The sequence below is a fragment of the Streptomyces sp. NBC_00158 genome (assembly GCF_045160885.1).
In the GTDB taxonomy this organism is placed as follows: Bacteria; Actinomycetota; Actinomycetes; order Streptomycetales; family Streptomycetaceae; genus Streptomyces.
Map to the genome: position 1 here is coordinate 2,926,275 of NZ_CP108161.1, position 222,913 is coordinate 3,149,187.

Genomic DNA, 222,913 nt, shown 5'->3' on the forward strand with positions numbered 1-222,913 from the left:
CGGGTCTTGCGGAAACCGCGCTCGGTCTTCTCAGTCACGTTGTTCTCGCTCATCAGGCGTTCTCCACCGTCTCGATACCGAGCTCACGCTCGTGCATCAGGGTGTAGATGCGAGCGATGTCCTTACGGACGGACTTGAGCCGGCCGTTGTTCTCCAGCTGGCCGGTGGCCGCCTGGAAACGGAGCTTGAACAGCTCCTCCTTGGCCTCGCGCAGCTTGGCAACGAGCTCCTCGTTGCCGAGCTCGCGGAGCTCGGACGCCTTGGTTCCCGTCGCCATCACGACTCACCTGCCTCGCGCTTGACGATGCGGCACTTCATCGGCAGCTTGTGGGCCGCACGAGTGAGAGCCTCACGCGCAATCTTTTCGTTCGGGTAGGACAGCTCGAACATGACCCGACCCGGGTGCACGTTCGCGATCCACCACTCGGGGGAACCCTTACCGGAACCCATGCGGGTCTCGGCAGGCTTCTTCGTCAGCGGACGGTCCGGGTAGATGTTGATCCAGACCTTGCCGCCACGCTTGATGTGGCGGGTCATCGCGATACGAGCCGCCTCGATCTGGCGGTTCGTCACGTAGGCGGGGGTGAGCGCCTGGATGCCGTACTCGCCGAACGAGACCTCAGTACCGCCCTTGGCCATACCGCTGCGCTTCGGGTGGTGCTGCTTGCGGTGCTTGACCCTACGAGGGATCAGCATGTCGGTCAGGCCTCCGTTCCGGTGCTCTCAGCCGGAGCGGCGGCGGGGGCGTCGGCCTTGGGGGCCTCGGCACCAGCAGCCTGCTGCGGCTTGCGGCCACCACGGCCGCCGCGCTCGCCACCACGGCCACCACGGCCGGCGGGACGGTCGCCAGCGCCGGCACCACGGGCCGGGCGGTTACCCGCACGGGCCGCAGCGTTCTCGGCGCGAACCTCGGCGATGTTCTTGACGTCGCCCTTGTAGATCCAGACCTTCACGCCGATACGGCCGAAGGTGGTCTTGGCCTCGAAGAAGCCGTAGTCCACGTTCGCGCGCAGCGTGTGCAGCGGCACACGACCCTCGCGGTAGAACTCGGAGCGGGACATCTCGGCGCCGCCGAGACGGCCGCCGCACTGGATCTTGATGCCCTTGGCGCCGGCCTTCATGGTGCCCTGCATGCTCTTGCGCATGGCACGACGGAAGGAGACGCGGGAGGAGAGCTGCTCGGCAACGGCCTGGGCAACGAGCTGAGCGTCGAGCTCGGGGTTCTTGACCTCGAGGATGTTCAGCTGGACCTGCTTGCCCGTGAGCTTCTCGAGGTCACCGCGGATGCGGTCGGCCTCGGCGCCACGGCGGCCGATGACGATGCCGGGACGGGCGGTGTGGATGTCCACACGCACGCGGTCACGGGTGCGCTCGATCTCAACCTTCGAGATGCCGGCGCGCTCCATGCCGGACGTCATCATCCGACGGATGGCGACGTCTTCCTTGACGTAGTCCTTGTACAGCTTGTCGGCGTACCAACGCGACTTGAAGTCGGTGGTGATGCCGAGTCGGAACCCGTGCGGGTTTACCTTCTGGCCCATTACCGGGAACCTTCCTTGCTGCTGACGACCACGGTGATGTGGCTGGTCCGCTTGCGGATCCGGTAGGCACGGCCCTGGGCACGCGGACGGAACCGCTTCAGGGTCGGGCCCTCGTCCACGTACGCCTCGCTGATGACCAGCGTGGAGGCGTCCGGGTGGTTGTAGTTGTGCGCGGCGTTGGCAATGGCGCTGTCCAGCACCTTGCCGACCGGCACGCTCGCGGCCTGCGGGGCGAAACGCAGGACCGCCTGAGCCTCCGTGGCATCCATGCCACGGATGAGGTCCACCACTCGGCGGGCCTTCATGGGCGTGACGCGGATGTACCGCGCCTGGGCCCTGGCTTCCATGGTTGTCCCTTCGGTGTTAGTCATAGTCGTAACCACCCCGCGATTAGCGGCGCTTCGACTTCCGGTCGTCCTTGACGTGGCCGCGGAAGGTGCGAGTCGGCGAGAACTCGCCGAGCTTGTGGCCGACCATCGACTCGGTGACGAACACCGGGACGTGGGTCTTGCCGTTGTGCACCGCGATGGTGTGACCCAGCATGCTGGGGATGATCATCGAGCGACGGGACCAGGTCTTGATGACGTTCTTGGTGCCGGCTTCGTTCTGGACGTCCACCTTCTTTACGAGGTGGTCGTCGACGAAGGGCCCCTTCTTGAGACTGCGCGGCATCTAAACCCGCTCCTAGCGCTTCTTGTTCGTCTTGCGGCGGCGGACGATGTACTTGCTCGAAGCCTTCTTCGGCGAGCGAGTACGACCCTCCTTCTGACCCCACGGGGAGACCGGGTGGCGGCCACCACTGGTCTTGCCCTCACCACCACCGTGCGGGTGGTCAACCGGGTTCATCGCGACACCGCGGACGGTCGGGCGGACGCCCTTCCAGCGCATGCGGCCGGCCTTGCCCCAGTTGATGTTCGACTGCTCGGCGTTGCCGACCTCGCCGACGGTGGCGCGGCAGCGCGCGTCGACGAGACGGATCTCACCGGACGGCATGCGGAGGTGGGCCATCACGCCCTCCTTCGCGAGCAGCTGCACGGAGGCACCGGCGGAGCGGGCGAACTTCGCGCCGCCACCGGGACGGAGCTCGATCGCGTGGATCGTGGTACCGACCGGGATGTTGCGGAGCGCGAGGTTGTTGCCCGGCTTGATGTCGGCCGTCGGGCCGTTCTCGATCCGGTCACCCTGCTGCAGACCGCGCGGCGCGATGATGTAGCGCTTCTCGCCGTCGGCGTAGTGCAGCAGCGCGATGCGCGCGGTGCGGTTGGGGTCGTACTCGATGTGCGCGACCTTGGCCGGCACGCCGTCCTTGTCGTGACGACGGAAGTCGATCACTCGGTAGGCGCGCTTGTGTCCGCCACCCTGGTGGCGAACGGTGATCCGGCCGGTGTTGTTACGGCCGCCCTTGCTGTGCAGAGGGCGAACCAGCGACTTCTCCGGCGTGGACCGCGTGATCTCGACAAAGTCGGCGACGCTGGAGCCACGACGGCCCGGGGTCGTCGGCTTGTACTTGCGGATACCCATTTCTCAGTCCTCGTCCGATTCCGGACGACTAGACCTCCGTTAGGAGGCCTGGCCGCCGAAGATGTCGATACGGTTGCCCTCGGCAAGGGTCACGATGGCGCGCTTGGTGTTGGCGCGCTTGCCGAAACCGGTCTTGGTGCGCTTGCGCTTACCCTGACGGTTGATCGTGTTGACCCCGGTGACCTTGACCGAGAAGACCGCCTCGACGGCCTGCTTGATCTGGGTCTTGTTGGCGCCGGGCGCGACGATGAACGTGTACTTGTTCTCGTCCAGCAGCGCGTAGCTCTTCTCCGAGACGACCGGCTTGATCAGCAGGTCGCGCGGGTCGGTGAAGGTCTTGCTGGTAACGGTCGCCTCAGACATCAGGCCTCGTTCCCTTCGGTCTCATCGGCCTTGGGGCCAGACACGAAGGACTCGAGCGCGGCCTGGGTGAAGACCACGTCGTCAGAGACGATCACGTCGTACGTGTTCAGCTGGCCCGGCTCCAGGATGTGAACCTGGGGCAGGTTGCGGGCGGACAGCCACGCCAGCTCGTCAGAGCGCTCGGCGACCAGGAGCAGGTTCTTGCGCTCCGAGATCTTGCCGAACAGCGTCTTGGCGGCCTTCGTGGAGGCGGCACCCTCGACCACGCCGGTGACGACGTGGATGCGGGAGTGACGCGCACGGTCCGAGAGGGCACCGCGGAGGGCGGCGGCCTTCATCTTCTTGGGGGTCCGCTGCGAGTAGTCACGCGGCTGCGGGCCGTGGACGACGCCACCGCCGGCGAACTGCGGAGCGCGGGTCGAACCCTGACGGGCGCGGCCGGTGCCCTTCTGGCGGTAAGGCTTCTTGCCACCACCACGGACTTCGCCACGGGTCTTGGTCTTGTGCGTGCCCTGACGGGCAGCAGCCAGCTGCGCGACGACGACCTGGTGGATCAGCGGAACGCTGGTCTTCGCGTCGAAGATCTCCGCGGGGAGCTCGACGGTACCGGCCTTGTCGCCTGCCGGCGAAAGGATGTCAATGGTGCTCATTACCTCAAGCCCCCTTGGCCGCGGTACGGACCAGGACGAGGCCGCCGTTCGGACCGGGGACCGCACCCTTGATCAGGAGCAGACCCTTCTCCGCGTCAACCGCGTGGATGGTCAGGTTCTGGGTGGTGACGCGCTCGTTACCCATGCGACCGGCCATGCGCATGCCCTTGAAGACACGCCCAGGGGTGGCGCAGCCACCGATCGAACCGGGGGAGCGGTGCTTGCGCTGCACACCGTGACCGGCGCCGAGGCCCCGGAAGTTGTGCCGCTTCATGACACCGGCGAAGCCCTTGCCCTTGCTGTTGCCCGTGACGTCAACCTTGACGCCGGACTCGAACACCTCAGCAGTGATCTCCTGGCCGAGCGTGTACTCGCTGGCGTCGGAGGTGCGGAGCTCCACCAGGTGGCGGCGGGGGGTCACGTCGGCCTTGGCGAAGTGGCCCTTGAGGGGCTTGTTCACCTTGCGCGGGTCGATCTCGCCGAAGGCGATCTGGACCGACTCGTAGCCGTCGATGTCGTTCGTACGGACCTGGGTCACGACGCAGGGTCCGGCCTTGACGACGGTCACCGGGACGACACGGTTGTTCTCGTCCCAGACCTGGGTCATGCCGAGCTTCTCGCCCAGGACGCCCTTGATCTGCTTTGCCATCTTCTCGACGCCTCTCAGAGCTTGATCTCGATGTCAACGCCGGCCGGAAGGTCCAGGCGCATCAGCGAGTCAACGGTCTTGGGCGTCGGGTCGAGGATGTCGATCAGGCGCTTGTGCGTGCGCATCTCGAAGTGCTCGCGCGAGTCCTTGTACTTGTGCGGCGACTTGATGACGCAGTACACGTTCTTCTCAGTGGGCAGCGGCACCGGGCCCGCGACCGACGCACCAGTGCGCGTCACCGTCTCGACGATCTTCTTCGCCGAGGAGTCGATGACCTCGTGGTCGTAGGCCTTGAGCCGGATGCGGATCTTCTGTCCCGCCATGGCTACTCCGTAGTCCTGTCTGTGTGTGGAAACGCTCTGGCCCCCGGGAGGCTGCGGAACGGGGTTCCGCGGCTTCTCTCCGACCCACGCGGTCGGGCGTGTCGCACACCCTCTACAGAAAATTCCCATACGGAAATTCCCTCGTCCAAGGGGATGCGGTCCTGACCGCGCTTCGGGGGAGAAACACCCACCGAGTGCCTGGTGGGCACCGTGCTGACACTTCCCAGAAGATTCCCGTACGTCCGTCCTCATTGCTGCCCCGAAAGGCAGATTAAGGACGACGAGTACTGTGGGACTCGCTTCCGGTCCTCCCGGCGGGAGGCGCACAGCATCGGCACTCAACCGAGCAACTTGAGTAGTCTGCCATACGAGACACGTACCTGGCCAATCGGGCCGAAGAGAATACCCCGCCGCGCGGACACGTCAAACCGCGCCACGCGACGGGGATCCCAGGTCAGGACCGGGTCACGGTCCCGCAGCCGTCGCCCTGAATGTCCCCGCTGCGGTCGTACGGGTCCCTCGGTGTCCCGGAGGGACGGGTTCCTCCCGAAGTGTCCTTCGGGAAGTCCGGGTGCAGGAAGCCCCGGGTCGCCTCGCACTGCACGTTCGACCACTCCGACTTGTACGTGTGCAGCTGCAGCCGGCCCTGGGTGGCCTGCCAGCGCGACGGGTCGAGCACCGAGAAGGTGATCTGCCGGCGCACGATGGTCCGCTGCACGCTCCGGTCCGCCCTCGTCATGGGGTGCACGAAGGTGTAGTCGGTCACCAGCAGCACCTCCCCCGGCTCCCCCGCCGCCACGCGCATGCTCCCGCGCACCTTCACCACGTCGCCGACGGGCTGGGCCTCCGCGGGGTCGAAGCGGGTGAACAGCAGCACCGGACTGTCCGCGCCGTCCGGCTGCGCCAGGCTGCGCTCCACGCGCTCCGGCACTTCCGGCTGCCGGGGGTCCAGCAGGGCCAGGGCCCCCTCGGGGCGCCCGCCCTTCAGGTTGGCCGGGTCCAGGTCGGCCGCTACCAGGAACCGCTTGGCCTTCGACAGCGCGTCCGCGACCTGCTCCTTCGACATCCAGCCGACCGCGGCGGCCTCCGGCACCTCGATCCCGGCGGCGCCATCGGCCCACTGTGCGGCCGGCGAGCCCCGGAACGGCTCCTTCAGGGTCGGGGAGTCCGGGTACGCGGCCTCCGGGGCCGCGGTCGGGCGTACCGACTCGGCGGGCAGCGGCGGGGCCCCCGCGGCCGCCTCACGGGCTTCGGTCTTCCCCGTCAGCCGGTCGATGAGCAGCTCCGGCCGTACGACGATCAGCGCCAGGGCCGCGATGCCCACGATCGCGGCGGTGGCCTTGATGCCCCGCCGACGGCGGCCCCGGCCCTCCATCTCCTGCCAGGCCGGGCCCGTCCGCCAGCCCGGGGGCTCGCTCGGCACGGTCCGCCGGCGGCCGGAGGGGCCGTCCCGGCCGGCCGCCCGGGAGCGTTCCTCCTCCTCGCGCCGCAGCCGCTCGGTGACCATCCGCGCCCGCGCCGAGGGCTCCTTCGGCGCGTCGGCGGCGGCCTCCCGGCCCTCCCGGCCCTCCCGCGCGATCTGCTCGCCGAAGCGCTCCCACTCCTCGTCGGAGATACCCGACCCGCCGGCGTCCTGCCGCCCCATGCTTCCCCACCCCGAACATCCGTACGTCGATCCGAGCCGGAGCCTCTCACGGCCCCGCTCCCATCATTACCGGGGGGTACGACAAGGGCCCCTCCCCCACCGCCGGAGCGGTGGGAAAGGGGCCCTCGCCTCAAACATGGTGCCCGCTGCTGCGAGCTACCAGGTCAGAACACGAATTACTTCGTGATCTTGGTGACCTGGCCGGCGCCGACGGTGCGACCACCCTCACGGATGGCGAACTTCAGGCCCTCCTCCATGGCGACCGGCTGGATCAGCGCGACCGTCATGTCGGTGTTGTCGCCCGGCATGACCATCTCGGTGCCCTCGGGGAGGGTCACGACGCCGGTCACGTCCGTGGTACGGAAGTAGAACTGCGGGCGGTAGTTGTTGAAGAACGGGGTGTGACGGCCACCCTCGTCCTTCGACAGGATGTACGCGGCGGCCTCGAACTCGGTGTGCGGCGTGACCGAACCGGGCTTGATGATGACCTGGCCGCGCTCGACGTCCTCGCGCTTGATGCCACGGAGGAGCAGACCGACGTTCTCGCCGGCCTGGCCCTCGTCGAGCAGCTTGCGGAACATCTCGATGCCGGTGACCGTGGTGGTGGTCTTCTCGGTCTTGATGCCGATGATGTCGACGGTCTCGTTGACCTTGAGGACACCACGCTCGATACGACCGGTGACGACGGTGCCACGACCGGTGATCGTGAAGACGTCCTCGACGGGCATGAGGAACGGCTTCTCGGTGTCACGCGGCGGGGTCGGGATCGACTCGTCGACGGCCTTCATGAGGCCGAGGAGCTTCTCGCCCCACTCCTTGTCGCCCTCGAGCGCCTTGAGCGCGGAGACCTGGACGACCGGCAGGTCGTCGCCCGGGAAGTCGTACTCGGAGAGCAGCTCACGGACCTCGAGCTCGACGAGCTCCAGGATCTCCTCGTCGTCCACCATGTCGGCCTTGTTCAGGGCGACGACGATGTACGGAACGCCGACCTGGCGGGCCAGGAGCACGTGCTCCTTGGTCTGCGGCATCGGGCCGTCGGTGGCGGCGACCACGAGGATGGCGCCGTCCATCTGCGCGGCACCGGTGATCATGTTCTTGATGTAGTCCGCGTGACCCGGGCAGTCGACGTGGGCGTAGTGACGCGCCTCGGTCTGGTACTCGACGTGCGCGATGGAGATGGTGATACCGCGCTGGCGCTCCTCAGGAGCCTTGTCGATCTGGTCGAAGGCCGAGGCCTCGTTCAGGTCCGGGTACGCGTCGTGCAGCACCTTGGTAATGGCGGCCGTGAGGGTCGTCTTACCGTGGTCAATGTGACCGATGGTGCCGATGTTGACGTGCGGCTTAGTCCGCTCGAACTTCGCCTTCGCCACGGGGGTCCTCCTGGAGAGTGGTTCTGTACGCCTTACAGATCGGCGCCAGGTGATCTTTGCTGGATAGCCGGGTTCCCCGGGGCAACGGGAGTGGTTGCTCCTGTTGCCCCAGAGGCTCCGGTGACAAGCCTAAAGCGTGTACTCGGAAGAGTTACTCGCCCTTGGCCTTCGCGATGATCTCCTCGGCGACGTTCCGGGGAACCTCGGCGTAGGAGTCGAACTGCATCGAGTAGCTGGCGCGACCCGAGGTCTTGCTGCGGAGGTCTCCGACGTAGCCGAACATCTCCGAAAGCGGCACGAGGCCCTTCACGACGCGAGCGCCGTGACGCTCCTCCATGGCCTGGATCTGGCCACGGCGGGAGTTGATGTCACCGATGACGTCACCCATGGACTCCTCGGGCGTGGTGACCTCAACGGCCATCATCGGCTCGAGCAGAACGGGCGAAGCCTTGCGCGCGGCCTCCTTGAAGGCCTGCGAACCGGCGATCTTGAAGGCGAGCTCGGAGGAGTCGACCTCGTGGTAGCCACCGTCGAGAAGCGTGACGCGGACGCCAGTCATCTCGTAGCCGGCCAGGATGCCGAACTGCATGGCTTCCTGCGCACCGGCGTCGACCGAAGGGATGTACTCCTTCGGCACGCGGCCACCGGTGACCTTGTTGACGAACTCGTACGCCGGACCATCGGCGTCCGTGATCGGCTCGATCGCGATCTGCACCTTGGCGAACTGACCGGTACCACCGGTCTGCTTCTTGTGGGTGTAGTCGTGACGCTCGACGGCCTTGCGGATCGTCTCGCGGTACGCGACCTGCGGCTTGCCGACGTTGGCGACGACCTTGAACTCGCGCTTCATACGGTCGACCAGCACCTCGAGGTGCAGCTCGCCCATACCGCCGAGGATGGTCTGGCCGGTCTCCTCGTCCGAGTGGACGTGGAACGACGGGTCCTCTTCCGCGAGACGCTGGATGGCGACACCCAGCTTCTCCTGGTCGCCCTTGGAGGCGGGCTCGATGGCGACCTGGATGACCGGAGCCGGGAAGTCCATGGACTCCAGGATCACGGGCGCCTTGTCGTCACACAGCGTCTCACCGGTGGTGGTCTGCTTCAGGCCCATGACGGCGACGATGTCGCCGGCGCCCACCGCGTCGATCTCCTCACGCTTGTTCGCGTGCATGCGGTAGATCTTGCCGATGCGCTCCTTCTTGCCCTTGACGGAGTTCAGCACCGCGGTGCCGGCCTCCAGGCGGCCCGAGTAAACCCGGACGAAGGTGAGCTTACCGAGGTGCGGGTCGCTCATGATCTTGAACGCGAGCGCGGCGAGGGGCTCCTCGTCCGACGGCTTGCGCTTGACGACGACCTCGGCGTCCTTGACGTCGTGGCCCTCGATGGCCTCGATGTCGAGCGGCGACGGGAGGTAGCGCACGACGGCGTCGAGCAGGGGCTGGACGCCCTTGTTCTTGAACGCCGTACCGCAGAAGACCGCGGTGATCGTGGGCTCGCCCTTGCCCTTGCCGGAGCCGAGGATGATGCGGCGCACGGCCGCGTGCAGCTGCTCCTCGGTGGGCTCGACGCCCTCGAGGAAGAGCTCCATCATCTCTTCGTCGTTCTCGGCGACCTTCTCGACGAGGGTGGCGCGCCACTCCTCAGCGAGCTCGGTGTGCGAGGCCGGGATGTCGACGACGTCGTACATCTCGCCCTTGGTGGCCTCGGCGGACCACACGAGGGCCTTCATGCGGACGAGGTCGACGACACCCTGGAAGTCGGCCTCGGCACCGATCGGGAGCTGCATGACGATCGGAACCGCGCCGAGGCGGCTCTCGATCATGTCGACGCAGCGCATGAACTCGGCGCCGGTGCGGTCGAGCTTGTTGACGAAGCAGATGCGCGGAACGCCGTAGCGGTCGGCCTGACGCCAAACGGTCTCGGACTGCGGCTCTACGCCGGCGACGCCGTCGAACACGGTGACGGCGCCGTCGAGGACGCGGAGCGAACGCTCCACCTCGACGGTGAAGTCGACGTGACCCGGGGTGTCGATGATGTTGATGGTGTGGTCAACATCTTCGAGCGGCCAGTGGCAGGTGGTAGCGGCAGACGTGATGGTGATACCACGCTCCTGCTCCTGCTCCATCCAGTCCATCGTGGCAGCGCCGTCGTGGACCTCACCGATCTTGTACGACACACCGGTGTAGAACAGGATGCGCTCGGTGGTGGTCGTCTTGCCCGCGTCGATGTGGGCCATGATGCCGATGTTGCGCACCTTGGCCAGGTCAAGCGAAGTGGTAGCCATATCGGCTCAGTCTTCTCTCGGTCTCGATGTGGGTTGGGACTACCAGCGGTAGTGCGCGAAGGCCTTGTTGGACTCGGCCATCTTGTGCGTGTCCTCACGCTTCTTGACGGCAGCGCCAAGACCGTTCGAGGCGTCGAGCAGCTCGTTCATCAGGCGCTCGGTCATGGTCTTCTCGCGGCGGGCGCGGGAGTAACCCACGAGCCAGCGGAGGGCCAGGGTCGACTGGCGACCCGGCTTGACCTCGACGGGGACCTGGTAGGTCGCGCCACCGACACGGCGGGACTTGACCTCGAGGGACGGCTTGACGTTCTCCAGCGCGCGCTTCAGCGTGATGACCGGGTCGTTGCCGGTCTTCTCGCGGAGGCCTTCCATGGCGCCGTAGACGATGCGCTCGGCGGTGGAGCGCTTGCCGTTCAGCAGGATCTTGTTGATGAGCGAGGTCACCAGAGGAGATGCGTAGACCGGGTCGATGATGACCGGGCGCTTCGGGGCGGGGCCCTTACGAGGCATTCTTACTTCTCCTTCTTGGCGCCGTAGCGGCTGCGGGCCTGCTTGCGGTTCTTGACAGCCTGGGTGTCAAGCGCACCGCGGATGATCTTGTAACGAACACCCGGCAGGTCCTTCACACGGCCACCACGCACGAGCACGATCGAGTGCTCCTGCAGGTTGTGTCCCTCACCCGGAATGTAAGCGGTGACCTCGATGCCGGAGGTCAGACGCACACGCGCGACCTTACGGAGCGCCGAGTTCGGCTTCTTCGGGGTGGTCGTGAACACACGCGTGCAGACGCCACGACGCTGGGGCGAAGCCTCGAGCGCGGGGGTCTTTGTCTTCTCGACCTTGTCCTGCCGGCCCTTACGGACCAGCTGCTGGATCGTAGGCACTACTTCTCCGGTTTCTGTGTGCCGTGTAGTGAAGCTAACCTGGAACTTTGCCGACCCACGCGGTCGGGTGTGTCGGATCCGGCGAACCTCTCCGCAAGCGCGGAAAGACGCGTGGATCGCAGTGGCCGTTGACTCTCGCGTGCGGTTGATGGACACGCACGGGAGCCCAGGCACACCCCAGGCACAAGGTCTGAGCGTACCCACCGCATCCACTCCGGTCAAAACATGAGCCGCAGCGCCACCGCCGCGACGACCGCACAGCTCAGGCGCCGCACGGGCGGAACGGCCCGGGACGGGGTGGCCGCGCGGACCGCTCACCGGCGTGGTAGGGAGGGCGAACTACACTGCCCAGCGAATCCCAGCGAGACAGCCCAAAACGTACGAGCGCCAGGAGCAGGACATTGGGGACGGTCACACCGGAGCCGACGACGGCGGAGAACCCGCCCCCCGACGGCGGCCGAACCCCCTCGTCACCGCGGCGCGCCGCCCTCTCCCGGCTGTACGGCCCGCTGCTGGCCTTCCTCGTCACCTCGGGCGCCTTCTGCGCGGCCTGGGTGGCGCGGGGCACCTTCCCCTTCGGGGACAGGGGCCGGGCCATCAACGACCAGGCCAACCAGTACGTGCCCTTCCACCGCGCCCTGTGGGACCTGGTCCACGGCCAGGCCGCCGGCGACGTGCTGTTCACCTGGCGGGGAGGCTTCGGACAGCAGTTCCTGTCCGACTACTACACCTACCTGGGCAACCCCTTCTCCTGGCTGGCCGTCCTCGTCCCCCGCGAACACGTCGACCTCGCCGTCTTCGTGATCACCCCGGTGACCATGGGCACCGCGGCCGCCGTGATGGCGGTCTACCTCGGCAAGCTGCACCCCGGCCCGTGGTGGCAGCGCGGGGTGCTCGGCTCCTGCTACGGCCTGTGCGGCTGGGCGCTCAGTGACGCCTCGTACATCCCGATGTGGCTGTGGGGCCTGGTCGCGCTCCCCCTCCTCGGCATCGCCGTCGAGTGGTGCCTGGAGGGGCGCCGCTGGCCCGGGGTGGCGCTGCTGGTCGCCCTCGCCTGGTTCGGGAACTTCTACACCGCCATGATGGCCACGATGGCCGCCTGCCTGCTCCTGGCCATCCGCCTGATCACCCTGGACCTGACGGGCGCGCAGCGCCTGCGCGCCCTCTGGCGCGCGGCGACCGCGGCCGCGGCCGGCATCCTCCTCACGCTCCCCCTCCTCCTGCCGTCGTTCCTGTCCAGCGGGGCGGCGCAGCCCACCAAGGCCGGCGCCTTCGACCCGGTCCGGATCGAGATCTTCCTCGCGGGCATGCTCCCGGCCACCCACCTGTGGGGCGGCCGCCCGCGCCTGTACGTGGCCTCGCTCGGCCTGATCCTGGCGGGCAGCTTCCTCCTGAACACCCGCATCGCGGCCCGTACCCGCCTGACGTGGGCGGCGGCCACCCTCGTCGTCCTCGTCTCCTTCCAGTTCCCGCCGACGCAGTACGTGTGGCACGGCCTGGCGGTGCCGAACGGCAACCCGTACCGCGAGGCGTTCGTGTTCAGCGGGATGGTCGTGGTCCTGGCCTGGCTCGCCCTGGCCAACCGCCCCCGCCCCCTGCACCTGGCCCTGTCGGCGGCCCTGCTGGTGCTCGCCACCTTCGTGCTCCGCCACACGAACGACTTCGGCGGCTGGACCTGGCCGGCCGTCCTGGCGGGCGGCGCGGCCTCCCTGCTCGCCCTGCTCCTCCTCACGAGGGCGGACGAGCACCGGGCCCTCCTCCCCCTGGCTGCCCTCCTCATGACCGGCGTCGTCTTCGCCGAGTCGACGGCCGCGGCGGCCAACGCGGACGCCCGCCGCTCCCGCGAGCGCTGGGCGGCACCCGTCCCGACCTCGAACCGCTCGATCACGAACCACTTCGAAGCGGTCCGGAACGTGGACGGCTGGCCCGCCTACCGGACGGACTCGGGCGCGCCGCAGACCTCGTACAACGACGCGCTCGCCCTGCGGGCGGAGGGCCCGCAGTACTACAGCAGCTACCTCCCGGAAGCCACCTACAAGGCCCTGGAACCCCTCGGCTACGGCTTCAAGAACGACGGCCGGACCTTCTTCGGCGCCGACAACCCGGTGCTCGACGCGATCTTCTCGATCGGCGCCCGCGTCCGCCCGGGCACGGAGCCGAACACGTGGACGGCGACGAAGCGGCCCGCCCCTCCCCTGGTCACCCTCCGCACCGCTCCCTACACCTCCCCCAACCCCGCCGACTCGGTCTACGCCCACCAGGAGAACGTCCTGGGCGCCACGGTCTACGAGGTCCCCGGCACCACCCGTACGGGCACCCCCACCACCCAGACGTACGCCGCCCGCTGCACCCCGGGCTCCGAGGCCTACTGGTACTCCCCCTCCCTGTACGGCACCCTCCGCACCCCGGCCTCCGAGCTCCCCCTGACGGACCGCATGACGGGCGTCGTCCCCCTGGGCCCGGTCCCCGCCTCGGGCGAGGTCACGGCGACGGTGGAGACCCGCACGGAGAACGCCACGGCCGGCCCGAACCCCATCGGCTGCCTGAACCGCACCGCCCTGGACACCCGGGTCCGGGACCTCACCACCACGGGCGCCGCGTCCGTCCGCATCGGCGGCCACACCCTGGAAGCCACCCTCCCCCCGAACACCACCGGCACCGCGGTCCTCGCGGTCACCAACATCCCCGGCTGGCAGTGCTCGGCCCCGATCCGCGACTTCCACGGCCTCCTCTCCCTCCCGGTCACCCCGACCACGCGCACCCTCTCCTGCACCTTCACCCCGAAGGGCCTCACCCCGGGCCTCGCAGCAGCCGCCCTGTCCCTCCTCACCCTGGCGTCGGTCACAACGTCGGGCTACCTCAGGCGCCGCCGCGAAATCCGCTGATCCAGCGCCGCGCCTCCCCGGTGGCCAGTACATTGACCGCCCGCGATTGATCGGGGGCCCAATGGATCCGGCATACCTCCCGGGCGACGGTGGACTGGACGACCGCGTCCCGTTCCTGGCCCGTCTGGAGAACGAGGACAGTACGGCGTTACGCGAGCTGGGGCGCGAGCTGCACTTCGAGCCGCGCACTCCGCTGATCCAGCAGCACGAGCCCTCGACGCACGTGCTCCTCATCCTCACCGGCTGGACCAAGGTCACCGCCTCGGCGGCCACGGGCTACCAAGCCCTGCTGGCGCTGCGCGGCCCGGGGGACATCGTCGGTGAATCGGCCGCCGTCACCGGCCGCCCGCGGTCGGCGACCGTCACGGCGCTGGAGCGGGTCCGGGCGCTGGCCATCGACCACCGTGCGTTCCGCGAGTTCCTGGTCCGCTGCCCCTCCGTCGCCTTCACCCTGATCGGGCTCACCGCCGACCGCACCCGCGCGGCGGACCAGCGCCAGCTGGCGCACGCCTCGATGAGCGTGCGTGAACGTCTGGCGACCCTGCTGCTCGATCTCGCCCGCACGCATGGCCGACCCACGGCCGGCGGGGTCGAGATCACCGTGCCGCTGACCAAGCAGGAGCTGGCCGGAGCCGTCGGAGCCTCTCGCGAGATGGTCCAGCGGCAGCTCAAGGACTTCCGCGACCGGGGAGTCGTCTCCACCGGACGCCGCACCGTGGTGATCGTCCGACCAGCGGTCCTGCAACGGATCAGCCGACTCGACTCCTGAGCGGAGCCGCGGCACCGATCTCGCGGCCGTCGGACGCCTCACCCTCCAGGTACCGGGCGCCCTGTTCAGCCTGCTGCTCATCGGCTTGCCGGCACGCGGGCTCCAGTCCGCCACCGGTATCCCGTACGGGATACCCGTCGCCCTGTGGCTGGCGGCCGGAGCCCTCGCCTTCCACCCGCCCGCCGAGGCCCTGCTCGCCCGGTACCTGCTGCGCCTCGGACGGCCCTTGCCGCACGAGCTCGCCGTGCTGGTCCCCGTATGGCGCGAGATCACGGCCCGCGCCGGGGTGGACGGCAGCCGCTACCAGCTGTGGATCGAGGAGAGCGAGGAGCTGACGGCTTCGGGCGCCGGAGGACACCTCGTCATCGTCACCAGGCATGCGCTGGAGACGCTGCCGAGCTCCCAGCTGGCGGCGGTCCTGGCCCATGAGCTCGGGCACCACACGGCGGGGCACTCCTGGGCCCAGCTGCTGGGCTGGTGGTACGCGCTGCCCGGCAGGCTCGCCGCCCGGGCACTGGCCTCGGTCGCCCGTTCGTGCCGGCTCGCGATCAAGGCCGTGCCCCCGTACGCCGTCGTGGCGTCGGCCGTGCTCCTCGCGCTGGCCGGCTACCGGGTCCTGGCCCTCACCTTCGGCCTCCCGCTGCTCCTGACCGCCCTGCCCTTCCTGATCGCCGCCGTCGGCCGCCGCACCGAACTGCGGGCGGACCGGTACGCCGCCGCCCTGGGCTTCGGACCCCAGCTCGCCCGGGTCCTGGCGACGGAGCCCGCGGAGGACGGGTCCGGTCTCCTGCGGCTCCTGCTGTCCCCGCACCCCCATCCCCGCACCCGCCTCCACCACCTCCAGCGCCACCTGGAGCTCCGGGGCTAGGAACGCCGCAGGGCGGCCACCCTCTCGGGTGACCGCCCTGCGGTTACTGCTCTTGTCCGACTCAGCCGTTGTACGGGCCGTAGTCGTAGTCCTCCAGCGGGACAGCCTGGCCGGAGCCGGTGCCGAAGGGCGAGTAGTCGATGTCGTCGTAGCCGACGGCCGAGTACATCGCGGCCTTGGCCTCCTCGGTCGGCTCGACCCGGATGTTGCGGTAGCGGGACAGACCCGTACCGGCCGGGATGAGCTTACCGATGATGACGTTCTCCTTGAGGCCGATGAGGCTGTCGGACTTGGCGTTGATCGCCGCGTCCGTCAGGACTCGGGTCGTCTCCTGGAAGGAGGCGGCCGACAGCCAGGATTCCGTCGCCAGCGAGGCCTTGGTGATACCCATCAGCTGCGGACGGCCGGAGGCGGGGTGACCGCCCTCGGTGACCACGCGACGGTTCTCGGTCTCGAACTTCGAGCGCTCGACGAGCTCGCCCGGCAGGAGCTCCGCGTCGCCGGACTCGATGATCGTCACGCGGCGCAGCATCTGCCGGATGATGATCTCGATGTGCTTGTCGTGGATCGACACGCCCTGCGAGTTGTAGACCTTCTGGACTTCGCCGACCAGGTGGACCTGGACGGCACGCTGGCCGAGGATGCGCAGCACGTCGTGCGGGTTGGTGGCACCCATGGTGAGCTTCTGGCCCACCTCGACGTGGTCGCCCTCGTGCACGATGACCTTGGCGCGCTTGGAGATCGGGAAGGCCGTCTCCTCGCTGCCGTCGTCGGGCGTGATGACGATCTTCTTCGTCTTCTCGGTCTCCTCGATCCGCACGCGGCCGGCGGCCTCGGAGATCGGGGCGACACCCTTCGGGGTACGGGCCTCGAAGAGCTCGACGACACGCGGCAGACCCTGCGTGATGTCGTCACCGGCCACACCACCGGTGTGGAAGGTACGCATCGTCAGCTGGGTACCGGGCTCACCGATGGACTGGGCGGCGATGATGCCGACCGCCTCGCCGATGTCGACGAGCTTGCCGGTGGCCAGCGAGCGGCCGTAGCAGAAGGCACAGGTGCCGACCGCGGACTCGCAGGTCAGGACCGAGCGGGTCTTGACCTCCTCGACGCCGTTCGCGATGAGGGCGTCGATGAGCACGTCGCCGAGGTCCACGTTCGCCGGCGCGATGACCTTGCCGTCGATGACGACGTCCTCGGCCAGCATGCGGGCGTACACGGAGGTCTCGACGTCGTCCGCCTTGCGGAGGACACCCGCCTCGTCCTTGACACCGATCTTGAGCTTGAGGCCGCGCTCGGTGCCGCAGTCCTCCTCGCGGATGATGACGTCCTGCGAGACGTCCACCAGACGACGGGTGAGGTAACCCGAGTCGGCGGTACGCAGGGCGGTGTCCGCCAGACCCTTACGGGCACCGTGCGTGGAGATGAAGTACTCCAGAACGGTGAGGCCCTCACGGAAGGACGCCTTGATCGGACGCGGGATGGTCTCGTTCTTCGCGTTCGACACCAGACCACGCATACCGGCGATCTGTCGCATCTGCATCATGTTTCCTCGGGCACCCGAGTCAACCATCATGAAGATGGGGTTCGTCTTGGGGAAGTTCGCGTTCATCGCCTCGGCAACCTCGTTGGTCGCCTTGGTCCAGATCGCGATGAGCTCCTGCGTGCGCTCGTCCTTGGTGATCAGACCGCGCTCGTACTGCTTCTGGACCTTCTCGTCCTGAGCCTCGTAGCCCGCGACGATGGCCTTCTTGGCCTCGGGCACGACGACGTCGGAGATGGCCACGGTGACGCCCGAACGGGTCGCCCAGTGGAAGCCGGCCGCCTTCAGGTTGTCGAGCGTCGCCGCCACGATGACCTTGGGGTAGCGCTCCGCCAGGTCGTTGACGATCTCGGAGAGCTGCTTCTTGCCCACCGAGTAGTCGACGAACGGGTAGTCCTCGGGCAGCAGCTCGTTGAAGAGCGCGCGACCCAGGGTCGTCTTCAGACGGAAGCTGTCGCCCGGCTGGAACTCCTGCTCGCCCTCTTCGGCGACCGGCGCGACCCAGCCGCGCGGCGGGATGGTGCCCACCGGGAAGCGGATGTCGACGGACGACTGCAGCGCGAGCTCGCCGGCGTCGAACGCCATGATCGCCTCGGCGGTCGAGCCGAACGCGCGGCCCTCGCCCTTGACGTCACGGAGCTCACCGTCGGTGGTCAGGAAGAACAGACCCAGGACCATGTCCTGCGTCGGCATCGTGACCGGACGGCCGTCGGCCGGCTTGAGGATGTTGTTCGAGGACAGCATCAGGATGCGGGCCTCGGCCTGCGCCTCCGCGGAGAGCGGCAGGTGGACGGCCATCTGGTCACCGTCGAAGTCCGCGTTGAACGCGGTGCAGACGAGCGGGTGGATCTGGATGGCCTTGCCTTCGACCAGCTGGGGCTCGAAGGCCTGGATGCCGAGGCGGTGCAGCGTGGGCGCACGGTTCAGGAGAACCGGGTGCTCGGCGATGACCTCTTCGAGCACGTCGTACACGACCGTGCGGCCGCGCTCGACCATGCGCTTCGCGCTCTTGATGTTCTGCGCGTGGTTCAGGTCGACCAGGCGCTTCATCACGAACGGCTTGAAGAGCTCCAGCGCCATGGCCTTGGGCAGACCACACTGGTGCAGCTTCAGCTGCGGACCGACGACGATCACGGAACGCGCGGAGTAGTCCACGCGCTTGCCGAGAAGGTTCTGACGGAATCGACCCTGCTTGCCCTTCAGCATGTCGCTGAGGGACTTCAGCGGACGGTTGCCGGGGCCCGTCACCGGGCGACCACGACGGCCGTTGTCGAAGAGGGCGTCGACCGCCTCCTGGAGCATGCGCTTCTCGTTGTTCACGATGATCTCGGGGGCACCGAGGTCGAGAAGGCGCTTCAGGCGGTTGTTGCGGTTGATCACGCGGCGGTACAGGTCGTTCAGGTCGGAGGTCGCGAAGCGGCCACCGTCCAGCTGCACCATCGGACGCAGGTCCGGCGGGATGACCGGGACGCAGTCCAGGACCATGCCCTTGGGGCTGTTGCTGGTCTGCAGGAACGCGGAGACGACCTTGAGGCGCTTGAGCGCACGGGTCTTCTTCTGGCCCTTGCCGGTACGGATGATCTCGCGGAGGCGCTCGGCCTCCTCCTCGAGGTCGAAGGACTCCAGGCGCTTCTGCAGGGCAGCCGCACCCATGGAACCGTCGAAGTACGTGCCGAAGCGGTCACGCAGCTCACGGTAGAGGAGCTCGTCGCCCTCCAGGTCCTGGACCTTGAGGTTCTTGAAGCGGTTCCACACCTCGTCGAGGCGGTCGATCTCGCGCTGGGCGCGGTCGCGGAGCTGCTTCATCTCGCGCTCGGCGCCTTCGCGCACCTTGCGGCGCACGTCGGCCTTGGCGCCCTCGGCCTCGAGCTCGCCCAGGTCGCTCTCGAGCTTCTTGGCGCGGCCTTCGAGGTCCGCGTCACGGCGGTTCTCGATCTGCTGGCGCTCCACGGAGACGTGGGCCTCCAGCGACGGCAGGTCGCGCTGACGGCGCTCGTCGTCGACGAACGTGATCATGTACGCGGCGAAGTAGATGACCTTCTCGAGGTCCTTCGGCGCGAGGTCCAGCAGGTAGCCCAGTCGCGACGGGACGCCCTTGAAGTACCAGATGTGGGTGACGGGAGCGGCGAGCTCGATGTGGCCCATGCGCTCACGACGCACCTTGGCGCGCGTGACCTCGACGCCACAGCGCTCACAGATGATGCCCTTGAAGCGGACACGCTTGTACTTGCCGCAGTAGCACTCCCAGTCCCGGGTAGGACCGAAGATCTTCTCGCAGAAGAGTCCGTCCTTCTCGGGCTTGAGGGTGCGGTAGTTGATGGTCTCCGGCTTCTTGACCTCGCCGTGCGACCAGGTTCGGATGTCGTCCGCGGTGGCAAGGCCGATCCGCAGCTCGTCGAAGAAGTTGACGTCGAGCACTGTGCGTCAATCCCTCTTTCGGGGTCGAGTCTCAATCATGGTCTGAACGGTCCCGGGGGCGACGGGGGCTCCGTGAGGAGCCCCCGTCAGGCCCGTCAGACCTCTTCGACGCTGCTCGGCTCGCGCCGGGACAGGTCGATACCGAGCTCCTCCGCCGCGCGGAAGACGTCCTCGTCGGTGTCGCGCATCTCGATGGACATGCCGTCCGAGGACAGCACCTCCACGTTGAGGCAGAGCGACTGCATTTCCTTGATGAGCACCTTGAAGGACTCGGGAATGCCCGGCTCGGGGATGTTCTCGCCCTTGACGATGGCCTCGTAGACCTTCACGCGGCCGGTCACGTCGTCGGACTTGATCGTCAGGAGTTCCTGGAGCGCGTAGGCGGCGCCGTAAGCCTCAAGCGCCCACACCTCCATCTCACCGAAGCGCTGACCACCGAACTGCGCCTTACCACCCAGCGGCTGCTGCGTGATCATCGAGTACGGACCGGTCGAACGGGCGTGCAGCTTGTCGTCGACCAGGTGGTGCAGCTTGAGGATGTACATGTACCCGACCGAGATCGGGTCCGGGAACGGCTCGCCGGAGCGGCCGTCGAACAGGCGCGCCTTACCGGTCGGGAGCACCATGCGCTCGCCGTCGCGGTTCGGGATCGTGTGCTGGAGCAGGCCGGCCAGCTCGTCCTCACGCGCACCGTCGAAGACGGGGGTGGCGACGTTGGTGCCGGGGGCGACCTGGTCGGCGCCGATCGCCTGGAGGCGCTGCGCCCACTCGTCCGCGAGGCCGGAGACGTCCCAGCCGCGGCTGGCGAGCCAGCCGAGGTGGATCTCCAGGACCTGTCCCGGGTTCATTCGGGACGGGACACCCAGCGGGTTCAGGATGATGTCGACCGGAGTTCCGTCCTCGAGGAACGGCATGTCCTCGATCGGAAGGATCTTCGAGATAACACCCTTGTTGCCGTGACGGCCGGCGAGCTTGTCACCGTCGGTGATCTTGCGCTTCTGGGCGACGTAGACGCGGACCAGCTGGTTCACGCCCGGGGGAAGCTCGTCGCCCTCCTCGCGGTCGAAGACGCGGACGCCGATGACCTTGCCGATCTCACCGTGGGGGACCTTGAGCGAGGTGTCACGCACCTCGCGGGCCTTCTCACCGAAGATCGCGCGGAGCAGGCGCTCCTCGGGGGTCAGCTCGGTCTCGCCCTTGGGCGTGACCTTGCCGACGAGGATGTCGCCGGCGACGACGTCCGCACCGATGCGGATGATGCCGCGCTCGTCGAGGTCGGCGAGGACCTCCTCGGAGACGTTCGGGATGTCCCGGGTGATCTCCTCGGGGCCCAGCTTGGTGTCACGGGCGTCGACCTCGTGCTCCTCGATGTGGATCGAGGAGAGGACGTCGTCCTGCACGAGGCGCTGCGACAGGATGATCGCGTCCTCGTAGTTGTGGCCTTCCCACGGCATGAACGCCACGAGCAGGTTCTTGCCGAGGGCCATCTCGCCCTCTTCGGTCGCCGGGCCGTCGGCGAGGACCTGGGCCGCGATGATGCGGTCGCCCTCGTTGACGATGACCTTCTGGTTGACCGAGGTGCCCTGGTTCGAGCGGGAGAACTTGGCGACGCGGTACGTGGTGTACGTGCCGTCGTCGTTGGCGACGGTGACGTAGTCGGCCGAGACCTCCTGGACGACACCGTCCTTCTCCGCGCGGATCGAGTCGCCGGCGTCGACCGCACAGCGGTACTCCATGCCGGTGCCGACGAGCGGGGCCTCCGCCTTGATGAGCGGAACGGCCTGGCGCATCATGTTCGCGCCCATGAGGGCACGGTTGGCGTCGTCGTGCTCGAGGAAGGGGATCATCGCGGTCGCGACGGACACCATCTGGCGCGGCGAGACGTCCATGTAGTCCACGTCGGACGGCTCGACGTAGTCGACCTCGCCGCCACGCTTGCGGACCAGGACGCGGTTCTCGGTGAAGCGCAGCTCGTCGTCGAGCTTGGCGTTGGCCTGCGCGATGACGAAGCGGTCTTCCTCGTCGGCGGTGACGTAGTCGACCTCGTCGGTGACCTGGCCGTCGACGACCTTGCGGTACGGGGTCTCGATGAAACCGAACGCGTTGACGCGGCCGTAGGACGCGAGCGAGCCGATCAGACCGATGTTCGGGCCTTCGGGGGTCTCGATCGGACACATGCGGCCGTAGTGCGACGGGTGCACGTCACGGACCTCGAAGCCGGCCCGCTCACGGGAGAGACCGCCGGGACCCAGTGCCGAGAGACGACGCTTGTGCGTCAGACCCGACAGCGGGTTGTTCTGGTCCATGAACTGCGACAGCTGGCTGGTGCCGAAGAACTCCTTGATGGAGGCGACGACAGGCCGGATGTTGATCAGGGTCTGGGGCGTGATCGCCTCGACGTCCTGGGTGGTCATGCGCTCGCGCACGACGCGCTCCATACGAGCCAGACCCGTGCGGACCTGGTTCTGGATGAGCTCGCCGACGTTGCGCAGACGACGGTTGCCGAAGTGGTCGATGTCGTCGGTCTCGACGACGATCGAACGGCCCGACTCACCGATGGTCTCGGTCTCGCCCGCGTGGAGCTTGACGAGGTACTTGATCGTCGCGATCACGTCGTCGGTGGTGAGCACACCGGCGTCGAGCGGCTCGTCGGCGCCGAGCTTCTTGTTCACCTTGTAGCGGCCGACCTTCGCGAGGTCGTAGCGCTTCGGGTTGAAGTAGAGGTTCTCGAGCAGCGTCTGAGCGGCCTCGCGGGTCGGCGGCTCGCCCGGGCGCAGCTTGCGGTAGATGTCGAGCAGCGCGTCGTCCTGGCCCTGGGTGTGGTCCTTCTCCAGGGTGGCGCGCATGGACTCGTACTCGCCGAACTCCTCGAGGATCTGCTCGGTGGTCCAGCCGAGAGCCTTCAGGAGGACGGTGACGGACTGCTTGCGCTTGCGGTCGATGCGGACGCCGACCATGTCGCGCTTGTCGACCTCCATCTCCAGCCAGGCACCCCGGGACGGGATGATCTTGGCGGAGAAGATGTCCTTGTCGGACGTCTTGTCGATGGAGGAGTCGAAGTAGACACCCGGGGAACGGACGAGCTGCGACACGACGACGCGCTCGGTGCCGTTGATGACGAAGGTGCCCTTGTTGGTCATGAGCGGGAAGTCGCCCATGAAGACCGTCTGAGACTTGATCTCACCGGTCTCGTTGTTCGTGAACTCGGCCGTGACGAAGAGCGGCGCCGCGTACGTGAAGTCGCGCTCCTTGCACTCGTCGACGGAGTTCTTCGCCGGCTCGAACCGGTGGTCGCGGAACGTCAGCGACATCGACCCGGAGAAGTCCTCGATCGGCGAGATCTCCTCGAAGATCTCTTCCAGACCGGACTTGGTGGGGACGTCCTGTCCACTCTCAAGCGCCGACTCGACGCGGGACTTCCAGGCGGCGTTGCCGAGCAGCCAGTCAAAGCTCTCGGTCTGCAGCGCCAGGAGGTTCGGAACCTCGAGGGGCTCCTTGATCTTTGCAAAGGAGATGCGCAGCGGGGCGGTGCTGGCACCGTTGTTCGTATTGGTCGAGGCGTTGCGCGAGGCGGCCAAGAGGGGGTCCTTCCGAGGGCTCGGACTCACTACGCGCGTACCGGTCCCAGCCGACACAGAAGACAAGGTGCTCCCGATCTGGCCAAAAGGCCAGGTCAGAGGCGGTCAGTCAGATGTGCTCTAGCGTGGGCATGCCCCTGGCGACGGGCAGGGGACAGCTAACAGGCAGCGCAAAGGGTCAGTGTAGCCACTCGGCTCACTGATGTCCAGACCAGGTTTCCGGAAACCGGCAACAGGCCCTTCCCTACCGTTGTTCAACCAACACGCTGCGGCTCTCGTACACAGAGCGCGTATCAGTACTGCCCTCTTCGTAGTCGATCCATGCCTCGATCCGTGCCTCGGATCTCGGATCGAACCGGCCGACCTCACGACGGGACTGAGAATTGCGCGCCGCTGGCCGTTCGTCAAGGCCCCGTGCTCCGAGCGGATCATCTCCGGACCCTGCTTCGGGACAACGAAGATCACCCTACTCCCCAACGAGAGGAGGGCAAGTCAGGCACTGCGGATACGCCAAAGGGCGACCACCCTTACGGGTGATCGCCCTTCGCAGAGGCCGTCAGACGGCCTCAGGGGTGTTACTTGACCTCGACGCCCGCACCGGCGGCCTTGAGGGCCTCGGCGGCCTTGTCAGCGGCCTCCTTGTTGACCTTCTCGAGGACCGGCTTCGGGGTGCCGTCGACGAGGTCCTTGGCCTCCTTCAGACCCAGGGAGGTCAGCTCGCGCACGACCTTGATGACCTGGATCTTCTTGTCGCCGGCACCGGTGAGGATGACGTCGAACTCGTCCTTCTCCTCCTCGGCCTCGGCGACGGCGCCCGGGGCACCCGGGGCGGCAACGGCGACGGCCGCGGCGGCGGTGACGTCGAACTTCTCCTCGAAGGCCTTCACGAACTCGGAGAGCTCGATGAGGGTCATCTCCTCGAACTGGGCGAGGAGGTCGTCCTGAGAGAGCTTCGCCATGATGGGCGATCCTTCCACTAATTCGGCAGGTGCCGATGTGTCTATAGAGGCGGGCGTAACGGCCCGCTACGACCCACGCACTAGGCGGCGTGGATCAATGCGCGAGCCGAATTACTCGGCACCGCCCTGCTCGGCGAGCTTGACGCGAAGCGCTTCCGCGGTGCGGACGAACTTCGACGGCAGCGCCTGGAAGAGCGAGGCAGCCTGGGACTGCTTGCCCTTGAACGCGCCGGCCAGCTTGCTGAGCAGAACCTCGCGGGACTCGAGGTCCGCAAGCTTCTTGATGTCATCGGCGGAGAGCGCCTTACCATCAAGGACACCCGCCTTGATGATCAGGTTGGGGTTGTCCTTGGCGAAGTCACGCAGGCTCTTCGCCGACTCCACCGGGTCACCGGTGATGAAGGCGACCGCGGTCGGACCAGCGAAGTGCTCGTCCAGCGCGGTGATCCCGGCCTGGTTGGCCGCAATCTTGGTCAGCGTGTTCTTCACCACGGCGTACTGGGCGTTCTCACCAAGGGAGCGACGCAGCGTCTTGAGCTGCGCGACGGTGAGACCCCGGTACTCGGTCAGCACGGCGGCGTTCGAGCTCTGGAACGCGTCCTTGAGCTCGGCTACCGATGCAGCCTTGTTGGGCGTCGGCATGGTGCGTTCGCCTCCTTCCGGGTGATGAGGACCGCTCAGAAGGGGCTGAAAAACGAAACGCCCCGGCGCAGGCGCCAGGGCACGGCTCAACCGGAGCGAAATCCGGGAACCTTCCACAGTCACCTACGCGGGTCGTCCGCACTCAGCGGATCCTTCGGCCACCGCACCCTTCCAGGCACGGCAACGACCAGCGGTCTTTGGCTTCTCGGGAAGCGTACGCGAACCATCCGTTGCAGAGCAAATCCGCCCGTACGGCGGACCCGCTCCACGCGTCGTGCCTGGTCAGCCCTGCTGGCTGCCTGCGCCCTTCATCATCTCGGCGAGGTCCACGACCTGGTCGGCCGGCGGGGCGACGATGTCGACCGGCTTGTTGAAGTCCAGGAACTTGATCGTCGTGTCCAGCGGGCCGCTGTTGCCCTCGCCGCGGGTGCGGACCTGCTTGGTGTGACCGGACTCGTCGATCCACATGTCGACGTTGAGGCTCTTGATGCCCTCGTCCTCCAGCTGCTTGACGCTCTTCTCCCGGCGCTCCTTGGCCCCGGGGGCGGAGTTCGTGCCGATGCCGGCGCGCATCTGCTCCGTGGTGACGGTCCCGGAGACGTGCGTGGTCTTCACGCCGTCGACGGTCTCCTCGCCGACCGTCTTGAGGTCCTTCGCCCCCATCAGCTGGTCGGCCCGGTCGCCCGGGTTCTCGCCGGAGGTGTTCGCGGCGCCCTGCGCCTTGCCCATCTTCTTCGCCGTCGCCTCGTCGAGGGCCTTCGTGTCGAACTTCAGGAACTTGCCCTCGGAGCCCATGTACACGGCCCCGTCGATCATGCGGATCTCCCCGGTGCCGCCCTCGGGGCCCTGTGCGGTCGCCTTCATCGACATCGCCGGGGTCGGCTTGAAGCGCATGGACACCTCCGCGGAGACCTTCTGGCCCCCGGTGGTGCCGGACATCGTGTAGCGGGCGGAGGTGATCTCCTCCGACGTCTTCTTGGTCTTCTGCAGGAACGCGGCCGGCGCCGCGTCGGCGGCTCCCCCGGCCGCCTTGGAGGCGGACGGAGAGGCCGGCGCGGACGGCGCCGGCGCCGCCTTGCCGCCCTCGGCCTTCTTCCCGTCCTCGCACGCCGTCGTGGCCCCGCCCACGAGCAGTACGGCGGCCAGAGCGGCGCCTGCGGTCTTCTTGCGGTACGTGAGCATGGAGTCCCCACCCCTGGTGTGATCGTGTAACCGTCAGACCATATGGCAGATACACCGAAAAGTCGCCCGGGTTATCGGCCGGAGGGCGGAAACGGAAACGGGCCCCCCGCTCCCGAGGGAGCGAGGGGCCCGTTCAGCCACTCAGGCGAGCCGTGAGGCTCAGACAGCAGCCGGGTCTTCCTCGACGAGGAGGTTCCGGGTGCGGTTGGAGTCCAGCTGGATGCCGGGGCCCATCGTGGTGCTGAGGGCGGCCTTCTTGATGTAGCGGCCCTTGGCGGCGGACGGCTTCAGACGGATGATCTCGTCCAGAGCGGCCGCGTAGTTCTCGACCAGCTGCTCGTCGGTGAAGGAGACCTTGCCGACGATGAAGTGCAGGTTCGAGTGCTTGTCGACGCGGAACTCGATCTTGCCACCCTTGATTTCGGTGACAGCCTTGGCGACGTCCATGGTGACGGTGCCGGTCTTCGGGTTCGGCATGAGACCACGCGGACCGAGCACGCGGCCGAGGCGGCCGACCTTGCCCATGAGGTCCGGGGTCGCCACGACGGCGTCGAACTCGTTGAGGCGGTTGCCCTTGGCGATCTCGTTGATCAGCTCGTCGTCGCCGACGATGTCGGCGCCGGCGGCTTCCGCGGCCGCAGCACGGTCACCGGTCGCGAAGACCAGGACCCGGGCGGTCTTGCCGGTGCCGTGCGGGAGGTTCACGGTGCCGCGGACCATCTGGTCGGCCTTGCGCGGGTCGACACCCAGGCGGAAGGCAACCTCGACGGTGGCGTCGAACTTGGTGGTGGAGGTCTCCTTGGCGAGACGGACGGCCTCGAGCGGGGCGTACAGCTTCTCCCGGTCGATCTTGGCGTCCGCAGCGCGGAGAGTCTTGCTGCGCTTCACTTCTGCTCCTGTGTAAGTGCTTCAGGCATGGAGTCGTGGTACGGACCAGCGCTTGGCCCTACCACTGGGGAACTGCGAGGGGCTGGATCAGCCCTCGACCGTGATACCCATCGAACGGGCGGTGCCGGCGATGATCTTCTCGGCGGCGTCGATGTCGTTCGCGTTGAGGTCGGGCATCTTGATCGTGGCGATCTCGCGGACCTGGTCACGCGTGAGCTTCGCGACCTTGGTCTTGTGCGGCTCGCCGGAGCCCTTCTCGATGCCCGCGCTCTTCAGGATGAGGCGCGCGGCCGGCGGGGTCTTGGTGATGAAGGTGAAGGAACGGTCCTCGTAGACCGTGATCTCCACCGGCACGACCATGCCACGCTGCGACTCGGTCGCGGCGTTGTAGGCCTTGCAGAACTCCATGATGTTGACGCCGTGCTGACCGAGCGCGGGGCCGACCGGCGGAGCCGGGTTGGCCGCACCGGCCTTGATCTGGAGCTTGATAAGCCCCGTGACCTTCTTCTTCTTGGGAGGCATTGCTCTCTCCGGGTCCTAGTGAGAGTTTTCAGCCGTCCTTCCGGTCATCCGGATGGAGGCATACCGCACCACGATAACGGGTATGGGCGCGGGGCTAAAAACCGAGCAGGTCAGACCGCCCTTTACGGGCTGGTCTGACCTGGTTCGGAAGCTTTGAATCCGGAAGATCAGTTCTTCTGGATCTGGTCGAAGCTCAGCTCGACCGGGGTCTCGCGGCCGAAGATCTCGACGAGGCCCTTGACCTTCTTCGAGTCCGGGTTGATCTCGTTGATCGTCGCCTGGAGCGTGGCGAACGGGCCGTCCGTGACGGTGACCGAGTCGCCGACCTCGAAGTCCAGGACCTCGATGGTGCGCTTGACGGCGGGCGCGGGCAGACCGGCCTCTTCCGCAGCCTGCTTGGCGGCCTTCTCCTGCGCCTCGGGGGCGAGCATCTTGACGATCTCGTCGAGGGTCAGCGGGTACGGGTCGTACGCGTTGCCGACGAAGCCGGTGACGCCCGGCGTGTTGCGGACGACGCCCCAGGACTCGTTCGTCAGATCCATGCGGACGAGAACGTAACCGGGCAGCTTGTTCTGCCGGACGTTCTTGCGCTCGCCGTTCTTGATCTGGACGATCTCTTCCTCGGGCACCTCGGCCTGGTAGATGAACTCCTCGACGTTCAGCGAGACGGCGCGCTGCTCCAGGTTGGCCTTCACGCGCTTCTCGTAGCCCGCGTAGGTGTGGATCACGTACCACTCGCCGGGCAGCAGGCGCAGCTCGTCGCGCAGGGCCTGGATGGGGTCGACGGGCTCGGCGGGCTCGGCCGGGGCGGCCTCCTCGACGGCCTCGATCTCGACGTCGGCCTCGTCCTCGATGTCGCCCTCGTCCTCGGCGTCCTCGTCGGCGTCCTCGTCAGCCTCGGCGTCGACCTCGTCCTCGACGTGGAGCGCGGCTTCCTCGGCGGCGATGCCGGCCTCGGCGTCGGCGAGCTCGACCTCGTCGGGGTCCACAGCGTCCGCCGCCTCGACGATGTCGAGCTGGTCCTCGACGGACTCGACGGAGTCGTGGCTCGCGTTCAGGTTCGGGTCAGACACGGTGGCTGCTTCTTCCTGGATACAAAAGGTGGTGGAACATGCGAAAAAAGGCGGCACCCATCAAGGCGCCGCCCTCCGCGGGGATCAGCCGAAGACGAACTTGATGGCTTCCTGGAACCCATAGTCAATCACGGTCACCAGACCGATCATGATGACGACGAAGACAATCACCACGGTGGTGTACGTCGTGAGCTGGTTGCGGGTGGGCCATACGACCTTGCGGAGCTCCGCGACGATCTGGCGGTAGAACAGCGCGAGACGCCCGAAGGGGCCCTTCTTTCCGCGCTTGCCGCCCTTGCGGGCCTTCTTCTCGCGAGTGTCGCTGTCGGCGTCAGGCATGTCGATGGAGCCCAGGGCGTCCGTCACGTCTCTCACCTGAATCCGGGTCGTGGCCGTAGCCGCGCCCGGTTGCGCCGCACGGCGTTGCATCGAAGTACGTACCTGCGCACACATCCGAGAAGGAGTGTGAAGCAGGGCCGGAGGGACTCGAACCCCCAACCGCTGGTTTTGGAGACCAGTGCTCTACCAATTGAGCTACGACCCTTTGTTGCGTTCCCCAACCTACCGCATCCGGGCGAGTGCACGGAGTGCTCACGCTCTGGGGCGGCTGTTGAGGACCAACGACAGGTGAGTGTACGTGGTCCGGGCCGTGACGTCGAACAGAAGACATCCGGATCTGCTCCGTCCGGTGATTGAAACGGTGTGCGGGCCTTCTCGGCCGTCTGGGACGATTGGCCCCATGACCTCTGCAACGCCTTCCTCCGAGCGCCGGGTGTCTGCCCGCATCGGCGCCATTTCCGAGTCCGCCACCCTCGCCGTCGACGCCAAGGCCAAGGCCCTCAAGGCCGCCGGGCGCCCGGTGATCGGCTTCGGCGCGGGCGAGCCCGACTTCCCGACGCCGGACTACATCGTCGAGGCGGCGGTCGAGGCCTGCCGCGACCCCAGGTTCCACCGCTACACGCCGGCCGGCGGCCTTCCCGAGCTCAAGAAGGCCATCGCCGCCAAGACGCTGCGCGACTCCGGCTACGAGGTCGACGCCTCCCAGGTCCTGGTGACCAACGGCGGCAAGCAGGCCATCTACGAGGCCTTCGCCGCGATCCTCGACCCGGGTGACGAGGTCATCGTCCCCGCCCCGTACTGGACCACCTACCCGGAGTCGATCCGCCTCGCCGGCGGCGTCCCGGTCGAGGTCGTCGCCGACGAGACCACCGGCTACCGCGTCTCCGTCGAGCAGCTGGAAGCCGCGCGCACCGAGCGCACCAAGGTCGTCCTGTTCGTCTCCCCCTCCAACCCGACCGGCGCGGTCTACAGCGAGGAAGACGCGAAGGCGATCGGCGAGTGGGCCGCCGAGCACGGCCTGTGGGTCCTCACGGACGAGATCTACGAGCACCTCGTCTACGGCGACGCGAAGTTCACCTCGCTGCCCGTGCTGGTCCCGGCCCTGCGCGACAAGTGCATCATCGTCAACGGCGTCGCCAAGACGTACGCCATGACCGGCTGGCGCGTGGGCTGGGTCATCGCCCCGCAGGACGTCATCAAGGCCGCGACCAACCTCCAGTCGCACGCCACCTCCAACGTCTCCAACGTGGCCCAGGTCGCCGCGCTGGCCGCCGTCTCGGGCGACCTGGACGCCGTCGCCGAGATGCGCAAGGCCTTCGACCGCCGCCGCCAGACGATGGTGAAGATGCTCAACGAGATCGACGGAGTCTTCTGCCCGACCCCGGAGGGCGCGTTCTACGCGTACCCGTCGGTCAAGGAGCTGCTCGGCAAGGAGATCCGCGGCAAGCGCCCGCAGTCCTCCGTCGAGCTGGCCGCGCTGATCCTGGACGAGGTCGAGGTCGCGGTCGTCCCGGGCGAGGCCTTCGGCACCCCGGGCTACCTGCGCCTGTCCTACGCCCTGGGCGACGAGGACCTGGTCGAGGGCGTGTCCCGGATCCAGAAGCTCCTGGCGGAGGCCAAGGCCTAGGCCTCCGGCGGTTCCGCTGCGGTACCCGGAGCGGCGTCACCCCCACGGGGGCGGCGCCGCTCCGGCGCGTCCCGGCCCCGCCGGACCGCGGCCCCGCCTGCCCGGGCGTCAGATTCATGTTCGGGCAACGTCCCGTTCAGGTAATCCGCTGCCAATCGGGTGACCGATGCGGCAGGATCACCAGATGGAGCACGTACGCGATCTCACGCTTCTGCCGAAGGCCCACCTCCACCTGCACTTCACGGGCTCGATGCGCCCGTCGACCCTGCTGGAGCTCGCCGACAAGTACGGCGTCCGCCTCCCCGACGCCCTGACCGCCGGGGAGCCGCCCAAGCTGCGGGCCACCGACGAACGCGGCTGGTTCCGCTTCCAGCGGCTGTACGACGCCGCCCGCAACTGCCTGCGCGAGCCCGAGGACATCCAGCGGCTGGTCCGCGAGGCGGCCGAGGAGGACGTCCGGGACGGCAGCGGCTGGCTGGAGATCCAGGTCGACCCGACCTCCTACGCGCCCCTCCTGGGCGGGATGATCCCGGCCGTCGAGGTCATCCTCGACGCCGTCGACAGCGCCTCCCGGGAGACCGGCCTCGGCATGCGGGTCCTGATCGCCGCGAACCGCATGAAGCACCCCCTCGACGCCCGCACCCTGGCCCGCCTGGCCGTCCGCTACGCCGACCGCGGCATCGTCGGCTTCGGCCTCTCCAACGACGAGCGCCGCGGCATGGCCCGCGACTTCGACCGCGCCTTCGCCATCGCCCGCGACGGCGGCCTGCTCGCGGCCCCGCACGGCGGCGAGCTGACCGGCCCCTCCTCCGTCCGCGACTGCCTGGACGACCTGCAGGCCTCCCGCATCGGGCACGGCGTACGCGCGGCCGAGGACCCCCGGCTGCTCCAGCGGCTCGCGGACCGGCAGATCACCTGCGAGGTCTGCCCGGCCTCCAACGTCGCCCTCGGCGTCTACGAGCGGCCCGAGGACGTGCCGCTGCGCACCCTCTTCGAGGCCGGGGTGCCGATGGCGCTGGGCGCGGACGACCCGCTGCTCTTCGGGTCCCGGCTGGCGGCCCAGTACGAGATCGCGCGCCGCCACCACGCCTTCACGGACGCGGAGCTGGCCGAGCTGGCCCGTCAGTCGGTGCGGGGTTCTGCCGCGCCGGAGGAGGTCAAGGCGAAGCTGCTGGACGGGGTCGATCACTGGCTGGCCGGGTGAGCCGCAGGTCGCCCTCGTGGCAGTCGGCCCGTACCCGGTGACCGTCGGGGAAACCGATCTCCAGGTGGGTGCGCCCCTGCTCGGGCAGCGCGAACTCGGCGACCGATTCGACGGTCTGGCCGAGGTGGCGCAGGAAGGGGTGCTCGCCGAGGTCCTCGCCGACCTCGATCCGGCCCCATTCCCCCAGGTCGTACGGCTCGTGCGGCTCGGCGCACTCGACGATGAGGCACTGGTCGGACCCGGTGGTGATGCGCGTGCACTCGCCGACGCTGTCGATCAGCCAGACGTCGAGGGGCGCCTCGGAGCGCTCGCCTTCGCAGATGTGCCAGGACGCGACGACCCGGCGGATCTCGCGCCCCACCAGCCGTGTGGGGTCCGTACCGGCCCCGTGCAGGGGGCAGTGCATGTCAGAGGTCGACGCCCACCGTCACCGGCTCGTTGACGAGGGTGACGCCGAAGGCCGCGTGGACGCCCGCGACGACCTCCCGGGCGAGGGTCAGCAGGTCCTCGGTGGTGGCCTCGCCCCGGTTGGTGAGGGCGAGGGTGTGCTTGGTGGAGATGCGGGCCCGGCCCGTGCCGTAGCCCTTGGTGAAGCCGGCCTTGTCGATCAGCCAGGCCGCGCTGGTCTTCGTACGGCCCTCGCCGGCCGGGTAGGCGGGCGGGGCGGTTTCGGCGCCGAGGCGGTCCTGGACGCGGGCCAGGAAGGCCGCGTACGCCTCGTCGGTCAGGATCGGGTTGTGGAAGAAGGAGCCGGCCGACCATGTGTCGTGGTCGGCGGGGTCCAGGACCATGCCCTTGCCGGCGCGCAGGCGCAGCACGGTCTCGCGGGCCAGGGCGGCCGGTACGCGGTCGCCGGCCTCGACGCCGAGGGCGCGGGCCGTCTCGGGGTACTTGATCGGGGCGGAGAGGCCGCCCGCGTCCTCCAGCGCGAAGCGCACGCGCAGGACGACGTAGCGGTCGGGCTGGTCCTTGAAGGTGCTGTTGCGGTACCGGAAGGCGCACTCGGCGGCGGTCAGGGTGACCGTCTCGCCGGTGGTGCGGTCGTAGGCGACGACCTCGGTGATCGTGTCGCAGACCTCCTGGCCGTACGCGCCCACGTTCTGGATCGGGGTGGCGCCGGCCGAGCCGGGGATCCCGGCGAGGCACTCGACGCCGGCGAGCCCGGCCTCGACGGTGCGGGCGACGGCGTCGGACCAGTTCTCCCCGGCGGCGAGCTCCAGGGTGGTGCCGTCGAGGGTGAACCCGGTCGTGGCGATGCGCAGGGCGGTTCCGGCGAAGCCCTGGTCTCCGATGACCAGGTTGCTGCCGCCGCCGATGACCAGGAGCGGCGTACCGCTCTCGTCCGCGGCGCGCACGGTTTCGACCACTTCGGCGTCGGTGGTCGCGGTGACCAGCCGGGCCGCGGGGCCGCCGAGGCGGAAGGTGGTCAGCGGGGCGAGGGGGGCGTCGTGGAGTTCCTGCACGTGGACAAGAGTACGGTCCGTCCCCCTCGCATCCCGGCGGGGCACTCAGTAGCCCTGCTTCTGCTCCGCCAGCCGGCGCTCGGCCTCGTCCCAGGTGATGGGGAGCGCGGAGGCCGGGACGGTCCAGAAGGTGAAGGCGGATTCCTTCATGTACGCGCTGGCGGCGCGGGAGCTGGAGCGGTGCGGCTCGCTGCGGGCGAAGCGGTAGAGGGCGTCCCGGTCCTCCCAGGCGGAGAGGGTGAGGAAGGTCCGGCCGAGGACGCGGGCCCGGAGGGCGGCTCCGTGGGCGCCGGGGGCCTTGCGGATCTGGCCGATGATGCCGGGTGCCTTGAGGAAGAACCTGACGGCGCCGAGGAGGGTGGAGGTCTCGAAGCGGGAGGCCATGACGTAGACCTCGGCCCCGGGGGCGGCCTGGGTGGGCGTGAGCCAGGGGATGTCGGGCATGAGGGTGTCTCCGTTCTCTTCTCGGGTCAGGCGACGGGGGTGGTGGCGGGGGCGGCCGCGGTGACCGGCTCCGGCGCGGCGGTGACGGTGACCGCCTTCGCCCGGCGCGGGAGCAGCAGGGCCAGGGCGGCCGCCAGGGCCACCGCGGCGGCGCCGATCCACAGGGCGGGGACGGTGCCGTCGGTGAAGGTCTGCGGGGTGTCGTAGCCGCCCCGGGCGGAGAAGACGGAGGCCAGGACGGCGACCCCGAGGGCGCCGCCGACCTCGCGGAGGGCGCTGTTGACCCCGGAGGCCCGGCCCTGGTCGGCGGGGGTCACCGTGGACATGAGCACGTGATTGGCCGGGGCGAAGTAGAGGGACATCCCGATCCCGCTGAGGACGAGCGCCGGGAGCTGCGCGGCGTACGAGACGTCGGTGTCGAGGACCGTCGCGAACCAGCCGAGACCGAGCGCCTGGAGCGCCAGCCCGGCGACGACGACCGGGCGGCCGCCGATCCGGTCGGACAGGATCCCCGCGAGCGGGGCCACGACGATCCCCATGCCGGTCCACGGGAGCATGCGCAGCCCGGCCTCGGTGGGCGAGTATCCGGCGACGCCCTGGAGGAACTGGCTGAGCAGGAAGATCGACCCGAACATGCCGAGGTACATCAGCAGGCTGGCGAAGTTGATCCCGAAGAAGCCGCGGCTGCGGAAGAGCCGCATGGGGAGCATGGGGTTCGCGTTGTGGAATCCGTGGTGGACGAAGCCGCCGACGAGGGCGGAGCCGGCGATCAGGCCGGTCAGGACGGGGGCGCTGGTCCAGCCTTCGGCGTTGGCGTTGACCAGGCCGTAGACGATGCCGAAGAGGCCGCCGCTGATGAGGAGGGTGCCGGGGAGGTCGAGACGGGAGTCCGGAGCCTTGGACTCGGCCAGCCGCAGCCGGGCGAGGGGGATCACGGCGAGGCCGATGGGGACGTTGAGCCAGAAGATCCACTGCCAGGAGATGTGCTCGGTGAGGCTGCCCCCGATGAGGGGGCCACTGGCGACGGCCAGCCCGCTCACGGCCCCGTAGATCCCCAGGGCCATACCCCGCCGGGCGGCGGGGACGGCGGCGGTGAGCAGGGTGAGGCTGAGCGGCATCATGACCGCCGCGCCCACGCCCTGTACGGCGCGGGCGGCGATGAGCTGGTCGATCCCGGACGCGAGGGCGGCCGCCGCGGAGGCCCCGGTGAAGACGGCGAGACCGGCGATGAACAGCCGGCGGCGGCCGAAGCGGTCGCCGAGGGCGGAGCCGAACATCAGCAGGACGGCGAAGGTGAGCGTGTAGGCGTTCACCGTCCACTCCAGGTCCTCCAGCCCACCGCCGAGGTCTGCGCGGATGGCGGGGAGGGCGGTGGTGACGACGAGGTTGTCGAGGGCGGCCATGAAGCTGGCGGCCCCGGTGAGCACGAGCGCCCAGACGGCGGGCCGGTCGAGCTTCGCTCCTGCTTGCTGGGTCACTGGTTCCCCCTGAGGTTTGTTAGTTATCAGTTACTAACTTTCGCGGGCCAGCAAAGACGGCGGAGCCGTCAGTGGTGGCGCTACGCCCTGGGCGGGGTCTCGGACGGGGTCTCGGGCTGGGTCTCGGACCGGCCCGGCGTGTGGAACCCCTCCCAGATGCGGTGACCGGCCGGGAAGCCCATCGCCGTGAGGGTGTTGATGAGCATGCCGTAGGCCATGAAGGTGGTCGTCTCGCCGACGTCCCCGCCGAGCGGAACCCGCACGGTGTCCCAGAGCTCCAGCCAGCCCGCCCGTACGAGCTCGCCGAACTCCCGGTCGCCGGCCGCCTCGGCGGCGGCGACGGTGACGTACATCTGCAGCTGCATCAGCACGACCTGCGGGTCCTCGGTGATGTGCCGGTGGTACGCCGCGGCCATCGCCTTCCCCGCCTCTTCCCCCACGAGCCCGTCCGCGGCCCGGGCGAACACCTCTCGCGTCCGCTCGATGCACCGCGCGGCGGCGGCGAGGAAGATCGCCTGCTTGCCGGGGAACAGCCGGAAGAGATACGGCTGCGAAACCCCGACCCGCTTGGCGATCGCCTCGGTCGAAGTCCCGTAGTACCCACCGCGCGCGAACTCATGGATCGCCGCGCGAACGACGCTCTCGCGCCGCTCGTCCGCACTCATCCTTGCCATGCTTGGAAGTTAGTACTCAGTCACTAACTTGGCAAGGGGTGGGGTGGGGTTTCGGCGGGGCTGAGCGGGGTGGGGGTGGGGGTGGGGGTGGGACGCCGGGCGGGGTACCGGGGGGCGGTAGCCCCTGGAACGGCCTCTGAGCGGCCTTGGGAGTACCGCTCCCCCACCCCACCGCCCCGCGTCCTGATCCCGGCCCCGGACCCGTACCCAAAGAGGCGGGTGGGCAGCCGCCGACCCGCCCCCACCCCCTCGCGGGGGTGATAGCGCGCCCGCACCATTCCCCCCGCCCCGCGCCGCCCCCGCCGCACGGGCCGCAGCCCCCGCCCAGCCGGGCCTCGTACCACTGAGACCCCGGCCCCGAGGGGGCCGCTGGTCAGGCCAGCTTCACCACTGCGCGGGACATGCCGAGGACCTTCTGGCCGGCGCTCATGGCCGTCAGGTCGACCCGTACGCGGTTGTCGTCCAGCTTGGCGGCGACCTTCGCGGTGACCTCGATCAGCGCGCCCTGGTCGTCGTTCGCGACGACGACCGGCTTGGTGAAGCGGACGCCGTACTCGACGACCGCGCCCGGGTCGCCCACCCAGTCGGTGACCACGCGGATCGCCTCGGCCATGGTGAACATGCCGTGCGCGATCACGTCCGGCAGTCCGACCTCCTTGGCGAACTTCTCGTTCCAGTGGATCGGGTTGAAGTCACCCGAGGCGCCGGCGTAGCGGACGAGCGTGGCGCGGGTCACGGGGAAGGACGCCGCGGGGAGCTCGGTGCCGACCTCGACGTCGGCGTAGTGGATCTGCGCGGTCATCTCAGGCCTCCTCGGGGGCGCGGGACACGAGCTTGGTCCACGCGGTCACCACGTGCTCGCCGGACTCGTCGTGGACTTCGCCGCGGATGTCGATGATGTCGTTGCCGGCGAGGGACTTCACGGCCTCGATGGTGGAGGTCACGGTGAGCCGGTCGCCCGCGCGCACGGGGCGGACGTACGCGAACTTCTGGTCGCCGTGCACGACGCGGCTGTAGTCCAGGCCCAGCTGCGGGTCCTCGATGACCTGGCCCGCCGCGGCGAAGGTGATGGCGAACACGAAAGTCGGCGGGGCGATCACGTCCTGGTGACCGAACGCCTTGGCGGCTTCGGGATCGGTGTAGACGGGATTCGCGTCACCCACCGCGACGGCGAATTCGCGGATCTTCTCCCGGCCGACCTCGTACGGCTCGGTGGGCGGGTAGGTCCGCCCCACGAAGGTCTGATCGAGGGCCATGACTCACTGCCTCCTGTTGCAGGGACACGTTGAAGGGCCGGATCAAGATCCGGTGCGGAAACGACACAAGGCCGCCCCCATTGAAGGGGACGACCTCATGACGGTGCCTATATTCGAGACTTCGCCAGTGACTAGCGGGTCTCGCGGTGCGCGGTGTGCGAGTTGCAGCGCGGGCAGTGCTTCTTCATCTCCATGCGGTCCGGGTTGTTACGCCGGTTCTTCTTGGTGATGTAGTTCCGCTCCTTGCACTCCACGCAGGCCAGCGTGATCTTCGGGCGGACGTCGGTGGCAGCCACGTGAGTGCTCCTTGACGGATTGGGACGGATGAACGCATAAAAGAGTAGCCGATCGGGAGACCGACCCCGCAATCGGCTACTGGGTGTAGCGGCGACCGGACTTGAACCGGTGACACAGCGATTATGAGCCGCTTGCTCTACCGACTGAGCTACGCCGCTTTGATGAGATCCTCCCCCCACCCGAGGGTGGGGGGACTCTCTCACCAGAGCCCCAATGCGGAATCGAACCGCAGACCTTCTCCTTACCATGGAGACGCTCTACCGACTGAGCTATTGGGGCGAGCGAGGAAGACATTACACGGTTGCCAGCCGATCGCCCAAATCCTTTGGGGGGACTGGGCTCCGAAGCCGCGCCCCCGCCTTTCCACGGGACTCCCGCGCCCCTCCCGGCCCGGAAACGGCCCGTTTGTGCCCGGGGTCACACTCCCGCCGCGCTCCTGCCGCACCCCCGCCGCGCTCCCGCCCCCGCCGGGACCACACCGGTACGACTATTGCGCTCCTCCGCGAACCCGGGACCCCCGCGCCCTAGGCTCGGGGCACGCTGCGTGATCTTGGGCCGCCGGCTGCGGCCACGGCACAGGAACCGCCCGAGCCACCGCAGGAGCGCGATGTCCGACAGCCAGCCGCAGCAGCCCTCCCCCTCCCCTTCCCCGCGCAATCCCGCCGGCGGGCCCGCCCCCGAGGCCGCGGGGCTGCTGCTCACCGGAGCCCGGCTCACGGACGGCCGTACCGTCGACGTCCGGCTCAGCGGCGGCCGCATCCAGGCCGTGGGCACCGCGGGCAGCCTGCCCGCCCCCGCCCTGTCCCGGGTCGACCTGCGGGGGTACCTGCTCCTGCCCGCCCCCGCGGAGCCGCACGCGCACGGGGACACCGCGCTGACCGCCGACGGCGAGGGGCCGGTCTCGTACGCGCCCGACGAGGTGCAGCGCCGCGCCACCGAGGCGGCCCTGCTCCAGCTCGGCCACGGGGCCACCGCCGTGCGCTCCCACGTCCGGATCGGCGACGTGCACGGGCTGGGGCCCCTGGAGGCCGTCCTGCAGGCCCGCCGCTCCCTGCGCGGGCTCGCGGACCTGACCGCGGTGGCCGTCCCCCGGCTGCTGACGGGCGTGGCGGGCGCGGACGGGCTCGCCATGCTGCGGGACGCGGTCAAGATGGGCGCCTCGGTGATCGGCGGCTGTCCCGACCTCGACCCCGACCCGACGGGCTTCCTGGAGGCGGTCCTGGAGCTGGCCGCGGAGCACGGCTGCCCGGTGGACCTGCACACCGACGGTGACGACCCGGGCCGGCTGGCCCGGCTGGCGGCCATGGCCGGGGGGCTGCGGCCCGGGGTGAGCATCGGCCCGTGCGGGGGCCTGTCCCGGCTCCCGCTGGACTCGGCCACCCGCGCGGCCGACCGGCTCGCGGCCGCCGGAGTACGCGTGACCTGTCTGCCCCAGGGCGACTGCGCGGCCCTGGAGCGCCGCGGGCTGCGCACCGCCCCCGTCCGGCTGCTGCGCTCGGCCGGGGTCCTCGTCGCGGCCGGGAGCGGGGCGCTGCGGGACGCGGGGAACCCGGTCGGCCGGGGCGACCCGCTCGAAGCCGCGTACCTGCTGGCCTCCCAGGGGGGTCTGCGCGCGGGCGAGGCGTACGAGACGGTGAGCGCCGCCGCGCGGGAGGCGATGGGGCTGCCGGAGGTGCGGGTGGAGGCCGGGTTCCCGGCGGAGCTGCTCGCGGTGCGCGGGGAGCGGATCTCCGGGGTGCTGTCGCTGGCGTACAGCCGGATCGTGATCCACCGGGGGCGGGTGGTAGCCCGTACGAGTGCCGTGCGGGAGTACTGCGACTCGGCGGTCGCGGTGGCCCTGGACCTGCCCCGGCAGGGCCGTACGGAGCCGGGGCCGTAGCGGTTCGCGGGGTGTTCGCGGGCGTGAGCGGGCGGGTCGTCGTACGGTCGGGACATGCGCATCGTCATCGCGGGTGGACACGGTCGGATCGCGCTGCGGCTGGAGCGCCTGCTCGCCGCGCGCGGGTACGAGGTCGCGGGGATCATCCGTGATCCGGAGCAGGGCGGCGACCTGCGGGAGGCCGGTGCCGAACCGGTGCTGTGCGACCTGGAGTCGGCTTCGGTCGAGCACGTCGCGGGGATCCTGCAGGGTGCGGACGTGGCGGTGTTCGCCGCGGGTGCCGGTCCCGGCAGCGGTGCGGCGCGCAAGGACACCGTGGACCGGGCTGCGGCGGTGCTGTTCGCCGACGCCGCCGAACGGGCGCGCGTGCGGCGCTTCCTGATGGTCTCCACGATGGGCGCCGACCCGCGGCACGAGGGGGAGGAGGTCTTCGACGTGTACCTGCGGGCGAAGGGTGACGCCGACGCGCACCTGCGGACCCGGCTGGGGCTGGAGTGGACGGTGCTGCGTCCGGGGCAGCTGACGGATGCGGCCGGTACGGGTCTGGTCCGGCTGGAGGCGGACACGGGCCGGGGGCTCGTGCCGCGCGACGACGTGGCGGCGGTGCTGGCGGAGCTGGTCGAGACTCCGGCGACGGCGGGGCTGACGCTGGAGCTCGTCACGGGATCGGCTCCGGTCCCGGTGGCCGTGAAGGACGTGGCGGGCAACTGACGCGGGGTCCCCGCCGGCCTGCCCGTACGCCGCTGCTCGTAGGCCGCGGCCCGTACGCCACCGCCCGTACGCCGATGCCTGCCGACCGGGTGTCAGAAACCGGCCTGTACCTCGCCGTCGGTGCGCCGGACGGCGTGCTGCCGGAACTGCTTCTCGTACTGTCGGCGGATCCGCTCGACGTGGGTGCCGCGCTCGTCGGCCTCCTTTCGGGGGTAGAGCAGTACGACCTCGTAGCCGGGCTCGCGGACGATGGCGCCGTCGTCTCCGCGCCATTGTCCGTACGCGTCCCGGAAGGTGAGCCCGTCGGGGAAGGCGGGGGTGACCTCGTGGTCCAGGAACCGGGTGAACTCCCCCTTGGTGACGGGCTCCCGGCCGTCGGGGCGCTGCGCGGCGAAGTGCAGCCGGGTCTCCCGGTAGGGCTCCCCCGTGTGGCCGTGCAGGGCGGCTCCGACCAGGGCCGGGATGCCGGCGCCGAGCAGGGCGAGGAGTACGCCGCCTCCGGCTTTGCCGCGTTTGTCCGAAGTCCATGTCATGCCCCGTGAAACGACCGGCCGACCGCTTCGGTGCGTGGCGGGGGGCCGATAGGGTCACCCGGAAATCGGGCGCAGGGGGCGGCCGTACGGGGTTCCGGGGTGGGGCATGGGCGACGGCGAGTGGCGCGTCAGCGCGGCGGAGGGCGGCCGGCTCGCGGCCCGGTGGTGGCGGTGGGCCCTGTCCGCGCCGGACGAGGAGAGCCCGGTGGGGGACACGACGGGCGCGTACGCGGGGTGGCGTCAGCCGCGGGACGTGTGGTTCCTGGCGGGGACCTACGGCGGCCGGGTGGTGCGCCGGTGCAGCATCCCGTCGGGCCGGCCGCTGTTCTTCCCGGTGCTGAACACCAAGCGGGCGGCGGTGCCGTTCCTGACGAAGCCGTGGCGGCTGGAGGTGGCCCGGGCTTCGGCGGCCCTGAACAGTTCGCCGCTGGAGTTGCGCGAGTTCTCCTCGAAGCCCTTCCCGCTGCGGGCGATACCGCAGGTGGCCTGGGGGTTGTGGTGCGCCCTGGAGCCCCTGCCGCCGGGGCAGTTCGTCCTGGAGGTGGAGGCGGCGGCGGCGAACGGCTTCTGGATCGACACGACCTACCACCTGACGGTCACCCCGCCGGGGGCCTGAGCGGGGAATGCGAAGAAACCCCCGCCCACTGCGTTTCCGCAGATGAACGGGGGTTCCACTCGCGTGGCGGCGCCAGGATTCGAACCTGGGTAGGCTAAGCCGACGGATTTACAGTCCGCTCCCATTGGCCACTCGGGCACACCGCCATGGGACGTCGCTTCGGTTCCTCCGCCTTTCGGCGTTGTTCCCTGGCAACGACGTAAACGATACCCGATGCTCGGGGGTGGTTCGCCACCGGATTGATCAGCGCCCCACGTGGGCGTGGTGGCTAGGCTTTGCGGAGCGGTCCGGGGATGTCCGGCCGCGGCCCTCCGGGGCCCATCACAGCCGACTTCAAGGAGCCACAGCACATGGCCGACTCCAGTTTCGACATCGTCTCGAAGGTCGAGCGGCAGGAGGTCGACAACGCCCTCAACCAGACCGCCAAGGAACTCTCGCAGCGCTTCGACTTCAAGGGCACCAACGCGACCATCGCCTGGTCCGGCGACAAGATCCTCATGGAGGCGGTCTCCGAGGAGCGCGTCAAGGCCGTCCTCGACGTGTTCGAGACCAAGCTGGTCAAGCGCGGGATCTCGCTGAAGGCGCTGGACGCCGGCGAGCCGCAGCTGTCCGGCAAGGAGTACAAGATCTTCGCGTCGATCGAGGAGGGCATCTCCCAGGAGAACGCCAAGAAGGTCGCGAAGATCATCCGTGACGAGGGCCCCAAGGGTGTCAAGGCCCAGGTCCAGGGTGACGAGCTGCGCGTCAGCTCCAAGAGCCGTGACGACCTCCAGGCCGTCCAGGCCCTCCTCAAGGGCAAGGACCTGGACTTCGCGATCCAGTTCGTGAACTACCGCTGAACCACCGCTGAGGCGCGCGAGCGTCACTGAGCGGACCCGTGGGGCACAACGGGGGCGGATCGCCGGGCGCACCGGCGGCCGCCCGCGTTGTGCCCTTCGTCATTCGCCGCGGGCGCCCGGCGGGGAGCGCAAGGTGTGTGCGGGGCGTGAGCGGCGCGTGCTCCTGCCCGGCCTCCCGGTGGTGACTGGGCGGGGGCGGATGCGCCCACCACGCTGGGTGACATCCATCACCGCGTGACGAGGGGGTTCCCGCATGCCCGGGGCCGGCAATTTCCGAGCGGACTTCGGCGCGTCCGTCGTCGTCGCGCTGGTCGCGCTTCCGCTCTGTGTGGGGGTGGCCGTCGCCTCGGGCGTACCGGCCGAGCTGGGGATCGTCACCGGGATCGTCGGGGGGCTGGTCACCGGCTGGTTCCGGGGCAGCGCCCTCCAGGTCAGCGGTCCGGCGGCCGGGCTGACCGTGCTGGTCTACGAGGCCGTGCAGGGCTACGGCCCGGCCGCGCTCGGGGTGCTGGTGCTGGCCGCCGGGGTGCTCCAGCTGGGCATGGGGGTGCTGCGGCTCGGGCGGTGGTTCCGGGCGATCTCGGTGGCCGTGGTGCACGGGATGCTGGCCGGGATCGGGCTCGTGCTGATCGCCGGGCAGCTCTACGCGGTCGGCGGGGTGGAGGCTCCCGGCCGGACCCTCGCCAAGATGGCCGCGGTGCACGAGCTGGGGGCGGAGGCCGACTGGGCGGCCGTGGCGCTGGGCGCGGGGACCATCGCCGTGCTGGTGCTGTGGCGCCGGGTGCCGGCCCGGGCGCGGCTGGTGCCGGGCGCGCTGGTCGGGGTGGCGGCGGCCACCGCCGTGGCCGCGGTGCTGCGGCTGCCCGTGGAGAAGGTCCGGGTGACGGGGGTGCTGGACGCGGTGGCGCCGCCGGGTTGGTCCGGCTTCGGGGTGCTGGCGTCGGTCGGAGCCGTCGGGACCGTGGTCGCGCTCGCGCTGATCGCCTCCGCCGAGACCCTTTTCAGTGCGGCGGCCGTCGACCGGATGCACGACGGGCCGCGCACCGACTACGACCGGGAACTGGTGGCGCAGGGCGTCGGGAACACGGTGTGCGGGCTGCTCGGAGCGCTGCCGATGACCGCCGTGATCGTGCGCAGTTCGGCGAACGTGGAGGCGGGGGCCCGTACCCGGGCGGCCCGGATCATGCACGGCGGCTGGCTGCTGCTGTTCGCGGTGGCCTTTCCGCAGGTGCTGGAGGTGGTTCCGCTGGCGGCGCTCGCCGGGGTGCTGCTGCACGCGGGCTGGAAGCTGTTGCCGGCCCGGGCGGTGGCGGCCTTGTGGCGGACGCACCGGGGCGAGGCGGTGGTCCTGGTGGTGACCGCCGTGTCGATCGTGGCCACCAGCCTCTTCGAGGGGGTGTTGATCGGGCTGGGCCTGGCGGTGGCCAAGGCTGCCTGGGAGACCTCGCACGTGCACATCGAGGAGGTCTGGGAGGGCGACGAGCTGTGCGTCCGGGTCGTGGGGAACGCAAGTTTCCTGCGGCTGCCGAAGCTGCTGGACGCCTTGGAGGCGTTGCCGCACGGGCCGTCGGTGCGGCTGGACCTCAGCGGGCTGCGGCACCTGGACCACGCCTGCCTGACCGCTTTGGAGGGGTGGGAGCGCGGGCGCGTGCGGCTCCCGGGCCGGGAGGGCGTCAGCTAGGCGGAGCCTCCCCCCAGCCGGCCCGTAACCCGGCGCGGCTACCCTCCGCCCGTGGAGAACGAGCTGAAGCGCACTCTGGGGGTCTGCGACGCCGTCGTGGTCGGACTCGGCGCCATGGTCGGTGCGGGGATCTTCGCCGCTCTCGCCCCGGCGGCGGGTGCGGCGGGCGGCGGGCTTCTAGCCGCCCTCGCGGTGGCGGCCCTGGTGGCGTACTGCAACGCCTGGTCCTCGGCCCGGCTGGCCGCCCGGTACCCGGCCTCCGGCGGGACCTACGTCTACGGCCGCGAGCGGCTGGGCCCGTTCTGGGGGTACCTGGCCGGCTGGGGCTTCGTGGTCGGCAAGACGGCTTCCTGTGCGGCGATGGCGCTGACCGTCGGGGCGTACGTGTGGCCGGGACGGCAGCACGCGGTGGCCGTCGCGGCGGTGGTGGCGCTGACCGCCGCGGGTTACGGCGGGGTGCAGAAGTCGGCCCGGATCGCCCGGCTGATCGTGGCGGCCGTACTGGCGGTGCTGGCCGGGGTCGTCGTGGTGTGCCTGAGCTCCGGTGCGGCGGATCCGGGTGCCCTGGCCGGCGGCGGGTGGGGGGCGGCCGGGCTGTTGCAGGGGGCGGGGCTGCTGTTCTTCGCCTTCGCGGGCTATGCCCGGATCGCCACCTTGGGCGAGGAGGTGCGTGATCCGGCGCGCACGATCCCGCGCGCGGTGCCGCTCGCGCTGGGGATCGCGCTGCTGGTGTACGCCGCCGTGGCGGTGGCGGTCCTGTCGGTGCTCGGCACTGACGGCCTGGCGGCGTCGGCCGCGCCGCTGGCCGATGCGGTGCGTGCGGCCGGTTGGCCCGGACTGGCCCCCGTCGTCCGGGCGGGCGCGGCGCTGGCCGCGCTGGGCTCTCTGCTGGCCCTCGTGCTCGGGGTGTCGCGGACGGCCCTGGCGATGGCCCGGGACGGCCATCTGCCGCGCGCGCTGGCGGCCGTGCATCCGCGGCATCAGGTGCCGCACCACGCGGAGCTCGCGGTGGGTGCGGTGGTGGCGGTGCTCGCGGCCACCGCCGATCTGCGGGGCGCGATCGGCTTCTCCTCTTTCGGAGTGCTGGTCTACTACGCGATCGCGAACGCTTCCGCGTGGACTCTCGGTTCAGCTGTCAAGGACCGGGCCGTGGCAGCGGTGGGGCTGTCCGGCTGTGTGGTGCTGGCGTGTGCGCTGCCCCTCGCGTCGGCGGTGTCGGGGGCTGCGGTACTGGCGGTGGGCGCGCTGGTCTACGCGGTGCGGCGGGGTGGGCTCAGGCCGCGCACCGGGAGCTGAACTCCGCCCAGGGGGTCACCTCCATCCCGTCCTCGTCCCATTCCTCGCGGAACCAGCCCGTGCCGTCGAGCCAGTCGCGCAGCCAGCCGGCCAGGCTCGGGGACTTGAGGTACCAGGCGAGGTCGCGCTCCCCGGGGTTGGGCTCGAAGAGCAGTATCCGCGCGGTGTCGGAGCGGCAGTCCACGCAGGCGGACATGCCGCAGCCCAGGTCGGCTATCGGCAGGACGCCCTCGGGCCAGCCCCAGTCGGACGCGCGACCCGCCTCGTACTCCGCTATGGCCTGACGCAGCGGCAGCAGGCCGTACTCGGGGCCGAATCCGCCGTCGCCGATGCGCGTGTAGAGCGCGGTGAGGAGGGGCGGGAGGGCGAAGCCCAGGGCCTGCGCGGCACGTTCGGCCTCGCCGTCCGCCAGGGGTTCGGGAAGGGCCTCGCCGTCCTCGCGCACGGCAGCTCGTACTCGGTCGGCGACTTGCTCCAGCAACTGCTCGGTTTCGTTCATGTGTTCATGGTGACGCACCCCACTGACAGCCGCCGGGGCCTGTGGACAACTCAGGCGAGGACGACCTCGACGCCCTCTCCTGCCAGGAATGCGAGGAGTTCGTCGAAGGTGGCGGGGCGGCCGACCAGCGGCTGGAGGCCGAGGCTGCGGCGGGCCACCTCGTGGTCGTGCCAGACCAGGGTGAAGGGGAGCTTGGCTCCGAAGCCTCCGCACAGGGCGTCCGCGACACCGTTCATACAGCGTCCGAAGTAGCCGCCCGGGCCGTTGACCGCCTCGCCGAGGGCGCAGAAGAAGCCCTCGGCATCGGTGACGTGTCTCCCGTCGAGGTGGTAGGTGCCTCCCGCGGGCCGGTCGGGGCCCTCTCTGTGTGCCAGGGCGGGGTCCAGCCAGAGCTCACGGCCGGTGCTGTCGAAGGGCGCCCACAGGTTGGGGACGGCCGGACGGCCCTCGCGCCACAGCGACCAGATGCCGGCGACGACGGGCGGCTGGGGGTCCATGCGGACGGTCAGGTCGTACAGGCCCGGCCCGCGTGCCGAGGGCTGCCGGTCGACGACGTGCGGGTGGCCCGCCCGTGAGAGGAGCCCGCCCGACGCGTCCAGGGCGTCCAGGTACCGGTACCCGAGCGGCCGGTCCTCCCTGCCCTCCAGCACGTCCAGCAGTGGTCCGCGCACCTCGCAGCCGAGGAGGCGCACCATGTGCGGCGGAGGCTCTTCGGCGTGCGGCACCTCGGCGAGGTCCTGGAAGTGGCCCAGGAGCCGGTCCTGGCGGTCCGACAGGCTGAAGCCCACGGCTGCGGCGGAGCCCGCCGGGTGGGGCGGCTGGTGATCGGAGCGGACGGCCTCGACGGTGACGTCCTGCCGCGACGCGCCGCGGGCGCGGGTGGTGAGGACCCGGGCGTGCTCCAGGTACCACTCCCGCGTGGGTGCGCCGTCCTCGTGGAGCGGTTGCACCACGAGGAATCCGAGCGCGGCCGGGATCTCGCCCTCCGCGGTAAAGCCGCGCAGCTCGTACCGTCGCCGCACCGGTTCCGGCGGGTCGGCGAACAGGTTCTCCGCGTCCTCGCACAGCGCCCAGAGCTGCTCGTCCTCGTGGTCCTCGTCCTCGCCCCACAGGGCGAAGCGGATGCCGGCCGTCACCGGGAGGCGAAGGGGGCGTCCGTGGGGACGATCTCGCGGCCCAGGGGGAGGAGGGAGAGGGGGACCATCTTGAAGTTGGCGATGCCGAAGGGGATGCCGATGATCGTGACGCAGAGCGCGATGCCGGTGACGATGTGACCGAGGGCCAGCCACCAGCCGGCCAGGACCAGCCACAGGACGTTGCCGACGCAGGACGGCGCGCCCGCGTCGTGGCGTTCGACGGTGGTGTAGCCGAAGGGCCAGAGGGCGTAGAGGGCGATGCGGAAGGCGGCTATCCCGAAGGGGATGCCGATGATGGTGACGCAGAGGATGAGGCCCGCGACGCAGTAGCCGAGGAACAGCCATATGCCGCTGAGCACGAGCCAAATGATGTTGAGGATGGTTTTCACCGGCTGTGTCCTGCCATCTGTTCGAGCCGGGCGATGCGCTCGGCCATCGGCGGGTGGGTCGAGAACATCCTGGAGAGCCCCTGGCCGGGCCGGAAGGGGTTGGCGATCATCATGTGGCTCGCGGTCTCCAGTCGGGGCTCGGGGGGCAGCGGGAGCTGCTTGGTGCCGGCGTCGAGCTTGCGCAGGGCGCTGGCCAGGGCGAGCGGGTCGCCGGTGAGCTGGGCGCCGGAGGCGTCGGCCTCGTATTCGCGCGAGCGGCTGATGGCGAGCTGGATCACGGAGGCGGCCAGGGGGCCGAGGATCATGATCAGCAGCATGCCGAAGATGCCGGGGCCCTCGTCGTCGTTGGAGCGGCCGATCGGGATCAGCCAGGCGAAGTTCACCAGGAACATGATCACGGAGGCGAGTGCTCCGGCGACGGACGAGATGAGGATGTCGCGGTTGTAGACGTGGCTCAGCTCGTGCCCGATGACCCCGCGCAGCTCGCGCTCGTCGAGGATGCGCAGGATGCCCTCGGTGCAGCAGACGGCGGCGTTGCGCGGGTTGCGGCCGGTCGCGAAGGCGTTGGGGGCTTCGGTCGGGGAGATGTAGAGCCGGGGCATGGGCTGGCGCGCGGAGGTGGAGAGCTCGCGGACCATGCGGTAGAGCTCGGGGGCCTCGAACTCGCTGACGGGACGGGCGCGCATCGCGCGTAGAGCCAGCTTGTCGCTGTTCCAGTACGCGTAGGCGTTCGTCCCCAGGGCGACGAGGACGGCGACTATCAGGCCGCCCCGTCCGAAGAAGCTTCCGATGAGGATGATGAGTGCGGACAGCCCGCCGAGGAGTACGGCGGTCTTCAGCCCGTTGTGCCGGCGGTGCACGGTACGCCCTCCAAGTGGTGCGGCAGGGGAGCCCCGTCGTGGATCTGAGGGACTTCGGTCCAGTGGACCCTCCCTTCCTGGTCAACGCGAGGTGGCGGCGTCTGGTTCCCAGGGCAGGGCGGGGCCACCGCCCCCGTGGCACGGGCCGGGGGACGGCGGCGGGCGTTGCTCCGTACGGGTGAGCCCGGCCGGGGGGCGCGGCCGCGGGCGCGGCCGGACGGGCTACAGCGGGAAGAGGCTGCCGGAGGCGAAGCGCAGGACGAGCTGCGGGGCGCCCGAGAGGACCAGGGCGACGACGGCGGTGAGGGCGATCGCGGCCGCGACGGGCCAGGGCGCCTTCGTACGGGCGAACGTGTCCCCGGCGCCCTGCGGCTCCGTCCCCGGCTCCGGGGTGCGGAACAGGAGCGCGGTCCAGCGCAGGTAGTAGTACAGGGCGACGACGACGTTGACGGCCATGAGCACGGCCAGCCAGCCGAGGCCGGCGTCGACGGCCGACCGGAAGACGGCGACCTTGGCGAACAGGCCGATGATGCCCGGCGGCAGTCCGGCCAGGCAGAGCAGGAAGAAGGCCATCGCGAGGGCGGCGGCGGGCCGCTGCGCGTACAGGCCTCGGTAGTCGCTGATCCGGTTCAGCGGCTTCGTACGGGCCACCAGTGCGGCCACGGCGAAGGCGCCGAGGTTCACGGCCGCGTACATGAGCGCGTAGGCGACGGTGGAGCCGATCTGGTCGCGGTCGGTGTACGCGGCCGCGGCGATCGGGACCAGGAGGTAGCCGGCCTGGCCGACGGAGGACCAGGCGAGGAGGCGTACGGCGCTGTGGGCGCGGTCGGCGGACTGGCGCAGGGCGGCGGCGTTGCCGAGGGTCATGGTGAGCGCGGCGAGCACGGCCAGGGCCGGACCCCAGATGTCGGAGTACGCGGGGAAGGCGATCACCGTGACGAGGATGAGGCCGGTGAAGCCGACGGCCTTGCCGATCACCGAGAGGTAGCCGGCGACGGGCAGGGGGGCGCCGACGTAGGTGTCGGGGACCCAGAAGTGGAAGGGGACGGCCGCGGTCTTGAAGGCGAAGCCGACGAGGGTGAGCGCGACACCCGCCATGGCGAGGGTGTCGAGCTGCCCGGGTACCTCTTCGAGCCGTCCCGCGACCTGCGAGAGGTGCAGGGAGCCGGTGGCGGCGTAGACGAAGCTGACGCCCATCAGGGAGACGGCGGTGGCGGTGACCGAGGACAGGAAGAACTTGAGGGCGGCCTCGGAGGAGAGCCGGTCCCCGCGCCGCATGCCGACGAGGGCGAACGCGGGCAGCGAGGCCACTTCGAGGGCGACGATCAGGGTGGCGAGGTCGCGGGAGGCGGGCAGCAGCGCGGCGCCGGCGGCGGAGGAGAGCAGCAGGAACCAGTACTCGCCGGCCGGGGTGCGCGCGTCGCGGACGGCGGTGACCGACAGCAGTGCGGTGACCAGGGCTCCGGCCAGGACCAGGAACTGCACGACGAGCGCGAAGTGGTCCGCGGTGTAGCTGCAGGCGGCCGGGTCGCCGGTGAGGCAGAAGGTGGAGCGGTCGCCGGCGCGCAGCGGGAGCAGGGAGGCGGTCGCGGCGGCCAGGCCGACCACGGAGATCCAGCCGAGGACCGGCTTGCGGGCCTCGGACATGAACAGGTCGGCGACGAGGGCGAACACGGCGACGGCGGCGGTGATGACCACGGGCGCGATCGCGAGCCAGTCGACGGACTGGACGAGGCTGGGGGTGGCGGCGGCGAGGACCGTCGTGGCCGTCATGCGTTGCCTCCTGCGAGGAGCTTCTGTACGGCCGGGTCGGTGAGGCCGAGGAGGACCGCCGGCCACAGGCCGGCGAGGACGGTGAGGGCGACGAGCGGGGTCCAGGCGGCGAACTCGTAGCGCTGGACGTCGGCGACGGTGATCTCGGGTCCGGCCTTCGGGTCGCCCATGCAGACGCGCCGTACGACGATCAGCAGGTAGGCGGCGGTGAGCAGGGTGCCGAACGCGCCGACGGCCATGTAGGTGAGGAAGGCCGGGCGGGAGAGCCCCTCGGCGGGGTCGAAGGCTCCGAAGAGGGCGAGCATCTCGCCCCAGAAGCCGGCCAGGCCGGGCAGGCCGAGGGAGGCGACGGCGGCGAAGGCGAGGAGCGCGCCGAGGCGGGGGGCGCGGCCGTAGAGGGCCGCGCCGGTGGCTCCGGCGAGGGTGTCGAGGTCGCTGCTGCCGTAGCGGTCCTTGAGGGCGCCGACGACGAAGAAGAGGAGGCCGGTGATCAGGCCGTGGGCGATGTTGGCGAAGAGGGCGCCGTTGACCCCGGTGGGGGTCATGGAGGCGATGCCGAGGAGGACGAAGCCCATGTGGCCGACGGAGGAGTACGCGATGAGGCGCTTGAGGTCGCCCTTGCCGTTCTTGCGGGTCAGCGCGAGGCAGGCGAGGGATCCGTAGACGATGCCGACGGCGGCGAAGGCGCCGAGGTAGGGGGCGAAGGTGTGCATGCCGTCGGGGGTGACGGGCAGCAGGATGCGGACGAAGCCGTAGGTGCCCATCTTCAGCATGACGCCGGCGAGGAGTACGGAGCCGACGGTGGGGGCGGCGGTGTGGGCGTCGGGCAGCCAGGTGTGCAGCGGCCACATCGGGGTCTTCACGGCGAGGCCGATGCCGATGGCGAGGACGGCCAGGAGCTGGGTGGTGTGGCTCAGTCCGCGGCCGTTGTCAGAGGCGAGTGCCACCATGTCGAAAGTGCCGCTGTTCAGGCCGATGAGCAGCAGCCCGAGCAGCATGACCACGGAGCCGAGCAGCGTGTAGAGGATGAACTTCCAGGCGGCGGCCTGCCGCTGGGCACCGCCCCAGCGGGCGATGAGGAAGTACATCGGGATGAGGACCATCTCGAAGGCGAGGAAGAAGAGCATCAGGTCGAGGACGGCGAAGGTCGCGAGGGTGCCGGACTCGAGTACGAGGAGCAGTGCGACGAAGGCCTTCGCGGAGGGGCCTTCGGGGAGCTTGAAGTAGCTGTACACCGCGCAGAGGAAGAACAGCAGCGCGGTCATCAGGAGGAGGGGGAGCGAGATGCCGTCGATGCCGAGGTGGATCCGGATGTTCAGCGCCTGGATCCAGCTGATGTCCGTCGTCGCCTGGAAGCGGGACGGGGCGTCGTGGTCGAAGCCCAGGGTGAGGGCGACGGCCGCGGCGAGGACGACCGCGGTGACGGTGACGCCGTGGCGGAGCACGGCCTGTTCGGGGCTCTTGCCCTTCAGTCCGGGCGGGGCCGGCAGGAGGGCCGCGACGGCGCCGAGGAGCGGTGCGGCCACGGTGAACGCCAGGAGGAACTGCATCACGGACGGGCTGATATCGATCACGGCTGACTCTCGGCTCACGATCCGGCGTTGACGTTGGCGAGGACGGCGGTGGCGATGGCCAGGACCACGGCGCCGGCGAGCAGGGCGCTCAGGTAGCTCTGCACGTTGCCGGTCTGGGCCCGGCGTACGAGGCTGCCGAGCAGCCGGGGGCCGGTGCCCGCGCCGCGGACGTACGTGTCGACGACCTCGCGGTCGAGGAAGCGGACGAGGCCCGCGGCCGCCCGGGTGGGGCGGACGAAGAGCCGGTCGTAGACGGCGTCGAGGTGGAAGCCGTCGGCGGCGTGGCGGTGCAGCGGGCCGAGGAGTGCCCGGCCGGGGTCGGCCGCGGGGGTGGCCGGGACGGCGGGGTGGTCGTGGGTCACCTCGGCCACCTCGGGGGTCTCGGCTGCGGATTCGGCGGCGGCGACGGAGGCGGGCACGGCGGCTCCGCCCGGGATGCCGGCGGCGGCGCGGGCGGTGGCCCGCTGCCAGAGGCCGTAGGTGAGCACGATGCCGATGAGCGCGGCGCCGGTGCCGAGGACCGAGGTGGTCACGGACGGGGTGAGTTCCTCGCCGTCGAACCAGTCGGCGAGGGGGCCGGCGGCGAGGCCGAAGGCGGTCGAGGGGACCGCCAGCAGCCACAGCACGCCGGTCATGGCGACGGGTTCCCTGCCGTGGTCGGGGGCGGCGGCGCCGCGGCCCCGGAAGGCCATGAGCCACAGGCGGGTGGCGTAGGCGGCGGTGAGCAGGGCGGTGAGCACTCCGGCGGTGAGGACGATCCAGCCGGCCGCGCCGGGCGCGAGGTCGGAGTGTCCGCCGGCGGCGTGCTCGGCGGCGACGAGGACGGCTTCCTTGGAGAAGAAACCGGCGAAGGGCGGGATGGCGGCGAGCGCGAGCAGCGCGACCGTCATCGTCCAGAAGGCGTCGGGGATGCGCTTGGCCAGGCCGTCCATCCGGGACATGGCGGCCAGGGAGTTCGTTCCGGCGGCGTGGATGATGACGCCCGCGCCGAGGAAGAGGAGCGCCTTGAAGGCGCCGTGGGACAGGAGGTGGAAGACGGCGGCGCCGCGGTCGCCGACGGCGAGGGCGCCGGTCATGTAGCCGAGCTGGCCGACCGTGGAGTAGGCGAGGACGCGCTTGATGTCGTCCTGGGCCAGGGCCGCGAGGCCGGAGCCGACCATCGTGACGGCGGCCATGACGGCCATGACCACGAGGGCGGCCCGGGAGGCCGTGAAGACCGGCAGCAGGCGGGCGATGAAGTACACGCCGGCGGCGACCATCGTCGCGGCGTGGATCAGCGCGGAGACCGGGGTGGGGCCGGCCATGGCGTCGGGGAGCCAGGTGTGCAGCGGGAACTGCGCGGACTTGCCTGCGACGCCGGCGAGCAGGAGCAGTGCGATGAGCGTCGGGTGGTCGAGTCCGCCGGCAGCGACCGTGCCGAGGATCTTGGTGATCCGGAAGGAGCCGGCGTCGGCGGCGAGCGCGAACAGTCCGATGAGGAAGGGGACGTCGCCGAGCTTGGTGACCAGGAAGGCCTTGAGGGAGGCGGAGCGGGCTGCTTCGGTCTCCCAGTAGTGGCCGACGAGGAAGTACGAGCAGATGCCCATGATCTCCCAGCCGACCAGCAGCACCATCAGGTCGCCGGAGTAGACGACGAGCAGCATGGCGGAGGTGAACAGGGAGACGAGGGCGGCGTAGGACGGGTAGCGCGGGTCCTCGCGCAGGTAGGCCGTCGAGTAGAGCTGGACGCAGGTGGCGACGACCCCGACGAGGGCGGCGACCAGTACGGCGAAGCCGTCCAGGTGGAGCGACAGCTCGATCGGCACCGAGCCGGTCGGGGTGAGCTCGGTCGCGGTGTCGATGGCCGGGCCGCCTCCGTGGCGGACGGCGACGAGCACGGCGAGGACGGCGGCGGCCAGCGTCGGCAGGACGGCGAGCGGCCTGACGAAGCCGGGGGCGGTGCGGCCCAGGAGCAGGCCGGCGAGGGCGCCGAGGAAGGGGAGGACGGGGACGAGGACCGCGAGGGTCGTGGTGCTCACGCGGCGACCTCCGGCCGGGCAGTGACGGCAGTGGTGTCATCGGGCCGGCCGGGCTCGTGGCCCTCGGCGGTGTCGCGCAGCTTGTCGACGTCCGAGGTGCCGCGGTTGCGGTACACCATCAGCACGATGGCGAGGCCGATGCCGATCTCGGCGGCGGCGATGGCGATGGTGAAGAGGGTGAGGGCCTGGCCGGCGTGCAGGGTGTCGCGCAGCCAGACGTCGAAGGCCACCAGGTTGAGGTTGACGGCGTTGAGCATCAGCTCGACGGACATCAGGACCAGGATGGCGTTGCGGCGGGCGAGCACTCCGTAGAGGCCGGTGGCGAAGAGGAGGGCGGCGAGGACCGCGGGGTAGGCGAGGTGCATCAGCTCTGTCCCTCCTGGCCGGCCGCGCGGGCGGCGGCGTCGGCCGCGTCGGCGGCGTCCTCGGCGGGGGTGTTGCGGCGGGAGAGCACGATGGCGCCGATCAGGGCGGCGAGGAGGAGCACGGAGAGCGCCTCGAAGGGCAGCACCCAGTGCTGGAAGAGGATCTCTCCGGAGACCTTGGTGGAGCCCCGGGCGGGTCCGTCGAGGTCGATCCAGGTGGTGCGGAAGGCGTCGGCGACGACCCAGACGAGCGCGGCCCCGGCGGCGCCGGCGACGCCGAGGGCGACCCAGCGGTTGCCGGAGTCGGCGTCCGGGGAGCGGCCGATGGGGGCCTTGGTGAGCATCAGCCCGAAGAGGAGGAGGACGACCACGGAGCCGAGGTAGATCAGGACCTGGACCCAGGCGATGAACTCGGCGGTCAGCAGCAGGTACTCGACGGCGATCCCGCCGAGTGCGACGACCAGCCAGAGGGCGGCGTGCACGAGCTGCTTGGTGGTGACCGTGATGACGGCCGCGCCGAGGGTGGCGATGCCGACGAGGAGGAAGGCGATCTCCACACCGGTCGGCGAGAGGAAGCCGGGGCCGGGCGCGGGGGCGCCGGCGGCCACGGCGGCTGCGAGGTGGGCGGGGTGGGCGGGGTACATCAGGCGGTGCCTCCCGCCGGGGTGTCGGGGGTGCCGTCGGCGGGCGGGGCCGCTTCGGCCTGGGCCGCGGCGGCCGCCGCGGCGGCGGCAGCGGCGGTGGCTTCGGCCTTCTCCACGGCCTTGCGGGCGGCGGCGATCTCCTTGGGCTCCTCCGCCGCGGGGTCGAGGGCGGGCGGGGCCGGCACGGTCCACATCCACTCGCGCAGCTTGTCGCGCTCGTGGGTGAGCTCGTGGATGTCGGTCTCCGCGTACTCGAACTCCGGCGACCAGAAGAGGGCGTCGAAGGGACACACCTCGATGCAGATGCCGCAGTACATGCAGAGGGAGAAGTCGATGGCGAAGCGGTCGAGGACGTTGCGGCTGCGCTCGCGGCCGCCGGGGGTGGCGGCGGGCACCGTCTCCTTGTGGGAGTCGATGTAGATGCACCAGTCGGGGCACTCGCGGGCGCACAGCATGCAGACCGTGCAGTTCTCCTCGAACAGGCCGATGACCCCGCGGCTGCGGGGCGGGAGCTCGGGCTGCACCTCGGGGTACTGGGCGGTGTGCGCGCGCTTGGTCATCGTGCGCAGGGTGACGGCCAGGCCCTTGGCGAGGCCGGATCCGGGAATCGGGGGCATTACTGGATCGCCACCTTCACGATGCCGGTGAGCGCGATCTGGGCGAGCGCGAGCGGGATGAGTACGGTCCAGGCGAGCTTCTGGAGCTGGTCCTCGCGCAGGCGCGGGTAGCTCACCCGGAGCCAGATGACGACGAAGGCGAGGACGGCGGTCTTGAGGAGGGTCCAGAACCAGCCGAGGCCGTCACCGCCGAAGGGGCCGTGCCAGCCGCCGAGGAAGAGGACGGTGGTGAGGGCGCACAGGACGACGATGCCTGCGTACTCGGCGAGCAGGAACAGCGCGAAGCGCAGGCCGGTGTACTCGGTGTACGCACCGAAGATGATCTCTGAGTCGGCGACGGGCATGTCGAACGGGGGCCGCTGGAGTTCGGCGAGGCCGGCGGTGAAGAAGACGACCGCGCCGATGATCTGCCAGGGCAGCCACCACCACTCGAAGGCGCCGACGATGCCGGGCAGGGACACGGTCCCGGCGGCCATCGCGACGGACGCGGCGGCGAGCAGCATGGGGAGCTCGTACGCGAGCAGCTGGGCCGCGGTGCGCAGGCCGCCGAGCAGGGAGAACTTGTTCGCGGAGGCCCAGCCGCCCATGAGGCTGCCGAGCACGCCGACGCCCATGACGGCGAGTGCGTAGAAGAGGCCGGCGTCGATGACCTGGCCGATCCAGCTGTCGCCCGGGCCGATGGGGATGGCGATGAGGACGAGGAGGTACGGCAGCAGCGCGACGGCGGGGGCGAGCTGGAAGATCCGCCGGTCGGCGTTGGCCGGGACGATGTCCTCCTTCTGCGCGAACTTCACGCCGTCGGCGACGAGCTGGGCCCAGCCGTGGAAGCCGCCGGCGTACATGGGGCCGAGGCGGCCCTGCATGTGCGCCATCACCTTGTGCTCGGTCTGCCCGATGACGAGCGGGAGCACGAGGAAGACGGCGAAGACGACGATCAGTCGCAGGGCGACGTCGAGGACGTCGTTCACGCGTCGCCTCCGGTGGTGTCGGTTTCGGGTTCGGCCTCGGGCCTGGGCCTGGGCTTGGGTTCGGCCTCGGGGGCCGGGGGCTCCTCGAAGGCGGGCTTCGGGTTGTGCCAGGGCGCGTCGGCGCTCCGCGGTGCCGGGCGCCTGGGAGCCTCCGGCTCCGGCGCCGTTGCCGTTGCCGTTGCCGTTGCCGTTGCCTCCGGCGGGGTGTCCGGGGCCGGGGGCGTCTGGCTCGCCGAGCCGTCGGAGGCGGAGCGGGTGCGCCGGGCGGGGCGCGGGGTCTCGGGGGCCTCAGCCGGGGAGTCGGGGGTGCCCGGCTCCGGCGGGGCCGCCTGGCTGGCCGAGCCGTCGGAGGCCGAGCGGGTGCGGCGGGGCGGGCGGGCGGGGCCGGGGGCGGCAGCCGGGGGCACCGGCGCGCCGGTCTCCGGGGTGCCGGGCTCGTCGGCCGTCTCCGGGGCGTCCGCGGCCGGGGTCGCCTGGCTGGCCGAGCCGTCCGTCACCGAGCGGGTGCGGCGCGGTGGGCGCGGGGTCTCCGGTGCGTCCGCCGGGGTCGTCTGGCTCGCCGAGCCGTCCGTCACCGAGCGGGTGCGACGGGGCGGGCGCGGGGCGTCCGGGGTGTCGTCGGGCGTGGTCTGGGTGGCCGAGCCCTCCGCCACCGAGCGCGTGCGGCGCACCGGGGCGCCCTCGCGCGGGGCGCGGGCCGGGCCGGCGCCGGCGGCGCGGGGGGCGCGGGCCGGGCGGCTGGGGGCCGGGGGCAGCTGGCCCTTGAGCGGGCCCCAGTCGTTCGGGTCCGGCACGCCGGGCGGGAGCATCTGGCGGCGCTTCGGCGCGTCCGGGTCGTGCGCCTCGCCCGGCTCCTTGGCCCCGGGCCACGCCTTGGCGACGCGCGCCGCCAGGACGAAGTCCTTGCGCAGCGGGTGTCCCTCGAAGTTCTCGGGGAGGAGCAGGTGGACGAGGTTCGGGTGGTCCGTGAAGGTGACCCCGAACATCTCGAAGGTCTCCCGCTCGTGCCATTCCGCGCCCGCGTACACGGCGACGGCCGACGGCAGCGAGGGCGCCGAGTGCGGGACGGTCGTGCGCAGCAGCAGCCGGCGTACGCGGTGGTTCTCCAGGGAGACGACGTGCGCGCAGACGCGGAAGCCCGTACCGGGCTCGTCGACGGCGCTCAGCCAGTCGAAGTAGGTGCAGCCCAGCTTGTCGCGGGCGATCTCCAGCGCGGAGATCCAGGAGCCGACGGGGACGTCGACGGTGAGGAGCTCGTACGCGGACGAGGCCACGGCCTCGGCGCCGAAGACCGTGCCGGCCGCTTCGGGGAGGGAGTCGTAGAGGTTCACGCGCCGGCCCCCGGTGCGGGCGGCGCCGCGACGAGGCCGCTGGTGAGCTGGGCGACGGAGGGCGATGCCGCGTAGCGGTCCGCGAGGGACTCCCGGGCGATCTTCTCCTGGAGCTTGAGGATGCCCTGGAGGAGGGCCTCCGGGCGGGGCGGGCAGCCCGGCACGTAGACGTCGACCGGAATGATCTGGTCCACGCCCTTGGTGACGGAGTACGAGTCCCAGTACGGGCCGCCGCAGTTGGAGCAGGCGCCGAAGGAGATGACGTACTTCGGCTCGGGCATCTGCTCGTACAGGCGCCGGACGGCCGGGGCCATCTTGTCCGTCACCGTGCCCGAGACGATCATCAGGTCGGCCTGGCGCGGGCCCGGCGCGAACGGAATGACACCCAGGCGGATGAAGTCGTGTCGGGCCATCGACGCCGCGATGAACTCGATAGCGCAGCAGGCGAGGCCGAAGTTGAAGACCCACAGGCTGTAGCGGCGGCCCCAGTTCAGGACCACCTTCATGGGTTCGGGGGCGAGGCGGGAGAGCACGCCCAGCCTCTTCGGCTCCGGCAGCAGCTGGGGCTCCGGGGTGACGGCCGGTGTCACGTCCATTCGAGGACGCCCTTCTTGTACGCGTAGAGCAGGCCGACGGCCAGGAACCCCAGGAAGATGAACATCTCGACCAGGGTCGTGGCGCCGTAACCGGCGGCGGCGAACACCGTCGCCCACGGGAAGAGGAAGATCGAGTCGACGGCGAAGATGACGTACAGGAACGCGTAGACGTAGTAGCGGACCTGGGTGTGCGCCCAGCCCTCGCCCACGGGGTCCACGCCGCACTCGTACGTCAGCAGCTTCTCGGGGGTCGGGACCACGGGCCGCAGCAGGCGGCCGGCGCCGAAGGCCACGGCGACGAAGAGCACGCCGAGGACCGCGAGCAGGCCGACGACCGAATAGCTCCGGAAGTAGTCCGCTGCGATCACGGTTGCTGTCGATACCGTTGGGTCGGGCACGTCCGTTCCTCGCTCCTCGGCCACTGTCGACGATCAGGTTGATCTGGTACGGCAGGGAGTCTAGGGCCTGGGCTGTGCAGGGTGGGGTTACCCCCCGTTCACTGGCGCCTGGCTGCCCCATGGCGTCGGCGGGGCGGAATTGGCAGGCTGAGCCGCATGACCGCGAACGATCAAGCTTCGGCTCCCCCTCCCGTACGCCCCGCTTTCGACGCGGCCACGTGGAAGGAGCTCGCCTACCTCCTGAGCAACCTGCCGGTGGCGTTGATCGGATTTGTTTACACGGTTTTCATGATTGCGACGGCGGGCGGCCTGTCCGTGACCGCGATCGGACTTCCGCTGCTCGCGTGCGGTCTCCTCGGCTCGCGGCAGCTCGGAAAGCTCGAACGCGCGCGGGCGCGGGCCCTGCTCGGCGTACGGGTGGACGAGCCGACCCCGCTGCCCCCGCCGTACCGGGCCGGTGGGTTCTTCCCCTGGCTGTGGGCCGGGATCAAGGACCCGGTGGGCTGGCGGACCGTCCTGTACGAACTGGTCCGGCTGCCGTGGGGGGTGCTGACCTTCAGTATCGCGCTGCCCGGCCTGATCGTGCTGTGGCCGGTGCTGCCGTACCTGGCGCGCGCCCTCGCGAACGTGGACCGCGCGATGGTACGGGGCCTGCTGTCGCCCTCCGACGAGCTGGAGCGGCGCATCGCGGAGCTGGAGTCGGGGCGCGGGGTGGTCGTGGACACGGCGGCCGCCGACCTGCGGCGGATCGAGCGCGACCTGCACGACGGGGCGCAGGCCCGGCTGGTGGCGCTGGCCATGGGGCTGGGGCTGGCGAAGGAGAAGCTGCTGGAGGACCCGGAGGGCGCGGCGGCGATGGTCGACGAAGCGCACGGCGAGGTGAAGCTGGCCCTCCAGGAGCTGCGGGACCTCGCGCGGGGCATCCACCCGGCGGTGCTGACCGACCGGGGGCTCGACGCGGCGCTGTCGTCGGTGGCCTCGCGGTGCCTGGTGCCGGTGAAGGTGCACGTGGAGCTGGCGGAGCGGCCGGCCGAGGCGATCGAGGGGATCGCGTACTTCGTGGTGTCGGAGCTGCTGCAGAACGTCAGCAAGCACGCGGGGGCGACGGCCCGCGGTGCGAGCGTCGAGGTGTGGCGGGAGGGGGCGCGGCTGCTGCTGCGGGTCGCGGACGACGGGCGCGGCGGAGCGGACGTCTCCGGCGGGAGCGGGCTGGCGGGGCTCGCGGAGCGGCTGCGGGCGGTGGACGGGGTGTTCGTGGTGGATTCCCCCGAGGGGGAGGGGACCGTGGTCACCGCCGAGCTTCCTTGGCGCGGGCGGGGTTAGCGGCGGGGGTGGGGTTAACCCCAGGGGGGAGACGCCGACCTGCCGCATGGTTCGGGCAGAGGGGTGGGCGGCAGGGTTGAGGGGTCAAGGGACGAGCTGAAGGGCGGGGCGGGATCATGGGCAACGGCAAGTGCATCGGCCGGGCGGTGCTGCGGGCGCCGGTGGCGGCGCAGACCTGGCGCGAGTTCGCGTACCTCCTGGTGGGCCTGCCGCTGAGCACCCTGTACTTCTCGCTCGCCGTCACCGGCGTGTCCATCGGGGCCGGGCTGCTCGTGACGTTCGTCGGGGTGCCGGTACTGGCCGGGGTGCTGGCCATGTGCCGGGGCTTCGGGCGGGTGGAGCGGGCCCGGGTGCGCGGGATGCTGCGCGTGCCGGTCGCCGATCCGGCGCCGGTCCGGGCGGCGAAGGACGGGGCGGTGGCCCGGGTCGGGGCGCTGCTCAAGAGCGGCAGCGCCTGGCGCCACGTGCTGTACTCCGTGGTCCACCTGCCCTGGGCGGTGTTCACCTTCTCGACGGCGCTCACGCTGTGGACCGCCGGCTGGAGCATGCTGCTGTACCCGCTGTGGTTCTGGGTCTTCCCGGCCTTCACCGACCTGCCGGGGCTGCCGGTCCTCCAGAACGACGACTACGCCTTCTACCTGGACTCCCCCGTCACGGTGATCGGCTCCTCCGTCATCGGGCTGGGCCTGACGCTGGCCACCCCGTGGGTGCTGCGGGCGCTGACCACCGCCGACCGGGTGCTGGTCAGCGGGCTGCTCGGCCGGTCCCGCCTGGACGACCGGGTCATGGAGCTGGAGTCCGACCGCGGGGCGGTCGTGGACACCGCGGCGGCCGACCTGCGGCGGATCGAGCGCGACCTGCACGACGGGGCGCAGGCCCGGCTGGTGGCGCTGGCCATGGACCTGGGCCTGGCGAAGGAGAAGCTGGCCGAGGATCCGCGGGCCGCGGCCCGGATGGTGGACGAGGCGCACGGCGAGGTGAAGATCGCCCTCCAGGAGCTGCGGGACCTCGCGCGGGGCATCCACCCGGCGGTGCTGACCGACCGGGGGCTCGACGCGGCGCTGTCGTCGGTGGCCTCGCGGTGCCGGGTTCCGGTGCGGGTGGAGGTGGACCTCCCGGCCCGGCCGGCGGCGGCGATCGAGGGCATCGCGTACTTCACGGTCTCCGAGCTGCTGCAGAACGTCAGCAAGCACGCGGGGGCGACGGCGCGGGGCGCGAGCGTCGAGGTGTGGAAGTCGGGGAACCGGCTGCTGATCCGCGTCGCGGACGACGGGCGGGGCGGAGCGGATGCCTCCGGCGGGAGCGGGCTGGCGGGGCTCGCGGAGCGGCTGGACGCGGTGGACGGGGTGTTCGTGGTCGATTCCCCCGAGGGGGAGGGGACGGTGGTCACGGCGGAGCTGCCGTGGCGGGCCTGACGCTTCCCTGGCCGGGCCGGTTGGGTGGGGTGCGGGTGGGCGGAGGTGGGGCGGTCCGGGTGCGGGTGGGTGGGTGGGGTGCCGCTGCGCGGGCCGGTCCCCTACCCGCCCTTCCTCCGTTCCCCGGGCTCCGCCCCGGACCCCGCGCCTCAAGCGCCGGCGGGGCTGGAGGGTGCCGGTCAGGGCTGGAGGGCCCGGCTTGATTTGGCCATGTCTGCTCGCCTTGGCCGGGATCCGCCCCCGGGGGCTCGTCCGGCTGGGATGCTTGGCCCTGCCAAGTGGTCGACGAGTGGACGCGGGAGCTGCGGGAACGTGGAAGACAGGGTGCGGGTCGTCATCGCCGAGGATTCAGTGCTGCTCCGTGAGGGCCTGACCCGGCTGCTGACCGACCGGGGGCATGACGTCGTGGCCGGCGTCGGGGACGCGGAAGCCCTGATCAAGACGGTGGCGGACCTGGCGGCCGAGGGGGCGCTGCCCGACGTGGTGGTGGCGGACGTGCGGATGCCGCCGACGCACACCGACGAGGGCGTACGGGCGGCCGTGCGGCTGCGCCGGGACTACCCCGGCATCGGCGTGCTCGTGCTGTCGCAGTACGTGGAGGAGCAGTACGCCACCGAACTGCTGGCCGGTTCCAGTACCGGCGTGGGGTACCTGCTGAAGGACCGCGTGGCCGAGGTGCGGGAGTTCCTCGACGCCGTCGTCCGCGTCGCGCGGGGCGGGACGGCCCTGGACCCCGAGGTCGTGGCACAGCTGCTCGGCCGGAGCCGGAAGCAGGACGTCCTCGCCGGTCTGACCCCGCGCGAGCGCGAGGTACTGGGCCTGATGGCTGAAGGACGCACGAATTCCGCTGTAGCCAAGCAGCTCGTGGTGAGCGATGGGGCCGTGGAGAAGCACGTCAGCAATATCTTCATGAAGCTGGGTTTGTCCCCGAGTGACGGGGATCACCGGCGTGTACTGGCGGTCCTCACCTATCTGAGGTCTTGATTAACTGACAATCTGTCAGGTAAGGCGCGCCGTTCCGGGGCGTCACGGCGACCGCCGGGTGATTTGGAATATTTCGAGTTGTGCACGACGTCTGTCGGACAGACTGCCCCGCGAGGGGCGGTCCAGAATGCGGGCGACCCAGGGCCGGACGACCTCACGGACGTAGGGTTGGTTCTGGGAACGAGCGCCCCCGCCTCGAAGGAGGTCCAGTTCAGTGACCAGCCAGGTCAGTAGCCCGGCCGAGCAGGCCGACGGGGCCGGCGGGTCCATCGGGGAGCAGCGCAGCGCGACTGCGCCCCATGGAGCCGGCAAGGAGATCCGCCGTGTCGACCGGGTGATCATCCGTTTCGCGGGTGACTCGGGTGACGGTATGCAGCTGACGGGTGACCGTTTCACCTCGGAGACGGCGTCCTTCGGCAACGACCTCTCGACGCTGCCGAACTTCCCCGCCGAGATCCGGGCCCCCGCCGGGACCCTGCCGGGCGTGTCCTCGTTCCAGCTGCACTTCGCGGACCACGACATCCTCACGCCCGGTGACGCGCCGAACGTGCTGGTCGCGATGAACCCGGCGGCGCTGAAGGCGAACATCGCGGACGTGCCGCGCGGCGCGGAGATCATCGTCAACACGGACGAGTTCACCAAGCGCCCCATGGCCAAGGTCGGCTACGAGACCTCCCCCCTGGAGGACGGCTCCCTCTCCGCGTACAACATCCACCCGGTGCCGCTGACCACCCTGACGGTGGAGGCCCTGAAGGACTTCGGGCTCTCCCGCAAGGAGGCCGAGCGCAGCAAGAACATGTTCGCGCTGGGCCTGCTGAGCTGGATGTACCACCGGCCCACGGAGGGCACCGAGAACTTCCTGCGGCAGAAGTTCGCGAAGAAGCCCGACATCGCCGAGGCGAACATCGTCGCCTTCCGCGCGGGCTGGAACTTCGGCGAGACGACCGAGGACTTCGCCGTCTCCTACGAGGTGGCCCCGGCCACCAAGGCCTTCCCCACGGGCACCTACCGCAACATCTCGGGGAACCTGGCCCTCTCCTACGGCCTGATCGCGGCGGCCCAGCAGGCCGACCTGCCCCTCTACCTGGGCTCGTACCCGATCACCCCGGCCTCCGACATCCTGCACGAGCTGAGCAAGCACAAGAACTTCGGCGTGCGGACCTTCCAGGCCGAGGACGAGATCGCCGGCATCGGCGCCGCCCTCGGCGCGGCCTTCGGCGGCGCGCTCGGCGTGACGACGACCTCCGGGCCCGGCGTGGCGCTGAAGTCCGAGACCATCGGGCTGGCGGTGTCCCTGGAGCTGCCGCTGCTGATCGTGGACATCCAGCGCGGCGGGCCCTCCACCGGGCTGCCGACCAAGACCGAGCAGGCGGACCTCCTCCAGGCCATGTACGGCCGCAACGGCGAGGCCCCCGTCCCGGTCGTCGCCCCGCGCACCCCGGCGGACTGCTTCGACGCCGCGCTCGACGCGGCGCGGATCGCCCTCACCTACCGGACCCCGGTCTTCCTGCTCTCCGACGGCTACCTCGCCAACGGCTCCGAGCCGTGGCGGATCCCCGACGTGGCGGACCTGCCCGACCTGAAGGTCCAGTTCGCGACCGGGGCCAACCACACCCTGGCGGACGGGACCGAGGTGTTCTGGCCGTACAAGCGGGACCCGGAGACCCTGGCCCGTCCGTGGGCGGTGCCGGGCACGCCGGGCCTGGAGCACCGGATCGGCGGCATCGAGAAGCAGGACGGCACGGGCAACATCAGCTACGACCCGGCCAACCACGACTTCATGGTCCGCACCCGGCAGGCCAAGATCGACGGCATCCGGGTCCCCGACCTGGAGGTCGACGACCCGGACGGCGCCCGCACCCTCGTCCTGGGCTGGGGCTCCACCTACGGCCCCGTCACCGCCGCCGTCCGCCGGCTGCGCCAGGACGGAGGGGCGATCGCACAGGCCCACCTGCGCCACCTCAACCCCTTCCCGAGGAATCTCGGAGAGGTCCTGAAGCGTTACGACAAGGTAGTGGTGCCGGAGATGAACCTCGGGCAGCTGGCCACCCTGATCCGGGCGAAGTACTTGGTCGACGCCCAGTCGTACAACCAGGTCAACGGAATGCCCTTCAAGGCGGAACAGCTCGCGAAGGTTCTCGAGGAGGCCATCAATGACTGAGGTGACCGACGCCCCCACCGACTCCCCCATCGATGTCCCCACCCTGCTCTCCCTGGTCCCCAAGGCCGAGGCGAAGCAGTCGATGAAGGACTTCAAGTCGGACCAGGAGGTCCGCTGGTGTCCGGGCTGCGGGGACTACGCGGTCCTGGCCGCCGTCCAGGGCTTCATGCCCGAGCTCGGCCTCGCCAAGGAGAACATCGTCTTCGTCTCCGGCATCGGCTGCTCCTCCCGCTTCCCGTACTACATGAACACCTACGGGATGCACTCCATCCACGGCCGCGCCCCCGCCATCGCCACCGGCCTCGCCACCTCCCGCCGCGACCTCTCCGTCTGGGTCGTCACCGGCGACGGCGACGCCCTCTCCATCGGCGGCAACCACCTCATCCACGCCCTCCGCCGCAACGTCAACCTCAAGATCCTCCTCTTCAACAACCGCATCTACGGCCTCACCAAAGGCCAGTACTCCCCCACCTCAGAACTCGGCAAAATCACCAAATCCACCCCCATGGGCTCCCTCGACGCCCCCTTCAACCCCGTCTCCCTCGCCCTCGGAGCCGAAGCCTCCTTCGTCGCCCGCACCGTCGACTCCGACCGCAAACACCTCACCGAGGTCCTGCGCCAGGCAGCCGACCACCCCGGCACCGCCCTCGTCGAGATCTACCAGAACTGCAACATCTTCAACGACGGCGCCTTCGACACCCTCAAAGACCAGGAACAGGCCAAAGAAGCCGTCATCCGCCTCGAACACGGACAGCCCATCCGCTTCGGCACCGACGGCAACAAGGGCGTCATCCGCAACGAACGCACCGGCGACCTCGAAGTCGTCGAGGTCACGCCCGCCAACGAAACACGGATCCTCGTCCACGACGCCCACGCCCCGTCCCCCACCAACGCGTTCGCCCTCTCCCGCCTCGCCGACCCCGACACCCTCCACCGCACACCCATCGGCGTCTTCCGCAGCATCGAACGGCCCGTCTACGACACCCTCATGGCCGACCAGCTCGAAACCGCCGTCGACCAGCGCGGAAAGGGCGACCTGGCGACCCTGCTGGCCGGCTCCGACACCTGGACCGTGATCGGCTGAACAGGTCGGCGGACGACCGCCGAGCCCGAGCCCGGACCCCGCTACGGGGTCCGGGCTTCGTCGTACGCCGCCCGGGCCCGCTGCACCTCGCCGGTGCGGCGTTCCGTCCAGCGGGCCAGGGCCCACACCTGTTCGGCGGCCTCCCGGCCCAGGTCGGTGAGGGTGTAGTCCACGTGCGGCGGGATCACCGGGTGCGCGTGGCGGTGCACGAAGCCGTCGCGCTCCAGTGTCTGGAGGGTCTGGGCGAGCATCTTCTCGCTGACCCCGCCCACCTCCCGGCGCAGCTCGCTGAACCGGTACGAGCGCTCCACCAGGGCGGCGAGGACCAGTACGCCCCAGCGGCTGGTGACGTGCTCCAGGATCCCGCGCGAGGGGCACGTCGGGGCCTTCACGTTGGCGGGCTTCACGTCCGGGGGCGACTGCACACTTACGTCCATACCAGTACCTTACTTTGAAGTGGGTACTTACGAATAGTTAGCGCTCTCCATACGCTGGTGTCATCACCCCGCAGGATCCCGCAGGACCCCGCGAACCCCACGCACCAGGAGCGCATCATGAGCATCGTCGTCACCGGAGCCACCGGATCCCTCGGCCGTCTCGTCGTCGAGGAGCTGCTGGCCCGGGTCCCCGCCACCGAGCTGGCCGTGGTCGTCCGCAGCGCGGAGAAGGCCGCCGACCTGGCCGCGCGCGGCATCGACGTACGCGTCGCCGACTACGGCGACCCGGCCGCCCTGGCCGGCGCCTTCCGGGCCGGCGACCGGGTCCTGCTGATCTCCGGCAGCGAGGTCGGGCGGCGGATCCCGCAGCACACGGCCGTGATCGAGGCCGCGGCGGCGGCCGGGGTCGCCCAGCTGGCGTACACCGGCATCCTCGGCGGGCCAGAGGCGGACTTCGAGCTGGCCGCCGAGCACAAGGCGACCGAGCGGGCGATCCTCGACTCCGGGCTCCCGCACACCTTCCTGCGCAACGGCTGGTACCACGAGAACTACACCGCCCAGCTCCCCGTGGTCCTGGAGCACGGCGCGGTCGTCGGCAGCGCGGGCGAGGGCCGGATCGCCTCGGCGGCGCGGGCCGACTACGCGGCGGCCGCCGCCGCGGTGCTGACCGGCGAGGGCCACCTGGGCAAGGTCTACGAGCTGTCCGGGGACACCGCCTGGAGCCTGGCCGAGTACGCCGACGAGGTGGCGCGGCAGTCCGGCCGCGAGGTCTCGTACGCCGCCGTCGGGGCCGACGCGCACCTGACGGTGCTGACCGGCGCCGGGGTGCCCGAGCCCTTCGCGGCGATCCTCGTCGACGTGGACGCGGCGATCTCGCGCGGCCGGCTGGCGGGGACCAGCGGCGACCTGTCGCGCCTGATCGGGCGCCCGACGACTCCGGTGTCGGCGGCCATCGCCACCGCCCTGGCCTGATTCCGACCCTCCGGCCCCCGCGGTGTCATGAGTATCTCTCCAGAACGGGCATGACAGGACCGCCGTCCGGCGATACCGTCGTGAGGTTGTGAGATTGGCCGGAAGTCGCACTGGAGGGCCCGTGAAGGCGGAGAACGAACAGCGCACGGGTTTGCTCTACGGATTCGGCGCGTACGGAATGTGGGGGCTCGTCCCCCTGTTCTGGCCACTGCTCAAGCCCTCCGGGGCGATCGAGATACTCGCCCACCGCATGGTCTGGTCGCTGGCCGTGGTCGGCGTCGCGCTGCTCGCGCTGCGCCGCTGGGGCTGGATCGCCGAGATCGCCCGGCAGCCGCGCAAGCTCGGGCTGACGGCCCTGGCCGCGGCCGTGATCAGCGTGAACTGGGGCCTCTACATCTGGGCGGTCAACAACGGCCAGGTCGTCGAGGCCAGCCTCGGGTACTTCATCAACCCGCTGGTCACCATCGCCATCGGCGTCCTGGTCCTGGGCGAGCGGCTGCGCCGGTCGCAATGGGCGGCGGTGGGGATCGGCTTCGCCGCCGTGGTGGTGCTGTCCGTCGGTTACGGGCGGCTGCCGTGGATCTCGCTCACGCTGGCCTTCTCCTTCGCGACCTACGGGCTGATCAAGAAGAAGCTCGGCATGGGCGGCCTGGAGTCGCTGGCCGCCGAGACGGCCCTGCAGTTCCTGCCCGCCCTGGGCTACCTGGTGTGGCTGGGGGTCCAGGGGCGGTCCACCTTCGCCACAGAGGGGCTCGGACACTCGGCGCTGCTGGCCGCGACCGGGCTGGTCACCGCGCTCCCGCTGATCTGCTTCGGGGCGGCCGCGATCCGGGTGCCGCTGTCCACGCTGGGCCTGCTCCAGTACCTGGCGCCGGTGTTCCAGTTCGCGCTCGGGGTCGTCTACTTCCACGAGGCGATGCCGCCCGAGCGGTGGGCCGGCTTCTCGCTGGTCTGGGCCGCGCTGCTGCTGCTGACCTGGGACGCGCTGCGGACCGCCCGGCGCTCGCGGGCTCTGCTGGCCAAGGCGTCCGCCACGGCGGCGGCCGAGCCGGTGCCCGGCGGCGATCCGGCGCCGAGCCGCGAGCCCGCGTAACCGCGCACCGATACACCACACGATCCCCGGTACGGAACATCCGTACCGGGGATCGTCCGTTTTCCGAACTACCCTGACCGGATTGTGGTCTTGACGGATAGTCATACTCTCGCTGAACATCAGGCTCGCACTGACGCACCAACGCTCACCTGCACGATTCCCGCACGTTCCGTCTCATCCCCAACGGATCATCCCAACGGAATCCCGGAGCCCCCACATGAGCCTGTCCGTCTCCCGGCGTCTTGCCGCCGCGACCGCGATCGCGGTCGCGGGGCTGCTGGCCGCCACCTCTCCCGCCGCGCTCGCGGCCCCCACGGCCGTCACCGCGGCGCCGACGCCGCCGGACATCCCGCTGGCCAACGTCAAGGCGCACCTGACGCAGCTCCAGACCATCGCCACCACCAACGGCGGCAACCGCGCCCACGGCCGGGCCGGCTACAAGGCCTCGATCGACTACGTGAAGGCCAAGCTGGACGCGGCCGGCTTCACGACCAGCCTGCAGACCTTCACCTCCAGCGGTGCGACGGGCTACAACCTGATCGCCGACTGGCCGGGCGGCGACCCGAACTCGGTCCTGATGTCCGGCTCCCACCTGGACTCGGTGACCTCGGGCCCCGGCATCAACGACAACGGCTCCGGCTCGGCGGCCGTCCTGGAGGCCGCACTCGCGGTGTCCCGCGCGAACCTCCAGCCGACGAAGCACCTGCGCTTCGGCTGGTGGGGTGCGGAGGAGCTGGGCCTGGTCGGCTCGAAGTACTACGTGAACAGCCTGCCGGCGGCGGAGAAGGCGAAGATCTCCGGCTACCTGAACTTCGACATGATCGGCTCGCCGAACCCGGGCTACTTCGTCTACGACGACGACCCGACGATCGAGCAGACCTTCAAGAACTACTACGCGGGCCTCGGCATCCCCACCGAGATCGAGACCGAGGGCGACGGGCGCTCCGACCACGCGCCGTTCAAGAACGCCGGGATCCCGGTCGGCGGCCTGTTCTCCGGCGCCGACTACACCAAGACGGCGGCCCAGGCCCAGAAGTGGGGCGGCACCTCCGGCCAGGCCTTCGACCGCTGCTACCACTCCTCCTGCGACACCACGGCGAACATCAACGACACCGCCCTGGACCGCAACGCCGACGCCATCGCCTACGCGATCTGGAACCTCGGGGCGGCCACCCCGGTCCCGCCGGGCCCGTCCTTCGAGAACACGGCGGACGTGAACATCCCGGACTCCCCCGCCGCCGCGGTGACCTCGCCGATCACGGTCTCGGGCGTCGCGGGCAACGCGCCGGCCACCACCAAGGTCGACGTGAACATCGTCCACACCTACCGCGGTGACCTGGTCATCGACCTGATCGCCCCGGACGGCACGGCGTACCGGCTGAAGAACTCCAGCTCGGACTCGGCCGACAACCTGGTCACCAGCTACACGGTGAACGCCTCCAGCGAAGTCGCCAACGGCGTCTGGAAGCTCCAGGTCAAGGACGTGGCCGCGCAGGACGTCGGCTACATCAACAGCTGGAAGATCACTTTCTGACCGCGAACCGGCGGATCCGACCAGAATGGTCTAGACCTCTAGGGCTCCGGCGTGATCTGATCGGATCATGCCGGAGCTGATCGCCGCCCTGTTCACCCTGCTCGCGCAGGCCGCCGCCGCCGTCAACCCCGCACTCCTGGTGCGCAGACGGCGGCGGCTGCGGCGTCTCGCGGACCACGCCCGGGGCCTCGCCGTACGCGTCCCCTGCGACCTGTGCGACCGCGGACTCACCGCCGGCCGGTGGTGCGAGGGGCACCTGGAGCTGCCGCCGGGCGGCGCGGGCGGCCCCGTCCGCTGGTACGCCGAGGGCGCCCCGGCCGCCCTTCCGGCCGGCTTCCCGCCCCTGGAGCCGGTCTCCGCCGACGAGCTCAGCGTCGCGTTCCGCTCCGAGGACGGCGCCACCGAGCTGCGGCTGCACCCCGACGAGGCCCCGATGGTGCTACGCGTCCTCCGCGCCGGGCCGTAGCGAGGCGGGCAGGGGCTCCTGGATGCGGACGCGCAGCTGCTGGGCGACCTCGGAGACGTCGGCGCGGCCCAGCTTCGCGGCCTCCACGAGGTCGCCGAGCTCCTCGGGCGAGGGCAGCCGCTTCGCACCGGCCACCCGCAGGTAGGAGCGGGTCGCGGCGGCGGCGTAGAACTCGTTCATCGGGGATTCCAGCGCGGGGCAGACGGCGAGCGTGTGCAGGAAGGCCGCGGCCCGCCAGGCGGTGTCGGGGGCGGGCTGCTCGGGGACCATGACCAGGTCGTTCTGGTGCCGGGCGACGGCGGCGGCCACCCCGGAGGGGTCCCACACGGCGGGGTCCGACGGCAGATGGTGGGCCAGCGCGGTCCAGGCCCACTCCATTGTGATCTTCAATTGCCGAACCGCTCCTGGAAGTAGCCCCAGTGGTCGGCGAACTCCTCGATGCCGGTGAGGAACGTCTTGCGGTCCTCGTCGAGTTCGCGTTCGGTGACCTCGGTGATGAGCGCGGTGACCGTCGTGCCCAATGCCGCCGCGCGCGCCTTGAGGCGTTCGTGGAACTCTTCGTCCAGGCGGATGGTGACGTGTCTCGACATGTCCATCACCGTACAGCGGGACCGCTGTACGCAGGAGGGGAACGGCAGAAGGGTGGTCCGGGACACAGGTCCCGGGCCACCCCCCGTGCCGCGGCCGCTACTTGGCGGAGTCGGCCGTCTTCACCAGCTGGTCCTTGGTGACCGCGCCGACGTAGACCTTGCCGTCGTCGGTGATCAGGGCGTTGACCAGGCGGGTGGAGAAGACCCGGCCCTCGCCGAACTTCCCGGTGACCTTGTCGCCGAGGGAGTCCAGGAACTGCTTGGCCTCCTTGGGCGCGTTCTTGTCGTTCTCCAGGTCCTTGAGGGACTTGCCGGCCTGGCCGGCGCCGCTGTCGATGCGCGCGACCGTGGACCAGCCCTCGCCGAGGACCTTCACGTCGCCCTTGCCGTTCGCCCCGCCGGCCAGGTCGCCGAGGCCGGGGAAGGACTCCAGCGCCTTGAGCGGCTTGTCGTCCTTGCCGCCCTTGCCGTGCTCGGTGCCCTCGGTCACCTTGGCGCCCTTCGGCGGGGTGAAGGCGAAGGCGTCGGCGGCGGGCTTGGCGAAGGTCACCTGGGTGAAGCCGGCGTCGACGATCGGCTTGCCGCCCTGGCTGGACAGCAGCTGGACGCGGAGCGGCACGCCGTTCTTGGCGTCGACCGCGATCTGCACGGAGCCGACGGTGGAGCCGCTCTGCTTGGGCTTGAGGACCAGCTGGTAGGCGTCGCGGCCGGCGACCTGCGCGGTGTCGCCCACGCTGATGTCGGTGGTGGTGCCGGCGGCCTTGAGGACCTCCTGGGCCATCTCCTGCGGGGAGGCCGCGAGGCGCTCGGCGGTCTTCTTGTGGTCCTGGCCGGCGTTGCCGGCGTCCTTCTCGTGGAAGACCTCGTTGGACTTGGAGTCGTAGCCCCAGACGTCCTGGCCGTTGTGGACGAGGGTGTACTCGTCCTTGCCGTCGAGGAAGGTCAGCTTCTGGCGGTCGGGGCCGTCGGCCGCGACGCGGAAGGTGTGCGTCCCGTTCGCCAGCTGCGCGATCTTGTCCTGCGGGTCGGCCGAGCCTCCCGCGACCCCGCCGCCGCCCAGCAGGCCGGAGGCGATCTTCGGCAGGCCGAGGTCGGTGGTGATCTTGGCGGTGCCGGAGAGCTGCTCCACGTCGGAGGCCGCGACCTTCTCGATCAGCTGCTGCGCCGTCACCTTGGGCAGGTCCGGGCCTCCGGCGTTGGCGAAGGCCGGGACCATCGCGACGGTTGCCGCCGCGACACCCGCCACGGCTACCGGTACGGCGTACCGGGCGGCCTTGCGCGAGGTCTTCGTGTTCGCTGCCATCTGAATGCCCTGCCCTCTGTGTCTTCGGCGGCGGCCCCCGTGGCGCCGCGCTCACCCGATCCGGTGGGGTTCGATGACTCCATCTGACCAAATCGGGGGGTCCGGGGCGTCAGTCCCCGGAATCAACTCCGCGTACGACCGTGGGATGACACGGGAAGGGCCCCTCCACCCCGACCCGTAGGGGTCGCGGAAGCGGAGGGGCCCATTCCTCAGGTGCCCGTTTCACGGGTGCCCGTACCGGAAGCGGTGCCGCGGCGGTCAGCCCGCGCGGTGGACCACCGCGTCGCACAGCTCTTCCAGCGCCGACTTCGCGAAGCACTCCGGCAGCGGGGCGAGCGTGGCGCGCGCGTCCTCCGCGTACTGGACGGTGTCGCGGCGGGCCTGCTCCAGCGCGGGGTGCACCCGCAGCCGGGCGAGGACCTCGGCGTGCCGGGCGTCGTCGGTGAGGTCGCCGTCCAGCAGGGCGACGAGCTCCAGGTCCTCGGGGCGCCGGTCCCGCTCGGCCATCTCGCGCAGCCGCAGCACGGGCAGGGTCGGGATGCCCTCGCGCAGGTCGGTGCCCGGGGTCTTGCCGGACTCGTGCGAGTCGGAGGCGATGTCGAGGACGTCGTCCGCGAGCTGGAAGGCGGTGCCGAGGCGCTCGCCGTACTGGGTCAGGATGTCGACGACGGACTCGTCGGCGCCGGACATCAGCGCGCCGAAGCGGCCGGAGACGGCGATCAGCGAGCCGGTCTTGCCGGCGATGACGTCCAGGTAGTGGGCGACCGGGTCGCGGCCGTCGCGCGGACCGGCCGTCTCCAGGATCTGGCCCGTCACGAGCCGCTCGAAGGCCTCGGCCTGGATGCGCACGGCCTCCGGCCCGAGGTCCGCGAGGATGTGCGACGCACGGGCGAACAGGAAGTCACCCGTCAGGACCGCCACGGAGTTGCCCCAGCGGGCGTTCGCGCTCTCCACCCCGCGGCGCACGTCCGCCTCGTCCATGACGTCGTCGTGGTACAGCGTCGCCAGGTGCGTGAGCTCCACGACCACCGCGGACGGCACGATGCCGGGCGCGTAGGGGTCGCCGAAGCGGGAGGCCAGCATCACCAGCAGCGGCCGGAACCGCTTGCCTCCGGCGCGCACCAGATGCTGCGCGGCCTCGGTGATGAAGGGGACTTCGCTCTTGGTGGCCTCCAGCAGACCCGCCTCGACGGCGGCCAGTCCGGCCTGGACATCGGTCTCAAGAGCCTGGTCCCGCACGCTCAGTCCGAACGGCCCGACGACGGTCACGAGGGGTACTCCTGTCTGCTGACGATCACGCTGACGATCACCTGGATTGTCGATGTGTCGCTGCCATCACTCAAGCCAGCGTATCCGGTCTGTTTTCGATCACCGAGAGCGGCTGTCCGGTTGCCGCGCACGCATAGTCCGATCCACCCCGGTATGTTCGGTGAGAGCCGAAACAACCGGAGAATGCGTTTTGTCCAGAACTGCCACCGATATAGACGAGCCCGCGGAGCCCGGGGCGGACCGGCCGCCGTCCTCCGACGACCACTCCTTCCTCGGGCACCCCAGGGGCCTGGCCACGCTCTCCGGGCTGGAGGTCTGGGAGCGGTTCTCCTTCCTGGGCATGCAGGCCATCCTCGTCCTCTACTTCGCGGACACCGTCGCGCACGGCGGCCTCGGCATGGACCCGGCCACCGCCGCGTCCGTCTCCGCGGCCTACGGGACCATGGTCTACCTCGTCTCCGTGGCCGGCGGCTGGCTCGCCGACCGGATCCTCGGCTCCTACCGCGCCGTCCTGGCCGGCGGCATCCTGATCGCCTGCGGCCACTACGCCATGGCCGTGCCCACCGCCGCCATGACCTGGACCGGCCTCGGCCTGATCAGCGCCGGCACCGGCCTGCTCAAGCCCAACGTGGCCAGCATGGTCGGCAAGCTGTACCGCACCGACGACGAACGGCGCGACGCCGGATTCGCCCTCTACTACACGGGCATCAACATCGGCGCCTTCGCCGGACCGCTGGTCACCGGCTGGCTCGGCGAACACCAGGGCTGGCACTGGGGCTTCTCCGCCGCCGCCGTCGGCATGACCGCGGGCCTGGTCCAGTACGTCCTCGGCCGCCGCCACCTCGCCGGACGCAGGCACTCCGCCGAGTACGCGCTGGCCCCCGACGCGATGCGCGCCGCCGTCCGGCGGATCGTCACCGGATGCCTCGCCCTCGCCGCACTCGCCACCCTCCTGGCGGGTACCGGCTGGTTGACGATGGGCCGTTTCGTCGACCTGCTGACCCTCGTCTCGGTGATCGCCCCCGTCGTCTACTTCGCGCTCATGTTCCGCAGCCCACGGGTGACGCCCGAGGAGCGCGGACGCCTGCGCCCGTACGCGGTGCTCTTCCTCGCCTCCGTCGCCTTCAACTTCGTCCTCTTCCAGGCCTACTCCACGATGATGCTGCTGGCCTCGACGAACGCCCGGACCGAGATCCTCGGATTCCACTTCCCCGCCGGCTGGTACGCCTCGGCGCTCGGCGCCTTCGAGGTCGCGCTCGCCCCCGTGGTGGCGGCCCTGTGGGTGCGGATGGGCCGCCGCCAGCCGCACGCCTCCAACAAGATCGCCATCGGCGTCGTCCTCGGCGGACTCTCCTTCCTCCTGATGGTCTGGCCCACCTCCGGCCACGACGGCGACACCTACCGGATGGCCGCCTGGTGGATCGTCGGCTCCTACCTGCTCCTCGGGCTCGGGGACGTCCTCCTGGAGACCTCCGGGATGTCCGCCACCACCAAGCTCGCCCCCAGCGCGTACGCCAGCCAGACGATGGCCCTGTGGTTCCTGTCCCTGGCCCTCGCCAACGGCATCCAGGCCCAGGTGGTCAAGGCGTACGGCCACGTCTCCAACCCCGTGTACTTCGGCGTCAACGGCGCCGTCGCGGTCGCCGCCGGCCTGGCCGTGATCGCCGCCGCGCCCTGGCTGCGCCGCACGATGCATCCCGTCCACTGAGGGGCCGGTGAAGGAACCCGATGATCATCCGTACCGACTTCCCGTACGCCACCACCCACGAGGATGTCCGGATCCCGATGCCGGACGGCGTCGAGCTGTACGCCCGGATCTGGCGCCCGGTGACGGACGGGCCCGTGCCCGCCCTGCTGGAGTACCTCCCCTACCGGCTCACCGACTGGACCGCGCCCCGCGACCGCCAGCGCCACCCCTGGTACGCCGGACACGGCTACGCCTCCGTACGCGTGGACGTACGCGGCCACGGGTGCAGCGGGGGCCGGCCCGGCGACGAGTACGACGCACGGGAACTGGCCGACGGGGTCGCGGTGGTGGAATGGCTGGCGGCCCAGCCCTGGTGCACGGGGGCGGTGGGCATGTTCGGGATCTCCTGGGGCGGCTTCAACAGCCTCCAGATCGCCGCCCTGGCGCCCGAGGCGCTGAAGGCCGTCGTCACCGTCTGCTCCACGGACGACCGCTACGACAACGACGTCCACTACATGGGCGGATCGGTACTGGCCGTGGACATGCACGCCTGGGCCGCCACCATGCTGGCCTTCGCCTCCCGCCCCCCGGACCCGCGCTACGCGGGCGACGGCTGGCGCCAGATGTGGCTGGACCGGCTGGAGGGCGTGGAGCCGCTGATCCACACCTGGCTCTCGCACCAGACCCGCGACGCCTACTGGCGGCACGGCAGCGTCTGCGAGGACTACGCGGCCATCGGCGCGGCCGTCCTCGCCGTCGGCGGCTGGCACGACCCCTACCGGGACACGGTGCTGCGGCTGGTCTCCCGCCTGCCCGCCTCCCGGGTACGCGGCCTGATCGGCCCCTGGTCGCACCAGTACCCCGACCGGGGGCTGCCGCCGGGACCGGCGATCGGCTTCCTCCAGGAAACCCTGCGCTGGTGGGACCACTGGCTCAAGGGCGCCGACAACGGGGTGATGGACGAACCCCTGCTGCGCGCCTGGATCAGCGGCTCGCACCCGCCCGCGACCACGTACGAGCGGCTCCCGGGGCGCTGGGCCGGCGAGAAGGCCTGGCCCTCCCCCTCCGTCGTCCCCGTCTCGTACGGGCTCCAGGGCGCGCCCGTGAGCGTCGCCTCGCCGCAGCACACCGGGCTGGACGCCGGGCGCTTCTTCCCCTTCGGCAACGACGCCGACCTGCCGCCGGACCAGCGGGAGGAGGACGCGAAGTCGGCCTGCTTCGAGTTCCCGGTGCCCGACGGCGAGCCCGTGGAGATCCTCGGCCGGCCCTCGGTCACCCTGCGGCTGCGGATGGACGTCCCGTACGGGCAGGTCGTGGCCCGGCTCTGCGACGTCGCCCCCGAAGGGGCGTCCACGCTGGTCACCCGGGGCGCGCTGAACCTGTCGGCGCGGCAGGGGCGGGACCGGGCGGTGCCGTGGCGGGCGGGCGCGTACGAGGACGTCACCTTCGAGCTGAACGGCATCGGCCACGCCTTCCCGCCGGGGCACCGGATCCGGCTCGCGGTGTCCTCCGCGTACTGGCCGTGGATCTGGCCCCGGGCCGGCTCGGAGGCCGGCTGGACCCTCGACCCCGCGGACAGCACCCTGGAGCTCCCCGTCCGCGGCGCGGACTCCCCCCTCGACGCGGGGATCGCCTTCGAACCGCCGGAGCAGGCCGAGCCGCTGGGGGTGGTGCACCCGGAGACGCTGGACGCGCCGCGTCCGGAGCGGGTGGTCGTACGGGACGTCGCGCGCGGGCTGTGGCGGCTGGAGGTGGACCCCCGGTACGGGGGGACGCGGGTGTACCCGGACGGGCTGGAGTACGAGGAGGACGCGGCGGAGGTCTACGAGATCCAGCAGTCGGACCCCCTCTCCGCCCGCACCCTCTCCGAATGGCGGATCCGGCTGCACCGGCCGGAGGACGGCTGGGACGCGCGGGTGGAGACCCGGTCGGAGATCTCGTGCGACGAGGGCGGCTTCCTCACGTCGAACGAGGTCGTCTGCCGCGAGGGCGAAGAGATCGTCTTCCACCGCACCTGGCAGCGCCGCCTGCCCCGCGCGGCGGGCTGAGCCCTTCTTGACGCGGTCCGGGTTCCGTGGCCTGTGCCGGGTGCGGGCCGCGTGCCGGGTGCGGGCCGCGTGCCGGGTGCGGGCCGCGTGCCGGGTGCGGGCCGCGTGCCGGGTGCGGGCCGCGTGCCGCTGCGCGGGCTGCACCCCGCCCCGCCCTTCGCCCGTTCCCCGGGCTGCGCCCGGACCCCTTGCGGGGGCTCCGCCCCCGCACCCCCGCGCCTCAAACGCCGGCGGGGCTACTTATAGCCCCGTCGGCGTTTGAGGCGACGGGGTCAGGGGCGGAGCCCCTGGGAACGGCGGAAGGGCGGGTAGGGGACCCCGCCCGGGGCCCGGCGGCCGGAGGCCGTCGCAGCGGCGCGAAGCCCGGGAGGCCCCCCAGGGGCCGAGCCGCGCGGGCGGCGCGTTCAAAAGGCGAACAGCCGCTCCAGGACCACCGCGATGCCGTCCGCCTCGTTCGAGAGGGTGACCTCGTCCGCGACGGCGACCAGCTCGCGGTGGGCGTCGGCCATGGCCACTCCGTGGGCGGCCCACTCGAACATCGGGATGTCGTTCGGCATGTCGCCGAAGGCGATCGTCGACTCCGCCGCCAGCTCCAGGACCGACGCCGCCCGCGCGAGCCCCGTCGCCTTGTCGACGCCCGGCGGCTGGAGTTCCACCGTGTGCTCCCCCGCCATCGTGACGTTCACCAGGTCCCCGACCACCGACCGCGCCACCCGCGTCAGTTCGTCGTCGTCCAGCCGCGGGTGCTGGAGCAGCACCTTGTTGATCGGCGACGACCACAGCTCGCCGCGCCCCCGGACCCGGACCATCGGCAGGTGCGGGTGCGGCATCCGGTAGCCCGGACCCACCAGCATCTCCGCGTCCAGCCCCTCCTGGTTCACGGCCACGTACACCTCGCCGATCTCCGCCTCGATCTTCCCGAGCGCCACCTCGGCCAGGCCCCGGTCCATCGCGACGGAGTGCAGCAGGATCCCGCGCGCCGCGTCGTACACCTGCGCGCCCTGCCCGCACACCGCGAGCCCCGAGTAACCAAGGTCGTCCAGGACGTGGCGGATCTGTGGGACGGGGCGCCCGGTGACGACGATGTGCCGGGCGCCGGCCGCGTGCGCCGTCGCGAGCGCCGCGCACGAGCGGGCGGAGACGGTGTCACCGGCGCGCAGCAGAGTCCCGTCCAGGTCGGTGGCGATCAAGGCATAGGGGAGGGCGGAAGTCACGGCGCCAAGGATACGGACCCCCTCGGACAAGTCCTATGAATATGGCCCTAATCCGGCCTCCCACAGACCCCACCAGCCACGTAACGTGTCAGCCAGCCCCCGGGACACCCCCGGACCCCCTCGAAAGCGAGGCAGCACCCCATGCCCCAGCAGAGCCCCCTCGATGTTCCCGAGGGCGACCCGTTCGGGCCGCACAACCTCCCCTACGGCGTCTTCTCCACCCCGGCGGAGCCGGAGCGCCGCCGGGTCGGCGTGCGCATCGGCGGGCACGTGCTCGACGCGGGGGCCGTGGCCGTCGCGCTCGGGTCCCCGTACGCCGGGCTGCTCGCCCAGGGTTCGCTGAACCCGCTGCTGGCCGCCGGCCGCACCGCCTGGCGCGACGTGCGCCGCGCGCTGACCGCCTGGGTCACCGACCCCGGTCACCGCGAGACCGTCGAGCCGCACCTGCTGCCGCTCGACGCGGTGGAGCTGCACCTGCCGTACGAGGTCGCCGACTACGTCGACTTCTACGCGAGCGAGCACCACGCCACCAACGTCGGGCGGATCTTCCGCCCGGACGGGGACGCGCTCACCCCCAACTGGAAGCACCTGCCGATCGGTTACCACGGCCGGTCCGGAACGATCGTGGTCTCCGGCACCGACGTGGTGCGGCCCTCCGGCCAGCGCAAGGCGCCCACCGACCCCGCGCCGGTCTTCGGGCCGTCCGTGAAGCTCGACATCGAGGCCGAGGTCGGCTTCGTCGTCGGCACCCCCTCGCAGATGGGCCGTCCGGTCGCGCTCGGCGACTTCGAGGACCACGTCTTCGGGCTGTTCCTCCTCAACGACTGGTCCGCGCGCGACATCCAGGCCTGGGAGTACGTGCCGCTCGGCCCCTTCCTCGGCAAGTCCTTCGCGACCTCCGTCTCCGCCTGGGTGACCCCCCTGGAGGCCCTGGACGCCGCCCGCGTCGCCCCGCCCGCCCGGGACTTCCCGCTGCTGCCCTACCTGGACGACTCCGAGGTCGACCGCCCCGGCGGCTTCGACCTGCACATCACGGTGTCCATCAACGGGCAGGAGGTGGCCCGGCCGCCGTTCGCGTCGATGTACTGGACGGCCGCCCAGCAGCTGGCCCACATGACCGTCAACGGCGCCTCGCTGCGCACCGGCGACGTGTACGGCTCCGGCACGGTCAGCGGCCCCGAGGTCGACGAGCGCGGCTCCCTGCTGGAGCTCACCTGGAACGGCCGTGACGCCGTCGAGCTCGCCGACGGCAAGCGCACCTTCCTGGAGGACGGCGACACCGTCACCCTCACCGCGTGGGCGCCCGGCGCGGACGGCACCCGCGTCGGCCTCGGCGAGGTCACCGGCCGCATCACGGCCGCCTGACGGACGGACAGGGGGGCCGCGGACGCGCCGGCCCCCTACTCCGCCCGCTCCGCCCGGGTGGCGGGGGTCCGGGGCCGAGGCGACCCTGCTCGCATGGCCCCTCGTACCGCGAAGCTCGCCCCCCTCGCCCTCGCCGCCACCGCCTCCCTCACCCTCGGCGCGGCCCCCGCCACCCCGACGGCCACGCCCACCGCCCAGCTGGCCGCGACGTTCATGGCGACCGCCAAGTACCGCGACCACCGGCTGGCCGTCGCCGCCGGCTACGTCCCCGACCAGTACTGCGTGGTCAACCCGGGTGAGGGCGGAGGAGCCCTCGGCTACCCGCACTTCAACCATGCCTACGACGGCTCCACCGACCCCAAGAAGCCCACGGCCCTGCTCTACGAGGGCGACGGCGCCGGGCACTGGAAGCTGGCCGGCCTCGAATGGATGGTCGTGGACCGCGACGGCCGCACCGACACCGACGACGACCGCCCCTCCCTGTTCGGGCAGCCCTTCCGCGGGCCGCTGCCCGCCCGGTACGCGGGCCAGAAGGTGCACTACTCGCTGCACCTGTGGCTGTGGAAGCGGAACCCCTCCGGGCGGTTCGAGCCGTTCAACCCGAAGGTCGTCTGCCGCCCCGGCACCACCCGGCCGCGCCCCGCCGCACCCGCCACCGCGCCCGCCGCTCCCGGTGCCGCCGCGCCCGCCGCTCCCCCGGCCGCCGCGCCTTCCTGACCCCCCGTTTGGCATCCCGCCGCGTGCACGCCCGCGGCCCCGCCGCGAAGGTGGACGAACGACAGCCCCTCCGGGACAGGCCCCGAACCACCAGGAGCTCCCATGTCCGTGCACCGCAGCCCGAAGGCCCTGCTCGCCTGTGCCCTCGCCGGCGCGTCCCTGGTCCTGGTCGCCCTGCCCCCGGCGGCGCAGGCGGTCGACGGCCCCGCGCCCGACCCCCGCAACGCGAAGGCGATGCGCGACATGGCCACGGCGATGGCGGTGACCGCCAAGTACGTGGACGAGCGGGAGGCCCTCAAGGACGGGTACGTCCCGCACGGCGAGGAGTGCATGAACAACCCGTTCGGGGTCGGCACCATGGGCTACCACTACGTCAAGGAGTCCAACTGGGGTTCGACGGACCCGGCCAGGCCGACCGCGCTCCTCTACAGCACCGCCAAGGACAGCAAGGGCCGCCGCAAGCTCCAGACGGTGGAGTGGATGTCCGCCGACCGGGACCAGGACCTGAAGACCACCGACGACCGGCCCACCATGTTCGGGCTGCCGTTCGACGGCCCGATGCCCGGCCACTGGGCGGGCATGCCCAAGCACTACGACCTCCACATGTGGGCGTACGCGGACAACCCGGCCGGCCGCTTCCACAACTGGAACCCCGCGTTCACCTGTCCCCCGAAGAAGACCCCGGCCACCGGCACCGCCGCCACCCCGGCGCACGCGCACGGCCACTAGCGGCCCCGCACACACGGCGAAGGGCCCGGCCCCCCGAGGGGGCCGGGCCCTTCCGTACGCGAAGGCGGGTACCGGATCAGCGCACGAACGTGCTCGCCTGTCCCGCCAGGTCCAGGAAGTACTGCGGGGCCAGACCCAGGACCAGGGTGACCGCGACGCCCACCGCGATGGTGGTCATCGTCAGCGGCGAGGGCACGGCCACCGTCGGCCCGTCGGCCTTCGGCTCGCTGAAGAACATCAGCACGATCACCCGGATGTAGAAGAACGCGGCGATCGCCGACGAGATGACACCGACGACGACCAGCGCCCCGGCCCCGCCCTCCGCCGCCGCCTTGAACACCGCGAACTTGCCGGCGAAGCCGGAGGTCAGCGGGATACCGGCGAAGGCCAGCAGGAACACCGCGAAGACGGCCGCCGTCAGCGGCGAACGCCGCCCCAGGCCGGCCCACTTCGACAGGTGCGTCGCCTCGCCGCCCGCGTCGCGCACCAGCGTGACCACCGCGAAGGCGCCGATCGTCACGAAGGAGTACGCGCCCAGGTAGAACAGGACGGACTTGACTCCCTCCTCCGAGGTGGCGATCACGCCGGCCAGGATGAACCCGGCGTGCGCGATGGAGGAGTACGCCAGCAGCCGCTTCACGTCCGTCTGGGTCACCGCGATGACCGCGCCCGCGAGCATCGTGACGATCGCGACGCCCCACATCACCGGCCGCCAGTCCCACCGCAGGCCGGGCAGCACCACGTACAGCAGCCGCAGCAGCGCGCCGAACGCGGCCACCTTGGTCGCCGCCGCCATGAACCCCGTGACGGGGGTCGGGGCGCCCTGGTAGACGTCCGGGGTCCACATGTGGAACGGGACCGCGCCGACCTTGAACAGCAGGCCCATCAGGATCAGCGCGCCGCCGATGAGCAGCAGCGCGTCGTTGCCCATGGTGGAGGCGAGCGCCGGGTCGATGCGCGCGACGGTGCCGTCGACGACGTCGGCGATCACCGCGTAGGAGACCGAGCCGGCGTAGCCGTAGAGCAGCGCGATGCCGAAGAGGAGGAAGGCCGAGGAGAAGGCGCCGAGGAGGAAGTACTTGACCGCGGCCTCCTGCGACATCAGCCGCTGGCGGCGGGCGAGGGCGCAGAGCAGGTAGAGCGGGAGGGAGAAGACCTCCAGCGCGATGAACAGGGTCAGCAGGTCGTCGGCGGCCGGGAAGATCAGCATGCCGGAGACCGCGAACATCGCCAGCGGGAACACCTCGGTGGTGGTGAAGCCGGCCTTGACGGCGGCCTTCTCGCTTTCGCTGCCCGGTACGGACGCGGCCTGGGCGGCGAAGGAGTCCACCCGCTTGCCGTGCGCCTTGGGGTCGAGGCGGCGCTCGGCGAAGGTGAACACCGCGACGACGGAGGCCAGCAGGATGGTGCCCTGGAGGAAGAGCGCCGGGCCGTCGACGGCGATGGCGCCCATGGCCGCGACGTGCGCCTTGGTGCTGCCGTAGCCGCCGGCGGCGAGGCCGACGACCGCCGCGAAGGCGGCGGCCAGTGCGGCGACGGCGAGGAACACCTGCACGTAGTAGCGGGACTTACGGGGGACGAAGGCCTCGACGAGGACTCCGAGGACGGCCGCGCCCACCACGATCAGCGTGGGCGCGAGCTGGGCGTATTCGATGTGCGGGGCCGGGATCCGGTCGGCCGGTCCTTCGGCCGCCAGGGTCAGCAGGCTCTGGGCAGCGATCACTTGGCCGCCTCCACGTTCTGGACGGTGACCTCGGGCTTCGGGTCCGTCTGCTTCACGTCCGACATGGTGTGCTCCACCGCCGGGTTGACGATGTCGGTGAGCACCCTCGGGTAGACGCCCAGTCCGATCAGCAGCGCGATCAGCGGGGCGACCACCAGCAGTTCCCGTGCGCGCAGGTCCGGCATGGTGCGGACCTCCTCCTTCACGGGGCCGGTCATGGTGCGCTGGTAGAGGACCAGCGTGTACAGGGCGGCGAGGACGATCCCGACGGTGGCGATGATCCCGACGACCGGGTAGCGGGCGAAGGTGCCGACGAGGACGAGGAACTCGCTGACGAAGGGGGCGAGGCCGGGCAGGGACAGGGTGGCGAGGCCGCCGATCAGGAAGGTGCCGGCGAGGACCGGGGCGACCTTCTGGACGCCGCCGTAGTCGGCGATGAGGCGGGAGCCGCGCCGGGAGATCAGGAATCCGGCGACGAGCATCAGGGCCGCCGTGGAGATCCCGTGGTTGACCATGTAGAGGGTGGCTCCGGACTGGCCCTGGGAGGTCATCGCGAAGACGCCCAGGATGATGAAGCCGAAGTGGGAGATCGAGGCGTAGGCGATCAGCCGCTTGATGTCGCGCTGGCCGACGGCGAGCAGTGCGCCGTAGACGATGCTGATCAGCGCCAGTACGAGGATCACCGGGGTGGCCCACTTGCTGGCCTCGGGGAAGAGTCCGAGGCAGAAGCGGAGCATCGCGAAGGTGCCGACCTTGTCGACGATCGCGGTGATGAGCACGGCGACGGGGGCTGTGGACTCCCCCATGGCGTTGGGCAGCCAGGTGTGCAGCGGCCACAGCGGGGCCTTCACGGCGAAGGCGAAGAAGAAGCCGAGGAAGAGCAGCCGCTCGGTGTTGGTGGCCATGTCGAGGGTGCCCGCGGCGCGGGCCTCGGCGATCTCCTGGAGGGAGAAGTTCCCGGCGACGACGTACAGCCCGATGACGGCGGCGAGCATGATCAGGCCGCCGACGAGGTTGTAGAGGAGGAACTTGACCGCCGCGTACGAGCGCTGCACGGCGGCGTTCTCGTCGGTGCCGGCGTGGGCGCGGTCTCCGAAGCCGCCGATGAGGAAGTACATCGGGATGAGCATGGCTTCGAAGAAGATGTAGAAGAGGAAGACGTCGGTGGCCTCGAAGGAGATCACCACCATCGCCTCGACCAGCAGGATCAGGGCGAAGAAGCCCTGGGTCGGGCGCCAGCGGGAGGACTGGGTCTCCAGCGGGTCGGCGTCGTGCCAGCCGGCCACGATCACGAAGGGGATCAGCAGCGCGGTGAGGGCGATGAGCGCCACGCCGATGCCGTCGACGCCCAGTTCGTAGCGGACGCCGAAGTCGGCGATCCAGGCGTGGGACTCGGTGAGCTGGTAGCGGTCCCCGCCGGGTTCGAAGCGGACGGCGACCAGTACGGCCAGGGCCAGTGTCGCGAGCGAGAACAGCAGCGCGAGCCATTTGGCGACGGTCCGGCGGGCGGCCGGGACGGCCGCCGTGAGGATCGCGCCGGCCGCGGGGACCGCGGCCGTCAGTGTCAGTAGCGGGAAACTCATCTCACACCGCCCTCATCAGCAGGGTCGCGGCGATGAGGATCGCCGTGCCCCCGAACATCGACACCGCGTAGCTGCGGGCGTAGCCGTTCTGCAGCTTGCGCAGTCGGCCGGAGAGCCCGCCGACCGAGGCGGCCGTGCCGTTGACCACTCCGTCGACCACGCTGTGGTCGAGGTAGACGAGGGAGCGGGTCAGGTGCTCGCCGCCGCGGACGAGGACCACGTGGTTGATGTCGTCCTGGAACAGGTCGCGGCGGGCGGCCCGGGTGAGGAAGGAGCCGCGCGGGGCGACGACCGGGACGGGCCGGCGGCCGTACATCGACCAGGCGATGGCGACGCCGGCGATGAGGACGACCATGGTGGAGGCGGTGACGGCCATGGCGCTGACCGGCGGGTGGCCGTGTTCGTAGCCGGTGACGGGCTCCAGCCAGTTCAGGAAGCGTTCGCCGATCTCGAAGAAGCCGCCGGCCAAGACCGACCCGAACGCCAGGATGATCATCGGGATGGTCATGGACTTCGGGGACTCGTGCGGGTGCGGCTCGTGGCCCTCTGCGTCGGGCTGCCAGCGCTTCTCGCCGAAGAAGGTGAGGAGCATGACGCGGGTCATGTAGAAGGCGGTGATGCCGGCGCCGAGCAGGGCGACCCCGCCGAGGATCCAGCCCTGGGTGCCGCCCTTGGCGAAGGCCGCCTCGATGATCATGTCCTTGGAGAAGAAGCCGGACAGGCCGGGGAAGCCGATGATCGCGAGGTAGCCGAGGCCGAAGGTGACGAAGGTGACCGGCATGTACGTGCGCAGGGCGCCGTACTTGCGCATGTCGACCTCGTCGTTCATGCCGTGCATGACCGAGCCCGCGCCGAGGAAGAGGCCGGCCTTGAAGAAGCCGTGCGTGACCAGGTGCATGATCGCGAAGACGTAGCCGATAGGGCCGAGGCCGGCGGCCAGGATCATGTAGCCGATCTGCGACATCGTCGATCCGGCGAGGGCCTTCTTGATGTCGTCCTTCGCGCAACCGACGATCGCACCGAAGAGGAGCGTGACCGCGCCGACGACGGTGGTGACGAGCTGGGCGTCGGGCGCCCCGTTGAAGATGGCCCCGGAGCGGACGATCAGGTAGACGCCGGCGGTGACCATGGTGGCCGCGTGGATCAGGGCCGAGACCGGGGTCGGGCCCTCCATCGCGTCACCGAGCCAGGACTGCAGCGGCACCTGCGCCGACTTGCCGCAGGCGGCGAGCAGCAGCATCAGGCCGATCGCCGTCAGCGTGCCCTCGCCCGTCTCGCCGACGGACGCCAGCACCGGGCCGAAGGCGAAGGTCCCGAAGGTGGTGAACATCAGCATGATCGCGATCGACAGGCCGATGTCGCCGACCCGGTTGACCAGGAAGGCCTTCTTCGCGGCGGTGGCCGCGCTGGGCTTGTGCTGCCAGAAGCCGATCAGGAGGTAGGAGGCGAGGCCGACGCCCTCCCAGCCGAAGTACAGCAGCAGGTAGTTGTCGGCGAGGACGAGCAGCAGCATCGCCGCGACGAACAGGTTGAGGTAGCCGAAGAAGCGGCGGCGGCGCTCGTCGTGCTCCATGTACCCGATCGAGTACACGTGGATGAGCGTGCCCACCCCGGAGATCAGCAGGACGAAGGTCATCGACAGCTGGTCCAGCTGGAAGGCGATGTCCGCCTGGAAGCCCTCCACCGGCACCCAGCTGAACAGCCGCTGGTGCAGGGCCCGGTCCTCGGCCCCGCGCCCCAGCATGCCGGCGAAGAGGACGACGCCGATGCCGAAGGAGACGGCCGCGAGCAGGGTGCCGATCCAGTGGCCGGCCTTGTCGAGGCGCCGGCCGCCGCACAGCAGCACCGCCGCTCCGAGCAGGGGCGCCGCCACCAGCAGCGCAATCAGATTCTCCACTGTGAACGCCCCTTACAGCTTCATCAGGCTGGCGTCGTCGACCGAGGCCGAGTGGCGGGTACGGAACAGCGACACGATGATCGCGAGGCCCACCACGACCTCCGCGGCAGCGACGACCATCGTGAAGAACGCGATGATCTGGCCGTCGAGGTTGCCGTGCATCCGGGAGAAGGTCACGAAGGCGAGGTTGCAGGCGTTGAGCATCAGCTCGACGCACATGAACAGCACGATCGCGTTCTTCCGGATGAGCACGCCGGCCGCGCCGATGGTGAACAGCAGGGCGGCCAGGTACAGGTAGTTGACCGGATTCACTTCGATGCCTCCTCTCGGCCGAGGCGCTCCGCGGAGGCCTGCTCCAGCGCCTTGAGGTCGTCCAGGGCCTGGCCGGACACGTCGCGGATCTGGCCGCGGGCGCGCAGCGTCTTGTTGACGGTCAGCTCGGACGGGGTGCCGTCCGGGAGCAGGCCTGCGACGTCCACGGCGTTGTGCCGGGCGTAGACGCCGGGGGCCGGCAGCGGCGGGAGCTGCACGCCCTCGCGTACGCGCTTCTCGGCGAGCTCGCGCTGCGTGGCGGCCCGCTCGGTGCGCTCGCGGTGGGTGAGCACCATCGCGCCGACGGCCGCCGTGATCAGCAGGGCGCCGGTGATCTCGAAGGCGAAGATGTAACGGGTGAAGATCAGTTCGGCGAGGCCCTCGACGTGCCCGGCGGAGTTGACCTTGCCGAGTCCGTTGAAGTGGGTGAGGCCCGCGTTGCCGATGCCGGCGATCAGCAGGATGCCGAAGCCGAGCCCGCACAGGGCGGCCAGCCAGCGCTGCCCCTTGATGGTCTCCTTCAGGGAGTCCGCGGCGGTGACGCCGACGAGCATGACCACGAAGAGGAACAGCATCATGATGGCGCCGGTGTAGACGACGACCTGGACCACGCCCAGGAAGTAGGCCCCGTTGGCGAGGTAGAAGACCGCCAGGATGATCATCGTCCCGGCGAGGCACAGGGCACTGTGCACGGCCTTCTTCATCAGGATCGTGCACAGCGCGCCGACGACGGCGATCGTGCCGAGCACCCAGAACTGCACGGCCTCGCCGGTGGAGGTGGCGGTGGCGGCCGCGGCGATGGCGCTCATGCCCCGACCTCCTCGGCCTGGCCGGCCCCGGCCCCCGCCGTGTCCCCCTCGGGCGTCTCGCCCTTGGAGACCGCCACCTGCCGGACCGTGCCCGGGGCGGCGCCCGTCACCAGACCCCGGTAGTAGTCCTGCTCGTCGGTGCCCGGGAAGACCGAGTGCGGGGCCTCGACCATGCCCTCGGTCAGCCCGGCGAGGAGCTGCTCCTTGGTGTAGATCAGGGACTCGCGGCTGGCGTCGGCCAGTTCGAACTCGTTCGTCATCGTCAGCGCGCGCGTCGGGCACGCCTCGATGCACAGCCCGCACAGGATGCAGCGGGCGTAGTTGATCTGGTAGACCCGCCCGTACCGCTCGCCCGGGGAGTAGCGCTCCTCCTCGGTGTTGTCCGCGCCCTCCACGTAGATCGCGTCGGCGGGGCAGGCCCAGGCGCACAGTTCGCACCCGATGCACTTCTCCAGACCGTCGGGGTGGCGGTTGAGCTGGTGCCGCCCGTGGAAGCGCGGAGCGGTGGTCTTCTGCTGCTCCGGGTACTGCTCGGTGAGCCGCTTCTTGAACATGGCCTTGAAGGTCACGCCGAAGCCGGCCACCGGGTTCTGCCACTTCTCGCTCTGGTCCGCGTCAGACATTGTCAGCACCCTCCTCTCGGTCACTGTCAGTATTCGCCCCGCCACTGACAATCAGCTCCCGCTCGCCGCGGGGACGTCGGCGCGGTACGGGTGCCAGGTGCTGGCCGGGCTTGGGCGGTACGGGGAAGCCGCCCGCCATCGGGTCGAAGGGCTCGGCCGCGGCGGCCTTCCCGGCCTCGGCCGCGGCCGTCTTCTCCCGCCGGTCCCTGAAGTGGTCGGCGACGGAGGAGATCAGCAGGATCGCGATGACCGCGCCGCCGACGTACAGGACGATCTCGCTGAAGTCGTAGCGCTCGTTGCGCAGCGCCCGGACGGTGGCGACCAGCATCAGCCAGACCACGGAGACCGGGATCAGCACCTTCCAGCCGAGCTTCATCAGCTGGTCGTAGCGCACGCGCGGGAGGGTGCCGCGTAGCCAGATGAAGAAGAACAGCAGCAGCTGCACCTTGAGGACGAACCAGAGCATCGGCCACCAGCCGTGGTTCGCGCCCTCCCAGTACGTGGAGATCGGCGCCGGGGCCCGCCAGCCGCCCAGGAACAGGGTGACCGAGACCGCGGAGACGGTGACCATGTTGACGTACTCGGCCAGCATGAACAGCGCGAACTTGATGGAGGAGTACTCGGTGTTGAAGCCGCCGACGAGGTCGCCCTCGGACTCCGGCATGTCGAAGGGGGCCCGGTTCGTCTCGCCGACCATGGTGACGACGTAGATGATGAAGGACACCGGCAGCAGCACGATGTACCAGCGGTCCGCCTGCGCCTCCACGATCGCCGAGGTCGACATCGACCCGGAGTAGAGGAACACCGAAGCGAACGCGGCGCCCATCGCGATCTCGTACGAGATCATCTGCGCGCAGGAGCGCAGACCGCCGAGCAGCGGGTACGTGGAGCCCGAGGACCAGCCGGCGAGGACGATGCCGTAGATGCCGACCGAGGCGACCGCGAGGACGTACAGCATCGCGATCGGCAGGTCGGTCAGCTGCATCGTGGTGCGCTGCCCGAAGATGGACACCTCGTTGCCCGATGGGCCGAACGGGATCACCGCGATGGCCATGAACGCCGGGATCGCCGCGATGATCGGCGCCAGGACGTAGACGACCTTGTCGGCGCGCTTGACGACGAGGTCTTCCTTCAGCATCAGCTTCACGCCGTCGGCGAGCGACTGGAGCATGCCCCAGGGGCCGTGCCGGTTGGGGCCGATGCGCAGCTGCATCCAGGCGACGACCTTGCGCTCCCACACGATGGAGAAGAGCACGGTCACCATCAGGAAGGCGAAGCAGAACACCGCCTTGAGGAGGACCAGCCACCAGACGTCCCTGCCGAACAGGGACAGGTCCTCGGCGGCCAGGAGGTGCTGCGGCTGGGCCGCGAGCTGGGCGAGGTGGGTCACGGTCGTACCTCCGCTCCGGCCGCGGCGGCGGTCCCGGCCGGGCCGATCCGTACGAGGGTTCCGGGGCGGGCCCCGGTGTCGGCGAGGACGCCGGAGCCGGTGGAGTTCAGCGGCAGCCACACCACCCGGAAGGGCATCTCGGTGATCCGGAGCGGGAGTTCCACCACACCCGCCGGGCCGGTGACGGCGAGCACGTCGCCGTCCTTGACGCCGGTCTCGGCGGCGGTGTCGGCCGAGAGGCGGGCGCAGGCCTCGTGCCGGGTCCCGGCGAGGGCGTCGTCGCCCTCCTGGAGCCGGCCGAGGTCCAGCAGCAGCCGGTGTCCGGCGAGGACCGCCTCGCCGGTGCCGGGCCGGGGCAGCGGCTCGGGGGCGGTGGACCGCTCGGGCGCGAGCTCCCCCTCCCACGGGCCGAGCCGCTCCAGCTCCCGGCGTACGGCGTGCACGTCGGGCAGTGCGAGGGGCCGGTCGGCGGCGTCGGCCAGCATGTGCAGCACGCGGGCGTCGGCGGGGGCCAGGCGGCGGGTCATCTGGTCGGGCTTGAGGGCCGCCTCGAACGGGCGGACCCGGCCCTCCCAGTTGATGAACGTGCCGGCCTTCTCCACGACGGCGGCGACCGGCAGCACCACGTCCGCGTGATCGGTGACCTCGCCGGGGCGCAGCTCCAGGGAGACCACGAAGGCCTCCTTCAGCGCGGTGCGGGCACGCTCCGGGTCGGGCAGGTCGGCGACCTCGACGCCCGCGACCAGCAGGGCCGACAGCTCCCGGGTGGCGGCGGCCTCGACGATCTGCCCGGTGTCGCGGCCGTAGCGGTGCGGGAGTTCCTCCAGCCCCCAGGCGGCGGCGACCTCCTGGCGGGCCCGCGGGTCGCCGGCCGGGCGGCCGCCGGGCAGCAGGGACGGCAGCGCGCCCGCCTCGACGGCGCCCCGCTCCCCGGCCCGGCGCGGGATCCACACCAGTCGGGCGCCGGTGGCGGTGGCGGTGCGCACGGCGGCGGTCAGCGCGCCGGGCACGCCGGCGAGGCGCTCCCCGACGACGATGACGGCGCCGGACTGCCGGAGGGCCTCGGCTGCCTCGGAGCCGCCCGCCTCCAGCCCGGTGCGGGTGGCGAGGGCGTCGAGCCACTCCGGCTCGGTGCCCGGGGCGGCGGCGAGCAGGGTGCCGCCGGCCTTGGTGAGGCCGCGGGTGGCGAAGGGGGCGAGGGCGAAGGTCCGCTGCTTGTGCTTGCGGTGGGCCTTGCGCAGCCGCAGGAAGACCCCGGGGGCCTCCTCCTCGGCCTCGATGCCGACGAGGAGCACCGCGGGGGCCGCCTCCAGGGAGGCGTACGTGACGCCCGTGCCGTCGAGGTCCTTGCCGGTGCCGGCGACGGCGGCCGCCAGGAACTCGGTCTCCTCCGCGCTGTGCACCCGGGCCCGGAAGTCGATGTCGTTGGTGTCGAGCACCACGCGGGCGAACTTGGCGTAGGCGTACGCGTCCTCGACGGTCAGCCGGCCGCCCGTCAGGACGCCCGCCCGGCCGCGCGCGGCCGTGAGCCCGGCGGCCGCGGCCTCCAGCGCCTCGGGCCAGCTCGCCGGGGCGAGCACCCCGTCGGTGCCGCGCACCAGCGGGGTGGTCAGCCGGTCGGGGCGCTGCGCGTACCGGAACGCGAAGCGGCCCTTGTCGCAGACCCACTCCTCGTTGACCTCGGGGTCCTCGGCGGCGAGGCGGCGCAGGACCTTGCCGCGCCGGTGGTCGGTCCGGGTCGCGCAGCCGCCCGCGCAGTGCTCGCACACGCTCGGGGAGGAGACGAGGTCGAAGGGGCGGGAGCGGAACCGGTAGGCGGCCGAGGTGAGGGCGCCGACGGGGCAGATCTGGATGGTGTTGCCGGAGAAGTACGACTGGAACGGGTCGCCCTCGCCGGTGCCCACCTGCTGGAGCGCGCCGCGCTCGACGAGTTCGATCATCGGGTCGCCGGCGACCTGGTTGGAGAAGCGGGTGCAGCGCGCGCACAGCACGCACCGCTCGCGGTCCAGGAGCACCTGCGTGGAGATCGGGACCGGCTTCTCGTAGGTCCGCTTCTTCCCCTCGAACCGGGATTCGGCGTTGCCGTGGGACATGGCCTGGTTCTGCAGGGGGCACTCGCCGCCCTTGTCGCAGACGGGGCAGTCCAGGGGGTGGTTGATGAGCAGCAGCTCCATCACCCCGCGCTGGGCCTTGTCGGCGACCTGCGAGGTCAGCTGGGTCTTGACGACCATGCCGTCGGTGCAGGTGATGGTGCAGGAGGCCATCGGCTTGCGCTGGCCCTCGACCTCGACGATGCACTGCCGGCAGGCGCCGGCCGGGTCGAGGAGGGGGTGGTCGCAGAACCGGGGGATCTCGATGCCGAGCTGTTCGGCCGCCCGGATGACGAGCGTGCCCTTGGGCACGGAGAGCTCGATCCCGTCGATGGTCAGCGAAACGGTGTTCTCCGGCGGAGGGGCCGGCTCTCCGGCGGAGGGGCCGGCGGACGTGGTGACGGTCATGCGGCCACCTCCTGGTGAGTCGTGGGGGCTGGGGTCGCAGCGGCGGGGCCGCTGCCGCGTGCCTGGGTCATCGCGCCGCCTCCGGCTGGGCGTCGGCCCAGAGCGTGGACCTTCGAGGATCGAAAGGGCAGCCCTTGCCGGTGACGTGCTGCTCGTACTCCTCGCGGAAGTACTTCAGCGAGGAGAAGATCGGGCTGGCCGCGCCGTCGCCGAGCGCGCAGAAGGACTTGCCGTTGATGTTGTCGGCGATGTCGTTCAGCTTGTCGAGGTCGGACATGACGCCCTTGCCGGCCTCGATGTCGCGCAGCAGTTGGACGAGCCAGTACGTGCCCTCGCGGCAGGGGGTGCACTTGCCGCAGGACTCGTGGGCGTAGAACTCGGTCCAGCGGGTGACGGCTCGGACCACGCAGGTGGTCTCGTCGAAGCACTGGAGCGCCTTGGTGCCGAGCATGGAGCCGGCGGCGCCGACGCCCTCGTAGTCGAGGGGGACGTCGAGGTGCTCGTCCGTGAACATGGGGGTGGAGGAGCCGCCGGGGGTCCAGAACTTCAGCCGGTGCCCGGGGCGCATCCCGCCGCTCATGTCGAGGAGCTGGCGCAGGGTGATGCCGAGGGGGGCCTCGTACTGGCCGGGGCCGGAGACGTGCCCGGACAGCGAGTAGAGGGTGAAGCCGGGGGACTTCTCCGTCCCCATCGCCTTGAACCAGTCCTTGCCCTTGTTCAGGATCGCGGGAACCGAGGCGATGGACTCGACGTTGTTGACGACAGTGGGGCACGCGTAGAGCCCCTCGACGGCGGGGAAGGGGGGACGGAGCCGGGGCTGACCGCGTCGGCCTTCGAGGGAGTCGAGCAGTGCCGTCTCCTCGCCGCAGATGTACGCGCCCGCGCCCGCGTGCACCGTGATGTCGAGGTTGCGGCCGGTGCCGTCGATGTCCTTGCCGAGGTATCCGGCGGCGTAGGCCTCCCGCACGGCCTCGTGCAGCCGCCGCAGCACGGGGACCGTCTCGCCGCGCAGGTAGATGAAGGCGTGCTCCGACCGGATCGCGTAACAGGCGATGATCATTCCCTCGACGAGGGAGTGCGGATTCGCGAAGAGGAGGGGGATGTCCTTGCAGGTACCCGGCTCCGACTCGTCCGCGTTCACGACGAGGTAGTGCGGCTTTCCGTCGCCCTGCGGGATGAACTGCCACTTCATTCCGGTGGGGAAGCCCGCGCCGCCGCGTCCGCGCAGACCGGAGTCCTTGACGTACGCGATCACCTCGTCCGGGGTCATCGCGAGGGCCTTGCGCAGGCCCTCGTAGCCCTCGTGGCGCCGGTAGGTCTCCAGCGTCCAGGACTCGGGTTCGTCCCAGAACGCCGACAGGACGGGCGAGAGCAGCTTCTCCGGACTCGTCCCTCCCCCAGCCTCCGGCTGGGAGGTGCCCCCATGACTTTCCTTGGATGACACGGTCATCCCTCCCCTCCTTCGGTACGCGCCTCTCCGCGCGGGTGCACGATCGGTGCGTGCGCGGACTCGCCGCGTGCGATGCGCAGGCCGATCAGGGAGGCGGGGCCCGCTCCGCCGCTCGCCTCGACCGCGCCCTCGCGCTCGTCGGGGAAGCCCGCCAGGATCCGGGCGGTCTCCTTGTACGTGCACAGCGGCGCGCCCCGGGTCGGCTCGACCGGGCGGCCCGCGAGCAGGTCGTCGACGAGCGCCTTGGCGGACTCGGGGGTCTGGTTGTCGAAGAACTCCCAGTTGACCATCACCACGGGCGCGTAGTCGCAGGCCGCGTTGCACTCGATGTGTTCCAGCGTCACCTTGCCGTCGGCGGTGGTCTCGTTGTTGCCGACGCCCAGGTGCTGCTTGAGCTCGTCGAAGATGGCGTCGCCGCCCATCACCGCGCACAGGGTGTTGGTGCACACGCCGACCTGGTAGTCCCCGGAGGGCTTGCGGCGGTACATCGTGTAGAAGGTGGCGACGGCGGTGACCTCGGCCGTGGTCAGGCCCAGCGTCTCGGCGCAGAAGCGGATGCCGGTGCGGGAGACGTAGCCGTCCTCGGACTGCGTCAGGTGCAGCAGCGGCAGCAGCGCGGAGCGGCTGTCGGGGTAGCGGGCGATGACGTCGGCGGCGTCGGCCGCCAGCCGCTCGCGCACCTCCGCCGGGTAGTCGGGGGCGGGCAGCTGGGGCATGCCCAGCGAAATCTCGGTCATCGGTCGACGCCTCCCATCACGGGGTCGATGGAGGCGACGGCCACGATGACGTCGGCGACCTGGCCGCCCTCGCACATCGCGGCCATGGCCTGGAGGTTGGTGAAGGACGGGTCGCGGAAGTGGACCCGGTAGGGGCGGGTGCCGCCGTCGGAGACGACGTGCACGCCGAGTTCTCCCTTGGGGGACTCGACGGCCGCGTAGGCCTGTCCGGCGGGGACCCGGAAGCCCTCGGTCACCAGCTTGAAGTGGTGGATGAGGGCCTCCATGGAGGTGCCCATGATGTTCTTGATGTGGTCGAGGGAGTTGCCGAGGCCGTCCGGGCCCATGGCGAGCTGCGCCGGCCAGGCGATCTTCTTGTCGGCGACCATGACCGGGCCCGGCTCCAGCCGGTCCAGGCACTGCTCGACGATCCGCAGCGACTGGCGCATCTCCTCCAGGCGGATCAGGAACCGCCCGTAGGAGTCGCAGCTCTCGGTGGTGGGGACGTCGAACTCGTAGTCCTCGTAGCCGCAGTACGGGTCGGTCTTGCGCAGGTCGTGCGGCAGGCCGGCCGAGCGCAGGATCGGGCCGGTGGCGCCGAGGGCCATGCAGCCGGTGAGGTCGAGGTAGCCGACGTCCTGCATGCGGGCCTTGAAGATGGGGTTGCCGGTGGCGAGCTTGTCGTACTCCGGCAGGTTCTTCTTCATCGTCTTGACGAACTCGCGCAGCTGGTCGACCGCGCCGGGGGGCAGGTCCTGGGCGAGGCCGCCGGGGCGGATGAAGGCGTGGTTCATGCGCAGGCCGGTGATCAGCTCGAAGACGTCGAGGATCAGCTCGCGGTCCCGGAACCCGTAGATCATGATCGTGGTCGCGCCGAGCTCCATGCCGCCGGTGGCGATGCACACCAGGTGCGAGGAGAGCCGGTTGAGCTCCATCAGCAGGACGCGGATGACGGTGGCGCGGTCCGGGACCTGGTCGGTGATGCCGAGGAGCTTCTCGACGCCGAGGCAGTACGCCGTCTCGTTGAAGAACGGCGTCAGGTAGTCCATGCGCGTCACGAAGGTGGTGCCCTGCGTCCAGTTCCGGAATTCGAGGTTCTTCTCGATGCCGGTGTGCAGGTAGCCGATGCCGCAGCGGGCCTCGGTGACGGTCTCGCCGTCGATCTCCAGGATCAGCCGGAGCACTCCGTGGGTGGAGGGGTGCTGCGGGCCCATGTTGACGACGATGCGCTCGTCGTCCGCCTTGGCCGCCGACCGGACGACCTCGTCCCAGTCGCCGCCGGTGACCGTGTAGACGGTGCCCTCGGTCGTCTCGCGGGAGGACGCGTGGTTTGACGTTGACATCAGCTGTACGACCTCCGCTGGTCGGGAGCCGGGATCTGGGCGCCCTTGTACTCGACGGCGATGCCGCCGAGCGGGTAGTCCTTGCGCTGGGGGAAGCCCTGCCAGTCGTCCGGCATCATGATCCGGGTGAGGGCCGGGTGGCCGTCGAAGACCAGGCCGAAGAAGTCGTAGGCCTCGCGCTCGTGCCAGTCGTTCGTCGGGTAGACGCTGACGAGCGAGGGCAGGTGCGGGTCGCCGTCCGGGACGGACACCTCCAGCCGCAGGATCCGGCCGTGGGTGAGCGAGCGCAGGTGGTAGACGGCGTGCAGCTCGCGGCCCTTGTCGCCGGGGAAGTGGACCCCCGACACCCCGGTGCACAGCTCGAAGCGCAGCGCCGGGTCGTCGCGCAGGGTGGCGGCGACGCGGACGAGGTGCTCGCGCGCGATGTGGAGGGTCAGTTCCCCGCGGTCGACGACGGTCTTCTCGATCGCGTTCTGCGGGAGCAGGTCCTGCTCCTCCAGGGCGCCCTCCAGCTCGTCGACGACCTCGTCGAAGTACGAACCGTAGGGGCGGCTGCTCGCGCCGGGCAGGACCACGGTGCGCACGAGGCCGCCGTAGCCGCTGGTGTCGCCGCCGTTCCCGCTGCCGAACATGCCCTTGCGGACGCCGATCACCTCGGGTCCGGAGCCGGCCCGGGGAGCGGGGACGTTGTTGCCGTTCTCGACGGCCGGGTCGTCGCTCAACGGAGGAGCCCCTTCATCTCGATGGTGGGGAGGGCCTTGAGGGCCGCCTCCTCCGCCTCGCGCGCCGCCTCTTCCCGGTTCACGCCGAGCTTCGAGCCCTGGATCTTCTGGTGGAGCTTGAGGATCGCGTCCATCAGCATCTCGGGGCGGGGCGGGCAGCCGGGCAGGTAGATGTCCACCGGGACGATGTGGTCGACGCCCTGGACGATCGCGTAGTTGTTGAACATCCCGCCCGAAGAGGCGCACACGCCCATGGAGATGACCCACTTGGGGGCGGGCATCTGGTCGTAGACCTGGCGCAGCACCGGCGCCATCTTCTGGCTGACGCGTCCCGCCACGATCATCAGGTCGGCCTGGCGCGGGGAGCCGCGGAAGACCTCCATGCCGAAGCGGGCCAGGTCGTAGCGGCCGGCACCGGTGGTCATCATCTCGATGGCGCAGCAGGCGAGGCCGAAGGTGGCCGGGAAGACGGATGACTTGCGCACCCAGCCCGCGGCCTGTTCGACGGTGGTGAGCAGAAATCCGCTCGGCAGCTTCTCTTCCAGTCCCATGGGAAATTCAGCCCCTCAGTCCCATTCCAGGCCGCCGCGGCGCCACACGTATGCGTAGGCGACGAAGACGGTGAGCACGAAGAGCAGCATCTCGACGAGCCCGAAGATCCCCAGGGAGTCGAAGGTGACCGCCCAGGGGTAGAGGAAGACGATCTCGATGTCGAAGACGATGAAGAGCATCGCCGTCAGGTAGTACTTGATGGGGAAGCGACCGCCGCCGGCGGGCATCGGGGTGGGCTCGATGCCGCACTCGTAGGCTTCGAGCTTCGCCCGGTTGTACCGTTTTGGGCCGATCAGCGTGGCCATGACCACGGAGAAGATCGCAAACCCTGCGCCGATGGCGCCGAGCACGAGGATGGGTGCGTACGCATTCACGCTCCTCGCTCCTTCCAGTCGTCCTTGACCGTTGGACCGCTGCGCCGGCACCGAGTGCCCCGCCCCCTCGAAGGGCCGCCCCTTCGAACAGGGACCGATCGCATGTGAGGCAGTTCACAAGCCGGACTGGTGCGCATCTTATGCCTGCCGGTCTGTGATCTGCGACACGGGTAACAACACCGAGTTTGTGATCTCCACCACCTGACGAACGATCATGAAGCCCGATGAGTGGTGATCTTCGCACTCAAGGCATCCACATGATCACCAAAGGTGACATCCGGGCCCGTAGGTGCAGGTGAAAGGGGTGGTGCCCTATCAAATGATGGGCAGTGCAGGCAAATTGGCGGCTCCGCCGCCCAAGTGATAAGGGAACGCGGGTCCCTCGCCCGGGGGACTCCGTACGTACGGGAGTGGACAGGGTGGCCGGAAGTCACCGCCGGTCGGATCCGGGGAGGGATCCTGTGCATCCGTTCACGAACCGCGCGGCAAGTTCACGGTCGGATCACGGACGGGCCACGACCACCTCACGGCGGCAGGTAACTGTGACCTGCGTCACGTCGGAAGGGGCCCGCGAAAAGGGGGCTTGGCCAACTGTGCGGGTCGATGGTAGGCCGTGGATCAATTCGGACTTATTGCTGAAACCCCATGATCACAGGCTTGTGAAAGCGTGTCCGTTACGTCCGTTACGGCGTCAATAAGGAGCGCGACGCGCCCGGTTCGCGGCCTCGGCGGGCAACTGTGGCGCAGACCACGTTTCTTGAAGGGAACCCGGCTCCACTGATAGCGGTTGTCCCATGTCCCACACCGCTCACATACCCAGCCACCGGAAGCCCCGCCGCAGCGCCTCGAAGCTCGCGGTCCGCGCCGGAGTTGCCGGTGGCGTCCTCAGCACCCTGGCCATGGCCGGAACCGCGAGCGCGTCCCCGTCCGAGCCCGTGGCCGAGACGACGCTCGAGATGCCGGTCCTCAACCTGGACCTCGGCACCGAGGTCTCCAACGCCGTCAACACGGCCGCGGAGAACACCCGCGTCGCCGCCGTCGAAGCCGCCGTCACCGGCGAGCTGAACGCCCAGGAGGAGAGCGCCCGCACGGGTGCCGCCGCCGAGGCGAAGCAGGCGAAGGAAGACGCCACCAAGGCCGCCGAGCTCAAGGCGAAGCAGGAGGCCGACCGCAAGGCCGAGGCCGAGCGCGCGGGCCGCGACAGCGACCGCACCGAGCTCACCAACGCCTCCGCGTCCGCGGGCGGCGGCTCCTCCGCCGTCACCGGCTCCGGCAGCGGCTCCACCGCCTCGAAGCCGGCCACCGGCTCGGCCGCCGCCATCATCGCCTTCGCCCGCGCCCAGATCGGCAAGCCGTACGTCCTCGGCTCCACCGGTCCCACCGCGTACGACTGCTCCGGCCTCGTCCAGGCCGCGTACCGCCAGGCCGGCATCAAGCTGGACCGCGTCTCCCAGGACCAGTCCATGGCCGGCCGCTCGGTCTCGCTGAACGCCCTCCAGCCCGGCGACATCGTCTACTGGGGTGCCAAGGGCAGCGCGTACCACGTCGCCATCTACTCGGGCAACGGCAAGTTCATCGGTGCGCAGAACCCCAGCACCGGCATCGTCGAGCGCAGCCTGAGCTACGACATGCCGACCGGCGCCGTCCGCGTCCTCTGACGCACGGCCGCACGATCGCCCGCAAGGTCCGGTACTCCCCCGCTCGGGGGTGGAGTACCGGACCTTCGGCATGCTGAGAAGATGGCGGGTGTCCGTCGCCCGGCAGTTCGAGCAGACCCTGGAGGTGGTCCCGTGAGCAGACCGTCCTACGAGGACCACGGCTACGGGGGCCACGGCTACGAGGACCCCCGCGCCGCCGACCCCACCGCGGTCCCGGCCGCCCTCGGGCTGGGCCTCCTGTCGGTCGGCGGCTGGCTGCTGACCACCACCCGCCCGTGGCACAAACCGGGCAACCCGCTGACCCTGGGCCTCGGCTGGACCGTCTCCGGCGCACTGCTGCTGTCCGGGCTCGTCCTGCTGGCCCGCTGCGTCCGCACCGTCCACGGCGCCCCCGAGGCCGCCGAAGGGGCCGAGGGGGCCCTGCGGGGGCCCGGGAACGGCTGAGCCGCTCCCGGACGTCCGGGAGCGGCTCAGGGGTCCGCTCAGGCCTTCGGGGCCTCAGGCCTTCGGGGCCACCTTCGACAGGCCGTTGATGATGCGGTCCATCGCGTCGCCGCCCGTCGGGTCGGTCAGGTTCGCCAGCATCTTCAGCGTGAAGCGCATCAGCACCGGGTGCGTCAGGCCGCGCTGCGTGGCGATCTTCATGACCTTCGGGTTGCCGATCAGCTTCACGAAGGCGCGGCCGAGGGAGTAGTAGCCGCCGTAGGTCTCCTTGAGCACCTTCGGGTAGCTGTGCAGGGTCAGTTCGCGCAGGGCCGGGGTGGCGCGGGAGTGCGCCTGCACGATGACGTCGGCCGCGATCTGCCCCGACTCCATCGCGTAGGCGATGCCCTCGCCGTTGAACGGGTTGACGAGCCCGCCCGCGTCACCGACCAGCAGCAGGCCCTTGGTGTAGTGCGGCTGCCGGTTGAAGGCCATCGGCAGCGCCGCGCCGCGGATCGGCTGCGTCATGTTCTCCGGGGTGTAGCCCCAGTCCTCCGGCATGGACGCGCACCAGGCCTTCAGCACCTCGCGCCAGTCCAGCTCCTTGAAGGCGGAGGAGGAGTTGAGGATGCCGAGGCCGACGTTGGACGTGCCGTCGCCCATGCCGAAGATCCAGCCGTAGCCGGGCAGCAGCCGGTCCTGCGGGCCGCGCCGGTCCCACAGCTCCAGCCAGGACTCCAGGTAGTCGTCGTCGTGCCTCGGGGAGGTGAAGTAGGTGCGCACCGCCACGCCCATCGGGCGGTCCTCGCGCCGGTGCAGGCCCATCGCCAGGGACAGGCGCGAGGAGTTGCCGTCGGCGGCGACCACGAGCGGGGCGTGGAAGGTGACCGGGGTCTTGTCCTCGCCGAGCTTGGCCTGCACGCCGGTGATGTGCCCGGTGCGGGGGTCGCGGACCGGCTCGCCGACGTTGCAGCGCTCGTACAGGCGGGCGCCGGCCTTCTGCGCCTGGCGGGCGAGGGTCTCGTCGAAGTCGTCGCGCTTGCGGACGAGTCCGTAGTCCGGGTAGGAGGCGAGTTCCGGCCAGTCCAGCTGGAGGCGCTGGCCGCCGCCGATGATGCGCAGGCCCTTGTTGCGGAGCCAGCCGGCCTCTTCGGAGATGTCGATGCCCATGGAGACCAGCTGCTTGGTGGCGCGCGGGGTCAGACCGTCACCGCAGACCTTCTCCCGCGGGAACGCCGTCTTCTCCAGGAGCAGGACGTCGAGCCCCGCCTTGGCGAGGTAGTAGGCGGTCGTGGAACCGGCGGGCCCGGCCCCGACGACGATCACGTCCGCGGAGTGTTCGGTGAGGGGCTCGGTCACTGCGGGGTCTCCTGAAGGCTCGGTGGAAAGTGCCCAGCGGCACAGGACATGACGCAGTCTATGCAGGCGCGTGGCCCTCGCTGGGGTTCGGGTGCCGGGGCGCTGACGCGCGGAACCCGGGCGCGAGGCGGTACCGCTGCGGGGCGGCGCAGGTACCCGGGGCCGGGGCGCGGGTGCGGGTGCCCGGGTGCGGGTACGGGTGCGGGTGCGGGTGCCCGGGTGCGGGTGCCCGGGTGCGGGTACGGGTGCGGGGTGCGGGGTGCCGCTGCGCGGGGCGAGGTCCCCTACCCGCCCTTCGCCCGTTCCCCGGGGCTGCGCCCCGGACCCCCTGGGGGCTCCGCCCCCAGCCCCCCGCGCCTCAAACGCCGGCGGGGCTGGATTTTGCCGCTGCGCGGCAATACCCAGCCCGCGCGGCGTTTGAGCGCACCGGGCGCGGAGCGTCCGGTATCGGGGTCAGGGGCGGAGCCCCTGGGAATGGGCGAAGGGCGGGTAGGGGACCTCGCCCCGCGCAGCGGCCAACCACCCGCACCCGACCAACCGGCACCAGCCACGCAAACCGGCCCCGCCCCGGGCCCGACGGCCGGAGGCTGTCGCAGCGGCGCGAAGCCGGGGAGGCCCGCCAGGGCCGAGCCGCGCGAGCGGCGCGTTAAAAAATGCTCAGGCCCGTCAGCGTCGTGAAGCGGTCGAGGGCCGCCACGCCCGCCACCGAGTTGCCCTGGGTGTCGAGGCCCGGGCTCCAGACCGCGAGGGTGCAGCGGCCCGGGACGACCGCGACGATGCCGCCGCCCACGCCGCTCTTGCCCGGCAGGCCCACGCGGTACGCGAACTCCCCCGCGGCGTCGTACGTCCCGCACGTCAGCATCACCGCGTTGATCTGCTTCGCCTCGCTGCGCGTCAACAGCCGCGAGCCGTCCGCGCGCAGGCCGTGCCGGGCCAGGAAGCGGCCGGCCAGGGCGAGGTCCGCGCAGCTCATCTCGATCGAGCACTGCCAGAAGTAGTGCTCCAGCAGCGCCGGCACCGGGTTGTCGATGTTGCCGTACGAGGCCATGAAGTGGGCCACCGCCGCGTTGCGGTCGCCGTGTTCCTGCTCGGACGCCGCCACGTCCGGGTCGAAGCCGAGGTCCGGGTTGCCGCTCTCCTGCCGGAGGAAGTCCAGGAGTTCGCTGCTCGCGTCGCCCGTCAGGGTCAGCAGCCGGTCGGTGACGACCAGCGCGCCCGCGTTGATGAAAGGATTCCGCGGGATGCCGTTCTCGTACTCCAGCTGCACCAGCGAGTTGAACGGGTTGCCCGACGGCTCCCGGCCCACCCGCTCCCAGAGGCTGTCCCCGCCCTCCGCGAGGGCCAGCGCCAGGGCGAAGACCTTCGTGACGGACTGGGCGGAGAACGGGACGCGCCAGTCGCCGACCCCGAAGACGTTGCCGTCGAGGTCGGCGACCGCCATGCCGAACCGCCGCGGGTCGACCTTCGCCAGCGCCGGGATGTACTCGGCGGGCGTGCCGCTCCCCACCAGCGGGGAGACGTCGGCCGCGATCCGCTCCAGCAGCCCCTGGTAGTCCATGGACATGCAGGGTTACGCCTTGACCCCGCGGTGCAGCGCCACGATGCCGCCGCTCAGGTTCCGCCAGGCCACCTTCGACCAGCCGGCCTTCTGCAGCAGGGCCGCCAGCGCCGGCTGGTCGGGCCACTCTCGGATGGACTCGGCCAGGTACACGTACGCGTCCGGGTTGGAGGACACCGCGCGGGCCACCGGCGGCAGGGCGCGCATCAGGTACTCGGTGTAGACCGTCCGGAAGGGGGCCCAGGTGGGCTGCGAGAACTCGCTGATCACGACCTGGCCGCCGGGCTTGGTCACCCGGTACATCTCGCGCAGCGCGCCGTCCGTGTCCTGGACGTTGCGCAGCCCGAAGGAGATCGTCACGGTGTCGAACGTGTCGTCCTTGAAGGGGAGCTTCGTCGCGTCGCCCGCCGTCAGCGGCAGCCACGCGTGGCGCTTCTTGCCCTCGCGGAGCATGCCGAGGGAGAAGTCGCAGGGGACGACGTAGGCGCCGGTCGCCGCGTACGGGAGGGACGAGGTCGCGGTGCCCGCGGCCAGGTCGAGCACCTTGTGCCCCGGGCGGGCGGCGACGGCCTTGGCGGCCGCCTTGCGCCACAGGCGCGCCTGGCCGAGGGACAGGACGTCGTTGGTGAGGTCGTAGTTCGCGGCCACTCCGTCGAACATGGAGGCGACTTCGTGCGGCTGCTTGTCCAGGGAAGCCCTTGTCACTGGCGTTGGCCCCTCGGTGCTCGGTGTTCCTGCGGCGGACGGGTGGTGCGACCCGGCGGTGCACGGGTAGTACGCCGTCATCCTCTCAGGCCCGCGGGCCGCCGACCTCCCCGCCCCGGCCCCGCCGCGATTCCGGCGGAACCGGACCGGATCCGTACCGGAAGCGGGCAGACTGGCCGGACATTCCTAGCAAAGGGACTGCGGATGCCGGCAGGGCGATCAGCGGGCGCGGGGCGGCGCGGACGGCGGCTGCTGCGCACGGTCGCGTGGTCGGCGGGGCTGGCCGCCCTCTCGGTGGCCGCCTTCCGGACGGGCGGCCACGAGGGCGGGGCCACCGCCGCCCCGGCCGCACCGCCCCCGGCGGCCGCGCGGACCGCCCCGGTGCCGGTGGGGTTCACGGCGTCCTCCACCGCGGGCCGGGCCCGGGGCCAGGGGCACCCGCTGCGCTGGCGGGTGGAGGTGGAGAACGGCAGCGGTGTGGATCCGGACGCCGCCGCCCGGACCGTCGAGGCGATACTCGGGGACCGGCGCGGCTGGATACGCGACCCGGCGTACGGGTTCCGGCTGGCCGGGCTCGGGGAACCGGTGGACTTCACCGTGAAGATCGCCACGCCCGCCACCACCGACCGGCTGTGCGAGGTGGTGACCCCCGAGCTGATCGGCGAGACGAACTGCCGGTCCGGCCACACGGTCGTGGTGAACCTCAAGCGCTGGCAGGAGGGCTCGCCCCAGTTCCGCGGCCCGCTCGCCGAGTACCGGGCGCTGATCGTCAACCACGAGGTGGGCCACGAGCTCGGCCGCGAACACGAGGGCTGCCCGCGCCCCGGCGCGCCCGCCCCGGCGATGATGCAGCAGATCAAGGGCCTGCAGGGGTGCACGTCCAACGCCTGGCCGTACGCCGCCGACGGGACCTACCTGGGCGGCCCGCCGACGCCGTGAGGGACGTCAGCGCCGCCGGTGCAGCAGCCGGCCCGCGATGACCGTGGCCACGCAGGTCGTCGCGCCGCGTTCCAGGAGCTCGGCCTCGTCCGCCACCGCGAAGACCGCGAACCGGGCCGCCGCGCCCGCCTCCAGGACCCCGTGGAAGGCCTGCCCGGCCGAGTCCCGGCCGGTGAGCGGGTCCAGGGCGGGCGCGCCCTCGTACGGGGCGGGCGGCACCACGGTCAGGCCCGAGCGGGTCACCGCCGTGCGGACGGAGGCGATGGTGAAGCGGCCCGCCACCGCCACCACCCCGCGCGCGAGCAGCTTCTGCGTGCCCCGCCGGGCGCTGTTGCCCCAGCGGGACTCGGTCATCTTCAGCGCGTCGAGCGCCTCGGCCCCGCTGATCGGGTCGGCGCCGAGCTCGGTGACCTCGTACGGGTCGTCCGGGTAGTACGTGCGCTCCAGCAGCTCGTCCGCCCCGCGCGCCAGCAGCCCCGGGGTCAGCACCCCGGGCCAGCGGCGGACCCGGGCGTGCGGGGCGCCCGCGGCCAGCTCCTCGTACGGGCCCGTGCCGACGATCCGGTCGCCCTCGACGAGGACCGCGCCGCCCTCCAGCGGTACGGCCCCCGGTCCGGTGACGAGGAGGTCGGCGGTGTGCAGCGTCAGCATCGGGCGTCAGTTCGTGGAGATGAGCTTCAGCTCGGGGTGCGCGGTGCCCCCCTCGATGGCCGTCGAGGAGATGTGCGAGACCACGCGGTCGTCGACCGGGTCGTTCGCCGGGTCCTCGTGCACCACGAGGTGCTCGTACGTGGTCGCGCGCTGCGCGGGGACGCGGCCGGCCTTGCGGATCAGGTCGATGATCTCCTGGCGGTTCGAGCGGTGCTTGGCACCGGCCGAGGAGACCACGTTCTCCTCCAGCATGATCGAACCGAGGTCGTCGGCGCCGTAGTGCAGGGAGAGCTGGCCCGCCTCCTTGCCGACGGTGAGCCAGGAGCCCTGGATGTGGGCGATGTTGTCGAGGAAGAGCCGCGCGATCGCGATCATGCGGAGGTACTCGAAGACGGTCGCCTGGGTGCGGCCCTTGAGGTGGTTGTTCTCGGGCTGGTACGTGTACGGGATGAACGCGCGGAAGCCGCCGGTGCGGTCCTGCGTGTCCCGGATCATCGCGATGTGCTCGATGCGCTCGGCGTTGGTCTCGCCGGTGCCCATCAGCATGGTGGAGGTGGACTCCACGCCCAGCCGGTGGGCGATCTCCATGATCTCCAGCCAGCGCTCGCCGGACTCCTTCAGCGGGGCGATCGCCTTGCGCGGGCGCTCCGGGAGCAGTTCGGCGCCGGCGCCGGCGAAGGAGTCGAGGCCGGCGGCGTGGATCCGCTCGATGGCCTCCTCGGCGGAGACGCCGGAGATGCGGGCCATGTGCTCGACCTCGGACGCGCCGAGGGAGTGGATGACCAGCTGCGGGAAGTCCTTCTTGATCGCCGAGAAGTGGTGCTCGTAGTACTCGACGCCGTAGTCCGGGTGGTGCCCGCCCTGGAACATGATCTGGGTGCCGCCCAGCTCCACGGTCTCCGCGCAGCGGCGCAGGATGTCGTCGAGGTCGCGCGACCAGCCCTTCTTCGTGTCCTTGGGAGCCGCGTAGAAGGCACAGAACTTGCACGCCGTGACGCACACGTTGGTGTAGTTGATGTTGCGCTCGATGATGTACGTCGCGATGTGCTCCGTACCGGCGTACCGGCGGCGGCGCACCGCGTCGGCGGCCTGGCCGAGCGCGTGCAGCGGGGCGTGCCGGTAGAGGTCGAGGGCCTCTTCCTTGGTGATCCGGCCCCCTGCGGCGGCGCGGTCGAGGACGGACTGGAGTGCGGCCAGGTCGGTCACCGGTGGATCACCTTTCGGCGGTGTGTCAAGGGTCCGGACCGATCCAGCCTACGCCAGGGTCCCCGCGCCTCTTCCAGGGCGGGGGTCACGGGCTGCGCGTGAGGTCCCCTTCGGGGTTCCCGGCGCCCTTGTCGCCGGACTGGTAGTGCAGCGAGCCGCCGGTGTTGAGGGTGAAGCGCTCGTTGGCGGAGCCGCCCGCGCAGATGCCCGGGTGCGGGTTGGGCCCGCCCGCCGTGTCCAGGACCAGGGAGCGGTCCGTGGCGGAGGCGAGCTTCCAGTCGCCGCTGCAGTCGGTGCCGAAGACCGGCAGGACCGACTTGTCCCGGCCCACGACCTCGCCGACCTTTCCGGCCTTGATGGTGATCTCGAACTCGGCGGTGGCGCCGAGGTTGGTGGTGACCGTCCCCTTCCAGGTGCCGACGAGCTCCTTGGGCACGTCGCCCCGGGTCCCCTTGGGCGGGGCCGGGGAGGAGGCCGACGGCGACGGCGCGGCGGAGGCCGGCGCGGAGCCGGCCGGGGCCGGGGTGACCTGCTGGTCGTGGCTGCCCGAGGCCGAGTCCCGGGCCTGCCCCTGGCCCGGCAGCAGGTCCAGCGCGTACAGCCCGCCGGTGGTCATCGCCAGCACCGCGGCGGCGGCGCCGAGCACCAGGGTGCAGCTGAAGCGGCGCCCGGCCGCGGTGAGGGTGACCCCGCGCCCGGCGCCCTCGGGGGCGGTGCGCGGCTGCGGCACCCCGGTGCCGCCGGCCTGGCCGCCCGTTTCGGTGGGGGCCCCGTACACCCCGCCGGTGGCGTACCCGCCCGGGGTCCCGTACGAGGGGTCCGGCGTCCCGAACCCGACCCCGGCGGGCCCGCCGAGGGACCCCTGCGTGAACGGCACCGGCCCGGACGCGGGACCGGACGCGGGACCGAACCCGGACCCCGCACCGGCCCCGGAGGAATGGCCGGACCACGCACCGGCCGAGGCGTCGGCCGCCGTGGCAGGTCCGGCGGCGTGGCCCGGCCCGGCCGGCGCCCCGGGGCCGTACCCGGCACCGCCCCCGGAGGAATCGGCGTCCAGGTCCAGCAGGGCCACCGCCGCGCGGCTCGCCTCCTCGACCAGCGGTGCCGGGAGCCAGCCCGGCGCGCCGAGGGCGCCACCCAGGGCCGCCGCGAGGGCCTCGGGCGCCGGGCGGTCGGCGGCCGTCTTGGCCAGGCAGGAGCCGATCAGCTCGCGCAGCTCCCCGGCGGGGACGCCGTCGAGCTCCGGCGGCTCGTGGACCACCTTGTAGAGGAGGGTCGCGGAGTTGTCCCCGCTGAAGGGCGGCCGGCCGGTCGCCGCGAAGGCCATGACCGCACCCAGGGAGAACACGTCCGAGGCGCCCGTGACGCCCTTGCCGAGGATCTGCTCGGGGGACATGTAGCCGGGCGAGCCGATGGAGACGCCGGTGGAGGTCAGCGAGGCGGTGCCGTCCGTGGCCCGGGCGATCCCGAAGTCGATCAGCCGGGGCCCGTCCAGGGTGAGCATCACGTTGGAGGGCTTCACGTCCCGGTGTACGAGGCCCAGCCCGTGCACCGCCACCAGCGCGCGGGCCAGCCCCGCGCCGATCGCCCGTGCGGAGGCCTCGGGCAGCGGCCCGTGCCCGGCCACCGCACGGTCCAGCGAGGGGCCCGCGACGTACCCGGTCGCCACCCACGGCACGGCCGCCTCCGGGTCGGCGTCCAGCACGGGCGCGGTCCACTCCCCGCCCACCCGCCGCGCGGCCTCCACCTCGCGGCGGAACCGGGCGCGGAACTCCGCGTCGGAGGCGAAGTGCGGGTGCACGATCTTGACGGCGACCGTCCGGCCGCCGGCGCTGCGCCCCAGATAGACCCGTCCCATACCGCCCGCGCCGAGCCGGCCGAGCAGCCGGTAGGCGCCGACGGTGCGCGGTTCGCCGGCTTCGAGCGGCTGCATCGCGTCCCCCGTCCCCCGAGATCCGTGTTCGTGTGAACAGACAGCACCTTAGGGGGTGACGGGGGCGCGTTCCCGTCGAATAGCTTCCGCTTCCCCCGCTCCCGTTCGCATTCGTCTTCGAGTGACGTGAATACGAAAGGGGAACGAATTCCCGGCAAACGGAACATTCCCGGGATAGACCTCGGGGAGAAGCGGAAGATCGTTGCGGATTTCGCTATCAGCGATCCGGAGCGGCGGCCTTCAGCAGCTCCACGGTGACGTCCGCGTCGTAGCCGGTGTCCGCTCCGGTCCGGCGTGCGAATTCCCGTACGCCGGCCAGTTGGTCCGGGCCGAAGCGGAAGTCGAGCGTGGTGAAGTAGCGCTGGAGCAGCCCGGCGTCGAAGGCCTCCCAGCGGGCGGCCTGCTCGGCGACCTTGACGACCTCCTCCAGGGAGACGTCCCGGGAGGCGAGGAAGGCCTCGTGGATCTCCCGCACGAGCACCGGCTCGCGCTCCAGGTAGTCCTTGCGGGCGGCCCAGACGGCGAAGACGAACGGCAGTCCGGTCCAGTCCTTCCACATCTGGCCGAGGTCGTGCACGGCCAGCCCGAGCCGGGGCGCGTCGTGCAGCGAGGCGCGCAGCGCGGCGTCGCCGATCAGCACCGCCGCGTCGGCCTCCTGCATCATCAGCCCCAGGTCAGGGGGGCAGGTGTAGTAGTCGGGGCGGACTCCGTACTGCTCGGCGAGCAGCAGCTGGGCCAGGCGCACGGAGGTGCGGGAGGTCGAGCCGAGGGCCACGCGGGCGCCGTCCAGCTGCTCCAGCGGGACCTGCGAGACGATCACGCAGGACATGACGGGGCCGTCGCAGCCGACCGCCAGGTCGGGGAAGGCGACGAGGTCGTCGGCGTTGCGGAGGAACTCCACGAGGGTGATCGGGGCGATGTCCAGGTCCCCCTGGACGAGCCGCTCGCTCAGCTTCTCGGGGGTGTCCTTGGTCAGCTCCATGTCCAGCAGCGTGCCGGTTCGGGCCAGCCCCCAGTAGAGGGGCAGGCAGTTCAGGAACTGGATGTGGCCGACGCGGGGCCGGCTGCGATAGACGTCCACATCGCGAGACTAGCCGCGGTTCTCCGTCAGCGATCGAGCGGGTCTCAAACGTCCGGGTGACGTGATCTTTCCCTCTGGTCTCGGCCCGAGGGTGCGTGCTAGGCTCGACGCAAGTTGCAGTTTGGTTTCCCTTGCAGTACGAGGCCTGCGGAGCATGTAACCCGCAGGCTTTTGTAGTTTTCAGACTTCTTAGCAGGTTCTGGAGCAGGGCGACCCTTTGGCCCATAGGAGGGCTCATGGCTACCGGAACCGTGAAGTGGTTCAACGCTGAAAAGGGCTTCGGCTTCATCGCCCAGGACGGCGGCGGCCCGGATGTCTTCGTCCACTACTCCGCGATCAACGCCTCTGGCTTCCGCTCCCTCGAGGAGAACCAGCAGGTCAACTTCGACGTCACGCAGGGCCCGAAGGGTCCGCAGGCGGAGAACGTCACCCCGGCCTAGTCGCCAGGCCGGCCGGATCGCGGTCGGATAAGCAGTACCCAAGGAGCCCTGCCTCCTCCGTGCGAGCGGAGGGGGCGGGGCTCCTGCCTTTTTCCCGCCGCCCGGGGCGTCCCGCCGTTCGGGGCGCACCACTGGTTCCCCAGAGTGACCGTTCATCACGTTGTGTGTATATCTCCCGGGGCTCGGGGATGGTCGGTCCTGGTACGAGGCCGTCACGGGAAAGGACGCACAGCACATGAGGAAGCTCGCTTGGGCCGCACGAGGTATCTCCGCCGCTACGGGGGCCCTGCTCCTCGGAGCCCTGATGGTCCCGTCAGCGGCGGCCAGCGGCGGTCCGACGCCGGAACCGGAGCACGGCAAGAAGAAGTGCGGGCCGGTCGCCCGGCACGTGGCCTCCGCCGCTCCCGACTTCTCCTTCGCGCTCGGCACGGTCTTCCGCCTGGCGACCGACCGGGACGGTCACGCCTTCCTGAACGACAGCCGTAACCAGGGCGTGTGGATCGACCTGAAGGTGGTCCCGAACGCCCCGAAGTGCGTCGTGGACGTGGCGGTCTCCGTCGAGGAGAACAGCGGCGGCCGGCTCACCCTCAGCCTGCTCAGCAAGAGCGGCGTGATCTACGAGGCCCGCTGCACCACCAGCTCGGTCGCCTTCAGCCCGACCAACCTGCCGGGCACCTGCGGCGTCGGCTTCCAGGCGCTCCAGGCCACTCCGGTCTGATCCGCCCGGACGCCGTGACGGGACACGGCCGGTCACGCAGGGGCGACCGGCCGTGTCCCGTCATGTGCGCGTACCCGGGTCAGGCCTTCGGGGCGGCGGGGGTGGCGGGGGTGGCGGGGGCTGCGGCGGTGACCTCGATGGTGAGGATCAGCTCCGTCTTGTCCGCCGTGAGCAGCCGCAGGTGGTACGTGCCCGCGGGGACGTCCGCGGTGAGCAGCGCGGGCAGGGCCACCTTGCCGTCGGCGCCGGTCCTGAACGCCTTCGTGAACAGCTTCTCCTCGGCCGTTGCGCCCTGGAACCACGGACCCTTGGCGGTCTTGGCGTCCACCGGGGTCCAGGCGCCGCCGGTCTTCTCGACGAGCGTGGCGGTGAGCTCCGCGCCCTCCACGGGCTTGTCGCCACGGGCGAGCAGGTACTGCAGGCCCGTGACCGCCGTACCCGCGGCGACCTTCACGCTCTTGGTGCCGGTGAGCACGACGGGCTTCTCGGCCGGCTTCTCGGTGGTCCTGCCGTCCAGGGCCACGGTGAACTGGCTCTTGGCGTCGTAGGCGGTGGCCCGCAGGGTGAAGGTGCCCGCCTTCGGGCCGGCCTTGAGCCTCGGGGTGGTGGCGATGCCCTGGGCGTCGGTACGGACGATCACGCTGGACTCGTTGCCGAAGACGAAGCCCGTGCCGCCGGTGGTGTCCTGCTCGACGGCGACCACGACGGCCTGGCCGACGGCCGGCTTGCCGTCGCTGAGGACCGCCTTGAAGCGGGTGCCCTCCGCGAAGAGGCCTCCGGCCTCGGCCTCCAGCTTCGTGTCGCCGACCCGCTCCAGCTTGGCCAGGGTGGCGGGCGCCGGGGTGGGCTTGGAGGGCTCCGGGGTGGGCGTCGGCTTCGACGGCTCCGGGGTGGGCTTGGGGTTCTGGTTGCCGTTGCCCGGGTTGGAGGGGTTCGTCGGGTTGTTCGGCCGGGTGGCGGGCGGCTGCGGGGCCGGAACGTTCGGGGTGGGGATGGTCGGCGTGGGCGGCGTCGGGTAGTTGCCGACGGGCGGGTTCGGGATCCCGGCCGTGCCGTCCTGCTGGTACTGGCGCATGTAGCCGAGCACGGAGTTCACGTACTCGCGCGACTGGTTGTAGCCGAGGATCGCCTTGTCGAGGTCGGCCGGGAGGGAGAGGTCCTTGCCGCCGGAGCAGAGGTAGAGGCCCGCGCCGAGCGACGCGTCGTAGATGTTGTTCGCGTCGCGCTTGCCGTCCCCGTTGCCGTCGGCCTTCCAGGTGGCCCAGGTGGAGGGGATGAACTGGAGCGGGCCGAAGGCGCGGTCGTACTCGGTGTCGCCGTCGAACTCGCCCTTGTCGGTGTCGAGGATCTTCGCGAAGCCGTTGCCGTCCAGGCGGGGGCCGCGGATCGGCTTCTCCGTGGTGCCGTCGGTCTTGAGCCCGTAGCCGGAGGCGTGCACGGACTCGACCCGGCCTATCGCCGCGACCAGCGCCCAGGGCAGCTTGCACTTGGGCAGGGCGGCGGCGACGGCCACCTCGGAGCGCTTGTAGGCGTCGAGGGCGGTCGCGGGGATGCCGGAGGCGCCCTCGGTCGTGTTGCCGCCCGCGCCGGCGGCCGGCGGGACGACCGGGTCCGCGAGCTGGCCCGGCAGGTCGAGGCGGGCGTCGCCGCGGTCGGTGGCCTGCGGGCTGTCGGGCGTGGGCTCGGCCTCTCCGGCGCCGGCGACCGGGGTGTTGGTCACGACGGCGGCCGTGGTCAGGCTGGCCGCGAGCGCGGCCGTGCAGAGTACCTTGCGTGAGGTGTTGACTACGTGGCGGTGAAGCGGCTTCACGGTGCGGCGATCCCCCCAAGGCGGCCGTCAAAGGCGTACGGCCGGTCGGGCCGCGATTGTTCTGTCTATCAGGTATTCCGACACGACTCACCGTCGCCCCCGGAGATATGACGCACCATTCGTCTCGGCTTCACCCGGCTGTGGCCCAGGACGTCCAGCCCGGCTCCGGCGGCCCTCCGGCCCGGCCCGGGAGGGGACCTTCGGCCCTGTCCGAAACACCCCAAAGACCCGTACTGGCACGACTCGTTGGCCTTTACCCTGGTCTGCATGGCGAGCAGCAGCAAGAAGGACCACCGCCGCGAGGCCCGGGAGCGGCTCCGGGCGGAGCGGGAGGCCGGGGCCCGGCGGGCGCGGCTGCGCGGACGGCTGCTCGTCGGCGGGGCGCTGGCGGCCGTACTGGCGGTCGCCGTCGGGGTGGGCTCGTATGCGGCGGGGCGGGCCGGTCCGGGGAAGAGCGAGGCGGCCGGCAAGCCGTTCCTGCGCCCGGCGAACACCACCGGCGAGGACGGGGTGGTGGTCCCGTACGGCAGGGCGGACGCGAAGGACGTGGTGTCCGTGTGGCTGGATCCGCGGTGCCCCTTCTGCGCGAACGTGGAGACGGGCCTCGGCCCGGCCCTCAAGGAGCAGGCGGACGCGGGGACCTACCGCGTCGAGTACCACTTCGCGACCTTCCTGGACGGGGGCCTGGGCGGCAAGGGCTCCAAGCGCGCGCTGAACGCGCTGGGCGCGGCGGTGAACGAGAGCCCCCAGAAGTTCGTGGAGTACCTCCAGGTGCTCTACGAGAACCATCCGGCCAGGGAGACGGACGACGAGTTCGGCTCGACGGACACCCTGCTGGACCTGGCCGGGCGGGTGCCGGGGCTGCGGACACCGGACTTCGACCGGGCGGTCGAGGGGCTCTCGTACATGCCGTGGGTGGACGAGGTGTCGAAGGCGTTCGGCGGGAGCGGCAAGCGGGGCACCCCGGTGGTGGAGGTCAACGGCAAGGAGGTGGGGGTGCTGTCGGGCCGTGGGGAGGCGATCGCTCCGGACGCCTTCGCCCAACTGGTCGCGGCGAACCGGAAGTCCTGAAACGTAACAGGCGCTGTGACACGGGCCTGGTACGTTTCAGGCCAATCGAGCGCACTGGTGTTCGGCACCCCTCTTCCGTGGGCCCTTCCGTGAGAACGCCCGGAAGCGGAAACGGAATCGGAACCGGAACCGGTCCGAGGGGTCCCGCCGGTCGCCGTTGCCTGCCTGCCGCCGATCCCGAAGGCCCTCCCATGAGCACTCCGCCGCCGAACCCCTACTCCGGAGCCCCCGTCCCGCCCGGCCCGCACCCCGGCGCCGCCCCGGCCGGGCAGAACCCGTACGGGCAGCCCCCGGCGGGCGCGAACCCGTACGCGCAGCAGCCGGGCGCGGGGCAGAACCCGTACGGCTACCCGGCCCCGGGCCACCCCGCCCCGGGCCACCCGCAGCACCCGCAGTACGCTGCGCCGTACCCGCACCCGCACGCCCAGGCGCCCGGCTGCCGCCAGTGCGGGGCCCCGGAGACGGCGAACTTCGCGGTCCGCGCGCACGTCGGCGTACTGATCCTGATGCGCTTCCACACCCTCAACGGCCCGTTCTGCCGCCGGTGCGCCCGGTCGCTGATCCGCACCATGACCACCAAGACCCTGTGCCAGGGCTGGTGGAGCCCGTTCTCCCTGGCGATCTTCACGCCGTTCACGCTGCTGTGGAACCTGTTCGCGGCGATGAAGTACTCCAAGCTCCCGGAGCCCACCCCCGCGCCGGGCCGGCAGCCGCTGGAGGAGGGTCCGCCGGTGCACGCGCGGCCGCTCGCCTACGTGGCGATCATCCCGCTGCTCTGGGCCACCTGGGTCGCCGTGAACATCTTCCTGGACGTGAGCGGCCGCCGCTGAGCCCCGCCGGGCCCGGCCCCTGGCGCCCGGGCCCCGCACCCCTTCACACCGGCGCCCCGCACCCCTACCCTGACGGCCCGTCAGATCCTTTGATCCGAGCCGCCAGGGGGCACGTGATGCTGCTGCGAGGGAAGACCGTCGTCGTCTCCGGTGTGGGGGCCGGTCTCGGCCACCAGGTGGCCGCCGCCGTGGTCCGCGACGGCGGCAACGCCGTCCTCGGCGCCCGCACCCAGGCCAACCTGGCCAAGTCCGCCGCCGAGATCGACCCCGACGGCGCCCACACCGCCCACCTGCCCACCGACATCTCCGACGAGCGGCAGTGCGAGGCCCTCGCCGCGCTCGCCCTGGAGCGCTTCGGCCGCATCGACGCCGTCGTGCACGTCGCCGCCTGGGACTCGTACTTCGGCGGCCTGGAGGACGCCGACTTCGGGACCTGGCAGCAGATCATCGACGTCAACCTCCTCGGCAGCCTGCGCATGACCCGCGCCTGCCTGCCCGCCCTCAAGGCCGGCGGCGGCTCCGTCGTCTTCATCGGCACCCAGTCCGCCGTGGCCGCCCCCAACGAGGTCCGCCAGGCCGCCTACGCCGCCTCCAAGGGCGCCCTGACCTCCGCCATGTACTCCCTGGCCCGCGAGCTCGGCCCGCACCGGATCCGCGTCAACACCGTGCTGCCCGGCTGGATGTGGGGCCCGCCCGTACAGGCCTTCGTCACCTTCACCGCCCACACCGAGGGCGTCCCCGAGGCCGAGGTCCACCAGCGCCTCGCCGACCGGATGGCCCTGCCCGACCTCGCCACCGACGGGGACGTCGCCGACGCCGCCGTCTTCCTCGCCTCCGACCGGGCCCGGGCGATAACCGGCCAATCCCTGCTGGTCAACGCCGGTGAGCTGATGCGATGAGGCCCTCCACCGGAATCCGGACGGATCGTATGCTCGCCACATGACCACTCCGAGTGACGCCCCGACCGACAACGCGATGCGCCGTGCGCTGCGGCGAGCCCGCGACGGCGTCGCGCTCGACGCTGCCGAGGCGGCCGTCCTCCTCCAGGCCCGCGGCGCGGCCCTGGAGGACCTGACCGCCTCCGCCGCCCGGGTCCGCGACGCGGGGCTGGCGGCCGCCGGCCGGCCGGGCGTGATCACGTACTCGAAGAGCGTGTTCATCCCCCTCACCCGCCTCTGCCGCGACAAGTGCCACTACTGCACCTTCGCCACCGTCCCCGGGAGGCTGCGCCGCGCGGGCCACGGGATGTACATGTCCCCCGACGAGGTCCTCGACATCGCCCGCCGCGGCGCGGCCCTCGGCTGCAAGGAAGCCCTCATCACCCTCGGGGACAAACCGGAGGACCGCTGGCCCGAGGCTCGGGAATGGCTGGAGGCGCACGGCTACGACGACACGATCTCCTACGTGCGGGCCATCTCCATCCGCATCCTGGAGGAGACCGGGCTGCTGCCCCACCTCAACCCCGGGGTGATGTCCTGGTCCGACTTCCAGCGCCTCAAGCCCGTCGCGCCCTCCATGGGGATGATGCTGGAGACCACCGCCACCCGCCTGTGGTCGGAGCCCGGCGGCCCGCACCACGGCTCCCCCGACAAGGAGCCGGCCGTCCGGCTGCGCGTCCTGGAGGACGCCGGCCGCTCCTCGGTGCCCTTCACCTCCGGGCTGCTGATCGGCATCGGCGAGACGTACGAGGAGCGCGCCGAGTCGCTCTTCGCGCTGCGCCGGATCTCCCGCGCCTACCACGGCGTCCAGGAGCTGATCATCCAGAACTTCCGCGCGAAGCCGGACACGGCCATGCGCGGGATGCCGGACGCCGAGCTGGACGACCTCGTCGCCACGATCGCCGTCGCCCGCCACATCATGGGCCCCTCGGCCTGCCTCCAGGCCCCGCCCAACCTGGTCGACGGGGAGTACGCGCGCCTCATCGGCGCCGGCATCGACGACTGGGGCGGCGTCTCCCCCCTCACCCCGGACCACGTCAACCCCGAGCGGCCCTGGCCCCAGATCGACCTGCTGGCCGAGCAGTCGGCCGGGGCCGGTTTCGAGCTCCGCGAACGGCTCTGCGTGTACCCGGAGTTCGTGCAGCGGGGCGAGCCGTGGCTGGACCCGCGCCTGCTGCCCCACGTACGGGCCCTCGCCGACCCGGAGACCGGTCTCGCGAACCCGGACGCGGCCGTCGTCGGGCACCCGTGGCAGGAGCCGGACGACTCCTTCGCCTCCTACGGGCGCACCGACCTGCACACCGCGATCGACTCCGAGGGCCGCACCGGCGACCGCCGCGAGGACTTCGACGAGGTGTACGGCGACTGGGAGGCCCTGCGCGAGGCCGCGGCGCCCGGCATGGTGCCCGAGCGCATCGACACCGACGTACGGGCGGCCCTCGCGCAGGCCGCCGACGACCCGGAGGGGCTCTCCGACGAACAGGCGCTGGCCCTGCTGCACGCGGACGGACCGGCGCTGGACGCGCTGTGCCGGATCGCGGACGACCTGCGCAGGTCGGTGGTGGGCGACGACGTCACGTACATCGTCACTCGCAACATCAACTTCACCAACGTCTGCTACACCGGCTGCCGGTTCTGCGCCTTCGCGCAGCGCCGCACCGACGCCGACGCCTACACGCTGTCCCTGGAGCAGGTCGCCGACCGCGCGGCCCAGGCCTGGGACGTCGGCGCGGTCGAGGTGTGCATGCAGGGCGGCATCCACCCGGACCTGCCGGGGACGGCGTACTTCGACATCGCGCGGGCCGTGAAGGAGCGGGTCCCGGGCATGCACGTGCACGCCTTCTCCCCGATGGAGGTCGTCAACGGCGCCACCCGCACCGGGATGTCCGTACGGGACTGGCTGACGGCCGCCAAGGAGGCCGGGCTGGACTCGATCCCGGGCACGGCGGCGGAGATCCTGGACGACGAGGTCCGCTGGGTGCTGACCAAGGGCAAGCTGCCCACGGCGGACTGGATCGAGGTCATCACGACCGCGCACGAGCTGGGCATCCGCTCCTCGTCGACCATGATGTACGGGCACGTGGACCAGCCCCGGCACTGGCTCGGCCACTTCCGCACCCTGTCCCGCATCCAGCAGGAGACCGGGGGCTTCACCGAGTTCGTGACGCTGCCCTTCATCCACACCAACGCCCCCGTCTACCTGGCGGGCATCTCCCGGCCCGGCCCGACGGTCCGCGACAACCGGGCGGTCACGGCGATGGCGCGGCTGCTGCTGCACCCGCACATCCCCAACATCCAGACGAGCTGGGTGAAGCTGGGCGCGGAGGGCGCGGCGGAGATGCTCCGCTCCGGGGCCAACGACCTGGGCGGCACGCTGATGGAGGAGACGATCTCCCGGATGGCGGGGTCGAGTTACGGCTCGTACAAGTCCGTCCAGGACCTGGTCGCGGTCGCGGAGGCGGCGGGCCGGCCCGCGAAGCCGCGCACGACCCTGTACGGGGAGGTCCCGCAGGAGCGCCAGGACGCGGCCCGCGCCTCGGACGGCCACCTGCCGGAGCTGCTGCCGGTCCTGGAGCCGTAGTGCGCGCGGGAGCGGGGCCCGCCGGCGTGCGGGCCCCGCTCCCGTGTTCCTCCCTCCCGGTCAGCCGACCAGGAGGTCCTTCTTCAGCTCGCGCAGCTCGCGGGCGTCGACGCCGAGGCCGTCCTTGAGGTAGCGGTCGAAGGTGCCGTACTCCGCCTTGACCTCGTCGTAGCCGGCGTTCAGGTACTCGGGCCGGACGTCGAGGAGCGGCTTGTAGACGGCCGCCTGCTGGGCCGGGAGGTGCGAGAGGATCGCGTCGTTGGCGGCCTTGCGGTAGTCGTTGCTGGCCAGGTAGTCGGCCATCACCGTCTCCTGGGGGACGCCGAGGGCGGTCAGCAGGGCGGCGTTGGCCCAGCCGGTGCGGTCCTTGCCGGCGGTGCAGTGGAAGAGCGCGGCGCGGCCGCGGTCGCTCCGTATGCCGTCGAGGACCTGCGTGTACGCCTTCTTGCCGCCTTCGCCGCTGACCATGGTCTTCTCGGCGTCGACCATGGCCTTGACGGCCTCGTCGGGGGACTTGGGCAGGGTCTGGAAGGAGCCGGAGCCCGCGAAGACGTCGGCGACGACGTGGTTCGCGCCGGCCGGGACCTTGTCGGCGTCCTTGGTGCGCTCGTCCTGCGTGCGCAGGTCGAAGACGGTGCGGACGCGCAGCCGCTCCAGCTTGGCGAGGTCGTTCGGGGTGAGCTTGTTCAGGGCGTCGGAGCGGTAGACCTCGCCCATCTTGACCCACTGGCCGGGGGCGGTGCGGTAGCCGCCGGCGTCGCGGAAGTTGGCCGTGCCCTCCAGCTTGATCAGCCGGTCGGCTAGGCGCAGGCCCTGGCCGTGGTCGGGCTGGAAGTCGAACCACTGGCGGTCGGCGGCGGGCAGTCCCCTGACCACGGCCTCGCCGCGGGCGCCGCCCTTGGCGACGACCTTGCCGCCCGCCTTGACCGCGACGCGCTTGGTGCCCTTGGTGTTCCACTTCAGGGTGTACGAGCCGTCGGCGGCGGCGGTGACGGTGGCCTCGGTGAAGGGGATGGCGGAACGGTCCTGGTGGCTGCCGAACCACTCCCAGTCGGCGGCGGAGGCGGTGGGGACGGCGACCAGGGAGGCGGCGAGTGCGGAGGCGACGACGGTCGCGGCGAGGAGGGCCTTCTTCATGCCTCCGAGGCTGTGGGCGCCCGGCGAACGCCGAATGAACGATGCGTGGCCGAAAACGACCGGGTCGGAGGCGAGTGGCAAAACGTGCCACCTGGCTGGGTGCTGGCCGGAACCATTCGCATTCCGGCCGTTCTCCGGTCAGTTACGGGCGACCCGCCAGAGCGCTTCCGAATCCGACCGAACCCGTCCACTACAGTGCGCGTCCTGAGCCTGGGGGGACGGCATGGACACGACGACGGATGGCTCCGCGGATGGCTCCGCCGGTGACACGGGGGCGGGGGCGGCCGCGGTCGGCAGCGCGGTGGGCCGTACGGCGGCGCCCGGCGCGGCCGACGCGCGGGGCGGCGGTACGACGGACACGGCGGTGCTGCGGGTCGTCACGGCCGGGGTGACCGGGTCGGCCACGACGGGCGTCGCCGCCCGGGCGGCCTCGGCCGGAGCGGCCCGAGCGGCAGCCGGCATCGCGGCGGCGGCCAAACCCTCCGGGGGCTCGGACGCCGGGCACACCGGGGTCCCGGACCCCGGCCCCGGAGACCCCGCAGTCGCGGCCCGCGGACACGCGGGAGCCACCGCCGGGGGCGCGGGCGGCGGCCTCGCGGGAGCCGCCGGGGGCGCGGGCGGCGGCCTCGCGGGAGCCGCCGGGGGCGCGGGCGGCGGCCTCGCGGGAGCCGCCGGGGGCGCGGGCGGCGGGCCCGGCTCGGGCACCGGACCCGCAGGAGCCCCCGGAGCCACCGCACCGGGACACGCGGGAGCCACCGCCGGGGGAGCCGCCGGGGGCGCCGGCGGCGGGCCCGGCTCCGCGGGAACGGCCGGGGCCGGGCACCCGGGGGCCACCGCGGGGGCGACGGCAGGCACGGCCGCCGGGCACACCCGGCGTGGGGAACCCGGCTCCACTCCAGCCACCGCCGGAGGCACAGGCGCGGGGCTGCGGTCCACCGGGGCCGGGCTGTGGGGGCGGATCGAGCAGCAGGACTTCCGGAGCCGGGTGCGGGGGGTGCTGCTCGGGGGCGCGCTCGGGGACGCGCACGGCCGCCGGGGGGCCGTCACCGCCGCCACGCAGCTGACCATGTTCACCGTCGACGGCCTGATACGGGCCCACGTGCGCCGGGACACCGGCGGCTGGCACCCGCCGACCGACGTGCACCGCGCCTACCGCCGCTGGTACGCCACCCAGCACGACTGGGGCCCCGACGAACGCCGCGAGGACAACGGCTGGCTCGGCAACGAGGAGTGGCTCTACGTCCGCCGCGACCCGCAGCGCGCCTGCCTGACCGGCTTCGGCGACGACACCCTCGCCACCTTCGACCGCCCCAAGAACCCCACCGCCCGGGACGCGGCCGCCGCCCTCCGCTCGGCCCCCTTCGGGCTGCTGGTCGGCTGGGAACCCGCGCTGGTCCTCCAACTGGCCGCCGAGTGCGCGGTCCAGAGCCACGGCCACCCCGCCGCGTACCTGTCCGCCGGGGCCTTCGCCGTGATCGTGCACGGCCTCGCCCGGGGCGTCTCCCTCGACACCGCCGTCCGGCGCGCCCTCGCCCTGCTCACCGCCCGCCCCGGCCACGAACCCGTCACAGGGGCCCTGCACCGCGCCCTCGCCGCCGTCACCCGGGGCGAGCCCGGACCCGACGCCGTCGAAGCCCTCGCCACCGGCACGGACCGCACCGCCGAGGACGCCCTCGCCGCCGCCGTCTACTGCGCCCTGGTCGCCGAGGACGTCCCCCACGGCCTGCGCCTGGCCGCCTCCGGCGACGGCGGCCCCCTGTGCGGGGCCCTGCTCGGCGCCCTGCACGGCGAGACGGCCCTCCCGGCGCCCGCACTGGCCGAACTGGAAGGCCGGGCCCTCCTCCTCCAACTGGCCGACGACCTCGCCCTGGAGCTCACCCAGGGCCCGTCCCTGCACGGCCCCGCCATCACCACCTCGGCCTGGCTGACCCGCTACCGTTCCTAGCGATGTTGGCCGCTGTTGGCCGGATCGCCGCGAACCGGGCCGGCCGGTTGTCTCCCCGAACGGTCTTGGGAAACGGGGGACAGCGCGAGCTGGTCGCTTCGGTCCCGGCAGGTCTTGCTGCCCTGGTGGGGCGTGCCTGTGGTCCTCGGCGGGCTCGCGGTCCCGCGCGCCCTGGGGTGGGGGACGGTCTGGCCGGTAGCTCTCCGCTCCACGATCCTCTGGTCGTGTGCGGTCACACCTGGCCGACGCCGTGCCCCGTGTCCGAGGGCGCGCCTGCCGATCGCCACCGCGGCCGCGTGGTGGCCGGTGACGACGACGGTCTTCGACTGCTGCTGGAGAGGCTGCTTCCAGTGCTGTGCTCCCCAACGGGAGGTATAGGCGGGATCGACCGCAACGACGACGAGCCCCGCGTGGTGGGTCATGCCGCGCACACGTTCCCGAAAGCCGGCGGTGGGGAGTCCGGCGACCGTGCGGCGAAAGGCCTTGCCGCGACTGCCGCGGCCCATGGTTTCGCGGCCGATCGCGCGGGCGTCGTCGAAGCCGAGGTTCTCGACCGCCAGACCAGCGCAGTCGTTCGCCTTGGCGAGGTGGATGAGTTCGCTGATCGCCTGCCGCAGTCGTCCGTCACGCTGCGATGTGCGTCCGGTCAGGTCGGCGGGCACGGTGACGGGCTGGCCCACCGGGTTGCCGTGCGTGTCGATGACGCATGCGGCGAGGTGGCCTGCGTTGAGGTCCACGGCCAGCAGCCGCACACCAGTGGCGGCCAGCTCGGCCGGGGTGGGCAGGACCGCTTCCGGAGCGGACCAGGACGCGTCGAGATGCCAGCGGCCACGTACGGGGTCGTGGGTGATGTCGTAGCGCACGGCCCGGTGGGCGGTGACCCGGTCCAGCCATTCCTCGCGGCGGTGGTCGAAGGTGACGGTGCAGGCGAGGCGGTAGCGGCCGCGTGGCGCGTTCGCCAGGTGCCGCAAGGGTTCGGGAAGAACGATCGTGACCGTGCCCTCGACCGGGCCCACGCTGATCGTGTAGTTCCCGAACGGCGCCCCCGACTCCCCATCAGCGGTCAGGAACAGTCGGGCCGCCTCCCACCGCTCCCGCCACCCGGCCTCACTGACACCGGCGTCCGCGAGGTGGTGCCGCACCTTCGCCAGACGGCGGCCGCCCACAACGACCGCCGGACGCCCGGTCTCGATACGAGCCTCCACAGCGGCCAAACGTGCGGTGAGCACCTGCAACCGGCTCTGCTTCTGCGCGCGTTGGGCCGGGCTCGGATAGCCCCGGACACCGCCCGCCCGCTGCCCACACGGCACCGCAAGACGCTGACGGATCCCAGCGATGGCCCGGCGCAGGGAGGCCTGCTCATCGAACAGACACCGCAGGGAAAGCTGGTACTGATCCTCACTGGCGCGGGTGATAGCCCCCGCCCAGCGCGAAGACGACACCCTCGTCAGCGCCCGCTTGCGCTCCGCCCGCCGATTCCCCTTCACCGGCACCCGGCCAATCCGCACCCGCTCAGCCAAATCGGCCCGGGCACACCCGCCCAGATGTTCGCCGACGACCCGCAAGACCCGGGCATCCTCGGCGGAGACGCGCAGGCGATCCCTGATCCGCGCACCCGCGGGAGCGGACACGATGAATGGCGCAGCCAGCGCACGCAGTACACGCTTCGGCTCCCGCTCTCTCCCACCGCGCGCCACCGGCCACCCCCTCCCCATCCCCTACACCAGTACGGACGTTCCCCAATCAGACTGACGTCTCAACGAAGCCATCGCGCCTGCAGCGCCTCGCGTTCACCCGTACGAGGCAGTCGACCGCCAACCACGGCCAACAACCGAATCAACTGCCGGCCACCCGCGCACCTGAGCGGACGCGCCACGGAGTCCCCGTACGCTCCGGCGCCCTGCCCTCCGCACGCCCGAGCCCGTACCTTGGCCCTCCCGACGTCTCGGAGGTGTCCTCACCCATGCGGATCGCCACGACCATCTTCCTCACCGACCGCACCGTCTCCCCCACCCGCCTCGCGCACTCCCTGGAGGAACGCGGCTTCTCCGGCCTCTACCTCCCCGAGCACACCCACATCCCCGTCAGCCGGGACACCGACGCCCCCATGGGCGGCGAACTCCCCGCCCAGTACGGCCGCACCCTCGACCCCTTCGTCGCCCTCGGCCAGGCCGCCGCCGTCACCGAACGCCTCCACCTCGGCACCGGCATCACCCTCGTCGCCCAGCACGACCCCATCGGCCTCGCCAAGCAGGTCGCGACCGTCGACCACCTCAGCGGCGGCCGCCTCACCCTCGGCATCGGCTACGGCTGGAACATCGAGGAGGCCGCCGACCACGGCGTCGACTGGCCCACCCGCCGCGAACGCGTCCGGGACCACATGGCCCTGATGCGCGCCCTGTGGGCACCAGAACCGACCGCGTACGAGGGCCCGTACGGCTCCGTCCGCGCCAGCTCCGCCCACCCGAAGCCGGTGCAGGCCCCGCGCGAACTCGCCCCCGGCAAGCCGCTGTACGGCCCCCGCACCATGATCGGCGGGGCGGCCGGCCCGAAGCTGTTCGCCGCCATCGCCGACCACGCCGACGGCTGGCTCCCCATCGGCGGCCGCGGCCTCACCGAGTCCGTCCCCGTACTCCGCCGGGCGTGGGAGGACGCCGGCCGCGACCCCAAGGACCTCCAGGTGGTCCCGTACGCCGTCCAGCCGACCCCCGGCAAGCTCGGCCACTACGCGGAACTGGGCATCGAGGAGGTCGTCCTCCAGCTCCCCTCGGCACGGGAGGCGGAAGTCCTGCGCACCCTGGACGACTTCGCCCAGTACCTCTGACGGAACCGGACGACCCCGCCCCGGCGTGTCTGCGGGTGGCCGCCACCTGCCCGGACGGCTGCCAGACTTGGCCCGCCCTGCAACCGACTCGCCCCTGGGGGACTTCCCGTGCACAGCAACCTGCGTATCTCCGTCGCCGCCGCAGCCGGAGTCGCGGCCGTCCTCACCCTGACCGCCTGCGGCAGCGACAGCAAGCCGGCCGACGCCAAGAAGCCGGACACCACCTCCGTCCCGCCGGCCTCCGCCCCGGCGGCCACCCCCAGCGCGGGCGGCGGCGCGGCGGTCCCCTCGGGCAGCCTGGACGGCGGCTGGATCGCCATGGCGACCCCGGGCAAGGGCGTGGTGCTCACCGTCAAGGGCCAGAAGGCGTTCGTGGTCGAGGCCGCCACCGGCCTCACCTGCGAGGGCACCGCGAGCGGCTCGGCCCTGGACCTGAAGTGCCCGGCGGGCGCCACCCGTTCGAAGGGCAAGGTCGACTCGGTCGACGCCACCACCCTGAAGGTCACGTGGGAGGGCGCCGGCCAGGACACCTTCCAGAAGAGCGAGCCGGGCAAGCTCCCCTCCCTCCCGGCCCTCCCGAAGTCGTAACCCGTCCGGCCCGCACCGCCCCGCCACCGCCCCGCCACCGCCGCCCCGCGCGCCGGTGGCGGGGCGGTCGCGCGATGCGGGCGGCCGTGCCCCGTTCTACGCTGGAAGGGTGCCGGTGAACCCGGGGCGCGCAGCGCTGGGCTTCGCGACGACCGCCGGGACCCGCGCGCCCCGGAAGGGGCTTAAGCGGGAGGCGCACCGCTCACCCGCACCCCACGCATCGGAACGACTCCACGCTTGGAGTATTCGATGACCACTCTCCGAGAAACCCCCGGCCTCCGCAGGCGCGTGGCCGGCATCCTCGTCGTCTGCGGTGCCGTCGGCGGCATCACCGCCATCGGCGACAGCGGCACCGCCCTCGCCGATTCGGCCTCTGACCGTCCGGCCCACGTGACCGGCGCCCCGCCGTTCGCACCGCTACCCGGTCCGGACACCCCGGTGGCGGTGACCCCGCCCCCCGAGCCCCCCGAGCCGAGTCCCTTCGACGAGGACACCTGCCTCAACGGCAAATTGCCGGACTCCACCGTCAGCACGGAGGTGCACGACATCGCGGAGGTCCCGTGCTCCGCCCCCGACGCCCACTACCGCGTCATCCAGCGCTTCCACCGCACCACCGACATGGACCTCTGTAAGGCCAACCCCAGGAACGAGTACAGCTTCTCGCACAGCTACACCCGCAACGGGGTCCCGGTCACGGACATGGAGTACGTCTACTGCCTCGTCGGTCTCGGCAGCTACGCCCGTCCCGCGTCCTGAGCGGCCTCACCCCCCGAGGTCCAGCCAGGCCGTCTGCACGGCCACCCGCACCACCTCACCGGACGCCGACCGGCCCACCCACACCGGGTAGACGCCGTCGCCGCCGGTGCAGAACACCGCCAGGTCCGCGCCGAGGCTCCCGCCGTCCAGGTTCATGCCGGCCAGGGAATCGGAGAGCCGGTCGTGCTCCGCCGAACCCTGCCACCGCGCCCGCTCCAGCAGGTCGCACAGGTCCGGCCAGGCCTCGGCGTCGCCGAAGGCACCGCCGGCCGCGTCCGTGCCGAACCCGAAGGCCTCGCCCTCGCGGAGCCGGATCGTGTCGTCACCGGGCCCGAGGGCCATCTCCCACACTGCCACCGGGTCGTCGCCGATCCGCAGCCGGACGGCCGCCACGTCCTCGTACGCCCCCCAGTGCTCCTCCGCCACCCGGACCAGGGCCGCCTCCATCGGGTACGCGCCCGGCGGCACGTCCACCGTGATCCGGGACAGCCCCTCCCCCGTGTCCGGGCAGGCCACCGCCAGCACCCCGCTCGGCACGCGCACGCTCCCGCACGGCACCGGGTCCAGGACCTCCAGCCCGGGCAACTCCGTCCCGGCCCGGAACACCCGGTCGAAGTCGGCGGGCCCGCGCAGCCGCGACGGCTCCCGCCGCCACCCGGGCGCCTCCGCCCCGGGCAGCGCGCCGACCCACTCCGGGAGCACGTCCGCCACGGGCAGCCCCGCCCAGTCGTCGAAGCCCGGCCGCACCGTCCACAGGTCCGCCTCGGCCACCTCCACCTCGGCCTCCAGGGAGTCACCCCGCATCCCGCCCGGCTGGTGCGAGATCCGGGCCGTGCCGTCGGAGGACAGCTCGACCGCCGTACGGGGGCAGTCCGGGTCGAACTCGGCCGTCCGGGCGTCCGGGAACCGCCGCACGAACAGCCGCCGCACCAGCAGCCGCCCCGCGTCCTCCCGCAGCCGCAGCTCCGCCTCGGCGGTCCCGCGGCCCTGCTCGTCGTACGCCCAGGCTTCGACGAAGCCCGCCTGCCAGGCCACCATCCGCACCCCGAGCGGCACTTCACGCCCCGGAGCCCGGTAGACCACCGCGTACGGCAGCCCCTCCGCGTCCCGCGCCCGCGCCTCGTCGGGGGTCAGCTCCCGCCCGCCGGTACGGGACCCCGCGTGCCAGGACTCCTCGTACGTCACGTACGCCGTCTCAGGCATCGGCGGCGACCCCGTCCGGCTCGGAGAGGATCTCGGGCATCCCCTCGACCAGCACCACCACGCTGACCAGCTCGCCCGTCTCGGAACGGCCCAGCCAGACGGGGTAGGTGCCGTCCCCGGTCGTCGCGAAGGCCATCAGCTCGCCGCCGGTGGCCGCGTCCCGGGTGCGGTGGATGAACATCGACCCGTCGTCGAGGTCCTCGTACCCGTCGAGGTCCGGCTCCCCGTCGATCAGCCCCCGCTCGAAGAGCGAGAGGAGGGCCTTGAAGGACCCGCCGTCGGCGAAGCAGCCGGTGGCACCGTCCGTGCTGAACCCGGCTATCTGGTCCTCGATGAAGATCCGGAGGTCGTCGTCCGCCCCGAGGGCCATCTCCCAGGACGCTGCGGGGGTCTCGCCGAGGAGCAGCCGGACGGCGGTGGGGTCCGTGGTCTCGACCTGGGCGTCCCGCCACTCGCAGTGGTAGCCGTACTCGACCCTCGCCTCGTCGAGGACGTACTCCCCCGGCGGGACCGGGACCGTGATGTGCGGTCCGCCGTCCGCGTCGTCCGGCCCGGAGACCGCCAGCAGCCCGCTGGGCACGCGCAGGGTGCCGACGCGGTGCGGCTCCACGACCGTCTGCTCGGGGTGGTACCCGTCGGTGACCCGCACCCCGGGCCGGAACAGCTCACCGATCCGGCCGGGCTGCGCGGGACGCGGCGCCCGCCAGCAGGTGGCGGGTGCCTCCCCGGCGTCGCCCTCGGGGACCTCGGCCGGCTCGAAGAGCGGCGGCTCCGTGAGCCCGTGCACCTTCGCCGAGAGCAACGGCCACTCCCCGAAAGCGGGCCGGTCCATCCAGCGCTGCTCCTCGGTGAGGCCCGCCACGGTGGAGTACCCCCGGGGCTCCTCCCTCCGCAGGCCCCTCCCGTCCGGGAGGAGGTCCAGGACGATGCGCGGGCACTTCGGGTCGAACTCCGCCGTCTCCGGGCCCGGGTACCTCCAGGCGACGGCGTACCGGTGGAACAGCCGCGCGGGGTCGTCCAGCAGCCGCATGTCCAGGTCGTTGGTGCGGCGCCCCTGCTCGTCGTAGACCCACAGCCCGACGTGGTGGTCCCGCCAGGAGACGAGCCGGACCTCCAGCGGCGCCTCCCGGCCCGCCGTCCGGTACACCACCACGTACGGCAGCCCGGCCGCGTCCCGCTCCCGGGCCTCCCCGACGGACAGCGGCCGCCACGCAGTACGGGACTCCGGGTCCCACGCCTGCGCGTACCCCACCTCGACGACCATGACCGCTCCCTGCCCTTGCGCCCTTGCATGTGCCAGAGCAAGGTAGCCGCCCTCTGTGACAGCGCCCCTAGGGGGCCGGGCGGCGGGCCAGCTCGGCCCAGACGGTCTTGCCGATGATCCGGTCCATGACCCCCCAATCGGTCGCGAGGGCGTCCACGATGCGCAGCCCGTACCCGGACTCCGCCTGGTACGCGTGGGGCCGCACGGCGGGCCGCCGGTCCCTGCGCGGGTCCGACACCTCCAGCCGGAGCACGCCCTCAAGCAGCGTCATCCGCAGCTCGAAGTCCCGCCCGAGGACGCGGCCGTGGGTGACGGCGTTTGAGGCGAGCTCGGCTACGAGGAGCCCGGCGTCGGTAGAAAGCCCGGTCCCTTCGGGGACGCCCCAGTCGTGCAGCGAGACGAGGGCGAGCTGCCGGGCGAGGCGGGCGCCGCGGGGGGTGCAGCTGAAACGCTGAGTGAACACGCGTACGAAGGCCTGGGGGTGGCCGGAGGTTGCCGTCATGGCTAGAACGTCCCGTGTGGGCAGGGGAGTTCCCAGCAAGGCGACTACTACTGTTGAAGAGTAGTAGTCCAGTGGCTGGACAGGCGCAGTCACCGACCGTGAGCATGATTGGTCGGGAGGTGACCGTGATGACGGCTGGCGAGGGCAGCAACGGTGACAACCAGGTGGAGCCGGATCCCGACCTGCGGAACTTCGGTGATGTGCTCAAGGCGTCGCGCAAACGCGCCGACCTGACGCAGGAACAGTTCGGCCCACGGGTCGGCTACTCGGTGCAGTACGTGGCGTCCGTGGAGCAGGGCCGACGACACCCGTCCGTGAAGTTCGTGAACAAGGCGGAAGAGGTGCTGGACGCCTTCGGGGTCATCCAGATCGCGGCGAAGCAGCTGACGCGCAGGCGCGGGATCGCGTCGTGGTTCAGGCGGTGGGCCGAGCTGGAGGAAACGGCCGTCGCACTCAATACGTACGAGTGCAGGGTGGTCCCGGGGCTGCTCCAGACGGAGGCCTACGCGAGGGCCCAGATCCAGAACGTGCCGCCCATGCCCACCGCTCAGGAGGCGGACGACCGGATAGCACGCCGCTTGGAGCGACAGAAGCTGCTCACTCGGACCCCCTACGCGTCCTTCAGCTTCATCATCGAGCAGACGGTGATCGAGCGGCAGACGGGAGGCCCTGAAGTGTCCCGAGGACTGATCGACCGCCTGCTTGAATGCGCCCGGCTCCCCAATGTGGACGTCCAGCTCATGCCGACGGTCAGCCCGGAACACTCGGGCACCGATGGCCCCTTCCAGCTCCTGGAAACCCAGGAGAACGAGTGGTGGGGTTACAGCGAAGGACAGCAGTCGGGCCAGGTCCTGTCCGACCCGAAGGACATCAGCATGCTCCACCAGCGGTATGCCAAACTTCGCATCCAGGCCCTCAATCCCGCAGACTCTGCGGGCCTGTTGATGCGAATGCGAGGATCCCTGTGAACAGCTCCCAGCTCCGGTGGTTCAAGAGCAGCTACAGCGGCAGCCAGGGCGACAGCTGCGTCGAGGTCGCCGTCTCCTGGCACAAGTCCACCTACAGCAGCGGGGACGGCGACAACTGCGTCGAGGTCGCCACCTGCGCCGACACCGTCCACGTCCGGGACTCGAAGCTCAGCGCCAGCCCCGAGCTGGCGGTCAGCCCCGCCACCTGGACCGCGTTCCTCGGCGGTGTGACCGCCTAGGCCCGTACAGCAGCCCGCCGTTCGCCGAGCGGCGGGCTCCTGCACGCGTGTTTCAGCTCAGCGGCAGGTCCAGCCGGGCCTCGCTCCCGCTCACGGAGGCGACCGTGGTGGTGGTGAGGGCCGGGAGGTCCGAGCCCGCGTAGGAGTAGAGCGGGTCGCGGCTGTTGACCACCAGGGCGAGGCGGTGCCCGGCCGGCAGGTCGTAGGACGCGGCCTGGAGGGACCAGGTGATGGTGGTCTCGGCATTCGGGGTCAGGCCGGTCGCCGTGTACGGCTCGTGGGTGATGATCCGGGCGGTGCCGTCCGGGGCGACGTCGTACAGGTACGCGATCACGGTGGCGGCGTCGACGCCGCTGCGCACCGACAGCCGCACGGTGGCGGTGCCCCGGATCCGGCGGGCCACCTCACCGGGGCCGGTCAGCGGGTCGGTCGACCAGACCAGCAGCTGGGCGCGCTCGAAGTCCGCGAGCTTGTACTCGTTGGGGTTGCCGAACCACTCCCGCTGCCCGGTCTTGAGCAGCTCGCCCGCGCGGGAGGAGGTCAGGGCGCCGGCCTCGAAGTCCCGGGACCACCCGGAGGTGGGCTTGTCGGTCAGCGCGCCGTCACCGGAGCCGCCGGTACCGGTGAGGTACCACGACTCGCTGCCGGTGGTGGCCTCGGACCAGGAGTCGTACGTCTCACGGAGCGCCGGGACGGTGATCAGGTTGGAGCCGCCCGGGATCGCGATCGTCTTGTAGGTGAACATGCTCTGGCTCTTCACCACCTGCCAGTTCGGCACCTCGTTGTCGGCGCCGAGCAGGTGGTGGTCCAGCCACTCGTAGGCCTCCCGCGTCGGCTCCGCGAGCCCGGGGAACGGCAGCCCGGTCACCAGTCCGGCCAGGCCGGGGCCCTCGGGGGCGCCGTGGTCGCCGATCCACAGGTTCAGCCGCTTCGGCACGGTGAGCCGCTCGAAGTGGTCGAGCACCGGGTTGACCGGGAACAGCGTCTCGTGCCAGGTGTTCGAGATGAACGTCGGGACGCCCCGCGCGTTCGTCTGGTCGACGTACGTCTCCGGGGAGCGCTCGGTGCCCCACGCGACCACCTCGTCGAGGTTCCGGCCGCTCAGGAAGTCCTTGAGGAGCTGCTGGGTCCCCTCGTCGAACTTCTCCTCCAGCGGGCCGCCGGTGAAGGCGATCAGCGCCTCCACGGCCGCCAGGTGGCGGGTGCCGTTGTCGTACAGGCTGGTGGCGAGGTTCCCCCAGGTGCTCAGCGCGACCACGGCGGAAACGCGGTCGGCCGGGTCGTGCGCGGCGACCAGCTGGCTGATCCCGGAGCCGTAGGACTCGCCGAGGAAGCCGACCCGGCTGGGTTCGAACGCCTCCTGCGCGTAGTCGATCACGGAAGAGCCGTCGGTCCAGTCGTCGGGCCCGGCCACGTTGACGAAGCCCTCGGACGTCGACGGCCAGCCCTTGATGCCGATGCCGCGCGGGGAGTAGGCGAGCACGTGGTAGCCGCGCTGCGCCAGCTTGAGGTAGGCGTAGAGGAAGGGCAGCCAGCCGTACGGGTTCCAGCCGGCGGGCACGATCACCACGGGGCGCGGGGCGTCGCCCTTCAGCTTGATGCCGAACGCCGACAGCCGGACACCGTCGTTCGCGGTGATGCGGGGGAGCGTGATCGTGGCGGTCCGCCGCACCGCGGCCACCAGCTCCGCGAGCTCCGCCGGGAGTTCGACGCCCTCCTCGCCCTGGAGGGAGGCGAGCAGCGCCCGGGACACGTCGACGACGGCCTCGCTGACGCTGTGGCCCGGGCCCCAGATGCCGTTGGTGGCGATGTCGGTGAGCGTCGCTTCGGTGACCGAGGGGGACTGGTCACTGGTCATTCGGAAACCACCTTTGCTCTAAACGGATACCGATCGGCATCCTGATCAGATCGAGGCGGACCAAACTGATACACAGTCAATCTTCATCATAAGCAGTGGATTTACCGCAATACGCCCTCTCGTGCGCCGCATCTGGGCTAGGGCGGCGGGATCGGGCCCGGCGCCGCCACGCCCGGGGCCGGACGCCAGAAGCGCCCGTCAGGCAGGGCCTGACGGGCGCCGAGGAAGTAGTCGGCATCGCGCTGGAACCGGACGCCCGGCACGGCGCCGCGTACGTGCGCCCAGATACCCGGCGCCACGCGGTACTCGCCGCACACCATCCAGGGGTCGTCGCCCAGCACGAAGAGGTGCCGGATCTTGAGGAACTGGTCCCGGGAGAGGGACACGGACTCGACTATCTCTTCGTCCACGTCCCCGAAGCCGGTCAGGTCCCAGACGAGGTTGTACCCGTCCGCGAATGGATAGTCGCTGCTCATCTCGCTCAAGCTAGGCGGCCCCCACGGGCCGCCGCACCTGCTTTTCCCGGCGCTCAGGCGCCGAACACCGCGTCGATGAGCGTGCCCTGGACCTTGGTGAAGGACTCGGCGGTCTTCATCATGTCGAGCCGGGCGTCGCTGGAGGTGAGCGAGGCGGTCAGCGTCGTCCGGCCGTCCGGGGAGCTGTACATCAGGGCGCCCCAGCCCCAGAAGCCGCCGTTGTGGGTGTAGAGGGTGCCGTGCTCGGTCTCCTGGACGATCAGGCCCAGGCCGTAGGCGAACTTGGTGTGCGGGTCGCGCATCTGGTCGAGGAGTTCGGCGGGCAGGAGCTCGCCGCGCATCAGGGCGGAGAAGAAGGTGTGCAGGTCCTTGGTGGTGGAGATCATGTCGCCGGCGGCGGAGATCCAGGAGGGGTTGGCGCGGGTGACGTCGGCCGTCTTCCACTCCTCGCCGTCCTGGTAGGCGTAGTAGCCGTGGGCGTGCGGCTCGGGGATCTCGGGCGAGGCCTCGGGGAGGAAGGTGCCGGTCAGGCCCAGCGGGGTCAGGATCCGCGCCTGCATCTCCTCGGCGAAGGGGCGGCCGGTGACCTTCTCGACGAGGAGGCGGAGGAGGACGTAGTTGGTGTTGGCGTAGCTCCAGTCCGTGCCCGGTTCGAAGCGGGCGGGCTTGGCGAGGGCGAAGCGGACGAGTTCCTCGGGCCGGTAGGTGTGGAGGAGCTTGTCCACCCATTCCCGGCCCTGCCAGTCGATGCCCGGGGCGATGGTGCCGTCCTCGTAGTACTCGCCGGTGAAGTTGAAGAGGCCGCTGGTGTGCTGGAGCAGCATCCGGACGGTGATGCGGCGGTCGAGCCCGTACTCGGGGAGGTGGTCGTCGACGGTGCTGTCGAGGCCGATCCGGCCGTCGGCGACCAGCTGGAGGACGAGGGTGGCGGTGAAGGTCTTGGTGTTGCTGCCGATCCGGAAGTGGCCGTCGGCCTGCGGGGCGGTGCTCCCGCCGAGCTCGCGTATCCCGGCGGCGCCGGTCCACTCGCCCCGCTCGTCGTTGACCCGCACCAGGACCCCGGCCCAGGCCTCGTCCGCGGCGATCTCCTCGATGGCCTTCTGCAGTTCCGGACGGTCGTTGTTCGGCGTGACGGACATGGTGGTGTGCTCCTTCGGGTGGGTGTGGGTGGCTGCGGGGCGGGCGGGATCAGACGGTGCGGGCGGTGATGTCGCCGGCGGCGGTGGTGGCGTGGATGGTGAGGGTGTCGCCGCCGCCCGCGTTCTGGAGGGCGTTGCTGATGCGGCCGTAGGAGGTGCCGGCGTCGAGGGTGGCGGAGACTCCGCGGGCGGCGCCGACGGTGATGTCGCCGTGCTCGGTGCGCAGGGTGACGGTGCCGGTGGTGGCCTCGGCGATCGTCAGGTCGCCCTTCTGGGTGCGGATGTCGGCGGAGCCGGTGAGGCGGCCGACCGTGATGTCGCCGGCGGCGAGGGCCAGGCGGACGCCGGCGGCCTCGTCGAGCTTGACGGTGCCGTGGGCGCTCTCCAGGGAGACGTCACCGAGGCGGCCGGTGGTGGTGAACTCGGCCGAGGCCGTCTTCGCCTCGACGCTGGACCCGGCGGGCAGCTGGACGGTGACGCTGACGGAGCCGGAGGCGCCGAACGCCTCGTTCTTCTGCGGGGTGCTGATCCGCAGGACGCCGCCCTGGAGCTCGACGGTGGTCTCCTCGGCGGCCTTCACGTCGCGGCTCTTGCCGGCGTTGGCGGGGAGGACCTCGACGGTGGTGTCGGCGCGGTCGGTGGCGATGAAGCGGATGGTGCCGGCGGGGATGTCGAGGATGGTGGCGATCGCGGTGGTGGTGGCGAAGTTCTGCATGGTTTCCGTTCCTTCGGGTTTGTGTCGCTCGCTGTTTCCGATGACCTGAACGCTACGTCGCGTTCACAACCTGAGCAACAACTTCGTTGCGAAGAATCCATATCACCGCAGGTCAGACAGCAAATTTCGTTGCACCGAACCTAAATCTAACGCAACGCCAGCTCTACGATCGTTGCAACAGCTTGGATTTGAACGCTACGCTGGGCCCGCAGACGGAGCATCAGCAGCGCGAAGGAGACCGCACATGCCGGGAGGCAGGCTCACCCCGCAGGAACGCCAGCAGATCGCACTGGGCGTGGCCGACGGCCTCGCCTACGCCGAGATCGCCCGGCGCCTCGACCGCCCCACCTCGACGGTCACCCGCGAGGTCATGCGCAACGGCGGCCCCGCCGGCTACCGCGCCGACCTCGCCCAGCGCGCCACCGAACACCGCACCCACCGCCGCAAGCAGGCCGCGCCCCGGGGCCCCCAGGCCCCCGCCCTGTCCCACGGCCGCGACCCGGAGGCGGTGGCCGAGTACGAGGAGATGTTCGCGACCGTCCTGATCCAGTCGGGCCTGCCCAAGATGACGGCCAAGGTCCTCGTCGCCCTCTACATAGCGGACTCCGGCACCCTCACCGCGTCCGAACTCGTCCAGCGGCTCCAGGTCAGCCCCGGCTCCATCTCCAAGGCCGTCGCGCTGCTCGAAGGCCAGGGCCTCATCCGCCGGGAACGCGACGACCGCCGCCGCGAGCGCTACATCGTCGACGACGACGTCTGGTACGAGTCGATGATGGCCAGTGCCCGTTCCACCGCCCTGCTCGCCGAGACCGCGCGCAAGGGCGTCAACGTCCTCGGCCGCAACACCCCCGCCGCCACCCGGCTGGAGAACATCGGCCGCTTCGTCGACTTCGTCTCCGAGAGCATCGTCCGGGCCGCCGACCAGGCCCGCGAGATCCTGCACACCAAGCCCGAACAGACCCCGTAGGGACATCGGGCAAACCAGCGTGTCGGCGGGCGATGAGTTCCGCCGGCGCGTGCAGTCTCAATCCTCGTCCGCACCACGCGGGACACGGAGGAGGAGACAGACCATGGCACGGCAGCAGCTGCTGAGGGTGCAGAACTTCAACGTCTCGAACGACGGGTTCGGCGCCGGCGAGAACCAGAGCCTGGAACGGCCCTTCGGCCACGCCGACCCCGGAACCATGTTCGCGTGGGCCGGCGCCACCGCCAGCTGGCCGGGCCGCACCGACCCCGGCGGCAGCCGCGGACTCGACGACTACCTCACCCGGGACTTCGCCAACAACATCGGCGCCGAGATCATGGGCCGCAACAAGTTCGGACCCCAGCGCGGCCCCTGGCAGGACCACGAGTGGCAGGGCTGGTGGGGCGACGAGCCGCCCTTCCACACCCCGGTGTTCGTGATGACCCACCACGAACGCCCGTCCTTCACCCTCTCCGACACCACCTTCCACTTCACCGGCGCCGAACCGGCCACCGTCCTCGCCCGGGCGAAGGAGGCCGCGGACGGCAAGGACGTGCGCCTCGGCGGCGGGGCCACCACCATCCGCGAGTTCCTCGACGCCGACCTCGTCGACACCCTCCACGTCGCGGTCTCCCCCGGGATCGAGATCGGCTCCGGGACACGGCTGTGGAAATCACCCGACGAACTCCTCGACCGCTTCCACCTGGACGTCGTCCCCAGCCCGGGCGGCAGCGTGATCCACCACCTGTTCTGGCGGAAGTGACGACCGCGCCCATATGCGGTGGACAGGGGTCGGAGCCTGATCGATAGTGCCGCCATGGCATCTCTCGTGCGACACGTGACCTTCGACTGCTCCGACCCCTACGCCCTCGCGCAGTTCTGGATCGCCGCCCTCGACGGCAAGCTCGGCGACGGCGACCAGCCCGGCGACGACGAGGTACTCGTCGAGTCGGCCGGCGCCGGACTGCTCTTCATCCGGGTCCCCGAGGGCAAGACGGCCAAGAACCGCGTCCACCTCGACGTCCAGCCGCAGGACCGCACCCGCGACGAGGAGGTGGAACGCCTCAGCACCCTCGGCGCCACCGTCTCCGGCGACCACCGCAACCCGGACGGCACGGGCTGGGTGACCATGACGGACCCGGAGGGCAACGAGTTCTGCGTGGAACGCAGCGCCGCCGAACGGGCGGACCGGTAGCGGCCGGCGGCGACCCGACCCGGCCCGACCCCACTCAGCCCGACCTGACTCAGCCCGAACCGACTCCCAGGAACCGCGCCATGGCAACACGACTCGTACAGATCAACATGAAGGCCCACGACGACTCGGCGCTCGGCCGGTTCTGGGCGGAAGCCCTCGGCTGGGGCATCGACAGCGAGGGCCCCGGGGTCACCAACCTCGAACCCGTCGGCGTCACCTACCCCGACCCCGCGTTCGTCTACGTCGACCTCATCGCCCGCCCGGAACCCAAGACGGGGAAGAACCGGGTGCACCTCGACCTGGCCACCACCTCGGCCGCCCACCAGGCCGAACTGGTCGCCCGCCTGAAGGACCTCGGCGCCACCCTCGCCGACGTCGGCCAGGGCGACGTCCCCTGGACCGTCATGGCCGACCCGGAGGGCAACGAGTTCTGCGTCCTGGAACCCCGCGAGGTCTACGGCGACACCGGGCCGGTCGCCGCCGTGGTCGTCGACTGCGCCGACCCCCGGGAGATGGCCCGCTTCTGGGGCAGCGCGACGGACTGGACGGTGCACGAGGTCACCGACACCCAGGCGACCCTGCGGTCCGCCAAGGGAGTCGGCCCCTACCTGGAGTTCATCCGCACCCCCGACGCCAAGACCGGCTGGAACCGCGTCCACCTCGACGTCGCCCCCTACAAGGGCGACGACCTGGAGACGGAGGCGGCGCGGCTGCACACCCTGGGAGCCGTGGACGCCGCCGACACCGACTTCGACCCGTCCGCGATCCACTGGAGGGTCCTGACCGACCCCGAAGGCAACGAGTTCTGCCTGCTCAGCCCCCGCTGACCCGCTCCCACCGGACCTCGCCGTCCTGCCACCGGCCGGTGGGGGCGAGGCCGGCCGCAGCGGCGACGGCCGCCGACGCCGCGTGATCGGGATGGACGTGCGCGACGACCGTCCCCACCCCCTGCTCCCCCAGCCACCCGACGAGCCCCCGCGCCGCCTCGGCGGCGATCCCCCGGCCCTGCCAGGGCGTCCCCACCACCCAGGACACCTCGGCACCGCCGCCGCCGACCGTCGCCTGAACGGTCCCGACGAGGCACCCCTCCGCACGCAGCCGCACGGCCCAGTTGCACCATGAGACGGCCGGATCCGGCGACCCGGCGGCCCACCGCACGTAACGGGCCCGCAGCTCCGCAACGCTCTCGGGCTCACCCCCGATGAACACGTGCAGGGCGGGATCCCCCAGCACGACGGCCATCTCCTCGGCGTCCTCAACCCGCAGCGGCACGAGGTCCAGCCGCTCGGTACGTACGATCTCGACCTTGATCACCCGCCGATTATGCGCGGGGGCCCCGGGGCAGAGCCGTAGCGGGGCGGTCTCAGGGGAGGGTTGGGGGCTTCCCGCACCGGCCCCAGACGGCCGCCGGACGCCCAAATCCTGGCAGCGCGCAGCGATCTGACGCGCCCACCGGCTCCCTGGGCCGCCCTGTTCGTCCTCCCGTGCGGGTATCAGCCCAGGACGACCGCTGGACGCCGAGACGAGAGGAGCGCGTAGCGATCTGGCGCGCCTGGGGCTCCGCAGGTCGCTCTGATCGGCCTGTCGTGCGGGTAGCCGCGCACCCGGCCCCGAATCGGGACATCTGAGGGCTCGGATGCCCAGCTGGCCAGCGCCCGGCCCGTCGCCTCATCGCTGACTGACCCGTCCCTCGCCCTCTGTCCGGTGACCGTTCTTTTGGGGGCTTCCCGGCAGTCTTTCGGCTTTCCGTGGCGGGTCGGCCTGTCAAGGGTGGCCGAAGGCCATCGCGAAGCGACGCGACCGAAGGGAGCGCCCTTGACGGGCCGACCCGACACGGAAGGACGATGGGACTGACGGGAAACCCCCAAACCGACTCAGAGACCGCCCGCCGGAACCCCGCTCCCCGGCCCACCCACCCGCACCCGGGGAGGCGGGTGGGCAACCACCGCCCGGCCCCGGGGGGTCGAAGGGGAGATGGCGCGCCCGCACCGCGGGGACCCGTACGACCGCGAGGCGAGACGGCGCGCCCGCACCGCGCGGGGAGACGCCGCACCCGCACGCCCACGAAGCCCCGTACGCTCCCCGCATGATCAACTCAGAGACCCACATACGTGTCGCCCGCCCCTCGCGGGATCTGAAGGCCGCCGAGCGGTTCTACGTCGACGGGCTCGGGCTCGACGTCGTGTGGCGGAGCACCGAGCGGGTGCCCGGGGAGCACGACCTGCTGATGGTGGGGCCGGCCGGGGGCGGGTGGCACTTCGAGCTGACGCTCGACCCCGACGCCCCGGTCGAGCCCTCGCCGACCGTGGACGACCTGTTCGTCGTCTACCTCGGCGAGGCCCCCGACGAGGAGCTCGTGCGCCGGCTCGTCGAGTGCGGCGGGACCCGGGTCCCCTCGCACAACCCGTACTGGGACGAGTACGGCGTCACGGTCGAGGACCCCGACGGCTACCGGCTGGTGCTCTGCTCCCGCACCTGGGGCTGAGCGTCCGCCGCCCGGGCTAGCCCTTGATCTTCGGCGCGTCGGGGACGCCGGAGTCCAGGGCGCCGCCGGCGCCCGCGAGGGAGCTGTTGGTGGAGTTGGTCGCGCTGCCGACGGCCGCGCCGGTGATGGCGACGGCGGTGCGGGTGTCGTCCACGGCCTGCCCGGGGTGGTTGACGATGCCGACGACGCGCTTGACCGGGGGCTGTCCGCCGAGGGTGGCCCCCGCGTCGCCGTCGGCGGCGTGGGCGGTGAGGGGGGTGAGTGCGAGTGCGGCCCCGCCGGTGAGGGCCAGGGCGGTGAGGGTTCGCTTCATTGCCTTCATGCCCCGCCCAACGACCTCCCGGCGCCCCGGGTCACCGCCCGCCCCCGCCGTTCCGCGCATCGGATGACCCGCGCACCGGATGACCCGCGACCCGGATGACCCCGGGCCCGCGTACACCGGCGGCCCCGGATCGGGGGATCGATCCGGGGCCGCGGGTCATGACACAGCGGTGAGGGAAGGCGTCAGGCGGTCAGTCCTCCACCACCAGGGCCGGGGTGGACTTCGTGAGGACCTCGCCGCGGAAGAAGGCGGGGCTGCGGCGTCCGGTGACGAACATGACGACCAGGCCGAGGGCCAGCAGGCCGACGCCGATGACGAAGACGCTGCCGACGCCGAGGACGTCGGACCCGGAGCCGTAGGAGGGGTCCCACGCGTCGGCCAGGGTCTTGAAGAAGACCGCGGCGAGCAGCAGGCCGCCCAGGACCGGGAAGACGCCCTTGAAGAACAGGTCGCGGGCGGAGCGGCGCAGGTCGCCGCGGAAGTACCAGGCGCAGGCGAAGGCGGTCAGCGAGTAGTAGAAGCAGATCATCAGGCCGAGCGCGAAGATCGTGTCGGTCAGGACGTTCTCGCTGACGAGGGTCATCACGGTGTAGAAGGCGCCGGTCGCGATGCCCGCCATGACGGTGGCGCGGCCGGGGGTCTTGAACTTGGGGTGGACCTTGGCGTACGAGGGCGGCAGGGCCTCGTAGGTGGACATGGCCAGCACGGTGCGCGCCACCGGGATGAAGGTGGTCTGCAGGGAGGCGGCGGCGGAGGCGAGGACCGCGACGAACAGCAGGATGCCGAGGACGGGGCCCATGACGGGGCCGGCGAGGGCGGCGAAGACGTTGCCGGAGGTCTCCTCGTTGCCGAGGCCGAGGCCCGTGCCGCCGGAGCCCACGGCCATCTGGGCGGCGATGCCGGTGGCCAGGTAGGAGCCGACGAGGACGACCATGGCGATGAGGGAGGCGCGGCCGGGGGTCTTGGCGGAGCCGGTGGTCTCCTCGTTGGTGGCCAGGCAGGCGTCCCAGCCCCAGTACATGAAGATCGAGAGGGAGAGTCCGGCGGTGAAGGCGCCCATGGACTCGACCGCGAAGGGGTTCATCCACTCCCAGGAGAAGTCCATGCCGGTGTCGAAGGTGCCGGCGGAGGCCTTCTGGAGGGCCATGGCGACGAAGACGGCGAGGACGACGAGCTGGAGGCCGACGAGGGTGTACTGGACGCCCTTGGTGGCGGTCATGCCGCGGTAGCTGATGGCGGTGGCGACGGCGATCAGCGTCAGGCAGGTGGCGATGTGGGCGAACTTGTTGTCGTCGAGGGCGGCGATCGACGGGTTGCCGGTGATCTCGCCCGCCAGCAGCCAGAAGTAGGAGGTGGCGACGCCGGCGAGGTTCGACAGGACGATGATCGTGGCGATCACCAGGCCCCAGCCGCACATCCAGCCGATCCGCGGGCCGAAGGCCTTGACGGTCCAGGTGAAGGAGGTGCCGCAGTCCGGCATGGCCTTGTTGAGCTCGCGGTAGGCGAAGGCCACCAGGAGCATCGGGAGGAAGCCGGCCAGGAAGACGGCGGGCATCTGGACCCCGACCTCGCCGGCGGTGGAGCCGAGGGTGGAGGTGAGGCAGTAGACGGGGGCGACGGTGGAGATGCCGATGACGGCGCTGCCCAGCAGGCCCACGGAGCCCTTGCCGAGGCCCTTGCCCCGAACGTCGGTGTCCTGTGCGGCGCCGCCCTCGGCGACGCCGCTTACCGTGTCTCCGACCCGAGGCCGCGTGTCCAGCTGTGTCATGAGTCAGGACGGTAGATGCTGCGGTTTCCTGATCCGGAAGACTTAAGTCCAGTAATCCACAGGGCTAAATTCCTTGGATTGCGAAGATCGGAACCGTTCACGAACTGGCAATACAAGGTTCACGCGGGCAACCATCCACGGTTCACGAGGTATCGAGACTACGGTTCCGGAATGCGGAAACCGCAGGAGTACCCCATATGTCCGTTTCGAAACTTTCCCGTGCCAATTTCCGAGGCCCCGGAACCCACCCCGGAACCCACCCCGGACCCCCAAACGACTGCGCCCCGTGAACCCTGCCGGACGGCGCGTGACCACTGCCGGCGGGCTCCCGGGACGACCTACGGAATCACGTCGTCCAGACCACCGACTGCACCTCGCTGTACGCGTGCAGCGCGTACGAGCCCACGTCCCGGCCCACCCCCGACCGCTTGAACCCGCCGAACGGGGCCTCCATGTTCCGGCCGATCGTGTTGACCCCGACCCCGCCCGAGCGCAGCCGGCGCGCCACCCGGAAGGCGCGGGCGGAGTCGCCGGACCACACGTAGCTGATCAGTCCGAAGTCGCTGTCGTTCGCCAGCCGGACGGCCTCCTCCTCGTCCCCGTCGAACGGGACCACGACCACCACCGGCCCGAAGATCTCCTCGCGCACCACCCGCATGTCGTTCGTGCAGTCCACCAGCAGCGTCGGCGCCACGTAGAAGCCGCGGCCGTCGCCGACCACCGGACGCCCGCCGCCGTACGCGATCCGCGCGCCCTCCTTGCGACCCAGCTCCACGTACGACTCCACCCGGTCGCGGTGCGCGGCCGAGATCACCGGGCCGACGACCGTGCCGCGCTCGGCCGGGTCGCCGACCTTCATGAAGGCCAGGTAGCCGCGCAGCTTCTCCACCAGCGGTTCGTACACCGACCGGTGGACGATCACCCGGGTGGGGGCGGTGCAGATCTGGCCGCTGTAGAAGGAGAAGGTGGTGCCGATCCCCATCACCGCCGCGTCCAGGTCGGCGTCCTCGAAGACGATCGCCGCGCCCTTGCCGCCCAGCTCCATCAGCTGCCGCTTCATGGTCCGGCCGCACACCTCGGCGATGCGCTGCCCGACGCCGGTGGAGCCGGTGAAGGAGACCATGTCCACGTACGGGGAGTCCACGGCCGCCTCGCCGACCTCCACCGAGGCGCCGGAGACCACGTTCACCACCCCGGCCGGGACCCCGGCCTCGTGGAGGGCCTCGGCCATCCGGAACACCGACAGGGGGTCCTGCGGGGCCGGTTTCACCACGACCGTGTTGCCCATGGCGAGGGCCGGGGCGACCTTGCCCGCCGGGTTCGCCCACGGGTTGTTGTACGAGGTGACGCAGGTGACCACGCCGACCGGCTGGCGGACCTCCAGCGCGCCCAGGACGGACGCCTTCCCCATCGGGCCGGCCTCGGTGACCTGTGGCGGGAGTCCCTTCTCCACCGGCTCCAGGGCGCCCTTCGCGTACCGCCGGAAGCGGGACACGCCGACGCCGACCTGCATGCCGCGGGCGATGCCCGTCGGCGCGCCGGTCTCGGCCCGCGCGAGGGCCGCCCACGGTTCGAACTCCCGCTGGATGACGTCCGCGGCCCGGTCGAGGACGGCCGCGCGCTCCTCGGGAGCCGTACGGGACCACGTGCCGAAGGCCTCGGCGGCGGCCCGGCACGCCTCCTCGACCTGGGCGCGGGAGGCCTCGGGGGCCAGGCCGACGACGGACTCGTCGGCCGGGTTGACCACCTCGTAGTGCCCGCCGTCGGGCTCGACCCACTCGCCGCCGATGTAGAGACGCTGCGTGCCCTCGTTCATCGGGTGCTCACCGTCCTCGTGTCGCGGCCGGAGCGGAGCACGGTGCCCGGGACCGCGCCGGTGACCTGGTCGTCGCGGATGGTCTCGACGCCGTTGACGCGTACGGACACCACCCCGGTCGCCCGCGCGTCCAGCCGGGGGCTGTCGCCGGGCAGGTCGTGGACGAGGGTCGCCGGGCCCGCGTCGATGCGTTCGGGGTCGAAGAGGACCAGGTCGGCGTGGAAGCCCTCGGCGATCCGGCCGCGCTCGCGCAGGCCGAACAGCCTGGCGGGGTCGTCGGTGAGCATCCGTACGGCCTGCTCCAGCGGGACGAGTCTGCGCCCGCGCAGGCAGTCGCCGAGGAACCGGGTCGTGTACGGGGCCCCGCACATCCGGTCCAGGTGGGCGCCGGCATCGGAGCCGCCGAGCATGACGTCCTCGTGCTGCCAGGTCTCGGCGCGCAGGGCCCAGGTGGCCGGGTCGTTGTCGGTGGGCATGGGCCACAGGACGGTCCGCAGTCCGTCGTTGGCGCAGATCTCCACGAGGCACTGGAAGGCGTCCTGGCCGCGTTCGGCGGCGATGTCGTCGACGACGCGGCCGCTCAGCCCCTCGTTCTCCTCGCTGTACGTGTCGCCGATGACGTAGCGGCCGAAGTCGGCGAGGCGGCGGAAGACCCCGGCCTCCTTGCTGTCGGCGCGGCGCAGCATCTCGGCGCGCACGTCCGGGTCGCGGAGCCTGGCGATGCGTTCGGGGACGGGGAGCGCGAGGACCTCGCCCCAGCCGGGGATGAGGTTGAGGGCGCAGAACGTGCCGAGGGACATGTTCATGGGGGTGAGGATCGGCATGGTCAGTGCGACGATCCGGCCGCCTGACTTGCGGGCGCGTTCGCTGGGGACGAGCTGGCGGGGGACGCGTTCGGGGACGGCGGCGTCGATGGTGAGGACGTTCCAGTTGAGGGGGCGGCCGGCGGCGGCGCTCATCTCGACGAAGAGGTCGATCTCGTCGTCGGAGAACTGGTCGAGGCAGCCGGCGACGATGGCTTCGAGCTGGGTGCCCTCGTGTTCGCCGACGGCGCGGGAGAGCGCGAGGAGTTCGGCGGGCTGCGCGTGGCGGGAGGCGACGGGGGCGCCGGCGCCGTCGGAGTGGGTGGAGGACTGGGTGGTGGACAGCCCCCAGGCGCCGGCGTCCATGGCCTCGTGGAGGAGCGCCAGCATCCGCTCCAGCTGGGCGGGGGTGGGCTGCCCGCCGGTGGCGTCCTCGCCCATGACGTGCCGGCGCAGGGCGCAGTGGCCGACCATGAACCCGGCGTTGACGGCGATGCGGCCTTCGAGGGCGTCGAGGTACTCGCCGAAGGTGGACCAGGACCAGTCGACGCCTTCTTCGAGGGCGGCGAGGGCCATGCCCTCGACCTTGCTCATCATGCGGCGCGTGTAGTCGGCGTCCTCGGGGCGGTCGGGGTTGAGGGGGGCGAGGGTGAACCCGCAGTTGCCGCCGGCGACGGTGGTGACGCCGTGGTTCATGGAGGGGGTGGCGTAGGGGTCCCAGAAGAGCTGGGCGTCGTAGTGGGTGTGCGGGTCTATGAAGCCGGGGGTGAGGACGAGGCCGGTGGCGTCCTCGGTGGTCGCCGCCGCTGTTTCTGTGCCGGGTGGGGCTATGAGGGCGATGCGGCCGCCCTTGATCCCGACGTCGGCGACGTATCCGGGGGCGCCGGTGCCGTCGACGACGGTCGCTCCGCGGATGAGGTGGTCGAGCATGGCGGTTCCCCTCCTGGGTGGTTCCGTGGCCCGTGCCGTTGCCCTGGCCGGGCGTGTCCGTGTCCCCTGCCGGGCCGTACCCGGTCGCCGGGCGGGGTGCGGCCCTGCGGGGCTGTCCCCTCCCCGCCCTTCGCCCGTTCCCCGGGCTGCGCCCGGACCCCTCCTGGGGGCTCCGCCCCTGGGAACGGTGGAAGGGGGGGTAGGGGACCTCGCCCGCGCAGCGGCCCACCCACCCGCACCCGACCAACCGGCACCGGCACCGGCACCCGTTAAGAAGCGGCCTGGCGGAAGCGGGTCGTGCGGTGGACCGGGTCGGTGTCGATGTGGGGGATGACGTGTTCGCCGATCAGCTTGATCGTCGTCATCGTGTCCTCGTACGAGACCCCCGTCGGCAGGCCGAAGGACAGCTGGTCCGCCCCCGCCTGCTCCCACCGCTTGCACTGGGCCCGTACCTCCGACGGGTCCCCGCAGATCAGCAGCTCCTCCGCGATGAGCAGCTCGATGATCTCCGCGTTGTACTCCGGCAGGGTCTCCGGCCACTCCGGGATGGCCTCCGGCCGCGGGAAGGTGTCGTGGTAGCGGAACACCAGCGACTGGAAGCGGTTCATGTTGGCGTTGACGGCGATCTCCACGGCCTTCTCGTGCGTCTCGGCGCAGATCGCGGTCGAGGTGACCATCACGTTGTCGTTCACGAAGGCCCCGATCGCCTTCGCCTCCTGGATGGCCGTCTTGTACTGCTCCAGGACCCACTCCATGTCGGAGACCTTCTGGACGCTGAAGCCCAGCACCCCCAGGCCCTTCTTCGCGGCCATGGCGTACGAGGAGGGGGAGCCGGCGGCGTACCACATGGCCGGGTGGGCCTTGCCGTACGGCTTGGGGAAGATCTTGCGCGGGGGGAGGGACCAGTGCTTGCCCTGGAAGCCCTCGTACTCCTCCTGGAGGAACATCTTGGGGAATTCCGCGATGGTCTCCTCCCAGATCTCCTTGGTGTGGTTCATGTCCGTGATGCCGGGGAGGAAGCCGAGGATCTCGTGGCTGCCGGCGCCCCGGCCGGTGCCGAACTCGAAGCGTCCCTTGGAGAGGTGGTCGAGCATGGTGACCTTCTCGGCCACCTTCACCGGGTGGTTGACCGGGGCGAGCGGGTTGAAGATGCCGGAGCCGAGGTGGATGCGTTCGGTGGCGGCGGCGAGGTAGCCGAGGAAGACCTCGTTGGCGGAGAGGTGGGAGTACTCCTCCAGGAAGTGGTGCTCCGAGGCCCAGGCGTACTTGAAGCCGGACTTGTCGGCCTGGATGACGTACTGGGTCTCCTCGAGCAGCGCCTTGTGCTCCGCCTCGGGGTCGACCTTGGACCGCGCCTCAGGCACGTATCCCTGCACGAAGAGCCCGAATTCCAAGGGGTTCACCGTCCTTAGGTTTCTGACGTTGCGTCAGATTCTTCGATGGGTCGACTGTTCCACCGCCGGGGCGGGACCGTCAAGAGAGCCGTACCGGGTTATCTGACGAACCGTCAGAGAATGCTGACGCCCGCCATCCAGCCGCCGTCCACCACGAACGGCTGCCCGGTGATGTACGAGGAGTCGTCGCCGGTCAGGAACAGGGCGAGCTTCGCGATCTCCTCCGGACGCCCGACCCGGCCCAGCGGGACCACCCGCTTGTACAGCTCGGCCATCGCGTCCCTGGCCTCGTCCGTCATCCCCGCCGGGTCCAGCAGCCCGGGGTTGGCCATGGGGGTGTCCACCGCGCCCGGGCACATCGCGTTGACCCGGATGTTCTTCGCGGCCAGCTCCAGCGCCGCCACCCGGGTCAGCCCGAGGATCGCCGCCTTGGTCGCCGCGTACGCGCCCACGTACGCCATGCCCGTCAGGCCGGTGTAGGAGGAGGTGTTGACGATGGTCCCGCCGCCGGCCGCCCCGATCTCGGGGGCGAGCGCCTTGATGCCGAGGAAGGCGCCGATCTGGTTGACCTCGACCACCTGGCGGAACTCCTCCAGCGGGGTGGAGGCCAGCTCGTTGAAGCGCAGGATCCCGGCGTTGTTGACCAGCCCGTCGACCCGGCCGAAGGCCTCCTTCGCCGCGGCCACGGCGGCCGCCCAGTCCTCCTCCCGGCTCACGTCCAGCCGTACGTACCGCACCCGGTCCGCGCCCGCCTCCGCGGCGATCTCCTTGGCGACGGCGGCGCCCTGCTCGTCCAGCACGTCGCCCAGCAGCACCCGTGCGCCCTCGGCGGCGAAGAGGCGGGCCTCCTGCTCGCCCTGGCCGCGCGCCGCGCCGGTGATGACGACGACGCGCCCGTCCAGCTTGCCCATCCCGTGCTCCTAGTCGTTGAGGAGGGGGGCCACCTCGGCCCCGAATGCGGTGATCTGGTCCACGAGTTCGGCGCGGTCGCGATTGCGGAAGCGGACCTGGACCTGGTCCACGCCCAGCGCCGCGTACTCCCGGAGGGATTCGGCGAGCCGCTCCGCCTTGCCGGTCAGGGTGCGGCGGCCGGTGTCCCAGCCGGGCTCGCCGACGTACAGCGGCTCGGTGATCGCGCCGACCTCGAACGGGCCCCGGACCCCGGCCGCCTCCCGCAGCTCCCGGATCCGGGCCACCTGCCCCGGGATCCGCTCGCGCGGGTCGCCCTGCGGGAGCCAGCCGTCGCCGCGCACGGCGGCCCGGCGGACGGCCGCCGGGGAGGAGCCCCCGACCCACACCGGGATCCGCTCCTGCGCCGGGCGGGGCAGCTGGCCGAGGTCCCGGAAGGAGAACCGCTCCCCCTCGAACTCCGGGTACTCCTCCGGGCCGAGGGCGGCGCGCAGCGCGTCCAGGCTCTCGTCCAGGACGGCCCCGCGGCGCTCGAAGTCGACGCCGAGCACCTCGAACTCCTCCTGGACGTGCCCGGCCCCGACCCCGAGGACCAGCCGGCCCCCGGAGAGGTGGTCGAGGGTCGCGTACTGCTTGGCGGTGAGCAGCGGGTGGCGCAGGCCGACGATCGCGACGTGGCTGAGCAGCCGCACCCGCTCGGTGATCCCGGCCAGGAAGGCGAGGGTGGCCACCGGGTCGTACCAGACGGTGCTCATGGGGCCGGCGAGGCGGCGCGGGATGGCGACGTGGTCGCAGGTGGCCACGTACCCGAAGCCGGCCCGGTCGGCGGCGCGGGCCACCGCGGCGAGGTCGGCCGCGCCGGCCGAGGCCTCCCAGGGCTCGGCGTAGATGGTGCTCTGCGACTGGACCGGGAGCTGCATCCCGTACTCCAGCCGGCCTTCCGGAAACACGCGTGCCATGCCGGGCCCGCCTCGCCTTCGTATGCCGGTTCGTCGTGCGGTGCCGGGCCATCGTCGTAGCTGACGGTCCGTCAGGCAAGGGGTGGGCGGGGTGCACCCGATCGGGTGAACGCCGGTGAATACGGGTATGGGTACGGGTACGCACCCATACGCTGCGGGAACGGGAAGGAGCACGACGATGCCCGACGCGAACATCCGGATCCCCGAGGAAGCCAGGGACAGACTCGCCGCCATAGCGGCCGGCGAGGGGCTGTCCCTCCGCGCCTACCTGGCCCGCCTGGCCGAGACCCTGTTCACCCCGGCCGAACGTGCCGAACGCGCCGAACGCGCCCGCGTGCTGCTGCGCGACTGGAACGGCTACGCACCGACGGAAGCCGAACAGCAGGCGCTGGACGACGAGCTGGACCGCCGACTGCACGGGGCGAGGCCCCGGTGACCGAGCCCGTGCACATCGTGCTGGACGAGACGGCCATGACCGCGGCCGGCCGGGGAAACGTCCTGGCCTCGCGCCTCATCCACCGCGCTCACGCCGAGTCCGGCTGGTTCCTGTACGCCCCGTCCTGCGCGCTCGTCGAGGCCGATCGGACCCGGCCCGGTACGGCGGAACACCTCGCGGCCCTGCCCGGCATGATCGTCCTCGACCTGGACCTGCCCGCCGCTCTGGCCGTCTCACGGCAGGAAACCTGGGCCGCCGCCCACTGCCTCCACGCCGCACAGCCCGCCCCCGACCGGCCGGACGGCGCGATCGTCGCGACCACGGAACCGAAGCGGTGGGACGGCGAGCCGGTCCGGATCCTCGACCTCAACCCGTAGACCGGGGCTGTCCCGGCGGGGCGCGGAGCGCCTAGGGTGCGCCTGTGGAACTGGTGTTGACGCTCATCAGCGGGGTCGCCTGGACCGTCGTGTACGTCGAGGCCGTGCGGGTCGGGCTGCGGGACCGGACGTACGCCATGCCCGTCGCCGCGCTCGCGCTGAACTTCGCCTGGGAGGTCGTCTACGCCGTCGACGACGTCCGTACCGGGCTCTCCCCGCAAGGCGTGGTCAACGTGGTGTGGGCCGTCGCCGACACCCTGATCGTCTACACCTGGCTCCGGTACGGCCGGGCCGGGCTGCCCGGCTTCGTCACCCGGCCGCTGTTCGCCGCCTGGGGAGCGCTGCTCCTCGGCGCCGGCTTCACCGTGCAGCTTCTGTTCGTCGCGCACTTCGGGACGCACGACGCCAGCCGCTATTCGGCGTTCCTGCAGAACCTGCTGATGTCCGGCCTGTTCATCGGCATGTACGCCGCCCGGCGCGGCCCGCACGGGCAGTCGCCGCTCATCGCGGTCGCCAAATGGCTCGGCACCCTCGCGCCGACCGTGCTGTTCGGGGTGCTGGAGGGGAACGGGTTCGTGCTCGGGCTGGGCGTGCTGTGCTCCGTCTTCGACCTCGTGTACGTCGGGCTGCTGGTGCTGCGGCCCGGAGTCGGGAGCGGCGCGGTCAGAAGCCTGCCGGGCCCATCACGATGACCGGCTTCGCCGCAGGGTCGAGGGTGCGCAGCAGCTGTTCCATCGCCTGCCTGGGCAGGCCCACGCAGCCCTGGGAGGGGCCGTCGTGGTCCACGTGGAGCCAGATGTTGCCGCCCTTGTCCTCGCCCTCCGGCATGCGCGGGTCGAGCGGGGAGACCCCCTTGCGGCGGTTGTAGTCGATCGCCACGACGTAGTCGAAGGAGCCGTCCAGGGACTCCCCGTTCACGCCCCGGCCCGAGGGGACGAAGCCGCGGTCCTGGTCGTACGGGAGCTTCGTGCCGGGCGGGGGCGGCAGCAGGCCGCCCGCGTCGGTGAGGGAGTACACGCCCTCCGGGGAGGTCAGGTCGCCGTACTCGCGCTCGCGCTCGGCGGACCAGCCCTTGGCGCCGTTGCGGGCCGGCCACTTCCCGGCCGCGGTCCAGTCCTTGCCCGCGGCGGGGCGGGTGTAGAAGGTGACGGTGGAGTCGGAGGAGTCCTTCGCCCGGCCGGTGACGAGCACCAGCTGGCGCGCGGCCGCCGGGATCCGGGCGCGGGTCGCCGCGCCGAGGGTGTCCGGGAGGCCCTGGAGGGCGTCCGCGCGGGGCGTGCCGCGCGTGGCGTGCCCGGGGGCGCCGCCCTGTGCCTGCGGCTGCTGCTTGGGGGCCTGGGCCTGCGGCCGGGCGTCCGAACGGGCCGCCGGGACGGGCGCGCCGGGCTGCTCGTAGAGGGCGTGCACCCAGCCGGCACCGAAGGCCAGCAGCCCGAGGGCGGCCACGACGATCAGCGCCGTCGGCGGGCGTCCCGGGGAAACGGAACGCCGGCGGTCGGCCGTACGGGCGCGGGAGCCGGAGCGGGCTCGGGCGTGCTTGCTCATCCACCCGAAGGTACATCAGGTGATCATCGTTCCCCGCGAACGGCGGTCTGGGGCGCCTCGTGGTGCGGCGCGGGGAAGCGGACGCTGACGGTGAGCCCGCCGTCGGGCTCCGGGTTGGCCTCGGCGAGCAGCCGGGCGCCGTGCGCGCGGGCGATGGAGGCGACGATGGACAGGCCGAGCCCGGCGCCCTCGCCCGGTGTGTGCCTGCGTTCCGCGCGGCGGCGGAAGGGCTCCAGCAGGCGGGGGACGTCGCCGGGCTCGATGAGCGGGCCGGTGTTGGACACCGTCAGCACCCCGTCGGCGGAGGTCGTCACGCGCACCCGGCCGCCGGGCCGGTTGTGCCGCACGGCGTTGGCGAGGAGGTTGCGCACGAGGTGCCCGAGCAGCGTGGCGTCCCCGGTCACCGTCAGCGGCGCGAGGTCCCGTACGACGGTCAGGGCGGCGGCGGGTGCCGCCTGCGGGTCCGGGTCGGGGGCGGGGCCCGCGTGCGGGTCCGGCGCCGGAAGCGGAACCCCGCCTGGGGCCGGGGCCGAGCCCGGGGCCGAGGCCGGAGCCGAGGCCGGAGCCGAGCCCGGGGCCGGAGCCGGAGCCGGAGCCGAGGCCGGGGCCGGAGCCGGGGCCGGGGGTCCGCTCTGAGCCGGGGTCGGGGCCGGGGACGGGGCCGGAGCCGGAGCCGGAGCCGAGGCCGGAGCCGGAGCCGAGGCCGGGGCCGGAGCCGGAGCCGGAGCCGGAGCCGGAGCCGAGGCCGGAGCCGGAGCCGAGGCCGGGGCCGGAGCCGGAGCCGGGGCCGGGGGTCCGCTCTGAGCCGGGGTCGGGGCCGGGGACGGGGCTCCGGCCGGGGGCTGGGGTGGGGGCGGAAGGCCCCCGGAGGGGACTGCCGTCGCCAGTTCCGTTGCCGTCAGGGTCGCCAGGTCCACCGGGTGCGCGGACTCCAGGCCCTCCTCCGACACGGCGAGCAGCAGCAGGGACTCCACCAGGTGTTCGCTGGAGTCGGCCACCGCGATCAGCCGCTCGCGGATCCGCGCCACCTTCGCCGGCTCCGGGTCCCCCGCGAGCCCGATCTCGGCGGCGGCCCGCTGCACGGCGAGCGGGGTGCGCAGCTCGTGGGCGGCGTTGGCGGCGAACCGGCGCTGGGCCCCCACCAGGTCCTGGATCCGGTCGAGCATCCCGTCGAAGGTGTCGGCCAGCCGCTTGAGCTCGCCGGGCGGGGCCTGGAGACCGATCCGCTCGTGCAGGTTCTCCCCCGACAGGCGCCGGGCCGTCGCGGTGATCACCGCGACGGGGCGCAGCACGCGGCCCGCCATCCACCAGGCGAGCCAGACCGACAGGACGGCGAAGAGCGCGAGGGCGACGAGGGAGACCAGGGTCAGTTCCTGGAGGGCGGCCCGGGAGGCGGCGTCGGACAGGTTCTGGGTGACGCGCCACTGTGCGAGCTGCTCCGGGGTGGGGGCGGTGCCGGGCGGGAGCCTGCGCGCGGGCTCGAAGCTGCGGCCGCTCGGGAGGGGCGTGACCCCGTCCGGGGAGACGGGCAGGCCGGGCATGACGGTGGTGACGGCCCCGTTCACGCGGGACTGGAGGCCGGTGCGGAGCAGTACGTTGACCAGCGCGACCAGACCGCCGCCCGCGAGGAGCAGCAGCGCGCCGTACAGCGCGGTGAGACGGGTGCGCTCGGATCGGAGCACCGCTCTCATCGCGGACCGCTGCTCTGGCCGTCGCCGGAAGGCCCGGCCGCCGCGATGCGGTAGCCCTCCCCCGGCACAGTCTCGATCAGCGGCGGCTCGCCCAGCTTGGCCCGCAGCTTGCTCAGCGTGACCCGGACGGCGTTGGTGCGGTAGCCGGTGTCCTCCTCCCACACCCGCTCGATCAGGTCGTCGCTGCTCAGCACCGCCCCCTCGGCCCGCAGCAGCGCCTCCAGCACCGCGAACTCCTTGCGCGACAGGGCCAGCCGGTGCCCGTCGCGGGAGGCGGCCCGGCGCGCGGTGTCCAGCGCGATGCCGGCCCGCTCCAGCACCGGCGGCAGCGCCGGGTGGGCGCGCCGGCCGAGCGCGAGGACGCGGGCGAGGAGCTCGTCGTAAGCGAAGGGCTTGGTGAGGTAGTCGTCGGCGCCCAGGCCCAGCCCCTCCACCCGGTCCCGCACGGTCCCGGAGGCGGTCAGCATCAGCACCCGGGTCAGCAGGCGTTCCCGTACGACCTGCCGGCACACCTCGTCGCCGTGCAGGCCGGGCAGGTCGCGGTCGAGGACGAGGACGTCGTACTCGCCCAGCCGCAGCCGGCGCAGCGCCTCCAGCCCGTCACCGGCCTCGTCGACGGCCAGCGCGTCGCGGCGCAGCCCTTCGGCGATCATCTCCCGCAGGAACTCCTCGTCTTCCACCACCAGAACTCGCATGCCGTCCTCTCTACAGGAGGTGCGCATTTCGCCGTTGTAAGCGGACTGCGAGAGGGAAGCGAAACACCGCTTTCGCGCACGCTCGGCCCCATGAAGCGATCCCTGACCATGACCACGGCCGCGGCCCTCACCGGGCTGGCCCTCTTCGTCACCGCCTGCACGAACGGCGGCACCCAGGACGGCGGCAAGGACGGCAAGGAAAGCTCCGCGAGCGGCGGCGGGGCCGGGGCCGACGCCGACAACGCCGTGAAGATGCGCCAGTGCCTGCGCGAGCACGGCATCGACGCCCCCGATCCCGAGCCGGGGCAGGACCCGCGCGGGATGACGGTCGGCGGCGGGGCGGACCCGCAGAAGATGCAGGAGGCCATGAAGGCCTGCGGGATGAAGGGACCCGGCTCCGGGGAGGGCCCGACGCAGGAGCAGAAGGACAAGGAGCTGCGCTGGATCCGCTGCATGCGCGAGAACGGCGTGGCCCTGAAGGACCCCGAGTACAGCGGCGGCGTGAAGAGCGCCACGGAGATCCCCAAGGGGCAGGAGAAGGCCTTCGAGGAGGCCCAGAAGAAGTGCGAAGCGGCCTGATGGGGGCCCGGCGGCGCGGGACGTGGCTGGTGGCCGCCCTGGCGGCCGTCCTCGCGGTCTCGGGCGGCGGCTACGCCGTCCTCGCGCAGTCCCCGCAGGACGGCGGCCGGAGCCGGGACGCGGCCGACGCGCTGCCGTCGGCGACGGCCCCGGTGACGCGCGGCGACCTCTCCTCGGGCCTCCAGGTCGACGGCACCCTCGGCTACGCGCAGGAGCGCAGGCTGGGCACGGCCGGGGCGGGGGTCCTCACCTGGATCGCGGGCGAGGGGGCGGCCGTCGAGCGGGACGGGCGGCTCTTCGAGGTCAACGGGAAGGCGGTGCGGCTGATGTACGGGGCGGTGCCGATGTACCGGGCGCTGAAGGCCGGGGACAAGGGCGAGGACGTCCGGCAGCTGAAGCGGAACCTGATCGCCCTCGGGTACGGGACGGGGCTGGACGCGCGGGACGGCACCTTCACCGCCGGTACGTCGGCGGCGGTCAAGCGCTGGCAGAAGGCGCACAAGACGCCGGAGACGGGCGAGGTGGCGCGGGAGGACATCGCCTTCGCCTCGGGTCCGCAGCGGGTGAAGCGGACGGAGGCGGCCCTCGGTGACGAGCCGGGGCCCGGCAAACCGGTGCTGACGGTGACCGGCACCGAGCGGATCGTCCGCTTCCAGCTGGACGCGGCGAAGGCGGGGGCCGCGAAGACGGGGGACAAGGTGACGGTACGGCTGCCGGGCGGCGGCAGCGCGACCGGGAAGGTCGACTCGGTGGGCGGCACGGCGGGCACGGACGACCAGAACGGCGGGTCCGGGAGCGGATCCGGCGGCGGGAGCGGAGGGGGAGGCGGCGGAGGCGACAAGAAGGCCAAGGTGGACGTGAGCGTCGTCTTCGACGACCCCGGCTCGGTCAAGGGCCCCGAGCAGTCCCCCGTATCGGTCGAGCTGACCGGCGAGACCCGCACCGGCGTGCTCTCCGTACCCGTGAACGCGCTCCTCGCCCTGCCCGGCGGCGGCTTCGGCGTCCAGGTCGTCGAGGACGGCCGGGCCCGCGAGGTCAAGGTGGAGCTCGGCATGTTCGGCAAGGGCCGCGTCGAGGTCGGCGGCGGCGGGCTCGCGGAGGGCATGCGGGTGGGGGTGCCCAAGCTGTGAGGCGGCACGCGCACCCGGTGGTCGAACTGGCCGGGGTCACCAAGGAGTACCCGGGCGGGGTCACGGCCCTGCGCGGGGTCGGCCTGACCGTCCTGAGCGGGGAACTCCTCGCCATCGTCGGCCCGTCGGGGTCCGGCAAGTCCACCCTGCTGCACATCGTCGGCACCCTGGACCGGCCGAGCGCCGGCACCGTGCGGATCGCCGGCCACGACGTCGCGGCGCTGTCCGACCGCTCCCTGTCGGCGCTGCGCTCGCGCCACATCGGCTTCGTGTTCCAGTCCTTCCACCTGGTGCCGGGCCTCAGCGCCCGCGCGAACGTCGCCGAGGGACTGCTGTACTCCGGGCTCCCGAGGGCCGAGCGCGGCCGCCGGGCGGCGCGGGCGCTGGAACGGGTCGGGCTCGGCGACCGGATGGACCACCGGCCCCACGAGCTGTCGGGCGGGCAGAAGCAGCGGGTGGCCATCGCCCGCGCGGTGGCGGGCGAGCCGGACCTGCTGCTCGCCGACGAGCCGACGGGGGCGCTGGACACGGCCTCGGGCCGGTCGGTGATGGAGCTGCTGCACGAGCTGAACGAGGACGGGGCCACCATCGCCGTGATCACCCACGACAACGAGATCGCGTCGAGCCTGCCCCGGCAGGTGCGCGTCCGCGACGGCGAGGTCGTCGAGGACACCGGCCCGGCGGGAGCCGCGTGATGGCCTGCGACGGTACGGAGCCCCGTGCGCGCAACGGCACGAAGACCCGTACCCGGGACCGCGCGAAGACCCGTACCCGGGACCGTACGCGGCTCCGGCCGCCCGGGCTCACCCCGCGCGACGTCCTGCACGCCGGGTCGGCGGGGCTGCGCTCGCGCCCGATGCGGGTGTTCCTGTCGGCGCTCGGCATCGCGATCGGCATCGCGACGATGATCGCGGTGGTCGGCATCTCCTCCTCCAGCCAGGCCAAGCTGCTGCGGGAACTCGACCGGCTGGGCACGAACATGCTGGTGGCCACCCCGGCCCCCGCCATGTTCTCGGGACAGGACACGAAGCTCCCGAAGGAGGCCCCCGGGATGGTCTCGCGCATCGCGGGCGTCGAATCGGTCGGGACCACGGGCGACGTCGGCGAGTCCGTCCGCCGCTCGGAGAACATCCCGAAGGAGGAGACCGGCGGCATCGCGCTCAAGGCCGCCAGGGACGACCTCCTGGGCACCCTGCGCGCCTCCGTGGCCCGGGGCGCCTGGCTGAACGACGCCACCGCCCGCTACCCGTCGGTGGTGCTCGGGCACGTCTCGGCGCGCCGGCTGGGCATCACGGAGCCGGGGCAGCAAGTGTTCATCGCAGGACGCCACTTCACGGTCACCGGCATCCTCGCCCCCGTCCCCCTGGCCCCGGAGATCGAACGCTCGGCCCTGGTCGGCTGGGAGGCGGCCGAGCGGCTGCTGGGCTTCGACGGCCACCCGACGGCGGTCTACGAACGCTCGGCGGACGACCGGGTCGCCGCCGTCCGCGCCCTGATCGCGCAGACGGCCAACCCCCGCACCCCGAGCGCGGTCTCGGTGACCGACCCGTCGGCCGCGCTCCAGGCGAAGGCGGCCACGGAGGGCGCGTTCAGCACCCTCCTGCTCGGCCTGGGCGGCATCGCCCTCCTGGTGGGCGGGGTCGGCGTCGCCAACACCATGATCATCTCGGTGCTGGAACGCCGCCACGAGATCGGCCTGCGCCGCTCGCTCGGCGCCACCAAGGGGCAGATCCGGATCCAGTTCGTCACCGAGTCCCTGCTGCTGTCCGGCCTCGGGGGCCTGGCGGGGATCGCCCTCGGCGGGGCCGCCACGGGCGTCTACGCCCGGGCCGGCGACCTGCCCTGGGTGGTCCCGCCGTGGGCGGTCACCGGCGGCTTCGCGGCCACCCTCGCCATCGGCACCCTGGCGGGCCTCTACCCGGCGGTCCGCGCGGCCCGCCTCAGCCCGACGCTGGCGCTGCACTCCGCGTAGGGGAGAGGGAGGGGCCGGCAGCACCACGCGGGGTGCAGCCGACCCCTCCCGTCCCGGTACCGCCCGACTTACCCTGATCTGATGAGAACTCCACGTCAGGCAGCGCGCATTGTCGTCCTCTCACCCAGCGGATCGGTGTTCCTGTTCCGCGAGAACAACGTGGAAGTCGGTATCCACTGGCTGCCCCCGGGCGGCGGCATCGACCCGGGCGAGACCCCGGAGCAGTGCGTACGGCGCGAACTGCGCGAGGAAACCGGCTGGACCGACCTGGAGCCGCAGCGGCTCCTGTGCACCTGGGAGCACGACTTCACCCACCAGGGCATCCCCGTCCGCCAGCACGAGCACATCTACGTCACCACCGGCCCGCACCGCGAGCCGGTCCTCGAAGAGCCCGGCATCCACTGGCAGTGGCTCTCCCCGGAACGCCTGGCCGGCCTCGGAGAACCCCTCTGGCCCCCGCGCCTCCCGGAGCTCCTCGCCCGCACCCCCGCCGAACCGGTCCACCTGGGCCTGATCGCCTGACCGCTCCCTCCCGTCAGCGGTCGCGCCCGCCCGTGCGCACCGCGCCCGCGCTCGCCACGACGACGAGCGCGATCGCGGCGCACTGGACGGGCGAGAGCCCCTGGTCCAGCACCAGGTAGCCGGCCGCCGCCGCCACCGCGGGGGACAGGCTGGCCAGCACCGCGAAGGTGGCCGCGGGCAGCCTGCGCAGGGCGAGCAGCTCCAGCGCGTACGGCACCACCGAGCTCATCACCGCGATCGCCAGGCCCAGGGCGAGCACCCCCGGCTCCAGCAGGGCCGCGCCCGCGGAGCCGATGCCGAGCGGCAGGCTGACCAGGGCCGCGACGGCCATCGCGATCGCGAGACCGTCCAGCCGCGGAAAGCGCGCTCCCGCCCGGGCGCCCAGGACGATGTACGCCGCCCACATCGCGCCGGCGCCCAGCGCGAACGCCACGCCCGCCGCACCGAGCCCGTCGAAGCCGCCCCGGCCCAGCAGGAACACCCCGGCCAGTGCGAGCGCCGCCCACAGCAGGCTCGCCGCGCGCCGCGAGACCACCACCGACAGCAGCAGCGGCCCGAGCACCTCGAAGGCCACCGCCGCGCCCAGCGGGATCCGGTCGACGGCCTGGTAGAAGAGCAGGTTCATGGCGCCCAGGGCCAGGCCGAAGCCGACGGCCACCGCCCGGTCCCCGCGCGAGTACCCGCGCAGCCGGGGCCGGGCGACGGCCAGCAGCAGCACCGCGGCGAACCCCACCCGCAGCGCGACCGTCCCCAGGGCCCCGGCCCGGGGGAACAGCAGCGCGGCGAAGGCGGACCCGAACTGCACGGACAGCGTCCCGGCCAGCACCAGCCCGACCCCGCCGAGGGTGCCGCGGCCGGCGGGGTGGCGCAGGAGGCTGGGGGCGGACGGCGTCGTGGTGGGCGGCGTGGTGGGCGGCGTGGTGGGCGGCGTGGACGTCGTGGAGGTCATGGGTTCCACGCTAGGAACCGGGCCGCGCCGTGTGAAATGCCGAGATTCCCGCCGTTATGCTCCACAGGCATGACCATCGAGCTGCGGCACCTTCGCGCCTTCCTCGCCATCGCCGACGAGGGCAACGTCACCCGCGCCGCCGCCCGCCTCCACATCGGCCAGCCCGCACTGTCGCGCACCCTGCGCCAACTGGAGGACCACCTCGGCGCCCGCCTCGTCGACCGCTCCACGCACCACCTCGAACTCACCGCGCAGGGACGTACGTTCCGCGACAAGGCCCGCGCCGCCGTCGCCGCCGTGGACGCCGCCCTCGACCCCCGCGGACTGCGCAACTGGCCGCTGCGCCTCGGCCACACCTGGGCGGCGCTCGGGGACCACACGGTCCCCCTGCTGCGCCGCTGGGACGAGTCCCGCCCGGACGTCCCGCTGGAGCTGCTCCGCGTCGACGACCCCACCGCCGGCCTCACGCAGGGCAAGGTCGACGCGGCCCTGCTGCGCGGAGCCGTCACCGCACCCGGACTGCGCACCGCGCTGCTGCTGGAGGAGGAACGCGTGGTGGTCATGCCCGCGGACAGCCCGCTGGCCGCACTCCCCCGCGTCACCCTGGCCGACCTGACGGGCCGCCCCATCGCCCTGAACACCGTCTCCGGGACCACCACCCTGGACCTGTGGCCCCGGGCCGGCCGCCCCGCGCCGGTGATCGAGGTGACCAACACCGACGAGTGGCTCATGGCCATCGCCGCCGGGCGCGCCCTGGGCGTCACCACCTCGGCGACCCCCAGCAACCACGCACACCCGTCACTGGTCTACCGCCCCCTGGCCGACGCCCCGCCGGTCCCCGTCGTCCTCGCCTGGCGCGAGGGCCCGGTCCACCCCGCCGTACCGGACCTGCTGGCGCTGGCGCGCGAGATCCTGGGCAGGGCCTAGGCGCTGGCACCCCTGTCCGCCAAGTCGGCGGGTCCGACGAACCCTCACCCGATCAGGACATCTCAGCGAGAGGCCATTCGAACAGCTGACGGTCAGCCCGACGGCACGCACCTCTTGGCATTCAGGACCAACTGCCGTCCACAGGGCTTCCGTTCGCGGCTTCCTGGCCGCGCGAGTGGCAAGTCGGCGGATGGCGGAGCCTCACGACTGGATGTCTAGAAATGGCCGCTATGACCGATCGGATCTTGAGGGGTGCTTATCTCACTCATATGGTCATTTCCGACTGCAGCCGGTGAACAGCCACGACAAGGGACGCAGATGGAAGACAGGCGCACAGCAGGATCAACCCTGGGAATCGCAGGCTTCAACGCGGTTCTCACCATCGCGGCGACGGTGGCCACATGGGACAACGGACCAAGCCCCTGGGCCGCCGCAGCCGCAGGCTCCGTACTCGTCTTCGTCGTCCTGCTTCGCAAGCGCTGAGCCTTTCACCGGTACGAGCAGCAGCACTCATCCCTGTTCCCGAAGGAAACGCTCTCTTGAAGCTCTCTTACCGCATAGCCACCGCCACACTGGCCGGCCTGGCTCTCGTCGGCACGACAGCGGCGCAAAGCCATGCGTTCGCCCCGTCCACCTTCACCCCGGGGTCCACCGCAAGCACCGTCTCCCCCGAAACGGCCGCACTGGTCAAGAACATCCAGACGCTCCAGAGCCAGTCCACCGTCATCGACGGAGACCAGGCCCGGACCTGGGTGGCCAGGGTCGGCGCCGATGTGGACGCCAAGAAGATCGCCACGCACCTGAAGGCCGACTCGTCGCTGGTGACGCAGGGCGCCACGGTCTACAAGTTCAAGAACGGCAACACCCAGATCTCCGTCCCCATCAGCGGTCAGGTCGTCGGCGCCAGCCTGAACGCGGTGTACGACGCCTCCGGCAAGCTGGTGGAGACGCTGGAGATGCAGCTCACCCACGACGACAAGACCGGTCACGCCCAGGTGTGGCGCAATGGCACGCTGACGGCCGACAAAATCATCAACGCGGCGGATCTGCCCGAGGACCTGAGCATCAAGCAGCCTCAGCTCTCGACCTTCGGTTTCAGCTGGAGCAAGCTGAACAACTGCCTGGCCGGCGCGGGCGTCTCGTCGTGGACCCTCGCACTCATCGGTACCGCGTGCGCCGCCGCCTGCGTGGGAACCGCCGGCGCTGCCTGCGTACCCTGCATCACCGCAGCCGGAGGACTCGGCGCGGGGACCGTGTGGTTCTGCATCGGCAAGGCCACCACCTGACAAGCCCCACCCCGGATACAAGACCCGCGGCCATTCGCCCTCAATGTCAGTGAGGGCGAATGGCCGCAGGCCATGACACCAGGTTAACCACGCTCCTGAGCCCCGCCGGCCAAGCCCCCACCGACGCCCCAGCCGATCCGGCCTGACCCAGAAGCCACCGCCCGGGGTCAGCGCTGGCCGGAGGCCCGCGCGTAGAGCTTGGCGGCGTAGTCGCCGAGGACCGTGCTCGTGGACACGTCGTCCGTGTCCCCGCCGGTCAGGATGCCGATGATCTTCCCGTCGCGGCCGATCCAGGCACTGCCGCTGGTACCGCCCGGGAAGTCGGAGCAGTCGAAGCGCTGCTGCCGCTCGCCGGTGCGGACGGCGACGGCCGTGCACGTACGCGGAACCTTGCGGTCGGCGGGGTAACCCGTCACCGTGACCTCCTCGCCCGCGCGGCCGGAGGTGTCCAGGGGAGCGCCGCCGGTGACGGCCTCCACGGTGCGGCCCTTGTCGTCGGGGGCCAGGCGGGCGAAGGCGAGGTCGTAGTCGTCGTCGGTGCCCTCGGCCCAGCGCTCGTCCTCGAAGACCTCCTCGATCTTCCACACCCCGTACGGGGCCGTCCCGTTCACGTACCCGGGGGCGAAGACGGCACCCTTGCCGCCGGTCTGCTTGCCCTCCATCAGGCAGTGGCCGGCGGTGACGATCAGGTTCTTGCCGGGGCTGCGCACGACGGTGGCGGTGCAGAAGTGCTCCCCGTCCAGGCCGCCCGTGAAGAGGGCACCGGTGAACGCGACGGGTCCGCCGGGCTGGGGGCTCGCGGCGGCCGGCGGGGGCGATGCGAGCTGCGGCTTCGACACCTGCGCCCGCGACGGCCCGGTCGGCGAAGCCGAGGGCAGCGCCGACTTGGCCCGCACGGGCGCGGCCGCCTCGGGGGGCGGAGCCAACTCGGCCACCGCCGCCGATGCGCCGAGCGCCGCCAGTGCGCACAGCACTCCCGTCACCACGGACCGTTTGTCCACCGCCATGATCCCTCCCGCTTTGCCCTGGCGAGCATGCCCCGCGGACATGCCAAGGTGCAAGGCCGGAGGGCTGGGCAGGGTGGTGTTGGCGGGATTCAGCCTGGCCGGATCAGAGCAGGTCCGGGGGATTCCCGTCAGTCCCATCGTCCTTCCGGGGCGGCCCGGCCTGTCAAGGGCGCTCCCTCCGGTCGCGTCGCTTCGCGATGGCCTTCGGCCACCCTTGACAGACCGACCCGCCCCGGAATGCCGAAAGACTGCCGGGAAGCCCCCGAAGGAACGGTCATGGGGGAGAGAGGGGACACCAGCCGTATCAGCGTTGAGGCGAGGCGCCGGGGGCCGGTCGGCCGGGCATCCGAGCCCTCAACAGTCCCCGTTCCGGACCGGGCGCGCTCTACCCGCACGAGAGGACGAACAGGCCGGCCGAGGGGGCCGATGGGCGCGACAGATCGCTACGCGCTCCTCTCGTCTCGGCGTCCGGCGCCCGTCCGGGGCTGATACCTGCACGAGAGGACGAACGGAGCGGTGTAGGAATCCGATAGGCGCGGCAGATCGCTACGCGCTCCTCTCGTCTCGGCGTCCGGCGCCCGTCCGGGGCCGATACCCGCACGAGAAGACGAACAGAGCGCCCTGGGGAGCCTCCGGGCGCGGCAGATCGCTACGCGCTCCTCTGGTCTCGGCGGCCGGCGGCCGTCTGGGGCCGATGGCCGCCCTGGGGAGGACAATGGGCTCGTGAGCGCGACATACGACGACCTGGACGGGGTCATGGGGATCGGGCAGGACGCCGGGGGGACGGTCTTCTACCTGCGCATCACGGCGGGCGAGCTCACCTACGACCGGAGCGGGGAGGCGTTCGACCACATCCAGGTCGTCCTCCACCGGCAGGACGACGCCCACGACATGTTCGAGACCGACGAGCTGGACCAGCTGGCCGCCGAGCTCCGTCGCGGCGTCCTCGACTGGTACGGCGAGCGCCTGGAGTTCCGCCTCCCCACTCCCGCAGAGCGTGACCTGATCCACGCCGCCACCGGCTGGCCTCAGGTGGCGCCGAAGCCGAGATAGGTCCAGGACACCCCGGGCCGTCCGTGCGGGTCCTCCCGCTCCGCGAGGTGCAGGACCTCCAGCCCGCACGTCCGGGCGAGCTCCACGGTCTCCCCTGCGGTGACGGCGAACATCCGCCGGCCCGCCGGAACCGGCCCGTGCCGCAGCGAGAGCACCACCCGCCCCCCACTCGCGAGCAGACCGGCCAGCCGGCCCATCCCCGCCGCGCGCTCACCTTCGTCCAGGTGCATCCAGACCGCCGTCAGGAGGACCAGGTCGAAGCGACGCGCCTCCAGGCCCGGCAGCCCGGGGAGCTCGTCATCCACCCACTCGATCCCCCGCCCGGCATGGATGCGCATCCCCACAGCCCGCAGTTCGGCGGTCGGTTCAACCGCGACCACCCGATGCCCTCGCCCGGCCAAGGCCGCCGCGTCCCGCCCGCTGCCCGCCCCGACGTCCAGGACCGAGCCCGGCCGGGTCGGAAACAGGTGCAGGACCTCACGGTGCACCTCTTCGAAGGTCACGCTCTCGTACTGCTCGGCCAGCACCTCGGCCGCCTCGCCATATCCGGCCGTACTGGCCAACACCGGTCCGTCGAAAGCCTCGTCATCCATGGCACCGGACCTTACGACGCTCCAGATCAACCTCTGGTGCGGGTATCAGCCACAGGCGGTCGCCGGACGCCGAGACGAGAGGAGCGCGTAGCGATCTGTCGCGCTTGGGGGCTCCGCCGGGCGCTCTGATCGGCCTCTTGCGCAGGCAGGCGACCCCCGGCCCCTCGCCTCATCGCTGACACGGCCGTCCCTTCAACCATGGACCGTGCCGTTCTTTTGGGGGTTTCCCGGCAGTCTTCGTTTTTCCGTGGCGGGACGGCCTGTCAAGGGTGGCCGAAGGCCATCGCGAAGCGACGCGACGAAGGAGCGCCCTTGACAGGCCGGCACGACGCGGAAGGACGATGAGACTGACGGGAAAGCCCCATACCTTCTCTGAGACCGTCCGGCCGGAACCCCGTCAGCCCGTCACGCCGCCGAGGAAGGCCGTCCAGGCCGCGGGGGCGAGGGCCAGCTCGGGGCCGGCCGCCACCTTGGAGTCCCGGACGTGGACGGCCTGCGGGCAGGCGGCCACCTCGACGCAGTTGTCGCCGTCGCTGCCGCTGTACGTCGACTTGTGCCAGGAGAGGGCTACTTCGACGCAGTTATCGTTGTCGCTGCTGCTGTAGCTGCTCTTGAACCAGTGCAGATCGGCGTTGCTCATAGCGTCCCTCGCGTTCTCTCCAACAGGCCCAAGGAGTCAGCCGGGTTGAGAGCCTGCGAACGCAGTTTGGCATACCGCCGCTGGAGGATGCTGACCTCTTTGGGGTCCGAGATGAGGACGCCCGTGCGCTGACCTTCGCTGTAGCCGAACCACTGGTGGTCGGGGGTTTCCAGGAGGCAGATGGGGCCAGCGTGACCGGCATGCTCCGACTGATCCCTCGGCATGACCTGAATCGTCACATTGCGCAGCTGGCCCATCGCGATGATGTGCTCGATCTGATCCCTTATAGCTCCTTCCCCGCCGAACCTGCGATCGAATACCGCCTGCTCGACGATGAAGCTGAAGGAGGAGTTGGGCAGGGCACGGAAGATGCGCTGACGATCGAGCCGAGACGCCACCTGGCTCGCCATCTCTTCATCCTCCAGGGGCGGGACTCGCTCCGCCATCATTCCCCGCGCATACCCCTCCGCCTGCAACAGCCCCGGCACCATCCGGCACTCGTACGTGTACAGACTCAGCGCCGTGGGCTCCAGCAGTGCCCACTTCCGGAACCACGACGCCACCTGCCTGGGCCGCGTCAGGTAGCGGGCCGCACCCCTTACAGCCCCGAAGCAGTCGAGCCGCTCTTCCACCAGCTCCACGAACTGCTCACTCGGGTAGCGACGGATCTGCTCCACCGAGCCGACGTACTGCGCGGAGTAGCCGATCAGCTCGGCCAACCCCTCCTGGGTGACGCCGGCACGTTTACGGAAGGCTTTGAGTACTGCCGCGAAGCCGCGGAGGGCCCCGTTCGGGTCCTCGACATCGTCGCCACCCTCTTCGGTCTCACAGTCGGCGTCGTTCACGCGCTCCACCTCTGACACCCCCAACTCACGCACCTCCGCGCCATGTTCCGGGCACCCCATCCCCCCGGACCAGTACCTCCACTCGTACAGCGCGAGGAGTAGCAGCAGCTCGGTCGAATCCGACCGCTCCCGATCACCAACGGCCTTTACAAACAACCGTTTTCACGTAAGCTCCCCCTCAACAGCCAAACAGTGTCCGGGGGAAACAGTAATGCTGATCGCCACCACCACAGCCATCGCCACCGCCGCCGCCCTCACCACCCCCCTCGCCGCCCTCCTCACCCACCGCGCCCTCCGCCGCGCCGCCAACGCGCGCCTGATGCGGATCACGACCCCGAACGGCATCGACGAACAACACTTCGTCCGCATCGGCGGCATCGACCAGTGGATCTCCATCCGGGGCGAGGACCGGGCGAACCCCGTGCTGCTGGAGATCCACGGCGGCCCGGGCGCGGCCAACTCCCCCTACGGCGCCCGCACCCGTTCCTGGGAGCGGCACTTCACCCTCGTCCGGTGGGACATGCGCGGAGCCGGCCTCACCTTCGCCAACGGCGGCGCACCCGCCCAAGGCCCGGGCCCGGCCACCTTCGAGCGGCTCTACGCCGACGCCCTCGAAGTCACCCACCACGTCCGCGAGCGCCTCGGCGTCGACCGGGTCGTGCTCCTCGCAAGCTCCTTCGGCACCGTCTTCGGGCTCCGCCTGGCCCGCAACCACCCCGAGCTCTACTCCGCGTACGTCGGCACCGACCAGAACGTCCTGGAGGCGGGCCGCGACACCACCGCGTACGACGCCACCCTCGACCGGCTCCGGGCGGCGGGCAAGACGGCGCAGGCGGCGGAGATCGAGGCCATGGGCCCGGACCCGCGACGCTGGACCTCGAAGCAGCGGACCGCGTACGACAAGCTGTGCGCGGGCAGCGACCCGCTGACGCTGGACACCGTGAAGAAGGTGGTCCTGGGTTCGATGTGGCTGTCGCCCCTGTACTCCCTCCGCACGATCGCGGCGTACTTCAAGGCCCAGGCCTTCTCGGAGACCGTCACCCCCGGCTCCCACGACATCGACGTCTGGGCCGACGGGACCACCTTCGAGATCCCCTTCTTCGTCTTCCAGGGCGCCCAGGACGTGATCACCCCGGCCGCCCGCGCGAAGGCCTACTTCGACGCGGTCGACGCTCCCCGCAAGGCCTTCGCCCTGATCGAGGACGCGAGCCACTTCGCGGCCCTGCGCCACCCGGACCGCTTCCTGAACCTGCTCCTCACCCACGTCCACCCGGCCGTCACGGCCACCCCGGCCGCCACCGCCTGACCGCGAGGTGAGTCAGTCCGCCGTCCCGCGCGGCACGACCCACCGCATCGGCTGGCCCGTGACCTCGGCGATCATGTCGTAGTCGCCGTCGTAGTGCAGGACGGTCGCGCCGTGCCGCTCGGCGGTCGCCGCGATGACCAGGTCCGGCAGGGAAACCGCCTTCCAGTTCCCCGCCACGATGAGCTGCTTCTGCACGTCCAGCGCCCGGTCCCACACCTCGTCCGGGGTCGAGAGCCAGGCGAAGGCCCCCAATCCGGCCCGCACCCGGTCGGCGTCCCCCTTGGAGCGGGCGCTGTACAGGACCTCCAGCTCCACCGCCCCGCACACACCCAGCACTCCCGCCACGTGCAGCGGATCGATGACGGCGCGGACGGCAGGCTTGGGGTAGCGGGCGAGGGCCGACTTGTCGATCAGGAAACGCCCGGTCATGCCGCCCTGGCCTGCACATCGCCCGCCTCACCTGCGGGCTGATCCACCGGGCCCGTCAGGTCCGGAAGCCCACCCTCGGCGAGCCAGCTCAGGAACTCTTCCCGCTTGCGACGGTTCACGGCATCTTGAAGGGCCGCGTTCACCGTGGCGACCTTCGTCTTCGTGCCGAAGAGCTCGGCGGCCTCCGCCAGCAGGGCATCGTCCACATCGATGACGGTTCTGGCCATGATGACCTCCTCGGCGCGGGGCTACCTGCCTCCGCCCACTTAAACGATATCAAGATCGACGACAAGAGATATCGTTTCTGCGGTCAGAGGCAGGCCGCACCCACCTCCCCTACGCCCCCGGCCCCGCCCAGAGCCCCTCCGGCGTGAGCCCCAGCAGGTCGATCGCGTTGCCGCGGACGATGCGGTCCACGACGTCCGGGGCCAGGTGGCCCATCTGGGCCTCGCCGACCTCCCTCGACTTCGGCCAGGTGGAGTCCGAGTGCGGGTAGTCCGTCTCGTAGAGGACGTTGCCCACCCCGATGGCGTCCAGGTTGCGCAGCCCGAACGCGTCGTCGAACAAGCAGCCGTAGACGTGCTCGGCGAAGAGCTCGGACGGGGGGCGGTGGACCTTGTCGGCGACTCCGCCCCAGCCGCGGTTCTCCTCCCAGACCACGTTCGCGCGCTCCAGGACGTAGGGGATCCATCCGATCTGACCCTCGGCGTACATGATCTTCAGGTTGGGGAAGCGCTCGAACTTGCCGCTCATCAGCCAGTCCACCATCGAGAAGCAGCAGTTGGCGAAGGTGATGGTGGAGCCGACGGCCGGCGGGGCGTCCGCCGAGGTGGACGGCATGCGCGACGAGGAGCCGATGTGCATGGCGATGACCGTGCCGGTCTCGTCGCACGCCTGGAGGAAGGGGTCCCAGTCGTCCGTGTGGACCGACGGCAGCCCCAGGTGCGGGGGTATCTCGGAGAAGGCGACGGCGCGCACGCCCCGGGCGGCGTTGCGGCGGACCTCCGCCGCGGCCAGCCGGGCGTCCCACAGGGGGATGAGGGTCAGCGGGATGAGGCGGCCCCCGGCCTCCGGGCCGCACCACTCCTCCACCATCCAGTCGTTGTAGGCGCGTACGCCGAGCAGTCCGAGCTCGCGGTCCTTGGCCTCGGTGAAGGTCTGGCCGCAGAAGCGCGGGAAGGTGGGGAAGCAGAGGGCGGACTGGACGTGGTTGACGTCCATGTCGGCGAGCCGCTCGGGAACCGAGAAGGAGCCCGGACGCATCTGCTCGTAGGTGATGACTTCCAGCTTGATCTCGTCACGGTCGTACCCCACCGCGGTGTCGAGGCGGGTGAGCGGCCGGTGCAGGTCCTCGTACACCCACCAGTCGCCGACCGGGCCGTCGTCGCCCTTCGCGCCCATGACGGGCGCGAACTTGCCGCCGAGGAAGGTCATTTCCTTGAGGGGGGCGCGGACGATCCGGGGGCCGGTGTCGCGGTACTTGGACGGGAGCCGGTCCCGCCAGACGTTGGGGGGCTCAACCGTGTGGTCGTCCACCGAGATGATCTTCGGGAAGGTCTCCATGCGTTCTACGGTAGCGCCGAACTGACGAACCGTCAGCTATTCGCGCCGCAGTCCGGCCGCAGTCCCGCCGTGGTCGTGCTTCGGCCAGGAGTGGTTGGCTCCGCCGCGGGCTGACTTGTACGTGCAACACAGGGCAGACTGACCCTTAAACCGACGGAAGGCAGGGGGGACGACAGATGGACGGCGTACCGCCCATCCCGCAGCAGCGGAACAACCCCGACGCGGCCCGCTCCCGCAGCGGCACCAGCACGAGCACCGAAGCCGCCACCGACACCACCCCCTCACCGGACTCCCCCGCGCCCGCCCCCGCCGACAACCGCTTCGCCGTCCTCGGCCCCGTCCGCGCCTGGCGCGGCGCCGAGGCGCTGCCCTCCGGCAGCCCCCAGCAGCGCGCCCTGCTCGCCGTACTGCTGCTGCGCGACGGCCGCACCGCCACTGCGCCCGAGCTGATCGACGCCATATGGGGCGAGGACCCGCCGCAGCAGGCCCTCGCCACCATCCGCACGTACGCCTCCCGGCTCCGCAAGGTCCTCGAACCCGGGCTGCTCGTCAGCGACGCCGGCGGCTACGCCATCCGGCTGCGCCGGCAGGAGGCCCTCGACCTCGGGATCGCCCGCAGCCTCGCCGCCGACGCCGAGAAGGCCCGCGCCGCCGGCGACCGCGCCCTCGCCCGTACGCTGCTGGCCCGCGCCCTGGAGATGTGGGACGGCGAACCCCTCGCCGGGGTCCCCGGACCGCACGCCGAGACCGAACGCACCCGCCTGTCCGAGTGGCGCCTCCAGCTGCTGGAGACCCGCCTCGACCTCGACCTCGAAGTCGGCCAGCACGCCGAGGCCGTCTCCGAGCTCACCGCCCTCACCGCCGCCCACCCCCTCCAGGAGCGGCTGCGCGAGCTGCTGATGCTCGCCCTCTACCGCAGCGGCCGGCAGGCCGAGGCCCTCGCCGTCTACGCGGACACCCGCCGCCTCCTCGCCGAGGAACTCGGCGTCGACCCGCGCCCCGAGCTGTCCGCGCTCCAGCAGCGGATCCTGAACGCCGACGCCGAACTCGCCCGCGCCGAGGACCCGGCCCCCACCGCCGCACCCGTACTCGTGAGGCCCGCCCAGTTGCCCGCCACCGTGCCCGACTTCACCGGCCGCGCCCCCTTCGTCGCCGAGCTCGGGGAGATCCTCGCCGGCGCCGACGGGCAGGTCATGGCCGTCTCCGCACTGGCCGGCATCGGCGGCGTCGGCAAGACCACCCTCGCCGTGCACGTCGCCCACGCCGCCCGGCCGCACTTCCCCGACGGGCAGCTCTACGTCGACCTCCAGGGCACCGAACCCCGCCCCGCCCTCCCCGAAGCCGTCCTCGGCTCCTTCCTGCGGTCCCTCGGCACCCCCGACAGCTCCATCCCCGACTCCCCCGCCGACCGGGCCGCGCTCTACCGCTCGATCCTCGACGGCCGCCGCGTCCTGGTCCTGCTCGACAACGCCCGCGACGCCGCCCAGGTCCGCCCGCTCCTGCCCGGCACCGCCGGCTGCGCCGCCCTCGTCACCAGCCGGGTCCGGATGTCGGGCCTCGCCGGGGCCCATCTCGTCGACCTCGACGTGATGAGCCCCGAGGAGGCCCTACAGCTGTTCACCCGCATCGTCGGCGCCGAACGGGTCGGCGCCGAACGGCAGGCCGCCCTCGACGTCGTCGGCGCCTGCGGGTTCCTGCCGCTCGCCATCCGCATCGCCGCGTCCCGGCTCGCCGCCCGCCGCACCTGGACCGTCTCCGTCCTCGCCGCCAAGCTCGCCGACGAGCGCCGCCGCCTCGACGAGCTCCAGGCCGGCGACCTCGCCGTCAAGGCCACCTTCGAGCTCGGCTACGGCCAGCTGGAACCCGCCCAGCAGCGCGCCTTCCGCCTCCTCGGCCTCGCCGACGGACCCGACGTCTCCCTCGCCGCCGCGGCCGCCGTGCTCGACCTCCCGGAGCACGACACCGAGGACCTCCTGGAGGCTTTAGTCGACTGCTCCCTGCTGGAATCCGCCGCGCCCGGACGCTACCGGTTCCACGACCTCGTACGGCTCTACGCGCGTGCCTGCGCCGAACGGGACGAGCAGCCCGCCGGCCGCGCCGACGCCCTCGACCGGCTCCTCGACTTCTACCTCGCCACCGCCGCCCGCGTGTACGCGGTCGAGCGCCCCGGGGACCGGCTCCCCGCCCACCTCAGCACCACCCGCCACCCCGGCCTGGTCCTCTCCGACCCCCGCGCCGCCCTGGACTGGCTCTTCGCCGAGGCCGACCCGCTGCTCGCCTGCGTACGCCAGTCCGCCGGCCGGCCCGAGGCCCTGCGCCGGGCCGTGGACCTGCTGTGGGCGGCCAAGGACCTCGCCGAGTCCGGCGCCAACTCCAAGCAGTACGAGTCCGCCGCCCTGACCCTGTGCGAGGCGGCCCGCGCCGCCCGGGACGCGCGCGTGGAGGGCCGGGCGCGCACCACCCTGACCATGGTCCACCTGTTCGCCGGCCGGTTCGCCGAGGCCGACGAGCAGGCCCGCCAGGCCATGGAGCTGGCCCGCGAGGCCGGCGACCCGCTGCCCAGCTGCTGGGCCCCCAACGACCGGGGGATCATCGCCCTCTACGAGAAGCGCTACGAGGACGGCGAGCGCTACCTGCTGGAGGCCATAGAGAGCTTCCGCGCCGACGACAACCACATCGGCGAGGCCAGCGCCCTGTGCAACCTCTCCCGCATCCACGTCGGCCTGGGCCGGCTCGGCAGCGCCATAGACCTGGCCCGGCAGGGCATCGCCGTCTACGACCGGATGGGCCTGACCCTGCGCCTGGCCAACGGCCGCTACGCGCTCGGCATCGCCCTCACCCAGGCCGGCCGGCTCGGTGAGGCACTGGCGCAGCTCGGCGAGGCCCTGGCGCTGTTCCACGACAACCGGCAGCCGCTGTGGGAGGGCGTCACGCACTTCCGGCTCGCCGAGGCCCACCTGGCGGCGCAGCGGCCCACCCTGGCCGCCAAGCACGCCGAGCAGGCGATCGCGCTGCGCGGCATCGGCGGGGAGTGGCGGCGGGCGACCGTGCTGACGGTCCTGGGGAAGGCACTGCGGCGGCTGGGCCAGCCGGACCGCGCGCGGGCGTGCTGGCGGGACGCGGAGACGGTCTTCGCGCAGCTGGGGTCGGCGGAACTGGCCGAGGTGCGGGCCCTGCTGGCGTCGGAACTGGCCGCCTGAACCGCCCCGTTCGGGGTGGGCGGTGGCCCGTCCGGTGATGGACGTGGACGTTCATCGTTCGTTTATCGCCGCGCGCCACGATAGGTACATCGACCCGGCGCTTCGGGGGGCTACCGGGCCGGTTGGAGGACTACCCGTTCGGCGGTCCACGGGGGAACCGCCGAACGGGCCCGCCCCAGCACGGGCCCGACTCAGGATCAGGAGAGCCGAGATGACGACGAACGAGAACAGCCTTCCGCTCGACGGGGACATCAGACCGTTCGACAACCACGCCTCGGGCGCCGAGATCGACCCGCGGGAGCTCCCGGTGGAGCCGCCCGTGGCGAAGCCCGGCGAGACTCCGGACGACAACCACGCCTCCGGCGAGGAGATCGTCTCGCTGGACAACCACGCGTCCGGCCCGCGCCCGTAGCACCGGGAGCAGGCACGGCGCAGTACGGGGGAAACGTACGGGGGGAACGCGTACGGGGGGCCCTTGAGCGGCCGTACGGGGGACGTACGGGGGAGCCGCTCGGGGGGCGTACGGGGGTACGGGGGAAGAACGCGAGGACGGACGGCCCACGGGGGATTCGGGGGAATTCGGGGCCGTCCGCACGGGGGAACGAGCGCGGCGGTCGCGGTGGCCGGAGGGGGACCACCGCGGCCGCCGCCTTTCCGCGTCCGGTACGCCGTAGGGTGTGACCGTGTTCACTTCTCAGGGGCCCAGCCTGCGCGAACTGGCCGTCCAGGCACTGTCGTCGGTCGAGCACGGCTACGACCTGCTCGCGCCCAAGTTCGACGGGACGCCCTTCCGGACTCCGGACCGGATGCTAGACGCCGTCGAGGAGACCCTGGCCGCGCGGGAGGGTTCCTTCGGGTCGGGGCTGGACGTGTGCTGCGGTACGGGTGCGGGGCTGGGGATGCTGCGCCGGCTGTGCCGGGACCGGGTGACCGGGGTGGACCTCAGCGCGGGCATGCTGGCGGAGGCCGCGCGGGCGCACCCCGAGGGCGTGGACCTGCTGCGGGCCGACGCGCTGGCGCTGCCGGAGGCGCTCGCGGGCGCGTACGACCTGGCGGTGAGCTTCGGGGCGTTCGGGCACTTCCTGCCGTCGGAGCGGCCGGCCCTGTTCGCGGAGGTGTACCGGGCGCTGCGGCCGGGCGGGGTGTTCGCCTTCCCGGTCGGCGCCCCGATCCCGCTGACGTCGCCGCTGTGGTGGGCGGTGGCGGGCTTCGACGCGGCGATGCGGGTGCGCAACGCGGTGTGGCGGCCGCCGTTCGTCATGTACTACCGCACGTTCCCGTTCGGCCCGGTCCGGGCCGACCTGGAGGCGGTGGGCTTCGGGGTGGAGACGGTCCCGCTGGAGCACTTCGGGCACCGGGAGGACGGCACCCCGCGCTGGCGGCTGCTGCTGGCCCGCAAGGGCGTCTGAGCGGCCCGTCCGGTCACCGGATCCGGTCGAAGGGCAGGTGCACCCGCAGCCGGTCGGTGAGGTCGTTGCCGGCGCGGAGGCGGGCCTTGTCGTTGCCGGACAGGGAGCGGCCGTAGACGCGTACGTCGTCCAGGGCGCCCGCGTAGAAGGCCTTGTAGTCGGGCTGCGTGCCGAGGTGGACGGTGAAGGCTCCGGTGGGGCGGAAGTCCATGTGGTCCGGGGCGAGCGTGGTGGCGGCGGGCGGGCCGCCGTCGACGGAGAGTTCGAGGCGGGTGCCCTTGCGCTGGAGGACGACGTGGTGCCAGGCGTCGTCGTCGGTGCGGGCGGGGGCGGTGAGCGCGGCGGGGCCGGTACCGGCGTCGAGGGTGGCTTCGAGTCGGCCGGTGGCGGGGTCGGCCTCGATGCGGAGCTGCTTGGCGGCGGGTCCCTGGCCGTAGGCCCAGAAGAGGGGCTGGCGCTGCCCGCTGTCCCGGTCCTGGCCGCGGGTCTTGTACTTGACCCAGGTGGCGACGGCGAAGTCACCGTCCCCGATGCGGAGTTGGTCGGGGCAGTCGATCAGGCGCAGGAAGTCGTCCTTGCCGTCGAAGCGCATGGTCTTCCCGCCGTCGGGGCGGTTGCCGAGCCTGGGGGCGCCGTGGACGACGGCGTCGGCGTGGAAGGGGGTGGCGTCGTCGGTGTGGCGCGGGGTGAGGTCCTCGGCGGCGGCCTGGAGCTCGTGGGGGCCGAAGGCGGTGAACTTGACGTAGCCGTGCGGGGTGCCGTTGGCGGTCTCGTAGAGCATGCCGACCCGGCCGCCGGGCAGGACGGCCATGTCGGAGTAGCCGGCGCGTTCGCGCAGGACGACGGCGCCGCTCCTGGACCAGGTGCGGCCCTCGTCCTTCGAGGTGCGCACGGCCAGGGTCCAGCGGTCGGAGAACTCGGCGCCGGGCCGGCTGGGTGCCGACAGCAGGAGGGGGCCGCCGGGCAGCTGGAGCACGGATCCGGCGGCGGGCGGGGCGGGGAGGCCGGTGACGGGGAGGAAGCCGGGGTCGGGGACGGTGGGGGCTGCGGCGTCCTCGACGATGGCGGCGACGCGGTGGTCGGGGGTGCCGCAGGTGGCGGTGGAGCGGGCGTTGACGTAGATCCGGCCGTCGGGCAGCTGGGTGAGGGCGGGTTCGTTGGGGGCGGGGGTGCCCTGGGGGGCGCCCCAGCGGGCTCCGGGCTGCCAGGTGAGGCCGCCGTCGTCGCTGTAGAGGAGCTGGGCGCCGGATTCGCCCGGCTCGGTGCGGTAGTCGGCGCTGACGACGAGCCGGCCGGGGCGGTCGGGGCGGGTCGGGGTGAGCTGGATGCCGTGGCCGGGTCCGACGGAGACCCAGGCCCAGTCGGCGCCCTTGAGCTGGGGCTGCGGGGCGGGGTCGGTGGTCCAGCCGGCGCCGTCGTCGGTGCTGTGGGCCAGGCGCAGTTCGCGGGGGCCGCGTACGCGGTTGCCGTCGGCGTCGGGGGCCCAGGTGCTGTAGGCGTGGAGGAGGGTGATGCGTCCGGAGGCGGAGTCGACGACGGGGACGGGGTTGCCGTAGGCGCCGGGGTCGCCGGCGCCGCGCACGACCTGCATGGGGCCCCAGGTGCGGCCCTCGTCGGTGGAGCGCTTGAGGACGATGTCGATGTCGCCGATGTCGTCGCAGCCGGCGGTGCGGGCCTCGGCCATGGCCAGCAGGGTGCCGTCCTTGGTGGTGGTGAGGGTGGGGATGCGGTAGCAGTCGTAGCCCTCGGTGAAGGCGCTGAAGGGTGCGGAGACGGCGGCGGTGAGGCCGGCCTTCTTCTTCCCCTTCGCGGTTCCGCCGTCGCCGTCGGCCGGGTCGGTCGACGAGGGGGCGAGGGTGAGCCAGCCCGCGGCGCACAGGCCGAGCGCGCCGGCGGCGGCCCACGCCACGCCCGCCACGCCCGCCCTGCCCGCCGGCCGGCGGGGCCGGAACGGCAAACGGAATCGGACACCTGACTGGTTTGACCTCACCCGTGCAGGCTAACGCCCCCGTCGGGCCGGGACCCGGCCGCCGCGCGGCGGTCAGCGCGTGCGGAGTTCCGTCTTGAGGACCTTGCCGCTGGCGTTGCGCGGGAGGGCGGCGACGAACTCGACCTGGCGCGGGACCTTGTAGTTGGCCATCTCCCGCCTGGACCAGGCGATCAGGTCGTCGGCGGTGAGGGTGGAGCCGGGGCGGCGGACCGCGTACGCCTTGCCGACCTCCCCGAGCCTCGGGTCGGGCACGCCGACGACGGCGACGTCGGCGATGTCCGGGTGGAGGCCGAGGAGTTGCTCGATCTCGGCGGGGTAGGCGTTGAAGCCGCCGACGATGAACATGTCCTTGATCCGGTCGGTGATGCGCAGGTTGCCCGCGGCGTCGAGGACGCCGACGTCGCCGGTGCGCAGCCAGCCGTCGGGGGTGATGGCGGCCGCGGTGCCCTCGGGGTCCTCGAAGTAGCCGCGCATGACGTGGTGGCCGCGGACCAGGACCTCGCCGGGCCGCCCGGCGGGGAGGGCGGCGCCGTCGGCGGCGGTGACGCGCACCTCGGTGTCGGGGATGGGCCGGCCGGAGGTGGCGGCGACGGTCTCGGCGGGGTCGTCGCGGCGGCACATGGTGACGATGCCGCCGGCCTCGGAGAGCCCGTAGGCGGTGAGGACGGTGGCGATGCGGAGTTCGGCACGGAGCCGTTCGACGAGCTGGAGGGGGACGACGGCGGCGCCGGTGACGACCAGGCGCAGTGCGGACAGGTCGTGGTGGTCGCGCTGGGGGTGGTCGAGGAGGGACTGGTGGAGGGTGGGCGGGCCGGGGAGCACGGAGATCCGCTCGGCGGCGATGTTGGCGAGGACGGTGTCCACGTTGAAGACGGGCTGGGGGACCATCGTGGCGCCGCGCATCAGGCAGGCGATGATCCCGGCCTTGTAGCCGAAGGTGTGGAAGAAGGGGTTCACGATGAGGTAGCGGTCGCCCTCGCGGAGTCCGGCGAGCTCGCTCCAGACGGCGTAGCAGCGCAGGGTCTGGGCGTGGGTGATGACGGCGCCCTTGGGGCGGCCGGTGGTACCGGAGGTGAAGATGATGTCGGAGGGGGTGTCGGGGCGTATCGCTCCGGCGCGTTCGCGGACGGCCGCGGCGGGTACCGCGTCCCCGCCGGCGAGGAAGTCCTTCCAGGTGCGGAAGGCCTCGGGGGCGTCGTCGGCGAGGACGACGACCTGGTCGAGGTGGGGCAGGCCGGGCAGCGGGCCGGTGCCGGTGCCTTCGGCGGCGGCGCGGCGCAGGGAGGCGACGTAGGAGGTGCCGAGGAAGGTGCCGGTGACGAAGAGCAGGCGGGCGCGGCTGCGCGCGAGGACGTAGGCGGCTTCGGCGCCCTTGAAGCGGGTGTTGAGGGGGACGAGGACCGCTCCGGCGGTGACGGCGCCGAGGGCGGACACGATCCATTCGAGGGTGTTGGGGGCCCAGACGGCGACCCGGTCGCCGGGTCCGGTGCCGGCGGCGATGCAGGCGGCGGCCGCCCGTTCGACGCGGGCGCCGAGTTCGGCGTAGGTGATCCGGGTGCGCCCGTCGACGACGGCCTCGCGGTCGCCGTACCGCTCGGCGGCGTCGCGCACGAGGGCGGCGACGGTGCCCCAGCGCAGGTCGCCGCGGGGGTCGGGGGTGCCGGGCGGGGGGGTTCCCGGGCCGCCCGCGCCCGCTCCGGGGTCCGTTCCGGATGCGGCTCCGGATTCGGCTCGGGGGTCCGTTCCGGATACGGCTCCCAGGTCCGCTCCGGGGGCCCTTTCGGAGTCCGTTCCGGCCTTTTCGGTGCCGTCCGCGCCCGCGCCCTCGTACATCCGCCCGCCCCTCCCTGGATCCCAGTAGCTGACTATCCGTCAGATTAGCTGTAGCCTTCGCGGCTGTCAGTACTGGTGCACCCGGAGGTGGCGATGGCCGCAACGCTCAAGGACGCTACGGCAATCGTCGGCATCGGCCAGACCGCCTTTGCCAAACGGCTGCCGCAGACCGAGAAGGAACTGGCCTGCCGGGCGATCCTCGCGGCCCTCGCCGACGCGGGCATCGCACCCTCCGAGGTCGACGGCTTCGCCTCCTACACGATGGAGGAGACCGACGAGGTCGAGGTCGCCAAGGCCATCGGCGCCGGCGACGTCACCTTCTTCTCCAAGGTCGGCTACGGCGGCGGCGGTTCCTGCGCCACCGTCGGCCACCTCGCCGCCGCCATAGCCACCGGCCAGGCCACCGTGGGCGTCGCCTGGCGCTCCCGCAAACGCGGCTCCGGCCCCAGACCGTGGAAGAACACGGCCGTCCAGCTGCCCACCCCCGGCCAGTGGACCCGCCCCTTCGGACTGCTGCGCCCCGCCGACGAGATCGGCATGCTGGCCCGCCGCTACATGCACGAGTACGGGGCCACCCGCGACCACCTCTTCAACGTCGCGATGGCCTGCCGCAACCGGGCCAACGAGAACCCCGCCGCGATGATGTACGAGCGCCCGCTGACCCGCGAGATGTACATGAGCTCCCGCATGATCAGCGACCCGCTCTGCCTCTTCGACAACTGCCTGGAGACCGACGGCGCCCTCGCCTGCGTGATCGTCTCCGCCGAGCGCGCCCGGGACTGCCGGCAGAAACCCGTCTACGTGCACTCCACCGCCCAGGGGCTGCCCGCCCAGCACCACGGGATGGTCAACTACTGGAACGACGACCCGCTGTCCGGGCCCGCCTGGACCGCCGCCCGGCACCTGTGGAAACAGGCCGACTTCGGCCCGTCCGACGTGGACGTCGCCCAGATCTACGACGCCTTCACCCCCCTGATCCCGCTCTCCCTGGAGGGCTACGGCTTCTGCGGGCGCGGCGAGGGCGCCGCCTTCACCGAGGGCGGGTCCCTCGAACTCGGCGGCCGGCTCCCGATCAACACCGGGGGCGGCGGGCTGAGCGAGGCGTACGTCCACGGCTTCAACCTGATCAACGAGGGCGTCAAGCAGCTGCGCGGCACCTCCACCGCGCAGGTGCCGGACGCCGCCACCTGCCTGGTGACGGCGGGCGAGGGCGTCCCGACGTCCGCGATCCTGCTGCGCGCGTGAGGAGCCGACCGATGACCACTGCCGAAGAGACCACCGCATCCGCCGGGGAATCCCTCCTGCTGCCCGTGCCCGACGAGGACGGCGCCCCCTTCTGGGAGTACGCCGCCCGGGGCGAACTCCGCGTCCAGGGCTGCACCGCCTGCGGCCGGCTGCGCTTCCCGCCCCGCCCCTGCTGCCCGCACTGCCAGTCCTTCGACGGCGAGTGGCGCCGGATGAGCGGCCGGGGCCGGATCTGGTCCTGGGTCCGGCCGCACCCGCCGCTGCTGCCCGCGTACGCCGCGCAGGCCCCGTACAACGTCGTCCTCGTCGAGCTGGCCGACGCCCCGCAGATCCGGCTCGCCGGGAACCTGGTCACCTCCGCCGACGCCCCGCTGAACTCCGTCGACCCGGCGCGGCTGCGCGTCGGCGCCCGGGTGCAGGCGGTGTTCACCGAGGTCGGCGGGATGAGCGTGCCGCGCTGGGTACTGGAGAAGGCATGACCCTGCGCGTCGAACGGGACAAGGCCGCCGGGGTCGCCGTCGTCACCCTGGACCGGGAGCGCCGGCACAACGCGATCGACCTGGAGACGGCCGCCGCCCTGGCCGGGGTGTGGCGGGAGCTGCGCTTCGACGGGGACGTGCGGGCGGTGGTGCTCACGGGCGCGGGCACCGCCGCGTTCTGCACGGGGATCGACCGGTCGGCCGAGGTCCCGCAGCCGGAGTCCCCGTACTCGGCCGACGACCCGCTGATCGCGATCGGCCCGAAGGCCAACGACCTGTGGAAGCCGGTGGTCGCCGCCGTCAACGGCATGGCTTGCGGCGGGGCGTTCTACCTGCTCGGCGAGGCGGAGTTCATCGTGTCGTCGACCAGCGCGACGTACTTCGACCCGCACACCTCGTACGGGATGGTCAGCGCCTACGAGGCCGTGTACATGGCGCAGCGGATGCCGTTCGGGGAGGCGGCCCGGATGTCCCTGATGGGGACGGCCGAACGGCTCTCCGCGCGGCGGGCGTACGAGATCGGGCTGGTCTCGGAGCTTGCGGAGCCCGGGGAGCTGCTGGAGGCGGCGCTGCGTTCGGCGCGGACGCTGGCCGGGTTCCCGACGGATGCGGTGCAGGGCACGGTGCGGGCCCTGTGGTCGGCGAAGCGGGCGGCGCTCCAGCAGGCGCTGGACCAGGCGCCGGCACTGATCGCGCTGGGGAACCTCCCGGCGGAGCGCCAGGCGTCCCTGTTCGCGACCCGCCGCCCGGGGGCGGAGTTCCGACTGCGCTGAACCGGGCACCGGGCGGGCCGGGGCATCGGGCCGTCGGCTGCGTCCCGCCCGGGCCCGCCACCCGGGCCCGCCGCCCGGGGCGGCCGTCCGCGGGGCCGGGAGCGCGGCCGACCGGTTCCCCGCGCCGGAGCGGGCCGGGGCCGCCCGACCTGTCGGCATTCACCACCCCACACCCGGAACGCACTCCTCCACTCTCTGCGCCACCAGCGAAGACGCCGCCCGCGCCGTACTTTGCCGACGTGAACCGTGGTTGCATCCGACGACCGAACCCGGCGGCAGCCGCACACCCCCCGCGTCCCTTCGGTGAGCACCGCATCACCAAGAGGAGCACGGAACAGTGCGACGCACCATCAGCACCGAGATCAGCATCGACGCGACCCCCGAAGAGGTCTGGGCGGTCCTCACCGACCTCCCCCGCTACTGCACCTGGAACCCGTTCATCCGCGCGGCCGCCGGGGAGGCGGTGCCCGGCGAGAGGCTCACCCTGACGATGTACCCGGAGTCCGGGAAGCCCACGACGTTCCGGCCGACCGTCCTGGTCGCCTCCCCCGGCACCGAGCTGCGCTGGCTCGGGCACTTCCTCGTCCGCGGCCTCTTCGACGGCGAGCACTACCTGCGCCTGTCCGAGGGCCCGAACCGCACCACCCGGCTGGTGCACGGCGAGCGCTTCCGCGGCCTGCTGGTCCCCTTCCTCGGCCGGCTCCTGGACGGCACCGGGCGCAACTTCACCGCGATGAACGACGCCCTGCGCGCCCGGGTGGAATCGGCCCGCGCCACGTCCTGACGCGCCCGGCGTGCGGCCGCGGGAATCCGGACATAGCGTCGGGATCATGACCCCCTGCCCCATGACCCCTACCCCGGAGGGCCGGGCATGATCCGCAACGCAATCGGCTCGATCATCGGCCTGATCGGGGCGGCGGCCGCCGTCTGGAGCCCCTTCCGCGCCTGGTACGACGGCCGCCCCGGCCGCGACTACCGCATCGAGGAGCTGTTCGCCGGCTCCGGCGTCACCGACGACGGGGCCGCCCTGCTGGGCTCGCTGCTGCTGCCGTCCCTGTTCGCGGCGCTGCTGACGCTGCTGGCGGTCGTACGCCGCTCACGGCTGCTTATGGCGTTCGCGGGGGTCGTCGTACTGGGCTTCGCGGTGCTGTGGATGGTCCGCCAGGGCCAGGCGGCGGGAGGGCTGTCGGTCGGCGTCGAGGGCACCGGCATCGGCTCGGGCGTCGCCACCGCCTTCGGCGCGGGCGCCCTGCTGCTGCTCGCGGCGGCCGTCATGCGCGGCCGCCCCCGCCGCTCGCGACGCGAACTCCCGCGCGACGCGGTCGACCCGGTGGACCCCCGCCGATGGGCCCCCACCTCCCCGCAGGACCACTGAAACGACGTCGGCCCCGCACCACCACGGACCACCTCCCGGTCCTGGCGGTGCAGAGCCTCCCGGTGGTGTGACGCCGGCTCGGGCCCGCCATCTCCCCCTCGAGGGGGCGGAGGCCGGTCGGCGGCTGCCCACCCGCCCCCGCCTGCGGGCCCGGGGGCCTGGGAGCGGGATCCCCTGGGGCGGTCTCAGAGCAGCCTGGGTTGATCGGAGCTCCCTGGGAAGCCCCCCAGACGCGACAGATCGCTACGCGACTCTTCGTGTCTCGGCGACCCCCGCCCGTCGCGGCACGAGCTCCCACACGATGCGGTCGACCCCGTGGACCGCGCCCCGCAGGTCAGACGCGCCATGACCGGTCGGGGTCGGCGAGCCAGGCGCTCTGTCCCGCGTCGGTGACCGTCAGCCCGAAGCCTTCGAAGCCCGGCCGACCAGCGTGGTCCCACCAACGGAACGCCCTCTCGACCTCGTCCCACAGCCTCCGGGGCCCGGACTGGACGACCTCGAACTCACGGGATCCCGGAACGTGGTCCGCCGTGGCCCAGGACTCGGTATCGGTGCTGTAGAGCCAGAGCGTGTACGTCCCGTCCTCGTACGGCTCCGACCGCCAGAAGACGCCCGGAACCCGCAAGCCGATGACGAACTGGGCGATCCAGCTGCCGGTGTCGGCTGGGGAGAGCCTGGTGGTGCTCCTCGCCCCACCGGCCGGCCACTCCTCGCCCTTCAAGTACTCCTCGAACGGGGGCCGTGCAGCCCGCTGCTGCCGCAGTCTCATGAAGGCCGAAGAGCGGGTGAAGAACCCCGAGGCCGCACCGCCGCGGACGATCAGACGCACGATGGCTTCTCCGCCGTATTCCGTGGCCCAGGGGGCCACGATGACCCCGCCGTCACGCGTCTGCTCGATCCACGGCCGAGGAACACTCCCGATCGGGCAAGTGGCGATCACCCGGTCATAGGGGCCACCGCCCACGTGTCCGAGGCGGCCGTCACCCACGAAGACCAGCGGACGCAGCCCGGCACGGCGCAGGTTCTCGCCCGCGGCCCGCGCCACGTCCTCGTCGTACTCGATGCTCACCACGTTCTCGTGCCCAAGGCGATGGGCGAGGAGTCCGGCGTTCCAGCCCGTGCCGGTGCCGATCTCCAACACCTTGACGCCGTCGCACACATCGAGGTCGGTGAGCATGGAGCACACCATGCGGGGCATGGAACTGGAACTCGTCGGGGTGGTGCCGAGCCCATCGCCCTGGTGGAGGCCGTCGTCCCATTGGGTCGTCAGCGGAATGTCGGAGTACACGGCTGCCCGCCATGCGGCCGGATCGCCGTCGCGGGACACGAGCGCGTTCTGGCGCGTTCCGTCTGCGATCCCGGGCCAGATGCGGTCAGGAAGGAACAGCTCGCGTGGGACCGCCTGAAAGGACGGCAACCAGTCCGATGTCAGTGCGCCCGATTCCACGAGCGCGGAGGCGAGCCCGTTGGGGCCCGCCTCCTCTGCACGCACGGCCATTGCGCCGCTACTCGCCGCTCGCCGGGCCGGAGCCGTCGGACGTATTGCCGCCCTCGTCGGAGCCACCGCCTCCGTGCTTGGCACCGCTCTGGCTGTCGTCCTGCTGACTACCGCCCTGCCCGGATCCGGTGCCTCCACCGTGCTTTCCGGTCATGGTCGTCTCCTCGTCGTTGTGTGGTCGAGTGCCGACAGAGCACTCCAAGGCGCGCTGGAAGTGTGTGATCACCCTGCGGTAGCCGGTGTGGCCCGTGCGGCGGGCGTGGCGGAGGGACCACATGGCCGGGGCGGCCTCGTCATCCGCCGGGCCGGAGCCCTCGAGGCACGAGGTGCACTCCGACTCGTGGATCGGCCCACTGCCGGCACGGTCACAAAAGAGGAGCCATGCCGACGATTGCACCACGCCCGGGATCACGCCCGCCCTCCCTTGACGGACAGCTCGGCCCAGACACGCTTCCCGGGCCCGACCCGTTCGCCCACGGCCCAGCGGTCAGCGATCGCCGACACCAGGAACAGCCCCCGCCCGCCTCCGAGTTCACGGCGGTCACCCGGACCCCGGGCCGTACGGCGCAGGCGTCGTGAACCTCGATCCGCACTCCGCCCGGCTGCCGTACGTACCGGGTCTCGATCTCCCGGTCCCGGGGGCCCGCGGCATGCCGTACCGCATTGGTGACCAGCTCGGACGCCACCAGCAGCGCGTCCCCCTCCAGCTCGGAAAGCCCCCACGCCGCCAGGGTCCTGCACAGCTCCAGCCTCGCGAGGGGTACGCACCGCGCTTCCCTGCGCCATCGCCGCACGACTTCGGCATCTCCCACCGGCGGGCCGATAAAATGCTCCATGCTGACGCTCCTTCGAAGCGTTGGCCACGCCCCCGGACCGTTGGCGCGGTCGCGGGGGTATCTGCATTCACGGAGAGATTGGACCGGTGGACCGGTCCAGTCAACCCCCTTGATTCAGCGAATAGTTGTCCACCAACTCCCACAGCCCCTCAGGCGTGACCCCTTCCTCGCAGACCAGGGCCCCTTCCGCCTCGTCGTAGGCGATGTGCAGGACCACTGCGACCGCGCATGGACGTTTCACCTGAAGGAGTTCGGCCTCCGCGCTCGTTGCCAACCGAACCGAGGTCGTGTCCGTGCCGCGAACCGAAAGCCGTCCCGTCATGCGCCGCACGTAGTGCGTCGTCCCCTCGGCGATCGGGCCGTTCTGATGCAGTCGAGGGCAAACGTCCGCGATCTCCGGCGGAAACCATGCGGTCACATACGAGTGCGCCCCGCCCTCCTCCGTGAGGACCAACCGGGCTCGCTGAAGGGCTCGCCGGCCCGCCGCCAGGTGGAGGGCTTCGGCGATGTGGGACGGCGGCACCAGCATCTCGGGCACGCCGATCCGGCGGTACGGAGCACCCGTCTGCACCCGGCTGGTGCCGGAGCCCCTGCCTCCTGCGGGCCGAGCGACCGGAACCTGCGTCACTGAGAATCCGCGGCCTTGATGGGGCACCACAAGCCCGTCAGCCCTCAGCACCTCCATGGCCCTGATGGCAGTCGCACGCGAAACCGCCCACTGCTCGCACAGGTCGCGGCTGGACGGGAGGAGGTCGCCGGGGCCGAACTCACCGTCAGCCACGCGCCGACGCAGGCTCTCCGCGATCTGTTCGTACTTCAGAAGTGACATGTGCGTTCCTTGAAGCGAAGTGGGGCTAACCGGTTGACCGGTCACGCTAGGGGCTACCGCCCGATACGGCCAGCAGCCAGAATCGCCCCATGCCCGCATACTCCGTAGGCCCAGAGATCATCGCCTTCTACAGCGAGACGATCAGCGAATCCGACCGGCTGAGCAGCAGCGCGGACGGGCTACTCGAAATGGTCCGCACGCAGGAGCTGCTGCGGCGCCATCTCCCGGCCGCGCCCGCCCGCGTCATCGACATCGGTTCGGGCCCCGGAGCGCACGCACGGTGGCTCACCGAAGACGGGTACGACGTCGACCTGGTCGACCCCGTACCGCGCCATGTCGACGAAGCCGCAGCCGCCGGATTCCGCGTCTCGCTCGGCGACGCCCGCGAGCTGGCCGCTGCCAACGCCTCCTACGACGTCGCGCTCGTCCTCGGCCCGCTCTACCACCTACTCGACCCCGGTGACCGCGTCCGGGCACTCCACGAGGCTGCCCGAGTCGTCCGCCCCGGGGGTATCGTCGCGGCCGCCGCCATCGGCCGCTACGCCTCCCTCTTCGAGCACGTCGCCACCACGATGCTCACCGTGGATCGTGTGCGCGGCGCCGTTGCCGACATCCTCGTCAGCGGAATCCATGAACCGGGCCGTAAGGGCTTCACCAGTGCCTACTTCCACACCGGCCAGAGCCTGGAGGACGAGATGCGCGAGGCCGGCCTCGAAGCACCGGTCGTCTACGGCGTGGAGGGCCCGGCGTGGTCCGCCCTGAAGGCGACCGAGCAGCACACCGGAAGCAGTCTGGCCGACTCGAAGATGTTCGAGGCCGCGCTGACGGCGGCCCGGCTCGCGGAGCCCCACCCCGACCTGCTCGCCGCCAGCTCCCACATGCTCGCCGTGGCCACCGTCCCGGACCGTTCCGCGTAGAAACGACGGCGGCCCCGCACCCCGGAGAGGGGGCGGGGCCGACCGGCGCGTGCTGGGGATCAGGCCTCGACGGTGCCGGAAGCGGCGATCTCGACCTTGGCGCGGGTGGCGCCGGACTGGGTGCCCAGGGACTCGATCTTGTCGACGATGTCCTGGCCCTCGACGACCTCGCCGAAGACGACGTGCTTGCCGTCGAGCCACGAGGTGACGACGGTGGTGATGAAGAACTGCGAGCCGTTGGTGTTGCGGCCGGCGTTCGCCATCGACAGCAGGTACGGGCGGTCGTGCTTCAGGTCGAAGTTCTCGTCCTCGAACTTCGCGCCGTAGATGCTCTTGCCACCGGTGCCGTTGTGGTTGGTGAAGTCACCGCCCTGCAGCATGAACTGCGGGATGACGCGGTGGAAGCCGGAGCCGGCGTAGCCGTAGCCGTTCTGGCCGGTGGCCAGCTGGCGGAAGTTCTCGGCCGTCTTCGGGACGACCTTGTCGAACAGGCTGAAGACGATGCGGCCGGCCGGCGCACCGTCGATGGTGATGTCGAAGAATACGTTGCTCATGGGTCCCATCCTGTCACTCCCGGTACCAACCGCACCCCGGCGGGGCCGGGGACCGGCCCCCCGGCGCGTCGCGAAGGCCCCCGCCGCGGACGGCGGGGGGCGGTTACGTCGCAGGTCAGGCGCTCGTGCGGGTGCCCGTGCCCTTCGCGGCGTCCAGGGCGTAGACGCAGCGGTCCTTGCTGCACGCGTACACCACGCCCGCCTCCGCCACCGGGGCCCCGGTGATCTCGCCGCCCGTCGCCAGCTTCCAGCGGAGCTGGCCGCCGACCGCGTCCAGGGTGTACAGGCAGTGGTCGGCCGAACCGAAGTGGACGCGGCCGTCCGCGACCACCGGCGGGCCGGTGATCTCGCCGCCCGCCGCGAACCGCCACTTCGGGGTGCCGGTCACCGCGTCCAGCGTGTACAGGGCGCTGCCCGCGCCCAGGTGGACGCTGCCGTTCGCGACGAGCACCGGGTCCGACGCCGGGCGCGGCTCGGTGGCGATGCGCCAGCGGTCCTTGCCGGTGGCCGCGTCCAGGGCGTAGACGGTGCCCAGGTAGTCGGCGAGGTAGACCCCGCCGCCCGTGACCGCGGGGCCCGGAGCGAAGGCCGGCGGGGCCAGGAAGACCGCCGGGGCCTCGAAGTGCCAGCGGACCCGGCCCGAGGCCCGGTCCACGGAGAGCACGCGGGTACCAGCGCAGACGTAGACGTTGCCGTCGGGGGCGGGCGTGACGCGGACCGGGACGTTGCCGCAGGAGGCCGCGTCCCCGACCGGGTACGACCAGGCCTCCTGGCCGGAGCGGGCGTCCAGCGCGCGCAGCCGGGCGTCCTGCCAGACGTACACGGTGCCCTCGTGCAGGACGGGGGCCGCCTCCGGGGTCTCGAAGTCGGACTGGGCGCCGCTCAGCTCCCACAGCTTCTGCCCGTTCGACGCCTCCCAGCCCTGGACGCCGCCGCCGCGCGTGGCGGTGATGACGGTGCCCCGCTCGGCGCGCAGCGCGTACACCCAGGCGTCGGCGTTCAGCCGCCACCGCTCGGAGCCGTCCTTCGCGTCGAGGGCGAACAGGGACGGCCCGTCGGAGGCGTGGATGCGGCCGTCGGCGACCGCCATCGACCAGGCCACGTCCCGCGTCTTGAACTGGCGCCGGCCGCTGCCGACGTCCAGGGCGTGCACCTCGAAGGAGGTGACGTAGAGGAGGTCTCCCGCGACGGTCGGGGTGCCCCACACCTCGTTGGACATGCGGAAGCGCCACGGCCGCCAGCGACCGCTGTCGGGCGACGGCCCGGGAGCCGGTACGGACGGGGTCGCCGCCGGGGCCGCCGACGACGCCGGGGTCCCGGCCGGCGGGCGCACCCAGCCGGTCGCCGAGTCCGCCGCGGCGTGCCCCGCCGGGGCGGAGGCCGTCGCGCGCGGCCCGGGCCCGATCGGCACCGGCGCACCGCCGAGCCGTACGGGCGTCCCGGGCATCGAGGACACCGGCACCGGAGCCGGGCCCCGCACCGGCGGCGGGGTCAGCGGCGGCCGGTCCGGACGCGGCGGCACGGCCTGCCCGGTACGCGGGTCGACGAACGGGTCGACGGTGCCGCGCGCGGGCCTGCGGTGCGTGGACGGGCCCGGGGGCGGCGGCGAGGAGACGACGGGGGACGGGGTGGTCCCCGTACGGTTGCCCGCGCGCCGGGTCTCGATCATCGCGACGGCCCGCTCCGGCAGCCACGCCGAGGCCGTCCCGCTGTCGTCGCCGCCGTCGAACAGGTGCGGGGCCAGCTGCGCCTGGAGGTCGGCGGGGGTCGGGCGCTGCGTGGCGTCCATCTGCATGCAGGAGTCGATCAGCGGCCGCAGCTCGTCCGGCAGCCCCTCCAGGTTGGGGCCCTCGCGCAGCAGCATGAACACCGTCTCGACCGGGTTCGCCCCGTGGTACGGCGGGTGCCCGGTCGCGGCGAAGACGAGGGTCGAGCCGAGCGAGAACACGTCGCTGGCGCCCTTGACGCTGCGCGAGTCCTTCGCCTGCTCGGGCGACATGTACGCCGGGGTGCCGACGGCCACGTTCGTCATCGTCAGGCGGGTGTTGGACACGCCGCTCGCGATGCCGAAGTCGATCACGCGCGGGCCGTCCTCGACGACCAGCACGTTGGACGGCTTCAGGTCGCGGTGGACCAGCCCCGCGCCGTGGATGGACTGGAGCGCCTCGGCGATGCCGGCCGCGAGCCACCGCACGGCCTGCGCGGGCATGGGCCCGCACTCGTTGACGATCTCCTCCAGCGAGGGCGCCGGTACGTACGCCGTCGCCAGCCACGGCACCGCGGCGCGCGGGTCGGCGTCGACCACGGCCGCCGTGTAGAAGCCGGACACGGCGCGCGCCGCCTCCACTTCGCGGGTGAACCGCACGCGGAACAGCTGGTCCTCGGCGAGTTCGGTACGCACCGTCTTGATCGCGACCCGGCGTCCGGACGCCGAACGTGCGAGATAGACCAGCCCCATGCCGCCGGCGCCGAGCCGTCCGAGCACCTCGAAGGGGCCGATCCGTCTCGGGTCGTGCTGCGTCAGCTGCTCCACCACTCGCCTCCACTACCTCCCCGTACGGGCCCCTGCCGGACCCGCTTCCACCCGGGCGCGGCTGCCAAGGGCGCGCGCACCGGTACGACCCGATTCTGTCAGGCCCGCGCCTGGTCCGGCCCCGGCTACGGGTGTGCGTTGGGACGCGGCTGCGACGGCGGGTCCGACGCGGCTACGACGACTGCTGCGACGGCGGCTCCGACAGCAGCGCGAAGACCGCCCCCTGATTGTCCGCGACGACCGCGATCCGCCCGTACGGGGTGTCGAACGGATCGGCCGTGACGCGCCCTCCGAGCCGCTGCACGGTGGCCACGGCGCGGTCGCAGTCGGGGACGGCGAAGTAGACGAGGAAGTGCGCCGGCATGATCTCCGGGAAGGCGTCGGTGATCAGGCTGCGGCCGAGGACGGCCGTGTCGGGGCCGGGCGCGCTGCCGGGCGGGGACCAGACGCGGTACTCGACGCCGGTCCCGGAGTCGTCCTGGTCCTGGGGGACGTAGCCGAAGACGTTGGCGTAGAAGACGTCGACGGCGTCGCGGGCCCGGGTGTAGACCTCGGCCCAGCAGTAGGTGTCCGGCTCGTCCTGGGCGTCGAAGCCGTGGTGGGTGCCGGGCTGCCAGAGGCCGAAGACGGCTCCGCCGGGGTCGGCGGCCATCGCGGCGGTGCCGTACGGGCCGACGGGCTGCGGGTCCATCACCATCTGGCCGCCCGCGGCGCGGATGCGGGCCGCGCAGGCGTAGGCGTCCGAGGTGTACAGGTAGACGCCCCAGACGGTGGGCATGCGGCCGTCGGGCTTGGGGGCGAGGGCGGCGACGTTGCGGCCCCGGCTGTAGGCCTGGGTGTAGCCGCCGTACTCGGCGCCGGCGGGGTCGGCGAAGGTCCACCCGAAGAGCTCGCCGTAGAAGCGCTTGCCCGCCTCGACGTCCGGGAGGGAGGCGTCGACCCAGCAGGGCGAGCCTTCCGCGAATGCGGCTGCGGCCATGGGGCGGGTTCCTTCCGTCGTGCGGGTGGTGCGTGGCGGTGCGGGTGGTGCCTGTGGTGCTGGTTCGGTCCGGTGGTGCGGGTTCGGTCCGGTGGTGCTGGTTCGGTCCGGTGGCGCGGGTGGTGCGTGGCGGTGCGGGTTGGGTCCGGGGGCGGGGCGTTGGGTAGCTTGGGGGGCTTGTCCGGACAGCGGGCGTTTCATGCCCATGAACCATGGTCCGCCCGAAAACTTGTCCACAGCCTGTTGATAAGACTATTCGGGGGATACGCACCGGTACGTACGAGGTCCCCCGGGGCGGAACGGCGGCCGGAATCCGCCCCCGGCCCCCGCCCCGAAGGCCTCCCGGGCAGGTCGACGGCCGGGTAACCCCATTTGCAGGCGGCCGAATAGCGCGCCGATCGGCCCTCGGTAAGCTGACGGCATGACAGGACAAGTACGCACCGTCGACGGGCGTGTCGCCGGCCGGCGCGGCCAGGCGACGCGGCAGAAGCTGCTCGACTGCCTCAGCGAGATGCTCAGCTCCTCGCCGTACCGCGACGTCAAGGTGATCGACGTCGCGCGCAAGGCCGGCACCTCCCCCGCGACCTTCTACCAGTACTTCCCGGACGTCGAGGGCGCCGTCCTGGAGATCGCCGAGCAAATGGCCACGGAGGGCGCGCAGTTGACGGCGCTCGTCGAGGGCCGGAACTGGGTCGGCAAGGCCGGCTGGGCCGCCGCCGAGGAACTCGTCGAAGGATTCCTGGAGTTCTGGCGCAGCAACGACGCGATCCTGCGGGTCGTCGACCTCGGTGCCGCCGAGGGCGACAAGCGCTTCTACAAGATCCGCATGAAGATCCTGAACTCCGTCACCAACTCCCTCACGGAGTCGATGAAGGAGCTCCAGGCCAAGGGCAAGGTCGACAAGGACCTCAGCCCCGCCGCGATGGCGGGCTCGCTCGTCGCGATGCTGGCGGCGGTCGCCTCGCACCAGAAGGGCTTCCAGACCTGGGGCGTCAAGCAGGCCGAACTCAAGCCGAACCTGGCCCTGCTCGTGCACCTGGGCATCACCGGCAAGAAGCCGACCAGGTGACGGCGGACCCCCTGGAGGGTCCGCCGCTCCCCGCACCCGCCGTCGGCCGAGCCGTTGCCGGCACCGCCGTCAGCACAGTCGTCGGCGCCGCCGTCAGCGCCGCCGTCAGCGCCGCTCCAGGCGGAACAGCCTGATCTCGCGCTCGATGCGCGCCTGGTACGTCGCGTACGGCGGCCAGAACTTCAGCACCGCCTGCCACGCCGCCGCCCGCTCGGCCCCCTCCAGCAGCCGGGCCCGTACCGCGATGTCCTGCCCCTGCCAGCTCACGTCCGCGTCCGGGTGCTTGAGCAGGTTCCCGGTCCAGGCCGGGTGGCCGGGGCGGCCGAAGTTGGAGCCGATCAGCAGCCAGCTCACGCCTCCGTCCTCCGGCATGCACGCGAGCGGCGTGGTGCGCGGCTCCCCCGTCTTGGCACCCCTGGCGGTGAGGATCACGCCCGGCAGCATCCGGGCACTGAGCAGCACCTTTCCCCGGGTGAGGCGGTGCACGGCCTTGTCCATGGCGGGGATGAAGTGCGGTGCGACCTTGGCGAAGAGGAGCGTCGAGGAGACCTTCTGCATGAGCTTGACGCCCAGCGCGGTCGCGGTTCCGGGGCCTTTGGAAGCGGTGGGAGCCATCAGACGGCCGCCCTCTCTGGGGTCGCGGACGGGTCGAAGAGCCCTGCGTGCTGCGCGGCGTGCGCGCGCAGGCGGTGGACGGGGCCGAAGAGCAGCTCGTCGGCGGCCGCCCGCTTGAAGTAGAGGTGGGCGTCGTGCTCCCACGTGAAGCCGATGCCGCCGTGCAGCTGGATCGCCTCCCCGGCGGTGGTGCGCAGCGCCTCCAGCCCCTGGGCGAGGGCGAGGCCGCCCTGGTCCGGGTCCCAGGCGGCGTAGTAGGCGGCCGAGCGGGCCGCCTGTACCTGTACGTAGAGGTCGGCGAGGCGGTGCTTGACCGCCTGGAAGGAGCCGACGGCCCGGCCGAACTGCTCGCGCTGGCGTACGTACTCCACGGTGCGGGACAGCGCCCGGTCCGCCGCGCCGACCGCCTCGGCGGCCAGGACGGCGGCCGCGCCGCAGCCGGTGGCGGCGAGGGCGGGGAGCGGGTCGGCCAGGTCGTCGTCCCCCAGCAGTTCCGCCGTCACGTCACGCAGTTGGACGCGGCCCTGCGGGCGGGTCTCGTCGAGGGTGGCCTGCCGGTCCCGGACGAGGCCGGGCGCGTCCTCGCGTACGAGGAACAGCAGGGTGCGGGCGCGGGCGAAGCCGCCGGTGTGCGCCGCGACGAGGAGCAGGCCGGCGCTGTGCCCGTCGAGCACCTGGGGCACCTCCCCGTACAGCCGCCACCCGTCGTCGGTGCGGCGCGCCTGGACCCCGCCGGCCCGGCCCCCGCCCGCCCAGTCGCCGGGGGCGTTGTCGCCGGTCAGGGCGAGCGCGGCGGCCAGGGCGGGGCCGGGGACGGCGAGGGCGGCGGTCAGCTCCCCGGCGGCGAGCGGCGGCAGCAGGGCGGCACGCTGCCCGGCGGTGCCGAGGGCGGTGATCAGCGGGGCGGCGAGGACGGCGGTGGCGAGGAGGGGCGAGGGCAGCAGCGCGCGCCCGGTCTCCTCACAGGCCAGCGCGAGGTCCCCGGGGGCACAGCCGACACCGCCGTACTCCTCGGTGACGGCGATGCCCGGCAGACCGAGCTGCCGGGAGAGCTGCTGCCACAGCTCGCGGTCGTGTCCCGCGGCGGTCCGGACGGCGGTTTTGACCTCGTCCGGCCCGCAGCGTTTGGCCAGGATCTCGCGCAGGGTACGGCGCATCTCGTCCTGCTCCGCGGTGAAGGCGGCATCCATCGTCGGGCTCCTCCCCGTATCTGACGGGGCGTCATGTTAGGGCGGCGGGGGTGAGATGCACAGGGGGCGGAGGCCGCCCTTTGCGGGCGCGGGGGCGGGCGGACTGCCGGTTGCCGGGCGGGGGCACACCGTGGCCGGGCGGGGCCGCGCCGGAGCCGCGCCGGCGCCGTGGTCTAGCATCTGACTGGGCGTCAGATGTACCGTCCCCCCATGCCTGGACCCCTTTCTGCGCCCGTCTCCCCCGCCACGCCCCGCCGCCGGGTCGCGGTGGTCGGCGTCGCCCTCTCGGACTGCGGCCGGGTCGACGGCCCGACCCCCTACGCCCTGCACGCACAGGCCGCCCGCCGGGCCCTGGCCGACTCCGGCCTCGACCGCTCCGTCATCGACGGCTTCGCCTCGGCCGGCCTCGGCGTGCTCGCCCCGGTGGAGGTGGCCGAGTACCTCGGACTGCGGCCCACCTGGGTCGACTCCACCTCCGTCGGCGGCTCCACGTGGGAGGTCATGGCCGCCCACGCCGCCGACGCCATCGCCGCCGGCCACGCCAACGCCGTCCTGCTGGTCTACGGCTCCACCGCCCGCGCCGACATCAAGGCCCGGCGGCGCACGTCCAACCTGTCGTTCGGGGCCCGGGGGCCGCTCCAGTTCGAGGTCCCGTACGGCCACACGCTCGTGTCCAAGTACGCGATGGCCGCGCGACGGCACATGCACGAGTACGGCACCACCCTGGAACAGCTCGCCTCGGTGGCCGTCCAGGCGAGGGCGAACGCCGCGACCAACCCGGACGCCATGTTCCGGGACCCCATCACGGTGGAGGACGTGCTGACGTCCGATGTGATCGCCGACCCCTTCACCAAGCTCCACTGCTGCATCCGCTCGGACGGCGGCTGCGCCGTACTGCTGGCCGCCGAGGACTACGTACCCGACACGGCGAAGTCCCCGGTGTGGGTGCTGGGCACGGGCACGTCGGTGTCCCACACCACCATGTCGGAGTGGGAGGACTTCACCGTCTCCCCCGCCGCCGCCTCGGGCCGCCAGGCCTTCGCCCGCGCGGGGCTCACTCCGGCCGACGTGGACCTCGCGGAGATCTACGACGCCTTCACGTACATGACCCTGGTGACGCTGGAGGACCTCGGCTTCTGCGCCAAGGGCGAAGGCGGAGCCTTCGTCGAGAAGGGCCGCCTGCTGCGGGACGGCGAACTCCCGGTCAACACCGACGGCGGCGGCCTCTCCGCCTGCCACCCGGGCATGCGCGGCCTCTTCCTCCTGGTCGAAGCCACCCGCCAACTCCGCGGCGAGGCGGGCCCGGGCCAGGTCACGAAGCCGGACGGCACCCTGCCGGAGGTAGCCCTGGCCTCGGGCACGGGAGGCTGGTTCTGCTCGGCGGGGACGGTGATCCTGGGGCGGGGGTAGGGGGTACTCCCTTGGGCGGGATCAGGGTTGGTTCGGGGGTTTCCCGTCAGTCCCATCGTCCTTCCGTGTCGGGCCGGCCTGTCAAGGGCGCTCCCTTCGGTCGCGTCGCTTCGCGATGGCCTTCGGCCACCCTTGACAGACCGGCCCGCCCCGGAAAGCCGAAGAACTGCCGGGAAACCCCCGAAAGAACGGTCACCGGACAGGAGGAGAGGGGCAGCCCCTCAGTGCTGAGGCGAGGTGCCGGGCGTCGGCCCGCCGGGCATCCGAGCCCTCAGAGGCCGCCAGTCCGTGCCAGGGGCGCGGCTGCCCGCACCAAAAGGCGACCCGAGCGGTCTGCGGAGCCCCCGAGCGCCCCAGATCGCTACGCGCTCCTCTCGTCTCGGCGTCCTGCGACCGCCTGTGGCTGATACCTGCACGAGAGGACGAACAGGGCAGCCCAGGGAGCGGAGGGGCGCGCCGGATCGCTACGCGCTTCTCTGATCTCGGCGGCCGGCGGCCGTCCTGGGCTGATCTAGCCGTCGATGTCGAGCGCCGTGCCGTACAGGCGGTTCACCTTCAGGCGGATGACCACGCGGTTCTCCGCCACCAGCTGCTCCAGGAAGGCGGCTTCGTCCTCGGGGCGCGCAGCCGCCGGGATCATGCCGAGCAGTTCCCGGCCGACGGCGTCCCCGGCCACCGTGGTGCGCTCGGACACCTCCGCGTCGCCTTCGGCCACGGCGAACGACCACACGTTGCCGCCCTGTACGTGAAGGGCCGCGCTGGGGTTGCGGCGCAGGTGCCCGACCTTGACCCGGTCGGCCGTCGTCGAGAACCGCACGGTGCGGCCTTCGGGGTCCCAGCTGTAGAGCATGGTGGTCAGGTGGGGGTGGCCGCTCTGCTTGATGCTGGCGAGCGTGCCGAACTGCTGCCGGCCGAGCAGGTCGGAGAGTTCTTCGTCGGAGAGCGGGCGCGGCGCCGCGGGCTTGGTCATGCAGTGATCAACTGCGTTCCCCGTGCGGCAATTCCTGTCGCATCAGATCGCACGTTCCGGCCGCGACCGGTGGAAGGAGGCCCGCTTCTTCAGCGAGGGGCCCGGCACGCCGGGCGTGCGGGCCCCTCAAACGTCCCTGATCCGGGCCAGGGGCGCGACTACCTGCACGAAAGGTCGATCAGAGCGCCCTGCGGAGCCGGATTCCGGGGTCAGGCGAGGTGGATCGTGAAGCGCCTCACGACCGTGGGGGTCGTGGGGGGCGTGGAGACCGTTACGGAGTGGACCGAGCCACGGGCCTTCTCGTACTTCCCCGTGCCGCCGGTGATCGCGCTGTCGAAGGGACCCTGGTCGAGGTAGTTGAAGTACACCCCCTGCGTGGTGATCTGGCCGCCCGGGAGGATGTAGGTCACGAGGCACTGCTCCGCTTCATCGGCGCCGCCCCGGGTGGTGACGCAGCTGCCGTGGGTCTCGCCGATCTGGTTGTGCTCCTCGTCGAAGAGGAGCGAGCGGACGACGACTTGATCGCCCTGCTTGGGGCTGCCGGGGGTTTCGGGGAGGACGGGGAAGCGGGTCAGCTGCTGCACCTCGGCCAGGACCGTGATGGTCCGGCCCTTGTCCCCGGCCGGGGCGGAACCGGTGTCCGTCGCGGCGGCCGCGACGGGGGTGCAGGTGAGGAGGGTGACCAGCGTGGCCGTGCCGAGGCAGGCCGCTCTGATGGGGCGCATCGTGCGACTCCTGAGGTTGATGTTCGGGAATGGCGGGATAGCGAACTTCCATCCGATTTGGTTCGATTTCATTCATAGCCCTGCCTCCGCCGCGCCTCGGAGCACCCCGGCACGAACCACCGGCACATCCAGCCGGTCGGACCAAAACGGTTGCCGTTCCTACGGGTCCTAGGTTTAACCTAGGACCCCTAGGAACAGGAGTGTGTGCATGGGACGGGCCGGACTGACAACAGAACGGGTTACGGTCGCGGGCGCCGAGTTGGCGGACGAGGCCGGGCTCGACCGGGTGACCATGTCGCAGGTGGCCCGGCGCCTGGGCGTGAAGGACGCGAGCCTCTACACGCACGTCCGGAGCCTGGAGGATCTGCGCGGACGGATCGCGCTGCTGGCGGCGGACGAGAAGACCCTCCGCATCGCGGAGGCGACTGCCGGCCGCTCGGGCAAAGCCGCACTGGTCGCGTTCGCCGACGCGTGGCGGGCGTACGCCCACGAGCACCCGGGGCGCTACATGTCGACGCAGACCTCGATCAGGATCGACCCCGAACTCGCCGCGAAGGCGTCCGGACCGCGGCGCGCGGTCGAGCTGACGTACAGCATGCTGCGCGGCTACGGACTGGCCGAGCCGGACCTGACCGACGCGGTCCGGCTGCTGCGCAGCACGTTCCACGGCTTCGTCGCCCTGGAGGCCTCGGGCGGCTTCGCCCACGAGCGTTCACCACAGGACTCCTGGGTGCGCACGCTCGACGCCCTGCACACGCTCCTGGAGCACTGGCCCCCGTCCCGAGAAGGAGACCCCTCATGACCAGCCTGCGCGTGAACGGCGCGACCCTGCACTACGAAGTGCGGGGCCAGGGCCCGCTCCTGCTGCTGATCCCCGGAGGGTCGGGCGGCGCGGCCTCCCTCGACGGCATCGCCGACGCCCTGGCCGCCGAATACACCGTCGCGGCCTACGACCCGCGCGGCATGGCCCGGAGCACGCTGGACGATCCCGGGGCCGAACAGCGGGTGGCCGAGCACGCCGACGACGCGTTCCGGCTACTGGAACTGCTGTCGCCCGGTGAACCCGCCCGGGTGTTCGGCGCCAGCTCGGGCGCGATCACCGCCCTGCACCTGCTCACCGCCCGTCCCGAACGCGTCGAGCGCCTCGTGGCGCACGAACCGCCGGTGGTGGAGGTCCTGCCGGACGCCCCCGAACACCGCGCGCTGATCGCACGCGTGCAGGAAACCTTCCACGCCGAGGGCCTCATGCCGGCGATGACACTCTTCGCCGCGGGCCTGCGGACCACCCCGCCGAAGGCCGAGATCAAGCTCCCACCTGCACGTGCCGAGCAGACGATGGCCGACCTTCCTTACTTCCTCGGCCGGATCGTGCCCGCCTTCATGTCCTACGTACCGGACGTCCCCCGGCTGGAATCCCTGTCGGACCGCCTCGTACTCGCCGGCGGCGAGGATTCACGCGGCGAGCTGCCCTACCGCCCGGCCGCCCTCCTGGCCGAGCACCTCGGCACGGAACTCCTCCACTTCCCCGGCGGCCACACCGGCACGACGACCCATCCCACCGAGTTCGCCGAGACGCTCCGCAAGGCCTTCCGCCCCTAGCTACACGTCCGTGCTCGGCTGTCGCCGCCAGTCCCAGTCGGGACTGCGCTCGACCAGGGCGAGGAACTCGCTCGCCCGCAGGATCTCGAAGTGGTTGGTGTCGAGCAGTCCGTCGATGCCGGGTAGGACATCGCGGAGGAAGGCCCGGGCCGCGTCCATGGACTGGCACGAGACGTACACCGCGTACGGCTCGCCGATCCGGGTCTTCACCTCCTCGAGTTCTTCGCCCTCATAGTCGGCCAGGATCCCGCCCGAGAGGTCGATGTAGTACGAGTACCCGCGCCAGTGCAGCTTGTCGTCACCCGTCACAGGGTCTGCGACGAGCTCGAAGGAACGGATTCGTCCCTCGAGCAAGGAACGTCGGCCCACGGGAACGAGAATGATCACGGAGGGCCAGGACACGTGTCTAGCCCTTCGGCTTCCAGTCCTTGGCGAGGAGGCCGAGGATGACCTCGTCCAGGAACTCTCCCAGCACCCACGCCGAGGAGCGCAGTACGCCCTCGCGGACGAAGCCGTTGTTCTCGGCGGCGCGGAGCATCGCCGTGTTGTCGGCCAGCGTCTCGATCTGCATGCGGTGGAAGCCGCGCACCACGAAGCCGTAGTGGCAGAGGACCGCGACGACATCGCTGCCATAGCCCTTGCCGCGTGCGGCCGGCAGCAGTCCCAGGCCGATGTGCGCGGCCCGGCTGTGGGTGTCGATGCCCCAGAACGTCGCGTCGCCGACGAGCGTGCCGCCCTCCAGCTCCACCACGGAGAACTGGACGCTGGTCTCCTTGGTGTCGTCCACCACCAGCCGGGGGTCCTTCGAGCCGGGCGTGATCGGCTTCCACGGACCGGCTTCGGATCGCGAGCCGTTGACGACGTCGTCGTACAGCTCGGTCCGCAGGATCGGGATGTCGTCCTCGTGCCGGGCCCTGAGCCCGACCTTGGCACCTATAAGCATGCGAGCTTCCTACCCGCCCGGCCTGACCGACGGCAAACGAATAAGCGATGCTGGACCCATGCAGTGGAAGATCCACGGAGAGCGTCCGATCTACGAGAACCAATGGCTCGACCTCTGGTTCGCGGACGTGGAGACACCTGACGGAAACCGCTTCGAGCACCACGTGGTCAAGCTGAAGCACCTGGCCGTGGCGGCCGTGGTCAACGAGCGCCGCGAGGTCCTGATGATGTGGCGCCACCGCTTCATCACGGACACCTGGGCCTGGGAACTCCCCATGGGTCTCATCGAGTCGGACGAGACCCCCGCCGAGGCGGCCGCCCGCGAGGTCCTCGAAGAGACGGGCTGGCGCCCCGGACCGATGAAGCCGCTCGTCTACGCCGAGCCGGCGGCCGGCATCACGGACTCCCAGCACCACCTGTTCCGCGCGGACGGCGCCACCTACGCGGGACCGCCGACCGAGAAGAACGAGTCCGACCGCATCGAGTGGATCCCCCTGACGGAGATCCGGGGCATGATCGACCGCCGCGAGATCGTCAGCAGCGGCTGCCTGGTCCCCCTCCTCTACGTCCTCATGGACGAGGGCATCCGTTAGCGACTCCCCATCCCCCGTGATCGCGGATACCAGCCCAGGACGGCCGCCGGCCGCCGAGATCACAGAAGCGCGTAGCGATCCGGCGCGCCCTCCGCTCCCTGGGCTGCCCTGTTCGTCCTCTCGTGCAGGTATCAGCCACAGGCGGTCGCAGGACGCCGAGACGAGAGGAGCGCGTAGCGATCTGACGCGTCTGGGGGCTCCGCAGACCGCTCTGATCGACCTTTCGTGCAGGTAGGCCCGCTCCTGGCCCCGAATCGGGACTTTGAGGGCTCGGATGCCCGGCGGGCCGACGCCCGGCCCCGTCGCCTGCTCCCTGACACGGCCGCCCCTCCTTGCTCTGCCCCGTGACCGTTCTTTTGGGGGTTTCCCGACAGTTCTTCGGCTTTCCGGGGCGGGACGGCCTGTCAAGGGTGGCCGAAGGCCATCGCGAAGCGACGCGACCGAAGGGAGCGCCCTTGACAGGCCGGCCCGACACGGAAGGACGATGGGACTGACGGGAAACCCCCAAACCAGCCCTGATCCCGCCCCAGGGAGCACCGCCCACCCGGCCACCGACCCACCCCCACCCCCACCCCCACCCCCCACGCGCCCCCCGCGCCCCAGCCGCGCCGCCCGCCCCCCTCCGGGGCGCTCGCGCCGCTTGGGTTCGCGCTCGGCGCGCCCCCGCGCGCGACCGGCGCGCCTGTTGCGCGCCGGGTCGGAGGGTGTCTTGTTATGGCTCCCGCGGTCGCCCCGCGTGCATCATTGATGCGGGTAGTTCTTCATCTAAGTTTTCATCTGCGACCGAAATCCTTCTGCTTCAACCCACATTCTGGCTGCGGAGGTTCGCGATGGCGGTACGGACACGCGTCCACCTCGTGCTGGTGCACGGTCTGTTCTCCTCCGCCAAGGTGTGGGCGGCCTTCCACGCCCTCCTCACCACCGACCCCGAACTGGCCGACTGGGTCAGCGTCCACCGCTTCGAGTACGACTCCCCGCTCGTCCGTCTGCGCCCCGACCGGCGGGTGGCGGAGACCGACGACGTCGCCGACCAGCTCGGGACCTTCCTGGAGACCGAACTCGCCGACGCCGAGCGGATCGTGCTGGTCACCCACAGCCAGGGCGGGCTCGTCGTACAGCGGTTCCTCGCCCGCAAGTTGTGGAACGGGGAGGGCCGGGAGCTGTCCCGGATCAAGCACTTCACGATGTTCGCCTGCCCCAACACCGGGTCCGGGTTCTTCCTCACCGTCCGCAGCTGGCTCAAGGTCTGGAACAACCCGCAGGAGAAGCAGCTGCGCCCCTTCGACCGGGCCGTGACGGAAGCGCAGCGCACCGTCCTCAGCGCCGTCGTGCACGGGCGGGCGTACGGGGACCAGGAGTGCCCGATACCGGTGCGCGCGTACGGGGGTTCCGCCGACGAGATCGTGCCGCCCGTCGTCGCGCGCGGGGTGTTCCCGAAGGGCGGTGTGGTCACCGCCGACCACTTCTCCATCGTGCAGCCCGCCGACCGCGCCGCCGCCCCCTACATGGCGGTCCGCGCCGCGCTGCTGGAGGCGGCGCAGGCGCCGGCGGAGGGGGCGCCGGACGTGGCGGGCGGGATGCTGGCGCCGCGGTCCCCCGCCGAGGCGGCCGGGCGGCCCTCGCTGCCGCCGCCCGCGGCCGGGGAGCTGGACCTGGCGCCGTTCCCGCCGCCGCCGTACGGGCCGCTGGAGGAGGGCAAGCTGAAGGGGCAGGAGCGGCTGGGCCTGGTGGCTTCGCTGCTGTCGGACCAGGCGCGCCAGCGGGTGCACGTGCTGTCCGGGCTGGGCGGGTCGGGCAAGAGCCGGGTGGCGCTGGAGGTCGCGGACCGGGCGCAGCGGGCGGGGTACCGGGTGTGGTGGGTGTCGATGCCGGAGCTGAGCCTGCGCATGCGGATGATCGCCCGGGACCTGGGGGCGCCGACGATCACGGTGCAGCGGGCCTGGCTGCTGGGGACGGCGACGGACCTGGTGTGGACGCTGCTGAACGCGTGCCCGGACCCGTGGCTGCTGATCTTCGACAACGCGGACGACCCGGAGCGGCTGGGTCCGCGCGGCGGCCAGGTCGCGGACGGCACGGGCTGGCTGCGCCGCCCGCAGAACCCGAACGGCAGGGTGGTGGTGACCAGCCGGGTGCGCCGTCAGCAGACGTGGGGCGAGAGCAGTGCCGTGCACCACGTGGTGCCGTTGGGCGAGGACGACGGGGCGTCGATGCTGCTGGAGCGGACGGGCGGCCTGGGCGGTACGAACGAGCAGGCGCGGCGGCTGTCGCAGCAGCTGGGCGGGCTGCCGCTGGCACTGCGGCACGCGGCGGACGTGATCAGGGCGGTCAGCGAGAGCCAGATCTCGCTGGACAGTGACGTCCGGGACTTCGAGACCTTCGGCCGGGCGGTGGCGGCGCGGGTCGAGGCCGCGCCGGGGCAGGCGGGTCCGGACCTGAGCGAGCTGCTGGGCCGGGAGATCGTGGAGAAGGTCTGCGGGATCGCGATGGACCTGCTGAGCAGGCAGGAGCGGGCGCAGGCGGTGAGCCTGCTGAAGGTGTTCGCCTGCCTGAGCATCGCTCCGGTCCCCTACCGGTGCCTGCTGATCGATCCTCCGCTGTCGCAGTCGCCGCTGTTCCCGGGGATCACCCCGGCGCGTACGCACGCGGCGCTCTCGGGCCTGGAGGAGTTCGGGCTGGTGGACTTCTACGAGCGGGAGGGGGTGGCCGAGCGCGATCTGGCGCACGTGCTGACCCTGCACCCGGTGGTGCACGGGGTGCTGCGCGAGGACCGGGAGGTGCGGGACCGGCCGGCGGACTACTACGGGCTGGCCGTGCGGATGGTGATCCGGGCGACCCTGCACGTCAACCCGGACCATCCGGCGAACTGGCCGTTGTGGGCGGCGCTGGCCCCGCACGCGCTGGAGGTGTCGAGGGCGTGCCTGCTGGGGGACCTGAAGCTGTCGGACCGGACGGTGCGGACGGAGGCGCTGGAGCTGGCGCGGCTGACGGCCCGGTACCTGATAGCGACGGGGTTGCTGGGTCCGGCGTACGACCTGGTGGTGCCGATGGTGGAGCGCTGCTCGTCGTTCGGGTTCGACATCGACGACCGGGAGATCCTGGGGCTGCGGCACGAGCAGGGGCGGATCCACCTGGACCGGGAGCAGCTGTCGCAGGCCGAGGAGGTGCTGGCGCGGGTGGTGCTGGCGCGGACCCGGATCCTGGGGGAGAACCACGCCGACACCCTGGCCAGCCGGCACAAGCTGGCCCGGGCGATCAACGAGCAGGAGGGGCGGGAGGCGGAGGCCGAGGAGATGCTCCGCTCGATCGTGGAGGCGGAGAACGAGGTCCGCGGGCCGGAGCACTACGACACGCTGGTGGTGCGGCACACGCTGGCGCGGGCGATGCGGGCGCTGGGCCGGTACGCGGAGGCGGAGGCGGAGGCCTGGCAGATCCAGGACATCAGCCGGCGCAACCACTGGCCGCCGTCGACGCCGGAGATCCTGCGGGTGCGCGAGACGCTGGCGCACGCGCTGCTGGGGCAGGGGCGGGCGCAGGAGGCCGAGCAGGTGATCCGGGAGGCGCTGCGGGACGCGTCGCAGCCGCCGGATTCGCACATGGTGATGCGGCTGCGGCTGACGTTCGTGTGGGTGCTGCTGGGGATCGTGGGGCGTACGTCCGATGCGGTGAACGAGTTGAAGGCCCTGGTGCGGGACCTGGACCGGGTGGTGCCTTCGGAGCATCCGCTGTCGGTGCAGGCCAGGGCTCTCCTGCAGAAACTTCTGCGGGAGCTTCCGGGCTGAAACCCCATGCTTTTCATACCAGTTGGGCGGAACTCCAACGGCCGGTGCAGGGTTGCGCGTAGCCTGACGTTGCCTCACCCTGTGTGACGCGTCCCACACCGAAATGCGCGGAGGTCCGCCGATGACTGCTGTCCCGACCGATACGAACGACGACCAGTCCCTCAGATGGGGCGCTCCGGGGAGCGTCCTGGAGCAGGAGCAGGCGGAGGTCGGCCGGCGGATCGCGATGGAAGCGCTGGAGGCCGGACGGCAGGCACTGGAGCTCGACGCGAAGACCGCGTTCCGCGCGACCAGCGGGACGCATCCCGGATAAGCGCCATTGGTTTCTGTTGTCTTTCCGACGCCGGGGGGCGATCGAATGACGTCAGGGCAATCCTCAGGGCGAACCACTCAGAGTGCGTTACCGGTCCCACCGCACGATCCGTTCTTCCGCGCCGTGACCGCGCCGGCGTTCACCCACGAGCTGCTCGCCGGGCTGGCCGCCGGGCGGTACGCGGCGGTCCGGGTCCCCTCCTTCCTGCCGCGCGAACGGTGCGACGAGGTGCTCGGCGCGCTGCGGCAGCAGGTGTTCGATTCGTACGGGAAGGCCCGCGTCGATCCGCCGGTGATGCGGTTCGGGGTGGGCGTCAGCGACCACATGGCGGACGGCGGGGTCGCGGACACCTACTGGAAGGCGCTGCAGGGGCACCACGAGGCCTGGCAGGGCCTGGGCCTGTCGTTCGATCCGTTCCGCACCTGCCGGGAGGCGCTGGCCGTGGCCTGGCCGGGCGGGGTGTCGGTGGGCCGCAGGGGCGGCGTGGAGATGGGCGACGGGGTGGCCCGGGAGCCGAACCAGGGGTTCCAGGTCCATTTCGACGACGCGCTGCGCGAGTACGACGGTGATCTGCTCGACGAGCCGCTGATCGGGCAGTTCGCGTTCAACCTGTACCTGAGCGTGCCGCCGGAGGGCGGCGAGACGGTGCTGTGGAGGCACCGTTGGCAGCCCGAGGACGAGGCGCACCGGCTGTCGGCCCGGTACGGGTTCGCCGAGTCGGTGGTGGCGGGTGCCGAGTCGATCGAGCTGGCTCCGGAGGTCGGCGAGGCGCTGCTGATCGATCCGCGGTTCTTCCACGCGGTCCGGCCGAGCCGCGGGGACCGCAGGATCGCGCTGGGGTTCGCGGTGGGGCTCGGCGGCACGTCGGGGCAGCTGCTCACCTGGGCGTGACGGCCCTGCGGGGGCGGGGTCCGCGTCCGCGACGCGGGCCCCGCCCCCATGCCCGGGAATCATCAACTCCCGTACACCTCACGCATTTTGACGATCCATTACGGGCCCGCTACGTTCGGGTGATGGACCTCTTGCGCTACGTGGCCTTCAGCACCGACCCGCTGGGCGGGAACCCGGCGGGTGTGGTGCTGGACGCCACCGGCATCGACGAGGCGACGATGGCCGCGGTAGCGGCGGACGTCGGTTACTCGGAAACGGCCTTCGCCGTGCCCCGCCAGGACGGGGCGTTGGACATCCGCTACTTCAGCCCGCGGACGGAGGTGCCGTTCTGCGGGCACGCCACCATCGCGACGGCCGTGGCGTACGCGCAGCGGCACGGTGTCGGGGACCTGCTGCTGCACACGCAGGCGGGTCCGGTGCCGGTGACGACGGCCGCCTGCGCGGACGGCGGGGTCGTGGCGACGCTGGTGAGCGTGGAGCCGCGTACGGAGCCCATCGCGGACGCCGATCTGGCGGAGCTGCTGGTGGCGCTGCGCTGGTCGGCGGCCGACCTGGATCCGGCGCTGCCGCCGCGGACGGCGTACGCGGGGGCCTGGCATCCGGTGATCGCGGCGGCGAGCCGGGAGCGGCTCGCCGACCTGGACTACGACATGCCGGCGCTGAGCGGGCTGATGGCGCGCTGCGGCTGGACCACGATCACCCTGGTGCATCGGGAGTCGGCGGACGTCTTCCACGCCCGCAACCCGTTCCCGCCGGGCGGGGTGGTCGAGGACCCGGCGACCGGTGCGGCGGCGGCGGCGTTCGGCGGGTACCTGCGGAGCCTGGGCCTGGTCGAGCTGCCGGCCGTACTGACCGTCCACCAGGGCGTCGACATGGGCCGCCCGAGCCTGATCACGGTGGGCGTCCCGGCGGACCCGACGGCGGGCATCGAGGTGACGGGCACGGCGGTCCCGATCGCCTGACCCCTGCCCCTGCCCTGGCCGGGCGGTGACCAGGGAGCCCAGGCGGGCAGGCCGGGACCCCGGGTCGCCCTGGTCGCAGGAGCGGCTGGTGCCGCCTGCGGCGCCGGTCGGCCCGGGGCCTGGGGGTCGGCGGGCCGGACGCGGTCCTGCGGCGGCCAACCGGCCGGGCCGGGGTCAGGGGTGGGGCTCGACCTCCAGGACGACCTCGATCTCCACCGGGGCGTCCAGGGGGAGGATGTCCATCCCCACCGCGCTGCGGGCGTGGCGGCCCGCTTCGCCGAAGACCTCCACCAGGAGCTCGCTCGCGCCGTCGACCACCCCCGCCTGGCGGGTGAAGCCGGGCGCGGAGGAGACGTAGCCGACGACCTTCACCACCCGCACCACGGACTCCAGCGGGGCCACCGAGTCGGCGGCGGCCAGGGCCGCCAGCGCGCACTGGCGGCTCAGTTCGCGGGCCCGCTCCGGGGAGACCTCGGCGCCGACCTTGCCGGTCAGGGTGAGTTCCCCGCCCGTCAGCGGGATCTGGCCGGCGACGAAGACGTGGATGCCGCTGCGGACGGCGGGTACGTAGGCCCCCTTGGGCGCGCTCACCTCCGGCAGCCGTAATCCGAGCTCGGCTAGCCTTTCGCGGACGTCGACGCTCATGGCACCCCCTGGTGACCTCGACCTGACCTCTACGGCTCGCACCATCGTCCCACCGCACAGGGCTCCTTGGGGCGGGCTCCGCCCTTGTGGCCCCGGCCGGGGCGGCGGTCTGCTACCAGTCCAGCCGGCCCAGCGGGCGGCCGTCGGGAGCGATGGCCAGGTCGCGGTGGGTGTGGTCGAGGTCGACGATCCGGATGTGGTCCGCGTCGGGCCAGTTCGCCTCCAGTACGCCCTTGGTGAAGTCGAACTCCGGGTCCAGCCGGTACTCGGCGACCGGCCAGCGGCGGGCCGTCGGGAAGGTCCCCGCGTCGACGTAGATCCGCCAGACCGGGTCGGTCAGCGCCGAGGTCTGCTCCACCACCAGCCGCCGGGCCGAGCCGTCCGGGGCGGGGACGTCCCACTCCGTCATCGGCATCGGATCGGTGACCACCCCGTACGCGGGCACCGCGAGCACCCCGAGGACCACCGCCCCCGCCAGCCCCGCCCCGGCCGCCTTGCGCACGTCCGGGCGGCGCGAACGCAGCAGGGCGGCCCCCGCGAGCGCGAGGACCGCCAGGCCGGACAGCAGGACGGGGTGGTTCAGGTCGGCCACCAGGGCCGGGCCGCCGGGGCGGTCGTACAGCGGGGCGGCGACCGCGGTGGCGGCCGCGGCCACGGCGAGGGCGACCAGCCCCCACCCGACGGCGGCTCTGAGCGTGTTCATGACCCCGCACCCTAGCCGCGGGCGCCTCACACCGGCGGGTTGGCCCAGCTCCAGCCCCGCAGGGCCGGGTTGGCGAGGGTGCCCGCGAACGTGGCGTGCGCCGCCTCCTCGCTGGTGCCGGCCGGCGGGGTCAGCCGCAGGGACACCGTCCCGCCGGGGAACTCGGGCGCGTAGCCCCAGTCCGCCGGCAGTAACGAGATCAGCCGCACGGCCGCCAGTTCCGGGGCGCCGCCCTCGGGGCCGCGGCCGTCCGGGGCGACGACGAAGTGGTACGTGGTGGTGGTGCGCATCGGGGTCTCCTGACGGGTCATCGGGGGCCCGGCGCGAGGAACGGCAGACCGGGGCCAGCATCGCCCAGCGCGGCCTCGACCGCGAGGAGCACACCCGCCGAACCCGTCGCCAGGTCGGCGGACAGCCGCAGGGTGTGGTCGCCGAAGAAGGCCAGGTGGCCGTCGCAGCGCACCGCGTGCCAGCCGAGGGCGTCCAGGTGGCGGCGTACGGCCCGGTCGGTGGCGGCGGAGCCGTCGTGCAGGTGGCGCAGGGCCAGCAGGGCGCCGGCCCGGCCGTGGAAGAGCCCGGCGTTGAGCATGAAGGACGGGCCGGCCTGCTCGCGCAGCGCGTCCCGGGCCCGGGCGAACTCCGGCTCGGGCAGCAGACGCGCCGCCTCGTGGAGCACCATGGCCAGGCCCGCGCCGCCGAAGGCCAGGAACGGCACCTTCCAGGCGGCGTCCTCGGAACCGGCCGGGTCGCCGTCCTCGGACCAGCCCGCCTCCGCGAGGTCGTGGCGCAGCAACTCCCCCGCCACGTGCAGGTACTTGGGCCCGCCGGTGGCCTCGTGCAGCCGGAGCATCAGCAGCGCCCCGCCCGCGGCGCCGCGCAGCAGGCCGGGCCGGGCGCGGCCGGCGGCCCCGCCGGGGCCCTGGTCGGCGATGAGCGCGGCGATGCGCGCGGCCTCGTCGGTGTCGCCGAAGTGGAGGTGGGTCAGGCCGATGCCGGCGAGCCCCCCGAAGAGGCCGTGGTCGAGGTCCTCCAGCGGGGCCCGGCGGACCCGGTCCAGTACGGCGGCGGCCTCGTCGGTGCGGCCGAGCCGGTCCAGGGCGAAGGCGACGCCGCTGAGCCCGTCGTAGAAGCCGGGGCCCATGTCCGCGGCGCGGGTGGTGGCGTCCGTCAGCCAGGCCAGGTGCTCGTCGGCGGGGGCGTGCCCCAGCTCGGCGAGGGTCCACAGCACGCCGGCCGCGCCGTAGGCGAAGGTGGCTCCGCCGCCGGGTACCGAGAACTGTTCGACGTCGCCGGGGAAGAGCCGGTCCTCCCGCTGCGGGGTGGCGCTGGCCAGGAGGTCGGCGGCGAGGGTGGTGCGCAGCGCGGGCCAGCCGGCGGCGGTGGGCGCGGCCCACAGGGGTGCCGGGGCGGGGTCGGGGAGCTGCCCGGGGTGCGGGTCGGGGCCGAGGTCGGCGTGGACCTGGCCGGCGAAGCCTTCGGGGACCGGGAAGTGTTCGGTGACCAGGCCGATCAGCTGGTCGACCTTGGCGCGGGACCAGGTGGCCATGACCGTCAGCGGCAGGAAGACGCCGATGCGGATGCAGCCGAGGGCGTACCGGTCGACGGCGGTGCCCCTGTAGCCGGCGGGGGCGCGGAAGCCGGGGGCTCCGATGGCCTGCGCGGACTCGTCCTCGACGGGGCTGGCGGTCTCCAGGTCGATGAAGGAGATCGTGTCGTCGGGCCTGACGAGGATGTTGTTGGGGTGCAGGTCGCCGAAGACGACGCCCTTGGCGTGCATGGCCTCGACGCCCCGCTCGACCTGGTCGACGATCTTCAGCGCCCAGTCGGCGTAGGCGGCGTACGCGCCTTCGGTGCGGTCGTCGCCGACGAGCGGGTTGCGGGTGAGGAGCTCGCGGGCGAGGGGCTTGCCGTCGACGTACTCGCGGGCCAGGAACCAGTGTTCGTTGCCCTTGCGGTAGTCGGCGACGGGCGGGATGCAGTCCAGTCCGGCGAGCTTGTCCAGGGCCCAGTGCTCGCGCTGGAGGCGGGCCACGGCGTCGGCGCCCTCCTCGTCGAGGCCGGCCAGCGGGCGGGCCTCCTTCAGCAGGACGGTGCCGCCGTCGCGGGTGTCGGTGGCCTGGTAGACGCCGCCGCCGTTGGAGAAGTGCAGGGCCTTGGTGGCGCGGAACGGGAAGTCGGTGAGGGTGGCCGCGTTGCGGGCGGCGAGGGCCTCGCCGAGGAAGGCGGGGAGTTCCACCCAGGACGGCGGCCGGAAGGACGGGCCGCGGACGTCGGGCACCAGCCGGCCCTCGGGGTCCTCGATGCAGTGCACGAGCTCGCCGGTCTCGGAGCGGCCGAGCCGGGAGACGAAGCCGCCGTAGCGGACGTACAGCGGGCCGGAGCGCCAGCGCAGGTCGCTGAGGATGGTGGGGCCGGTCTCCCCGTCGAGGAGGTCGCCGAGTCCGCGCAGGATCCGCTCCAGCTGCGCCTCGTCGCCGGGGTAGATGGTGAAGAACTTGCCGCTGCTGCCGCGGTCGCCGTACTTGCTGTTGCGCATCTTGAGGATGCCGGCGCTGCGGATGAACTTGAAGGTGACCCGCTCGGCGACGCAGAAGTCCCAGACGGTGTCGAGGACGCGGTCGGCGTTCTCCAGGGTGGCCGACACGTGGATCTTCCAGCCCTGACCGGGGAGGACGGTGCCGGGCGGGGTCATCAGCAGCCAGTGCGTGTTGTCGTTGCGCGTCCAGCCCTCGGGGAGGGGGCCGGTCGCCGCCGGGAAGACGCTGGCGTCGGCGGCGGCGGTGGCCGGTACGTCGTAGAACGGATTGCCGGGCTGGCAGTAGTTCATGTAGCGGAGGTCCATGGTGCGCTCCGTTCGTGACAGGAGGGACAGGAAGGGAAGAAGAGGGGGGCGGTTCCTACCGGCGCCAGAGCGGGGCGACGTACTTCGCGTACAGCCATTCGCCCAGCGGGAGTTCGCCGAGGTCGACCTGTGCGGCTCCGACCCGGTCGGCGGGGGCCTGGCCGACGGTCAGCGGGAGGCTGACGACGGGCATGCGCACCGGGGTGGCGGCGACCGGGAAGAAGGCCGACATGGGCGCGGTGGTCTCGGTGCGGGTGGTCGCGGCGACGCTCGCGGTGCCGGTCTGCTCGCGGGTCATCAGTCCGGCCCGGTAGAAGCGGACGGCGGAGTCCGGGCGTACGGATGACAGGTCGGCGGTGTTCGGCAGGACCAGGTCGACGCGGCCGCCGTCGTGGGCGACGTATCCGGCGGCGACGGTGTGCGGCGCCTTGACGAGGACCAGCGCGGCCCCGGCGGCCCCGGTGAGGAGCACGGCCGCGGCGATGACCCGCCACAGCGGGGCGCCGGCGGTGCGGCCCTCGGTGGCGAGCTTGCCGAAGCCGAGTCCGAGGCGGTAGACGAGGTAGCACAGGGCCATCAGGACGGTGCTGGTGCCGACGGCGCCGAGCCGCTGGAGCAGGTCGGACCAGAGGGTCAGGGCGCCGGCGATGACGTAGAGGGGAAAGGCCGTGCAGGCCAGTCCGAAGGCGACGGCCCAGCGGCGGCCGTCCAGTTCGCGTGCGTGGTCGCGGCCGCCGAAGAGGATCCGGGCGAGGAAGCGGCGGGCGTCGGTCATGGCCCGGTCGCGCAGGTGCGGGACGTCGAGGTGGCTCATCAGGGCGATGTAGCCGTCGAGCTTCACGAAGGGCAGCAGGTTGACGACGCCGCTGAAGTAGGTGGCGACGGCGAAGACGAGGACGGCGTCACGCAGGTCCGAGGGGCCCAGGAACAGGGCGCTCAGGGCAGCGGCCCCGGCGATCACGGTCTGCGTGGCGATGCCGGCGAGGGCGACGCGGACGCGCTGTTCCTTGCGGGAGAGCCGCCAGCCGTCGGAGACGTCGCAGAAGAACGCGGGCGACATGTAGAAGAGCATGAAGCCCATCCGGCTGGGCCGGCCGCCGTAGTAGGTGAGGACCGCGCCGTGGCCGACCTCGTGGACGGCGGTGGTGGCGAGGACGCCGGCCATCACGCCGAAGTAGGCGTAGAAGGGGAGCGGCCTGCCGAGCGCGGCGTCGACCTCGGGGGTGAGCAGCGCGAGGGCGAGGATCCCGCCGAGGACGAACAGCGCGGCGACGGCGGCCGAGGTGCGTCCGGCGAGGAGGCGGATCACGGGGGCGAGGCGGGCGAGGACCCGCTCGGGGTGCAGCACCGTGAACTGGAGGGTCATCGGCGGCACGAAGCGGAACCAGGTGCTTCGGCGTTCGGCGGGCTTGCCGTCGTCGAGGACCTTGGAGTCGGCGAGCTTGTGGACGGCGGTGCCGACGTGCTGCGCGGTCCACGGTGGGCCGAGGACCTCGGCGAGGCCGGTGTGGTCGAGGGTGCCGTCCATGGCCCGGACCAGGCGCGCCATGTCGGGCTGGAGGCGGAAGTGCTGGTGGTTGCCGCGCTGGAGGACCCAGGGGGCGCCGCTCTCGATGGGCTCGTGGATCTCCACGTTGGCGGCGATGCGGGGGCGTTCCAGGAGTGCGGGGTCCCAGTCGTCCGCGGCGGAGGCCGTCGGCTTGGTGGCGGCCGGCTTGGTGGCGGCCGGGTTCGGGGCCGCCTTCCGGATGAGCGTCTTGGTGGACATGGTGGGATCACGCCTTAGATGACGTCGCGGGAGAGCAGCAGCTGGCGGGAGGCGGTCCCGGCGGCGGCGAGCCAGCCGGCGAGGACCAGGAGCGCGAGCGGTACGGAGAGCAGCTCGGGCTTGCCGTCGAGGTAGACGGAGCTCATCGCGATGGTCGGCAGGTAGGCGGCGACCTTCGGGGCGAGTGCCTGCAGGCCCGGCTCGACGAGGAGGGTGAGCGCGATGACGGTGACGACACTGGCGAGCTGGTTGCGGATGATCCAGCCGAGGAGCGCGCCCCAGGGCGCGGCGATCACGTTGACGGTGACGACGCCGAGGACGATGCGGGTGGTGTGGCCGGTCCAGTCGCCGTCGTAGCCGAAGTGGCCGGGGAGGGTGAACGCGCACAGTACGGCGAGGCCGGCGGCGAGGACTCCGTTGAGGAGTCCGACGGCGGTGGCGACGAGGGCCTTGGCGGACAGCAGGCGCAGCCGGCCGCCGCTGAGGAGGACCGAGCGGGCGATGGAGCCGGTGTTGTACTCGCGGGTGACGAGGATGGCGCCGAACACGGCGGACATCAGGAAGGTCATCATCCACGCCTGGGCCATGTCGTCGGTGACGGCGGCGGCGGTGGTCTTGCCGAGGGTGATGGCCTCGTCGCCCGTGGAGGCGTAGCCGAAGCAGGTGAGGAGGGACATGAAGATCCCTGCGGTGGCGAGGATCAGCCAGGTGCGGCCGGTCCAGGCCTTCAGCCACTCGCCGGCGAGGACGTTACGCATGGGTCAGCCTTTCGGTGCGCGCGGCGGTCTCGGCGTCTGCGTCCACCAGCGAGAAGAAGCGGTCCTCGAGGCGCTGGGCGCCGTCGGAGGTGAGTTCGGCGAGGGAGCCGGCGAAGCGCAGGGTGCGCTGGATGACGACGATGTCGTCGACGGTCTGCTCGACCTCGGCGAGGAGGTGGCTGGAGACCAGGACGGTGCGGCCTTCGGCGGCCAGGGCGCGCAGGGTGTCGCGCAGCCAGCGGATGCCGTCCGGGTCGAGGCCGTTGGCGGGCTCGTCCAGGATGAGGAGTTCGGGGTCGGCGAGCAGGGCGGTGGCGAGGGCCAGGCGCTGCTTCATGCCGGTGGAGTAGCCCTTGGCGGCGCGGTCGGCGCCGTCGGTGAGGCCGACGCGGTCGAGGACCTCGTCGACGCGGGCGTTGGAGACGCCGAGGGTGCGGGCCCAGATCCGCAGGTCGCGGCGGCCGGAGGCGCCGGGGGTGGGGCCGATGCCGTCCATGCAGACGCCGACGCGGCGGGCGGCGTCGGGGAGTTCGGTGTAGGGGCGGCCGAAGATGGTGGCGGTGCCGGAGGTGGGGCGGACCAGGCCGAGGAGCATGCGCAGGGAGGTGGACTTGCCGGCGCCGTTGCGGCCGAGCAGTCCGGTCACCCGGCCGGGGCGGACCTCGAAGGTGACGTCCTGCACGGCGGTGAACGGGCCGAACTCCTTGGTGAGGCCCGAGGCGCGGACGACGCCGGCGGCGCTCATCGCTTGCCCGCGGCGACGTTGGCGCCGACCTTGGCGGCGCAGGCGACGAGACCGAGGCCGATGACGCTCATGACGGCGATGAGCGCGGGGCCGGTCAGCTGTGCGTTGGCGACGGCCAGTGCCAGCGCGAGCAGCGCGGCGGTCGTCCCCAGCTGTCCGTTCGTCCCCTTGCGGGGGTTCTCCTTCGGCATGTTGGCTCCCTCTTCCTTCTGCTCGGTGCGTGTGGTGCGTGTGGTGCGGGGGTGGGGGTTCAGGGGGCCCGCGGCGGTGGCTTCCGCCACCGCCACGGGACCAAGTCACCCTGGGGGACCGGGAGTCCGGTCAGCTGTGAGCTCGGCAGCCGCTCGGGCTACCGGTGGGATCAGGTGGCGAGCGTGGCGCTCGCGACGGCGACACCGCTGATGACGAGGCCCTGCTTGAAGCCGGACCAGAAGGACGGGGCCTCCATGGCCTCCAGCTCCTGCATGCCCAGCTCCAGGTTGTCGGTGGCGATGTCCTGCTTCAGAACGTCCTGCATGGGGTTCTCCTGTTTCCGTGGGTGTTTCTCGGGTGGGTGGAAGGCGTACCGCCGTGTGCGGTACGGGCTTCTCAGGTGGCGATGATGGCCGCGGAGGCGACGTACGAGCCGTAGCCCGCCGCGGAGGCGACGACGACACCGGCGCTGACGCCGATACCGGTCCACCAGCCCGGGGCCTCCATGGCCTCCAGCTCCTGCATGCCCAGCTCCAGGGCGGGGAAGGTGTCGATCGCGAGGTTGTCCTGCATGGGTGTTTCTCCTTGTCCGTGCGGTGCGTTCAGTGGGAGGTGCGGGGTGTACCGCCGTGTGCGGTACGGGCTTCTCAGGTGGCGATGATGGCCGCGGAGGCGACGTACGAGCCGTAGCCCGCCGCGGAGGCGACGACCACGCCGGCGCTGACGCCGATACCGGTCCACCAGCCCGGGGCCTCCATGGCCTCCAGCTCCTGCATGCCCAGCTCCAGGGCGGGGAAGGTGTCGATCGCGAGGTTGTCCTGCATGAGAGGTACTCCTGTTCCGGATGTGTTGATCAGGGCGTGCTCTGTGCGTGGGATGTGCTCTGTGGGAGGCGTGCTCCCGCCCGCACCGCGCGGCCGTGCCTGCGGGTGCGGAAGCTGTCGGTCGTTCAGGCGGCCGCGTCGGCCAGCAGGCCGTACACGTCGTCGGTGCGCAGGCCGCCGAGCATCGGCAGTCCGGCGCCCCAGGCGCGGACGGTGCGGTGGGCGATGCCGGCGAGCCGGTCGGGGCCCGCGTCGATGCCGCGGTGGATCCCCCAGGAGTCGACGAGGGCTTCGATGCCCGCCGCCGGGTCCGCGGGGAGGTTCGCGGGGTCGGTGGCCCGCAGCCGGGTCCACAGGCGGTGCAGCCGGTCGGCGGAGCCGAGCCGTGCCTCGCCCGCGGAGATCGCCCGCCACAGGTGCGGCAGGATCGCCGCGACCGCGGTCATCTTGCGCACTCCGAGGGCGGAGGACAGTTCGTTGGCGATGAGCCAGCCCTTGACCGCGTACAGGTCGCGGCCGAGGTGGGCCCATTCGGCGTGGCTGAGGCCGCTGAGTTTGGCGATCTCCAGCCGCAGCCGGTCGTCGGTGGGGCGGCCGGCGCGGCGCGCGTCGCGCACCTCGTGTCCCAGCAGCACCAGCCGTTCGGCGATGGTCTCCACCAGCGCGTCCTCGGTGGGCAGGTCCCCGTGGTCGCCGACGTACGGGCTGACCACGCGGTGGAGTGCTTCGAGGACCCCTTCGGCGACGAGTTCGTCGTCGAGGGTGGCGGTGGCGAGCGGGTCCAGGACGGCTGCCCTGGGCCGCAGTGCGGTGCCCATCACCAGCCGCTTGCCCTGGCCGGGGTAGCCGAGGCAGGCGACGCCGCTGGACTCGGTGCCGGTGCCGACCGTGGTGGGTACGGCGACCAGCGGGAGTCCGTGCCGGGTGGTGTGGCCGAGGACCAGGAGTCCGCTGCGCTGCGGCACCGTGAGGCGGGCGTACGCGTCGGGGTTGGTCCGGATCAGGGCGGCCAGCTTGACCTGGTCGAGGAGGGAGCCGCCGCCGATGCCGACGAGGAGCTCGGCGTCCGCGAGCCGGCCGGCGAGCGCGGCCACCGATCCGAGGTCGCCGGGGCCGGGCAGCTCCAGCAGCGTCGTCTCGTACCGGTCCCCGGCGAGCAGGGTCCGGATCCGGTCGGTGACCGGGGCGGCGGCGACCGCCGGGTCCACGAGGACGGTGATCCGCCGCTCGGGGCGGCCGGTGAACCAGGCGCCCAGGCTGTCGCAGCCGATCAGCTGCTGCGCCGGGGCGTGCCAGCCGGCGCTCACGCCAGGGCCCCGGCCGGGGCGGCGGTCCGCGCCAGGTGGAGGTCCAGGCCGGCGGTGACGCAGGCGAGGAGTTCGGTGAGGTCGGCGTCGGTGCAGGTGAGGGCGGGGAAGAGCTGGATGCCGTTCACCCCGGGGTGGACGATGGCGCCGGCGTCCCGGATGGCGCGGACCAGGGCGTGGACCTGGTCCTGCGGGAAGGGGGTGCCGTCCGGGTCGCACAGCCGGACGGAGCGGAAGCAGCCGAGGCCGGTGGTGGCCGCCACCCGGGGGTGGTGGGCGACGAGCGCGTCGAGTTCGGTGTCGAGGCGCTGCGCCAGCCGCCTGCCGAGGGCGACCGCGTCGAGGCGGCGCATCTCGTCGAGGGTGGCGGTGATGGTGGCGCAGGTGACGGGGGTGCCGGCCTGGGTCTCGCCGTGGGTGAGCATGGCGCCGGCGTCGGTGAAGGCCTGCGCCACCTGGCGGGAGGCGATGACGACGGCGGCGGCGCTGGTGCCGTTGGTGAGTCCCTTGGAGGAGACCAGCAGGTCGGGCTGTTCGGCCCACTGCTGGGAGGCGAAGAGGCTGCCGGTGCGGCCGAAGCCGGTGGCGACCTCGTCGGCGACCAGCAGGAAGCCGTGTTCGCGGCGCAGCTCCAGCAGTGCGGCGAGGTACTCCTCGGTGAGGGGTACGGCTCCGCTGCCGAGGACGGGTTCGACGACGACGGCGGCGATCTGGGCGCCCTGGCGGGCCATGAGCGCGTTGAGCTCGGCGGGGTCGTTGGGGGCGACGTGGCGGACGAACCGCTGGTCGACTCCGTACAGCTGCTGGCCGAGGTCGTCGCCGGTGAGGGCGAAGCTGCCGAAGGTGAGGCCGTGGTAGCTGCCGCGCAGGCCTACGACGACCTTGCGGCGGGGTTCGTCGCGCAGGGCGTGGTAGTGCCGGGCGACCTTCATGACGAGGTCGTTGGCGGCGCCGCCGGAGGTGGAGAACAGCACCCGGCCGTAGTGGGCGGGGCCGGCCGCTTCGACGAGGGCTTCGGCGGCGCGGCGGGCGTAGGTGTTCTCGTAGCGGAAGACGGAGAGGTAGGAGGCTTCGCGGAGGGCTTCGGCGGCGGCCGCGGCGATGGCCTCGTTGCCGTAGCCGATGTTGGTGTTCCACAGGCCGCTGGAGCCGTCGAGGAGTTCGCGGCCGTCGGCGAAGCGGACCCGTACGCCGTGCGCGGAGACGGCGCAGGTGTCGTCGCGGCCCTGGTCCTGGGGGGCGGTCAGGGACGGCCACAGGGGGTGGTGGCCGGGGGGCGTGGTCGTGGTGTCGTTCACCGGGTCACCTCCGTTTCGAGCAGTACGTCGTGGTGGCGCTCGCCGACGGCGGGCAGCGGGTGGCGGGAGCGGACCGAGAACCCGGCGGCGGCCAGTTCGGCCTCCAGGAGTTCGGCGGGCAGGACGCCGATGGTGGTGGTGCACACCTGGACGGGGCCTTCGTCGCCCGCGTCGGCGGGGAAGAGGGTGACGGTGCGGCTGCCGGAGTCGGGCGTCCAGTGCTCGAAGAGCCGGTAGGCGCGTCCGCTGTCGGTCACGATCTCCATGTCGACCTCGGCGGGTCCCTCACCGGTGGCGGCCATGTCGACCGTCGAGAGCAGGAACCGGCCGCCGGGCTCCAGGTGTTCGCGGACGGCCCGGTAGAGGCCGGCGCGTCCTTCGGCGTCGAGCAGGGAGATGGTGGTGGTGCCGAGCACGATCGCGCCGAAGCGGCGGCCGAGGTCGAAGGCGCTCATGTCGGCCCGGACGGGCAGGCAGCGGGCGCGCAGTGCGGGCGGGGCGGCGGCGAGCCGCTGGTCGAGCAGCTCCAGCATGTAGGAGGAGAGTTCGAGGGCGGTGACCTGCCGGCCCAGGGCCAGCAGGGGCAGCGTGAGGCGCCCGGAACCGGCGGCGAGGTCGAGGACGTCGCCGGGGATGCGGCGGACCAGGGCGAGCAGCTCGCGCACCTCGTGGGTGCCGGTGCCGGCGAGGTCGTGGTAGACGGTCGCGCCGACCTCGTCGTACAGGTCGCACAGGACGGCCCGGCCGGCGAGGGAGGCGAGGAGTTCGCCGGCGCGTCCGGGGACGTCGGCGGGGGTGGGGACGCGGTGGCCCGCGTCGGACATCGGCTTGGTGATCGTCATCGTCGTCGTCATCGTCGTCATGGCGGTCAGTGCCCCGCCGTCACGAGTTCGGCCGCGGTCCGCAGGGTGACCCCGGCGTCCTCGAACCAGGCGGCGACCTGCTCCAGGCCCGCCCGGTCGGCGTAGGAGGCGCCCGCCTCCACCGAACCGGCGACGAGCAGCACCTCGGCGAGGCCGGCGGCGACCGGGTCGAGGCCGAAGGTGCGTCCGCTCGCCGGGTCGTGGACGAAGGCGTCCTCGCCCGACCAGAGCAGCAGCGGCAGCCGTGCGTCGGCGGTGTCCGCGGCGGTTTCGGCGGGGACCGAGGCCGCGGCGGCGTTCAGCCGTCCGCCGAAGCCGGAGACCCGTACGTCGGCGGCCAGGCCGCGGGCCCGCAGGTCGCGGATGGCGGAGACGGCCGTGAGGTAGCGCCCCAGCCAGGGGCGTTCGGCGGCCGGTCCGCCGTCGGCGGCGGCGGTGTCGAGGAGCCAGCGGGTGTCGAGCTGCTCCAGCGTGTCCTCGCCGAGGAAGCCGAGCGGGGTGCCGCCGGGGGTGGTGGACAGCCGGCCGTCCTGGTCCGCGTAGAGGCGGCGGCGGGGGCCGTCGCCGGCCGGTCCGGCGCCGAGGGCGGGCAGGTCGGCGAGCTGGATGACGGGGTTGGTGAGGAAGTCGGGGAAGGCGCCGGTCTGCCGGGCCTGGTCGGCGTCGGCGAGGTAGGCGTCGAGGTCCATGTCGTCGGCGACGCGGATGAGCGTCGGGCCGACCACGGACATGTAGGCGCTGACGCCGTAGTTCTGGATCTGGAGGTAGAAGTCGGTGCCGAGGGAGCATTCCAGGCCGGGTTCGCTCAGCGAGCCCTCGTATCCGGCGACGACGGGGCCGTCCGGGATTCCCGCGTCCGGGGTGTGGCCGGGGGCGAAGACCACCGAGTGCGGGCCGACGAGGTCGGAGCCGAGGAGCGTGGAAAGGTGGTCCGGATTCTCCAGGACGACGGTCGCGGAGCCCGTCGCGGAAAGCTCCGCTCCCGGCTTTCCGGTACCCCAGAGCATCAGATGCCGTTTGATTCCCGCCATGACTCCCCCTTCAAGGAATGCGAAGCAATGCGAAGCAATGCGAAGCGATGTGAAGCGATGTGAAGCGCTGTGAAGAGATTCGGTGGACGACCCCGGCCGGGGCCGGGTCGGGGCACGCCGGATCGGGGTCCGGCCGTGCTTGCAGCCGGACCCGGGTGTTCCGGGGTCAGGCCAGGGCGGACAGAATCGTCCTGAGTTCTTCGGAGGCCGCCTGCGGGCCGTGGCAATTGGCCACGCCGGTGACGTTCAGGACGACTTCGTCGACGCCCGCCTCCTCGTACTCCTTCAGCTGTGCGACGAGTTCCGTGATGTCGCCGCTGAGGAATCCGCGCCCTTCCACGAGGGCGCGTGCGTCCAGCTCCCGGTCGGTGCCGGTGATGCCGATCCCGGACTTGCGCAGCATGTCGATGTAGTGCGGCAGCCCCAGGTGCGCGGAGTTGCTGGCCAGCGCGATCTCGGCGGCCGTGCGGTCCTTCCTGGCGAGCGCCAGCGGCACCATCGCCGTCAGCCTGGGCACCGGCCGGCCGGCCTTCGCCGCGCCTTCGCGCAGCGCCGGCAGGACGGTGTCCCGCAGGTAGGCGGCCGGGGTCAGCCAGGTGATCGCCACGTCGGCGACCTCTCCGGCGAGCCGGGCCATCGCGGGCCTCAGCACTCCGAGCCCGATCTCCACCGGGGCGGAGGGGAAGGGCGCGAGCTGTGCGTCGCAGGTGACGTAGTCGCCTTCGACCTGCACGTGTTCCCCGGCCAGCAGGCCGCGCACGGCCGTCAGGTACTCGCGGGCCGCGGTCAGTGGACTGCGGTACGGGGCCCCGCGCAGGGCCTGCTGGAGGGAGGGCGCCCCGGGTCCGAAGCCGGCGGTCACCGGCTGCCCGGTGGCCAGGGCCAGCGAGCGGGCCTGGAGGGCGGCCTCGTAGGGGTGGCGCAGCGGCATGAGCGTCACGCCCAGCCCGGCCGGGACCCGGAAGCCGGCTCCCGCGGCGTGGACGAACCCCTGGTGGGGTTCGACCATCAGGGACTGTCCCTGCCAGAGCCGCTCCGCCTGGGTCCAGTGGACGAGGCCGGCGTAGGGGAGGATCTGTTCCGGCCGGGTCGGCAGGAACGGTATGAGTACCGAGTGGGTGGTCATGGTGTGGCTCCCTTCTTCCTTCCTCGTGCTCTGTTTCGGTGTGGCCGTGTGGCCGTGTCGTGGTGTGGCTCTCGTGTTAAACCCAGTCGAAGGTTTCGCGACGGTCGACGGGGAGCTTCACCTTGGTTCCGCAGTTCGTGAAGTCGATCTCGTCGAGTTCCACGACGGAGAGGAAGCAGCGGGCCTTGTCGGCCGCCTGACCGGACGCGGTGAGCTGGTCCTGGGCCGGCGGGTGGATGAAAGGCCCGGAGAAGGTCAGTCCGGCCGCGATCGCGAATCCCGCGGTGAGAGCGGCGATTCGGGTGCGCCCGCCGAGCTGGTTCTTCTTCATCGTTTCCCCCTGTGTGGATCGCCGTTGTTCCGACACAGAGAAGACTGCCGTTCGGTGGACCCGCTTTCGAGCGTTTCCGGACGCAGCTTCCTGCGTCGGCGTGTGCAACAAGCTGCACGGATGCTGGAACCAAGACCGGTGGGAACGCTTCCGTTACCCATGGCCAGCCAGTGTCGGCGTTCGTATGATCAGCCCACCGTGCTGACCACACGGGGCACCATCACTAGGGGGAACCATGCGCGCCGGAAGCCTCATCCACTTGGGGATGTCAGCCGAGGACGAAGACCTGTACAGATGCCTGCTCCGCCTGACGGAGGGCACGCCCCCCGTACTGGCCGAGCACCTCGGGGCGCCGGTGGACGAGGTGGAGGAGTGGCTGGGGCGGCTGGAGTCGATGGAGCTGACCTCCCTGGCCGACAACGGCAGCATCCGGCCGGCCCCGCCCGCGATCGCCGTGCAGCGGCTGATCGACCTGCGGCTGCGGGAGCTCCAGGAGGAGCTGCGGCGGGTGGCCGCCGAGCAGCGGGTGGTGGAGTCGCTGCTGGCTGAGCGGGACGCGGTGCGCCCGGCCGTGCGCGAGGCGTCGGAGCGGCCGGCCATCGAGCGGGTGGAGGGGACGCCCAACGTCCGGGCGGTGATCGACGAGCTGACCTTCTTCACCCGGGAGGAGGGGCTGACCACGCAGCCGCACGGGGCGCTGAGCGAGGCCAGCATCGAGGCCTCCCGGCCCCTGGACGCCCGGATCCTGCGGCGGGGCATCAAGATGCGCACGATCATGCGCCCGGCGGCGGTGGAGGACGCGCCGACGCTGGCCTACCTCCAGGAGATCTCGGCGATGGGGGCGGACATCCGGATCTCGGACAAGCCGCTGGAGCGGATGCTGGTCTTCGACCGGGCGGCGGCGCTGACCCCGATCGACCCGCAGAACCCGCGCCTGGGCGCGCTGGTGATCCGCGAGACGGGGCTCGTCGCGAACCTGGTGTCGCTGTTCGAGCGGATGTGGTCGGACTCGGTGCCGCTGGCCGAGGCGGTCGCGGCCCGGCAGGGCCCGGAGGGCGGGCTGAGCGAGATCGAGCGCAAGGTGCTGGCCACCATGTACCAGGCGGAGAAGGACGAGAGCGGGGCCCGCGAGGTCGGCGTGTCGGTCCGGACGTACCGCAAGTACGTGGCGGACCTGATGCAGCGCCTGGGCGCGACGAACCGCTTCCAGGCGGCTCTGCTGGCGCGCGACCACGGCTGGATCTGAGGGCCCCGGCCCGTACCGGCCCGTACCGGCGCTCACGCCGGTGCGGGCCGTTCCCGTCCGCCGACGGGGTCCCCGGCCGGGTCCTCTTCCTCGTCACCGTCGCCGTCGTCGTCGCAGTACGGACACCACGGCTCCAGCCGCTTGTGCGTGCGGCACGCCCAGCTCAGGGTCAGCGAGTAGAGCAGGGCGAGGCTGAGGAAGACGTTCGCCCGTTCCGCCGCGCCGTCCATGCCGAGCATCGCGTACACCGGGCCCGCGCCCAGCACCCACAGGGTGAGGGTCAGGACGGCGCCCAGCCAGAACCGCGGGTACGTCCCGGTCATGGAGTGGAACGCCCGCAGCGCCCAGCGCGCCCTGCCGGGCTCCCTGGCGGACTCCGCCGGGTTGAGGGGCATCTCCCGGACGCACTCCAGGCAGTGCGGCCCCTTCCGGTGCCGGCGCTGCATCACCAGGGGAACGACGATCAGGTACTGGGCGACCAGGACGACGCCCACGCCGGCGTCCGTCCCGTAGGTGGCGAAGAGTGCGACGATCAGGACGCCGAAGACCACGGTCTCCAGCGCGTCCCCGTAGTGCCGGTGCCTCAGCCCGGCCGCGCGCCTGAACCAATACGTCATGGAGAGACCACCTCACAGAACCCCCGCCCCCGCGGCATACCCCTGATGGTATGTATACCTCCAGTGGGATACAAGGGTGCTCGGTGATCTTCATCCGCACCCGCCCCGGCGCTCTTAGCCTGGGCGGCATGACGAACGACGACAGCGACGCCAGCAGCAGCAGCAGCAGCGAGTTCCACGGGGTCCTGCACTCCCTGCGGGTGTGGGACGTCCCGCTCCCCGGCTTCGACCCGGCGGGCGCGCCCGGCGCGCCGCTGGAACTGTTCCGGGAATGGTTCCTGCACGCCGCGCGGGCGGGGCAGCCGGAGCCGCACACGATGACCCTGGCGACGGCGGACGCCGGGGGGCGGCCCGACGCGCGCGTGCTGATGCTGCACGACGCCGACGAGCGGGGCTGGCACTTCGCCTCGCACTCCACGAGCGCCAAGGGCCGCCAGCTGGCCGGCCGGGCGGACGCGGCGCTGGTCTTCTACTGGCCGGCGGTGGCGCGGCAGGTACGGATCCGGGGCCGGGTCGCGGCCTGCGGGCCCGAGGAGAGCCGGGCGGACCTGGCGGTGCGCTCGCGCGGGGCGCTGGCGGCCGCGCTGACCGGGCGGCAGAGCGAGGTGCTGGGCTCCGCCGAGGAGCTGGCGCGTGCCTCGGCGGCGGCGTGGGAGCGGGCGGGGGCCGAGCCGGACGCGCCGGCGCCGACCTGGACCCGGTACGTACTGGAGCCGGCGGAGGCGGAGTTCTTCCAGGGCGACGCCGCGCGCCGGCACGTCCGCCTGCGCTACCGCCGGGCGGACGGCGGCGGCGGCTGGGTTCGGGAGCTGCTCTGGCCGTAGGCCGTTGCCCCCGGATCAGGCCGGGCGGAACACCGCCACCCACACGCCCTCCGCCGCCTCGCGGAAGGTGACGCGCAGGGGCATGCCGATGCGGAGGTCCCCGTACGGGCAGTCGACGACCTCGGTCATCATCCGGGGCCCCTCCGCGAGGTCGACGACGGCCGCCGCGTAGGGGACCCGGGTGCCGAAGGGCGGGAGGTCGTTGCGGTGGACGACGGACCAGGTGTAGAGGGTGGCGCGGCCGCTCGCCTCCTCCCAGGTGACGCGGTCCCCGCCGGCCCAGCAGGAGGGGCAGAACTCGCGCGGGTAGTGGTGGGCCCGCCCGCAGTCGGCGCAGCGGCGCAGCAGCAGCCGGCCCCCGGCCGCCGCGTCCCAGTAGGGGCGGGTGAACCCGTCGGTCTCGGGGAGGTCGTACCGTGCGGCGGTCACGGGAAGAGTCCGATCGCCGCGTCGAGGGACCAGGTCTGCCAGGACATCGCGCCGAGCGCGACGAGGGAGATGAGGGCCATCATCGAGTTCTGACCCTGCTCGGCCCAGTCGTGGATCATCAGGACCAGGTAGAGCAGGTTGAGCAGCAGGCCGCCGACGAGGGCGACGGGGGTCAGGAAGCCGAGCACGAGGCCCAGTCCGAGGGCGAGTTCTGCGTAGACGACGACGTACGCCATCAGCCGCGGCCGGGGCCGGACCACCTTCTCGAAGCCGCCCTTGACGAAGCCCCAGCGGTGTTTGCCGGCGACGTCGGCGGCCCAGGCGATGCCGGTGCCGCGTTCGAACCAGCCCTTCTTGTCCTTGTGCCGCCAGCTCTCCAGCCACCACAGGCCGAGGCCTATCCGCAGCACGGCGAGCCATTCGGCGCCGGTGAGCCAGATGGTCTGCACGGTTCGCCCCTCCACCCACTCGTCGATCTGACGGTACGTCAGTTGAGCGGATCGGCGGCGATCCCGCAAGGGGCCCGACGCGAAGGGCCCGGACCGGGCGGGGGAAGGCTCAGGGGACCGAGAACAGCCTCCCGTACCCGCGGACCCCGTCCACCGGCTCGCCCGCCGCGCGCAGGGCCGCCCACAGCAGCACCTGGTTCGCGGTCAGCACCGGCCGCTCCAGGTCCGCCTCCAGGGCCTCGATCACCCCGACCGCCCGGAAGCCGTTGCCGCCGACCACCACCGCCTCCGCCGCGTCGGGGACCTGCTCCAGCACCCAGCCGTACAGGGCCTCCGGCCGGATCAGCGCCTGCCCGCTGGGCAGCCCGCACGGGGCCGCGTACGGGACCTCGAACCCGGCCTCCTCGTAGTAGCCCCGCCCCAGGTCGCTCAGGGTGGTGTCGAACCACGGCGGATCGACCAGCGCGAGCCGCGAGATCCCGAGCGCGCGCAGCGCCCCGACGGCGGCGGCGCAGGTGGCGACCACGGGCAGGCCGCCGGCCCGCTCGGTCAGCCGCTCCAGCATGTACGCCTCCCCGCGAGCGCCGATCACGTACGCGGAGCTGGTGAAGGCGTACGCGATGGCCGCCACCGGCGCGGCGGCCAGCAGCCCGGCCGCGTCGTCCACGTGCGGCGGCTCGGCGAAGGCCCGGACGGGGGCGAGCGGCACGGTCAGGCCCATGGTGCCGCCGGGGCCCATCGCGGCGAACGGCACCCGGGCGGCGTGCAGGCCCACGTCCGCCGGGGCCATGGCGCGCAGCTCCGACTCGGGGCCGACGTCGGCGTGGGGGGTGAGGACTCCGAGGCGGACGCGCACGTCCCACCCGTCGGGCTGCCACATCGCGTACGCACTCCTCTCGGGGGCCGGATGTCCCACTTTGTCACTGCCCGTGCCGTGCGGGCGGCGGGCCGCGCCGGGCCCGGGCGGGCCCGTGATCGATCCGCAATCGATTCCCTCCTCGTCCGAGACCCATCAACGCCGTGTGTCGATACGCTCACTGGCCATGCCCGAGCCCGACCTGACCTCCACCGAGCCCCGTCCCGTGTACGTGATCGGCGCGGGCCCCGGCGGCCTCGCCGTCGCCGCCGCACTGCGCGCCCGCGGGGTGCGCGCGGTGGTCGTGGAGCGGACCGGCGCGGTCGGCGCCTCGTGGCGCGGCCACTACGACCGGCTGCGGCTGCACACCACCCGGCGCCTGTCGGGCCTGCCCGGCCTGGCGATCCCGCGCCGGTTCGGGCGCTGGGTCGCGCGGGCCGACGTGGTCCGGTACCTGGAGAAGTACGCCGAGTTCCACGAGCTGGAGCTGGTGACCGGGGTGGAAGTGACCCGGATCGAGCGCGCCGCCGACGGGGCCGGCTGGACCCTGCACGCCTCCGGCGGGCGGCTGCTCGCGGCCCGCGCGGTGGTGGTGGCGACGGGCTACAACCACACCCCGGCGCTGCCCGACTGGCCGGGCCGCGAGGGGTACACCGGGCGGCTGCTGCACGCCCGCGACTACCGGAACCCGGCCCCGTACGCCGGACAGGACGTGCTCGTCGTCGGCGTCGGCAACACCGGCGCGGAGATAGCCGCCGACCTCGCCGAGGGCGGTGCCGGGCGGGTGCGGCTCGCCGTGCGCACCGTCCCGCACATCGTGCGCCGCTCCACCCTGGGCTGGCCGGCGCAGCGCACCGGGATCCTGGTGCGCGGGCTGCCGGTGCGGTTCGTGGACCGGCTGGGGGCGTACGCCGCCAAGGCCGTCCCCGACCTGTCGGCGTACGGTCTGCCGCGCCCGGCCTCGGGCCTGTACAGCAGGGTGCTGGAGGGGGCGGTGCCGGTGCAGGACGTGGGCCTGATCAGGGCCGTGCGCCGGGGCCGGGTGGAGCCGGTGGCCGCCGTGACCGGCTTCGACGGCGGCGAGGTGGTGCTGACCGACGGTACGCGGATCAGCCCGGACGCGGTGGTGGCGGCGACGGGCTACCGGCGCGGGCTGGAGGGGCTGGTGGGCCACCTGGACGTGCTGGACGAGCGCGGCCGGCCCATCGCGCACGGCGCCCGCGCCCCGCGCAACGCACCGGGGCTGTACTTCACCGGGTACACGAACCCGATCAGCGGGATGCTGCGCGAGCTGTCCATGGACGCGGTGCGCATAGCGAAGGCGCTCTCGCGCGGGTAGACGGCCCGGAGGGCCGAAATCCCCCCTGTACCGGAGCGAACGCCTCTGACACCGTTCAAGCACACCACCTCCACCACCTTTCCTGCGCATCCCTGTTCCTGACGGCGCGTCAGTTCAGTAATCTGACTACGCGTCAGCTATGGACTCTTCGAGCAGGGCGGGCGAAGCGATGCTTGGATCTACTCACGGCACCCTGACCACCGACTTCCGCGCACGCGTCGAGGCCTGCGGGGAGACCCCCAGGACGGCCGTCCACTCCACGGCGACACCCGAGGACTCGGACGCCCTGGACGTCAGCGGACGGCCCCTGCACTCCGACGTGCCCGACCTCGACCGGTTCTTCCGGCCCGAGTCCGTGGCGGTCATCGGCGCCTCCGACGCCGAGGGGAGGCCCAACACCGGCATCACCCGGCAGCTCATCGCCTGGGCCGAACGCGTCGGCGCCCGCGTCCACCCCGTGCACCCGACCCGCACCGCCGTCTTCGGACTGCCCTGCCACGCCTCCGTGGCCGAGCTGCCCGAACAGGTCGACCTCGCCGTGCTCCTCGTCGCGGACCCGCTCCCGGTCATCGAGGAACTGGCCGACACCAAGGTCAAGTTCGCCGTCGCCTTCGCCTCCGGCTTCGCCGAGACCGGCGACGAGGGCGCCGCCGCCCAGGCCCGCCTGGCCGCCGCCGTACGCCGCTCCGGGCTGCGGCTGCTCGGCCCGAACACCAACCTCAACGCCTTCGAGAGGTTCCGGGACGACCTCGACGGCCCCGCCATCGCCCTCATCACCCAGTCCGGGCACCAGGGCCGGCCCGTCTACACCCTCCAGGAGCTGGGCATCCGCCTCTCCCACTGGGCGCCGACCGGCAACGAGGCCGACCTGGAGACCTCCGACTTCATCTCGTACTTCGCCGAGCGGCCCGAGGTCGGGGCCATCGCCTGCTACGTCGAAGGCCTCAAGGACGGCCGCGCCTTCCTGCTCGCCGCCGACCGCGCCGCCCGCAACAAGGTCCCCGTCGTCGCCGTCAAGGTCGGCCGCACCGAGACCGGCGCCCGCATGGCCGCCTCCCACACCGGGAAGCTCACCGGCGCCGACACCGTCGTGGACGCCGCCATGCGGCAGTTCGGGGTCATCCGCGTCGACGGGCTCGACGAACTCCAGGACACCGCCGCCCTCCTGGCCCGGGCCAGGCCGCCGCGGGCCGACGGGGTCGTCGTGTACTCCATCTCCGGCGGCACCGGCGCCCACTTCTCCGACCTCGCCACCGAGGCCGGGCTCACCCTCCCCACCCTCTCGGACTCCAAACAGGCCGAGCTCCACCAGTGGATCCCCTCCTACCTCAACGTCGCCAACCCCGTCGACAACGGCGGCCACCCGGTCGGCGACTGGCGCGGCCGCAAGATCATCGACGCGATCCTCGCCGACCCCTCCGTCGGCGTCCTGATCTGTCCGATCACCGGCCCCTTCCCCCCGATGAGCGACAAGCTCGCGCAGGACCTCGTCGACGCCGCCGAAGCCACCGACAAGCTGGTCTGCGTCATCTGGGGCTCCCCCGTCGGCACCGAGGAGGCCTACCGCACCACCCTCCTCGGCTCCTCCCGCGTGGCCACCTTCCGCACCTTCGGCAACTGCATCACCGCCGTCCGCGCCTACCTCGAACACCACCGCTTCACCGCCTCATACCGCTCCCCCTTCGCCGACGCCCCCCGCACCCCGTCCCCCTCCCACCGCAAGGCGCGGGCCCTGATGCGGCCCGGCCAGCAGCTCAGCGAACACGCCGCCAAGCAGCTGCTGCGGGCGTACGGCATCCGCGTACCGCGCGAGCAGCTGGTGACCAGCGCGGCGGCGGCCGTCCGCGCGGCGGGCCTGGTCGGGTACCCGGTGGTCATGAAGGCCTCGGGCCCCCAGCTGGCCCACAAGACCGAACTCGGCCTGGTCAAGGTCGGCCTCACCTCGGCCAGCCAGATCCGCGACGCGTACCGCGACCTGACGGACATCGCCCGCTACGAGAACGTCCCGCTGGACGGGATCCTGGTCTGCCAGATGATCGAACGCGGCGTCGAGATGGTCGTCGGCGTCACCCAGGACCCCCTCTTCGGCCCCACCGTCACCGTCGGCCTCGGCGGCGTCCTGGTGGAGGTCCTGCGCGACGCGGCGGTCCGCGTACCCCCCT

Annotated in this window: 219 protein-coding genes and 4 tRNA genes (2 of these 223 only partly in view); 79 read left to right on the forward strand and 144 right to left on the reverse strand. The window is 71.9% G+C overall.

Features of this window, described 5'->3' with window-relative positions; all coding sequences use genetic code 11:
* From rpsQ to rpsL, 16 genes are all read right to left on the reverse strand, one after another.
* Window positions 1–53 carry the 5' portion of a 30S ribosomal protein S17 gene (rpsQ, locus tag OG553_RS13270; RefSeq protein WP_007265908.1) on the reverse strand. 229 nt of this gene lie to the left of the window's left edge, so the window shows 53 of its 282 coding nt (coding positions 1–53); its start codon is at window positions 51–53; its stop codon lies beyond the left edge, outside the window.
* Entirely contained in the window at window positions 53–277 is a 225-nt protein-coding gene (gene rpmC, locus OG553_RS13275) for a 50S ribosomal protein L29 (RefSeq protein ID WP_007265907.1), read from the reverse strand. The genes rpsQ and rpmC overlap by 1 nt, the downstream gene beginning before the upstream one ends.
* Window positions 277–696, reverse strand: coding sequence for a 50S ribosomal protein L16 (gene rplP, locus OG553_RS13280; RefSeq protein WP_007265906.1), 420 nt, complete (start codon window positions 694–696; stop codon window positions 277–279). Before rplP ends, rpmC begins: the two co-directional genes overlap by 1 nt.
* A gap of 5 nt (window positions 697–701) precedes the next feature.
* Complete coding sequence (gene rpsC, locus OG553_RS13285) at window positions 702–1,541, reverse strand: 30S ribosomal protein S3 (RefSeq protein WP_007265905.1); 840 nt, start codon at window positions 1,539–1,541, stop codon at window positions 702–704.
* A complete protein-coding gene (gene rplV, locus OG553_RS13290) occupies window positions 1,541–1,888 on the reverse strand; it encodes a 50S ribosomal protein L22 (RefSeq protein WP_007265904.1) in 348 nt (115 codons plus the stop codon). Before rplV ends, rpsC begins: the two co-directional genes overlap by 1 nt.
* A gap of 43 nt (window positions 1,889–1,931) precedes the next feature.
* Window positions 1,932–2,213: a 30S ribosomal protein S19 gene (rpsS, locus tag OG553_RS13295; RefSeq protein WP_008739713.1), complete on the reverse strand. Its 282-nt coding sequence runs from the start codon at window positions 2,211–2,213 to the stop codon at window positions 1,932–1,934.
* 12 nt (window positions 2,214–2,225) lie between these two features.
* On the reverse strand, window positions 2,226–3,062 hold the full coding sequence (rplB, locus tag OG553_RS13300) for a 50S ribosomal protein L2 (RefSeq protein ID WP_125822122.1): 837 nt from the start codon (window positions 3,060–3,062) through the stop codon (window positions 2,226–2,228).
* 39 nt (window positions 3,063–3,101) lie between these two features.
* The gene (gene rplW / locus OG553_RS13305) at window positions 3,102–3,425 is read right to left on the reverse strand and encodes a 50S ribosomal protein L23 (protein WP_007265901.1); all 324 of its coding nucleotides are present in this window, start codon (window positions 3,423–3,425) and stop codon (window positions 3,102–3,104) included.
* A complete protein-coding gene (gene rplD, locus OG553_RS13310; RefSeq protein WP_007265900.1) occupies window positions 3,425–4,075 on the reverse strand; it encodes a 50S ribosomal protein L4 in 651 nt (216 codons plus the stop codon). The genes rplW and rplD overlap by 1 nt, the downstream gene beginning before the upstream one ends.
* Window positions 4,076–4,079: 4 nt before the next feature.
* The gene (rplC, locus tag OG553_RS13315) at window positions 4,080–4,724 is read right to left on the reverse strand and encodes a 50S ribosomal protein L3 (RefSeq protein WP_007265899.1); all 645 of its coding nucleotides are present in this window, start codon (window positions 4,722–4,724) and stop codon (window positions 4,080–4,082) included.
* Window positions 4,725–4,738: 14 nt separating this feature from the next.
* Window positions 4,739–5,047 carry a 30S ribosomal protein S10 gene (gene rpsJ / locus OG553_RS13320; RefSeq protein ID WP_003948644.1) on the reverse strand — a complete coding sequence of 103 codons (309 nt, stop codon included), beginning with the start codon at window positions 5,045–5,047 and terminating at the stop codon, window positions 4,739–4,741.
* 454 nt (window positions 5,048–5,501) lie between these two features.
* On the reverse strand, window positions 5,502–6,692 hold the full coding sequence (locus tag OG553_RS13325) for a hypothetical protein (protein ID WP_405979185.1): 1,191 nt from the start codon (window positions 6,690–6,692) through the stop codon (window positions 5,502–5,504).
* Between the two features lie 176 nt (window positions 6,693–6,868).
* Complete coding sequence (tuf, locus tag OG553_RS13330; RefSeq protein ID WP_405979186.1) at window positions 6,869–8,062, reverse strand: elongation factor Tu; 1,194 nt, start codon at window positions 8,060–8,062, stop codon at window positions 6,869–6,871.
* 151 nt (window positions 8,063–8,213) lie between these two features.
* Window positions 8,214–10,346, reverse strand: coding sequence for an elongation factor G (gene fusA, locus OG553_RS13335; RefSeq protein WP_405979187.1), 2,133 nt, complete (start codon window positions 10,344–10,346; stop codon window positions 8,214–8,216).
* Between the two features lie 39 nt (window positions 10,347–10,385).
* Window positions 10,386–10,856, reverse strand: coding sequence for a 30S ribosomal protein S7 (gene rpsG / locus OG553_RS13340; protein ID WP_007265894.1), 471 nt, complete (start codon window positions 10,854–10,856; stop codon window positions 10,386–10,388).
* Between the two features lie 2 nt (window positions 10,857–10,858).
* A complete protein-coding gene (gene rpsL, locus OG553_RS13345; RefSeq protein ID WP_007265893.1) occupies window positions 10,859–11,230 on the reverse strand; it encodes a 30S ribosomal protein S12 in 372 nt (123 codons plus the stop codon).
* A gap of 401 nt (window positions 11,231–11,631) precedes the next feature.
* Here rpsL and OG553_RS13350 point away from each other — a divergent pair, with 401 nt between their 5' ends.
* From OG553_RS13350 to OG553_RS13360, 3 genes are all read left to right on the forward strand, one after another.
* Complete coding sequence (locus OG553_RS13350) at window positions 11,632–14,115, forward strand: YfhO family protein (protein WP_405979188.1); 2,484 nt, start codon at window positions 11,632–11,634, stop codon at window positions 14,113–14,115.
* Between the two features lie 61 nt (window positions 14,116–14,176).
* Window positions 14,177–14,884, forward strand: coding sequence for a Crp/Fnr family transcriptional regulator (locus OG553_RS13355; RefSeq protein WP_405979189.1), 708 nt, complete (start codon window positions 14,177–14,179; stop codon window positions 14,882–14,884).
* A gap of 85 nt (window positions 14,885–14,969) precedes the next feature.
* Window positions 14,970–15,752, forward strand: coding sequence for a M48 family metalloprotease (locus OG553_RS13360; protein ID WP_405979190.1), 783 nt, complete (start codon window positions 14,970–14,972; stop codon window positions 15,750–15,752).
* Between the two features lie 61 nt (window positions 15,753–15,813).
* Here the strand turns inward: OG553_RS13360 and OG553_RS13365 are convergent, their stop codons facing one another.
* The 10 genes from OG553_RS13365 to OG553_RS13410 form a co-directional block, all read right to left on the reverse strand.
* On the reverse strand, window positions 15,814–19,713 hold the full coding sequence (locus OG553_RS13365; RefSeq protein WP_405979191.1) for a DNA-directed RNA polymerase subunit beta': 3,900 nt from the start codon (window positions 19,711–19,713) through the stop codon (window positions 15,814–15,816).
* Window positions 19,714–19,808: 95 nt separating this feature from the next.
* Window positions 19,809–23,291, reverse strand: coding sequence for a DNA-directed RNA polymerase subunit beta (gene rpoB, locus OG553_RS13370; RefSeq protein WP_405979192.1), 3,483 nt, complete (start codon window positions 23,289–23,291; stop codon window positions 19,809–19,811).
* A 575-nt stretch (window positions 23,292–23,866) separates the two neighbouring features.
* Complete coding sequence (gene rplL / locus OG553_RS13375) at window positions 23,867–24,250, reverse strand: 50S ribosomal protein L7/L12 (protein ID WP_042801558.1); 384 nt, start codon at window positions 24,248–24,250, stop codon at window positions 23,867–23,869.
* A gap of 111 nt (window positions 24,251–24,361) precedes the next feature.
* The gene (rplJ, locus tag OG553_RS13380; protein ID WP_030653597.1) at window positions 24,362–24,892 is read right to left on the reverse strand and encodes a 50S ribosomal protein L10; all 531 of its coding nucleotides are present in this window, start codon (window positions 24,890–24,892) and stop codon (window positions 24,362–24,364) included.
* Window positions 24,893–25,174: 282 nt separating this feature from the next.
* Window positions 25,175–26,074: a hypothetical protein gene (locus OG553_RS13385; RefSeq protein ID WP_405979193.1), complete on the reverse strand. Its 900-nt coding sequence runs from the start codon at window positions 26,072–26,074 to the stop codon at window positions 25,175–25,177.
* A gap of 159 nt (window positions 26,075–26,233) precedes the next feature.
* Window positions 26,234–26,962 (reverse strand): 50S ribosomal protein L1, encoded by a 729-nt coding sequence (gene rplA / locus OG553_RS13390; RefSeq protein WP_405979194.1) that lies wholly within the window; start codon window positions 26,960–26,962, stop codon window positions 26,234–26,236.
* 87 nt (window positions 26,963–27,049) lie between these two features.
* Window positions 27,050–27,484, reverse strand: a complete 435-nt coding sequence (rplK, locus tag OG553_RS13395) for a 50S ribosomal protein L11 (protein ID WP_007265885.1) — start codon at window positions 27,482–27,484, stop codon at window positions 27,050–27,052.
* A gap of 167 nt (window positions 27,485–27,651) precedes the next feature.
* Complete coding sequence (gene nusG / locus OG553_RS13400) at window positions 27,652–28,557, reverse strand: transcription termination/antitermination protein NusG (protein ID WP_405979195.1); 906 nt, start codon at window positions 28,555–28,557, stop codon at window positions 27,652–27,654.
* A gap of 84 nt (window positions 28,558–28,641) precedes the next feature.
* A complete protein-coding gene (gene secE / locus OG553_RS13405) occupies window positions 28,642–28,923 on the reverse strand; it encodes a preprotein translocase subunit SecE (protein ID WP_405979196.1) in 282 nt (93 codons plus the stop codon).
* Window positions 28,924–29,028: 105 nt separating this feature from the next.
* Window positions 29,029–29,101 (reverse strand) — tRNA-Trp (locus OG553_RS13410).
* 195 nt (window positions 29,102–29,296) lie between these two features.
* On the opposite strand from OG553_RS13410, the gene OG553_RS13415 reads away from it, so the two are divergent.
* Both OG553_RS13415 and OG553_RS13420 read left to right on the forward strand, forming a co-directional pair.
* Window positions 29,297–30,523 (forward strand): pyridoxal phosphate-dependent aminotransferase, encoded by a 1,227-nt coding sequence (locus tag OG553_RS13415; RefSeq protein WP_405979197.1) that lies wholly within the window; start codon window positions 29,297–29,299, stop codon window positions 30,521–30,523.
* A gap of 184 nt (window positions 30,524–30,707) precedes the next feature.
* The gene (locus OG553_RS13420) at window positions 30,708–31,727 is read left to right on the forward strand and encodes an adenosine deaminase (RefSeq protein ID WP_405979198.1); all 1,020 of its coding nucleotides are present in this window, start codon (window positions 30,708–30,710) and stop codon (window positions 31,725–31,727) included.
* On the opposite strand, the gene OG553_RS13425 is transcribed toward OG553_RS13420, so the two are convergent.
* The 10 genes from OG553_RS13425 to OG553_RS13470 all read right to left on the reverse strand — a co-directional run bounded on the left by OG553_RS13425 (window position 31,681) and on the right by OG553_RS13470 (window position 37,618).
* Window positions 31,681–32,133: a hypothetical protein gene (locus OG553_RS13425; RefSeq protein ID WP_405979199.1), complete on the reverse strand. Its 453-nt coding sequence runs from the start codon at window positions 32,131–32,133 to the stop codon at window positions 31,681–31,683. The genes OG553_RS13420 and OG553_RS13425 overlap by 47 nt on opposite strands.
* A 1-nt stretch (window position 32,134) precedes the next feature.
* A complete protein-coding gene (locus tag OG553_RS13430) occupies window positions 32,135–33,235 on the reverse strand; it encodes a UDP-N-acetylmuramate dehydrogenase (RefSeq protein WP_405979200.1) in 1,101 nt (366 codons plus the stop codon).
* Complete coding sequence (locus OG553_RS13435; protein ID WP_405979201.1) at window positions 33,236–33,634, reverse strand: DUF3291 domain-containing protein; 399 nt, start codon at window positions 33,632–33,634, stop codon at window positions 33,236–33,238.
* A 26-nt stretch (window positions 33,635–33,660) separates the two neighbouring features.
* On the reverse strand, window positions 33,661–35,112 hold the full coding sequence (locus tag OG553_RS13440) for an MFS transporter (RefSeq protein ID WP_405979202.1): 1,452 nt from the start codon (window positions 35,110–35,112) through the stop codon (window positions 33,661–33,663).
* Window positions 35,113–35,192: 80 nt separating this feature from the next.
* A complete protein-coding gene (locus OG553_RS13445; protein ID WP_405979203.1) occupies window positions 35,193–35,786 on the reverse strand; it encodes a TetR/AcrR family transcriptional regulator in 594 nt (197 codons plus the stop codon).
* Between the two features lie 373 nt (window positions 35,787–36,159).
* A complete protein-coding gene (locus OG553_RS13450) occupies window positions 36,160–36,588 on the reverse strand; it encodes a MaoC family dehydratase (RefSeq protein WP_405979204.1) in 429 nt (142 codons plus the stop codon).
* 1 nt (window position 36,589) lies between these two features.
* Window positions 36,590–37,042, reverse strand: coding sequence for a MaoC family dehydratase N-terminal domain-containing protein (locus OG553_RS13455; protein ID WP_405979205.1), 453 nt, complete (start codon window positions 37,040–37,042; stop codon window positions 36,590–36,592).
* A 131-nt stretch (window positions 37,043–37,173) separates the two neighbouring features.
* Entirely contained in the window at window positions 37,174–37,338 is a 165-nt protein-coding gene (gene rpmG / locus OG553_RS13460) for a 50S ribosomal protein L33 (RefSeq protein WP_007265873.1), read from the reverse strand.
* Window positions 37,339–37,424: 86 nt separating this feature from the next.
* Window positions 37,425–37,497: transfer RNA gene (locus OG553_RS13465), tRNA-Met, on the reverse strand.
* A 48-nt stretch (window positions 37,498–37,545) separates the two neighbouring features.
* Window positions 37,546–37,618 (reverse strand) — tRNA-Thr (locus OG553_RS13470).
* Window positions 37,619–37,946: 328 nt separating this feature from the next.
* Here OG553_RS13470 and OG553_RS13475 point away from each other — a divergent pair.
* On the forward strand, window positions 37,947–39,218 hold the full coding sequence (locus OG553_RS13475) for an amidohydrolase family protein (protein ID WP_405979206.1): 1,272 nt from the start codon (window positions 37,947–37,949) through the stop codon (window positions 39,216–39,218).
* 54 nt (window positions 39,219–39,272) lie between these two features.
* Entirely contained in the window at window positions 39,273–39,929 is a 657-nt protein-coding gene (locus OG553_RS13480) for an SDR family oxidoreductase (RefSeq protein WP_405979207.1), read from the forward strand.
* 92 nt (window positions 39,930–40,021) lie between these two features.
* Here the strand turns inward: OG553_RS13480 and OG553_RS13485 are convergent, their stop codons facing one another.
* Window positions 40,022–40,462 (reverse strand): DUF3574 domain-containing protein, encoded by a 441-nt coding sequence (locus tag OG553_RS13485; protein WP_405979208.1) that lies wholly within the window; start codon window positions 40,460–40,462, stop codon window positions 40,022–40,024.
* A gap of 106 nt (window positions 40,463–40,568) precedes the next feature.
* Here OG553_RS13485 and OG553_RS13490 point away from each other — a divergent pair, with 106 nt between their 5' ends.
* Window positions 40,569–41,078 (forward strand): hypothetical protein, encoded by a 510-nt coding sequence (locus OG553_RS13490; protein ID WP_405979209.1) that lies wholly within the window; start codon window positions 40,569–40,571, stop codon window positions 41,076–41,078.
* A gap of 64 nt (window positions 41,079–41,142) precedes the next feature.
* Here the strand turns inward: OG553_RS13490 and OG553_RS13495 are convergent.
* Window positions 41,143–41,224, reverse strand: a tRNA-Tyr gene (locus OG553_RS13495).
* A 204-nt stretch (window positions 41,225–41,428) separates the two neighbouring features.
* Here OG553_RS13495 and OG553_RS13500 point away from each other — a divergent pair.
* The 3 genes from OG553_RS13500 to OG553_RS13510 all read left to right on the forward strand — a co-directional run bounded on the left by OG553_RS13500 (window position 41,429) and on the right by OG553_RS13510 (window position 44,894).
* Window positions 41,429–41,917, forward strand: a complete 489-nt coding sequence (locus OG553_RS13500; RefSeq protein WP_362460472.1) for a YajQ family cyclic di-GMP-binding protein — start codon at window positions 41,429–41,431, stop codon at window positions 41,915–41,917.
* Between the two features lie 253 nt (window positions 41,918–42,170).
* Window positions 42,171–43,598 (forward strand): SulP family inorganic anion transporter, encoded by a 1,428-nt coding sequence (locus OG553_RS13505; RefSeq protein ID WP_405979210.1) that lies wholly within the window; start codon window positions 42,171–42,173, stop codon window positions 43,596–43,598.
* Window positions 43,599–43,649: 51 nt separating this feature from the next.
* Window positions 43,650–44,894, forward strand: a complete 1,245-nt coding sequence (locus tag OG553_RS13510; protein ID WP_405979211.1) for an APC family permease — start codon at window positions 43,650–43,652, stop codon at window positions 44,892–44,894.
* On the opposite strand, the gene OG553_RS13515 is transcribed toward OG553_RS13510, so the two are convergent.
* The 14 genes from OG553_RS13515 to OG553_RS13580 all read right to left on the reverse strand — a co-directional run bounded on the left by OG553_RS13515 (window position 44,872) and on the right by OG553_RS13580 (window position 58,062).
* Window positions 44,872–45,393: an SMI1/KNR4 family protein gene (locus OG553_RS13515; RefSeq protein WP_405979212.1), complete on the reverse strand. Its 522-nt coding sequence runs from the start codon at window positions 45,391–45,393 to the stop codon at window positions 44,872–44,874. The two genes, OG553_RS13510 and OG553_RS13515, sit on opposite strands and share 23 nt — an antisense overlap.
* Before the next feature lie 50 nt (window positions 45,394–45,443).
* Entirely contained in the window at window positions 45,444–46,529 is a 1,086-nt protein-coding gene (locus OG553_RS13520; RefSeq protein WP_405979213.1) for a hypothetical protein, read from the reverse strand.
* Window positions 46,526–46,918 carry a YccF domain-containing protein gene (locus tag OG553_RS13525; RefSeq protein ID WP_405979214.1) on the reverse strand — a complete coding sequence of 131 codons (393 nt, stop codon included), beginning with the start codon at window positions 46,916–46,918 and terminating at the stop codon, window positions 46,526–46,528. The genes OG553_RS13520 and OG553_RS13525 overlap by 4 nt, the downstream gene beginning before the upstream one ends.
* Window positions 46,915–47,778: a zinc metalloprotease HtpX gene (gene htpX / locus OG553_RS13530; RefSeq protein WP_405979215.1), complete on the reverse strand. Its 864-nt coding sequence runs from the start codon at window positions 47,776–47,778 to the stop codon at window positions 46,915–46,917. Before htpX ends, OG553_RS13525 begins: the two co-directional genes overlap by 4 nt.
* Before the next feature lie 222 nt (window positions 47,779–48,000).
* Complete coding sequence (locus OG553_RS13535; protein WP_405979216.1) at window positions 48,001–49,551, reverse strand: NADH-quinone oxidoreductase subunit N; 1,551 nt, start codon at window positions 49,549–49,551, stop codon at window positions 48,001–48,003.
* Complete coding sequence (locus OG553_RS13540) at window positions 49,548–51,101, reverse strand: NuoM family protein (RefSeq protein ID WP_405983031.1); 1,554 nt, start codon at window positions 51,099–51,101, stop codon at window positions 49,548–49,550. Before OG553_RS13540 ends, OG553_RS13535 begins: the two co-directional genes overlap by 4 nt.
* A gap of 38 nt (window positions 51,102–51,139) precedes the next feature.
* Window positions 51,140–53,143 carry an NADH-quinone oxidoreductase subunit L gene (locus tag OG553_RS13545; protein ID WP_405979217.1) on the reverse strand — a complete coding sequence of 668 codons (2,004 nt, stop codon included), beginning with the start codon at window positions 53,141–53,143 and terminating at the stop codon, window positions 51,140–51,142.
* Entirely contained in the window at window positions 53,140–53,508 is a 369-nt protein-coding gene (nuoK, locus tag OG553_RS13550) for an NADH-quinone oxidoreductase subunit NuoK (protein WP_405979218.1), read from the reverse strand. The genes OG553_RS13545 and nuoK (OG553_RS13550) overlap by 4 nt, the downstream gene beginning before the upstream one ends.
* A complete protein-coding gene (locus tag OG553_RS13555; protein WP_405979219.1) occupies window positions 53,508–54,152 on the reverse strand; it encodes an NADH-quinone oxidoreductase subunit J in 645 nt (214 codons plus the stop codon). The genes nuoK (OG553_RS13550) and OG553_RS13555 overlap by 1 nt, the downstream gene beginning before the upstream one ends.
* Window positions 54,152–54,769 (reverse strand): NuoI/complex I 23 kDa subunit family protein, encoded by a 618-nt coding sequence (locus OG553_RS13560; protein WP_405979220.1) that lies wholly within the window; start codon window positions 54,767–54,769, stop codon window positions 54,152–54,154. Before OG553_RS13560 ends, OG553_RS13555 begins: the two co-directional genes overlap by 1 nt.
* Window positions 54,769–55,737, reverse strand: coding sequence for a complex I subunit 1 family protein (locus tag OG553_RS13565; protein ID WP_125817884.1), 969 nt, complete (start codon window positions 55,735–55,737; stop codon window positions 54,769–54,771). Before OG553_RS13565 ends, OG553_RS13560 begins: the two co-directional genes overlap by 1 nt.
* Window positions 55,734–57,068 carry an NADH-quinone oxidoreductase subunit C gene (locus OG553_RS13570; RefSeq protein WP_405979221.1) on the reverse strand — a complete coding sequence of 445 codons (1,335 nt, stop codon included), beginning with the start codon at window positions 57,066–57,068 and terminating at the stop codon, window positions 55,734–55,736. The genes OG553_RS13565 and OG553_RS13570 overlap by 4 nt, the downstream gene beginning before the upstream one ends.
* Window positions 57,065–57,664 (reverse strand): NADH-quinone oxidoreductase subunit B, encoded by a 600-nt coding sequence (locus tag OG553_RS13575; protein WP_405979222.1) that lies wholly within the window; start codon window positions 57,662–57,664, stop codon window positions 57,065–57,067. Before OG553_RS13575 ends, OG553_RS13570 begins: the two co-directional genes overlap by 4 nt.
* The gene (locus OG553_RS13580) at window positions 57,655–58,062 is read right to left on the reverse strand and encodes an NADH-quinone oxidoreductase subunit A (protein WP_267033263.1); all 408 of its coding nucleotides are present in this window, start codon (window positions 58,060–58,062) and stop codon (window positions 57,655–57,657) included. The genes OG553_RS13575 and OG553_RS13580 overlap by 10 nt, the downstream gene beginning before the upstream one ends.
* Before the next feature lie 156 nt (window positions 58,063–58,218).
* Here OG553_RS13580 and OG553_RS13585 point away from each other — a divergent pair, with 156 nt between their 5' ends.
* From OG553_RS13585 to OG553_RS13605, 5 genes are all read left to right on the forward strand, one after another.
* Window positions 58,219–59,385, forward strand: a complete 1,167-nt coding sequence (locus tag OG553_RS13585) for a sensor histidine kinase (RefSeq protein WP_405979223.1) — start codon at window positions 58,219–58,221, stop codon at window positions 59,383–59,385.
* Between the two features lie 116 nt (window positions 59,386–59,501).
* Window positions 59,502–60,800 carry a sensor histidine kinase gene (locus OG553_RS13590; protein ID WP_405979224.1) on the forward strand — a complete coding sequence of 433 codons (1,299 nt, stop codon included), beginning with the start codon at window positions 59,502–59,504 and terminating at the stop codon, window positions 60,798–60,800.
* A gap of 324 nt (window positions 60,801–61,124) precedes the next feature.
* The gene (locus OG553_RS13595) at window positions 61,125–61,784 is read left to right on the forward strand and encodes a response regulator transcription factor (protein ID WP_125595319.1); all 660 of its coding nucleotides are present in this window, start codon (window positions 61,125–61,127) and stop codon (window positions 61,782–61,784) included.
* Window positions 61,785–61,998: 214 nt separating this feature from the next.
* On the forward strand, window positions 61,999–63,945 hold the full coding sequence (locus OG553_RS13600) for a 2-oxoacid:acceptor oxidoreductase subunit alpha (protein WP_405979225.1): 1,947 nt from the start codon (window positions 61,999–62,001) through the stop codon (window positions 63,943–63,945).
* The gene (locus tag OG553_RS13605; protein ID WP_405979226.1) at window positions 63,938–65,029 is read left to right on the forward strand and encodes a 2-oxoacid:ferredoxin oxidoreductase subunit beta; all 1,092 of its coding nucleotides are present in this window, start codon (window positions 63,938–63,940) and stop codon (window positions 65,027–65,029) included. The genes OG553_RS13600 and OG553_RS13605 overlap by 8 nt, the downstream gene beginning before the upstream one ends.
* 41 nt (window positions 65,030–65,070) lie before the next feature.
* On the opposite strand, the gene OG553_RS13610 is transcribed toward OG553_RS13605, so the two are convergent.
* Window positions 65,071–65,466 (reverse strand): winged helix-turn-helix transcriptional regulator, encoded by a 396-nt coding sequence (locus OG553_RS13610; RefSeq protein WP_405979227.1) that lies wholly within the window; start codon window positions 65,464–65,466, stop codon window positions 65,071–65,073.
* 117 nt (window positions 65,467–65,583) lie between these two features.
* On the opposite strand from OG553_RS13610, the gene OG553_RS13615 reads away from it, so the two are divergent.
* From OG553_RS13615 to OG553_RS13630, 4 genes are all read left to right on the forward strand, one after another.
* On the forward strand, window positions 65,584–66,438 hold the full coding sequence (locus tag OG553_RS13615; protein ID WP_405979228.1) for an NAD(P)H-binding protein: 855 nt from the start codon (window positions 65,584–65,586) through the stop codon (window positions 66,436–66,438).
* A 121-nt stretch (window positions 66,439–66,559) separates the two neighbouring features.
* Entirely contained in the window at window positions 66,560–67,531 is a 972-nt protein-coding gene (gene rarD / locus OG553_RS13620) for an EamA family transporter RarD (RefSeq protein ID WP_405979229.1), read from the forward strand.
* Window positions 67,532–67,748: 217 nt separating this feature from the next.
* Window positions 67,749–69,065 carry a M28 family metallopeptidase gene (locus OG553_RS13625; protein ID WP_405979230.1) on the forward strand — a complete coding sequence of 439 codons (1,317 nt, stop codon included), beginning with the start codon at window positions 67,749–67,751 and terminating at the stop codon, window positions 69,063–69,065.
* A gap of 67 nt (window positions 69,066–69,132) precedes the next feature.
* Window positions 69,133–69,531 (forward strand): hypothetical protein, encoded by a 399-nt coding sequence (locus tag OG553_RS13630; protein ID WP_405979231.1) that lies wholly within the window; start codon window positions 69,133–69,135, stop codon window positions 69,529–69,531.
* On the opposite strand, the gene OG553_RS13635 is transcribed toward OG553_RS13630, so the two are convergent.
* The 4 genes from OG553_RS13635 to OG553_RS13650 all read right to left on the reverse strand — a co-directional run bounded on the left by OG553_RS13635 (window position 69,505) and on the right by OG553_RS13650 (window position 72,693).
* Window positions 69,505–69,921 (reverse strand): hypothetical protein, encoded by a 417-nt coding sequence (locus OG553_RS13635; protein WP_405979232.1) that lies wholly within the window; start codon window positions 69,919–69,921, stop codon window positions 69,505–69,507. The genes OG553_RS13630 and OG553_RS13635 overlap by 27 nt on opposite strands.
* Window positions 69,918–70,121, reverse strand: a complete 204-nt coding sequence (locus tag OG553_RS13640) for a hypothetical protein (protein ID WP_361608417.1) — start codon at window positions 70,119–70,121, stop codon at window positions 69,918–69,920. The genes OG553_RS13635 and OG553_RS13640 overlap by 4 nt, the downstream gene beginning before the upstream one ends.
* Before the next feature lie 97 nt (window positions 70,122–70,218).
* The gene (locus tag OG553_RS13645) at window positions 70,219–71,424 is read right to left on the reverse strand and encodes a LolA family protein (protein ID WP_405979233.1); all 1,206 of its coding nucleotides are present in this window, start codon (window positions 71,422–71,424) and stop codon (window positions 70,219–70,221) included.
* Window positions 71,425–71,682: 258 nt separating this feature from the next.
* Window positions 71,683–72,693, reverse strand: a complete 1,011-nt coding sequence (locus OG553_RS13650) for a polyprenyl synthetase family protein (protein WP_401247197.1) — start codon at window positions 72,691–72,693, stop codon at window positions 71,683–71,685.
* 190 nt (window positions 72,694–72,883) lie between these two features.
* Here OG553_RS13650 and OG553_RS13655 point away from each other — a divergent pair, with 190 nt between their 5' ends.
* Both OG553_RS13655 and OG553_RS13660 read left to right on the forward strand, forming a co-directional pair.
* On the forward strand, window positions 72,884–74,401 hold the full coding sequence (locus OG553_RS13655; RefSeq protein WP_405979234.1) for a peptide MFS transporter: 1,518 nt from the start codon (window positions 72,884–72,886) through the stop codon (window positions 74,399–74,401).
* Window positions 74,402–74,421: 20 nt separating this feature from the next.
* The gene (locus OG553_RS13660) at window positions 74,422–76,428 is read left to right on the forward strand and encodes a CocE/NonD family hydrolase (RefSeq protein WP_405979235.1); all 2,007 of its coding nucleotides are present in this window, start codon (window positions 74,422–74,424) and stop codon (window positions 76,426–76,428) included.
* A 404-nt stretch (window positions 76,429–76,832) separates the two neighbouring features.
* Here OG553_RS13660 and OG553_RS13665 read toward each other — a convergent pair whose 3' ends face one another.
* On the reverse strand, window positions 76,833–77,642 hold the full coding sequence (locus tag OG553_RS13665) for an HAD family hydrolase (RefSeq protein WP_405979236.1): 810 nt from the start codon (window positions 77,640–77,642) through the stop codon (window positions 76,833–76,835).
* A gap of 141 nt (window positions 77,643–77,783) precedes the next feature.
* Between OG553_RS13665 and fahA the strand changes: the two genes are divergently transcribed.
* The 3 genes from fahA to OG553_RS13680 all read left to right on the forward strand — a co-directional run bounded on the left by fahA (window position 77,784) and on the right by OG553_RS13680 (window position 80,453).
* Complete coding sequence (fahA, locus tag OG553_RS13670) at window positions 77,784–79,007, forward strand: fumarylacetoacetase (RefSeq protein WP_405979237.1); 1,224 nt, start codon at window positions 77,784–77,786, stop codon at window positions 79,005–79,007.
* A gap of 93 nt (window positions 79,008–79,100) precedes the next feature.
* Window positions 79,101–79,724: a hypothetical protein gene (locus tag OG553_RS13675; RefSeq protein WP_405979238.1), complete on the forward strand. Its 624-nt coding sequence runs from the start codon at window positions 79,101–79,103 to the stop codon at window positions 79,722–79,724.
* Window positions 79,725–79,826: 102 nt separating this feature from the next.
* Window positions 79,827–80,453: a hypothetical protein gene (locus OG553_RS13680; RefSeq protein ID WP_405979239.1), complete on the forward strand. Its 627-nt coding sequence runs from the start codon at window positions 79,827–79,829 to the stop codon at window positions 80,451–80,453.
* A gap of 76 nt (window positions 80,454–80,529) precedes the next feature.
* On the opposite strand, the gene nuoN is transcribed toward OG553_RS13680, so the two are convergent.
* The 14 genes from nuoN to OG553_RS13750 all read right to left on the reverse strand — a co-directional run bounded on the left by nuoN (window position 80,530) and on the right by OG553_RS13750 (window position 96,445).
* Window positions 80,530–82,176, reverse strand: a complete 1,647-nt coding sequence (gene nuoN, locus OG553_RS13685) for an NADH-quinone oxidoreductase subunit NuoN (RefSeq protein WP_405979240.1) — start codon at window positions 82,174–82,176, stop codon at window positions 80,530–80,532.
* The gene (locus OG553_RS13690) at window positions 82,173–83,759 is read right to left on the reverse strand and encodes an NADH-quinone oxidoreductase subunit M (protein WP_405979241.1); all 1,587 of its coding nucleotides are present in this window, start codon (window positions 83,757–83,759) and stop codon (window positions 82,173–82,175) included. Before OG553_RS13690 ends, nuoN begins: the two co-directional genes overlap by 4 nt.
* A gap of 1 nt (window position 83,760) precedes the next feature.
* Window positions 83,761–85,656, reverse strand: a complete 1,896-nt coding sequence (gene nuoL / locus OG553_RS13695) for an NADH-quinone oxidoreductase subunit L (protein ID WP_405979242.1) — start codon at window positions 85,654–85,656, stop codon at window positions 83,761–83,763.
* A 12-nt stretch (window positions 85,657–85,668) separates the two neighbouring features.
* Entirely contained in the window at window positions 85,669–85,968 is a 300-nt protein-coding gene (nuoK, locus tag OG553_RS13700; protein ID WP_007265827.1) for an NADH-quinone oxidoreductase subunit NuoK, read from the reverse strand.
* Window positions 85,965–86,777, reverse strand: coding sequence for an NADH-quinone oxidoreductase subunit J (locus OG553_RS13705; protein ID WP_405979243.1), 813 nt, complete (start codon window positions 86,775–86,777; stop codon window positions 85,965–85,967). Before OG553_RS13705 ends, nuoK (OG553_RS13700) begins: the two co-directional genes overlap by 4 nt.
* Entirely contained in the window at window positions 86,774–87,400 is a 627-nt protein-coding gene (nuoI, locus tag OG553_RS13710; protein ID WP_405979244.1) for an NADH-quinone oxidoreductase subunit NuoI, read from the reverse strand. Before nuoI ends, OG553_RS13705 begins: the two co-directional genes overlap by 4 nt.
* Window positions 87,393–88,790: an NADH-quinone oxidoreductase subunit NuoH gene (nuoH, locus tag OG553_RS13715; RefSeq protein ID WP_405979245.1), complete on the reverse strand. Its 1,398-nt coding sequence runs from the start codon at window positions 88,788–88,790 to the stop codon at window positions 87,393–87,395. Before nuoH ends, nuoI begins: the two co-directional genes overlap by 8 nt.
* Window positions 88,787–91,288 (reverse strand): NADH-quinone oxidoreductase subunit G, encoded by a 2,502-nt coding sequence (locus tag OG553_RS13720; RefSeq protein ID WP_405979246.1) that lies wholly within the window; start codon window positions 91,286–91,288, stop codon window positions 88,787–88,789. The genes nuoH and OG553_RS13720 overlap by 4 nt, the downstream gene beginning before the upstream one ends.
* A 67-nt stretch (window positions 91,289–91,355) precedes the next feature.
* The gene (gene nuoF, locus OG553_RS13725) at window positions 91,356–92,738 is read right to left on the reverse strand and encodes an NADH-quinone oxidoreductase subunit NuoF (RefSeq protein WP_405979247.1); all 1,383 of its coding nucleotides are present in this window, start codon (window positions 92,736–92,738) and stop codon (window positions 91,356–91,358) included.
* Window positions 92,735–93,475 carry an NADH-quinone oxidoreductase subunit NuoE gene (gene nuoE / locus OG553_RS13730; RefSeq protein WP_405979248.1) on the reverse strand — a complete coding sequence of 247 codons (741 nt, stop codon included), beginning with the start codon at window positions 93,473–93,475 and terminating at the stop codon, window positions 92,735–92,737. The genes nuoF and nuoE overlap by 4 nt, the downstream gene beginning before the upstream one ends.
* Window positions 93,472–94,797 (reverse strand): NADH-quinone oxidoreductase subunit D, encoded by a 1,326-nt coding sequence (locus OG553_RS13735; protein ID WP_405979249.1) that lies wholly within the window; start codon window positions 94,795–94,797, stop codon window positions 93,472–93,474. Before OG553_RS13735 ends, nuoE begins: the two co-directional genes overlap by 4 nt.
* Window positions 94,797–95,519, reverse strand: coding sequence for an NADH-quinone oxidoreductase subunit C (locus OG553_RS13740; protein ID WP_405979250.1), 723 nt, complete (start codon window positions 95,517–95,519; stop codon window positions 94,797–94,799). Before OG553_RS13740 ends, OG553_RS13735 begins: the two co-directional genes overlap by 1 nt.
* Window positions 95,516–96,070, reverse strand: a complete 555-nt coding sequence (locus OG553_RS13745) for an NADH-quinone oxidoreductase subunit B family protein (RefSeq protein ID WP_007265818.1) — start codon at window positions 96,068–96,070, stop codon at window positions 95,516–95,518. Before OG553_RS13745 ends, OG553_RS13740 begins: the two co-directional genes overlap by 4 nt.
* Before the next feature lie 15 nt (window positions 96,071–96,085).
* Window positions 96,086–96,445, reverse strand: a complete 360-nt coding sequence (locus OG553_RS13750) for an NADH-quinone oxidoreductase subunit A (RefSeq protein WP_045946775.1) — start codon at window positions 96,443–96,445, stop codon at window positions 96,086–96,088.
* Between the two features lie 794 nt (window positions 96,446–97,239).
* Here OG553_RS13750 and OG553_RS13755 point away from each other — a divergent pair.
* Together OG553_RS13755 and OG553_RS13760 are read left to right on the forward strand one after the other, a co-directional pair.
* Entirely contained in the window at window positions 97,240–98,103 is an 864-nt protein-coding gene (locus OG553_RS13755; RefSeq protein ID WP_405979251.1) for a C40 family peptidase, read from the forward strand.
* Window positions 98,104–98,235: 132 nt separating this feature from the next.
* Window positions 98,236–98,547: a hypothetical protein gene (locus OG553_RS13760; protein ID WP_405979252.1), complete on the forward strand. Its 312-nt coding sequence runs from the start codon at window positions 98,236–98,238 to the stop codon at window positions 98,545–98,547.
* A gap of 54 nt (window positions 98,548–98,601) precedes the next feature.
* Here OG553_RS13760 and OG553_RS13765 read toward each other — a convergent pair whose 3' ends face one another.
* The 3 genes from OG553_RS13765 to OG553_RS13775 form a co-directional block, all read right to left on the reverse strand.
* Complete coding sequence (locus tag OG553_RS13765) at window positions 98,602–99,885, reverse strand: geranylgeranyl reductase family protein (protein ID WP_405979253.1); 1,284 nt, start codon at window positions 99,883–99,885, stop codon at window positions 98,602–98,604.
* Window positions 99,886–100,531: 646 nt separating this feature from the next.
* Window positions 100,532–101,443, reverse strand: coding sequence for a glutaminase (locus OG553_RS13770; protein WP_405983032.1), 912 nt, complete (start codon window positions 101,441–101,443; stop codon window positions 100,532–100,534).
* A gap of 12 nt (window positions 101,444–101,455) precedes the next feature.
* The gene (locus OG553_RS13775) at window positions 101,456–102,148 is read right to left on the reverse strand and encodes a demethylmenaquinone methyltransferase (protein ID WP_405979254.1); all 693 of its coding nucleotides are present in this window, start codon (window positions 102,146–102,148) and stop codon (window positions 101,456–101,458) included.
* Window positions 102,149–102,352: 204 nt separating this feature from the next.
* On the opposite strand from OG553_RS13775, the gene OG553_RS13780 reads away from it, so the two are divergent.
* The gene (locus tag OG553_RS13780) at window positions 102,353–103,087 is read left to right on the forward strand and encodes a DUF3152 domain-containing protein (protein WP_405979255.1); all 735 of its coding nucleotides are present in this window, start codon (window positions 102,353–102,355) and stop codon (window positions 103,085–103,087) included.
* 6 nt (window positions 103,088–103,093) lie between these two features.
* Here OG553_RS13780 and OG553_RS13785 read toward each other — a convergent pair whose 3' ends face one another.
* From OG553_RS13785 to OG553_RS13800, 4 genes are all read right to left on the reverse strand, one after another.
* Window positions 103,094–103,738: an imidazolonepropionase-like domain-containing protein gene (locus OG553_RS13785; RefSeq protein WP_405979256.1), complete on the reverse strand. Its 645-nt coding sequence runs from the start codon at window positions 103,736–103,738 to the stop codon at window positions 103,094–103,096.
* Between the two features lie 6 nt (window positions 103,739–103,744).
* Complete coding sequence (mqnC, locus tag OG553_RS13790; RefSeq protein WP_405979257.1) at window positions 103,745–104,944, reverse strand: cyclic dehypoxanthinyl futalosine synthase; 1,200 nt, start codon at window positions 104,942–104,944, stop codon at window positions 103,745–103,747.
* Between the two features lie 85 nt (window positions 104,945–105,029).
* Window positions 105,030–106,877: a serine/threonine-protein kinase gene (locus tag OG553_RS13795; RefSeq protein ID WP_405979258.1), complete on the reverse strand. Its 1,848-nt coding sequence runs from the start codon at window positions 106,875–106,877 to the stop codon at window positions 105,030–105,032.
* A 217-nt stretch (window positions 106,878–107,094) separates the two neighbouring features.
* Window positions 107,095–107,958 (reverse strand): menaquinone biosynthetic enzyme MqnA/MqnD family protein, encoded by an 864-nt coding sequence (locus OG553_RS13800; RefSeq protein ID WP_405979259.1) that lies wholly within the window; start codon window positions 107,956–107,958, stop codon window positions 107,095–107,097.
* 236 nt (window positions 107,959–108,194) lie between these two features.
* Here OG553_RS13800 and OG553_RS13805 point away from each other — a divergent pair, with 236 nt between their 5' ends.
* Together OG553_RS13805 and OG553_RS13810 are read left to right on the forward strand one after the other, a co-directional pair.
* On the forward strand, window positions 108,195–108,398 hold the full coding sequence (locus OG553_RS13805; RefSeq protein ID WP_007265804.1) for a cold-shock protein: 204 nt from the start codon (window positions 108,195–108,197) through the stop codon (window positions 108,396–108,398).
* A gap of 235 nt (window positions 108,399–108,633) precedes the next feature.
* Entirely contained in the window at window positions 108,634–109,116 is a 483-nt protein-coding gene (locus tag OG553_RS13810) for a hypothetical protein (RefSeq protein WP_405979260.1), read from the forward strand.
* Between the two features lie 79 nt (window positions 109,117–109,195).
* Here OG553_RS13810 and OG553_RS13815 read toward each other — a convergent pair whose 3' ends face one another.
* Entirely contained in the window at window positions 109,196–110,926 is a 1,731-nt protein-coding gene (locus OG553_RS13815; protein ID WP_405979261.1) for a lytic transglycosylase domain-containing protein, read from the reverse strand.
* Window positions 110,927–111,193: 267 nt separating this feature from the next.
* On the opposite strand from OG553_RS13815, the gene OG553_RS13820 reads away from it, so the two are divergent.
* From OG553_RS13820 to OG553_RS13835, 4 genes are all read left to right on the forward strand, one after another.
* Complete coding sequence (locus OG553_RS13820) at window positions 111,194–111,997, forward strand: thioredoxin domain-containing protein (protein ID WP_405979262.1); 804 nt, start codon at window positions 111,194–111,196, stop codon at window positions 111,995–111,997.
* Between the two features lie 191 nt (window positions 111,998–112,188).
* Entirely contained in the window at window positions 112,189–112,827 is a 639-nt protein-coding gene (locus OG553_RS13825) for a hypothetical protein (RefSeq protein WP_405979263.1), read from the forward strand.
* Between the two features lie 116 nt (window positions 112,828–112,943).
* Entirely contained in the window at window positions 112,944–113,726 is a 783-nt protein-coding gene (locus OG553_RS13830) for an SDR family oxidoreductase (protein WP_405979264.1), read from the forward strand.
* Window positions 113,727–113,766: 40 nt separating this feature from the next.
* Window positions 113,767–116,346 (forward strand): bifunctional FO biosynthesis protein CofGH, encoded by a 2,580-nt coding sequence (locus OG553_RS13835; protein ID WP_405979265.1) that lies wholly within the window; start codon window positions 113,767–113,769, stop codon window positions 116,344–116,346.
* A gap of 60 nt (window positions 116,347–116,406) precedes the next feature.
* Here OG553_RS13835 and OG553_RS13840 read toward each other — a convergent pair whose 3' ends face one another.
* Window positions 116,407–117,483, reverse strand: a complete 1,077-nt coding sequence (locus OG553_RS13840) for a tyrosine-protein phosphatase (RefSeq protein ID WP_405979266.1) — start codon at window positions 117,481–117,483, stop codon at window positions 116,407–116,409.
* A gap of 925 nt (window positions 117,484–118,408) precedes the next feature.
* On the opposite strand from OG553_RS13840, the gene OG553_RS13845 reads away from it, so the two are divergent.
* Window positions 118,409–119,428, forward strand: coding sequence for an ADP-ribosylglycohydrolase family protein (locus tag OG553_RS13845; RefSeq protein WP_405983033.1), 1,020 nt, complete (start codon window positions 118,409–118,411; stop codon window positions 119,426–119,428).
* On the opposite strand, the gene OG553_RS13850 is transcribed toward OG553_RS13845, so the two are convergent.
* Window positions 119,425–121,059 (reverse strand): hypothetical protein, encoded by a 1,635-nt coding sequence (locus OG553_RS13850; protein WP_405979267.1) that lies wholly within the window; start codon window positions 121,057–121,059, stop codon window positions 119,425–119,427. The two genes, OG553_RS13845 and OG553_RS13850, sit on opposite strands and share 4 nt — an antisense overlap.
* Window positions 121,060–121,391: 332 nt before the next feature.
* On the opposite strand from OG553_RS13850, the gene OG553_RS13855 reads away from it, so the two are divergent.
* The 3 genes from OG553_RS13855 (at window position 121,392) to OG553_RS13865 (ending at window position 123,596) form a co-directional block, all read left to right on the forward strand.
* Window positions 121,392–122,252 carry a TIGR03619 family F420-dependent LLM class oxidoreductase gene (locus tag OG553_RS13855; protein WP_405979268.1) on the forward strand — a complete coding sequence of 287 codons (861 nt, stop codon included), beginning with the start codon at window positions 121,392–121,394 and terminating at the stop codon, window positions 122,250–122,252.
* A 108-nt stretch (window positions 122,253–122,360) separates the two neighbouring features.
* Entirely contained in the window at window positions 122,361–122,840 is a 480-nt protein-coding gene (locus OG553_RS13860; RefSeq protein ID WP_405979269.1) for a hypothetical protein, read from the forward strand.
* Window positions 122,841–123,089: 249 nt separating this feature from the next.
* On the forward strand, window positions 123,090–123,596 hold the full coding sequence (locus OG553_RS13865; RefSeq protein ID WP_405979270.1) for a hypothetical protein: 507 nt from the start codon (window positions 123,090–123,092) through the stop codon (window positions 123,594–123,596).
* Window positions 123,597–123,602: 6 nt separating this feature from the next.
* On the opposite strand, the gene OG553_RS13870 is transcribed toward OG553_RS13865, so the two are convergent.
* From OG553_RS13870 to OG553_RS13880, 3 genes are all read right to left on the reverse strand, one after another.
* Complete coding sequence (locus OG553_RS13870) at window positions 123,603–124,799, reverse strand: DUF4241 domain-containing protein (RefSeq protein ID WP_405979271.1); 1,197 nt, start codon at window positions 124,797–124,799, stop codon at window positions 123,603–123,605.
* Window positions 124,792–126,063, reverse strand: coding sequence for a DUF4241 domain-containing protein (locus tag OG553_RS13875; RefSeq protein ID WP_405979272.1), 1,272 nt, complete (start codon window positions 126,061–126,063; stop codon window positions 124,792–124,794). Before OG553_RS13875 ends, OG553_RS13870 begins: the two co-directional genes overlap by 8 nt.
* 67 nt (window positions 126,064–126,130) lie before the next feature.
* Entirely contained in the window at window positions 126,131–126,565 is a 435-nt protein-coding gene (locus OG553_RS13880; RefSeq protein WP_405979273.1) for an ATP-binding protein, read from the reverse strand.
* 104 nt (window positions 126,566–126,669) lie between these two features.
* Here OG553_RS13880 and OG553_RS13885 point away from each other — a divergent pair, with 104 nt between their 5' ends.
* Together OG553_RS13885 and OG553_RS13890 are read left to right on the forward strand one after the other, a co-directional pair.
* On the forward strand, window positions 126,670–127,533 hold the full coding sequence (locus OG553_RS13885) for a Scr1 family TA system antitoxin-like transcriptional regulator (protein ID WP_405983034.1): 864 nt from the start codon (window positions 126,670–126,672) through the stop codon (window positions 127,531–127,533).
* Window positions 127,530–127,772 carry a DUF397 domain-containing protein gene (locus OG553_RS13890; protein WP_405979274.1) on the forward strand — a complete coding sequence of 81 codons (243 nt, stop codon included), beginning with the start codon at window positions 127,530–127,532 and terminating at the stop codon, window positions 127,770–127,772. The genes OG553_RS13885 and OG553_RS13890 overlap by 4 nt, the downstream gene beginning before the upstream one ends.
* Before the next feature lie 52 nt (window positions 127,773–127,824).
* Here the strand turns inward: OG553_RS13890 and OG553_RS13895 are convergent, their stop codons facing one another.
* The 4 genes from OG553_RS13895 to OG553_RS13910 all read right to left on the reverse strand — a co-directional run bounded on the left by OG553_RS13895 (window position 127,825) and on the right by OG553_RS13910 (window position 131,960).
* On the reverse strand, window positions 127,825–129,630 hold the full coding sequence (locus tag OG553_RS13895; protein WP_405979275.1) for an alpha/beta fold hydrolase: 1,806 nt from the start codon (window positions 129,628–129,630) through the stop codon (window positions 127,825–127,827).
* 137 nt (window positions 129,631–129,767) lie between these two features.
* The gene (locus OG553_RS13900) at window positions 129,768–130,106 is read right to left on the reverse strand and encodes a hypothetical protein (RefSeq protein ID WP_405979276.1); all 339 of its coding nucleotides are present in this window, start codon (window positions 130,104–130,106) and stop codon (window positions 129,768–129,770) included.
* Window positions 130,107–130,159: 53 nt separating this feature from the next.
* The gene (locus OG553_RS13905) at window positions 130,160–131,245 is read right to left on the reverse strand and encodes a serine hydrolase domain-containing protein (protein WP_405979277.1); all 1,086 of its coding nucleotides are present in this window, start codon (window positions 131,243–131,245) and stop codon (window positions 130,160–130,162) included.
* Window positions 131,246–131,294: 49 nt separating this feature from the next.
* The gene (locus tag OG553_RS13910; protein WP_405979278.1) at window positions 131,295–131,960 is read right to left on the reverse strand and encodes a DUF4097 family beta strand repeat-containing protein; all 666 of its coding nucleotides are present in this window, start codon (window positions 131,958–131,960) and stop codon (window positions 131,295–131,297) included.
* Window positions 131,961–132,204: 244 nt separating this feature from the next.
* Here OG553_RS13910 and OG553_RS13915 point away from each other — a divergent pair, with 244 nt between their 5' ends.
* The 4 genes from OG553_RS13915 to OG553_RS13930 all read left to right on the forward strand — a co-directional run bounded on the left by OG553_RS13915 (window position 132,205) and on the right by OG553_RS13930 (window position 134,946).
* Complete coding sequence (locus OG553_RS13915; protein ID WP_405979279.1) at window positions 132,205–132,927, forward strand: MarR family transcriptional regulator; 723 nt, start codon at window positions 132,205–132,207, stop codon at window positions 132,925–132,927.
* 103 nt (window positions 132,928–133,030) lie between these two features.
* On the forward strand, window positions 133,031–133,687 hold the full coding sequence (locus tag OG553_RS13920) for a dihydrofolate reductase family protein (RefSeq protein ID WP_405979280.1): 657 nt from the start codon (window positions 133,031–133,033) through the stop codon (window positions 133,685–133,687).
* A gap of 54 nt (window positions 133,688–133,741) precedes the next feature.
* Window positions 133,742–134,119, forward strand: a complete 378-nt coding sequence (locus OG553_RS13925) for a VOC family protein (RefSeq protein ID WP_405979281.1) — start codon at window positions 133,742–133,744, stop codon at window positions 134,117–134,119.
* Window positions 134,120–134,199: 80 nt separating this feature from the next.
* Window positions 134,200–134,946: a VOC family protein gene (locus tag OG553_RS13930; protein WP_405979282.1), complete on the forward strand. Its 747-nt coding sequence runs from the start codon at window positions 134,200–134,202 to the stop codon at window positions 134,944–134,946.
* Here the strand turns inward: OG553_RS13930 and OG553_RS13935 are convergent.
* Window positions 134,933–135,433, reverse strand: coding sequence for a GNAT family N-acetyltransferase (locus tag OG553_RS13935; RefSeq protein ID WP_405979283.1), 501 nt, complete (start codon window positions 135,431–135,433; stop codon window positions 134,933–134,935). The two genes, OG553_RS13930 and OG553_RS13935, sit on opposite strands and share 14 nt — an antisense overlap.
* 772 nt (window positions 135,434–136,205) lie before the next feature.
* Here OG553_RS13935 and OG553_RS13940 point away from each other — a divergent pair.
* Window positions 136,206–136,604 carry a VOC family protein gene (locus tag OG553_RS13940; protein ID WP_405979284.1) on the forward strand — a complete coding sequence of 133 codons (399 nt, stop codon included), beginning with the start codon at window positions 136,206–136,208 and terminating at the stop codon, window positions 136,602–136,604.
* Window positions 136,605–136,620: 16 nt separating this feature from the next.
* On the opposite strand, the gene OG553_RS13945 is transcribed toward OG553_RS13940, so the two are convergent.
* From OG553_RS13945 to OG553_RS13975, 7 genes are all read right to left on the reverse strand, one after another.
* The gene (locus OG553_RS13945) at window positions 136,621–136,917 is read right to left on the reverse strand and encodes a hypothetical protein (protein ID WP_405979285.1); all 297 of its coding nucleotides are present in this window, start codon (window positions 136,915–136,917) and stop codon (window positions 136,621–136,623) included.
* Between the two features lie 199 nt (window positions 136,918–137,116).
* A complete protein-coding gene (locus OG553_RS13950; RefSeq protein ID WP_405979286.1) occupies window positions 137,117–138,694 on the reverse strand; it encodes an APC family permease in 1,578 nt (525 codons plus the stop codon).
* Between the two features lie 346 nt (window positions 138,695–139,040).
* A complete protein-coding gene (locus OG553_RS13955) occupies window positions 139,041–140,510 on the reverse strand; it encodes an aldehyde dehydrogenase family protein (protein WP_405979287.1) in 1,470 nt (489 codons plus the stop codon).
* Window positions 140,507–142,243 carry an amidohydrolase family protein gene (locus OG553_RS13960; RefSeq protein WP_405979288.1) on the reverse strand — a complete coding sequence of 579 codons (1,737 nt, stop codon included), beginning with the start codon at window positions 142,241–142,243 and terminating at the stop codon, window positions 140,507–140,509. Before OG553_RS13960 ends, OG553_RS13955 begins: the two co-directional genes overlap by 4 nt.
* Before the next feature lie 269 nt (window positions 142,244–142,512).
* The gene (locus tag OG553_RS13965; RefSeq protein WP_405983035.1) at window positions 142,513–143,637 is read right to left on the reverse strand and encodes an LLM class flavin-dependent oxidoreductase; all 1,125 of its coding nucleotides are present in this window, start codon (window positions 143,635–143,637) and stop codon (window positions 142,513–142,515) included.
* Between the two features lie 113 nt (window positions 143,638–143,750).
* Window positions 143,751–144,548, reverse strand: coding sequence for an SDR family NAD(P)-dependent oxidoreductase (locus OG553_RS13970; protein ID WP_405979289.1), 798 nt, complete (start codon window positions 144,546–144,548; stop codon window positions 143,751–143,753).
* A gap of 9 nt (window positions 144,549–144,557) precedes the next feature.
* Window positions 144,558–145,505 (reverse strand): LLM class F420-dependent oxidoreductase, encoded by a 948-nt coding sequence (locus OG553_RS13975; RefSeq protein ID WP_405979290.1) that lies wholly within the window; start codon window positions 145,503–145,505, stop codon window positions 144,558–144,560.
* Window positions 145,506–145,683: 178 nt separating this feature from the next.
* Between OG553_RS13975 and OG553_RS13980 the strand changes: the two genes are divergently transcribed.
* Genes OG553_RS13980 through OG553_RS13990 form a run of 3 tightly spaced genes read left to right on the forward strand, consistent with a single transcriptional unit; the run spans window position 145,684 to window position 147,010 of the window.
* Window positions 145,684–145,941: a hypothetical protein gene (locus tag OG553_RS13980; protein ID WP_405979291.1), complete on the forward strand. Its 258-nt coding sequence runs from the start codon at window positions 145,684–145,686 to the stop codon at window positions 145,939–145,941.
* Window positions 145,938–146,318: a hypothetical protein gene (locus OG553_RS13985; RefSeq protein WP_405979292.1), complete on the forward strand. Its 381-nt coding sequence runs from the start codon at window positions 145,938–145,940 to the stop codon at window positions 146,316–146,318. Before OG553_RS13980 ends, OG553_RS13985 begins: the two co-directional genes overlap by 4 nt.
* 44 nt (window positions 146,319–146,362) lie before the next feature.
* Window positions 146,363–147,010: a hypothetical protein gene (locus OG553_RS13990; protein ID WP_405979293.1), complete on the forward strand. Its 648-nt coding sequence runs from the start codon at window positions 146,363–146,365 to the stop codon at window positions 147,008–147,010.
* Here OG553_RS13990 and OG553_RS13995 read toward each other — a convergent pair.
* The 3 genes from OG553_RS13995 to OG553_RS14005 are packed head-to-tail and all read right to left on the reverse strand — an operon-like array spanning window position 146,982 to window position 150,249.
* The gene (locus tag OG553_RS13995; protein WP_405979294.1) at window positions 146,982–147,863 is read right to left on the reverse strand and encodes a L,D-transpeptidase family protein; all 882 of its coding nucleotides are present in this window, start codon (window positions 147,861–147,863) and stop codon (window positions 146,982–146,984) included. The genes OG553_RS13990 and OG553_RS13995 overlap by 29 nt on opposite strands.
* 23 nt (window positions 147,864–147,886) lie before the next feature.
* Window positions 147,887–149,545: a sensor histidine kinase gene (locus OG553_RS14000; RefSeq protein ID WP_405979295.1), complete on the reverse strand. Its 1,659-nt coding sequence runs from the start codon at window positions 149,543–149,545 to the stop codon at window positions 147,887–147,889.
* Between the two features lie 5 nt (window positions 149,546–149,550).
* Window positions 149,551–150,249, reverse strand: a complete 699-nt coding sequence (locus OG553_RS14005) for a response regulator transcription factor (RefSeq protein WP_405979296.1) — start codon at window positions 150,247–150,249, stop codon at window positions 149,551–149,553.
* Between the two features lie 90 nt (window positions 150,250–150,339).
* Between OG553_RS14005 and OG553_RS14010 the strand changes: the two genes are divergently transcribed.
* From OG553_RS14010 to OG553_RS14030, 5 genes are all read left to right on the forward strand, one after another.
* Window positions 150,340–150,828, forward strand: a complete 489-nt coding sequence (locus tag OG553_RS14010; RefSeq protein ID WP_405979297.1) for a hypothetical protein — start codon at window positions 150,340–150,342, stop codon at window positions 150,826–150,828.
* Window positions 150,813–151,958, forward strand: a complete 1,146-nt coding sequence (locus OG553_RS14015; protein WP_405979298.1) for a peptidoglycan-binding protein — start codon at window positions 150,813–150,815, stop codon at window positions 151,956–151,958. The genes OG553_RS14010 and OG553_RS14015 overlap by 16 nt, the downstream gene beginning before the upstream one ends.
* Complete coding sequence (locus OG553_RS14020) at window positions 151,955–152,653, forward strand: ABC transporter ATP-binding protein (protein WP_405979299.1); 699 nt, start codon at window positions 151,955–151,957, stop codon at window positions 152,651–152,653. The genes OG553_RS14015 and OG553_RS14020 overlap by 4 nt, the downstream gene beginning before the upstream one ends.
* On the forward strand, window positions 152,653–153,930 hold the full coding sequence (locus OG553_RS14025) for an ABC transporter permease (protein WP_405979300.1): 1,278 nt from the start codon (window positions 152,653–152,655) through the stop codon (window positions 153,928–153,930). The genes OG553_RS14020 and OG553_RS14025 overlap by 1 nt, the downstream gene beginning before the upstream one ends.
* An 81-nt stretch (window positions 153,931–154,011) precedes the next feature.
* Entirely contained in the window at window positions 154,012–154,452 is a 441-nt protein-coding gene (locus OG553_RS14030) for an NUDIX hydrolase (protein WP_125603591.1), read from the forward strand.
* 13 nt (window positions 154,453–154,465) lie between these two features.
* On the opposite strand, the gene OG553_RS14035 is transcribed toward OG553_RS14030, so the two are convergent.
* Window positions 154,466–155,401 carry an EamA family transporter gene (locus OG553_RS14035; protein ID WP_405979301.1) on the reverse strand — a complete coding sequence of 312 codons (936 nt, stop codon included), beginning with the start codon at window positions 155,399–155,401 and terminating at the stop codon, window positions 154,466–154,468.
* A gap of 69 nt (window positions 155,402–155,470) precedes the next feature.
* Here OG553_RS14035 and OG553_RS14040 point away from each other — a divergent pair, with 69 nt between their 5' ends.
* Together OG553_RS14040 and OG553_RS14045 are read left to right on the forward strand one after the other, a co-directional pair.
* On the forward strand, window positions 155,471–156,328 hold the full coding sequence (locus tag OG553_RS14040) for a LysR family transcriptional regulator (protein ID WP_405979302.1): 858 nt from the start codon (window positions 155,471–155,473) through the stop codon (window positions 156,326–156,328).
* A gap of 539 nt (window positions 156,329–156,867) precedes the next feature.
* Window positions 156,868–157,614 (forward strand): hypothetical protein, encoded by a 747-nt coding sequence (locus tag OG553_RS14045; RefSeq protein WP_405979303.1) that lies wholly within the window; start codon window positions 156,868–156,870, stop codon window positions 157,612–157,614.
* Window positions 157,615–157,781: 167 nt separating this feature from the next.
* On the opposite strand, the gene OG553_RS14050 is transcribed toward OG553_RS14045, so the two are convergent.
* Entirely contained in the window at window positions 157,782–158,621 is an 840-nt protein-coding gene (locus tag OG553_RS14050) for a trypsin-like serine peptidase (protein WP_405979304.1), read from the reverse strand.
* A 723-nt stretch (window positions 158,622–159,344) separates the two neighbouring features.
* Here OG553_RS14050 and OG553_RS14055 point away from each other — a divergent pair.
* On the forward strand, window positions 159,345–159,674 hold the full coding sequence (locus tag OG553_RS14055) for a hypothetical protein (protein ID WP_405979305.1): 330 nt from the start codon (window positions 159,345–159,347) through the stop codon (window positions 159,672–159,674).
* On the opposite strand, the gene OG553_RS14060 is transcribed toward OG553_RS14055, so the two are convergent.
* The 3 genes from OG553_RS14060 to OG553_RS14070 all read right to left on the reverse strand — a co-directional run bounded on the left by OG553_RS14060 (window position 159,650) and on the right by OG553_RS14070 (window position 161,752).
* Window positions 159,650–160,267 carry a class I SAM-dependent methyltransferase gene (locus tag OG553_RS14060; RefSeq protein ID WP_405979306.1) on the reverse strand — a complete coding sequence of 206 codons (618 nt, stop codon included), beginning with the start codon at window positions 160,265–160,267 and terminating at the stop codon, window positions 159,650–159,652. The genes OG553_RS14055 and OG553_RS14060 overlap by 25 nt on opposite strands.
* A 397-nt stretch (window positions 160,268–160,664) precedes the next feature.
* Window positions 160,665–160,907 carry a DUF397 domain-containing protein gene (locus OG553_RS14065; protein WP_405979307.1) on the reverse strand — a complete coding sequence of 81 codons (243 nt, stop codon included), beginning with the start codon at window positions 160,905–160,907 and terminating at the stop codon, window positions 160,665–160,667.
* A complete protein-coding gene (locus OG553_RS14070) occupies window positions 160,904–161,752 on the reverse strand; it encodes a helix-turn-helix domain-containing protein (protein WP_405979308.1) in 849 nt (282 codons plus the stop codon). Before OG553_RS14070 ends, OG553_RS14065 begins: the two co-directional genes overlap by 4 nt.
* Before the next feature lie 211 nt (window positions 161,753–161,963).
* Between OG553_RS14070 and OG553_RS14075 the strand changes: the two genes are divergently transcribed.
* Window positions 161,964–163,058: an alpha/beta fold hydrolase gene (locus OG553_RS14075; RefSeq protein WP_405979309.1), complete on the forward strand. Its 1,095-nt coding sequence runs from the start codon at window positions 161,964–161,966 to the stop codon at window positions 163,056–163,058.
* Between the two features lie 12 nt (window positions 163,059–163,070).
* On the opposite strand, the gene OG553_RS14080 is transcribed toward OG553_RS14075, so the two are convergent.
* The 3 genes from OG553_RS14080 to OG553_RS14090 form a co-directional block, all read right to left on the reverse strand.
* Window positions 163,071–163,487 (reverse strand): PIN domain nuclease, encoded by a 417-nt coding sequence (locus tag OG553_RS14080; protein WP_007265748.1) that lies wholly within the window; start codon window positions 163,485–163,487, stop codon window positions 163,071–163,073.
* A complete protein-coding gene (locus tag OG553_RS14085; protein WP_405979310.1) occupies window positions 163,484–163,714 on the reverse strand; it encodes a type II toxin-antitoxin system VapB family antitoxin in 231 nt (76 codons plus the stop codon). Before OG553_RS14085 ends, OG553_RS14080 begins: the two co-directional genes overlap by 4 nt.
* Window positions 163,715–163,823: 109 nt before the next feature.
* Complete coding sequence (locus tag OG553_RS14090) at window positions 163,824–165,050, reverse strand: amidohydrolase family protein (protein WP_405979311.1); 1,227 nt, start codon at window positions 165,048–165,050, stop codon at window positions 163,824–163,826.
* Between the two features lie 176 nt (window positions 165,051–165,226).
* On the opposite strand from OG553_RS14090, the gene OG553_RS14095 reads away from it, so the two are divergent.
* From OG553_RS14095 to OG553_RS14105, 3 genes are all read left to right on the forward strand, one after another.
* Window positions 165,227–168,250 (forward strand): BTAD domain-containing putative transcriptional regulator, encoded by a 3,024-nt coding sequence (locus OG553_RS14095; RefSeq protein ID WP_405979312.1) that lies wholly within the window; start codon window positions 165,227–165,229, stop codon window positions 168,248–168,250.
* 211 nt (window positions 168,251–168,461) lie between these two features.
* Window positions 168,462–168,662: a hypothetical protein gene (locus OG553_RS14100; RefSeq protein WP_405979313.1), complete on the forward strand. Its 201-nt coding sequence runs from the start codon at window positions 168,462–168,464 to the stop codon at window positions 168,660–168,662.
* 271 nt (window positions 168,663–168,933) lie between these two features.
* Window positions 168,934–169,659 carry a class I SAM-dependent methyltransferase gene (locus OG553_RS14105; RefSeq protein WP_405979314.1) on the forward strand — a complete coding sequence of 242 codons (726 nt, stop codon included), beginning with the start codon at window positions 168,934–168,936 and terminating at the stop codon, window positions 169,657–169,659.
* A 13-nt stretch (window positions 169,660–169,672) separates the two neighbouring features.
* On the opposite strand, the gene OG553_RS14110 is transcribed toward OG553_RS14105, so the two are convergent.
* Both OG553_RS14110 and OG553_RS14115 read right to left on the reverse strand, forming a co-directional pair.
* Complete coding sequence (locus OG553_RS14110) at window positions 169,673–171,577, reverse strand: exo-alpha-sialidase (protein ID WP_405979315.1); 1,905 nt, start codon at window positions 171,575–171,577, stop codon at window positions 169,673–169,675.
* 123 nt (window positions 171,578–171,700) lie between these two features.
* Complete coding sequence (locus tag OG553_RS14115; protein WP_405979316.1) at window positions 171,701–173,482, reverse strand: FadD3 family acyl-CoA ligase; 1,782 nt, start codon at window positions 173,480–173,482, stop codon at window positions 171,701–171,703.
* Between the two features lie 93 nt (window positions 173,483–173,575).
* Between OG553_RS14115 and OG553_RS14120 the strand changes: the two genes are divergently transcribed.
* From OG553_RS14120 to OG553_RS14140, 5 genes are all read left to right on the forward strand, one after another.
* Entirely contained in the window at window positions 173,576–174,727 is a 1,152-nt protein-coding gene (locus OG553_RS14120) for a lipid-transfer protein (RefSeq protein WP_405979317.1), read from the forward strand.
* Window positions 174,728–174,738: 11 nt separating this feature from the next.
* Window positions 174,739–175,206, forward strand: a complete 468-nt coding sequence (locus tag OG553_RS14125) for a Zn-ribbon domain-containing OB-fold protein (protein WP_405979318.1) — start codon at window positions 174,739–174,741, stop codon at window positions 175,204–175,206.
* A complete protein-coding gene (locus OG553_RS14130; RefSeq protein ID WP_405979319.1) occupies window positions 175,203–175,979 on the forward strand; it encodes an enoyl-CoA hydratase/isomerase family protein in 777 nt (258 codons plus the stop codon). Before OG553_RS14125 ends, OG553_RS14130 begins: the two co-directional genes overlap by 4 nt.
* 337 nt (window positions 175,980–176,316) lie before the next feature.
* Window positions 176,317–176,763: an SRPBCC family protein gene (locus OG553_RS14135; RefSeq protein ID WP_405979320.1), complete on the forward strand. Its 447-nt coding sequence runs from the start codon at window positions 176,317–176,319 to the stop codon at window positions 176,761–176,763.
* An 87-nt stretch (window positions 176,764–176,850) separates the two neighbouring features.
* The gene (locus tag OG553_RS14140) at window positions 176,851–177,354 is read left to right on the forward strand and encodes a hypothetical protein (RefSeq protein WP_405979321.1); all 504 of its coding nucleotides are present in this window, start codon (window positions 176,851–176,853) and stop codon (window positions 177,352–177,354) included.
* A 334-nt stretch (window positions 177,355–177,688) separates the two neighbouring features.
* On the opposite strand, the gene OG553_RS14145 is transcribed toward OG553_RS14140, so the two are convergent.
* The 4 genes from OG553_RS14145 to OG553_RS14160 form a co-directional block, all read right to left on the reverse strand.
* Window positions 177,689–178,852 carry a methyltransferase domain-containing protein gene (locus tag OG553_RS14145; RefSeq protein WP_405979322.1) on the reverse strand — a complete coding sequence of 388 codons (1,164 nt, stop codon included), beginning with the start codon at window positions 178,850–178,852 and terminating at the stop codon, window positions 177,689–177,691.
* Between the two features lie 7 nt (window positions 178,853–178,859).
* Window positions 178,860–179,006: a hypothetical protein gene (locus OG553_RS14150; RefSeq protein WP_405979323.1), complete on the reverse strand. Its 147-nt coding sequence runs from the start codon at window positions 179,004–179,006 to the stop codon at window positions 178,860–178,862.
* Window positions 179,007–179,217: 211 nt separating this feature from the next.
* Window positions 179,218–179,688, reverse strand: coding sequence for an ATP-binding protein (locus OG553_RS14155; RefSeq protein WP_405979324.1), 471 nt, complete (start codon window positions 179,686–179,688; stop codon window positions 179,218–179,220).
* 100 nt (window positions 179,689–179,788) lie between these two features.
* The gene (locus OG553_RS14160) at window positions 179,789–180,517 is read right to left on the reverse strand and encodes a GntR family transcriptional regulator (RefSeq protein ID WP_405979325.1); all 729 of its coding nucleotides are present in this window, start codon (window positions 180,515–180,517) and stop codon (window positions 179,789–179,791) included.
* Between the two features lie 89 nt (window positions 180,518–180,606).
* On the opposite strand from OG553_RS14160, the gene OG553_RS14165 reads away from it, so the two are divergent.
* Complete coding sequence (locus tag OG553_RS14165; protein ID WP_405979326.1) at window positions 180,607–181,434, forward strand: class I SAM-dependent methyltransferase; 828 nt, start codon at window positions 180,607–180,609, stop codon at window positions 181,432–181,434.
* Between the two features lie 59 nt (window positions 181,435–181,493).
* On the opposite strand, the gene OG553_RS14170 is transcribed toward OG553_RS14165, so the two are convergent.
* The 3 genes from OG553_RS14170 to OG553_RS14180 form a co-directional block, all read right to left on the reverse strand.
* Window positions 181,494–181,988, reverse strand: a complete 495-nt coding sequence (locus OG553_RS14170) for a peptidylprolyl isomerase (protein WP_405979327.1) — start codon at window positions 181,986–181,988, stop codon at window positions 181,494–181,496.
* A 115-nt stretch (window positions 181,989–182,103) separates the two neighbouring features.
* Window positions 182,104–184,524: a PQQ-binding-like beta-propeller repeat protein gene (locus OG553_RS14175; protein WP_405979328.1), complete on the reverse strand. Its 2,421-nt coding sequence runs from the start codon at window positions 184,522–184,524 to the stop codon at window positions 182,104–182,106.
* Between the two features lie 169 nt (window positions 184,525–184,693).
* A complete protein-coding gene (locus OG553_RS14180; protein WP_405979329.1) occupies window positions 184,694–185,500 on the reverse strand; it encodes a VOC family protein in 807 nt (268 codons plus the stop codon).
* Between the two features lie 421 nt (window positions 185,501–185,921).
* Here OG553_RS14180 and OG553_RS14185 point away from each other — a divergent pair, with 421 nt between their 5' ends.
* A complete protein-coding gene (locus OG553_RS14185; RefSeq protein WP_007265731.1) occupies window positions 185,922–186,569 on the forward strand; it encodes a TetR family transcriptional regulator in 648 nt (215 codons plus the stop codon).
* Between the two features lie 105 nt (window positions 186,570–186,674).
* On the opposite strand, the gene OG553_RS14190 is transcribed toward OG553_RS14185, so the two are convergent.
* Together OG553_RS14190 and OG553_RS14195 are read right to left on the reverse strand one after the other, a co-directional pair.
* Window positions 186,675–187,184: a nitroreductase family deazaflavin-dependent oxidoreductase gene (locus OG553_RS14190; protein WP_405979330.1), complete on the reverse strand. Its 510-nt coding sequence runs from the start codon at window positions 187,182–187,184 to the stop codon at window positions 186,675–186,677.
* On the reverse strand, window positions 187,184–188,374 hold the full coding sequence (locus OG553_RS14195) for an acyl-CoA dehydrogenase family protein (RefSeq protein WP_405979331.1): 1,191 nt from the start codon (window positions 188,372–188,374) through the stop codon (window positions 187,184–187,186). The genes OG553_RS14190 and OG553_RS14195 overlap by 1 nt, the downstream gene beginning before the upstream one ends.
* A gap of 210 nt (window positions 188,375–188,584) precedes the next feature.
* On the opposite strand from OG553_RS14195, the gene OG553_RS14200 reads away from it, so the two are divergent.
* A complete protein-coding gene (locus tag OG553_RS14200) occupies window positions 188,585–189,784 on the forward strand; it encodes a thiolase C-terminal domain-containing protein (RefSeq protein WP_405979332.1) in 1,200 nt (399 codons plus the stop codon).
* A gap of 511 nt (window positions 189,785–190,295) precedes the next feature.
* Here the strand turns inward: OG553_RS14200 and OG553_RS14205 are convergent.
* Entirely contained in the window at window positions 190,296–190,754 is a 459-nt protein-coding gene (locus OG553_RS14205; RefSeq protein WP_362468825.1) for a TIGR03618 family F420-dependent PPOX class oxidoreductase, read from the reverse strand.
* A 209-nt stretch (window positions 190,755–190,963) separates the two neighbouring features.
* On the reverse strand, window positions 190,964–191,479 hold the full coding sequence (locus OG553_RS14210; protein WP_405979333.1) for an allene oxide cyclase barrel-like domain-containing protein: 516 nt from the start codon (window positions 191,477–191,479) through the stop codon (window positions 190,964–190,966).
* Window positions 191,480–191,687: 208 nt separating this feature from the next.
* On the opposite strand from OG553_RS14210, the gene OG553_RS14215 reads away from it, so the two are divergent.
* Window positions 191,688–192,281: a TetR/AcrR family transcriptional regulator gene (locus tag OG553_RS14215; RefSeq protein WP_405979334.1), complete on the forward strand. Its 594-nt coding sequence runs from the start codon at window positions 191,688–191,690 to the stop codon at window positions 192,279–192,281.
* On the forward strand, window positions 192,278–193,078 hold the full coding sequence (locus OG553_RS14220) for an alpha/beta fold hydrolase (protein WP_405979335.1): 801 nt from the start codon (window positions 192,278–192,280) through the stop codon (window positions 193,076–193,078). Before OG553_RS14215 ends, OG553_RS14220 begins: the two co-directional genes overlap by 4 nt.
* Here OG553_RS14220 and OG553_RS14225 read toward each other — a convergent pair whose 3' ends face one another.
* Together OG553_RS14225 and OG553_RS14230 are read right to left on the reverse strand one after the other, a co-directional pair.
* Window positions 193,079–193,432, reverse strand: coding sequence for a hypothetical protein (locus tag OG553_RS14225; RefSeq protein ID WP_405979336.1), 354 nt, complete (start codon window positions 193,430–193,432; stop codon window positions 193,079–193,081).
* Window positions 193,433–193,484: 52 nt separating this feature from the next.
* On the reverse strand, window positions 193,485–194,021 hold the full coding sequence (locus OG553_RS14230; RefSeq protein WP_405979337.1) for a GNAT family N-acetyltransferase: 537 nt from the start codon (window positions 194,019–194,021) through the stop codon (window positions 193,485–193,487).
* A 58-nt stretch (window positions 194,022–194,079) separates the two neighbouring features.
* On the opposite strand from OG553_RS14230, the gene OG553_RS14235 reads away from it, so the two are divergent.
* From OG553_RS14235 to OG553_RS14255, 5 genes are all read left to right on the forward strand, one after another.
* Window positions 194,080–194,613, forward strand: coding sequence for an NUDIX hydrolase (locus OG553_RS14235; RefSeq protein WP_405979338.1), 534 nt, complete (start codon window positions 194,080–194,082; stop codon window positions 194,611–194,613).
* Between the two features lie 830 nt (window positions 194,614–195,443).
* A complete protein-coding gene (locus OG553_RS14240; protein WP_405979339.1) occupies window positions 195,444–198,392 on the forward strand; it encodes an alpha/beta fold hydrolase in 2,949 nt (982 codons plus the stop codon).
* A 121-nt stretch (window positions 198,393–198,513) separates the two neighbouring features.
* A complete protein-coding gene (locus OG553_RS14245) occupies window positions 198,514–198,705 on the forward strand; it encodes a hypothetical protein (RefSeq protein WP_405979340.1) in 192 nt (63 codons plus the stop codon).
* A 123-nt stretch (window positions 198,706–198,828) separates the two neighbouring features.
* Window positions 198,829–199,596, forward strand: a complete 768-nt coding sequence (locus OG553_RS14250) for a proline hydroxylase (protein WP_405979341.1) — start codon at window positions 198,829–198,831, stop codon at window positions 199,594–199,596.
* A 122-nt stretch (window positions 199,597–199,718) separates the two neighbouring features.
* Window positions 199,719–200,558 carry a PhzF family phenazine biosynthesis protein gene (locus tag OG553_RS14255; protein ID WP_405979342.1) on the forward strand — a complete coding sequence of 280 codons (840 nt, stop codon included), beginning with the start codon at window positions 199,719–199,721 and terminating at the stop codon, window positions 200,556–200,558.
* A 174-nt stretch (window positions 200,559–200,732) separates the two neighbouring features.
* Here the strand turns inward: OG553_RS14255 and OG553_RS14260 are convergent, their stop codons facing one another.
* The 17 genes from OG553_RS14260 to OG553_RS14340 form a co-directional block, all read right to left on the reverse strand.
* The gene (locus OG553_RS14260; protein ID WP_405979343.1) at window positions 200,733–201,203 is read right to left on the reverse strand and encodes a RidA family protein; all 471 of its coding nucleotides are present in this window, start codon (window positions 201,201–201,203) and stop codon (window positions 200,733–200,735) included.
* A gap of 112 nt (window positions 201,204–201,315) precedes the next feature.
* Entirely contained in the window at window positions 201,316–201,906 is a 591-nt protein-coding gene (locus OG553_RS14265; protein ID WP_405979344.1) for a hypothetical protein, read from the reverse strand.
* Between the two features lie 26 nt (window positions 201,907–201,932).
* Window positions 201,933–202,196: a hypothetical protein gene (locus tag OG553_RS14270; protein WP_405979345.1), complete on the reverse strand. Its 264-nt coding sequence runs from the start codon at window positions 202,194–202,196 to the stop codon at window positions 201,933–201,935.
* 17 nt (window positions 202,197–202,213) lie between these two features.
* Entirely contained in the window at window positions 202,214–204,748 is a 2,535-nt protein-coding gene (gene lanKC / locus OG553_RS14275; protein ID WP_405979346.1) for a class III lanthionine synthetase LanKC, read from the reverse strand.
* Window positions 204,749–204,803: 55 nt separating this feature from the next.
* Window positions 204,804–206,516: a daptide biosynthesis intramembrane metalloprotease gene (gene mpaP, locus OG553_RS14280; RefSeq protein ID WP_405979347.1), complete on the reverse strand. Its 1,713-nt coding sequence runs from the start codon at window positions 206,514–206,516 to the stop codon at window positions 204,804–204,806.
* A 14-nt stretch (window positions 206,517–206,530) separates the two neighbouring features.
* A complete protein-coding gene (locus tag OG553_RS14285; protein ID WP_405979348.1) occupies window positions 206,531–207,274 on the reverse strand; it encodes an ABC transporter permease in 744 nt (247 codons plus the stop codon).
* Window positions 207,267–208,019, reverse strand: coding sequence for an ABC transporter ATP-binding protein (locus OG553_RS14290; protein WP_405979349.1), 753 nt, complete (start codon window positions 208,017–208,019; stop codon window positions 207,267–207,269). The genes OG553_RS14285 and OG553_RS14290 overlap by 8 nt, the downstream gene beginning before the upstream one ends.
* A complete protein-coding gene (locus tag OG553_RS14295) occupies window positions 208,016–208,210 on the reverse strand; it encodes a hypothetical protein (protein WP_405979350.1) in 195 nt (64 codons plus the stop codon). Before OG553_RS14295 ends, OG553_RS14290 begins: the two co-directional genes overlap by 4 nt.
* Window positions 208,211–208,380: 170 nt before the next feature.
* Window positions 208,381–208,536 carry a daptide-type RiPP gene (locus OG553_RS14300; RefSeq protein WP_405979351.1) on the reverse strand — a complete coding sequence of 52 codons (156 nt, stop codon included), beginning with the start codon at window positions 208,534–208,536 and terminating at the stop codon, window positions 208,381–208,383.
* A gap of 71 nt (window positions 208,537–208,607) precedes the next feature.
* Window positions 208,608–208,784: a daptide-type RiPP gene (locus tag OG553_RS14305; RefSeq protein ID WP_405979352.1), complete on the reverse strand. Its 177-nt coding sequence runs from the start codon at window positions 208,782–208,784 to the stop codon at window positions 208,608–208,610.
* A 74-nt stretch (window positions 208,785–208,858) separates the two neighbouring features.
* On the reverse strand, window positions 208,859–209,035 hold the full coding sequence (locus OG553_RS14310) for a daptide-type RiPP (protein WP_405979352.1): 177 nt from the start codon (window positions 209,033–209,035) through the stop codon (window positions 208,859–208,861).
* A gap of 125 nt (window positions 209,036–209,160) precedes the next feature.
* Window positions 209,161–210,342 (reverse strand): daptide-type RiPP biosynthesis dehydogenase, encoded by a 1,182-nt coding sequence (mpaC, locus tag OG553_RS14315; RefSeq protein ID WP_405979353.1) that lies wholly within the window; start codon window positions 210,340–210,342, stop codon window positions 209,161–209,163.
* Entirely contained in the window at window positions 210,339–211,640 is a 1,302-nt protein-coding gene (mpaD, locus tag OG553_RS14320) for a daptide-type RiPP biosynthesis aminotransferase (RefSeq protein WP_405979354.1), read from the reverse strand. Before mpaD ends, mpaC begins: the two co-directional genes overlap by 4 nt.
* Window positions 211,637–212,503 (reverse strand): daptide-type RiPP biosynthesis methyltransferase, encoded by an 867-nt coding sequence (gene mpaM / locus OG553_RS14325; RefSeq protein WP_405979355.1) that lies wholly within the window; start codon window positions 212,501–212,503, stop codon window positions 211,637–211,639. The genes mpaD and mpaM overlap by 4 nt, the downstream gene beginning before the upstream one ends.
* Window positions 212,504–212,508: 5 nt before the next feature.
* Window positions 212,509–213,534 (reverse strand): daptide biosynthesis RiPP recognition protein, encoded by a 1,026-nt coding sequence (mpaB, locus tag OG553_RS14330; RefSeq protein WP_405979356.1) that lies wholly within the window; start codon window positions 213,532–213,534, stop codon window positions 212,509–212,511.
* Window positions 213,535–213,700: 166 nt separating this feature from the next.
* Window positions 213,701–214,660: an LLM class flavin-dependent oxidoreductase gene (locus tag OG553_RS14335; RefSeq protein WP_405979357.1), complete on the reverse strand. Its 960-nt coding sequence runs from the start codon at window positions 214,658–214,660 to the stop codon at window positions 213,701–213,703.
* 76 nt (window positions 214,661–214,736) lie between these two features.
* Window positions 214,737–214,991, reverse strand: a complete 255-nt coding sequence (locus tag OG553_RS14340; protein WP_405979358.1) for a hypothetical protein — start codon at window positions 214,989–214,991, stop codon at window positions 214,737–214,739.
* Between the two features lie 265 nt (window positions 214,992–215,256).
* Here OG553_RS14340 and OG553_RS14345 point away from each other — a divergent pair, with 265 nt between their 5' ends.
* The gene (locus tag OG553_RS14345) at window positions 215,257–216,237 is read left to right on the forward strand and encodes a LuxR C-terminal-related transcriptional regulator (protein ID WP_405979359.1); all 981 of its coding nucleotides are present in this window, start codon (window positions 215,257–215,259) and stop codon (window positions 216,235–216,237) included.
* Between the two features lie 32 nt (window positions 216,238–216,269).
* Here OG553_RS14345 and OG553_RS14350 read toward each other — a convergent pair whose 3' ends face one another.
* On the reverse strand, window positions 216,270–216,854 hold the full coding sequence (locus OG553_RS14350) for a hypothetical protein (RefSeq protein WP_405979360.1): 585 nt from the start codon (window positions 216,852–216,854) through the stop codon (window positions 216,270–216,272).
* Between the two features lie 128 nt (window positions 216,855–216,982).
* On the opposite strand from OG553_RS14350, the gene OG553_RS14355 reads away from it, so the two are divergent.
* Complete coding sequence (locus tag OG553_RS14355; protein ID WP_405979361.1) at window positions 216,983–217,678, forward strand: pyridoxal 5'-phosphate synthase; 696 nt, start codon at window positions 216,983–216,985, stop codon at window positions 217,676–217,678.
* Window positions 217,679–217,693: 15 nt separating this feature from the next.
* On the opposite strand, the gene OG553_RS14360 is transcribed toward OG553_RS14355, so the two are convergent.
* The 3 genes from OG553_RS14360 to OG553_RS14370 form a co-directional block, all read right to left on the reverse strand.
* Complete coding sequence (locus OG553_RS14360) at window positions 217,694–218,107, reverse strand: Zn-ribbon domain-containing OB-fold protein (protein ID WP_405979362.1); 414 nt, start codon at window positions 218,105–218,107, stop codon at window positions 217,694–217,696.
* Window positions 218,104–218,556 carry a DoxX family membrane protein gene (locus OG553_RS14365; RefSeq protein WP_405979363.1) on the reverse strand — a complete coding sequence of 151 codons (453 nt, stop codon included), beginning with the start codon at window positions 218,554–218,556 and terminating at the stop codon, window positions 218,104–218,106. Before OG553_RS14365 ends, OG553_RS14360 begins: the two co-directional genes overlap by 4 nt.
* A 109-nt stretch (window positions 218,557–218,665) precedes the next feature.
* A complete protein-coding gene (locus tag OG553_RS14370) occupies window positions 218,666–219,436 on the reverse strand; it encodes a maleate cis-trans isomerase (RefSeq protein WP_405979364.1) in 771 nt (256 codons plus the stop codon).
* 163 nt (window positions 219,437–219,599) lie between these two features.
* Here OG553_RS14370 and OG553_RS14375 point away from each other — a divergent pair, with 163 nt between their 5' ends.
* Both OG553_RS14375 and OG553_RS14380 read left to right on the forward strand, forming a co-directional pair.
* Window positions 219,600–220,751 carry a flavin-containing monooxygenase gene (locus OG553_RS14375; protein ID WP_405979365.1) on the forward strand — a complete coding sequence of 384 codons (1,152 nt, stop codon included), beginning with the start codon at window positions 219,600–219,602 and terminating at the stop codon, window positions 220,749–220,751.
* Window positions 220,752–220,920: 169 nt separating this feature from the next.
* A protein-coding gene (locus tag OG553_RS14380) for an acetate--CoA ligase family protein (RefSeq protein WP_405979366.1) crosses the window boundary here: on the forward strand, window positions 220,921–222,913 show its 5' portion. The gene runs 236 nt beyond the window's last position; only the first 1,993 of its 2,229 coding nucleotides appear in the window; its start codon is at window positions 220,921–220,923; its stop codon lies off the right edge, out of view.

What these genes read in the sequence shown, in the direction of transcription:
- nuoF (WP_405979247.1), bottom strand. Translation starts at nt 92,738, where the DNA reads ATGACCGTGTCATCCAAGGAAAGTCATGGGGGCACCTCCCAGCCGGAG.
- OG553_RS13450 (WP_405979204.1), bottom strand. Translation starts at nt 36,588, where the DNA reads ATGACCGCGCAGATCCACTACGCCGACGTCGAGGTCGGCACCGAGCTC.
- OG553_RS13475 (WP_405979206.1), top strand. Translation starts at nt 37,947, where the DNA reads ATGTCCGACAGCCAGCCGCAGCAGCCCTCCCCCTCCCCTTCCCCGCGC.
- rpsC (WP_007265905.1), bottom strand. Translation starts at nt 1,541, where the DNA reads ATGGGCCAGAAGGTAAACCCGCACGGGTTCCGACTCGGCATCACCACC.
- OG553_RS14150 (WP_405979323.1), bottom strand. Translation starts at nt 179,006, where the DNA reads ATGACCGGAAAGCACGGTGGAGGCACCGGATCCGGGCAGGGCGGTAGT.
- OG553_RS13955 (WP_405979287.1), bottom strand. Translation starts at nt 140,510, where the DNA reads ATGAACGAGGGCACGCAGCGTCTCTACATCGGCGGCGAGTGGGTCGAG.
- OG553_RS13540 (WP_405983031.1), bottom strand. Translation starts at nt 51,101, where the DNA reads ATGCAGTTCCTCCTGGCGTTCACCGTGGCCGCACCGCTCCTCGGCGCC.
- OG553_RS13680 (WP_405979239.1), top strand. Translation starts at nt 79,827, where the DNA reads ATGTCCGTGCACCGCAGCCCGAAGGCCCTGCTCGCCTGTGCCCTCGCC.
- OG553_RS13640 (WP_361608417.1), bottom strand. Translation starts at nt 70,121, where the DNA reads ATGTCGAGACACGTCACCATCCGCCTGGACGAAGAGTTCCACGAACGC.
- OG553_RS14215 (WP_405979334.1), top strand. Translation starts at nt 191,688, where the DNA reads ATGGGACGGGCCGGACTGACAACAGAACGGGTTACGGTCGCGGGCGCC.
- OG553_RS13560 (WP_405979220.1), bottom strand. Translation starts at nt 54,769, where the DNA reads ATGCCCCCGATTCCCGGATCCGGCCTCGCCAAGGGCCTGGCCGTCACC.
- OG553_RS13490 (WP_405979209.1), top strand. Translation starts at nt 40,569, where the DNA reads ATGGGCGACGGCGAGTGGCGCGTCAGCGCGGCGGAGGGCGGCCGGCTC.
- rplV (WP_007265904.1), bottom strand. Translation starts at nt 1,888, where the DNA reads ATGGAAGCCAGGGCCCAGGCGCGGTACATCCGCGTCACGCCCATGAAG.
- mpaB (WP_405979356.1), bottom strand. Translation starts at nt 213,534, where the DNA reads ATGGCGGGAATCAAACGGCATCTGATGCTCTGGGGTACCGGAAAGCCG.
- OG553_RS13785 (WP_405979256.1), bottom strand. Translation starts at nt 103,738, where the DNA reads ATGCTGACGCTGCACACCGCCGACCTCCTCGTCACCGGACCGGGGGCC.
- OG553_RS14265 (WP_405979344.1), bottom strand. Translation starts at nt 201,906, where the DNA reads ATGAACACGCTCAGAGCCGCCGTCGGGTGGGGGCTGGTCGCCCTCGCC.
- OG553_RS13615 (WP_405979228.1), top strand. Translation starts at nt 65,584, where the DNA reads ATGAGCATCGTCGTCACCGGAGCCACCGGATCCCTCGGCCGTCTCGTC.
- nuoE (WP_405979248.1), bottom strand. Translation starts at nt 93,475, where the DNA reads ATGACCGAGATTTCGCTGGGCATGCCCCAGCTGCCCGCCCCCGACTAC.
- lanKC (WP_405979346.1), bottom strand. Translation starts at nt 204,748, where the DNA reads ATGGACCTCCGCTACATGAACTACTGCCAGCCCGGCAATCCGTTCTAC.
- OG553_RS14255 (WP_405979342.1), top strand. Translation starts at nt 199,719, where the DNA reads ATGGACCTCTTGCGCTACGTGGCCTTCAGCACCGACCCGCTGGGCGGG.
- OG553_RS14160 (WP_405979325.1), bottom strand. Translation starts at nt 180,517, where the DNA reads ATGTCACTTCTGAAGTACGAACAGATCGCGGAGAGCCTGCGTCGGCGC.
- OG553_RS13455 (WP_405979205.1), bottom strand. Translation starts at nt 37,042, where the DNA reads ATGGCCCTCGATCAGACCTTCGTGGGGCGGACCTACCCGCCCACCGAG.
- OG553_RS14125 (WP_405979318.1), top strand. Translation starts at nt 174,739, where the DNA reads ATGACCACTGCCGAAGAGACCACCGCATCCGCCGGGGAATCCCTCCTG.
- OG553_RS13610 (WP_405979227.1), bottom strand. Translation starts at nt 65,466, where the DNA reads ATGGACGTAAGTGTGCAGTCGCCCCCGGACGTGAAGCCCGCCAACGTG.
- OG553_RS13745 (WP_007265818.1), bottom strand. Translation starts at nt 96,070, where the DNA reads ATGGGACTGGAAGAGAAGCTGCCGAGCGGATTTCTGCTCACCACCGTC.
- OG553_RS14130 (WP_405979319.1), top strand. Translation starts at nt 175,203, where the DNA reads ATGACCCTGCGCGTCGAACGGGACAAGGCCGCCGGGGTCGCCGTCGTC.
- OG553_RS14285 (WP_405979348.1), bottom strand. Translation starts at nt 207,274, where the DNA reads ATGCGTAACGTCCTCGCCGGCGAGTGGCTGAAGGCCTGGACCGGCCGC.
- OG553_RS13930 (WP_405979282.1), top strand. Translation starts at nt 134,200, where the DNA reads ATGGCAACACGACTCGTACAGATCAACATGAAGGCCCACGACGACTCG.
- OG553_RS14030 (WP_125603591.1), top strand. Translation starts at nt 154,012, where the DNA reads ATGAGAACTCCACGTCAGGCAGCGCGCATTGTCGTCCTCTCACCCAGC.
- OG553_RS14095 (WP_405979312.1), top strand. Translation starts at nt 165,227, where the DNA reads ATGGACGGCGTACCGCCCATCCCGCAGCAGCGGAACAACCCCGACGCG.
- OG553_RS14305 (WP_405979352.1), bottom strand. Translation starts at nt 208,784, where the DNA reads ATGCAGGACAACCTCGCGATCGACACCTTCCCCGCCCTGGAGCTGGGC.
- OG553_RS14235 (WP_405979338.1), top strand. Translation starts at nt 194,080, where the DNA reads ATGCAGTGGAAGATCCACGGAGAGCGTCCGATCTACGAGAACCAATGG.
- OG553_RS14050 (WP_405979304.1), bottom strand. Translation starts at nt 158,621, where the DNA reads ATGGCGGTGGACAAACGGTCCGTGGTGACGGGAGTGCTGTGCGCACTG.
- OG553_RS13940 (WP_405979284.1), top strand. Translation starts at nt 136,206, where the DNA reads ATGATCAACTCAGAGACCCACATACGTGTCGCCCGCCCCTCGCGGGAT.
- OG553_RS13660 (WP_405979235.1), top strand. Translation starts at nt 74,422, where the DNA reads ATGATCATCCGTACCGACTTCCCGTACGCCACCACCCACGAGGATGTC.
- OG553_RS13905 (WP_405979277.1), bottom strand. Translation starts at nt 131,245, where the DNA reads ATGTCCGTCACGCCGAACAACGACCGTCCGGAACTGCAGAAGGCCATC.
- OG553_RS14205 (WP_362468825.1), bottom strand. Translation starts at nt 190,754, where the DNA reads ATGACCAAGCCCGCGGCGCCGCGCCCGCTCTCCGACGAAGAACTCTCC.
- OG553_RS13435 (WP_405979201.1), bottom strand. Translation starts at nt 33,634, where the DNA reads ATGCCCGACATCCCCTGGCTCACGCCCACCCAGGCCGCCCCCGGGGCC.
- OG553_RS14180 (WP_405979329.1), bottom strand. Translation starts at nt 185,500, where the DNA reads ATGGCCGCAGCCGCATTCGCGGAAGGCTCGCCCTGCTGGGTCGACGCC.
- OG553_RS13920 (WP_405979280.1), top strand. Translation starts at nt 133,031, where the DNA reads ATGGCACGGCAGCAGCTGCTGAGGGTGCAGAACTTCAACGTCTCGAAC.
- OG553_RS14290 (WP_405979349.1), bottom strand. Translation starts at nt 208,019, where the DNA reads ATGAGCGCCGCCGGCGTCGTCCGCGCCTCGGGCCTCACCAAGGAGTTC.
- OG553_RS14335 (WP_405979357.1), bottom strand. Translation starts at nt 214,660, where the DNA reads ATGACCACCCACTCGGTACTCATACCGTTCCTGCCGACCCGGCCGGAA.
- OG553_RS13585 (WP_405979223.1), top strand. Translation starts at nt 58,219, where the DNA reads ATGACCGCGAACGATCAAGCTTCGGCTCCCCCTCCCGTACGCCCCGCT.
- OG553_RS14040 (WP_405979302.1), top strand. Translation starts at nt 155,471, where the DNA reads ATGACCATCGAGCTGCGGCACCTTCGCGCCTTCCTCGCCATCGCCGAC.
- OG553_RS13975 (WP_405979290.1), bottom strand. Translation starts at nt 145,505, where the DNA reads ATGGCACGCGTGTTTCCGGAAGGCCGGCTGGAGTACGGGATGCAGCTC.
- rplP (WP_007265906.1), bottom strand. Translation starts at nt 696, where the DNA reads ATGCTGATCCCTCGTAGGGTCAAGCACCGCAAGCAGCACCACCCGAAG.
- OG553_RS13885 (WP_405983034.1), top strand. Translation starts at nt 126,670, where the DNA reads ATGATTGGTCGGGAGGTGACCGTGATGACGGCTGGCGAGGGCAGCAAC.
- OG553_RS13980 (WP_405979291.1), top strand. Translation starts at nt 145,684, where the DNA reads ATGCCCGACGCGAACATCCGGATCCCCGAGGAAGCCAGGGACAGACTC.
- OG553_RS14370 (WP_405979364.1), bottom strand. Translation starts at nt 219,436, where the DNA reads ATGTGGCAGCCCGACGGGTGGGACGTGCGCGTCCGCCTCGGAGTCCTC.
- OG553_RS14300 (WP_405979351.1), bottom strand. Translation starts at nt 208,536, where the DNA reads ATGCAGGACGTTCTGAAGCAGGACATCGCCACCGACAACCTGGAGCTG.
- OG553_RS14190 (WP_405979330.1), bottom strand. Translation starts at nt 187,184, where the DNA reads ATGGCTCCCACCGCTTCCAAAGGCCCCGGAACCGCGACCGCGCTGGGC.
- OG553_RS13385 (WP_405979193.1), bottom strand. Translation starts at nt 26,074, where the DNA reads ATGCTCACGTACCGCAAGAAGACCGCAGGCGCCGCTCTGGCCGCCGTA.
- OG553_RS14210 (WP_405979333.1), bottom strand. Translation starts at nt 191,479, where the DNA reads ATGCGCCCCATCAGAGCGGCCTGCCTCGGCACGGCCACGCTGGTCACC.
- OG553_RS14035 (WP_405979301.1), bottom strand. Translation starts at nt 155,401, where the DNA reads ATGACCTCCACGACGTCCACGCCGCCCACCACGCCGCCCACCACGCCG.
- OG553_RS13420 (WP_405979198.1), top strand. Translation starts at nt 30,708, where the DNA reads ATGGAGCACGTACGCGATCTCACGCTTCTGCCGAAGGCCCACCTCCAC.
- OG553_RS13825 (WP_405979263.1), top strand. Translation starts at nt 112,189, where the DNA reads ATGAGCACTCCGCCGCCGAACCCCTACTCCGGAGCCCCCGTCCCGCCC.
- OG553_RS13865 (WP_405979270.1), top strand. Translation starts at nt 123,090, where the DNA reads ATGACCACTCTCCGAGAAACCCCCGGCCTCCGCAGGCGCGTGGCCGGC.
- OG553_RS13855 (WP_405979268.1), top strand. Translation starts at nt 121,392, where the DNA reads ATGCGGATCGCCACGACCATCTTCCTCACCGACCGCACCGTCTCCCCC.
- OG553_RS14340 (WP_405979358.1), bottom strand. Translation starts at nt 214,991, where the DNA reads ATGAAGAAGAACCAGCTCGGCGGGCGCACCCGAATCGCCGCTCTCACC.
- OG553_RS14115 (WP_405979316.1), bottom strand. Translation starts at nt 173,482, where the DNA reads ATGTACGAGGGCGCGGGCGCGGACGGCACCGAAAAGGCCGGAACGGAC.
- rpsS (WP_008739713.1), bottom strand. Translation starts at nt 2,213, where the DNA reads ATGCCGCGCAGTCTCAAGAAGGGGCCCTTCGTCGACGACCACCTCGTA.
- OG553_RS14185 (WP_007265731.1), top strand. Translation starts at nt 185,922, where the DNA reads ATGACAGGACAAGTACGCACCGTCGACGGGCGTGTCGCCGGCCGGCGC.
- OG553_RS13415 (WP_405979197.1), top strand. Translation starts at nt 29,297, where the DNA reads ATGACCTCTGCAACGCCTTCCTCCGAGCGCCGGGTGTCTGCCCGCATC.
- OG553_RS14065 (WP_405979307.1), bottom strand. Translation starts at nt 160,907, where the DNA reads ATGAGCAACGCCGATCTGCACTGGTTCAAGAGCAGCTACAGCAGCAGC.
- rpmC (WP_007265907.1), bottom strand. Translation starts at nt 277, where the DNA reads ATGGCGACGGGAACCAAGGCGTCCGAGCTCCGCGAGCTCGGCAACGAG.
- OG553_RS13910 (WP_405979278.1), bottom strand. Translation starts at nt 131,960, where the DNA reads ATGCAGAACTTCGCCACCACCACCGCGATCGCCACCATCCTCGACATC.
- OG553_RS14245 (WP_405979340.1), top strand. Translation starts at nt 198,514, where the DNA reads ATGACTGCTGTCCCGACCGATACGAACGACGACCAGTCCCTCAGATGG.
- nuoK (WP_405979218.1), bottom strand. Translation starts at nt 53,508, where the DNA reads ATGCACCTCGCCTACCCCGCGGTCCTCGCCGCCCTCCTCTTCGCCACC.
- OG553_RS13675 (WP_405979238.1), top strand. Translation starts at nt 79,101, where the DNA reads ATGGCCCCTCGTACCGCGAAGCTCGCCCCCCTCGCCCTCGCCGCCACC.
- mpaM (WP_405979355.1), bottom strand. Translation starts at nt 212,503, where the DNA reads ATGACGACGATGACGACGACGATGACGATCACCAAGCCGATGTCCGAC.
- OG553_RS13555 (WP_405979219.1), bottom strand. Translation starts at nt 54,152, where the DNA reads ATGTACCCCGCCCACCCCGCCCACCTCGCAGCCGCCGTGGCCGCCGGC.
- OG553_RS13605 (WP_405979226.1), top strand. Translation starts at nt 63,938, where the DNA reads ATGACTGAGGTGACCGACGCCCCCACCGACTCCCCCATCGATGTCCCC.
- OG553_RS14025 (WP_405979300.1), top strand. Translation starts at nt 152,653, where the DNA reads ATGGCCTGCGACGGTACGGAGCCCCGTGCGCGCAACGGCACGAAGACC.
- OG553_RS14140 (WP_405979321.1), top strand. Translation starts at nt 176,851, where the DNA reads ATGATCCGCAACGCAATCGGCTCGATCATCGGCCTGATCGGGGCGGCG.
- OG553_RS13625 (WP_405979230.1), top strand. Translation starts at nt 67,749, where the DNA reads ATGAGCCTGTCCGTCTCCCGGCGTCTTGCCGCCGCGACCGCGATCGCG.
- OG553_RS13515 (WP_405979212.1), bottom strand. Translation starts at nt 45,393, where the DNA reads ATGAACGAAACCGAGCAGTTGCTGGAGCAAGTCGCCGACCGAGTACGA.
- OG553_RS14270 (WP_405979345.1), bottom strand. Translation starts at nt 202,196, where the DNA reads ATGCGCACCACCACCACGTACCACTTCGTCGTCGCCCCGGACGGCCGC.
- OG553_RS13945 (WP_405979285.1), bottom strand. Translation starts at nt 136,917, where the DNA reads ATGAAGCGAACCCTCACCGCCCTGGCCCTCACCGGCGGGGCCGCACTC.
- OG553_RS14145 (WP_405979322.1), bottom strand. Translation starts at nt 178,852, where the DNA reads ATGGCCGTGCGTGCAGAGGAGGCGGGCCCCAACGGGCTCGCCTCCGCG.
- OG553_RS14090 (WP_405979311.1), bottom strand. Translation starts at nt 165,050, where the DNA reads ATGGAGACCTTCCCGAAGATCATCTCGGTGGACGACCACACGGTTGAG.
- OG553_RS14260 (WP_405979343.1), bottom strand. Translation starts at nt 201,203, where the DNA reads ATGAGCGTCGACGTCCGCGAAAGGCTAGCCGAGCTCGGATTACGGCTG.
- rpsG (WP_007265894.1), bottom strand. Translation starts at nt 10,856, where the DNA reads ATGCCTCGTAAGGGCCCCGCCCCGAAGCGCCCGGTCATCATCGACCCG.
- OG553_RS13895 (WP_405979275.1), bottom strand. Translation starts at nt 129,630, where the DNA reads ATGACCAGTGACCAGTCCCCCTCGGTCACCGAAGCGACGCTCACCGAC.
- OG553_RS13500 (WP_362460472.1), top strand. Translation starts at nt 41,429, where the DNA reads ATGGCCGACTCCAGTTTCGACATCGTCTCGAAGGTCGAGCGGCAGGAG.
- OG553_RS13870 (WP_405979271.1), bottom strand. Translation starts at nt 124,799, where the DNA reads ATGCCTGAGACGGCGTACGTGACGTACGAGGAGTCCTGGCACGCGGGG.
- OG553_RS14200 (WP_405979332.1), top strand. Translation starts at nt 188,585, where the DNA reads ATGCCTGGACCCCTTTCTGCGCCCGTCTCCCCCGCCACGCCCCGCCGC.
- rplJ (WP_030653597.1), bottom strand. Translation starts at nt 24,892, where the DNA reads ATGCCGACGCCCAACAAGGCTGCATCGGTAGCCGAGCTCAAGGACGCG.
- OG553_RS14120 (WP_405979317.1), top strand. Translation starts at nt 173,576, where the DNA reads ATGGCCGCAACGCTCAAGGACGCTACGGCAATCGTCGGCATCGGCCAG.
- OG553_RS14230 (WP_405979337.1), bottom strand. Translation starts at nt 194,021, where the DNA reads ATGCTTATAGGTGCCAAGGTCGGGCTCAGGGCCCGGCACGAGGACGAC.
- OG553_RS14010 (WP_405979297.1), top strand. Translation starts at nt 150,340, where the DNA reads ATGAAGCGATCCCTGACCATGACCACGGCCGCGGCCCTCACCGGGCTG.
- OG553_RS14005 (WP_405979296.1), bottom strand. Translation starts at nt 150,249, where the DNA reads ATGCGAGTTCTGGTGGTGGAAGACGAGGAGTTCCTGCGGGAGATGATC.
- OG553_RS13840 (WP_405979266.1), bottom strand. Translation starts at nt 117,483, where the DNA reads ATGAAGAAGGCCCTCCTCGCCGCGACCGTCGTCGCCTCCGCACTCGCC.
- OG553_RS14355 (WP_405979361.1), top strand. Translation starts at nt 216,983, where the DNA reads ATGACGAACGACGACAGCGACGCCAGCAGCAGCAGCAGCAGCGAGTTC.
- OG553_RS13755 (WP_405979251.1), top strand. Translation starts at nt 97,240, where the DNA reads ATGTCCCACACCGCTCACATACCCAGCCACCGGAAGCCCCGCCGCAGC.
- OG553_RS13880 (WP_405979273.1), bottom strand. Translation starts at nt 126,565, where the DNA reads ATGACGGCAACCTCCGGCCACCCCCAGGCCTTCGTACGCGTGTTCACT.
- OG553_RS13505 (WP_405979210.1), top strand. Translation starts at nt 42,171, where the DNA reads ATGCCCGGGGCCGGCAATTTCCGAGCGGACTTCGGCGCGTCCGTCGTC.
- rplB (WP_125822122.1), bottom strand. Translation starts at nt 3,062, where the DNA reads ATGGGTATCCGCAAGTACAAGCCGACGACCCCGGGCCGTCGTGGCTCC.
- nuoI (WP_405979244.1), bottom strand. Translation starts at nt 87,400, where the DNA reads ATGTCTGACGCGGACCAGAGCGAGAAGTGGCAGAACCCGGTGGCCGGC.
- fahA (WP_405979237.1), top strand. Translation starts at nt 77,784, where the DNA reads ATGCCCCAGCAGAGCCCCCTCGATGTTCCCGAGGGCGACCCGTTCGGG.
- rplC (WP_007265899.1), bottom strand. Translation starts at nt 4,724, where the DNA reads ATGGCAAAGCAGATCAAGGGCGTCCTGGGCGAGAAGCTCGGCATGACC.
- OG553_RS13445 (WP_405979203.1), bottom strand. Translation starts at nt 35,786, where the DNA reads ATGGCAAGGATGAGTGCGGACGAGCGGCGCGAGAGCGTCGTTCGCGCG.
- OG553_RS14085 (WP_405979310.1), bottom strand. Translation starts at nt 163,714, where the DNA reads ATGGCCAGAACCGTCATCGATGTGGACGATGCCCTGCTGGCGGAGGCC.
- rpsJ (WP_003948644.1), bottom strand. Translation starts at nt 5,047, where the DNA reads ATGGCGGGACAGAAGATCCGCATCCGGCTCAAGGCCTACGACCACGAG.
- OG553_RS14375 (WP_405979365.1), top strand. Translation starts at nt 219,600, where the DNA reads ATGCCCGAGCCCGACCTGACCTCCACCGAGCCCCGTCCCGTGTACGTG.
- OG553_RS14350 (WP_405979360.1), bottom strand. Translation starts at nt 216,854, where the DNA reads ATGACGTATTGGTTCAGGCGCGCGGCCGGGCTGAGGCACCGGCACTAC.
- OG553_RS13795 (WP_405979258.1), bottom strand. Translation starts at nt 106,877, where the DNA reads ATGCAGCCGCTCGAAGCCGGCGAACCGCGCACCGTCGGCGCCTACCGG.
- OG553_RS13970 (WP_405979289.1), bottom strand. Translation starts at nt 144,548, where the DNA reads ATGGGCAAGCTGGACGGGCGCGTCGTCGTCATCACCGGCGCGGCGCGC.
- OG553_RS14155 (WP_405979324.1), bottom strand. Translation starts at nt 179,688, where the DNA reads ATGGAGCATTTTATCGGCCCGCCGGTGGGAGATGCCGAAGTCGTGCGG.
- OG553_RS14310 (WP_405979352.1), bottom strand. Translation starts at nt 209,035, where the DNA reads ATGCAGGACAACCTCGCGATCGACACCTTCCCCGCCCTGGAGCTGGGC.
- OG553_RS14345 (WP_405979359.1), top strand. Translation starts at nt 215,257, where the DNA reads ATGTCAGCCGAGGACGAAGACCTGTACAGATGCCTGCTCCGCCTGACG.
- OG553_RS13735 (WP_405979249.1), bottom strand. Translation starts at nt 94,797, where the DNA reads ATGTCAACGTCAAACCACGCGTCCTCCCGCGAGACGACCGAGGGCACC.
- OG553_RS13325 (WP_405979185.1), bottom strand. Translation starts at nt 6,692, where the DNA reads ATGGGGCGGCAGGACGCCGGCGGGTCGGGTATCTCCGACGAGGAGTGG.
- OG553_RS13805 (WP_007265804.1), top strand. Translation starts at nt 108,195, where the DNA reads ATGGCTACCGGAACCGTGAAGTGGTTCAACGCTGAAAAGGGCTTCGGC.
- OG553_RS14220 (WP_405979335.1), top strand. Translation starts at nt 192,278, where the DNA reads ATGACCAGCCTGCGCGTGAACGGCGCGACCCTGCACTACGAAGTGCGG.
- OG553_RS13575 (WP_405979222.1), bottom strand. Translation starts at nt 57,664, where the DNA reads ATGGACGTGACACCGGCCGTCACCCCGGAGCCCCAGCTGCTGCCGGAG.
- OG553_RS13875 (WP_405979272.1), bottom strand. Translation starts at nt 126,063, where the DNA reads ATGGTCGTCGAGGTGGGGTACGCGCAGGCGTGGGACCCGGAGTCCCGT.
- OG553_RS14295 (WP_405979350.1), bottom strand. Translation starts at nt 208,210, where the DNA reads ATGCCGAAGGAGAACCCCCGCAAGGGGACGAACGGACAGCTGGGGACG.
- OG553_RS13780 (WP_405979255.1), top strand. Translation starts at nt 102,353, where the DNA reads ATGCCGGCAGGGCGATCAGCGGGCGCGGGGCGGCGCGGACGGCGGCTG.
- OG553_RS14240 (WP_405979339.1), top strand. Translation starts at nt 195,444, where the DNA reads ATGGCGGTACGGACACGCGTCCACCTCGTGCTGGTGCACGGTCTGTTC.
- OG553_RS13835 (WP_405979265.1), top strand. Translation starts at nt 113,767, where the DNA reads ATGACCACTCCGAGTGACGCCCCGACCGACAACGCGATGCGCCGTGCG.
- OG553_RS13425 (WP_405979199.1), bottom strand. Translation starts at nt 32,133, where the DNA reads ATGCACTGCCCCCTGCACGGGGCCGGTACGGACCCCACACGGCTGGTG.
- OG553_RS13480 (WP_405979207.1), top strand. Translation starts at nt 39,273, where the DNA reads ATGCGCATCGTCATCGCGGGTGGACACGGTCGGATCGCGCTGCGGCTG.
- OG553_RS13690 (WP_405979241.1), bottom strand. Translation starts at nt 83,759, where the DNA reads ATGAGTTTCCCGCTACTGACACTGACGGCCGCGGTCCCCGCGGCCGGC.
- OG553_RS13830 (WP_405979264.1), top strand. Translation starts at nt 112,944, where the DNA reads ATGCTGCTGCGAGGGAAGACCGTCGTCGTCTCCGGTGTGGGGGCCGGT.
- OG553_RS13925 (WP_405979281.1), top strand. Translation starts at nt 133,742, where the DNA reads ATGGCATCTCTCGTGCGACACGTGACCTTCGACTGCTCCGACCCCTAC.
- OG553_RS14195 (WP_405979331.1), bottom strand. Translation starts at nt 188,374, where the DNA reads ATGGATGCCGCCTTCACCGCGGAGCAGGACGAGATGCGCCGTACCCTG.
- OG553_RS13950 (WP_405979286.1), bottom strand. Translation starts at nt 138,694, where the DNA reads ATGACACAGCTGGACACGCGGCCTCGGGTCGGAGACACGGTAAGCGGC.
- OG553_RS14100 (WP_405979313.1), top strand. Translation starts at nt 168,462, where the DNA reads ATGACGACGAACGAGAACAGCCTTCCGCTCGACGGGGACATCAGACCG.
- mpaP (WP_405979347.1), bottom strand. Translation starts at nt 206,516, where the DNA reads ATGTCCACCAAGACGCTCATCCGGAAGGCGGCCCCGAACCCGGCCGCC.
- OG553_RS13960 (WP_405979288.1), bottom strand. Translation starts at nt 142,243, where the DNA reads ATGCTCGACCACCTCATCCGCGGAGCGACCGTCGTCGACGGCACCGGC.
- OG553_RS14165 (WP_405979326.1), top strand. Translation starts at nt 180,607, where the DNA reads ATGCCCGCATACTCCGTAGGCCCAGAGATCATCGCCTTCTACAGCGAG.
- rplK (WP_007265885.1), bottom strand. Translation starts at nt 27,484, where the DNA reads ATGCCTCCCAAGAAGAAGAAGGTCACGGGGCTTATCAAGCTCCAGATC.
- OG553_RS13900 (WP_405979276.1), bottom strand. Translation starts at nt 130,106, where the DNA reads ATGAGCAGCGACTATCCATTCGCGGACGGGTACAACCTCGTCTGGGAC.
- rplW (WP_007265901.1), bottom strand. Translation starts at nt 3,425, where the DNA reads ATGTCTGAGGCGACCGTTACCAGCAAGACCTTCACCGACCCGCGCGAC.
- OG553_RS13705 (WP_405979243.1), bottom strand. Translation starts at nt 86,777, where the DNA reads ATGAGCGCCATCGCCGCGGCCGCCACCGCCACCTCCACCGGCGAGGCC.
- OG553_RS13995 (WP_405979294.1), bottom strand. Translation starts at nt 147,863, where the DNA reads ATGAGCAAGCACGCCCGAGCCCGCTCCGGCTCCCGCGCCCGTACGGCC.
- OG553_RS13820 (WP_405979262.1), top strand. Translation starts at nt 111,194, where the DNA reads ATGGCGAGCAGCAGCAAGAAGGACCACCGCCGCGAGGCCCGGGAGCGG.
- OG553_RS14170 (WP_405979327.1), bottom strand. Translation starts at nt 181,988, where the DNA reads ATGAGCAACGTATTCTTCGACATCACCATCGACGGTGCGCCGGCCGGC.
- OG553_RS14080 (WP_007265748.1), bottom strand. Translation starts at nt 163,487, where the DNA reads ATGACCGGGCGTTTCCTGATCGACAAGTCGGCCCTCGCCCGCTACCCC.
- fusA (WP_405979187.1), bottom strand. Translation starts at nt 10,346, where the DNA reads ATGGCTACCACTTCGCTTGACCTGGCCAAGGTGCGCAACATCGGCATC.
- rplD (WP_007265900.1), bottom strand. Translation starts at nt 4,075, where the DNA reads ATGAGCACCATTGACATCCTTTCGCCGGCAGGCGACAAGGCCGGTACC.
- rplL (WP_042801558.1), bottom strand. Translation starts at nt 24,250, where the DNA reads ATGGCGAAGCTCTCTCAGGACGACCTCCTCGCCCAGTTCGAGGAGATG.
- OG553_RS13355 (WP_405979189.1), top strand. Translation starts at nt 14,177, where the DNA reads ATGGATCCGGCATACCTCCCGGGCGACGGTGGACTGGACGACCGCGTC.
- OG553_RS14060 (WP_405979306.1), bottom strand. Translation starts at nt 160,267, where the DNA reads ATGGATGACGAGGCTTTCGACGGACCGGTGTTGGCCAGTACGGCCGGA.
- OG553_RS14075 (WP_405979309.1), top strand. Translation starts at nt 161,964, where the DNA reads ATGCTGATCGCCACCACCACAGCCATCGCCACCGCCGCCGCCCTCACC.
- OG553_RS13630 (WP_405979231.1), top strand. Translation starts at nt 69,133, where the DNA reads ATGCCGGAGCTGATCGCCGCCCTGTTCACCCTGCTCGCGCAGGCCGCC.
- OG553_RS13915 (WP_405979279.1), top strand. Translation starts at nt 132,205, where the DNA reads ATGCCGGGAGGCAGGCTCACCCCGCAGGAACGCCAGCAGATCGCACTG.
- OG553_RS13645 (WP_405979233.1), bottom strand. Translation starts at nt 71,424, where the DNA reads ATGGCAGCGAACACGAAGACCTCGCGCAAGGCCGCCCGGTACGCCGTA.
- OG553_RS13770 (WP_405983032.1), bottom strand. Translation starts at nt 101,443, where the DNA reads ATGGACTACCAGGGGCTGCTGGAGCGGATCGCGGCCGACGTCTCCCCG.
- OG553_RS13535 (WP_405979216.1), bottom strand. Translation starts at nt 49,551, where the DNA reads ATGACGGCCACGACGGTCCTCGCCGCCGCCACCCCCAGCCTCGTCCAG.
- OG553_RS13810 (WP_405979260.1), top strand. Translation starts at nt 108,634, where the DNA reads ATGAGGAAGCTCGCTTGGGCCGCACGAGGTATCTCCGCCGCTACGGGG.
- OG553_RS13720 (WP_405979246.1), bottom strand. Translation starts at nt 91,288, where the DNA reads ATGACCGTCACCACGTCCGCCGGCCCCTCCGCCGGAGAGCCGGCCCCT.
- OG553_RS13590 (WP_405979224.1), top strand. Translation starts at nt 59,502, where the DNA reads ATGGGCAACGGCAAGTGCATCGGCCGGGCGGTGCTGCGGGCGCCGGTG.
- OG553_RS13485 (WP_405979208.1), bottom strand. Translation starts at nt 40,462, where the DNA reads ATGACATGGACTTCGGACAAACGCGGCAAAGCCGGAGGCGGCGTACTC.